Annotated in this window: 171 protein-coding genes, 6 tRNA genes, 3 pseudogenes and 1 riboswitch (1 of these 181 cut by a window edge); of the genes and pseudogenes, 96 read left to right on the forward strand and 84 right to left on the reverse strand. The window is 71.8% G+C overall.

The window, feature by feature from the left end; genetic code table 11:
- The 7 genes from B100_RS0115500 to B100_RS0115530 all read left to right on the forward strand — a co-directional run.
- On the forward strand, nucleotides 1-806 hold the 3' portion of the coding sequence (locus tag B100_RS0115500) for a carbohydrate ABC transporter permease (protein ID WP_051490001.1). 157 nt of this gene lie to the left of the window's left edge; 806 of the gene's 963 nt are visible here — the last part of the coding sequence; the start codon falls outside the window, past its left edge; the stop codon is at nucleotides 804-806.
- Between the two features lie 29 nt (nucleotides 807-835).
- Nucleotides 836-1681, forward strand: a complete 846-nt coding sequence (locus B100_RS0115505) for a carbohydrate ABC transporter permease (protein ID WP_024885355.1) — start codon at nucleotides 836-838, stop codon at nucleotides 1679-1681.
- Nucleotides 1682-1685: 4 nt separating this feature from the next.
- Nucleotides 1686-3329, forward strand: coding sequence for a beta-N-acetylhexosaminidase (locus B100_RS0115510; protein ID WP_024885356.1), 1644 nt, complete (start codon nucleotides 1686-1688; stop codon nucleotides 3327-3329).
- A 326-nt stretch (nucleotides 3330-3655) separates the two neighbouring features.
- On the forward strand, nucleotides 3656-4549 hold the full coding sequence (locus B100_RS0115515; protein ID WP_024885357.1) for an FAD binding domain-containing protein: 894 nt from the start codon (nucleotides 3656-3658) through the stop codon (nucleotides 4547-4549).
- Nucleotides 4546-6441, forward strand: a complete 1896-nt coding sequence (locus B100_RS0115520; RefSeq protein ID WP_024885358.1) for a 2Fe-2S iron-sulfur cluster-binding protein — start codon at nucleotides 4546-4548, stop codon at nucleotides 6439-6441. The genes B100_RS0115515 and B100_RS0115520 overlap by 4 nt, the downstream gene beginning before the upstream one ends.
- Nucleotides 6438-8747: a molybdopterin cofactor-binding domain-containing protein gene (locus B100_RS0115525; RefSeq protein WP_024885359.1), complete on the forward strand. Its 2310-nt coding sequence runs from the start codon at nucleotides 6438-6440 to the stop codon at nucleotides 8745-8747. Before B100_RS0115520 ends, B100_RS0115525 begins: the two co-directional genes overlap by 4 nt.
- A 228-nt stretch (nucleotides 8748-8975) precedes the next feature.
- Complete coding sequence (locus tag B100_RS0115530) at nucleotides 8976-10154, forward strand: SUKH-4 family immunity protein (protein ID WP_024885360.1); 1179 nt, start codon at nucleotides 8976-8978, stop codon at nucleotides 10152-10154.
- A 195-nt stretch (nucleotides 10155-10349) separates the two neighbouring features.
- Here the strand turns inward: B100_RS0115530 and B100_RS34840 are convergent, their stop codons facing one another.
- Nucleotides 10350-10841 carry a hypothetical protein gene (locus tag B100_RS34840; protein ID WP_024885361.1) on the reverse strand — a complete coding sequence of 164 codons (492 nt, stop codon included), beginning with the start codon at nucleotides 10839-10841 and terminating at the stop codon, nucleotides 10350-10352.
- Between the two features lie 240 nt (nucleotides 10842-11081).
- On the opposite strand from B100_RS34840, the gene B100_RS0115540 reads away from it, so the two are divergent.
- Nucleotides 11082-14636, forward strand: coding sequence for an AAA family ATPase (locus B100_RS0115540; protein WP_024885362.1), 3555 nt, complete (start codon nucleotides 11082-11084; stop codon nucleotides 14634-14636).
- 125 nt (nucleotides 14637-14761) lie between these two features.
- Here the strand turns inward: B100_RS0115540 and B100_RS0115545 are convergent.
- Nucleotides 14762-14833: transfer RNA gene (locus B100_RS0115545), tRNA-Cys, on the reverse strand.
- A gap of 221 nt (nucleotides 14834-15054) precedes the next feature.
- On the opposite strand from B100_RS0115545, the gene B100_RS0115550 reads away from it, so the two are divergent.
- The 6 genes from B100_RS0115550 (at nucleotide 15055) to B100_RS0115575 (ending at nucleotide 20907) form a co-directional block, all read left to right on the forward strand.
- The gene (locus B100_RS0115550) at nucleotides 15055-16521 is read left to right on the forward strand and encodes an MFS transporter (protein WP_024885363.1); all 1467 of its coding nucleotides are present in this window, start codon (nucleotides 15055-15057) and stop codon (nucleotides 16519-16521) included.
- Nucleotides 16522-16553: 32 nt separating this feature from the next.
- Nucleotides 16554-16751 carry a hypothetical protein gene (locus tag B100_RS0115555; protein ID WP_024885364.1) on the forward strand — a complete coding sequence of 66 codons (198 nt, stop codon included), beginning with the start codon at nucleotides 16554-16556 and terminating at the stop codon, nucleotides 16749-16751.
- Nucleotides 16751-17119, forward strand: coding sequence for a Fic family protein (locus tag B100_RS0115560; RefSeq protein ID WP_024885365.1), 369 nt, complete (start codon nucleotides 16751-16753; stop codon nucleotides 17117-17119). Before B100_RS0115555 ends, B100_RS0115560 begins: the two co-directional genes overlap by 1 nt.
- Nucleotides 17120-17242: 123 nt before the next feature.
- A complete protein-coding gene (locus B100_RS0115565; RefSeq protein WP_024885366.1) occupies nucleotides 17243-19036 on the forward strand; it encodes a DEAD/DEAH box helicase in 1794 nt (597 codons plus the stop codon).
- A gap of 345 nt (nucleotides 19037-19381) precedes the next feature.
- The gene (locus tag B100_RS0115570) at nucleotides 19382-20023 is read left to right on the forward strand and encodes a helix-turn-helix domain-containing protein (RefSeq protein WP_024885367.1); all 642 of its coding nucleotides are present in this window, start codon (nucleotides 19382-19384) and stop codon (nucleotides 20021-20023) included.
- Between the two features lie 92 nt (nucleotides 20024-20115).
- Nucleotides 20116-20907: a S16 family serine protease gene (locus tag B100_RS0115575; RefSeq protein WP_024885368.1), complete on the forward strand. Its 792-nt coding sequence runs from the start codon at nucleotides 20116-20118 to the stop codon at nucleotides 20905-20907.
- A gap of 12 nt (nucleotides 20908-20919) precedes the next feature.
- On the opposite strand, the gene B100_RS0115580 is transcribed toward B100_RS0115575, so the two are convergent.
- The 5 genes from B100_RS0115580 to B100_RS0115600 form a co-directional block, all read right to left on the reverse strand.
- On the reverse strand, nucleotides 20920-21888 hold the full coding sequence (locus tag B100_RS0115580) for a glycine betaine ABC transporter substrate-binding protein (protein WP_024885369.1): 969 nt from the start codon (nucleotides 21886-21888) through the stop codon (nucleotides 20920-20922).
- A 146-nt stretch (nucleotides 21889-22034) separates the two neighbouring features.
- Nucleotides 22035-22880, reverse strand: coding sequence for an ABC transporter permease (locus tag B100_RS0115585; protein WP_024885370.1), 846 nt, complete (start codon nucleotides 22878-22880; stop codon nucleotides 22035-22037).
- Nucleotides 22877-24145, reverse strand: coding sequence for an ABC transporter ATP-binding protein (locus B100_RS0115590; RefSeq protein WP_024885371.1), 1269 nt, complete (start codon nucleotides 24143-24145; stop codon nucleotides 22877-22879). The genes B100_RS0115585 and B100_RS0115590 overlap by 4 nt, the downstream gene beginning before the upstream one ends.
- The gene (locus B100_RS0115595) at nucleotides 24132-24785 is read right to left on the reverse strand and encodes an ABC transporter permease (RefSeq protein ID WP_024885372.1); all 654 of its coding nucleotides are present in this window, start codon (nucleotides 24783-24785) and stop codon (nucleotides 24132-24134) included. Before B100_RS0115595 ends, B100_RS0115590 begins: the two co-directional genes overlap by 14 nt.
- A 31-nt stretch (nucleotides 24786-24816) precedes the next feature.
- Entirely contained in the window at nucleotides 24817-25287 is a 471-nt protein-coding gene (locus B100_RS0115600; RefSeq protein WP_024885373.1) for an Lrp/AsnC family transcriptional regulator, read from the reverse strand.
- A gap of 122 nt (nucleotides 25288-25409) precedes the next feature.
- Between B100_RS0115600 and hppD the strand changes: the two genes are divergently transcribed.
- Nucleotides 25410-26555, forward strand: a complete 1146-nt coding sequence (gene hppD / locus B100_RS0115605; protein ID WP_024885374.1) for a 4-hydroxyphenylpyruvate dioxygenase — start codon at nucleotides 25410-25412, stop codon at nucleotides 26553-26555.
- Nucleotides 26556-26582: 27 nt separating this feature from the next.
- Here hppD and B100_RS0115610 read toward each other — a convergent pair whose 3' ends face one another.
- Nucleotides 26583-27977: a tetratricopeptide repeat protein gene (locus tag B100_RS0115610; protein ID WP_024885375.1), complete on the reverse strand. Its 1395-nt coding sequence runs from the start codon at nucleotides 27975-27977 to the stop codon at nucleotides 26583-26585.
- Between the two features lie 103 nt (nucleotides 27978-28080).
- Between B100_RS0115610 and B100_RS0115615 the strand changes: the two genes are divergently transcribed.
- The 3 genes from B100_RS0115615 (at nucleotide 28081) to B100_RS0115625 (ending at nucleotide 31957) form a co-directional block, all read left to right on the forward strand.
- A complete protein-coding gene (locus B100_RS0115615; protein ID WP_024885376.1) occupies nucleotides 28081-29496 on the forward strand; it encodes an FAD-linked oxidase C-terminal domain-containing protein in 1416 nt (471 codons plus the stop codon).
- Nucleotides 29497-29611: 115 nt separating this feature from the next.
- Nucleotides 29612-31078, forward strand: a complete 1467-nt coding sequence (locus tag B100_RS0115620) for an RDD family protein (protein ID WP_024885377.1) — start codon at nucleotides 29612-29614, stop codon at nucleotides 31076-31078.
- Nucleotides 31079-31162: 84 nt separating this feature from the next.
- Nucleotides 31163-31957: an RDD family protein gene (locus B100_RS0115625; RefSeq protein ID WP_024885378.1), complete on the forward strand. Its 795-nt coding sequence runs from the start codon at nucleotides 31163-31165 to the stop codon at nucleotides 31955-31957.
- A 62-nt stretch (nucleotides 31958-32019) separates the two neighbouring features.
- On the opposite strand, the gene B100_RS0115630 is transcribed toward B100_RS0115625, so the two are convergent.
- Entirely contained in the window at nucleotides 32020-32313 is a 294-nt protein-coding gene (locus B100_RS0115630) for a hypothetical protein (protein WP_024885379.1), read from the reverse strand.
- A 390-nt stretch (nucleotides 32314-32703) separates the two neighbouring features.
- Between B100_RS0115630 and B100_RS0115635 the strand changes: the two genes are divergently transcribed.
- Both B100_RS0115635 and B100_RS0115640 read left to right on the forward strand, forming a co-directional pair.
- Nucleotides 32704-35061: an immune inhibitor A domain-containing protein gene (locus tag B100_RS0115635; RefSeq protein ID WP_024885380.1), complete on the forward strand. Its 2358-nt coding sequence runs from the start codon at nucleotides 32704-32706 to the stop codon at nucleotides 35059-35061.
- Nucleotides 35062-35183: 122 nt separating this feature from the next.
- Nucleotides 35184-35513, forward strand: a complete 330-nt coding sequence (locus tag B100_RS0115640; protein WP_024885381.1) for a hypothetical protein — start codon at nucleotides 35184-35186, stop codon at nucleotides 35511-35513.
- 68 nt (nucleotides 35514-35581) lie between these two features.
- Here the strand turns inward: B100_RS0115640 and B100_RS0115645 are convergent, their stop codons facing one another.
- Entirely contained in the window at nucleotides 35582-36172 is a 591-nt protein-coding gene (locus tag B100_RS0115645) for a nicotinamidase (protein WP_024885382.1), read from the reverse strand.
- A gap of 111 nt (nucleotides 36173-36283) precedes the next feature.
- The gene (locus B100_RS0115650) at nucleotides 36284-37630 is read right to left on the reverse strand and encodes a nicotinate phosphoribosyltransferase (protein WP_024885383.1); all 1347 of its coding nucleotides are present in this window, start codon (nucleotides 37628-37630) and stop codon (nucleotides 36284-36286) included.
- A 143-nt stretch (nucleotides 37631-37773) separates the two neighbouring features.
- Between B100_RS0115650 and clpS the strand changes: the two genes are divergently transcribed.
- The 8 genes from clpS (at nucleotide 37774) to B100_RS0115690 (ending at nucleotide 44560) form a co-directional block, all read left to right on the forward strand.
- Nucleotides 37774-38091: an ATP-dependent Clp protease adapter ClpS gene (gene clpS, locus B100_RS0115655; RefSeq protein ID WP_024885384.1), complete on the forward strand. Its 318-nt coding sequence runs from the start codon at nucleotides 37774-37776 to the stop codon at nucleotides 38089-38091.
- Between the two features lie 68 nt (nucleotides 38092-38159).
- Nucleotides 38160-38762, forward strand: coding sequence for a DUF2017 domain-containing protein (locus B100_RS0115660; RefSeq protein ID WP_024885385.1), 603 nt, complete (start codon nucleotides 38160-38162; stop codon nucleotides 38760-38762).
- Nucleotides 38763-39123: 361 nt separating this feature from the next.
- Nucleotides 39124-40647 (forward strand): alanine/glycine:cation symporter family protein, encoded by a 1524-nt coding sequence (locus B100_RS0115665; RefSeq protein WP_024885386.1) that lies wholly within the window; start codon nucleotides 39124-39126, stop codon nucleotides 40645-40647.
- A gap of 439 nt (nucleotides 40648-41086) precedes the next feature.
- Complete coding sequence (locus B100_RS0115670; protein WP_024885387.1) at nucleotides 41087-42505, forward strand: amino acid permease; 1419 nt, start codon at nucleotides 41087-41089, stop codon at nucleotides 42503-42505.
- A gap of 133 nt (nucleotides 42506-42638) precedes the next feature.
- The gene (locus tag B100_RS0115675) at nucleotides 42639-43061 is read left to right on the forward strand and encodes a M67 family metallopeptidase (RefSeq protein ID WP_024885388.1); all 423 of its coding nucleotides are present in this window, start codon (nucleotides 42639-42641) and stop codon (nucleotides 43059-43061) included.
- 79 nt (nucleotides 43062-43140) lie between these two features.
- Nucleotides 43141-43236 carry a putative leader peptide gene (locus B100_RS37595; protein WP_315898746.1) on the forward strand — a complete coding sequence of 32 codons (96 nt, stop codon included), beginning with the start codon at nucleotides 43141-43143 and terminating at the stop codon, nucleotides 43234-43236.
- A gap of 89 nt (nucleotides 43237-43325) precedes the next feature.
- Nucleotides 43326-43604: a MoaD/ThiS family protein gene (locus tag B100_RS0115685; RefSeq protein ID WP_024885389.1), complete on the forward strand. Its 279-nt coding sequence runs from the start codon at nucleotides 43326-43328 to the stop codon at nucleotides 43602-43604.
- A 5-nt stretch (nucleotides 43605-43609) separates the two neighbouring features.
- On the forward strand, nucleotides 43610-44560 hold the full coding sequence (locus tag B100_RS0115690; RefSeq protein WP_024885390.1) for a cysteine synthase: 951 nt from the start codon (nucleotides 43610-43612) through the stop codon (nucleotides 44558-44560).
- A gap of 71 nt (nucleotides 44561-44631) precedes the next feature.
- On the opposite strand, the gene B100_RS37600 is transcribed toward B100_RS0115690, so the two are convergent.
- Nucleotides 44632-44766: a hypothetical protein gene (locus B100_RS37600; protein WP_261383921.1), complete on the reverse strand. Its 135-nt coding sequence runs from the start codon at nucleotides 44764-44766 to the stop codon at nucleotides 44632-44634.
- Between the two features lie 202 nt (nucleotides 44767-44968).
- Between B100_RS37600 and B100_RS0115700 the strand changes: the two genes are divergently transcribed.
- The gene (locus B100_RS0115700; RefSeq protein ID WP_024885391.1) at nucleotides 44969-45721 is read left to right on the forward strand and encodes an MBL fold metallo-hydrolase; all 753 of its coding nucleotides are present in this window, start codon (nucleotides 44969-44971) and stop codon (nucleotides 45719-45721) included.
- A gap of 87 nt (nucleotides 45722-45808) precedes the next feature.
- On the opposite strand, the gene B100_RS0115705 is transcribed toward B100_RS0115700, so the two are convergent.
- Complete coding sequence (locus B100_RS0115705; RefSeq protein ID WP_024885392.1) at nucleotides 45809-47059, reverse strand: PTS transporter subunit EIIC; 1251 nt, start codon at nucleotides 47057-47059, stop codon at nucleotides 45809-45811.
- A gap of 210 nt (nucleotides 47060-47269) precedes the next feature.
- A complete protein-coding gene (locus B100_RS0115710) occupies nucleotides 47270-48577 on the reverse strand; it encodes a PTS transporter subunit EIIC (RefSeq protein WP_024885393.1) in 1308 nt (435 codons plus the stop codon).
- Between the two features lie 185 nt (nucleotides 48578-48762).
- Here B100_RS0115710 and B100_RS0115715 point away from each other — a divergent pair, with 185 nt between their 5' ends.
- From B100_RS0115715 to rdgB, 4 genes are all read left to right on the forward strand, one after another.
- Nucleotides 48763-48996 carry a PTS glucose/sucrose transporter subunit IIB gene (locus B100_RS0115715; protein ID WP_024885394.1) on the forward strand — a complete coding sequence of 78 codons (234 nt, stop codon included), beginning with the start codon at nucleotides 48763-48765 and terminating at the stop codon, nucleotides 48994-48996.
- 111 nt (nucleotides 48997-49107) lie between these two features.
- On the forward strand, nucleotides 49108-49845 hold the full coding sequence (gene rph / locus B100_RS0115720) for a ribonuclease PH (RefSeq protein ID WP_024885395.1): 738 nt from the start codon (nucleotides 49108-49110) through the stop codon (nucleotides 49843-49845).
- Nucleotides 49846-49986: 141 nt separating this feature from the next.
- Nucleotides 49987-50385 carry a hypothetical protein gene (locus tag B100_RS0115725; protein ID WP_024885396.1) on the forward strand — a complete coding sequence of 133 codons (399 nt, stop codon included), beginning with the start codon at nucleotides 49987-49989 and terminating at the stop codon, nucleotides 50383-50385.
- 37 nt (nucleotides 50386-50422) lie between these two features.
- Nucleotides 50423-51025: an RdgB/HAM1 family non-canonical purine NTP pyrophosphatase gene (rdgB, locus tag B100_RS0115730; RefSeq protein ID WP_024885397.1), complete on the forward strand. Its 603-nt coding sequence runs from the start codon at nucleotides 50423-50425 to the stop codon at nucleotides 51023-51025.
- Between the two features lie 40 nt (nucleotides 51026-51065).
- On the opposite strand, the gene B100_RS0115735 is transcribed toward rdgB, so the two are convergent.
- The 3 genes and pseudogenes from B100_RS0115735 to bcp all read right to left on the reverse strand — a co-directional run bounded on the left by B100_RS0115735 (nucleotide 51066) and on the right by bcp (nucleotide 51974).
- Nucleotides 51066-51148: transfer RNA gene (locus tag B100_RS0115735), tRNA-Leu, on the reverse strand.
- 13 nt (nucleotides 51149-51161) lie between these two features.
- Nucleotides 51162-51500: pseudogene (locus tag B100_RS36475) on the reverse strand (HNH endonuclease); the annotation flags it as partial.
- Nucleotides 51501-51506: 6 nt separating this feature from the next.
- A complete protein-coding gene (gene bcp / locus B100_RS0115740; protein ID WP_024885398.1) occupies nucleotides 51507-51974 on the reverse strand; it encodes a thioredoxin-dependent thiol peroxidase in 468 nt (155 codons plus the stop codon).
- A 138-nt stretch (nucleotides 51975-52112) separates the two neighbouring features.
- On the opposite strand from bcp, the gene B100_RS0115745 reads away from it, so the two are divergent.
- The 3 genes from B100_RS0115745 to B100_RS0115755 all read left to right on the forward strand — a co-directional run bounded on the left by B100_RS0115745 (nucleotide 52113) and on the right by B100_RS0115755 (nucleotide 53374).
- Entirely contained in the window at nucleotides 52113-52442 is a 330-nt protein-coding gene (locus B100_RS0115745) for a DUF3618 domain-containing protein (protein WP_024885399.1), read from the forward strand.
- A 114-nt stretch (nucleotides 52443-52556) separates the two neighbouring features.
- Nucleotides 52557-52859, forward strand: a complete 303-nt coding sequence (locus B100_RS0115750; protein ID WP_156698885.1) for a GroES family chaperonin — start codon at nucleotides 52557-52559, stop codon at nucleotides 52857-52859.
- Nucleotides 52860-52958: 99 nt separating this feature from the next.
- Nucleotides 52959-53019: riboswitch (guanidine-III (ykkC-III) riboswitch) on the forward strand.
- Between the two features lie 34 nt (nucleotides 53020-53053).
- Nucleotides 53054-53374, forward strand: a complete 321-nt coding sequence (locus B100_RS0115755) for a DMT family transporter (protein WP_024885401.1) — start codon at nucleotides 53054-53056, stop codon at nucleotides 53372-53374.
- 6 nt (nucleotides 53375-53380) lie between these two features.
- Here the strand turns inward: B100_RS0115755 and B100_RS0115760 are convergent, their stop codons facing one another.
- Nucleotides 53381-55918 (reverse strand): transglycosylase domain-containing protein, encoded by a 2538-nt coding sequence (locus B100_RS0115760; protein WP_024885402.1) that lies wholly within the window; start codon nucleotides 55916-55918, stop codon nucleotides 53381-53383.
- Between the two features lie 285 nt (nucleotides 55919-56203).
- Between B100_RS0115760 and B100_RS0115765 the strand changes: the two genes are divergently transcribed.
- Genes B100_RS0115765 through B100_RS0115780 form a run of 4 tightly spaced genes read left to right on the forward strand, consistent with a single transcriptional unit; the run spans nucleotide 56204 to nucleotide 59707 of the window.
- The gene (locus tag B100_RS0115765; RefSeq protein ID WP_024885403.1) at nucleotides 56204-56989 is read left to right on the forward strand and encodes an ABC-2 family transporter protein; all 786 of its coding nucleotides are present in this window, start codon (nucleotides 56204-56206) and stop codon (nucleotides 56987-56989) included.
- Nucleotides 56982-57803: an ABC transporter permease gene (locus B100_RS0115770; protein ID WP_024885404.1), complete on the forward strand. Its 822-nt coding sequence runs from the start codon at nucleotides 56982-56984 to the stop codon at nucleotides 57801-57803. Before B100_RS0115765 ends, B100_RS0115770 begins: the two co-directional genes overlap by 8 nt.
- 8 nt (nucleotides 57804-57811) lie before the next feature.
- Entirely contained in the window at nucleotides 57812-58825 is a 1014-nt protein-coding gene (locus B100_RS0115775; RefSeq protein WP_024885405.1) for an ATP-binding cassette domain-containing protein, read from the forward strand.
- 33 nt (nucleotides 58826-58858) lie between these two features.
- The gene (locus tag B100_RS0115780; protein WP_024885406.1) at nucleotides 58859-59707 is read left to right on the forward strand and encodes a DUF1707 and DUF2154 domain-containing protein; all 849 of its coding nucleotides are present in this window, start codon (nucleotides 58859-58861) and stop codon (nucleotides 59705-59707) included.
- Between the two features lie 55 nt (nucleotides 59708-59762).
- Here B100_RS0115780 and B100_RS0115785 read toward each other — a convergent pair whose 3' ends face one another.
- Nucleotides 59763-61208 (reverse strand): GDSL-type esterase/lipase family protein, encoded by a 1446-nt coding sequence (locus tag B100_RS0115785; RefSeq protein ID WP_024885407.1) that lies wholly within the window; start codon nucleotides 61206-61208, stop codon nucleotides 59763-59765.
- A gap of 369 nt (nucleotides 61209-61577) precedes the next feature.
- On the opposite strand from B100_RS0115785, the gene B100_RS0115790 reads away from it, so the two are divergent.
- Both B100_RS0115790 and B100_RS0115795 read left to right on the forward strand, forming a co-directional pair.
- The gene (locus B100_RS0115790) at nucleotides 61578-62924 is read left to right on the forward strand and encodes a DUF445 domain-containing protein (protein ID WP_037722902.1); all 1347 of its coding nucleotides are present in this window, start codon (nucleotides 61578-61580) and stop codon (nucleotides 62922-62924) included.
- A gap of 137 nt (nucleotides 62925-63061) precedes the next feature.
- On the forward strand, nucleotides 63062-64540 hold the full coding sequence (locus B100_RS0115795; protein ID WP_024885409.1) for an MFS transporter: 1479 nt from the start codon (nucleotides 63062-63064) through the stop codon (nucleotides 64538-64540).
- Between the two features lie 133 nt (nucleotides 64541-64673).
- Here the strand turns inward: B100_RS0115795 and B100_RS0115800 are convergent, their stop codons facing one another.
- Nucleotides 64674-64976, reverse strand: coding sequence for a hypothetical protein (locus B100_RS0115800; protein WP_024885410.1), 303 nt, complete (start codon nucleotides 64974-64976; stop codon nucleotides 64674-64676).
- Nucleotides 64977-65199: 223 nt separating this feature from the next.
- Here B100_RS0115800 and B100_RS0115805 point away from each other — a divergent pair, with 223 nt between their 5' ends.
- The 5 genes from B100_RS0115805 to B100_RS0115825 all read left to right on the forward strand — a co-directional run bounded on the left by B100_RS0115805 (nucleotide 65200) and on the right by B100_RS0115825 (nucleotide 69694).
- Nucleotides 65200-65619 carry an Hsp20/alpha crystallin family protein gene (locus B100_RS0115805; protein ID WP_024885411.1) on the forward strand — a complete coding sequence of 140 codons (420 nt, stop codon included), beginning with the start codon at nucleotides 65200-65202 and terminating at the stop codon, nucleotides 65617-65619.
- Nucleotides 65620-65753: 134 nt separating this feature from the next.
- Nucleotides 65754-66230, forward strand: coding sequence for a DUF2267 domain-containing protein (locus B100_RS0115810; protein ID WP_024885412.1), 477 nt, complete (start codon nucleotides 65754-65756; stop codon nucleotides 66228-66230).
- A 109-nt stretch (nucleotides 66231-66339) separates the two neighbouring features.
- Nucleotides 66340-66921, forward strand: a complete 582-nt coding sequence (locus B100_RS0115815) for a sugar O-acetyltransferase (RefSeq protein ID WP_024885413.1) — start codon at nucleotides 66340-66342, stop codon at nucleotides 66919-66921.
- A 215-nt stretch (nucleotides 66922-67136) separates the two neighbouring features.
- Nucleotides 67137-68756: a leucine-rich repeat domain-containing protein gene (locus B100_RS0115820; RefSeq protein ID WP_486585649.1), complete on the forward strand. Its 1620-nt coding sequence runs from the start codon at nucleotides 67137-67139 to the stop codon at nucleotides 68754-68756.
- A gap of 74 nt (nucleotides 68757-68830) precedes the next feature.
- Nucleotides 68831-69694: a DUF1963 domain-containing protein gene (locus B100_RS0115825; protein WP_024885415.1), complete on the forward strand. Its 864-nt coding sequence runs from the start codon at nucleotides 68831-68833 to the stop codon at nucleotides 69692-69694.
- A 142-nt stretch (nucleotides 69695-69836) separates the two neighbouring features.
- Here the strand turns inward: B100_RS0115825 and B100_RS0115830 are convergent, their stop codons facing one another.
- On the reverse strand, nucleotides 69837-70319 hold the full coding sequence (locus B100_RS0115830) for a GNAT family N-acetyltransferase (RefSeq protein WP_024885416.1): 483 nt from the start codon (nucleotides 70317-70319) through the stop codon (nucleotides 69837-69839).
- A 251-nt stretch (nucleotides 70320-70570) separates the two neighbouring features.
- Between B100_RS0115830 and B100_RS0115835 the strand changes: the two genes are divergently transcribed.
- Nucleotides 70571-71011 (forward strand): DUF6086 family protein, encoded by a 441-nt coding sequence (locus B100_RS0115835; RefSeq protein ID WP_024885417.1) that lies wholly within the window; start codon nucleotides 70571-70573, stop codon nucleotides 71009-71011.
- 100 nt (nucleotides 71012-71111) lie between these two features.
- Entirely contained in the window at nucleotides 71112-71648 is a 537-nt protein-coding gene (locus tag B100_RS0115840) for a GNAT family N-acetyltransferase (RefSeq protein WP_024885418.1), read from the forward strand.
- Between the two features lie 80 nt (nucleotides 71649-71728).
- On the opposite strand, the gene B100_RS35520 is transcribed toward B100_RS0115840, so the two are convergent.
- Nucleotides 71729-71929, reverse strand: coding sequence for a DUF397 domain-containing protein (locus B100_RS35520; RefSeq protein WP_078540939.1), 201 nt, complete (start codon nucleotides 71927-71929; stop codon nucleotides 71729-71731).
- Nucleotides 71930-72775, reverse strand: coding sequence for a Scr1 family TA system antitoxin-like transcriptional regulator (locus B100_RS0115850; protein WP_024885419.1), 846 nt, complete (start codon nucleotides 72773-72775; stop codon nucleotides 71930-71932).
- Nucleotides 72776-72987: 212 nt separating this feature from the next.
- Here B100_RS0115850 and B100_RS0115855 point away from each other — a divergent pair, with 212 nt between their 5' ends.
- Nucleotides 72988-73614, forward strand: coding sequence for an ATP-binding protein (locus tag B100_RS0115855; RefSeq protein ID WP_024885420.1), 627 nt, complete (start codon nucleotides 72988-72990; stop codon nucleotides 73612-73614).
- On the opposite strand, the gene B100_RS0115860 is transcribed toward B100_RS0115855, so the two are convergent.
- The gene (locus B100_RS0115860; RefSeq protein WP_024885421.1) at nucleotides 73611-74360 is read right to left on the reverse strand and encodes an HNH endonuclease; all 750 of its coding nucleotides are present in this window, start codon (nucleotides 74358-74360) and stop codon (nucleotides 73611-73613) included. The genes B100_RS0115855 and B100_RS0115860 overlap by 4 nt on opposite strands.
- Before the next feature lie 161 nt (nucleotides 74361-74521).
- Here B100_RS0115860 and B100_RS0115865 point away from each other — a divergent pair, with 161 nt between their 5' ends.
- Nucleotides 74522-75751, forward strand: coding sequence for a DNA (cytosine-5-)-methyltransferase (locus B100_RS0115865; RefSeq protein WP_024885422.1), 1230 nt, complete (start codon nucleotides 74522-74524; stop codon nucleotides 75749-75751).
- Here B100_RS0115865 and B100_RS0115870 read toward each other — a convergent pair.
- From B100_RS0115870 to B100_RS0115885, 4 genes are read right to left on the reverse strand one after another with little or no spacing between them, the layout of a single operon-like run.
- Nucleotides 75738-76193 carry a very short patch repair endonuclease gene (locus B100_RS0115870; protein WP_486585651.1) on the reverse strand — a complete coding sequence of 152 codons (456 nt, stop codon included), beginning with the start codon at nucleotides 76191-76193 and terminating at the stop codon, nucleotides 75738-75740. The two genes, B100_RS0115865 and B100_RS0115870, sit on opposite strands and share 14 nt — an antisense overlap.
- A 58-nt stretch (nucleotides 76194-76251) precedes the next feature.
- Complete coding sequence (locus tag B100_RS0115875) at nucleotides 76252-77271, reverse strand: NaeI family type II restriction endonuclease (protein ID WP_024885424.1); 1020 nt, start codon at nucleotides 77269-77271, stop codon at nucleotides 76252-76254.
- Nucleotides 77272-77325: 54 nt separating this feature from the next.
- A complete protein-coding gene (locus tag B100_RS0115880; protein ID WP_024885425.1) occupies nucleotides 77326-80301 on the reverse strand; it encodes a Z1 domain-containing protein in 2976 nt (991 codons plus the stop codon).
- 40 nt (nucleotides 80302-80341) lie between these two features.
- Nucleotides 80342-81895, reverse strand: coding sequence for an ATP-binding protein (locus B100_RS0115885; RefSeq protein WP_024885426.1), 1554 nt, complete (start codon nucleotides 81893-81895; stop codon nucleotides 80342-80344).
- A 259-nt stretch (nucleotides 81896-82154) separates the two neighbouring features.
- On the opposite strand from B100_RS0115885, the gene B100_RS0115890 reads away from it, so the two are divergent.
- Complete coding sequence (locus B100_RS0115890; RefSeq protein ID WP_024885427.1) at nucleotides 82155-82517, forward strand: DUF1801 domain-containing protein; 363 nt, start codon at nucleotides 82155-82157, stop codon at nucleotides 82515-82517.
- A gap of 360 nt (nucleotides 82518-82877) precedes the next feature.
- On the forward strand, nucleotides 82878-83711 hold the full coding sequence (locus B100_RS0115895; protein WP_024885428.1) for an alpha/beta hydrolase: 834 nt from the start codon (nucleotides 82878-82880) through the stop codon (nucleotides 83709-83711).
- Nucleotides 83712-83852: 141 nt separating this feature from the next.
- Here B100_RS0115895 and B100_RS0115900 read toward each other — a convergent pair whose 3' ends face one another.
- Nucleotides 83853-84869 (reverse strand): SEC-C domain-containing protein, encoded by a 1017-nt coding sequence (locus B100_RS0115900; protein WP_024885429.1) that lies wholly within the window; start codon nucleotides 84867-84869, stop codon nucleotides 83853-83855.
- Nucleotides 84870-84931: 62 nt separating this feature from the next.
- Nucleotides 84932-86347 (reverse strand): MFS transporter, encoded by a 1416-nt coding sequence (locus tag B100_RS0115905; RefSeq protein WP_024885430.1) that lies wholly within the window; start codon nucleotides 86345-86347, stop codon nucleotides 84932-84934.
- A gap of 149 nt (nucleotides 86348-86496) precedes the next feature.
- On the opposite strand from B100_RS0115905, the gene B100_RS0115910 reads away from it, so the two are divergent.
- The 4 genes from B100_RS0115910 (at nucleotide 86497) to B100_RS0115925 (ending at nucleotide 89342) form a co-directional block, all read left to right on the forward strand.
- Nucleotides 86497-87024 carry a winged helix-turn-helix transcriptional regulator gene (locus B100_RS0115910; protein ID WP_037722880.1) on the forward strand — a complete coding sequence of 176 codons (528 nt, stop codon included), beginning with the start codon at nucleotides 86497-86499 and terminating at the stop codon, nucleotides 87022-87024.
- 73 nt (nucleotides 87025-87097) lie between these two features.
- On the forward strand, nucleotides 87098-87433 hold the full coding sequence (locus B100_RS0115915) for a DUF6412 domain-containing protein (protein WP_024885432.1): 336 nt from the start codon (nucleotides 87098-87100) through the stop codon (nucleotides 87431-87433).
- Between the two features lie 156 nt (nucleotides 87434-87589).
- The gene (locus tag B100_RS0115920) at nucleotides 87590-88324 is read left to right on the forward strand and encodes a membrane protein insertase YidC (protein WP_024885433.1); all 735 of its coding nucleotides are present in this window, start codon (nucleotides 87590-87592) and stop codon (nucleotides 88322-88324) included.
- A gap of 160 nt (nucleotides 88325-88484) precedes the next feature.
- On the forward strand, nucleotides 88485-89342 hold the full coding sequence (locus B100_RS0115925; protein ID WP_024885434.1) for a fumarylacetoacetate hydrolase family protein: 858 nt from the start codon (nucleotides 88485-88487) through the stop codon (nucleotides 89340-89342).
- 102 nt (nucleotides 89343-89444) lie between these two features.
- Here B100_RS0115925 and B100_RS0115930 read toward each other — a convergent pair whose 3' ends face one another.
- Together B100_RS0115930 and B100_RS0115935 are read right to left on the reverse strand one after the other, a co-directional pair.
- Nucleotides 89445-89936: a heme-degrading domain-containing protein gene (locus B100_RS0115930; RefSeq protein ID WP_024885435.1), complete on the reverse strand. Its 492-nt coding sequence runs from the start codon at nucleotides 89934-89936 to the stop codon at nucleotides 89445-89447.
- Nucleotides 89933-91009, reverse strand: coding sequence for a Gfo/Idh/MocA family protein (locus tag B100_RS0115935; RefSeq protein ID WP_024885436.1), 1077 nt, complete (start codon nucleotides 91007-91009; stop codon nucleotides 89933-89935). Before B100_RS0115935 ends, B100_RS0115930 begins: the two co-directional genes overlap by 4 nt.
- A 103-nt stretch (nucleotides 91010-91112) precedes the next feature.
- On the opposite strand from B100_RS0115935, the gene B100_RS0115940 reads away from it, so the two are divergent.
- The 6 genes from B100_RS0115940 (at nucleotide 91113) to B100_RS0115965 (ending at nucleotide 96258) form a co-directional block, all read left to right on the forward strand.
- Nucleotides 91113-92225 (forward strand): ROK family transcriptional regulator, encoded by a 1113-nt coding sequence (locus B100_RS0115940; RefSeq protein WP_024885437.1) that lies wholly within the window; start codon nucleotides 91113-91115, stop codon nucleotides 92223-92225.
- Entirely contained in the window at nucleotides 92226-92450 is a 225-nt protein-coding gene (locus B100_RS0115945) for a hypothetical protein (RefSeq protein WP_024885438.1), read from the forward strand.
- Nucleotides 92451-92542: 92 nt separating this feature from the next.
- Complete coding sequence (locus B100_RS0115950) at nucleotides 92543-93322, forward strand: HAD-IIA family hydrolase (RefSeq protein ID WP_024885439.1); 780 nt, start codon at nucleotides 92543-92545, stop codon at nucleotides 93320-93322.
- A gap of 147 nt (nucleotides 93323-93469) precedes the next feature.
- Nucleotides 93470-94075, forward strand: a complete 606-nt coding sequence (locus tag B100_RS0115955) for a hypothetical protein (RefSeq protein WP_024885440.1) — start codon at nucleotides 93470-93472, stop codon at nucleotides 94073-94075.
- A 17-nt stretch (nucleotides 94076-94092) separates the two neighbouring features.
- Nucleotides 94093-94776 (forward strand): class F sortase, encoded by a 684-nt coding sequence (locus B100_RS0115960; protein WP_024885441.1) that lies wholly within the window; start codon nucleotides 94093-94095, stop codon nucleotides 94774-94776.
- Nucleotides 94777-95229: 453 nt separating this feature from the next.
- Nucleotides 95230-96258, forward strand: a complete 1029-nt coding sequence (locus B100_RS0115965) for a glycoside hydrolase family 6 protein (RefSeq protein ID WP_024885442.1) — start codon at nucleotides 95230-95232, stop codon at nucleotides 96256-96258.
- A gap of 84 nt (nucleotides 96259-96342) precedes the next feature.
- On the opposite strand, the gene glxA is transcribed toward B100_RS0115965, so the two are convergent.
- The 3 genes from glxA to B100_RS0115980 all read right to left on the reverse strand — a co-directional run bounded on the left by glxA (nucleotide 96343) and on the right by B100_RS0115980 (nucleotide 100852).
- Complete coding sequence (gene glxA / locus B100_RS0115970) at nucleotides 96343-98283, reverse strand: radical copper oxidase GlxA (RefSeq protein ID WP_024885443.1); 1941 nt, start codon at nucleotides 98281-98283, stop codon at nucleotides 96343-96345.
- Entirely contained in the window at nucleotides 98280-100313 is a 2034-nt protein-coding gene (locus tag B100_RS0115975) for a glycosyltransferase family 2 protein (RefSeq protein WP_024885444.1), read from the reverse strand. The genes glxA and B100_RS0115975 overlap by 4 nt, the downstream gene beginning before the upstream one ends.
- A 465-nt stretch (nucleotides 100314-100778) precedes the next feature.
- Nucleotides 100779-100852 (reverse strand) — tRNA-Lys (locus tag B100_RS0115980).
- Between the two features lie 195 nt (nucleotides 100853-101047).
- On the opposite strand from B100_RS0115980, the gene B100_RS0115985 reads away from it, so the two are divergent.
- The 3 genes from B100_RS0115985 to B100_RS0115995 all read left to right on the forward strand — a co-directional run bounded on the left by B100_RS0115985 (nucleotide 101048) and on the right by B100_RS0115995 (nucleotide 104334).
- The gene (locus B100_RS0115985) at nucleotides 101048-102388 is read left to right on the forward strand and encodes a peptidoglycan-binding protein (protein WP_024885445.1); all 1341 of its coding nucleotides are present in this window, start codon (nucleotides 101048-101050) and stop codon (nucleotides 102386-102388) included.
- A gap of 77 nt (nucleotides 102389-102465) precedes the next feature.
- A complete protein-coding gene (locus tag B100_RS0115990; RefSeq protein ID WP_024885446.1) occupies nucleotides 102466-103605 on the forward strand; it encodes an SPFH domain-containing protein in 1140 nt (379 codons plus the stop codon).
- A gap of 123 nt (nucleotides 103606-103728) precedes the next feature.
- Nucleotides 103729-104334: a lytic polysaccharide monooxygenase gene (locus B100_RS0115995; RefSeq protein ID WP_024885447.1), complete on the forward strand. Its 606-nt coding sequence runs from the start codon at nucleotides 103729-103731 to the stop codon at nucleotides 104332-104334.
- 74 nt (nucleotides 104335-104408) lie between these two features.
- On the opposite strand, the gene B100_RS0116000 is transcribed toward B100_RS0115995, so the two are convergent.
- From B100_RS0116000 to ehuB, 6 genes are all read right to left on the reverse strand, one after another.
- Nucleotides 104409-104482, reverse strand: a tRNA-Lys gene (locus B100_RS0116000).
- Between the two features lie 111 nt (nucleotides 104483-104593).
- A complete protein-coding gene (locus tag B100_RS0116005) occupies nucleotides 104594-105352 on the reverse strand; it encodes an IclR family transcriptional regulator domain-containing protein (protein WP_024885448.1) in 759 nt (252 codons plus the stop codon).
- Between the two features lie 252 nt (nucleotides 105353-105604).
- Complete coding sequence (gene ehuA / locus B100_RS0116010; protein WP_024885449.1) at nucleotides 105605-106396, reverse strand: ectoine/hydroxyectoine ABC transporter ATP-binding protein EhuA; 792 nt, start codon at nucleotides 106394-106396, stop codon at nucleotides 105605-105607.
- Entirely contained in the window at nucleotides 106386-107036 is a 651-nt protein-coding gene (gene ehuD, locus B100_RS0116015; RefSeq protein WP_024885450.1) for an ectoine/hydroxyectoine ABC transporter permease subunit EhuD, read from the reverse strand. Before ehuD ends, ehuA begins: the two co-directional genes overlap by 11 nt.
- Nucleotides 107033-107734, reverse strand: a complete 702-nt coding sequence (gene ehuC, locus B100_RS0116020; RefSeq protein ID WP_024885451.1) for an ectoine/hydroxyectoine ABC transporter permease subunit EhuC — start codon at nucleotides 107732-107734, stop codon at nucleotides 107033-107035. Before ehuC ends, ehuD begins: the two co-directional genes overlap by 4 nt.
- Entirely contained in the window at nucleotides 107731-108645 is a 915-nt protein-coding gene (gene ehuB / locus B100_RS0116025; protein ID WP_078540943.1) for an ectoine/hydroxyectoine ABC transporter substrate-binding protein EhuB, read from the reverse strand. Before ehuB ends, ehuC begins: the two co-directional genes overlap by 4 nt.
- A 97-nt stretch (nucleotides 108646-108742) precedes the next feature.
- On the opposite strand from ehuB, the gene B100_RS0116030 reads away from it, so the two are divergent.
- The gene (locus tag B100_RS0116030; RefSeq protein WP_024885453.1) at nucleotides 108743-109237 is read left to right on the forward strand and encodes a DUF3830 family protein; all 495 of its coding nucleotides are present in this window, start codon (nucleotides 108743-108745) and stop codon (nucleotides 109235-109237) included.
- Here B100_RS0116030 and B100_RS0116035 read toward each other — a convergent pair.
- Complete coding sequence (locus B100_RS0116035) at nucleotides 109218-110606, reverse strand: amidase (RefSeq protein ID WP_024885454.1); 1389 nt, start codon at nucleotides 110604-110606, stop codon at nucleotides 109218-109220. The genes B100_RS0116030 and B100_RS0116035 overlap by 20 nt on opposite strands.
- 18 nt (nucleotides 110607-110624) lie before the next feature.
- Entirely contained in the window at nucleotides 110625-111572 is a 948-nt protein-coding gene (locus B100_RS0116040; protein WP_024885455.1) for a D-2-hydroxyacid dehydrogenase, read from the reverse strand.
- Nucleotides 111573-111765: 193 nt separating this feature from the next.
- Here B100_RS0116040 and B100_RS0116045 point away from each other — a divergent pair, with 193 nt between their 5' ends.
- The 5 genes from B100_RS0116045 to B100_RS0116065 all read left to right on the forward strand — a co-directional run bounded on the left by B100_RS0116045 (nucleotide 111766) and on the right by B100_RS0116065 (nucleotide 114813).
- Complete coding sequence (locus B100_RS0116045) at nucleotides 111766-112620, forward strand: aspartate racemase/maleate isomerase family protein (protein ID WP_024885456.1); 855 nt, start codon at nucleotides 111766-111768, stop codon at nucleotides 112618-112620.
- Entirely contained in the window at nucleotides 112617-113348 is a 732-nt protein-coding gene (locus tag B100_RS0116050) for an aspartate racemase/maleate isomerase family protein (protein WP_024885457.1), read from the forward strand. Before B100_RS0116045 ends, B100_RS0116050 begins: the two co-directional genes overlap by 4 nt.
- A 297-nt stretch (nucleotides 113349-113645) precedes the next feature.
- Nucleotides 113646-114011 carry a hypothetical protein gene (locus B100_RS0116055; protein WP_024885458.1) on the forward strand — a complete coding sequence of 122 codons (366 nt, stop codon included), beginning with the start codon at nucleotides 113646-113648 and terminating at the stop codon, nucleotides 114009-114011.
- 144 nt (nucleotides 114012-114155) lie between these two features.
- Nucleotides 114156-114749: a hypothetical protein gene (locus tag B100_RS35050; protein WP_024885459.1), complete on the forward strand. Its 594-nt coding sequence runs from the start codon at nucleotides 114156-114158 to the stop codon at nucleotides 114747-114749.
- Nucleotides 114740-114813: transfer RNA gene (locus B100_RS0116065), tRNA-Lys, on the forward strand. Before B100_RS35050 ends, B100_RS0116065 begins: the two co-directional genes overlap by 10 nt.
- 50 nt (nucleotides 114814-114863) lie before the next feature.
- On the opposite strand, the gene B100_RS0116070 is transcribed toward B100_RS0116065, so the two are convergent.
- Nucleotides 114864-116198 carry a M6 family metalloprotease domain-containing protein gene (locus B100_RS0116070; protein ID WP_078540949.1) on the reverse strand — a complete coding sequence of 445 codons (1335 nt, stop codon included), beginning with the start codon at nucleotides 116196-116198 and terminating at the stop codon, nucleotides 114864-114866.
- Nucleotides 116199-116542: 344 nt separating this feature from the next.
- On the opposite strand from B100_RS0116070, the gene B100_RS0116075 reads away from it, so the two are divergent.
- Entirely contained in the window at nucleotides 116543-118486 is a 1944-nt protein-coding gene (locus B100_RS0116075) for an EAL domain-containing protein (protein ID WP_024885461.1), read from the forward strand.
- Here the strand turns inward: B100_RS0116075 and B100_RS0116080 are convergent.
- Nucleotides 118462-119556 (reverse strand): LLM class flavin-dependent oxidoreductase, encoded by a 1095-nt coding sequence (locus B100_RS0116080; RefSeq protein WP_024885462.1) that lies wholly within the window; start codon nucleotides 119554-119556, stop codon nucleotides 118462-118464. The two genes, B100_RS0116075 and B100_RS0116080, sit on opposite strands and share 25 nt — an antisense overlap.
- A 204-nt stretch (nucleotides 119557-119760) precedes the next feature.
- Between B100_RS0116080 and B100_RS37605 the strand changes: the two genes are divergently transcribed.
- Nucleotides 119761-120165 (forward strand): SMI1/KNR4 family protein, encoded by a 405-nt coding sequence (locus tag B100_RS37605; RefSeq protein WP_078540945.1) that lies wholly within the window; start codon nucleotides 119761-119763, stop codon nucleotides 120163-120165.
- Nucleotides 120166-120221: 56 nt separating this feature from the next.
- Here B100_RS37605 and B100_RS35530 read toward each other — a convergent pair whose 3' ends face one another.
- The 6 genes and pseudogenes from B100_RS35530 to B100_RS0116110 all read right to left on the reverse strand — a co-directional run bounded on the left by B100_RS35530 (nucleotide 120222) and on the right by B100_RS0116110 (nucleotide 126720).
- Nucleotides 120222-120602 carry a tyrosine-type recombinase/integrase gene (locus B100_RS35530; protein ID WP_106967017.1) on the reverse strand — a complete coding sequence of 127 codons (381 nt, stop codon included), beginning with the start codon at nucleotides 120600-120602 and terminating at the stop codon, nucleotides 120222-120224.
- 480 nt (nucleotides 120603-121082) lie between these two features.
- Nucleotides 121083-121642 (reverse strand): annotated as a pseudogene (locus B100_RS37610) (YqeB family protein).
- A gap of 60 nt (nucleotides 121643-121702) precedes the next feature.
- Nucleotides 121703-123052, reverse strand: coding sequence for an AAA domain-containing protein (locus tag B100_RS0116095; RefSeq protein WP_024885465.1), 1350 nt, complete (start codon nucleotides 123050-123052; stop codon nucleotides 121703-121705).
- Nucleotides 123049-124650 carry a hypothetical protein gene (locus tag B100_RS0116100; RefSeq protein ID WP_024885466.1) on the reverse strand — a complete coding sequence of 534 codons (1602 nt, stop codon included), beginning with the start codon at nucleotides 124648-124650 and terminating at the stop codon, nucleotides 123049-123051. Before B100_RS0116100 ends, B100_RS0116095 begins: the two co-directional genes overlap by 4 nt.
- Complete coding sequence (locus tag B100_RS0116105) at nucleotides 124641-125810, reverse strand: hypothetical protein (RefSeq protein WP_024885467.1); 1170 nt, start codon at nucleotides 125808-125810, stop codon at nucleotides 124641-124643. The genes B100_RS0116100 and B100_RS0116105 overlap by 10 nt, the downstream gene beginning before the upstream one ends.
- The gene (locus B100_RS0116110; RefSeq protein WP_024885468.1) at nucleotides 125761-126720 is read right to left on the reverse strand and encodes a phosphatase PAP2 family protein; all 960 of its coding nucleotides are present in this window, start codon (nucleotides 126718-126720) and stop codon (nucleotides 125761-125763) included. The genes B100_RS0116105 and B100_RS0116110 overlap by 50 nt, the downstream gene beginning before the upstream one ends.
- A 183-nt stretch (nucleotides 126721-126903) precedes the next feature.
- Between B100_RS0116110 and B100_RS0116115 the strand changes: the two genes are divergently transcribed.
- Complete coding sequence (locus B100_RS0116115) at nucleotides 126904-127500, forward strand: histidine phosphatase family protein (RefSeq protein WP_024885469.1); 597 nt, start codon at nucleotides 126904-126906, stop codon at nucleotides 127498-127500.
- A gap of 121 nt (nucleotides 127501-127621) precedes the next feature.
- Here B100_RS0116115 and B100_RS0116120 read toward each other — a convergent pair whose 3' ends face one another.
- Nucleotides 127622-128218: a TetR/AcrR family transcriptional regulator gene (locus B100_RS0116120; RefSeq protein ID WP_024885470.1), complete on the reverse strand. Its 597-nt coding sequence runs from the start codon at nucleotides 128216-128218 to the stop codon at nucleotides 127622-127624.
- A 133-nt stretch (nucleotides 128219-128351) separates the two neighbouring features.
- Here B100_RS0116120 and B100_RS0116125 point away from each other — a divergent pair, with 133 nt between their 5' ends.
- Complete coding sequence (locus B100_RS0116125; protein ID WP_024885471.1) at nucleotides 128352-128921, forward strand: hypothetical protein; 570 nt, start codon at nucleotides 128352-128354, stop codon at nucleotides 128919-128921.
- Between the two features lie 136 nt (nucleotides 128922-129057).
- Here the strand turns inward: B100_RS0116125 and B100_RS0116130 are convergent, their stop codons facing one another.
- Nucleotides 129058-130515, reverse strand: coding sequence for an NsdA family TPR-like regulatory protein (locus B100_RS0116130; protein ID WP_024885472.1), 1458 nt, complete (start codon nucleotides 130513-130515; stop codon nucleotides 129058-129060).
- Between the two features lie 285 nt (nucleotides 130516-130800).
- Between B100_RS0116130 and B100_RS0116135 the strand changes: the two genes are divergently transcribed.
- Entirely contained in the window at nucleotides 130801-131187 is a 387-nt protein-coding gene (locus B100_RS0116135; RefSeq protein ID WP_024885473.1) for a hypothetical protein, read from the forward strand.
- Nucleotides 131188-131378: 191 nt separating this feature from the next.
- Complete coding sequence (locus B100_RS0116140) at nucleotides 131379-132248, forward strand: fused MFS/spermidine synthase (protein WP_024885474.1); 870 nt, start codon at nucleotides 131379-131381, stop codon at nucleotides 132246-132248.
- 90 nt (nucleotides 132249-132338) lie between these two features.
- Here B100_RS0116140 and B100_RS0116145 read toward each other — a convergent pair whose 3' ends face one another.
- The gene (locus B100_RS0116145) at nucleotides 132339-132884 is read right to left on the reverse strand and encodes a hypothetical protein (RefSeq protein ID WP_024885475.1); all 546 of its coding nucleotides are present in this window, start codon (nucleotides 132882-132884) and stop codon (nucleotides 132339-132341) included.
- 146 nt (nucleotides 132885-133030) lie between these two features.
- Between B100_RS0116145 and B100_RS0116150 the strand changes: the two genes are divergently transcribed.
- From B100_RS0116150 to B100_RS0116160, 3 genes are all read left to right on the forward strand, one after another.
- Nucleotides 133031-133765, forward strand: coding sequence for a response regulator transcription factor (locus B100_RS0116150; RefSeq protein ID WP_199785255.1), 735 nt, complete (start codon nucleotides 133031-133033; stop codon nucleotides 133763-133765).
- Nucleotides 133762-135171, forward strand: a complete 1410-nt coding sequence (locus B100_RS0116155) for a sensor histidine kinase (RefSeq protein WP_024885477.1) — start codon at nucleotides 133762-133764, stop codon at nucleotides 135169-135171. The genes B100_RS0116150 and B100_RS0116155 overlap by 4 nt, the downstream gene beginning before the upstream one ends.
- A 110-nt stretch (nucleotides 135172-135281) precedes the next feature.
- Nucleotides 135282-136736, forward strand: coding sequence for a cellulose binding domain-containing protein (locus tag B100_RS0116160; RefSeq protein WP_024885478.1), 1455 nt, complete (start codon nucleotides 135282-135284; stop codon nucleotides 136734-136736).
- A gap of 210 nt (nucleotides 136737-136946) precedes the next feature.
- On the opposite strand, the gene B100_RS0116165 is transcribed toward B100_RS0116160, so the two are convergent.
- The 4 genes from B100_RS0116165 to B100_RS0116180 form a co-directional block, all read right to left on the reverse strand.
- Nucleotides 136947-138386, reverse strand: a complete 1440-nt coding sequence (locus tag B100_RS0116165; protein ID WP_024885479.1) for a GH1 family beta-glucosidase — start codon at nucleotides 138384-138386, stop codon at nucleotides 136947-136949.
- 115 nt (nucleotides 138387-138501) lie between these two features.
- On the reverse strand, nucleotides 138502-139407 hold the full coding sequence (locus B100_RS0116170) for a carbohydrate ABC transporter permease (protein ID WP_024885480.1): 906 nt from the start codon (nucleotides 139405-139407) through the stop codon (nucleotides 138502-138504).
- 11 nt (nucleotides 139408-139418) lie between these two features.
- Nucleotides 139419-140429: a carbohydrate ABC transporter permease gene (locus B100_RS0116175; RefSeq protein ID WP_024885481.1), complete on the reverse strand. Its 1011-nt coding sequence runs from the start codon at nucleotides 140427-140429 to the stop codon at nucleotides 139419-139421.
- Nucleotides 140430-140434: 5 nt separating this feature from the next.
- Nucleotides 140435-141793, reverse strand: coding sequence for an extracellular solute-binding protein (locus B100_RS0116180; RefSeq protein ID WP_024885482.1), 1359 nt, complete (start codon nucleotides 141791-141793; stop codon nucleotides 140435-140437).
- Nucleotides 141794-142135: 342 nt separating this feature from the next.
- On the opposite strand from B100_RS0116180, the gene B100_RS0116185 reads away from it, so the two are divergent.
- Nucleotides 142136-143191: a LacI family DNA-binding transcriptional regulator gene (locus B100_RS0116185; RefSeq protein ID WP_024885483.1), complete on the forward strand. Its 1056-nt coding sequence runs from the start codon at nucleotides 142136-142138 to the stop codon at nucleotides 143189-143191.
- A gap of 146 nt (nucleotides 143192-143337) precedes the next feature.
- Here B100_RS0116185 and B100_RS0116190 read toward each other — a convergent pair.
- From B100_RS0116190 to B100_RS37615, 4 genes are all read right to left on the reverse strand, one after another.
- Nucleotides 143338-143410, reverse strand: a tRNA-His gene (locus tag B100_RS0116190).
- Between the two features lie 120 nt (nucleotides 143411-143530).
- Nucleotides 143531-144133 (reverse strand): oligoribonuclease, encoded by a 603-nt coding sequence (gene orn / locus B100_RS0116195; RefSeq protein ID WP_024885484.1) that lies wholly within the window; start codon nucleotides 144131-144133, stop codon nucleotides 143531-143533.
- Nucleotides 144134-144256: 123 nt separating this feature from the next.
- Entirely contained in the window at nucleotides 144257-145489 is a 1233-nt protein-coding gene (locus tag B100_RS0116200) for a helix-turn-helix domain-containing protein (protein WP_024885485.1), read from the reverse strand.
- A 387-nt stretch (nucleotides 145490-145876) separates the two neighbouring features.
- Complete coding sequence (locus B100_RS37615; protein WP_024885486.1) at nucleotides 145877-146290, reverse strand: hypothetical protein; 414 nt, start codon at nucleotides 146288-146290, stop codon at nucleotides 145877-145879.
- A 334-nt stretch (nucleotides 146291-146624) separates the two neighbouring features.
- Between B100_RS37615 and B100_RS0116210 the strand changes: the two genes are divergently transcribed.
- Nucleotides 146625-147152, forward strand: coding sequence for a universal stress protein (locus B100_RS0116210; protein WP_024885487.1), 528 nt, complete (start codon nucleotides 146625-146627; stop codon nucleotides 147150-147152).
- 142 nt (nucleotides 147153-147294) lie between these two features.
- Here the strand turns inward: B100_RS0116210 and glmS are convergent, their stop codons facing one another.
- The 13 genes from glmS to B100_RS0116275 all read right to left on the reverse strand — a co-directional run bounded on the left by glmS (nucleotide 147295) and on the right by B100_RS0116275 (nucleotide 163600).
- Nucleotides 147295-149112 (reverse strand): glutamine--fructose-6-phosphate transaminase (isomerizing), encoded by a 1818-nt coding sequence (glmS, locus tag B100_RS0116215; protein WP_024885488.1) that lies wholly within the window; start codon nucleotides 149110-149112, stop codon nucleotides 147295-147297.
- 12 nt (nucleotides 149113-149124) lie between these two features.
- Nucleotides 149125-149382, reverse strand: a complete 258-nt coding sequence (locus tag B100_RS0116220) for a hypothetical protein (RefSeq protein ID WP_006131553.1) — start codon at nucleotides 149380-149382, stop codon at nucleotides 149125-149127.
- 75 nt (nucleotides 149383-149457) lie between these two features.
- Nucleotides 149458-150357 carry a DUF4429 domain-containing protein gene (locus B100_RS0116225; protein ID WP_024885489.1) on the reverse strand — a complete coding sequence of 300 codons (900 nt, stop codon included), beginning with the start codon at nucleotides 150355-150357 and terminating at the stop codon, nucleotides 149458-149460.
- A 120-nt stretch (nucleotides 150358-150477) separates the two neighbouring features.
- On the reverse strand, nucleotides 150478-152250 hold the full coding sequence (locus B100_RS0116230) for an IucA/IucC family protein (protein ID WP_024885490.1): 1773 nt from the start codon (nucleotides 152248-152250) through the stop codon (nucleotides 150478-150480).
- A complete protein-coding gene (locus B100_RS0116235; protein ID WP_024885491.1) occupies nucleotides 152247-152789 on the reverse strand; it encodes a GNAT family N-acetyltransferase in 543 nt (180 codons plus the stop codon). Before B100_RS0116235 ends, B100_RS0116230 begins: the two co-directional genes overlap by 4 nt.
- Entirely contained in the window at nucleotides 152786-154078 is a 1293-nt protein-coding gene (locus tag B100_RS0116240; RefSeq protein ID WP_024885492.1) for a lysine N(6)-hydroxylase/L-ornithine N(5)-oxygenase family protein, read from the reverse strand. The genes B100_RS0116235 and B100_RS0116240 overlap by 4 nt, the downstream gene beginning before the upstream one ends.
- A complete protein-coding gene (desA, locus tag B100_RS0116245; RefSeq protein ID WP_024885493.1) occupies nucleotides 154062-155504 on the reverse strand; it encodes a lysine decarboxylase DesA in 1443 nt (480 codons plus the stop codon). Before desA ends, B100_RS0116240 begins: the two co-directional genes overlap by 17 nt.
- 158 nt (nucleotides 155505-155662) lie before the next feature.
- Nucleotides 155663-156535, reverse strand: coding sequence for a siderophore-interacting protein (locus tag B100_RS0116250; protein ID WP_024885494.1), 873 nt, complete (start codon nucleotides 156533-156535; stop codon nucleotides 155663-155665).
- 47 nt (nucleotides 156536-156582) lie between these two features.
- Nucleotides 156583-157629 (reverse strand): ABC transporter substrate-binding protein, encoded by a 1047-nt coding sequence (locus B100_RS0116255; protein WP_024885495.1) that lies wholly within the window; start codon nucleotides 157627-157629, stop codon nucleotides 156583-156585.
- A 194-nt stretch (nucleotides 157630-157823) separates the two neighbouring features.
- Entirely contained in the window at nucleotides 157824-158984 is a 1161-nt protein-coding gene (locus B100_RS0116260) for an acyl-CoA dehydrogenase family protein (protein WP_024885496.1), read from the reverse strand.
- 4 nt (nucleotides 158985-158988) lie between these two features.
- Nucleotides 158989-159936 (reverse strand): hydroxymethylglutaryl-CoA lyase, encoded by a 948-nt coding sequence (locus B100_RS0116265; RefSeq protein WP_024885497.1) that lies wholly within the window; start codon nucleotides 159934-159936, stop codon nucleotides 158989-158991.
- Nucleotides 159933-161957, reverse strand: a complete 2025-nt coding sequence (locus tag B100_RS0116270; protein WP_024885498.1) for an acetyl-CoA carboxylase biotin carboxylase subunit — start codon at nucleotides 161955-161957, stop codon at nucleotides 159933-159935. The genes B100_RS0116265 and B100_RS0116270 overlap by 4 nt, the downstream gene beginning before the upstream one ends.
- A 26-nt stretch (nucleotides 161958-161983) precedes the next feature.
- Complete coding sequence (locus B100_RS0116275) at nucleotides 161984-163600, reverse strand: carboxyl transferase domain-containing protein (protein ID WP_024885499.1); 1617 nt, start codon at nucleotides 163598-163600, stop codon at nucleotides 161984-161986.
- An 87-nt stretch (nucleotides 163601-163687) separates the two neighbouring features.
- On the opposite strand from B100_RS0116275, the gene B100_RS0116280 reads away from it, so the two are divergent.
- From B100_RS0116280 to B100_RS0116295, 4 genes are all read left to right on the forward strand, one after another.
- Complete coding sequence (locus tag B100_RS0116280) at nucleotides 163688-164290, forward strand: SACE_7040 family transcriptional regulator (RefSeq protein WP_024885500.1); 603 nt, start codon at nucleotides 163688-163690, stop codon at nucleotides 164288-164290.
- Between the two features lie 206 nt (nucleotides 164291-164496).
- On the forward strand, nucleotides 164497-165654 hold the full coding sequence (locus B100_RS0116285; RefSeq protein ID WP_024885501.1) for an acyl-CoA dehydrogenase family protein: 1158 nt from the start codon (nucleotides 164497-164499) through the stop codon (nucleotides 165652-165654).
- 35 nt (nucleotides 165655-165689) lie between these two features.
- Nucleotides 165690-166565, forward strand: a complete 876-nt coding sequence (gene tesB / locus B100_RS0116290) for an acyl-CoA thioesterase II (protein ID WP_024885502.1) — start codon at nucleotides 165690-165692, stop codon at nucleotides 166563-166565.
- A 59-nt stretch (nucleotides 166566-166624) separates the two neighbouring features.
- Nucleotides 166625-167053 carry a hypothetical protein gene (locus B100_RS0116295; protein ID WP_037722891.1) on the forward strand — a complete coding sequence of 143 codons (429 nt, stop codon included), beginning with the start codon at nucleotides 166625-166627 and terminating at the stop codon, nucleotides 167051-167053.
- Here the strand turns inward: B100_RS0116295 and B100_RS0116300 are convergent.
- From B100_RS0116300 to B100_RS0116310, 3 genes are all read right to left on the reverse strand, one after another.
- Nucleotides 167023-167811 (reverse strand): phosphatase, encoded by a 789-nt coding sequence (locus B100_RS0116300; protein ID WP_024885504.1) that lies wholly within the window; start codon nucleotides 167809-167811, stop codon nucleotides 167023-167025. The two genes, B100_RS0116295 and B100_RS0116300, sit on opposite strands and share 31 nt — an antisense overlap.
- A gap of 200 nt (nucleotides 167812-168011) precedes the next feature.
- Nucleotides 168012-172961: a S1 family peptidase gene (locus B100_RS0116305; protein ID WP_158686720.1), complete on the reverse strand. Its 4950-nt coding sequence runs from the start codon at nucleotides 172959-172961 to the stop codon at nucleotides 168012-168014.
- Nucleotides 172962-173032: 71 nt separating this feature from the next.
- Nucleotides 173033-173359, reverse strand: a complete 327-nt coding sequence (locus B100_RS0116310) for a trypco2 family protein (protein ID WP_486585650.1) — start codon at nucleotides 173357-173359, stop codon at nucleotides 173033-173035.
- A 56-nt stretch (nucleotides 173360-173415) separates the two neighbouring features.
- Here B100_RS0116310 and B100_RS0116315 point away from each other — a divergent pair, with 56 nt between their 5' ends.
- Nucleotides 173416-175137, forward strand: a complete 1722-nt coding sequence (locus B100_RS0116315; protein WP_158686722.1) for a hypothetical protein — start codon at nucleotides 173416-173418, stop codon at nucleotides 175135-175137.
- A 377-nt stretch (nucleotides 175138-175514) separates the two neighbouring features.
- Here B100_RS0116315 and B100_RS0116320 read toward each other — a convergent pair whose 3' ends face one another.
- The gene (locus tag B100_RS0116320; RefSeq protein ID WP_024885508.1) at nucleotides 175515-177095 is read right to left on the reverse strand and encodes a PucR family transcriptional regulator; all 1581 of its coding nucleotides are present in this window, start codon (nucleotides 177093-177095) and stop codon (nucleotides 175515-175517) included.
- Between the two features lie 187 nt (nucleotides 177096-177282).
- On the opposite strand from B100_RS0116320, the gene B100_RS0116325 reads away from it, so the two are divergent.
- From B100_RS0116325 to B100_RS0116340, 4 genes are read left to right on the forward strand one after another with little or no spacing between them, the layout of a single operon-like run.
- Nucleotides 177283-178761, forward strand: a complete 1479-nt coding sequence (locus B100_RS0116325; RefSeq protein WP_024885509.1) for a sodium:solute symporter family protein — start codon at nucleotides 177283-177285, stop codon at nucleotides 178759-178761.
- A 55-nt stretch (nucleotides 178762-178816) separates the two neighbouring features.
- Entirely contained in the window at nucleotides 178817-179785 is a 969-nt protein-coding gene (speB, locus tag B100_RS0116330) for an agmatinase (protein WP_024885510.1), read from the forward strand.
- Nucleotides 179782-181467 (forward strand): thiamine pyrophosphate-binding protein, encoded by a 1686-nt coding sequence (locus tag B100_RS0116335; protein ID WP_024885511.1) that lies wholly within the window; start codon nucleotides 179782-179784, stop codon nucleotides 181465-181467. The genes speB and B100_RS0116335 overlap by 4 nt, the downstream gene beginning before the upstream one ends.
- Nucleotides 181468-181521: 54 nt before the next feature.
- The gene (locus B100_RS0116340; RefSeq protein ID WP_024885512.1) at nucleotides 181522-181920 is read left to right on the forward strand and encodes a VOC family protein; all 399 of its coding nucleotides are present in this window, start codon (nucleotides 181522-181524) and stop codon (nucleotides 181918-181920) included.
- 42 nt (nucleotides 181921-181962) lie between these two features.
- Here the strand turns inward: B100_RS0116340 and B100_RS0116345 are convergent, their stop codons facing one another.
- Complete coding sequence (locus B100_RS0116345; RefSeq protein ID WP_024885513.1) at nucleotides 181963-182802, reverse strand: MmyB family transcriptional regulator; 840 nt, start codon at nucleotides 182800-182802, stop codon at nucleotides 181963-181965.
- Nucleotides 182803-182916: 114 nt separating this feature from the next.
- Between B100_RS0116345 and B100_RS0116350 the strand changes: the two genes are divergently transcribed.
- Nucleotides 182917-183513 (forward strand): NAD(P)H-dependent oxidoreductase, encoded by a 597-nt coding sequence (locus tag B100_RS0116350; protein ID WP_024885514.1) that lies wholly within the window; start codon nucleotides 182917-182919, stop codon nucleotides 183511-183513.
- 18 nt (nucleotides 183514-183531) lie between these two features.
- Here the strand turns inward: B100_RS0116350 and B100_RS0116355 are convergent, their stop codons facing one another.
- Entirely contained in the window at nucleotides 183532-183900 is a 369-nt protein-coding gene (locus B100_RS0116355; protein WP_024885515.1) for a hypothetical protein, read from the reverse strand.
- A 67-nt stretch (nucleotides 183901-183967) separates the two neighbouring features.
- Nucleotides 183968-184804: an endonuclease gene (locus tag B100_RS0116360; protein WP_024885516.1), complete on the reverse strand. Its 837-nt coding sequence runs from the start codon at nucleotides 184802-184804 to the stop codon at nucleotides 183968-183970.
- Nucleotides 184805-185019: 215 nt separating this feature from the next.
- On the opposite strand from B100_RS0116360, the gene B100_RS0116365 reads away from it, so the two are divergent.
- The 3 genes from B100_RS0116365 to B100_RS0116375 all read left to right on the forward strand — a co-directional run bounded on the left by B100_RS0116365 (nucleotide 185020) and on the right by B100_RS0116375 (nucleotide 190764).
- The gene (locus B100_RS0116365) at nucleotides 185020-188727 is read left to right on the forward strand and encodes an ABC transporter ATP-binding protein (protein ID WP_024885517.1); all 3708 of its coding nucleotides are present in this window, start codon (nucleotides 185020-185022) and stop codon (nucleotides 188725-188727) included.
- A 112-nt stretch (nucleotides 188728-188839) separates the two neighbouring features.
- Nucleotides 188840-189226 (forward strand): hypothetical protein, encoded by a 387-nt coding sequence (locus B100_RS0116370; protein WP_024885518.1) that lies wholly within the window; start codon nucleotides 188840-188842, stop codon nucleotides 189224-189226.
- 107 nt (nucleotides 189227-189333) lie between these two features.
- Entirely contained in the window at nucleotides 189334-190764 is a 1431-nt protein-coding gene (locus B100_RS0116375; RefSeq protein WP_024885519.1) for a S28 family serine protease, read from the forward strand.
- 13 nt (nucleotides 190765-190777) lie between these two features.
- Here B100_RS0116375 and B100_RS0116380 read toward each other — a convergent pair whose 3' ends face one another.
- Together B100_RS0116380 and B100_RS0116385 are read right to left on the reverse strand one after the other, a co-directional pair.
- Entirely contained in the window at nucleotides 190778-191404 is a 627-nt protein-coding gene (locus tag B100_RS0116380; RefSeq protein ID WP_024885520.1) for a hypothetical protein, read from the reverse strand.
- A gap of 158 nt (nucleotides 191405-191562) precedes the next feature.
- Nucleotides 191563-191817, reverse strand: a pseudogene (locus tag B100_RS0116385) (IS110 family transposase); the annotation flags it as partial.

The following is a 191817-nucleotide window of genomic DNA, read 5'->3' on the forward strand; positions in this document are numbered from 1 at the left end:
ATCCGATCTACCAGCTCGGGCTGATCTCCGTCTTTCACTACACCCAGGCGCAGGTCAGTGGCGGGGAGCCGACCACCTTCGAGGGGTTCGGGAACTACACCGAGCTGTTCGGGGACGGGCAGTTCTGGGAGGTGCTGCTGGCCACCGTGCTGTTCGCGGCGGCCTGTGTCGTCTCCACGCTGGCCGTGGGCTGCGCGCTCGCCGTACTGCTCACCCGGGTGCGGGCGGTGCCGCGGCTCGCGCTGATGCTGGCCGCGCTCGGCGCCTGGGCCACCCCGGCGATCACCGGGTCCACGGTGTGGCTGTTCCTCTTCGACGCCGACTTCGGCCCGGTCAACCGGGTGCTCGGCCTCGGCGACCACTCCTGGACGTACGGGCGGTTCAGCGCCTTCTTCCTGGTGCTGCTCGAAGTGGTGTGGTGTTCCTTCCCGTTCGTGATGGTCACGGTCTACGCCGGCATCCGCGCCGTACCGTCGGAGGTGCTGGAGGCCGCGGCGCTCGACGGGGCCTCGCAGTGGCGGATCTGGCGCTCCGTGCTCGCGCCGATGCTCCGGCCGATCCTGGTGGTCGTCACCATCCAGTCGGTCATCTGGGACTTCAAGGTCTTCACACAGATCTACGTCATGACGGGCGGCGGCGGCATCGCGGGCCAGAACCTGGTCCTCAACGTCTACGCGTACCAGAAGGCGTTCGCGTCCTCGCAGTACAGCCTGGGCGCCGCGATCGGCGTGGTGACGCTGGTGATCCTGCTCGCCGTGACGCTGGTGTACCTGCGGCTGCTGCGCCGCCAGGGGGAGGAACTGTGAGCCTGGTGGGCCGAGGCCGGGAGCCCGGAGTGAATCTTGTGCGCGGGTTCACCCGCCGCCCGGGGCGTACGGCGGCCGAGGTGACCGCCCTGGTGGTCGCCGCCGTGGTGGCGTTCCCGCTGTACTGGATGGTGCTGAGCGCCTTCAAACCGGCCGGCGAGATCCGGTCGAGCGAGCCGCGTCCCTGGACGCTCGCGCCCACGCTCGACTCGTTCCGGCGGGTGTTCGGGCAGCAGGATTTCGGCCGTTACTTCCTCAACAGCGTCGTCGTCGCGGTCGCCGTGGTGATCGCCTCCGCGCTGATCGCGTTTCTCGCCGCGACCGCCGTGACGCGATTCCGGTTCCGTTTGCGGACCACCCTGCTGATCATGTTTCTGGTGGCCCAGATGGTGCCCGTGGAGGCGCTGACGATCCCGCTGTTCTTCGTGATGCGGGATCTCGGTCAGCTGAACACGCTGTGGTCGTTGATCCTGCCGCACATCGCCTTCTCGCTGCCGTTCGCGATCTGGATGCTCAGGGGGTTCGTGAAGGGCGTTCCGGAGGCATTGGAGGAGGCCGCGTACATCGACGGCGCGAGCCGCGCGCGCTTCCTCTGGCAGATCCTTTTCCCGCTCGTTCTGCCGGGCCTCGTGGCCACCAGCGTGTTCTCCTTCATCTCCGCCTGGAACGACTTCCTGTTCGCCAAGTCGTTCATCATCAGCGACATCTCGCAGTCGACCCTGCCGATGGCACTGCTGGTGTTCTACAAACCCGACGACCCGGACTGGGGCGGCGTCATGGCGGCGTCCACGGTGATGACGATTCCGGTGCTGGTCTTCTTCGTACTCGTACAGCGGCGTCTGGTCTCCGGACTGGGCGGCGCGGTAAAGGACTGACGTGATGCCGACTTCACTGATTCCGGCGCCCCGCGGCGTCGTCACCGGCACCGGCGAGGTGCGCCTGACGGAACACTCCCGGCTCGACGCCGGCGCCGGCACGGAGGGTGTCGGGCGCTGGCTGGGCGGTGTGCTGCGGGCGGCCACCGGACTGCCCTGGCACGAGGGGACGGCGGCCTCCGGTGCCGGGGACGGCATCCGTCTCGCGCTCGCCCCGGGGCTGGGCGCGGAGGAGTACCGCCTCGTCAGCGACGGTGCGGGCGTCCTCGTCGAGGGCGGTGACGCGGCGGGCGTCTTCCGGGGCGTCCAGACGCTGCGGCAGCTCCTCGGGCCCGACGCGTACCGCAGGGCGCCCGTGCGCCGCGACCGGGCGTGGACGGTGCCGTACGTGACGATCGAGGACGCGCCCCGTTTCCGGTGGCGCGGGCTGATGCTGGATGTCGCCCGGCACTTCATGCCGAAGGAAGGCGTGCTGCGCTATCTCGATCTGATGGCCGCGCACAAACTCAACGTCCTGCATCTGCATCTGACGGACGACCAGGGCTGGCGCATCGAGATCCGCCGCCACCCGAAGCTCACCGAGGTCGGCTCCTGGCGCGCCCGTACCAAAATCGGCCACCGCGCCTCACCGCTGTGGGACGACCGGCCGCACGGCGGTCACTACACCCAGGACGACATCCGCGAGATCGTCGCCCACGCCGCGGAACGGCATATCAGCGTGGTCCCGGAAATCGACGTGCCCGGCCACTCGCAGGCCGCGATCGCCGCGTATCCGGAACTCGGCAACTCAGACGTCGTCGACACCACCGCCCTGAGCGTCTGGGACACCTGGGGCATCAATCCGAACGTCCTCGCCCCCACCGAGGACACCCTGCGCTTCTACGAGGGGGTGCTGGAGGAAGTCCTGGAACTGTTCCCCGCCGACGCCGGGCCGTTCTCGCCGTTCGTGCACATCGGCGGCGACGAATGCGTCAAGGACCAGTGGCGCGCCTCGGCCACCGCGCGCGAGCGGATCGAGTCCCTCGGGCTCGCGGACGAGGACGCCCTGCAGTCCTGGTTCATCGGGCACTTCGACGGCTGGCTCGCCGAGCGCGGGCGCCGGCTGATCGGCTGGGACGAGATCCTGGAGGGCGGACTGGCACCGGGCGCGGCCGTGTCGTCCTGGCGCGGCTACGCGGGCGGGGTCGCCGCCGCCCGCGCCGGGCACGACGTGGTCATGTGCCCCGAGCAGCAGGTCTACCTGGACCACCGTCAGGACGCGGGCCCCGACGAGCCGGTGCCGATCGGCTACGTGCGCACCCTGGAGGACGTCTACCGCTTCGAACCCGTCCCGGCGGAGCTGACGCCGGGGGAGCGGGCGCGGGTGCTGGGTACCCAGGCCAACGTGTGGACCGAGGTGATGGAGGACCAGGGGCGCGTCGACTACCAGGTGTTCCCGCGGCTCGCCGCGCTGTGCGAGGTCGCGTGGAGCGAGCTGCCGGCGCCGGCCGAGCGGGACTTCGCCGGCTTCGAGCGGCGGATGACCGCGCACTACCGGCGTTTGGACGCCCTGGGCGTCGCCTACCGCCCGCCCACCGGACCTCACCCGTGGCAACGCCGCCCGGGCGTGCTGGGCCGCCCGATCGAGGGGGCGCCCCCGGTCGTGTGAGGGGCGCTGCCGCTACGCGTCTTCGCGGGTCGTCCCCCGGGGCTCTCCTGCCCCGGGGGACGACCCGCGCCCCGTGCGTTCGCTGCGGGCCGAACAGGTCGGCCGATAACGGAACAAGGGCTTCCGAAGGTTGTGATTCCACGGCGCAGCGGTGATCTCGGGACGGAATCGGTCAGGTCCGGTTCCAGCCGGGCGAATGCCTCCTAGCGGACCCCCGTCTTCGGCACCTGCCAAGATGTGCCAGAGTTGCCACGTCCGCCCTGTCAGCACGTACCGTACGGCGCACGGGCGGGACCAGGTGGGGCAGCGGGAAGGGGCAGCCGGTTTTGAGCACGCACGCACCGCAGGCGGCGCAGGCCGTGACGCTGCCCACGACGCTGGACGAAGCCGTGGCGGCGCTCACCGCCATGCCCGCCGCCGTGCCCGTCGCGGGCGGCACCGACCTGATGGCCGCCGTCAACTCCGGGCAGCTCAGGCCCGCCGCGCTGGTCGGCCTCGGCAAGATCAGCGAGATCCGCGGCTGGCAGTACCTCGACGGACACGCGCTGCTCGGCGCCGGCCTCACCCACGCGCGCATGGGCCGCCCCGACTTCGCCGCCCTCATCCCGGCGCTCGCCGCCGCCGCGCGGGCCGCCGGACCCCCGCACATCCGCAACGCCGGCACCCTCGGCGGCAACATCGCCTCCGCCGCCCCCACCGGCGACGCGCTGCCCGTGCTGGCCGCCCTGGAGGCGACGCTGGTCGTCGCGGGTTCGGCCGGCGCCCGGCGCGAGGTCCCGGTGTCGCATCTGCTGGCCGGCATGGACCTGCTGCGCCCCGGCGAACTCATCGGCTACGTGCGCGTCCCCCTGCTGCACGCCCCCCAGGTCTTCCTGAAGGCGACCGGACGCACCGGCCCCGGCCGCGCGGTCGCCTCCGTCGCCCTCGTGCTCGACCCCGCCCGGCGCGGGGTGCGCTGCGCGGTGGGCGCCATCGCGCCGATGCCGCTGCGGCCCCTGGAGGCCGAGCAGTGGGTCGCGCAGCTCATCGACTGGGACAACAACCGCGCGATCGTGCCCGAGGCACTGACCGCGTTCGGGGAGTATGTCGCCGCGGCCTGCATCCCCGACGCCGCCCCCGGCGAGGACGGCGCCGTCCCACCGCTGCCGCCCGCGGTACTGCACCTGCGGCGCACCGTCGCCGCGCTGGCCCGACGAGCACTGGGGAGGGCGTTGTCGTGACCGACGACCAGCACGGACAGGGCACGCCTCCGGGCGGCAGCCGCTGGGACCCGTTGCCGCAGGGCGACTACGACGACGGTGCCACGGCCTTCGTGAACCTCCCGGAGGGCGGCATCGACGCCCTGCTGGACGCCATGGAGAGCCCCCTCGCCGCGCCCGGACACGGTTACGTGCCGCCGCAGATAACGGTCACGCCCGCGACCACCGCGGGCACCGACCCGGCGGCGACCGGCTCCTGGGCGGTACCCGGCGCGCCCGTCGACGGGGCCCAGTGGCACGACCCGCAGTCCGGACAGCCGGAGCATGCGGCGGACCGCTTCGAGTACGACCCCGGCGCCACCGGGCAGTGGACCTACGACGAGACCGCCGCCGCGCCGCAGCACGCGCCGGGACAGCACCCGGGGCAGGACCCGGCACCGGGGCAGAACGCCACCGGGCAGTGGTCGATCCCGGTGGCGGGCGGCGACCTGCCGGACGAGTCCGGCGAGTTCACCGCGTCGTCCCTGGTCGAGCAGTGGGGCAGCACCCCGCCGGCGACCCTCCCGGGCGGCGCCCCGGCCCCCTGGGCCGACACCCAGTCCATCGGCAGGCCGTGGGGCCCCGGCGTACCGGGCGTCCCCCAGGACCACGACCGGCACGACGCCGGCCACCAGCCGCAGGGCGGCGAGCACGGACCGGCCCACGAGCCCCGGGACCCGGCCGCACGGCAGCACGGCCGCCCCGACGGCGGCGCCGCCCCCGACCAGCAGGCGCACACCGGCGGCCACCGCGGCGGTCCCGCATTCGAGGAGGGCCCCGAGGAGGGGCAGCCGCGCGCCGCCGACCCGTCCCCGTACGACCCCGCCGCCACGGACGTGTCCGCGCACGCCGGCCCGCGTCCGGACGAGGTGTCCCGGCCGCTGCCCGCCGAGGAGCACCCGGACCACCGCGAGCAGCCCTGGCAGCCCGGCGACGCGTCCGCCGACGGCCACCCGGCCGAGCACCCGGACTCCGCCCCCCGGGGCGGCACGGAGCCCGCCTCCGGGCCGCACGAGACCCGGACCGACACCGAGGACGCCCAGGCGGCTCCCGAGCCCGCGGAGCGGCCCTCGGCGGCCTCCGCCGACGAAGGCCCGCGGCCGGGTTCCGGCGACGGCGCCTCCGCCGCCCCGGACACCGCCCCCGCCGACGACCGTTCCGGCGAGTCGGGCGCCCCCGCGGAGGAGCAGGGCCCCGACGGCACGGACGGCCCCGGCATCCTCGTGGCACCCCACGAGGACCACCCCCTCGCCTCCTACGTACTCCGCGTCAACGGCACCGACCGGCCCGTCACCGACGCCTGGATCGGTGAGTCGCTGCTCTACGTGCTGCGCGAGCGGCTCGGCCTGGCCGGCGCCAAGGACGGCTGCTCGCAGGGCGAGTGCGGCGCCTGCAACGTGCAGGTCGACGGCCGGCTCGTCGCGTCCTGCCTGGTCCCCGCCGTCACCGCGGCGGGCAGCGAGGTCCGCACCGTCGAGGGACTGGCCCAGGACGGCCGCCCCTCGGACGTGCAGCGCGCCCTCGCCCGGTGCGGCGCCGTGCAGTGCGGCTTCTGCGTCCCCGGCATCGCGATGACCGTGCACGACCTGCTGGAAGGCAACCCCGCCCCGACCGAGCTGGAGACCCGGCAGGCCCTGTGCGGCAACCTGTGCCGCTGCTCCGGCTACCGGGGCGTGGTCGACGCCGTCAAAGAGGTCGTCGCCGGACGCGAGGCGCAGGCGGAGGCCCAGGCCGAGCTCGCCGCGGACGACGGCGACGGCACCCCGCGCATCCCGCACCAGGCGGGCCCCGGCGCCGGCGGGGTGAACCCCTCGGCGTTCGGCGTCACCGGACCGCACGACCAGTCCTACGGCCAGGACGGAGGCCAGGCGTGAGCAACGAGACCGCCACCGCGCAGGCCGCCGGGACGGCGGCCCCCGAGCAGGAGGCCGTCCCGCGCGGACTCGGCGCCTCCCTTCCGGCCGCCGACGCGCGCGCCAAAACCGAGGGCACCTTCCCCTACGCCGCCGACCTGTGGGCCGAAGGGCTGCTGTGGGCCGCCGTGCTGCGCTCGCCGCACCCGCACGCGCGCATCAAGTCGATCGACACCACGCACGCGCGCGAGATGCCCGGCGTCCGCGCGGTCGTCACCCATGAGGACGTCCCCGGCACCCCGGTGCTCGGCCGTGGCACCGCCGACCGCCCGGTCTTCGCCTCCGAGGTCGTACGCCACCACGGCGAACCGCTGGCCGCCGTCGCCGCCGACCACCCCGACACCGCGCGGATGGCCGCCGCCGCCGTCATCGTCGAGTACGAGGTGCTCGACCCGGTGACCGACCCCGAGCAGGCCTTCGAGGCCGAGCCGCTGCACCCCGACGGCAACCTGATCCGGCACATCCCGCTGCGCCACGGCGACCCCGAGGCGGCCGGCGAGGTCGTCGTCGAGGGCCTGTACCGCATCGGCCGCCAGGACCCCGCCCCCATAGGGGCCGAGGCCGGACTCGCCGTGCCCCGCCCGGACGGCGGGGTCGAGCTGTACCTGGCGTCCACCGACCCGCACGGCGACCGGGACACCGCGGCCGCCGCCTTCGGCCTCCAGCAGGACCAGGTCAAGATCGTCGTCACCGGGGTGCCCGGCGCCACCGCCGACCGCGAGGACCAGAGCTTCCAGCTCCCCCTCGGCCTGCTCGCGCTGAAGACCGGCTGCCCGGTGAAGCTCGCCGCCACGCGCGAGGAGTCGTTCCTCGGCCACACCCACCGCCACCCCACGCTGCTGCGCTACCGCCACCACGCCGACGCCGAGGGCAAGCTGGTCAAGGTCGAGGCACAGATCCTGCTCGACGCGGGCGCCTACGCCGGCACCTCCTCCGACGCCCTGGCCGCCGCCGTCGCCTTCGCGTGCGGCCCGTACGTCGTCCCGCACGCCTTCATCGAGGGCTGGGCGGTGCGCACCAACAACCCGCCCTCCGGCCATGTGCGCGGCGAGGGCGCGATGCAGGTGTGCGCCGCGTACGAGGCGCAGATGGACAAGCTGGCGAAGAAGCTGGGTCTGGACCCGGCCGAGGTACGGCTGCGCAACGTGATGGCCACCGGTGACCTGCTGCCCACCGGCCAGACCGTGACCTGCCCCGCACCGGTCGCCGAACTGCTGGAGGCGGTGCGGGAGTTCCCGCTGCCGCCGCTGCCCAAGGACACCCCCGAGGACGAGTGGCTGCTGCCCGGCGGCCCCGAGGGCGCGGGCGAACCGGGCGCGGTCCGCCGGGGCGTCGGCTACGGCCTGGGCATGGTGCACATGCTGGGCGCGGAGGGCGCCGACGAGGTGTCCACGGCCACCGTGCGCGTCCAGGGCGGCGTGGCGACCGTGCTGTGCGCCGCCGTGGAGACGGGGCAGGGCTTCTCCACCCTGGCCCGGCAGATCGTCCAGGAGACCCTCGGCATCGACGAGGTGCACGTGGTGCCCGTGGACACCGACCAGCCCCCGGCCGGGGCGGGCTGCCGGGGCCGGCACACCTGGGTGTCCGGCGGGGCGGTGGAGCGTGCGGCCAAGATGGTCCGCACCCAGCTCCTCCAGCCCCTGGCGCACCAGTTCGGCATGTCCACCGAGCTGCTCCAGATCACCGACGGCAAGATCACCTCGTACGACGGCGTGCTGTCCACGACCGTCACCGAGGCGCTGGACGGCAAGGAGCTGTGGGCCACCGCGCAGTGCCGCCCGCACCCCACCGAGCCGCTGGACGAGGCCGGGCAGGGCGACGCCTTCGTCGGCATCTCCTTCTGCGCGATCCGCGCGGTCGTCGACGTCGACATCGAGCTCGGCTCGGTACGGGTCGTGGAACTGGCGGTCGCCCAGGACGTGGGCCGGGTGCTCAACCCGGCGCAGCTCGCCGCGCGGATCGAGGCGGGCGTGACCCAGGGCCTGGGCGCCGCGCTCACCGAGAACCTGCGCACGCCGCGCGGCCTGATCCGCCACCCCGACCTCACCGGGTACGCCCTGCCGACGGCGCTGGACGCGCCCGACATCCGGATCGTGAAGCTGGTCGAGGAGCGGGACGTGGTCGCGCCGTTCGGCGCGAAGTCGGTCAGCGCGGTGCCGGTGGTGACCTCGCCGGCCGCCATCGCCTCGGCGGTGCGCGCCGCCACCGGCCGGCCGGTCAACCGGCTGCCGATCCGCCCGCAGGCCGCCGTGGTCACCGCGAACTGAGCGGTTCCCGCGAGGCGATCGCCCCGTCAGGGCAACGCGAGGGGCCTCCCGCGCGTCTTGAGAGACAGGGCGCCGGCCGCGCCCCGCGGTTCTGAGGCGTTGTCAGTGGCGCCGCGTAGTCTTCGGAAGCAGTGGGGGACGGCCGTGGGTCCGGCGGGGCGCGGGCCGTCCTGCCCGGGGCGGGACGTTCGCGGGCCCGGGACCGAGCACACGTATCGCGGGGGAATCATGGGCACGACCGACACCGTTGTCGCGAGGGCGATCACACTCACCGAGGACGACCTCGGTCCCCAGGTCACGCACGCCTCCACGCGGAGCTGGCTGACCGGCCCCGGACTGCCCTGCGACAGCGGCCTGTTCCGCTTCGCCGAGCTGGGCCGGCACGGCGGGCCGCACACGGTCGCCGCGGCGACGGGCGGCGCCGCCGACGGGCTGCCGCCCGCGCTGCGGGACCAGCTCGTGATCGGCGAACTGCTCGCCCCGGCGGGCCTGGAGGCGGAGTCGGTGCTGCTCGACGGCGCGACCGGGGAGGTCTCCACGACGTATGTGCACGACCGGCCCGACCTCATGGACTGCCGTCCGCTCGCTCCGTCCCTGCCGACCCTGGTCCGCTTCGCCGCGGCCACGGACGAACTGGCCGGACTGCGCGGCCAGTTCGCCGCCTACGCCGGCCGCTACGGCACCAAGGCGGTCGCGGAGGCCTCGCGGCAGCTGCTCGCGGTGTTCGAGGAGGGCGCGGACGGCGAGCCGGCGCCGTTCTGGCGGATGGCGGCGCTGATCCGCCCGCTCGCCCTCGTCGCGGGCCCCGGCACGTCGTCGGGCCTCGCCCTGGACCTGCCCCTGCGCCTGCTGGACGAGGAGTTCGGCCGGAGCGGTGTGGTCCGCTTCGAGGAGGTCGACTTCCCCTCGACGCTCACGCACGAGCCGACCCGCCGCTTCCTGCGCGAGACGGGCCTGCCCGAGGACGGCTTCCTGTTCTCCCTGGACACCGACCAGCCGCTGCGCACCCTCGCGGAGTACGACGCCGACGACTGCGGCGGCGGCATCCCGCCGGGCCTCCTCCCGGCGCACGCCGACCGGCTGATCCGCGTCGGTCACCTGGTCGACGACCACAGCCTGATCGTCGACGGGGCGACGGGCGCGGTGCTCAGCTGGAGCGAGGGCGAGGCGGTGCTGCGCCCGCTGAACACGGACATCTCCACGCTCGCCTTCACGCTGTGGCTGCTGCACCGGGAGCGCTCCCTCGACGAGGACTCGGGCCACGCCCTCACCAGCGACGCGTACGACCAGCTGGCGCTGACGATGATCCAGGTCCTCGCCTCCGTCGACCCGACGGGCACGACCCCCGACACGGACTGGCACTACTGGACCCGCCTCTTCCAGGACGAGGCGGGCGGGGTGCTGTAACTCCGGTCCCGTCTGTCCTTCTCCGTGAGTGCGATCGTGGCCGCGTCGCCGGATGCGCACGAGTCCGCTCCACCGCAAGTGGACCGAAGGGGCAGCAGGAAGGTCGGCGCGTGTACCGGAAGTGTCCCCTCGATGGAGGCGCCGGCGTGCGGCGATGCCGTGCGGAGTCGCGTTCCGCGGGCCGTCTCCGCTACGTCACACGCAGGTGTCCGTCCGCCACGTCTTGGTCTTGTCGCCCGGGAGTGCCTGCCAATGGATGACGGCACACTGGAAGTTCTGCCGCGTCTCGTCGCCGACGACGTATTCGTAGGAGGTCGGGTAGCCCATGTACCCCGCCTCGCACCCCGCGTTGCACCAGTAGTCGCCGATGGCGCCCCAGACCGGCCATGCGCCGCTTCGGGGGGACCAGTACACGGTTCCGTTCTCGAACTGCGTGCGGCGGCCGATTCCGTCGGGGTTGACCAACTCCTCCGTGACCGGACAGCCGAGAGACCCCTCGGGGCCACCCATCGCGAGGTAGCGCTTCTCGATGTCCCCGAGCACCCGGTGACCGCAGTAGTCGCCGTCGGCCTGGGCAGCCGGCGAGGCCGATACGACGAGCGTGCCGGCCAGCAGCGCGAGCAGGCTGACCGTCGAGGCTGTCTTCCTCGGCTTCCGCGTCTGGCCGGTCCCGTGGATATGCGTCACGCATCCCCCTTGGTGTGGATCAAACGGGGCCGCCTCTGCAAGGGCGGCATTCGATCAACCAACGACGAGCACGGAGCAGGGACACGACCACACCAGGAGCTGGGACTCGGCCACGGCGTTGCCGACTTCACGGAAGTGAGGTCCGGACTGCTGTCACCGGTCGGTCTCTGATAGTCATGTCGTCGGGGACGGGCGTATGCCCGTAGCGGCGTCCCCGGGCGCCGCCAGGGAGGGGAGCACATGACCACCACCACACGGAATGACGTCATCGCCCTCGAGCAGAAGGCGGTGGACCATGCGTACGCCTGCTACGAGGCCCGGCTGGCCGAGATGAGTGGGACGGGGGCAGCCACGGCCTCGGCCACCGGCAAGGACGGCATCGCCAACAAGAAGGACACGGAACAAAGGGCAGTGGCCTACGGCAATCTCGGGGGCGAGTCGCTGGTCTTCGCCCGCGTCGACGCTCCGGAGGAGCCCGGTGGTAAGCCCCGGCCCTGGTACATCGGCAGGCGTCCGGTCTCCGACGTCCAGACCCGCGACACCGTAGTCGTCCTCTGGACCAGCGGGATGGCCGCCAAGTGGCTCGAGGCGCAGCCGGAGGCACCGGGCGACATCGTGCTGCGGCGTCGGCTGCGCTGCGCGGAGCGCCTCGTCGAGGATTACTTCGACGAGATCGCCGCGCCCGGGGCGCTCGCCGGCACTGCTTCCGAGGCGCTTCCCGAAACCGCCTCCGAGACCGGCCTCGTTCCCGCACCGAGGCCTGCCGCGGATGACGCTCCCACGGACGTGCGACCGGGCACCGCGAAGCGCGGGAAGCGTACGCCGGCGCACACTCCTGGCGACGTCGCCCGCATCCACCGCCGCAGACCCTTGCAGCCGGACGATTTCCTCCTTCGCGAGTTGCAGCGCTCACGCAGCGGCCGGATGCGGGACATCGTGGAGACGATCCGCCGTGACCAGATGACCCTGGTCACGGGGTCGCCGACCGACATCCTCGTCGTGCAAGGTGGTCCGGGCACCGGCAAGTCCGCGATCGGCCTGCACCGCGTGACCTGGCTGGTCAACAACGAGCACTTCACTGCCTCGGACATTCTCGTCATCGGCCCCCACCAGCGGTTCCTCGACTATGTCGGCCAGGTGCTGCCCACCCTCGGCACCCGCGACGTCAACGCCGTTCAGCTGTCCCGTTTGTGGGAGGGCGAGGCATCGGGCACCGACGCACCGCGGGCGCGGCTGGTGAAGTCCGACGAGCGCATGGCGACCGTTCTGCGCAGGCGGGTCGAGCGCGAGTGCCGGCCCGAAGCCCTGGACGCCCTCCTCACCGCCCCCTCCTTCGAGGGTGACGAGCCGGCGTTCACGGTCACCGTCGGCAGCACCACCCTGCGCGTGCCGCGCTCCGGGGTTCTCGCCCTGCTCGATGAGGCACGCGGCGGTGAGGGTGCCCACCGCGAACGCCGTGACCGCTTCCGCAACCTGCTCGTCGACCGCCTCCTGGCCGAACTCGTCGCCCTCGCCCCGCGCCGTGGCGCGGACGGCACGATCCGCCGCAGCCTGGAACGCAACCGCAAGGTCGAACGCCTCCTCGACCGTGTCTGGCCCTCGCCCGGTGCCCTGGAAGCTCTGCGCAGTCTCTACGACTCGCCCGACCTCCTGCGCGTGTGCGGCGCCGGCGTACTCGACGACGAGGAGCAGACCGCCCTGCACCGTCCCCGCGCCGCCAGCGCCGACGGTGACCCGTGGACCCCGGAAGACCTCGTCCTGCTCGAGGAACTCCGCTTCCTCATCACCGGTGAAACTCCGCGCCGTTACGGTCACATCGTCGTCGACGAGGCCCAAGACCTGACCCCCATGCAGGCCCGCACCCTGCGCCGACGCGTCGCGCGGGGCGGTTCCATGACCGTCCTCGGTGACCTCGCCCAGGCCACCGGCCCGCGGGCGCACACCGACTGGGAGGAACTGGGCACCCTGTTGTCCGACCACGGCGACTGGCGGGTGGCCGAACTGACCACCAGCTACCGTGTGCCCGCCGAGATCATGGAGTTCGTCGCACCGCTGGCCCGTACGATCGCCCCCTCGCTGCCGTACCCGCGGGCGGTGCGCGAAGCCGGTGACGGCGCGGTACGCACCATCGCGACCGAGCCGTGGCGACTCCTGGACGACACCGTCGCCCAAGCCGTCCGCCTTCTCGGCAGCAGCGACGGGCAGACCCTGCGCTCGGTGGCCGTCATCGTTCCCGACGACTCAGGGTGGCTCGACGAGATCGCCCGCCACCTCGACGAAGCGGACGGCCTTTCACGGCAGGAGCGCGAGGCGGTGTCGGTACTGGCCGCCGCTCAGGCCAAGGGTATGGAGTACGACCACGTCCTCGTCGTGGAACCCGCGACCATCGCCGCCCGTGGCCCGGCCGGTCTGCGCCAGCTCTACATCGCGCTGACCCGCAGCACCCAGAGCCTGACCGTCCTGCACACCGCACCGCTCCCGGAGGCCCTCTCGAGCACCGGCACGGCGGACCCCGCGGAACAACCGCCCAGCGACACGTCCCCCGATGTCGACACGGACGCCGGAGGCACCGCCGCAACGACGGCCCCGTCGGTGGGGAACGCCCCCGAGATCGGTACCGACATCAAGATCCGCGTCGTGGGCCATACCAGCGGCGGCAACTACAAGGTCGAGGCGATCTCACCCGCCACCGACCGCCCGCTGCTCCTGGCCGTGCGTCACGGCTCCACCCCACCCGCGACCGGGACGGAGCTGAACGCCTGGGTCCTGCGCCACACTTCCAACGTCACCTTCGTCACCGTCGACGAACGCGGACGCAGGCCCATCTCGGCCACCATGGCCGAGCGGTACGTGGACGCGCTCACCGTCGTCCAGGAACTTGCCGACGACCACGTTCCGGACGACGCCCGGGTCCGGCTGTCCGAGCTCAAGGGCATGGCCAACCGCTGCCTGCGCCTGGACCAGCACGACTGGCTGGACGTATGGCGCGTCCTCGGTTCCCCGGACCGGGACCGCCTTGCCTTGTTGCGGGACCTCGCCGCGAACACCAACCGGGCGCTCGCCTCCGACACCCCGGACCTGAACCGGTTCCGGACGGAGCTGCAACGCTGCGGCTGGGCCGACGCCCTGGCCGAGGCACGCGGGACGCTGGAACAACGCCTCGCGTCCACCACAGCCGGCCGTGCGCCGGAAACCGGGGACACCGAGCCAGCCGCCGTGCAGGCACCCGACTTCACCCTGTCCGGCCGGATCCAGCCGTCCACACCGTCACAGCAGCTCGAGCAGCCCGAGCCGGAGGAGATCCGCCCCATGCCCAGCACCACCATCGGCACCACCGCACCGACGTCCGAGCTGCTGGCCGGACCCGCTACGGACCTGCTCCGATTCCTCGAGACGTCGGCCGTGGCCGACCGTGTCTGCAAGACCCATGAGGCGGTGCGTTTCGAGCTGCTGGCCGCCCTGCTACGCGCCGACCGGCAGCCGAAGGCCGACTCGCCGGTCCTTGACTGCAGCTGCACCACCGAGCACGGTCACCTGCTCTACGAGGTGCTGGGCGCCGGTCTGTCCTCGTACGCCGACCTCCGCTCGGGGGCTGCCCGCCTCCAGGAGATCAACCACACCCTGCCGACGGCCGCCGACCGTCTTTACCTGGTCCTGTCCCAGCCGCCCGCCGAGGACTGGTCGGCCGCCGCCGTCCACGACGTCTTCGGCGTCCACGTCCTGTGGCGTACCCCTCAGGGCTGGGACGGACAGGACACCGGCACCGCTCTCGGGCTCGATCCGGAGCAGGCCTGACAGCATCGAGCGGCGCGCCCCGGCCCACAAGGCGCCCGTGCCGCCCAGCCCCGCGCCGGGGCAACCGGGCGCTCCGGCGCGCATGTCGAAGGGCGGGTGCTCCGCGGAGCACCCGCCCTCGGGGGAGGCCGTGGCGGGAATCGAACCCGCGTACCTCGCTTTGCAGACGAGTCCCTGAGCCACTCGGGCACACGGCCGTGTCGGTGGGGGAGAGGTGCCGTGCGGCGCCTCGCCGTCCCGAACCGGTACAAGGACCGTACGGCGGGCCGCGGACGGTGCTCAAGGGAACAGCGGGGTGTGCAACGCGACTGCCATGTGCCGTTCACACTCGGCGGCGAGGTCCTACGACCAAGGTCCCGGTCCGGTTACCGACCCCCGACAGGGGTCAAAGCGGGGCGTGGACCTTACTCTGGCGGGCATGACCACCCCGAACCCCCGCGACACCGGTGTCGCCGAGCCCGCAGGTGCCGCCCCGGCCCTCGCCCCCGACGACACCGTCCTCAGCCGCACCTACCGCGCGCTGAGCATCGGGGTCGTCTCCGTGGTGCTGCTGATCGCCTTCGAGGCGACAGCCGTGGGCACCGCCATGCCGGTCGCCGCGCGCGAGCTGGACGGGGTCTCGCTCTACGCGTTCGCGTTCTCGGGGTACTTCACCACCAGCCTCTTCGGCATGGTGCTGTCCGGCCAGTGGTCCGACCGGCGGGGCCCGCTCGCGCCGCTGACCTGGGGCATCGCCTCGTTCGCGGCCGGGCTGCTGCTCGCCGGGACCGCGGGCGCGATGTGGATGTTCATCCTCGGGCGGGCCGTGCAGGGCCTCGGCGGCGGCCTGGTGATCGTCGCGCTGTACGTCGTCGTGGGGCGCGCCTACCCGGAGCGGCTGCGGCCGGCGATCATGGCGGCGTTCGCGGCCAGCTGGGTCGTCCCCTCCATCGTCGGCCCGCTCGCGTCCGGCGCGGTGACCGAGCACCTCGGCTGGCGCTGGGTCTTCCTCGGCATACCGGTGCTCGTCACGCTTCCGCTGGCCCTCGCGCTGCCCCAGATACGGCGCCTCGCGACCGGCCCGGTCGGGGAGGGCAAGGAGGCGCCTGCCTCCTTCGACGGCCGCCGCATCCGGCTGGCCCTCGCCATCTCCTTCGGCGCCGGCCTGCTCCAGTACGCCGCCCAGGACCTGCGATGGCTGTCCCTGCTGCCGGGCGCGCTGGGCGTGGTCCTGCTGGTCCCGGCCGTCCTCGGCCTGCTCCCGCACGGCACCTGGCGGGCGGCGCGCGGCCTGCCCTCGGTGGTGCTGCTGCGCGGTGTCGCCGCCGGGTCGTTCATCGCGGCGGAGTCCTTCGTCCCGCTGATGCTGGTCACCCAGCGCGGACTCAGCCCCACGATGGCCGGCTTCTCCCTCGCGGCGGGCGGCGGCACCTGGGCGCTGGGCTCCTGGGTGCAGTCCCGGCCCCGCCTGGAGCAGCACCGGGAACGGCTGATGACCCTCGGGATGCTGCTGGTCGCCTTCGCCGTCGCGGCGGCGCCGAGCGTGCTGATCCACGCCGTGCCCGCCTGGACGCTGGCGGTCGCCTGGGCCTTCGGCTGCTTCGGCATGGGCCTGGTGATCTCCTCCACCAGCGTCCTGCTGCTCCAGCTCTCCGCGCCCGAGGAGGCCGGTACCAACTCCGCCGCCCTGCAGATCTCCGACGGCCTGTCCAACGTCCTCCTGCTGGCCATCGGCGGCGCCGCCTTCGCCGCCCTCGGCGGAGGCACCGTCAGCCACGCGGCGACCCAGGCCACCGGCTCCCACCCGGCCGCCTTCGCCGCGGTCTTCCTCCCGATGGCGGTAGTGGCCCTGGTGGGTGTCTGGGTGGCGACCCGGGTACGGCCCACTCCTGACGGCAAGGTGTGACACCGGGCGGTACCACGTAGTACCGTCGGGTCATGGCTGGACTGAACCTGCGGTTCACGGATGACGAGCTCGACGCCCTGCGTGAGCGCGCCGCTGCGGAAGGACGCAGCATGCAGGCTTTCGCGCACGATGCTGTGATGGCGGCCATAAACGAGCATTCGCGGCTGTTCAACGAGGCGGCCGACCATGTGCTGAAGGCGAGCGCGGAGCTGAACCGGAGGCTCGCCTGATGCACTACCTCACCTTGTCCGAGCTGCTGAACCTCGCGAAGCGGCTCGGGGAGGAGGCGGTGCGCGACTACGGACTGCTGGACTCGGCGCTGGCGCGCCCGCAGTCGAGCGTGTTCGGCCAGGACGCGTATCCGGACGTGTGGCAGAAAGCCGCAGCCCTGATGGAGTCCCTTGCCCGCAACCACGCGCTCGTCGACGGCAACAAGCGTCTCGCCTGGTATGCGACGTGGGTCTTCCTGCACATGAACGGACACCGGCTCGATCCGGGATTCGACGTGGACGAGGCCGAGCGGTTCGTGCTGGACGTCTGCCAGGGAGCATTGGACGTGCCCAAGATCGCGTCCGAGTTGCCGCGCTTCGCGCGATGACTGTGACGTGGGTCCCACCTCCGGGCGACGCAGGCCTCAAGCGGCGGGTGCACCACCGGGCCGTCGGTAGGGTGGCCCGGTCGTCCCACGCACCAGAGCCGCCCGACCCCCCTCCCGGAGATCGTGACTACCACCGCCGGCACCGCCTCGCACCACCTGTCCCCGGCCTTCCCCGGACGTGCCCCCTGGGGCACCGCCGGCAAGCTGCGCGCCTGGCAGCAGGGGGCGATGGACAAGTACATCCAGGCTCAGCCCCGTGACTTCCTCGCGGTCGCCACCCCCGGCGCCGGCAAGACCACGTTCGCGCTGACGCTGGCGTCCTGGCTGCTGCACCACCACGTCGTGCAGCAGGTGACCGTCGTCGCGCCCACCGAGCACCTGAAGAAGCAGTGGGCCGAGGCCGCCGCGCGGATAGGCATCAAGCTCGACCCGGAGTACAGCGCGGGCCCGCTCGGCCGGGAGTACGACGGCGTCGCCGTCACGTACGCCGGTGTCGGCGTGCGCCCCATGCTGCACCGCAACCGCGTCGAGCAGCGCAAGACGCTCGTCATCCTCGACGAGATCCACCACGCCGGTGACTCCAAGTCGTGGGGCGAGGCGTGCCTGGAGGCGTTCGAGCCGGCCACCCGCCGGCTCGCGCTGACCGGTACGCCGTTCCGCTCGGACACCAACCCCATCCCGTTCGTGACGTACGAGGAGGGCGACGACGGGATCCGCCGGTCGTCCGCCGACTACACCTACGGGTACGGCTCCGCGCTCGCCGACAACGTCGTGCGGCCCGTGATCTTCATGTCGTACAGCGGCAACATGCGCTGGCGCACCAAGGCCGGCGACGAGATCGCCGCCCGGCTCGGCGAGCCCATGACCAAGGACGCGATCAGCCAGGCCTGGCGCACCGCCCTCGACCCGCGCGGCGAGTGGATGCCGTCCGTGCTACGCGCGGCGGACCAGCGGCTCACCGAGGTGCGCAAGGCGATTCCCGACGCCGGCGCCCTTGTCATCGCCTCCGACCAGGAGTCCGCCCGCGCCTACGCCAAGCTGATCCGGGACATCACCGGCCACAAGGCCACGCTCGTCCTCTCCGACGACAGCGGCGCGTCCCAGCGGATCGACGACTTCAGCCAGAGCGACGACCGCTGGATGGTCGCCGTCCGTATGGTGTCCGAGGGCGTCGACGTGCCCCGCCTCGCGGTCGGCGTGTACGCCACGACCATCTCCACCCCGCTGTTCTTCGCCCAGGCCGTCGGCCGTTTCGTGCGGTCCAGGCGGCGCGGCGAGACCGCGTCGGTGTTCCTGCCGACCGTGCCGGACCTCCTCTCCTTCGCCAACGAGATGGAGCGCGAGCGCGACCACGTCCTCGACAAGCCGAAGAAAGAGGGCGAGGAGGACCCCTACGCCGAGTCCGAGAAGGAGATGGAGGAGGCGAACCGCGAGCAGGACGAGGACACCGGCGAGCAGGACATGCTTCCCTTCGAGGCGCTGGAGTCCGACGCCGTCTTCGACCGGGTCATGTACAACGGCGCCGAGTTCGGCATGCAGGCCCACCCCGGCAGCGAGGAGGAGCAGGACTACCTCGGCATCCCGGGCCTGCTGGAGCCCGACCAGGTGCAGTTGCTGCTGCAGAAGCGGCAGGCCCGGCAGATCGCGCACAGCAGGAAGAAGCCGGCCGAGGAGGCCGACCTGCTCGAACTGCCCGCCGAGCGACGGCCCGTGGTCTCCCACAAGGAGATGATGGAGCTGCGCAAGAAGCTCAACTCCCTGGTCGGCGCGTACGTCCACCAGAGCGGCAAGCCGCACGGCGTCGTCCACACCGAACTGCGCCGGGTGTGCGGCGGCCCGCCGTCCGCCGAGGCGACCGCGGGGCAGCTGCGCCAGCGGATCGCCAAGGTGCAGGAGTGGGCCACCCGCATGCGCTGAGGCGCCCGCCCGCACCCCGTAAGGGCCGTCAACTGGCGCACACCGCCGGTCGGTCCGCGTGGGGTACCGGTCACCCGGCGTGCGTTCCGGGACAAAAGTGACCACTTTGTTGACGTGGTGACCGGATTCTGGACGGAGACTTCCGCTCAGCGAACCGGCTCGCTACTGTCCGGCTACGCACACGCCCCGTGGCAGCGCCGCCGCGGAGCGCAGCCGTGAAGCGACAGTGCCCGGGAGCCGACCGGGCCGCCGGCCGATCGGCGGCCTCTGACGCGCGTGACCGACGGGACTCGGTGACGCATCCGCGCGAGGGCCGTCGACCTCACCACTGAAGGAGTGGGCGTCGTGACCGCGGAGACCTCTCAGACGCTCGACAGGGGCCTACGGGTTCTGAAGCTGCTCGCCGACACCGATCACGGGCTGACCGTCACCGAGCTGTCCCACAAACTGGGCGTCAACCGGACCGTGGTGTACCGGTTGCTCGCCACGCTGGAACAGCACGCACTGGTCCGCCGCGACCTCGGCGGACGGGCCCGCGTCGGGCTGGGCGTGCTGCGGCTGGGACGGCAGGTGCACCCGCTGGTGCGGGAGGCGGCGATGCCGGCGCTGCGGTCGTTGGCGGACGACATCGGCGCGACCGCCCACCTGACCCTGGTCGACGGCGCCGAGGCCCTGGCGGTCGCGGTGGTGGAGCCGTCGTGGACGGACTACCACGTGGCGTACCGGGCGGGCTTCCGGCACCCCCTGGACCGCGGGGCCGCGGGCAAGGCGATACTCGCCGCCCGGCGGAAGACACCCGGCGACCCCGGCTACACGCTGACGCAGGGCGAGCTGGAGGCAGGCGCGTGCGGGGCCGCCGCGCCGCTGGTGGGTGTGACGGGCGTCGAGGGCAGCGTGGGCGTGGTCATGCTGGCGGACGTCGTGCCGGAGCGGGTCGGTGCCCGCGTGATGGAGGCCGCCCGGGAGGTCGCGGAAGCCCTGAGCTGATCCGCGGGCGCGGACCCGGCCGGGCCGGCTTCCGTGAGCGGCCCCGCGGGCACCCCGGCGGGGCTCGTCCCCCGTCGCGTTAGATTGGCTCCGTGCTCTCTCGCCTCACACGTCCCCAAGCCCTGGCCGTCTGCGCCGCCCCGGCCGTAGCGCTGCTGGCCACCGCCGTGCTCGCGCCGCTGCCCTTCTCCGTGGCGCAGCCCGGGCTGACGGCCGACGTGCTCGGCGACAACAAGGGCCGGCAGGTCATCACGATCTCCGGCGCACCCGCGCGGAAGACCACCGGGCAGCTGCGGATGACGACGATCGAGGCGACCTCGCCCGACACCCGGGTGAACCTCCCCCAGGTGATCGACAGCTGGTTCAGCGGCGACGAGGCGGTCATGCCCCGCGACGCCGTCTACCCCAGCGGGGACGACGTCAAGGAGATCGAGGAGTTCAACCAGAAGCAGATGAAGGAGTCCCAGGACGAGGCCACCCAAGCCGCGCTGACGTTCCTGGGCCGGCAGAACGAGGGCATCGACGTCACCCTGAAGCTCGCCGACGTCGGCGGCCCCAGCGCCGGGCTGCTGTTCTCCCTCGGCATCGTCGACAAGCTGGACGGCGACGGCAGCGGCGGCGACCTCACCGGCGGCCGGGTGATCGCGGGCACCGGCACCATCGACGCGGCGGGCAAGGTCGGCGCGGTCGGCGGTGTGCCGCTGAAGACGCAGGCCGCCCGGCGGGACGGCGCCACCGTCTTCCTGGTCCCGAAGGACGAGTGCTCCGAGGCACGGTCGGAGCTGCCCGAGGGCCTGCGGCTGGTCCCCGTCACCACCCTCAAGGGCGCGGTCGACGCACTGGTCGCGCTGGAGAAGGGCACCGGCGAGGTCCCGAGCTGCTGACCCGGCCGCCCGCTACTTCTCCTTGACGAAGCCCTCCGCCACCATCCAGTCCAGCGCCACCTGGTGGGGGTCCTCCCCGTCGACGTCGACGCGGGCGTTGAGGGTCTGCGCCACGGTGTTGTCCAGCTTCTCGGTGACCGGGGCCAGCACCCCGGCGATCGCCGGCCACTTCTTCAGCGTCTCGCTGTTGACCGTCGGGGCCGCGTTGTAGTTGGGGAAGAACTTCTCGTCGTCCTCCATCACCACCAGGTTCATGGACTTGATCCGCCCGTCGGTGGTGAAGACCTCGCCGTAGGTGCAGGCGCCCTTGGCCGCCTGGGTGTAGATGATGCCGGTGTCCATCTGCGTGACGTTCCCCGCCGGAATGCTCATCCCGTACGCCTTCTCCAGGCCCGGCAGTCCGTCGGCGCGGTTGGCGAACTCGCCCTCCACGCACAGCGTCACCGCGCCCGGGTCGGACTCGGCGAGCTCCGCCACCTCCGAGAGGGTGCGGGTGCCGTACCGCTCGTAGTTGGCCTGGTTCATGGCCAGGGCGTAGGTGTTGTTCAGCTCCGACGGCTCCAGCCAGGTCACCCCGTTCTTCGCGTCCGCCTCCCGCACCGCCAGCCACTGCTCGCGCGGGTCGGGGATCGGCCTGGTGTTGCCCAGGTACGTGATCCACCCCGTGCCCGTGTACTCGAAGCCGGCGTCCGCCTCGCCCTTGACGACCGCCTCCCGCGAGCCGACCGAGCCCTGGATGCCGGTGCGGTCGATCACCTCCGCGCCGGCCGCCTGGAAGGCGATGCCCATGATCGCGCCGAGGATCAGCTGCTCGGTGAACTCCTTGGAGGTGACGGTGAGTTTCGCGCCCTCCAGCGGCTCACCCCGGCCGACCGTGCCCGGCTCCACGTCGTCGACCATGGGCGACCCGCTGGTCAGACCGCAGCCCGCGACCACCGCGAGCAGCACCCCGGCCACCAGCGGACGCACCCGCGACGACATCCGTGAGGTCACCCGCGACGACATCTGCGGCGACGTCCGCGAGGGCACCCCCGACGACAGCCGCCAGGACACCTGTGGGCGCCGCCCCGGGACGCCCCCCGACCGCATCCTCAGCCGCATGCCCGACCGCATCCCTGCCCGCCCCCTCACGGTCCCGCCTCCAGCCCGCGCGGCCGCAGCAGCAGCTCCGCCAGCGAGGCCAGCCAGTCCACCAGCAGCGCGAGCGCGACGGTGAGGACCGACCCGATCACCAGCACCGGCATGCGCTGACTGGTGATTCCGGTGGTGATGAGCACGCCCAGCCCGCCGCCCCCGCCGAAGGTCGCGAGCGTCGCGGTGCCGACGTTGAGCACCAGGGCGGTGCGCACCCCGGCGAGGATCAGTGGCACGGCCAGCGGCAGCTCGACCCGGGTGAGCACCCCGAACGGGGACATGCCGATGCCGCGCGCCGCCTCCAGCAGCGTCGGGTCGTTGGCCCGCAGGCCGGCGATGGTGTTGGACAGCACCGGCAGCACGGCGTAGGCGATGATGCCGATCAAGGCGGCCCGGCGGCCGATGCCCAGCCAGATCACCAGCAGCGCCAGCAGGCCGATCGCCGGGGTGGCCTGCCCCGTGTTGGCGAACGTCATCGCGACCGGCGTGGCCCTGCTGAAGCCGCGCCGGGTCAGCAGGATGCCCAGCGGGATGGCGATGATCAGGACGAAGAACGTCGAGATCACGGTCAGCTCGATGTGCTGCCACAGCGCCTGGGACACCCGCCCGTCCGACAGCGCGTTCCGGGTGAGGGCGTCCAGATCGGCCTGCTCGAACCACAGCCAGGTCGCCAGCAGCACCGCGATCAGCGCCACCGGCAGGAACGTCAGCTTCTGCCAGGTCACCCGGGAGGGCGCCACGGCCGGCCGGGGCGGGGGAGCGGCCTCCTCGCCGGACGGCCCGCCGCCCTCCCCCGGGAGGGTGTCGCCGTCGCTCGTCCGCCCCTCGGAGGTCCTCACGCCTGCGGCTCCCCTCCGGGGCCCGCGGCGCCCTCCTGCTCGGCGTGCGTCTGCGCGGCCCGCTGCTCCTCCAGGCCGGCCTGCGCCTCCCGCGCCTCCAACCGGTCGGCCTCCAGCAGTTCGTGCACCGAGTTCATCAGCGTCTCCACGTCCACGACGCCCTCGTACGCGCCGCGCCGTCCGGTCACCGCGACCCGGCCCGTGTTGTCGGTGAGCACCGCCTCCAGCGCGTCCCGCAGGGTCGCGTCCCGGGTCACCGTGTCCTGCACCAGCACGCCCGCGCGGGCCAGCGAGCCCTTGGCGCGCATGATGTCTCCGCGCCGCAGCCACTTGTAGGGGCGGCCCCGCTGGTCGAGCACCAGCACCTCGTCGGTGCCGCCGGACCGCAGCCGGACGAGGATCTCCTCGAGCGGGTCGTCGACGCCGGCCGTCGGGTAGTCGGTGATCGCCACGTCGCCGACCCGGGTGAGGTTGAGCCGCTTCAGGGCCGCCCCCGCGCCGACGAACCCGGAGACGAAGTCGTCGGCCGGGGTGGTGAGGATCGCCTCCGGGGTGTCGAACTGCGCGATGTGGGAGCGTTCGCGCAGCACCGCGATCCGGTCGCCGATCTTGATCGCCTCGTCGAAGTCGTGGGTGACGAAGACGATCGTCTTGTGCAGGTCCCGCTGGAGCCGGATCAGCTCGTCCTGGAGGTGGTCCCGGGTGATCGGGTCGACCGCGCCGAACGGCTCGTCCATCAGCAGCACCGGCGGGTCCGCCGCCAGCGCCCGCGCCACGCCCACGCGCTGCTGCTGGCCGCCGGAGAGCTGGCGCGGATAGCGGTCGTGGAACTCGCCGGGGTCCAGCCCGACCAGGTCCAGCATCTCCTCGATCCGGTCCCGCACCCGCGCGCCCGGCCAGCGCAGCATCTTCGGCACCAGGGCGATGTTCTGCGCCACGGTCATGTGCGGGAACAGCCCGCTCGCCTGGATCGCGTAGCCGATGGTGCGGCGCAGCTTCACCGGGTCCATGTCGGTGACGTCCTCGCCGCCGATGCGGATGCGGCCGCCCGTGGGCTCGATCAGCCGGTTGATCATCTTCAGCGTGGTGGACTTCCCGCACCCCGAGGGGCCGACGAACACCACCGTCTCGCCCGCCTTGATGTCCATGGTGACGTTGTCGACGGCGGGCTGCCGGCTGCCCGGGTAGCGCTTGGTGAGGCCCTCCAGCTCGATGGGCGCCCCCACCGACCGGGGCCCGGCCTCGGACGTCTCAGGCTCCGGCACGGATCCCCCTGGAGATGGTCAGCCGTCCGATCAGGACGTAGGCGGCGTCGAACAGCAGGGCCAGGACGACGATCCCGAGGGTGCCGGCGAGCACCTGGTTCAGCGCGTTCTTGCTGCCGAGGGAGGCGATCCCGCGGAAGATCAGGTTGCCGAGGCCGGGCCCGGAGGCGAAGGCGGCGATGGCCGCGATGCCCATCAGCATCTGTGTGGAGACCCGGATGCCGGTCAGGATCGGCGGCCAGGCCAGCGGCAGCTCCACCCGCACCAGCCGGGACAGCCGCGACATGCCGATGCCCGTGGCCGCGTCCACCAGCGCCGGATCGACCCCGCGCAGACCCACGATCGCGTTCCGCACGATGGGCAGCAGCCCGTACAGGGTCAGCGCGATCACGGTCGGCGCCACGCCCAGTCCCACGATCGGGATGAGCAGGCCGATCATGGCCAGCGCCGGGACGGTCAGCAGCGTCGCCGTGACGGTCGTGGCGAGGTTTCCCGCCCACTCGCTGCGATAGGTGACGATGCCGATCAGCACGCCGAGGGCGGTCGCCACCACCATGCACTGGAAGACCACGCTGGCGTGCTGGTAGGCGTCGGTGAGCAGTTGCTGGTGCCGGCTCTCCAGGTACTCCCAGAAGTTCACATCCGCTCACCCCCAGCTCGGCCAGGTCCGGTCACTCGCCGAGCGCGGCCTGCTCCACCAGCGGGATGATCCGCAGCGGAACGGGGTTCTCCATGACGATCGCCGTGGACGCCCGGACGATGCCATCAAAACCGACGACGCGGTCGATCACCCGCTGGAGATCGGCGTTGGAGCGGGCCACCAGCCGGCACTGCATGTCCCCCGTGCCGGTGGTGGTGTGCAGCTCCAGGACCTCCGGCACGGTCGCCAAGTGGGCCCGTACGTCGGCACCTTGACCCTGTCTGATCTGCAGCGTCGCGAACGCGGTGACCGGGTAGCCGAGGGCCGCGGGGTCCACCTGCGGACCGAATCCGCGGATGACTCCGTTCGACTGAAGCCGGTCCAGACGGGCCTGCACCGTCCCGCGCGCCACCCCCAGCCGGCGGGACATCTCCAGCACCCCGATGCGCGGCTCACGCGCCAGCAGCACGATGATCCGCCCGTCCAGATGATCGATCGCCATACCGCTCTCCCCAGTGGTCATCCTGTACAGAAAGCCCGCCGATACGGGCGTACGGCTGAACGTATTGCCCAGTGAATGGACGAACTATTGCGCACCTTGCAGGGCTGTTCCACTCTGCCCCTATGACGCAGACCACACACACCGCTCCCGACACCGCACGGCAGGCAGACCCCTTCCCGGTCAAGGGAATGGACGCGGTCGTCTTCGCCGTGGGCAACGCCAAGCAGGCGGCGCACTACTACTCCACCGCCTTCGGTATGCAGCTCGTCGCCTACTCCGGACCGGAGAACGGCAGCCGCGAGACCGCCTCCTACGTGCTGGAGAGCGGCTCGGCCCGCTTCGTCTTCACCTCGGTGATCAAGCGCTCCACCGAGTGGGGCTCCTTCCTCGAGGACCACGTGGCCGCACACGGCGACGGTGTGGTCGACCTCGCCATCGAGGTCCCGGACGCCCGCGCCGCGTACGCCTACGCGATCGAGCACGGCGCCACCTCCGTCGCCGAGCCGTACGAGCTGAAGGACGAGCACGGCACCGTCGTGCTGGCCGCGATCGCCACCTACGGCAAGACCCGGCACACCCTGGTCGAGCGCACCGGCTACGACGGCCCCTACCTGCCCGGCTACGTCACCGCCGACCCGATCGTCGAGCCGCCGGCCAAGCGCTCCTTCCAGGCCGTCGACCACTGCGTCGGCAACGTCGAGCTCGGCCGGATGAACGAGTGGGTCGAGTTCTACAACAAGGTCATGGGCTTCACGAACATGAAGGAGTTCGTGGGCGACGACATCGCGACCGAGTACAGCGCGCTGATGTCGAAGGTCGTGGCCGATGGCACGCTCAAGGTCAAGTTCCCGATCAACGAGCCCGCCGTCGCCAAGAAGAAGTCCCAGATCGACGAGTACCTGGAGTTCTACGGCGGCGCCGGCGTCCAGCACATCGCGCTGAACACCAACGACATCGTGCATACCGTCCGCCAGATGCGCGCCGCCGGTGTGCAGTTCCTGGACACCCCCGACTCGTACTACGACACCCTCGGCGAGTGGGCGGGCGAGACCCGGGTGCCGGTGGAGACGCTGCGCGAGCTGAAGATCCTCGTCGACCGCGACGAGGACGGCTACCTGCTGCAGATCTTCACCAAGCCGGTCCAGGACCGCCCGACGGTCTTCTTCGAGATGATCGAGCGCCACGGCTCCATGGGCTTCGGCAAGGGCAACTTCAAGGCGCTGTTCGAGGCCATCGAGCGCGAGCAGGCCAAGCGCGGCAACCTGTAGCACCGCGCCGCGCACCGCGCCCTCAGGTCAGGAGGACTCGGGGCCCGCCTGGACGGACGGCTCACCCAGGCGGGCCAGCGCCTCCTTCGCCCGCGGCGCGTGCAGCGGCGAGAACCAGGGGTTGATCCGCAGCGCCTCCGTCAGGTGGCGGCGCGCGGCCCCGTACCGCTCCAGCGCCCGCTCGACGGCCCCGCGGTGGTAGGCGAACAGCGCGCTGCGCACGCCCCCGCCCTTCGTCCCCTCCGTGGCCCGCACCGCGAACGGCAGCGCCTCCTCGTGCTCCCCGGCCCGGTGCAGCGCCCAGCCCAGCGCGTCCGCCACCTCCGTGGACGGCTGCCGCTCCCACTCCGCCCGCAGCCGCCGCACCGCCGCCCCGGGGTCGCCGTGGTCGGCCTCGAACCGGCCCAGCACCAGCTCCTCGTCCCCGCCGTGCGCGGACGCCAGCCGGACCCGTTCCCGCAGCAATGTGTACTGCACCTCGGCGGCCGGCTTCAGCCCCAGCGACTCGTAGAGCTCGCCCAGCTCCAGCGCGTACTCGGGCCGCGGGTGCTTCGCCAGTGCCGTCCGGTACGCGCTCAGCGCCTCCGTGGTCCGGCCCAGCGCCGCCAGCACCCTGCCCTGCCCGGCCTGCGCCGCCCGCTGGTCGGGATCGATGCGCACCGCCTCCTGGAAGTGGCGCAGCGCGTCCTCCCGGTCGCCGCGCTCCCAGGCGAGCTGCCCGGCCCGCTCCAGGTAGGCCGCGCGTTCGGCGGGCTCCCCGGCGGCCGACGCGGCGTCCACGAGCTTCGCCGCCGCGTCCTCCCGCCAGCCCCGGTCCCGGTAGACGGCGGCCGCCCGGGCCATCACGGCCGGTCCCGAGCGCAGCGCGGTGAGCTTCTCGAGCAGCCGGCCGGTCTCCTCGTCGTCCCCGAGTCCGGCGGACGCCTCGATCAGCGGCGGGTACGTCGTCCACCGCTCCGGCTCCAGCTTCCGCGCGGCCTCGCCCCACGTGCGGGCGCCCGCGTGGTCGCGGCGGGCGTTGGCCAGCGCGGCCATGGCCCGCAGCGCCGGCGCGTTGTCCTTCCGTACGTCGAGCGAGGTGCGCAGGGCCTTCTCGGCCCGCGGCCAGTACCGCGGGTCGGCCAGTCGCAGCCCCTGTTCCACGCGTGCCGCGCCGAGTTCGGCCCAGGCGCGGGCGTCCCGGGGCCGTTCGCGCACCCGCCGCTCACGGTCCCGGACCAGCGCCTCCAGGTCGGGCAGCGCGGCCGGCACCCCGCTGGTCACCGCGGCCAGCGCCCGTTCCTGCGGGGTGGGCCCGGGAGGCGCCTGTCCACCCCACGGCAACGTCACCAGCACCCCGGCCAGGGCGGTGCCCCCGGCGGCCGAGGCGAGCAGCACCCGGCGGCGGATCCGCCGGCGGTGCGCACGTGCCTTGTCGTCCATGGCGCACACTCTGCGTCACAGGTCACTTACGTATGATCATCACACTCCGAGAGGGCGCGACCGGTTCCGCGGGGTTCACACCGATGGCCCCGGGTGCGACGCTGTGATCATGAGCCGTATCGAAGCGCGACGCGATGAAGACACGGTGGCGGCCGGACCTCTCGTCGACCGGCTGCTCGGCGGGCTCCCCCCGGAGGCCGTCCTCACCGACCCGGACGTCACGGCCTCGTACGCCCACGACATGGCGAGCTTCTGCCCGGCCGGCAGCCCCGCGGTGGTGGTGCTGCCCCGCACGGTCGAGCAGGTCCAGCACGTCATGCGCACCGCCACCGAGCTCCGGGTTCCGGTCGTCCCGCAGGGCGCCCGCACCGGCCTGTCCGGCGCCGCCAACGCCACCGACGGCTGCGTGGTGCTCTCCCTGACCAGGATGGACCGCATCCTGGAGATCGACCCGGTCGACCGGATCGCCGTCGTGGAGCCGGGCGTCGTCAACGCCACGCTGTCCCGCGCGGTCGGCGAGCACGGCCTCGCCTACCCGCCGGACCCCTCCAGCTGGGAGATGTGCACCATCGGCGGCAACATCGGCACCGCCTCGGGCGGCCTGTGCTGCGTGAAGTACGGCGTGACCGCCGAGTACGTCCTGGGCCTGGACGTCGTCCTCGCCGACGGCCGGCTGCTGTCCACCGGCCGCCGCACCGTCAAGGGCGTCGCCGGCTACGACCTGACCCGGCTGTTCGTCGGCTCCGAGGGGTCCCTCGGCGTCGTCGTCCGCGCGGTGCTCGCCCTGCGGCCCAGGCCGCCCGAGCAGCTGGTGCTGGCCGCGGAGTTCTCCTCCGGGGCCGCGGCCAGTGACGCGGTGTGCCGCGTCATGGCCGCCGGACACGTCCCGTCCCTGCTCGAACTCATGGACCGCACCACGGTCAGGGCCGTCAACGACATGGCCCGCATGGGTCTGCCGGAGTCCACCGAGGCGCTGCTGCTGGCCGCCTTCGACACCACCGACCCGGCCGCCGACCTCGCCGCCCTCGGCGCGCTGTGCGAGGAGGCCGGGGCCACCCAGGTCGTCCCCGCCGAGGACGCCGCCGAGTCCGAGATGCTGCTCCAGGCCCGCCGGATGTCCCTGGTCGCGCTCGAGGCGGTCAAGGGCACCACGATGATCGACGACGTGTGCGTGCCCCGGTCCCGGCTCGGCGAGCTGATCGAGGGCGTCGAGCGGATCTCCGAGAAGTACCGGCTGACCATCGGTGTCGTGGCCCACGCCGGCGACGGCAACACCCACCCGACGGTCTGCTTCGACGCCTCCGACCCGGAGGAGTCGCGGCGGGCCCGGGAGTCCTTCGACGAGATCATGGCGCTCGGCCTCGAACTCGGCGGCACCATCACCGGCGAGCACGGCGTCGGCGTGCTGAAGAAGGAGTGGCTGGCGCGGGAGGTGGGCCCGGTGAGCATGGAGATGCAGCGGGCGGTCAAACACGCCTTCGATCCGCTGAACATTCTGAACCCGGGCAAGCTCTTCTGAACGAGAAGGTGCCCGAAAGGGGTGGGGTCCAGTCGGTCGGGCCGTTCGGCCCCCGCCCGTCTGATAGATGTGGTTCCCCCCGACCCATCCCTCGAGCAGATACGGGACGACGGACATGAGCGCCCCAACCCCGGCCCCCGGCGACGACAGGCCCCGCGAAGGGTACTACCCGGACCCGTCCATTCCTGGATATGTCCGGTACTGGAACGGTGCCTCATGGGTACCGGGCACGAGCCGTCCGGCGCCCGGTGACGGCGAGTCGCTCGCCCCGCCGCCCGGCGCCGCCCCGGCCGCGCCGTCCGTGGAGGAGACCGGCCCGCACTTCTTCGACGAGGACCCGGACGACGGCCCCGCCCTCGCGGGACCGTCCCCGGCCGACGCGCAGCACGGCAGCCGGCCCGAACCCGCCACGGCCTGGGGCGCCGACCCCGCGCGCCAGACCGGCTTCGGGGGCGACCCGGACCGCAAGGTCTCCTGGGGCGCCGACCCCCGGGTCCCGCACACCCCGGCCACCGGGGCCGCGGGCGGGACGGCCGCCGCGGCCGCCGGCCGGAGCGGCCCCGCCGCCGCACAGGGCGGCCCGGCCGACGCCGAGCCCGCCTCGGACGGTCCGCAGGCCGGCGGCGGGACCTTCGTGTTCCGCAGACCGACGGGCCCGGCACAGCCGCCGATCACCTCCGGCGGCGCGGCGCCGTCCGCCGACGAGGGCACCATGACCTTCCGCGCGGTCACACCCCGCGCCGGGGAGCAGGGCGCGGGTGCGGCCCCCGGGCGGCCCGGCTTCGCCGCCGGCAAGGCGGCTGCCGCGCGTGCCGCCGCGTCCCCGCCCGCCGCCCCGGCACCGTCCGGACCGCGGCAGGCCACCGCCCCGCCCGTCCCCCCGCAGGCCACCGCGCCCGCCGCCCCGGCCGCGCCCGCCCCCGCTTCCCCTGCCGCCCCGGCCGCCGCCGCGCCGCTCACGGCCGGTCAGGGGGGTGGCCAGTCCTCCTGGCCGCAGCAGGTGCACCGCCTCGCGGGCACCCAGGAGCCGGAGCCGGTCGCGCCGTGGAAGCCGCCGGTCGACGACGTCTTCCAGGCCGCCGCCCGCCGGCAGGCCGCGGCCCGCCCCGCCTCGCTGGGCCGGCGGCTGGCCGCCCGGCTGCTGGACACCGTCGTCCTCGGCGCCGTCACCGCCGTGGCCGCCGTGCCGCTCGGCCTGAAGGCCATGGACCACATCGACGCCAAGATCGAGGCGGCCAAGCTCTCCGGCGAGACCGTCACCGTCTGGCTGATCGACGGCACCACCTCGGTGCACCTCGGCATCGTCCTCGCCGTCCTGCTGCTCGCCGGGGTGCTGCTCGAGGTGCTGCCCACCGTCAAGTGGGGCCGCACGCTGGGCAAACGGCTGACGGGCCTGGAGGTGCGGGACATCGAGGGGCACGACGCGCCGGAGTTCGGCGCGGCCCTGCGGCGCTGGCTCGTCTACAGCGTGCCCGGGCTGCTCGTGGTCGGGGTCGTCGGTGTGCTGTGGGGCCTGTTCGACAAGCCGTGGCGCCAGTGCTGGCACGACAAGGCCGCGCACACGTTCGTCGCCGCCGCCTGACGGGCCGTCGGGCCCCCGGCCCCCGGTACTCCGGACGGCGGCTCGCCGGATGCGGGGCCGCGGGGTTCGGGGTCGACTCGGGGCATGACCACCGAACCGCCCCACGGCTCCGGTCAGCAGCCGCCGGACGAGGACCCGTTCAGGAAACAGCCCCCGCCGGACGAGGACCCGTTCAGGAAACAGCCCCCGCCGGGCGCCCCCGGCCCGGGCTCCGGCTCCCTGTACGACACCCCCGGCGGCGCGCCCCCGCCGGGGCAGGGCGGCAGCGGCCCGTACGAGGGCGCGGGCGGCCCCCAGGGTGGCGACCCCTACGGCGGCGGCGGTTCCTACGGCGGGGGAGGCGGAGGCCCCTACGGGGGAGGCCCTCCCGGGGGCGGCCCCTACGGCAGCGGCCCCTACGGCGGCGCGCCGGGCGGCGACCCGCTGGCCGGCATGCCCCCGCTCGCCGACAGCGCCCGCCGCACGCTCGCCCGCATCATCGACCTGATCCTCGTCGGCATCGTGGTCTGGCTGCTCACCTGGCCCGTCGGGGTCAGCGAGTACAACTTCGACGGTGAGCGGGTCAACGTCGGCAACGGCTTCGCCCAGTCGGTGATCGCCGCCGTCCTCTACATCGCCTACGACACCTTCATGGCCGTCCGCTTCGGCCGCACCCTCGGCAAGAAGTGGCTCGGCATGCGGGTCGCCAACCTCTCCGACGGCAACAACCCCTCCGTGCAGACCGCTCTGATCCGCGCCGCCGTGCTGTGGCTGCCGTTCGCCTTCTGCTGCGCCTGTGTGTGGACCGCGATCGCGGGCGGCTGGAGCTTCTTCGACCGGCCCTACAAGCAGGGGCTGCACGACAAGGCGGCCAGGACCGTGGTGGTCTCGACCCGGTGACGCGTGAGAGGGCGACCTGGCACGGGACCGGGGTCACCGCCCGGTCCCGCGCGGACGGGACGTCAGGACGCGGCGCGCTCGTGGACCGGCTCACGCACCTGCTCGCGGGCCGGCGAGGGCACCGTGGCCCGTACCGGCGCAGGCGTCGCGGGCGGGACCACGGCGACGGGCCGCCGGGCGGCGGGGACCGGGACTCTGGTGGCCACCACCAGTCCCAGGGCGAGCGCCGCGACGGCGATCACCGCGACGGCCGCGGCGGAAGTCGTCCCGGACAGCAGCAGCAGGGCGAAGGTCGACAGGATCACGGCGCACGTGCCGTAAGCGAACTGAGCGACAGTCGGACGGGGCATGGCCATCGTGTCCTCGGAAGTCGGGGGCTGTCGGCCTGGCTTTCCACCGGCTTGAACGGCGTGCCGCCAAGCGACTCTAACCGCGAGCGTGCCCGAGGGGAACGGACAGTAAGCGTGACCTGACCTACAGGGCCGGTGCACAGGGGGCGCACGGATTCATGCCGCCCCGCACACGGCCGGCCGGACGCGCCCGCCGGGGTTTCGCACGGAAGTGTCCGGAAAACGGACCCCGGCTCCGCATAACGCGTTTGATCTGTTCAAGTCAAGGTCTGTTTTTTCTGGCGAACCTCTAGTCAAATGACGTCACTTGACTACACGCGTTGATCACGTGCGCGCGGGACCTTCCCTGACGGAACCTCCTTCATCCGCGCGTACGAACGCGGGAGGGGATCTCAAGTGACCAGTAGACCCTGGACGTTCAGAGCGGCCGCGATAGGCGTGGCCCTCGCGGCGGCCACCGCCACCTGCTCTGCGTTCACCACGGCCCAGGCCGACACGGCCGACGCGGCCGACCGGCCGAGCGCCGTGGACCGCCAGGACCCGGCGTCGCACAACCACGTCGAGCACGACCTCGAGGGACCGCTCTCCAAGACGCAGGCGGCCCAGCGCGAGGAGGCCCTCAACCAGGTCCTGTCCGGCAAGACGTCGGTCAAGAACCGCGCGGGCTCGAAGGTCGTCGGCCTCAAGAGCAAGAAGGGCGACACCAAGTACGTCGAGCTGGGCCGGGAGAAGACCGACAAGATCTTCACCATCCTGGTCGAGTTCGGCGACCAGATAGACAGCCGCTACGGCGGCACCCCCGGCCCGCTGCACAACCAGATCGCCAAGCCGGACCGCAAGGTGGACAACTCCACCGCATGGCAGGCGGACTACAACCAGCAGCACTTCGAGGACATCTACTTCGGGTCCGGCAAGGGCGTCGACTCGGTCAAGACCTACTACGAGAAGCAGTCCTCGGGCCGCTACTCGGTCGACGGTGAGGTCTCCGACTGGGTCAAGGTCCCCTACAACGAGGCCCGTTACGGCTCCAACTACTGCGGCGACAGCACCTGCCCGAGCGTGTGGAACGTCGTCAGCGACGGTCTGAACGCCTGGGTCGCCCAGCAGAAGGCGGCCGGCCGCACCGACGCCCAGATCAAGGCCGACGCGGCCCGCTTCGACGAGTGGGACCGCTACGACTTCGACGGCGACGGCGACTTCAACGAGCCGGACGGCTACATCGACCACTTCCAGATCGTGCACGCCGGTGAGGACGAGTCCGCCGGCGGCGGCGTCCAGGGCGAGGACGCGATCTGGGCCCACCGCTGGTACGCCTTCGGCACCGACGCCGGCGCCACCGGCCCCGAGGAGAACAAGCTCGGCGGCACGCAGATCGGCTCCACCGGCATCTGGGTCGGCGACTACACCATCCAGCCGGAGAACGGCGGACTCGGCGTCTTCGCCCACGAGTACGGCCACGACCTCGGTCTGCCGGACCTCTACGACACCGCGGGCGGCGAGAACTCCACCGGTTTCTGGACCCTGATGTCCTCCGGTTCCTGGCTCGGCACCGGGAAGAAGGAGATCGGCGACCTGCCCGGCGACATGACCGCCTGGGACAAGCTGCAGCTCGGCTGGCTGAACTACGACGTGGCCAAGGCCGGGGTCAGCTCCTGGCACAAGCTCGGCCTCGCGGAGTACAACACCAAGCACAAGCAGGCCCTGGTCGTGACGCTGCCGAAGAAGGCCGTCACCACCGAGGTCGTCACGCCGTCCGAGGGCCAGACCCAGTGGTGGAGCGGCAGCGGTGACGACCTCAAGAACACCCTGAGCCGCACGGTCGACCTGACCGGCAAGTCCTCCGCCGAGCTGACCTTCGACGGCTGGTACGACATCGAGGCCAACTACGACTACCTCTACACCGAGGTGTCGACCGACGGCGGCGCCAACTGGACCGCCGTCGACGGCACGGTGGACGGCCAGCAGATCCCGCGCGACGGCAGCGACAAGCCCGCCCTGCACGGCACGATCGACGGCTACAAGAAGTTCGCGTACTCCCTGGACGCGTACGCCGGCCAGAAGATCGACCTGCGCTTCCGCTACCAGACCGACGGCGGCGTGGCCCAGAAGGGCTTCACGGCCGACGTGATCACGGTGACGGCGGACGGCGCCGCGGTGTTCTCGGACAACGCCGAGACCGCCGACGCCGCCTGGAAGGCCACCGGCTTCTCCCGCATCGGCGCGTCGTTCACCAACGACTACGAGCAGTACTACATCGCCGAGAACCGGCAGTACGAGTCGTACGACAAGACCCTCGAGGTCGGCCCGTACAACTTCGGCTACACGGCCCGTCCGGACTGGGTGGAGCACTACGCGTACCAGAACGGTCTGCTGATCTGGAAGTGGGACACCTCCCAGCTGGACAACAACACCAGCCAGCACCCGGGCAAGGGTCTGATCCTCCCGATCGACTCCCACCCGACCGCGCTGAAGTGGGCGGACGGCACCCTGATGCGCAACCGCATCCAGGCCTACGACTCCCCGTTCAGCACGTTCCGCACGGACGCGATCACGCTGCACAAGGCGGACGTCGCCAAGTACGTCCCGGGCTCGAAGGGTGTGTCGGTCTTCAACGACCGCAAGAACACCTACTGGGACCCGGCGAACCCGACCGGCAGTGTCCAGGTCACTGACACCAACACCAAGATCAAGATCACCAAGGAGCCCAAGGACGGCTCCACGATCGAGCTCGAGGTGGGCCCTGCGGGCCGGTAAGTAGCGTTCTCGCAGGTCAGCACATGATCGGCGGTGACCCCCTGGCGGGTCACCGCCGATCCGTGTTTAGGTGCCTCCTGTGGCTCTCTTATTGACACCTGGTGACACGGGGGTATGACCGCATGGCCGCAGGAGGTTTCTGCAAGCTGCCCAACGGCACGGTGGTGGTGGCGCTGAACCTGCCCAGCCCCGCCGCCGACGCACCGTCCGGGGTGCGGGTGCTGGTCCACGCCCACAACCGGGCGCGCGCCCTGACCAGGCTGCGTAACCTGGGCCTGCGGGCGGTCTACCTGCGCGGCAACACCGCGCCGCCCACCCCCGACGAGATCACCGCGGTCCTGCACCATCCCGACGGCCTGATATGGCGCACGGCGCCGGCCGGGGGAGTGCTCCCGCTGGAGCTCTGGCACCCGATCCGGGCCCTGCTCAGACCCCCGGCCGCCCGCGCCTGACCGGCCCCGGCGGGCCCGGGAGGCCGGCGGACGTCAGCGGCGGGCCGGCGGAACCGCACCGCCCGAGGTCACTGCACCACCGGCTTGCCCGACAGCTCCACACCCGCCTGCCGCAGCTCCTCCAGCGCACGCTCCGTCGTCCCGCGGGCGACACCCGCGGTGAGGTCGAGCAGCACCTGGGTGCGGAAGCCCTCGCGCACCGCGTCCAGGGCGGTGGCCCGCACACAGTGGTCCGTGGCGATGCCCACGACGTCCACCTCGTCGATCTCCCGCTCCCGCAGCCACCGGGCGAGCGGGGTGCCGTTCTCGTCGGTGCCCTCGAAGCCGCTGTAGGCCGCCGCGTACGCCCCCTTGTCGAAGACGGCGTCGACCGCCCCGGAGGTGACGGCGGGCGCGAAGTTCGGGTGGAACCCGACGCCCTCCGTGCCGGCCACGCAGTGGGCGGGCCAGGAGTGCACGAAGTCGGGGTGGTCGGCGAAGTGCCCGCCGGGGTCGACGTGGTGGTCGCGGGTGGCGACCACGTGCCGGTACCCGGCCGGGGCGGCCTGGCCGATCAGCTCGGTGACGGCGGCGGCCACGTCGGCGCCGCCGGTGACGGCGAGGCTGCCCCCCTCGCAGAAGTCGTTCTGCACGTCTACGACGATCAGTGCGCGGCGCATGGTCGGTGTCCTTCGGCTCTGGGGTGGACGGGCGGATTCGGGTGGGGGCCCGGGCGGGCGGACACCGGGCCCCGGGGACGGCGGGCGGCGACTCGCGCGGTCGGCTTGCCTTTAGCTACCCGACGGCCCGTGTGCGTACTCCGTCGGAAGGACGGGTTCCCCGCGCGAGAGCTGCGTCGCGGACAGCGGGAGTCCGGCGCGGGCGGCGGCGTGCCGGTCGCGGACCACGTCCAGCGGCTCGCGGGCGACCACCTCGCCGCCGCGCACCAGCGGCACCAGCAGCTGCCGGCCCGCCAGCTCGGGCGGCACCTCGCCGGTGCCGACCACCTCGGCCTCGGCGACGCCGTACGCGTCCAGGCGCCGGGCGGCCCACTTGCGGCCGCCGACGGAGGTCTTGCCGCCGGTGGACTTCTTCGCCACCGACATCAGCGGGGCCCCCGGTTCGGCGGTCTCGGCGCGGGCCACCAGCTTGTAGACCATGGAGGCGGTCGGGTGCCCGGAGCCGGTCACCAGCTGGGTACCCACCCCGTAGGCGTCCACCGGCGCCGCGGCCAGCGAGGCGATGGCGTACTCGTCCAGGTCCGAGGTCACGACGATCCTGGTGTCGCGGGCGCCCAGCTCGTCGAGCTGCTGCCGCACCCGGTGCGCCACCAGCAGCAGGTCACCGGAGTCGATGCGCACCGCGCCCAGCTCCGGTCCCGCGACCTCGACGGCCGCGCGGACCGCCTCGGTCACGTCGTACGTGTCCACCAGCAGCGTCGTGCCCGCGCCGAGGGAGTCCACCTGGGCGCGGAAGGCGTCCCGCTCGGTGTCGTGCAGCAGGGTGAAGGCGTGCGCGGAGGTGCCGACGGTGGGGATGTTGTAGCGGAAGCCGGCCGCCAGGTCGGAGGTGGAGGAGAAGCCGCCGATGTAGGCGGCGCGGGAGGCGGCGACGGCGGCCAGCTCGTGGGTGCGCCGGGCGCCCATCTCGATCAGCGGCCGGCCGGCGGCGGCCGACGACATCCGGGAGGCCGCGGCGGCGATGGCCGAGTCGTGGTTGAGGATCGACAGGATCACCGTCTCCAGCAGCACGCACTCCGCGAAGCTGCCCTCGACCCGCATGATCGGCGAGCCGGGGAAGTAGACCTCGCCCTCCGGGTAGCCCCAGATGTCGCCGGTGAAGCGGTAGCCGGCCAGCCAGTCCAGGGTCTCCTCGTCGACGACGGCCTTCTCGCGCAGGAAGCCCAGCATGGCCGCGTCGAAGCGGAAGTTCTCCACCGCGTCGAGCACCCGTCCGGTGCCGGCTACGACGCCGTAGCGGCGGCCGTGCGGCAGCCGCCGGGTGAAGACCTCGAACACGCTGTGCCGCGCGGCCGTCCCGGCCTTCAGCGCGGCCTGCAGCATCGTCAGTTCGTACTGGTCGGTGAAGAGCGCCGTCGACGGAACGGTCACCGGCAACGCAAGGTCCGCTGTGTCCATGGCGAGGATGGTACCCCCATTTCGTCACTCTGACGATTTAAGGTTCCGGGAGGGACGGCGGTCGCCGTCCGGACGGGGCGCGGACCACCCGGACGGCCTTGTGGGCGGGCCGGTTTGTGCGACCACCCCCCACCGGTGGCAGCATGGGCAGTGTGACGTCACCCGCACCCCTGGAGATCGAACGCACCGAGTCGGCGGAGGAGGTCTTCGCCGTACCCGAGCCCGACGTCCCGTGGGTCACGATCGTCCACAACGACCCGGTCAACCTCATGAGCTACGTGACGTACGTCTTCCAGTCGTACTTCGGCTACTCCAAGGACAAGGCCACCAAGCTCATGCTCGACGTCCACCACAAGGGCCGGGCGGTGGTCTCCAGCGGTACCCGTGAGGAGATGGAGCGCGACGTCCAGGCCATGCACGGCTACGGCCTGTGGGCCACCCTCCAGCACGACCGGAAGTGACACCGGACATGACCGCACCGGACGTGACCCGACCCCGCCCGCAGGACCGGAAGTAGCGAATCGCCTCCATGCCAGGACACTTCGAACCGCTCCCCGGCGGCGGCGCGGCCGTCGCCCTCGACAACGTCGAGATCTCCATCATCCGCTCGCTGGCCGTGCAGCTCATGGAGATCATCGGCCCCGGCCCTGCCGAGGAGGCCGGCGGCGACCCGCTCGCGGAACTCTTCGCCGAGGGGCCGAGCGAGCCCCCCTCCGACCCCGTGCTGCGCCGCCTCTTCCCGGACGCCTACGTCGACCCGGAGGGCGCTCCGCAGGCCCAGGAGGCCGAGGAGCAGCGGGAGCACTCCGCCGAGTTCCGCCGGTACACGGAGAACGACCTGCGGGCCGGGAAGCGGGACAACGCCCTCGCGGTGATCCGCTCCCTGGACGGGCTCGGTCCGGCCGGCGAGGGCGGCGCGGTGCTCAAGCTGTCCCCGCAGGAGTCCCGGCGCTGGCTCGGCGCGCTGAACGACCTGCGCCTGGCGATCGGGGCCCGGCTGGAGATCACCGACGAGGACGACAGTGACCTGCTGTTCCACCTCCCGGACGAGGATCCGCGCAAGCCGATGGTGATGGCGTACCTCTGGCTGGGCGGTCTGCAGGAGACGCTGGTCTCGACGTTGCTGCCGTGACAACGTCCCGGTCTGTCCGGTACATCCCGTGACGCGTTCGCTCAGATGAACCTCAAGTCCGAATAACGATCCCGTCACCGCCCCTGCGGCTTTCCGCCGCGGGGGCGATTTTGTGTGACCTGGGCCACTCGGGGGTCGGTAAAGGCGTGGTAAGAATTCGCAACCCGCTTGCGCCGCCGACGCGGTTGTGAGCAACGAAGCCGGTTCCCGCCGGTGTGCTGCCCTGCCCGAAACGGACGCCGGCCCCACGCAGGGGCCGTCCCCACCAGACCTCCGTCGCCGAACGGGACACGGACCACGCCCCACGTCGTCCCCCGCTCCGCAGCTGCCAGAACGTCCCCGCCCTCACCGAGGAAGTTCGATGTCACTCGACTCCATCACCACGACCATCGACGACTCCGTCAGCGATTTCTTCGACCCGGTCGCCACCACGGTCGGCGACATCGTGTTCTACACGGTCCCCGTCGGAGGAACCGACCTCCCCCTGATCGTCGCCTGGCTGGTCGTCGCCGGCCTGGTGTTCACCAGCTGGTTCGGCCTGATCCAGGCCCGCAAGCTCAAGCTCGCCTTCGACGTCGTCCGCGGCCGCTTCGACGAGAAGGGCTCACCCGGCGAGGTCAACCACTTCCAGGCGCTGACCGCCGCCGTCTCCGGCACCGTCGGCCTCGGCAACATCGCCGGTGTGGCCGTCGCCGTGTCGATCGGCGGCCCCGGCGCCACCTTCTGGATGATCCTCTGCGGCCTGCTCGGCATGGCCACCAAGTTCGTCGAGGTCACCCTCGGTGTGAAGTACCGCGAGGAGCACCCCGACGGCACCGTCTCCGGCGGTCCCATGCACTACCTGCCGAAGGGCCTCGCCGAGCGGTTCGGCCGCGGCGGCGCCCGGCTCGGCAAGGTGCTCGCGGTCCTGGCCTCCGTGATGATCCTGTTCTTCGGTCTGTTCGGCGGCAACCTCTTCCAGACCAACCAGTCCTACGCGCAGATCTCCTCGACCTTCGGCGGCGAGGACGGCTTCCTGGCCTCCTCCGCCGGCGCCGTGCTCTTCGGCCTGGTGGTCGCCGCGCTCGTGGGCCTGGTGCTGCTCGGCGGCATCCGCTCCATCGCCTCGGTCACCAGCCGCCTGGTCCCGGCCATGGCCATCATGTACGTCGTGGCGTGTCTGATCGTCATCCTGACCAACGTCACCGCCGTGCCGAGCGCGATCGGTGACATCTTCCAGGGCGCCTTCGAGGCGGAGGGTGTCGCGGGCGGTGTCATCGGCGCCCTGATCGTCGGTTTCCAGCGCGCCGCCTTCTCCAACGAGGCCGGTCTGGGCTCGGCCCCGATCGCCCACTCCGCGGTGAAGACCAAGCACCCCGCGAGCGAGGGCCTGGTCGCCCTGCTGGAGCCGTTCATCGACACGGTCGTGATCTGCACCATGACCGCGCTGACCATCGTCATCGCGGCCCCCGCCAGCTGGGACGCCGCCCGCGAGGGCAACGACATCGGCGGTGTCACCATCACCTCCGACGCGTTCGAGACCGTGCTGCCCTGGTTCCCGAACCTGCTGACCGTCGCGGTGCTGCTGTTCGCCTTCTCCACGATCCTCACCTGGGGCTACTACGGCCTGAAGGCTTGGGCCTACCTCTTCGGCCGCAGCAGGACCAGTGAGATCGTCTTCAAGGTGGTGTGGAGCGTCTTCGTGATCGCGGGTTCGCTGCTCTCCCTCGACTCGCTGATCAGCCTGGCCGACTCGGCGCTGTTCCTGCTGTCGGTGTTCAACATCATCGGCCTCTACCTGCTGGCCCCGGTGGTCAAGCGGGAGCTCGACTCCTTCCTCACGTACGTCCGCAACCGCCGGTCGGGCGCGCGGACGGCGGAGCCGGAGCCGGCCGACGCGCCCTGACCCCTCCCGGGCCCCCAGGGGCCGACTGAACCGGAAGGGTCCCGTCCATATCGCCACTCGGCGTGGACGGGACCTTTCCGTTTTCCGTTCCACCTGCACCTTGTGCACAGCTGTTCGCTCAACGGGCTCTCAAATCCGGATAACGATCCCGTCAAACGGCCGACCGCCTTTCCGTTTCCGGGTCGCGTTTGTCCCCTTTTCTTTGTGGTCCGCGTCACAACGCGACCGAACGACCACAGCGGTGACCGTGATAGACCTTCACGACCGCCCGGCGAACGCCACCCGAACGTTCGGCCGGGTGCGCCACCGAGCCGGTCACCGCCGGCCAGGCACGAGCGGGCTCGCACGCCCGCTCAGCTCCATCAGTCCGGGGGGATCGAGACCCGATCCGCGGCCGACGTACCGGCCCGGGTCGGCATGGAGAAAGGCGCACGACACCATGACCTCTGCGAAGGTCACCGAGGCCCCCGAAGAGGGGTACGAGCGCGGACTCGGCAGCCGCCAGGTCCAGATGATCGCCATCGGCGGCGCCATCGGCGTCGGCCTCTTCATGGGCGCCGGGGCGAACATCGCCAAGGCCGGGCCCAGCATCATCCTCATGTACGCCCTCGCGGGCGTGGTCATCTTCTTCATCATGCGGGCGCTGGGTGAACTGCTCCTCTACCGGCCCGTCTCCGGCTCCTTCGCCGAGTACGCCCGGGAGTTCCTCGGCCCGTTCTTCGGCTTCGTCACCGGCTGGACGTACTGGCTGATGTGGGTGGTCACCGGCATGGCCGAGCTGACGGCCGCCGCCATCTACATCCACTTCTGGTTCCCCGAGATCCCCCAGTGGGTCAGCGCCCTGGTGTTCCTCGTGGTGCTCTTCGGCGTGAACCTGATCTCCGTGAAGATCTTCGGCGAGGTCGAGTTCTGGTTCTCGATGGTGAAGGTCACGGCCATCATCGGCATGATCGTCATCGGACTCGGCGTGCTCACCCTCGGCTTCTCCGACGCCGGTGACACCGCCGCCGTCTCCAACCTCTGGTCGCACGACGGGTTCTTCCCCAACGGCATCGGCTCCAGCCTGATGACCCTCCAGGGCGTCATGTTCGCCTACCTCGCCGTCGAGCTGGTCGGCGTCACCGCCGGCGAGTCCGAGAACCCCGAGAAGACCCTGCCCAAGGCCATCAACACGCTGCCCTGGCGCATCATCGTCTTCTACGTCGGCGCCCTGCTGGTGATCCTCTCCGTCGTCAAGTGGACCGAGTTCTCCGCCGGCGAGAGCCCCTTCGTGCACGCCTTCGGCAAGATCGGCATCCCGCTCGCCGCCGGCATCGTCAACTTCGTGGTGCTCACCGCGGCCCTGTCGTCCTGCAACTCCGGCATGTACTCCACCGGCCGGATGCTGCGCGGGCTGGCCGCCAACAACGAGGCGCCCAAGGCCTTCGCCCGGCTCAACGCCCGCAAGACGCCCGCCGTCGGCATCACCGTCTCCGTGGCGCTCATGGGTATCGGCGTGATCCTCAACTACGTCGTCCCCGAGAAGGCGTTCACCTACGTCACCTCCGTCGCCACCGCGGCCGGCATCTGGACCTGGATGATGATCCTCGTCAGCCACATCCGCTACCGCCGCGCGGTCGACGCCGGACGGCTGCGCGCCTCGTCCTTCCCCGCCCCCGGCGGAGCGAAGTTCAGCTGGGTCGCCCTGGCCTTCCTGATCGGCGTGACCGTCATGATCGCGGCGGACCAGGACGCCCGGGTCTGCCTGTACGTCGCGGCCGGCTGGGCCGTCGCCCTCGGCATCGGCTGGACCGTGCTCAAGAAGGGCAACCCGGCGATCGCGGACCGCGACGAGGACCGGTTCGAAAAGGTCGGCTGACCACCCCGAAGGACGCCGGCGCCGGGGAGCACTCGTGGCGTTCCCCGCCGCCGTCCGCTCAAGGCGTCCGGCATCCGGGCCGTTCCGTACCACCCCTCGGTACGGAACGGCCCGTCTGCTTATCCTGAGCCTCATGCTGACCATCACCCAGGCCCTGTACGACCAGATCGTCGCCCACTCCCGTGAGGACCACCCCGACGAGGCGTGCGGCGTGGTGGCGGGCCCGGTGGGCTCCGGCCGCCCCGAGCGTTTCATCCCCATGCTGAACGCGGCCCGCTCACCCACGTTCTACGAGTTCGACTCCCAGGACCTGCTGAAGCTGTACCGGGAGATGGACGACCGCGACGAGGAGCCGGTGGTCATCTACCACTCGCACACCGCGACCGAGGCCTACCCCTCCCGCACCGACATCTCCTACGCCAACGAGCCCGGCGCCCACTACGTGCTGGTCTCCACCGCCGACACCGACGGCGCCGGCGAGTTCCAGTTCCGCTCCTTCCGCATCCTGGACGGTGAGGTCACCGAGGAGGAGGTACGGGTCGTCGACGCGTACTGATCCCGCATCGCGGATGGCCGACGTCCGGGATGTGGGATCACACTCCGGATCCCGGACAGGGAATCGATACGATGAGTGCATGGTTCTCTTCGACGTGGGCGACAAGGCGCCGGGCGCACTGCTCGTGGCGCGGCTCCACGTCGACCTGTGCAGGCTGAACAGCGCCATCTGTTGACGTTCCGCCGCCGCCGTACGGCCGTGAGCCGCGGCGCCGCCGTGCGCCCTTGAAGAACCCACGACACCTTCCGACAGGAGCCCTCAGCCATGGCCATCGAGGTCCGCATCCCCACCATCCTCCGCCAGTACACCGACGGTCAGAAGGCCGTGGAGGGCAACGGGGACACCCTCGCCGAGCTCTTCGCCGACCTCGAGACCCGGCACACGGGCATCCAGGCCCGCATCGTGGACGACGGCCAGCTGCGCCGCTTCGTCAACGTCTACCTCAACGACGAGGACGTCCGTTTCCTCGACGGCATCACCACCAAGCTGAGCGACGGCGACAACGTGACGATCCTGCCGGCCGTCGCCGGCGGTATGGCCTGATCGGTATGCGTTACGACTCCCCGCTGGCCGCGGTGGGCAACACCCCTCTGGTGCGCCTGCCGCGGCTGTCGCCGTCCGCCGACGTCCGCATCTGGGCCAAGCTCGAGGACCGCAACCCCACCGGCTCGATCAAGGACCGCCCCGCCCTGCACATGATCGAGCAGGCGGAGAAGGACGGCCGTCTCACCCCGGGCTGCACCATCCTGGAGCCCACCTCCGGCAACACCGGCATCTCGCTCGCCATGGCCGCCAAGCTCAAGGGCTACCGCATGGTCTGCGTGATGCCTGAGAACACCTCGCAGGAGCGGCGCGACCTGCTCGGCATGTGGGGCGCCGAGATCATCCCCTCCCCGGCCGCGGGCGGTTCCAACACCGCCGTGCGCGTCGCCAAGGAGCTCTCCGCCGAGCACCCGGACTGGGTGATGCTCTACCAGTACGGCAACCCGGACAACGCGGGCGCCCACTACGCGACCACCGGCCCCGAGATCCTCGCCGACCTGCCCTCCGTCACCCACTTCGTGGCGGGCCTCGGCACCACCGGCACGCTCATGGGCGTCGGCCGCTACCTGCGCGAGCACAAGCCCGACGTGAAGATCGTCGCCGCCGAGCCGCGCTACGACGACCTGGTGTACGGCCTGCGCAACCTCGACGAGGGCTTCGTGCCCGAGCTGTACGACGCGTCCGTGCTGACCACCCGCTTCTCCGTCGGCTCCGCCGACGCGGTCACCCGCACCCGCGAACTCCTGCAGCAGGAAGGCATCTTCGCCGGCGTCTCCACCGGCGCCGCCCTGCACGCCGCGATCGGCGTCGCGAAGAAGGCCCAGAAGGCCGGCGAGTCCGCCGACGTGGTCTTCGTCGTCGCCGACGGCGGCTGGAAGTACCTGTCGACGGGCGTCTACACGGCCACGACGACGGAAGAAGCCATCGAAACCCTCCAGGGCCAGCTCTGGGCGTAGCCCGCCGCGGATGACGCGGGGGCCGGGGGGCCGGGGGAACACCCCGGCCCCTCAAGCGTTTCCGGGGGCCTTCACTCCGGTTCACCGTCGCGTTTCGGGCGGCGGTTCCTGCGCGGCCGGTGGCCTCTGCCCCAGCCGTCGACCAGGGCGGTGACCAGGGCGAGCAGGACCACCGCGGCGAGCGCGAGCCACCAGGCCGTGTTCATGTCCAGACCGTACCGGCGCGAGCGGGTGCCGCGCGCCCCATCCCGCCCCCACACGCGCCCCTTCCAGCCGAACCGGTGACAGCGCAGGTGAGTTCGCCCACAACGGCGCCTGGTGGAGGAGCGACCGCAGGTTTTGCGCCTTACGCTCGACGAACCGCACGACCCCCGTCTCTCCATACCCGCCAGCGGAGGTTTCTGCTTCATGAAGCTCACCGTCGTCGGCTGCTCGGGGTCGTTCCCGTCCGCGGAATCGGCCTGCTCGAGCTACCTCGTCGAGGCCGACGGCTTCCGGCTGCTCCTCGACATGGGCAACGGCGCCCTGGGCGAGCTGCAGCGCCACTGCGGTCTCTACGACCTCGACGCGATCTTCCTCAGCCACCTGCACGCCGACCACTGCATCGACATGTGCGCCTACTTCGTGGCGCGCTACTACCGGCACGACGGCGGCCGCTGCGCCCCGCTGCCGGTCTACGGTCCCGAGGGCACCGAGCACCGGCTGACGACCGCCTACGCCGACACCCCCTCGGCCTCCTCCATGAGCGAGGTCTTCGACTTCCACACGGTCAAGCCGTCCACCTTCGAGATCGGACCGTTCCTCGTGCACACCGAGCGCGTCGCGCACCCGGTCGAGGCGTACGGCATCCGCATCGAGCACGGCGGAAGGACCCTGACCTACTCCGGCGACACGGGCGTCAGCCCCGCGCTCGACGACCTCGCCCGCGACGCCGACCTCTTCCTGTGCGAGGCCGCCTTCACGCACGGCAAGGAGAACATCCCCGACCTGCACCTCAACGGCCGCGAGGCGGGCGAGACGGCGGCCCGGGCGCGCGCCCGCCGGCTGATCCTCACCCACATCGCCCCGTGGACCGACCCGCAGGTCAACCTCACCGACGCCCGCACGGTGTACGACGGGCCGGTCGGCCTGGCGGCGCCGGGGGCGACGTACGAGATCTGAGGCCGCGGCAGGCGAAGGCCCTCTCGCGGCACGGCGAAGGCCCGGAACCGAGACGGTTCCGGGCCTTCGCGTCGAGCGTGTGAGGGCCTACGCCTTGGTGAGGTCCTCGACCTCCTCCTCGGGCTCACGGCCCGGGGTGGTGAGGTTGAACTTGACGATGGCGAAGCGGAAGACCACGTAGTAGATCACCGCGAACACCAGGCCGATCGGGATGATCAGCCATGGCTTGGTCGCCAGGTTCCAGTTCAGCACGTAGTCGATGAAGCCCGCCGAGAAGGTGAAGCCGGCGTGCACACCGAGCGCCCAGGTGATCGCCATCGACAGGGCGGTGAGCACCGCGTGGATCACGTACAGCAGCGGCGCGATGAACATGAACGCGAACTCGATCGGCTCGGTCACACCGGTCACGAACGAGGTCAGCGCGAGCGAGACCATCATGCCCATCACGGCCTTGCGGCGCTCGGGACGGGCGGCGTGCGCGATCGCGATCGCGGCGGCCGGCAGACCGAACATCATGATGGGGAAGAAGCCCGACATGAACAGACCGGCGTCCGGGTCACCGGCGAAGAACCGGTTCAGGTCACCGTGGACGACCTCGCCGGCGGCGTTGGTGAAGTCACCGATCTGGAACCAGGAGACGGTGTTCACGAACTGGTGCATGCCGATGGGGATCAGCGCGCGGTTGATCAGACCGAACAGACCCGCGCCCGCGGCACCGAGACCGGTGATCCACTCACCCGCGTCGGAGATGACGTCGCCGATCGGCTCCCAGACCAGGCCGAAGAAGACACCCATGAGGGTGCCGACGAACGCCATGATGATCGGGACGAGCCGGCGGCCGTTGAAGAAGCCGAGCCAGTCCACCAACTGCTTGCGGTGGTAGCGCTGCCACAGCACCGCGGCCAGCAGACCCATGAGGATGCCGCCGAGGACACCGGGGTTGTTGTAGGTCGCGGCTATGTCCGCGCCGTCCTGCACCTTGGCCTCGGTGACCGGGAAGGCCTTCAGGACGTTGCTGTAGACCAGGAAGCCGACGAGCGCGGCGAGAGCGGTCGAGCCGTCGGCCTTCTTGGCGAAGCCGATGGCCACACCGATGCAGAACAGCATCGGCAGGTTGTCGAAGATCGCGCCACCAGCGGTGGCGAAGACGGCCGCGACCTTGTCCCAGCCCAGACCGTCCGCGCCGAACACGTCCGGCTGGCCGAGACGGAGCAGGATGCCCGCCGCCGGGAGCACGGCGATCGGGAGCTGCAGGCTGCGGCCGATCTTCTGCAGGCCCTGGAACAGGCCGGATCCCCGCTTCTTTGCGGGGGCCGCCGAGTCGGTGGCGGTGCTCATACTTCCTCCATCGGTGGTGGTCTACACCACTACTGGTGTAGACCTTTTGTAGCACGATGAAGGCCACGTAAGGAACCCGCGAAATCGCGACCGCGGCACTACGCACGGTGCCTGCCCGAGACGGTCGGACGACACCCCCCGCGGGCACACCGAAAAGCCCCCGGAACTCAAGGTTCCGAGGGCTTCGACAGCCACCTCCAGCCTAGGAGATCAACGCCTCGCCGCGTCCTCCACCTCCTCCTCCGGCTCCCGCCCCGGAGTCTTCAGATCGAACCGCGTGATCGCGAAGCGGAACACCACGTAATACACGGCCGCGAACACCAGACCGATCGGAATGATCAGCCACGGCTTCGTCGCCAGATTCCAGTTGATGACGTAGTCGATCAGCCCCGCCGAGAAACTGAACCCGTCGTGCACCCCCAGCCCCCACGTCACCGCCATCGACACACCCGTCAGCACCGCGTGCACCGCGTACAACGCCGGCGCGATGAACAGGAACGAGTACTCGATCGGCTCCGTGATGCCCGTCACGAACGACGTCAGCGCCACCGACAGCATCAGACCGCCGATCTCCTTGCGCCGGCTCGGCCTCGCACAGTGCGTGATCGCCAACGCCGCCGCCGGCAACGCGAACATCATGATCGGGAAGAACCCCGACAGGAACTGACCCGCGTCCGGATCACCCGCCAGGAACATGTTGATGTCACCGTGCACCACCGTGCCGTCCGGCTTCGTGAACGACCCGAACTGGAACCAGATGGGCACATTCAGGAACTGGTGCAGCCCGATCACCAGCAACGCCCGGTTCGCCACACCGAACACCCCCGCACCCCACGCGCCCAGCCCCGTCATCCAGTCACTGAAACTCTCCAGCGCGTCACCGATCGGCGGCCACACCCACAGACACAGCGCCGCGAACACGATCGCCGCGAACGCCGTGATGATCGGCACCAGCCGACGCCCGTTGAAGAAGCCCAGCCAGTCCACCAGCTTCGTCCGGTGGAACCGCTGCCACAGATACGCCGCCGTCAACCCGATGACGATGCCGCCGAACACCCCCGGATTCTGGAAGTCGAACGCCGTCACCGTCCCGTCCGCCAGCTGACAGCCGATGCTCGGAACCGCCTCCGACCCCTCCGGACAGTCCTTCGGGAACTGCCGCAGCACATTGAAGTAGACGAGGAACCCCACCACCGCCGCCAACGCCGTCGACCCGTCCGCCTTCTTCGCCATCCCGATGGCCACACCCACACAGAACAACAGCGGCAGCCCCAGCGAACCGTCCAGCAGCGCCCCACCCGCACCCGCCATCACCTTCGAGACGTTCGTCCAGCCCAGACCCTCGTCCCCGAACACGTCCGGCTGCCCCAGCCGGTTGAGGATCCCCGCCGCCGGCAGCACCGCGATCGGCAGCTGCAGACTCCGCCCCATCTTCTGCAGCCCCTGGAACAACCGGTTCCAGCGCTCCCGCACGGGGCTCACCCCGGTGTCCGGACCGGCGGGGGTCTCGGCACTCATCAAGTCCCCTTCACCGGACGGCCATGACGGGTTTGGCGGCAGTCCTCCCGGTGGTGTAGACCAGTGAGGCAGGACGGTTCCGCTGTCGTGACGCCCATCATCGAGCGCCCACGACATGACCGCTCGCAAAGATGGGCCAACTGTGGGTTACTGCGACAAAGCGGTTCGGATCAGGGAGAACGAACATGGCCACCAAGGCTGAGAAGATCGTTGCCGGGCTCGGCGGCATCGACAACATCGAAGAGGTCGAGGGCTGCATCACCCGCCTCCGCACCGAGGTCCTCGACCCCTCCAAGGTCGACGACACCGCCCTCAAGGCCGCCGGCGCCCACGGCGTCGTCAAGATGGGCAGCGCCATCCAGGTCGTCATCGGCACCGACGCCGACCCCATCGCCGCCGAGATCGAAGACATGATGTGAGCCACCCCGCCACATGACGCGACCGCGGCCACCCACCGGCCGCCACCGCACCCCGGGCCCCTTCCCACCACACGGAAGGGGCCCACCCCGTCTGCGGCTAGGCTCGACGCCATGTCTCGCATCGACGGCCGCACCCCCGAACAGCTCCGCCCCGTCACCATCGCACGCGGCTGGAGCAAACACGCCGAAGGCTCCGTCCTCGTCTCCTTCGGCGACACCAAAGTCCTCTGCAACGCCTCCTTCACCGAAGGCGTCCCCCGCTGGCGCAAGGGCAGCGGCGAGGGCTGGGTCACCGCCGAATACTCCATGCTCCCCCGCGCCACCAACACCCGCGGCGACCGCGAGTCCGTCCGCGGCCGCATCGGCGGCCGCACCCACGAGATCAGCCGCCTCATCGGCCGCTCCCTGCGCGCCGTCATCGACTACAAGGCCCTCGGCGAGAACACGATCGTCCTCGACTGCGACGTCCTCCAGGCCGACGGCGGCACCCGCACCGCCGCCATCACCGGCGCCTACGTCGCCCTCGCCGACGCCATCACCTGGGCCCAGGGCAAGAAACTCGTCAAGCCCGGCCGCAAGCCCCTCACCGGCACCGTCGCCGCCGTCTCCGTCGGCATCGTCGCCGGCGTCCCCCTCCTCGACCTCTGCTACGAGGAAGACGTACGCGCCGACACCGACATGAACGTCGTCTGCACCGGCGACGGCCGCTTCGTCGAAGTCCAGGGCACCGCCGAGGCCGAACCCTTCGCCCGCGACGAGCTGAACGCCCTCCTCGACCTCGCCGTCACCGGATGCACCGAACTCGCCGCCGCCCAGCGCATCGCACTCGATACCCTCCTCGAAAAGTAAAAGGCACCCCAAGGACCGGGGCCGGCGTGAGCAACCGCGCCGGCCACCGCCGCGTCTGAAGGGATACGGGCGCACGGCTCAACCCCGCGCGCCCGGCCGACAAACCGGGCCCCACCGGCCCGACGAGGGAGGGAACCTTCCATGGCCTCGAGCCGCCGACGCCGCACCGCAGCCGTCGCCGCCACCCTGGCGGCCGTCGCGCTCACCGCCGGACTCACCACCGGCTGCGACGCCGTCGACAAGGCACTGGACTGCGTCCGCACCGCCGACGCCGTCGCCGAGAGCGTCACCGACATGCAGCAGGCCGTCGAGAACGCCTCCAACGACGTCACCCAGCTCGAGGAAGCACTCGACTCCGTCGAGAGCAACCTCGGCAAACTCCGCGACGAAACCGACAACGCCGACGTCGGCAAGGCCGTCGACGGCCTCGACAAGGCCGTCGCCAACGTCCGCACCTCCATCGACAACGGCGACACCACCCCCGACCTCAGCCCCGTCACCGACGCGGCAGGCGAACTCACCAAGGTCTGCACCCCGTAACGACGGCCCCCGCCATGGGCCCAGGGATACTGGGCCCATGACCCGCCTGATCCTCGCCACCCGCAACGCCGGAAAGATCACCGAGCTCCGCTCGATCCTCGCCGACGCGGGCCTGCCCCACGAACTCGTCGGCGCCGACGCCTACCCCGACGTCCCCGACGTCAGGGAAACCGGCATCACCTTCGCCGAGAACGCCCTCCTCAAGGCCCACGCCCTCGCCCGGGCCACCGGCCTGCCCGCCGTCGCCGACGACTCCGGCCTCTGCGTCGACGTCCTCGGCGGCGCCCCCGGCATCTTCTCCGCCCGCTGGTCCGGCACCCACGGCGACGACAAGGCCAACCTCGACCTGCTCCTCGCCCAGCTCGCCGACATCGCCGAGGAGCACCGCGGCGCGTCCTTCGCCTGCGCCGCCGCCCTCGCCCTCCCCGACGGCACCGAGCGGGTCGTCGAGGGCCGCCTCCACGGCACCCTCCGCCACGCCCCCGCCGGCACGAACGGCTTCGGCTACGACCCGATCCTCCAGCCGGAGGGCGAGACCCGCACGTGCGCGGAGCTGACCCCGCAGGAGAAGAACGCGATCAGCCACCGGGGGAAGGCGTTCCGGGCGCTGGTGCCGGTGGTCAAAGAACTGCTGGGCTGAGACGCGGCTGGGGGCCGCCCAGGCGGGCGGCCCCCAGAGGTGCGGCCGGTGGGATTCGAACCCACACGGGCTTTCGCCCACGGCGTTCTAAGCGCCGACTGTCTACCATTCCAGCACGGCCGCATGCCAGGCCATGCTAGCGGTCAACGGGCGTTTGCCTACCCCGGCCTCCTCGGCACCACGTGGTTGTAGTGGCGTGACAGTTGGGGCACAGCAACCGCAGGTTTTCCTGCCGGTCGTCGCTCCAGTCCCCGTTGACGTGATCGACCTCCAGGGTCATGGGCCTGCCGAGCCACTCGGGCCCCGTACCGCACTCTGCGCACTCGTTCAGCACGCCGACTTCGAGCAGCGCCCGGCGCAGCAGCACGGTGCGGGTGCGGCGGCCGTCGTCGTGCTTGACCAGGATTTCGTCGGACGGTCTGACGGGAGTCACGCCGGGCTTGCCCCGCTGATGGGCCTGGCCCAGGAAATGGCTCCGGCGTCAGATGCCCAGGTCCTTGATGATCTTGGCCACGTGGCCCGTCGCGCGGACGTTGTACAGGGCGTGTTCGACCTTGCCCTGCTCGTCGACGACGATCGTGGAGCGGATGACGCCCAGGTAGGTCCTGCCGTAGTTCTTCTTCTCGCCGAAGGCGCCGTAGGCGTCGAGGACCTTCTTGTCCGGGTCGGCGAGGAGGGTGACCTTCAGTGACTCCTTCTCGCGGAACGTGGCGAGCTTCTCGGGCGCGTCGGGCGAGATGCCGATGACGTCGTAGCCCGCGCCGGCCAGCAGCTCGAGGTTGTCGGTGAAGTCGCAGGCCTGCTTGGTGCAGCCGGGGGTCAGCGCCGCCGGGTAGAAGTAGACGATGACCTTGCGGCCCTTGTGGTCGGCCAGCGACACCTCGTTGCCGTCGGCGTCGGGCAGGGTGAAGGCGGGGGCCTCGTCCCCGGGCTGGAGGCGTTCGCTCATCGGTCTGGTCTCCTCGTACGTGCACTGCGTGGATCGGGTGCCGGGATCGAGGGTAACCGGGGGTCCTGACAGTGCGGCGCGGCCTGGAGCTGACAGACTGTCCGGCACAGGCAACATGTGGATTGCGGAGGCGACACGGTGGCGGACACGGCGGACACCAGGACCCCGGCGCAGATCGAGGCGGACATCGAGCGTCGCCGTTCGGCGTTGGCGGAGACGCTGGACGAGATCGGGGTGCGGGTGCACCCGAAGACGATCGTGGGGGACGCGAAGGCCAGGGTCGTGTCGAACGTCGACCACACGCTGGGCCGCGCCTATGTGGGCGTGAACCGTGTGGTGAGCGACGTCAAGGCGCAGTTCGTGGACGAGGCGGGCGCGCCGCGGCTGGAGCGGGTGGTTCCGGTGGCGGTGCTGGTGGTGGGGGTCGTGGGGCTGCTGGCCCTGGGGTCCCGCAGGCGGCGGCGCTGACGTGCCGCTGGACGGTCACCCCTCCCGCGTGCGTCCGTCGTCGAGGCAGGTAGGTTTCAGGCTGTGAGCGCCAAGAGAAACGACAGTTCCCCGCACGACAAGCTGCCGATCCGGATGCTGCACGACCGTGTGCTCGTGCGGCAGGAGACCGGTGAGGGTGAGCGGCGGTCGGGTGGCGGCATTCTCATTCCCGCGACGGCGGCGGTGGGCCGTCGGCTGGCCTGGGCCGAGGTGGTCGCGGTGGGGCAGAACGTGCGGACGGTGGAGCCGGGTGACCGGGTGCTGTTCGACCCGGAGGACCGGGCGGAGGTCGAGGTGCGCGGTACGGCGTACGTGCTGATGCGGGAGCGTGATCTGCACGCGGTGGCCGCGGACCGTTTCGAGGGGTCGGAGGACTCGACCGGGCTGTACCTGTAGGTCCGGGGTTCCAGCTGTCCGGAGGGCCGGTGACGGGTGTCACCGGCCCTTTTCGTGTGGTCGGTTACCGTGGAGGGTCCTGTACGGCGTCCTGTGTGGCGTGACCGTGCGGGCCCCGACGAGACGCGCCGTACCGGGGTGAAGGCAAAGACGACGCACCCCCGTTTCGCTGTCGTGTCCCGGAGGTGCCTGTCATGGCCTGGGTTCTGTTGGTGGTCGCCGGTCTGCTGGAGGTCGGCTGGTCGATCGGTATGAAGTACACGGAGGGCTTCACCCGTCTGGTGCCGAGTGTGCTGACGGGCGCGGGCATCGTGACGAGCATGCTGCTGTTGTCGTACGCGGCGCGGACGCTGCCGATCGGTACGGCGTACGGCGTGTGGGTGGGGATCGGCGCGGCCGGGGCGGCGGTGCTGGGCATGGTGGTGCTGGGGGAGCCGGTGACGGCGGCCCGGATCTTCTTCATCTGTCTGCTGCTGGTCGCCGTGGTGGGGCTGAAGGCGACGTCGGGCCACTAGCGGCCGCTAGTTCCAGCGGCGTCCGTCGAGGGCGCCGCTGAGTCCGCCGGGTCCGGGGAGTTCGTCGCGGTTGCCGCCGTCGTCGGTGTCGCCTGCGGTGTCGCCGCCTCCGGTGCCGGTGCCGCCGTCGGTGGAGTCGCCGCTCTCGCCTCCGGTGGGGGAGCCGGTGGTGGTGCCGCCGGTGCTGTCCTGTTCCCCGGTGTCGCCGCTCCCGCCGCCGGTGCGGCTGCCGCTGTCGTCGGGGGTGGGGCTGTCGGTGTCCTCGTCGTCGGGCGCGTCGCTCGTGGTGGCGGACGGGTCGTCGGAGGAGGACGCGCCGGTGCTGGAGTCGGGGGCGGGCGGCTGGCTCTCGTTGGCGCCGGGCTGGAGGCGCAGGTCGAAGGAGCGTACGGCGGCGCCCTTGAGGGCGTCGCGGGTGTACTGGCCCCAGATCTCGGCGGGGGCGCCCCCGCCGTTGACGCGGGGCAGGCCCATGGCGCCGTAGAGGGACTTGTGGCCGGCGGTGACGGGGTCCTGGCCCATGACGGCGACGACGGTGGCGAGGTCGGGGGTGTAGCCGGCGAACCAGGCGGCGGTGTCCTCCTCGGCGGTGCCGGTCTTGCCGGCGGCGGGGTGTCCTGAGGTCTGGGCGGCGGTGGCGGTGCCGTTCTCGACGACGCCCTTGAGGACGGCGGTGGTGGTGTCGGCGGCCTCGCGGCTGACGGCCTGGCGGGTGCGCCGGTCGGGCAGGGTGACGTCCTGGCCGTTCTGGGTGACCTTCTCGACGAGGGTGTACGGGGTGTGCTTGCCGTGGTTGGCGAGGGTGGCGTACGCCTGGGCCATGTCGAGGACGCTGGCGGTGGCGACGCCGAGGGCGATGGAGGGGCCGGCGTCGTCGAGGCTGGGGGTGTCCTTGGACAGGCCGAGGTCGATGGCGGTGCGGCGGACCTTGTCGGGGCCGACGTCGACGGCCATCTGCGCGTAGACGGCGTTGACGGACTTGTCGGTGGCCTCGCGGACGGTGATGTCGCCGTAGTCCTCGTGGTCCTCGTTCTCGGGTGCGTAGCGTTCGCCGGGCCAGCCCTGGACGGGGCGTTCGCTGGTGCCGTCGTAGCGGGTGGTGGGGGTGATGCGGCGGCCGTCCTGGGTGCGGGAGCCGTTCTCGACGGCGGCGGTGAAGACGAACGGCTTGAAGGAGGAGCCGACCTGGAAGTCCCGGCGGGTGGCGTTGGGGGTGTACTGCTTGACGTAGTCGATGCCGTTGTACATGGCGACGACCTTGCCGGTCCGGGGGTCGACGGAGGCGCCTCCGGCGCGTACGTAGGTGTCGACCTTGCGGTCGTCCTGGTCGAGGCGGTCCATGAGGTTGTCGTTGACGGCGTCGACGAAGGCGTCCTGCTTGTTCTTCTGCAGGGTGGTGGTGATGCGGTAGCCGCCGGTGTCGAGGGAGGTCTCGTCGACGATGTTCTGGTCGACGAGGTGTTTCTTGACGATGTTGACGATGTAGCCGCGCTGGCCGGACATGCCGGTGGAGTGGGTGGCCCGCTTGGGGGCGGGGAAGGTGAGGCGGGCGCGTTCGGCGGGGTCGAGCCAGCCTTCGTCGACCATGCCGTCGAGGACGTAGTTCCAGCGGTCCTCGACGAGGGCGCGGTTCTCGGGGTGGGCGACGACGTCGTACTGGCTGGGGGCGTTGACGAGGGCGGCGAGGTAGGCGGCGCGGCCGGCGTCGAGTTCGGCGGCGTCCATGTCGTAGTAGGCGTGGGCGGCGGCCTGGATGCCGTAGGCGCCGCGGCCGAAGAAGCTGGTGTTGAGGTAGCCCTCGAGGATCTCGTCCTTGGTCTGGTTCCGGTCCAGCTTGATGGCGATGAAGAACTCCTTCACCTTGCGGGTGACGGTCTGCTCCTGGCGCAGGTAGTAGTTCTTCACGTACTGCTGGGTGATGGTGGAGCCGGACTGTTTGCCCTTGCCGGTGACGGTGTTCCAGGCGCCGCGGACCATGGCCTGGGGGTCGACGGCGGACTCGGTGTAGAAGTCGCGGTCCTCGGCGGCGAGGACGGCGTGCTGGGCGTCCTCGGAGATCTGGGCGAGTGTGACGTTCTCGCGGTTGACCTCGCCGTCGCGGGCGATGACGGAGCCGTCGGCGTAGAGGTAGACGTTGGCCTGCTGGGTGGCGGCGGCGTTGGCGGCGGGGATCTGGACGAGGGCGTAGCCGAGGAGGAAGCCGCCGACGAGGAGCAGGGCGGTGACGAGGAACGCGCCGAGGACCATGCGCCAGGTGGGGACGGCGCGGCGCCAGCCGGTGCGGCGGGCCTTGCGGGCGGCGCGCCGTTCCTGACGGGCGGCTTTGCGCGCGGCGCGGGGGTCGTCGGGACGGGTACGACCGGGTTCATCCGTTCGTGTGACGCCGGGTGCGTCGGGTCCTTCGGCCGCGGTGGGTTCGCCGGGGCCGGAGGGTGCCGTGCCGTCGTCCTCGCCGCCGGTGCCGGGGCGGGGGGTGCCGGGCGTCCGGGGTTCGTGCGATGCCCAGCCCGGCCGGGGCTTCTTCGGCTGCGGCTCGTCGCTCATGTCGTGCACGGACTCCTGTTTCGCCTTGTTCGTTCCCGTACGCCTCTTGTGTACGCGTACGCCTCATGCGTGCCTCTTATTGAAGACTGTCGCATCCGGCGCCGCGTTCGCAGACGGCGACGCGCGTCACGCACCCGTGCGGCTTCCCGGGTTCGGCCGCGCCGAACGTTCCCCCGACCGGCGGACGGGACGGGAAACCCGTGGCGGCGGATCCGGCGCGCGCACTAGGCTCCTGCGCTTCGGTGGCGACAGCGGGAGGGGGACGAGGGCGTGGGCTCGGCGCGGTTGTACCTGGCCGTGGCGGTCCGGGGTTTCCGGCGGTACGCGTCGTACCGGGCGGCCACCGTGGCCGGGGTGTTCACCAACACGGTGTTCGGGCTGATCCTCGTGTACACGTATCTGGCGCTGTGGGACGAGCGTCCGGATCTCGGGGGGTACGACCAGGCGCAGGCGGTGACGTACGTGTGGCTGGGGCAGTGCCTGTTCGCGGCGCTGGCGCTGCAGGGCGGGGGCGTGGAGCAGGAGCTGATGGAGCGGATCCGCACCGGTGACATCGCGGTGGACCTGTACCGGCCGGCTGATCTGCAGCTGTGGTGGCTGGCGAGCGATCTGGGCCGGGGGATGTTCCAGCTGCTGGGGCGGGGTGTGGTGCCGTTCCTGGTGGGCGGGCTGCTGTTCCCGACGGCGCTGCCCACGCGGTTCGACGCGTGGGCGTCCTTCGCGGTGGCGCTGGCGCTGGCGGCGGTGGTGAGCTTCGCGATCCGCTACCTGGTCGCGCTGAGCGTGTTCTGGCTGCTGGACGGTACGGGCGTCAACCAGGCGATGATGATTCTCGGGGTGTTCTTCTCGGGCATGGTGCTGCCGCTGAACGTCTTTCCCGGAGGGTTCGGCGAGGTCGCGCGGGCGTTGCCGTGGGCGGCGCAGCTGCAGGTGCCGGCGGACGTGCTGATGGGGGAGACGGGCGCGGCGGGGGCGTTCGCGTTCCAGGCGGTGTGGGCGGTGGTGCTGCTGGCGGCGGGCCGGCTGGTGCAGTCGGTGGCCACGCGCCGGGTGGTGGTGCAGGGTGGCTGAGCGCGGCGCGGTGCTGGAGGGCCTGCGGGCGTACCGGATGATCGCCGGGATGTGGGTGCGGTCCGGGATGACCTACCGGGCGTCGTTCGTGTTCACGCTGTTCGGGAACCTGGTGATGACGGGCCTGGACTTCGTGGGGATCCTGCTGATGTTCTCGCACGTCGACTCGCTGGCCGGCTGGTCGCTGCCCGAGGTGGCGTTCCTGTACGGGGCGTCGGTGACGTCGTTCGGGATCGCGCATCTGGCGGCCGGTTCGATGGCGCAGCTGGGCTCCCGGATCCGGGACGGTTCCTTCGACGTGCTGCTGGTGCGGCCCGTTCCGGTACTGGCGCAGGTCGGCGGGGACCGTTTCTCGCCGCGCCGGCTGGGCCGGCTCGTGCAGGGCGGGGCGGTGCTGGGCTGGGCGCTGGCGGCGGCGGACATCGACTGGACGGTGGCGCGGGTGCTGCTGGTGCCGCTGATGGTGCTCTCCGGTGCGGCGATCTTCGTCGCGGTGTTCGTGGCGGGCGCGGTCTTCCAGATCTACGCGCAGGACGCCGCCGAGGTGCAGAACGCGTTCACGTACGGCGGGACGACGATGCTGCAGTACCCGCCGAGCGTGTTCGGGAAGGACCTGGTGCGGGGGGTGACGTTCGTGCTGCCGCTGGCCTTCGTCAACTGGGTGCCGGCTGCCCAGGTGCTGGGGCGTCCGTACCCGGTGGCGCTGCCGGACTGGGCGGCGTTCGCGTCGCCGCTGGTGGCGGCGGGGTGCTGTGCGCTGGCCGGGCTGGCGTGGCGGACGGGTCTCAGGTCGTACATGAGCGTGGGGAGTTGAGCGGGCGGATGCACACGACAGCCGGACCGGACACCGGTGCCGAGGGGTTCATCGCGCTGGAGGGGGTCGAGAAGGTCTTCGACGTGCGCAGGCGCAAGGGGCTGCTGCGGCGGGAGCGGCACCAGGTGCGGGCCGTGGACTCGATCTCGTTCACCGTGGCGCGTGGGGAGATGGTCGGCTACATCGGCCCGAACGGTGCGGGGAAGTCCACGACGATCAAGATGCTGACGGGCATCCTCACGCCGAGCGCGGGCCGGCTGCGGGTCGCGGGGATCGACCCGTCCCGGGAGCGGACCCGGCTGGCCCACCGCATAGGGGTGGTGTTCGGGCAGCGCACCACGCTGTGGTGGGACCTCCCCTTGATCGATTCGTACAAGCTGATGCACCGCATGTACCGGATTCCCGGCGTCCGGTACCGGGAGAACCTCGCCCGGCTGGTCGAACTGCTCGACCTGGGCGATCTGTTGGAGGTGCCGGTGCGGCAGTTGTCGCTGGGGCAGCGGATGCGCGGGGACATCGCGGCGGCGCTGCTGCACGACCCGGAGGTGCTGTACCTGGACGAGCCGACGATCGGCCTGGACGTCGTCTCCAAGACCCGGGTGCGGGACTTCCTGCGGCAGGTGAACGCGGAGCGCGCCACGACGGTGCTGCTGACGACGCACGACCTGCAGGACATCGAGCAGGTGTGTTCCCGGGTGATGGTCATCGACCACGGCCGGCTGGTGTACGACGGGGCGCTCGCCGGGCTGCACGAGGTGGGGGAGAGCGAGCGGACGCTGGTGGTGGATCTGGAGCGGGAGTGCCCGCCGGTCGAGGTGCCCGCGCCCGCGCGTGTGGTGCGGGTGGAGGGGCCGCGGCAGTGGGTGGCGTTCCCGGCGTCGGAGTCGGCGGCCGGGCTGGTGGCGCGGATCGCCGACCGTTACCCGCTGGTCGACCTGTCGGTGCGGGAGCCGGACATCGAGGCCGTGATCGCGAAGATGTACGCGGAGCGGGCCGGGCGTACCCCGACGCAGTCGTCGTAGCCGTGTGACGGGGACAACTCGTAGGCTGCTGTCATGACCGACGACGTACCCGCCCCGGACCTCCGTGCCGCCGACGCCGACCGCGAACGGGTCGCCGAGATCCTCCGGGACGCCCTCGCCGAGGGCCGCCTGGACATGGAGGAGTTCGAGGAGCGGCTCGACGCGACGTACAGGGCGCGCACCTACGGGGAACTGGCACCGATCACCCGTGACCTGCCCGGTGCGGGCACGGCCCCGGTGCCTGCCGTCTCCCTGACGAAGGACCCTGCGGGCGGAGGCGGTTGGGCGGACCGCATCGTCGGCGGGGACGAGTCGGGGACGTCGAGCTGGGCGGTGGCCGTGATGAGCGGCTTCCAGCGCAAGGGGCGGTGGACGGCGCCGCGGCGCTTCAACTGTTTCGCCTTCTGGGGCGGCGGCGAGATCGACCTGCGCGAGGCGAACTTCGCGGACCGGGAGATCGTCATCAACGCCGTCGCGATCATGGGCGGGGTGGAGGTGATCGTGCCGCCCGGCGTGGAGGTCGTGGTGCGCGGCGTCGGCATCATGGGCGGCTTCGACCACCGCGAGGAGGGTATGCCGGCCGAGCCGGGCGCCCCGCGCGTGGTCGTCACGGGCCTGGCCTTCTGGGGCGGCGTCGGCGTCGAGCGCAAGCTGCCCCGCGCGGAGCGGCAGCGGCTGCGCGAGGAGCGCCGCCAGGAGAAGCTCGAACGCAAGGAGGAGCGGCGCCGGCAGCACCTGGAGCGCACGGAGCGGCAGCGTCAGGAGCACCTGGAGCGCTCGGACCGGCACCGCCGTGAGGTGGAGGCGCCCCGCCCGCTGCACGACCCGCTGAACCTGCACTCCCCGCACCGCCGGCCCGAACCCCGCCCGGAGGACGACTGACGGCCGCCACGGCAGCGGCGGCCGGGTGACGCGTCAGAGGCGGCCGGGTGAAGCGTCAGAGGCGGGCCGGGGCGCCGCCCTTCAGCGTGTCCAGGTCGAACGCCTCCGCCATGCGCGCGTACCCCTCGTCGCTGGGGTGCAGGCCGTCGCCGGAGTCGTGGCCCGCGCGGAACCGCCGCGGGTCGTACCCGTCCCGCAGCGCCTCGTCGAAGTCCACGGCCGCGTCGAACACGCCCCCGTCGCGGATCGCCGCGTTGACCCGCTGCCGTACGTCCTCGCGCGCGTCGGTGTACTCGCGGTGGCCGCCGAACGGCATCAGCGTCGCCCCGACGGCCTTGATCCCCTGGGCGTGCGCCCGCTCCACCAGGGCCGTCAGACCGCTCACGATCCGCTCGGGGTCGGCGGTGCCGGGCGCGCGCAGGATGTCGTTGACGCCCAGCACGACGACCACCACCTCGACGTTCGCGCGTCCCAGTACGTCCCGGCCGAAGCGGCGCAGCGCGCTGGGGTTCTCGGGTGGCGTCCCGGACCGGTCGGCGAGGATCTCGTTCCCGCTGAGCCCGGCGTTGACGACGCTGTACCGGGGGAGGTCCCGGCCGTCGGCGAGGGCCGCGCGCAGCCTGCCGGACAGCACGTCGGGCCAGCGGGCGTCCGCGCCGGTCGTGGACGAGATGCCGTCGGTGAGGGAGTCGCCGAGGACGACGACCGTGCCCTCGGAGTCGTCGCTGAGGACGTCCAGCGCGGTGACGTACCGCCAGACCGTGCTCCGCCCCGAGTAGGCGGCCCCGGTGGTGTCGTGGGTGTGCTCGCCCTCGGCGACATAGGAGATCTGCCGGGCGTGCTTGTGGTAGGTCACCGGACCCGAGGGGACGGGGGAGTACGTGCTGATCAGCACGTGCGCGTCGCGCGGGACCGGCACGCGTACGACGTCGCTGACCACCTGTCCGCCCGCCGGGACGACGACCGACGGGTTCCCGGCGAAGGTGAGAGGGCGCATGGTGTCGGCGAGCGCGGCGGCGGTGTCCGGGCCGGCGGAGACGGCGATCGACGCGTGCGTGAGGGTCAGCGGGGAGCGGCCGTAGAGGTTGGACAGGGTGACCCGGGCGCGGGTGCCGCTGGCGGCGGTGTGCACGACGTTGCGCACGGACCGGCCGGCGAGCCCGGTGGTCTCCGTGCCGGGTTCGGCGCCGCCGGGGGAGGTCGTCCAGGCGGTGACCCAGGTGCCGGCGGAGGCAGGGGCGACGGGCAGGTCGAGGGCGCCGGTGCCGGCGAGGGTGTCGCGTCCGCCGGAGCGGTCGGCCGAGACGCCGACGAAGATGACGGACGACACGGCGAGGACGGCCACGAGCATCGCGGCGAGCAGGGCCCCGTGCCGGGCGGGACGCTCCCGCTTCGGGGGGCGGTCCTGGCCGGCAGGGGGCTGCTGCGCGGGAGGGCGGTCCCGGCCCGCGGGGCGGGCCTGCTCGGGGTGCGGCGCGCCCCCGTCACGACGCCGGGTCATGCTGTTCTGTTCTCCTCGGGAGGCGGGAGCGCGAGGCTCCGGTCCGACGCACCATGGTGGGCCACGGCGGGGGAGATCACGCGCGGGACGCCCCCGGAGATCATCCGGGCGGCCCCCGGGACGGCCCCGGGCGGCCGCACGGGCGAGCCGGAGCCGCCCGCGACGCCTGGCGGGCCGGCCCCGGCAGACCCGGGCGGGCCTGTCGGGTGGTCGTGCCGAGCGGCCCGGGGTTTCCGGACGGACCCGGGGTACCCCTAGGTGATGTCCCTGGACAATCCCCCTCAGGACAGACGCCGGGAACTCCTGTTCCGTTCCAGGAGTCGGTCAGGAAGGGACAATGCGTGAGGGATCACCGAGCGGGTGGAGCGGATGGAACGGACTGAGACGGCAGACACCGAGGAGCGGGACGCCGCCGGGCGGCAGGCCGGCGCCGGCGCCGCGACCAACCGCGCGATGACGACGTTCAGCCCCGCGGACGAGGAGAAGCAGCGCGGCGTGCGCCGCATGAAGCTCACCGCCACCGGACTGCTGCTGTTCGTCGCCGTCGTGTACGTCCTCGCCAAGTGGGCCTCCCACCAGGGCGCCGGCACCTGGGCGGGGTACGTGGCCGCGGCGGCCGAGGCCGGCATGGTCGGCGCGCTCGCCGACTGGTTCGCCGTCACCGCCCTCTTCCGGCACCCCCTGGGCCTGCCCATCCCGCACACCGCGATCATCCCCACCAAGAAGGACCAGCTCGGCACCGCCCTCGGCGACTTCGTCGGGGAGAACTTCCTCTCCGAGGACGTCGTCCGCAGACGGCTGCGCGCCGTCGGCATCGGCAGCAGACTCGGCGCCTGGCTCGCCGTCCCCGAGCACGCCGACCGGGTCACCGCCGAGGTGTCGGCGGCGCTGCGCGGCGCGCTGACCGTGCTGCGCGACTCCGACGTCCAGGCGGTCGTCGGGGAGGCCGTCACCCGCCGCGCCGACGCCCAGGAGATCGCGCCCGGCATGGGCAAGATGCTGGAGCGGATCGTCGCCGACGGCGGCCACGAACGCGCCGTCGACGTCGTCGTCAGCCGCGCCCACGACTGGCTGGTCCTGCACGGCGACACCGTGATGGACGCCGTCCACGGCGGCGCCCCCGGCTGGACGCCGAAGTTCGTGGACCGCAAGGTCGGCGAGCGCGTCTACAAGGAGCTGCTGCGCTTCGTCACCGAGATGCGTGACATGCCCGGCCACCCCGCGCGCGGGGCGCTGGACCGCTTCCTCACGGACTTCGCCACCGACCTGCAGTCCGACACCGACACCCGGGCCCGCGTGGAGCGCCTCAAGGGCGACATCCTGGCCCGCAGCGAGGTGCAGGACCTGATCGCGTCCGCGTGGACGGCCGTACGGGGCATGATCGTGTCGGCGGCGGAGGACGAGCGCAGCGAACTGCGGCTGAGGCTGCGGGCGTCGCTGCTGTCGCTGGGCGCCCGGATGTCCCTCGACGCCAAGCTCCAGGGCAAGGTCGACGGCTGGCTGGAGAGCGCCGCGGTGTACGTGGTGACGACCTACCGCAAGGAGATCACCTCCCTGATCACGGACACCGTGGCGAGCTGGGACGCCGAGCACACCACGAAGAAGATCGAGGCCAACATCGGCCGCGACCTGCAGTTCATCCGGATCAACGGCACGGTGGTCGGCTCCCTGGCCGGCCTGCTGATCTACACGATCTCGCGGGCGGTGGGCGCGTAGACGAGGGGCCGCCGCGGGCCGTGCCCGGCCGTGCGTCCCGCCCGGTGCGGGCCCCGCCGCACCCGCCCCGGACCGCGCCGGGCGTGAAACCGGCGGGCACGGGGCAGACGGGACTCACTTCGCCGAGGAGGGAGCCCATGGCCACCGCGCAGTCCGGGTCCGGACGCACCATCACCACCAGAATCCCCGCCCGTCTGGACCGCCTGCCGTGGTCCCGCTGGCACTGGTCCATCGTCATCGGTCTGGGCACCGTGTGGATCCTCGACGGGATGGAAGTCACCATCGTCGGGAACATCGCGGCCCGGCTGTCGGAGCCCGGCAGCGGACTGCCCATCACCTCAGGGGAGGTCACCGGCATCTCGGCCGCCCTCTACGTGACGGGTGCCTGTGTGGGCGCCCTCTTCTGGGGGCGGCTCACCGACATCTACGGCCGCAAGAAGCTCTTCCTGATCACTCTCGCCGTGTACCTCGCGGCGACCGCCCTGACCGCCCTGTCCTTCGACACCTGGTGGTTCTTCCTCTTCCGCTTCCTCACCGGTTTCGGCATCGGCGGCGAGTACGCGGCCATCAACTCCGCGATCGACGAGCTGATCCCGGCCCAGTACCGGGGGCGGGTGGACCTGCTGATCAACGGCAGCTACTGGCTGGGCGCGGTCGGCGGCGCGCTGCTGTCCATCGTCGCGCTGGACACCTCGATCTTCCCGGCGAACGTCGGCTGGCGGCTCACCTTCGCGCTGGGCGCCGTCCTCGCGCTGGTGATCCTCCTCGTACGGCGTCACGTCCCCGAGAGTCCACGCTGGCTGCTCATCCACGGCCGGGACGACGAGGCGGAGCGGATCGTCGGCGGCATCGAGGAACGGGTCACGGCCGAGGCGGGCAAGGAGCTGCCGCCCGCCGAGGACGAGATGACGATCCACCAGCGCACCCGCACCACGTTCACGGAGATCGCCCGCACCGTCTTCGGCCGCTACCGCAGGCGCTCCACCCTCGGCTTCGCCCTCTTCATCGGCCAGGCGTTCCTCTACAACGCGATCACCTTCGGTTTCGGCGCGATCCTCACCCAGTTCTTCGACGTGCCGTCCGGGAACACCGGCTACTACTTCGCGGTCATCGCGGCCGGCAACTTCCTCGGCCCGCTGCTGCTGGGCAAGCTGTTCGACACGGTCGGCCGGCGCGTGATGATCTCCGGCACGTACGTGCTGTCCGGTGCGCTGCTGTTCGGCACGGCGTGGCTGTTCGACCGGGGCTCGCTCACGGCGGCGACGATGACGGCCTGCTGGTGCGTGGTGCTGTTCTTCGCCTCGGCCGGCGCCTCCAGCGCCTACCTCACGGTCTCCGAGATCTTCCCGATGGAGACCAGGGCCATGTCCATCGCCTTCTTCTACGCCCTCGGCACGGCCGCAGGCGGTATCAGCGGCCCGCTGCTGTTCGCCGAGCTGACCAACACCGGCAAGGTCGGCGACACGGTGCTCGCGTTCCAGATCGGGGCGGGCCTGATGGTCGCGGCGGGCATCGTGGCGGCGCTCCTCGCGGTGAACGCGGAACGGCGTTCCCTGGAGGACATCGCCACCCCCCTGTCGGCGGCCGAACCGCAGCAGGCCCCGGCCCGGACCTGACGGGACCAGCCAGGTCGGGCCTTGGCGGGACGAGCCAGGTCGGGCCTTGGCGGGACGAGCCACGTCGGGCCTTGACGGGACGAGCCGGGCGCGGACGGGACACCCCCCCCCGCCCGCGACGGTCGGCGGGGTCTCAGCCCCGTCGGTCGGCGACCGCCCACGACGCGAGGGCCACGGCGCCGGCCACGCCGAACACGGCGGGCCAGGCGCCGACCTTCTTCGCCAGCGGGTGCGACCCGGCGAAGGCGGCGACGTAGGCCACCGACAGGGCACCGGCCGCCGCGCCGCCCGCGCGCTGCCGCCACTGCTGGGCGGCGGCGACCCCGGCGGCGGCGAGGACGACCCCGCCGAGCTGCCGCTTACGCGTCCAGCGGGCCACGCCGTACCCGCCGACGAGCCCGCTCGCGGCCACGACCGAACTGGGAACCTTCGCCATGCCTGCTGCCTCCTGCCACTGCGCCCCGCACGGGGCGCGGGTCCACGGACTCCGAGGCTAACTCTCCCGGCGACGCGCCCCGCCACCAGCCCCGCACCAGGACCCCCGGACCGACCGACCCGAAACTGAGTCCCCTCTTGTCAACTTTCCTCCCCATCGGCTATATAAGGAATTGACCCGTAGGGCATCGCACCGATGACGCCACAGAAAGGAGTGGACTGTGATGCTCATGCGTACCGACCCCTTCCGTGAGATCGACCGCCTCACGCAGCAGGTGTTCGGCCCGATGACCCGCACCTCGGCGATGCCGATGGACGCCTACCGGGCGGGGGACGACTTCATCGTCCACTTCGACATCCCCGGCATCGACCCGGAGACCATCGAGCTCGACGTCGAACGCAACGTCCTCGACGTGCGCGCCGAGCGCCGCTCGCCGGCCCCCGAGGACGCGGAGACGGTGGTCGCCGAACGGCCCACCGGCATCTTCACCCGCCAGCTGTTCCTCGGCGACACCCTGGACACCGAGCGCATCGACGCCTCGTACGACGCCGGCGTCCTGACGCTGCGCATCCCGGTGGCCGAGGCGGCCAAGCCGCGCCGCATCCAGATCACGGGCGGCGACCGCAAGCAGCTCACCGGCTGACCGCCGCCCACCCCTTCCACGCGTCCCGCGGACCCCCCTCCCGCGGGACGCGCCCACGCGCCGTACGCCCCCGCCGGGCGACGGACCACAGGACCCCCTCGGAACCGAACACCGCAGAAGGAGAGGAGCTTCGGATGACCACGCTGACGCCGCGGAAGCCCGCGGTCCCGCAGCCGGGAGGGAACATCCCGGCCGAGGCGCGCCCGGCCCAGGACCCCGCCTGGCGTGAACTCGTCGACGCCGTACGGGAGGCCGGGCAGTACCCGACGCGGTCGGAGGCGGAGAGCGTCACCCGCGTCGTCCTGTCCGCCCTCGGCGGTCACGCCGTCGGTGACGAACGCGTCGACCTGGCCCGCGCCCTGCCCGAGGAGGCCGCGCGGGTGGTCGCCTCGCAGATCCCGGCGACCCGCCCGCTGACGGCGTCCGAGTTCGTCGACTCGGTGGCGGCCCGCATCGAGGGCGCGACCCCGGCCACGGCCCGCTGGGACGTCAGCTCCGTGCTCAGCGTCCTGCCCCCGCTGGTCGGCGACGAGCTGGTGACCCGCGTCCTCGCGCAGCTGCCCCCCGGCTACGCCCTGCTGTTCGGCCGGGCGGAGCTGGCACCGGCGTGACGACCACGCCGTAGCTCCCTTCCTCACGGGCGCCCCGTGCCGCACCGGCGGGGGCGCCCGCCGTGTGCGCCCGTACCCGTCGGCGGGCGAGGAGCGTACGGTCGTACGCGTGACGGCCGACCACTTCGCGGGGGACCCGCGCACCAACCTGGAGCGCATGCTCGCGGGCGACCTGTACATCGCGGACGACCCGGAGATCGCACGCCGGCAGCGGCACGCCATGCGGCTCGCGTCCCGCTACCAGGACGCCTACGTGGACGACCCCGCCGCGGCCCGGACGCTCCTCACCGAGCTGCTGGGCTCCGCGGGCGAGGACATCGACGTACGGCCGCCCCTGTACGTCGACTACGGCAGCAACATCAGCATCGGCGCGCGGACCTTCGTGAACTACCACCTCACCGCGCTGGACGTCGCCCGCATCACCATCGGCGAGGACTGCCAGATCGGCCCCCACGTCCAACTCCTCACGCCCACCCACCCGATGGAGCCGCAGCCCCGGCGGGACAAGCTCGAGGCGGCGCTGCCCATCACCATCGGCGACAACGTCTGGCTGGGCGGCGGCGCGATCGTCTGCCCCGGGGTGACCGTCGGCGACAACTCCGTCGTCGGCGCCGGCGCGGTGGTCACGAAGGACATCCCCGCGAACGTCGTGGCGGTGGGCAACCCGGCCCGCCCCGTCCGCACGCTCTGAGCCGCGCACGCGAGCCGACCCCATGGCCACCGGGCGAACCAGCTCTCGGACGCCGTGGCCGCGGCCTTCGACTGATCCGGCCCGCGGACCGTCGTCTGCTCGCGCTCGCCCCGTCACACCGCCGCCGCCTCGCCCCTCGGAACCAACTGACCGACCGTCCACGGAACGCAAGGCTCGACAAGTCCCCTGTCACACCCGGCCCCTACAGTCCTCCCATGACACGACCGACTCCCCCCGGTGCGCCCACCGACGACATACCGGGCGACAACACAGCAGTACGGACACGGCAGTTACGGGCGCTTCTGGAAACCGCGAGTCCCGCCGAGGCGGGTGACGCGGTCAGAGAACTCATGCGGCTGGCGGCGTCCGGCGGCGGCGACGCGGCGCTGGATCTGGCCGTGCGGTACAGCGAAGCGTCCGACCGCTCCACCGAGGAACTGTGCCGGTTGTGGGCGATCGCCGACGGAGACCCGTTCGGTTTCTGCGAGAACCTGGAGGCCCCCGCGTACCGCGCGCGCAAGGCCGTCCGGAGACTCGTCGCCCTGTCCGCGCCGGGTGACGGCGGACATGCCCTGAGACTGGCCGCGCGGTTCACCCCTGCGGACCCGTACGCGTCCAAGTTCCTCGTCCGTCTGTGGAGGACGGACCGTGACCCGGACGGTTTCGCCCAGCACCTGCTCGCCCCGGCGTTCCGTCAGGAGGGCAGGACGGAACTGAGGCTGCCGTACGCCTCGTCCCTGCACGGTCTGCGGCATCTCACGATGCTCCAGAAGCTCGACCTCCACCAGTGTGACGAGCTCACCGACCTCACCGAGGTCGGTGAACTCACCGGTCTCACGGACCTCGATCTGAGCGGCTGCACGAGCGTGCGGGACCTCACCCCGGTCGGCCGTCTCACCCGGCTCACCCGCCTCGACCTGAGTGGGTGCGGCGCCGTCGAGGACTTCGAGCCCTTGCTCAGCCTCGGCGGTCTGCGTCAACTGGGGCTGAGCCGGACCAAGGTGCGTTCCCTCCGTCGGTTCGGCGGGGCACTCGCCGCTCTGGAATCACTGAATCTCCGCTCGTGCGGCTCTCTCACCGACCTGGACGGACTCGACGAGCTGCCGCGTCTCGCGCACCTCCGACTGAGCGGCGACCGGCTGGGCGACCTCTCGCCGTTCGCGGCTCTCCCCCGACTTCAGTCCCTCGACCTCGACAGCTGCGGCGAGCTGACGACGCTCGAAGGGCTGGGCGGCCACCCGACGCTGGTGAAGCTCGGCATCCACGGCGGTCCGCTCCTGCGCACCACGGAGGGCCTGGGCGAGCTGCCGGCGTTGCGGGAGCTGACTTTGACCGGATGCACCACGCTGGCCGACCTCAGGGGCCTCGGCCGCCTGCCCGCACTGCGCACGTTGATGATCAACGGTTCCGCCGTCCGCGGCCTCGGTGATCTGTCCGGATCTCCCGTGTCCACACTGACCCTGCTGTACATGGAGGACCTGGAATCGCTCAGTGCCCTTCAGGAGTGCTCCCAACTCCATGAACTGCGCCTCCATTTCATGAAGGACGGCCCCCCGGCCGAGGGCATACCGGTGGAACGGCTCAGCTCACTCACCGTGGCAGGCCCGCGCTGGGCCGCGTTGAAGGACATCACCCTGTTCACCGCCTCGCCCCGCCTCGCGGAACTCGACCTGCGCCACTGCCGGTCCCTGACGGACCTCCGGCCGCTGCTCGACATGCCCGCGCTGTCACACGTCCACCTGGCGGAGCGGAACGCGACCTCGCCCTCGGGGATCCCCGAACCGGTGGTGACCGGACTCAGGGCGCGCGGCGTGACCGTCACGCTGCACCCCTGACCGTCCACGAACCGCCGCCCACCCGACGCGATGTCCCGCTTCCAGTCCCCCCGACCGACCGCAAGGAGACCCCCGTGCCCCCCGAAACGCCGGACATACAGCCGGACATACTGGACGAGTTCCGTGAGAGCGCCCTGGCAGAGGGCATCCCCCCGGACGACATCGCACGGTGGACGGCCCTCGTCCGGCCCTGCGCCATGCTGGGCACGCGGGGGGATGGGCCGGTGGTGGGCCGGCTCGGCGGGCCCCTCATGCTTCCCGCCGACGCCCCCGACCCGTGGTGCAAGCTCGCCGCCACCGTCGACCTCGCCGCACTGCCCGCCGGAGTGACCGACCTCGATCTGCCCGCCGACGGCCACCTCCTGCTGTTCGCCGACCCCGACCCCGACCGGATCGGGCAAGGAAACCTGGGCACCGCACTCCACATCCCCGCCGGCACACCCGTCGAGGAACGCCCCGCGGACCTCGACCCGGAATGGAAGAGCTACCCGTACGAAAAGGACTTCCCGGAAGGTCTGCTCCGTCTGAGGAACGACGTCTCCCTGCCGTACTACACCTCGGTCCATGCCCCCGGGCAGCCGCTGGGCTGCGTGGATCACCCGGACCACCCCCGTGCGGACGAACTGATCGAGGTCTGGAGCGACATGCCGGGTGAGAGCACCGGCCGCGGGCTTCAGCTGGGCGGATACGCCGAGGACGAGTACTGGGCGGAGGACCCCAGTGTGTCGGCCGGGCGGGAAGCCGCACGAGCGGTGGCCCGAGGCGATCTGCCCGCGCCCGACACGGACGTACGTCCCGAGGACTGGGTGTGCCTCGCCCAGTGGGTGCACGGGATCGACGGTTTGGAGATGGCCCTCTACTCCTGGTCGATCTCCCGGCAGGACCTGGCCGCGGGACGCTTCGACCGGGTCTACGCCACCATGACCTGGAACCCGTGACACCCGTGGGACGCCGACCCGCGAGCCGACGTCGGCCACGGCGTCCACTCCCGTGTGGACGGCAGCGGGGATGGGTTCCCACGTGCCGTCGACGGCCAGCCTGAGGGACGGGCGCGCGAAGGCGTCCGTCCCGGGACCCGGCTCAGAGCTCCCGGTAGTAGACCGCGACCGGGAGCGCGGTGCACCCGAGGCGCTCGTAGAGGGCGCGGGCGGGTGCGTGGAAGGGGTCCCCGCCGGTGCCGATCTCGACCACCTCGGCCCCGAGGCTCCGCATCCGCGCGAAGGCGTGCTCGCACAGGGCGGTGCCGACGTGGTTGCGGCGGTGCTCGGCGGAGACGGCGAGGTGGCTGACGGTGCCGTTCCGGCGGGCGGGGTCGACGCTCCACGCCACGTAGCCGGCGATGCCGTCGTCGGCCTCGGCGACGTCGACGTACATGTGCCGCTCGGGGGCGTGGAGTTCGGGGACCTGCCTGCGGTAGTCGTCGCGCCAGTCGCCGTGCTGGTTGGCGAAGACGGCCTCACCGACCAGGGGGCGGAAGGAGTCCTCGTAGAACGGCCGGAACGTCTGGATGGTGAGTTCGGTCAGACGCGCCAGGTCGTGCGGGGTGAACGCGCGAATGAGCATGGGAGTGCGCCTTTCGGGCTGAGGGCTGGACACCCAGGGGGAGAAGGGCTGGGTCGGCCCGCTCCCGGCCGACGGGGTCGGCGGCGAGCGGGGCCCTCAGTGACGCGTACGCAAGGCGGCAAAGCACTCCATGCGTCCCAGCGTAACGCCGGTGGACGGCACGGCCGCCGGCCGGCCGCCGCCGTAATACGGACGACGGGCTGTGACCCGGCCGGTTACGGTGTTCTGCCAGAACGAGGGGGAGGCGTGCGGTGAGCCAGTACTACGACGTGGGTGACGAGACGCTGTGGAACCCGTCCAACGGGGTCTCCCGCATGTTCCAGAGCCAGGTGGCGGTGTTCGAGGCGGAGCTGGGACAGCCGTCGGGTATCGGACCGATGGCGAACGACGAGTGCCAGATCGACCCGGACACCTTCGAGACCTTCGTCAACGCCCTCCTGGCACGGCACCGAAGGACGACGCACGGCGTCTGGCTGGCGCTCACCGAAGGCTTCGTCGCCACGGTGCTCGTCCTGGCCGAACGCGCCGCGATTACGGTCGACTGGGCAGGACTCGGGGGCGCACCGCAGGGCCCGTTCGAAGACGTACAGATCTCCACGCTCACCGGGATGTCCACCCCCGGGGACGGCGCCGCATGGGCCGCCGGCCTTCGTGCGAGGACCCGGGAGCTGGGCCGGCACATGGCGCGCTGACCGACCGCGGTCCGGTCGTCCTGTCGTACAGCTGCCTCCCGCCGCGGACGGTCCCCTTAATCGATTGCCGCCGCTCGCTCCGGTCCGATAGGAAGACCGCATGTTGAAGGGAACCAGGGTCGGGCTCAGGGACCGGCACGAGGACGACATCCCGATCCTGCGGGCCGAGCTCTACAACGACGTGGTCAACGCCGCGCGGGCCGAGGGCGCGCCATGGCAGCCGGTCACGTCGAAGGACCCCCGCCTCGCCGTCGACTACGCGGCCGAGGGGGTCGTCCCCTTCTCCGTGGTGGAGCTCGAAAGTGGCACGCTGGTCGGCACCGCGAACCTGTGGGGCATCGACAGCCACAACCGCAACGCCCACATCGGCCTCGGCCTGCTCCCCGCCGCCCGCGGCAAGGGCTACGGCACGGATGTCGTGGCGACCCTGTGCTACTACGGCTTCGTCGTGCGCGGCCTGCACCGCCTCCAGATCGAGACGCTGTCGGACAACGAGGCGATGATCCGCTCCGCCGAGCGCAACGGCTTCACCCGCGAGGGGGTGCTGCGCGACTCGGCGTGGGTGCTGGGGGAGTTCATGGACGAGGTGGTGCTCGGGTTGCTGGCGGGGGAGTGGAAGGCGGGTGGGGTGGCGTGACCTCATGACGAGGCTGCAGCGCCGTCAGCCCTGGTGCCTACGGGGGCCATGCGCACCCCAGTTGGGTAGCCGCGACGAGGTCACCGGGCGGGCACGTCCGCTATGAAGTGCACCCAGGCCTTCTTTGACACCGTGAGTCGCGGGCCCGGCGACCGCTTCGAGTCTCTTATGAGCACGACGTCCGGTGTGAAAGCCGCCTCCAGGCACTCAGTCGCGTTGCCGCCGCTGTACGACGACTTGAACCACTGGGGCCTCTGAGCGGGCGGCTGACCGACTGTCATTTACAGCTCCTCGCGTACACGCTGGATCAGGGAAGAGGACGCTTCCATGTCCAACGCTTGTGCGCGGAGGTACTCGAACGCAAGACGATAACGCTCAAGTTCCTCCTCCTTCTCAAGGAAGAGCGAGCCGGTGTGGAAGTCGACGTAGACCACGTCGAGAGCGGATTCGGTGCCGCCGAGGATGACGAAACTGCCAAGCGCTGCCGAGTGCGCGCCCTTGGAGAACGGCAGCACCTGAAGCGTGACGTGAGGCGACTCGTTCGCTTCCAGCAGCCGGCTGAGCTGTTCCTTCATGGTGTCCGGTGAGCCGACGACCCGGCGGATGACGGATTCGTCGAGGATCGCCCACAGCCGCGGCGGGTCGGGGCGGGTGAGGATCTCCTGCCGCTTCATGCGGATGTCGACGAGCCGCTCGATCTCAGCCGGCGCCAGCGGGATCTCGTTCGCCTTCTGCAGAGCGGTGCTGTAGGCGCGGGTCTGCAGCAGACCGGGAACGTACACGCAGGAGAAGTGGTCTTCCCGTACGGCCTCGTCCTCCAGTGTGAGCAGCAGATTCATGCTCTCCGGGATGGAGTCGGCGAAGGAGCTCCACCAGCCCTGCTGCTTGGCGTCCTTGGCCAGTCTGACGACGGCTTCTCGCTCGGCGTCGGTTGCTCCGTACTCGCGGCACAGCGCGTCGACGACGATCCACTTCACCGGGCCCGCCTGCGTCTCGTAGCGGCTGACCGTGGCCTTGGATACGCCGACCAGCCGCCCGGCTTCCTCCAGCGTCATGCCACTGCGGGCGCGCAACTTGCGCAGAGTGGAGCCCAGTTGGCGGCGGCGCGTTGTGGTCCTTACGGACATGGGACTCCTCTGAGGCGTAGGCCTGGCGGCCGTTCGGGCGAGAACAGGCTAGGCAGGGCGGGGCTGCGCCACGTGTTGATTCACCCGATCGAGGTTCGTGAGAAGTTACATGGTGAGAGTTCTCTGTGCCATCCTCGGTAGCGCACCGCCACGCAGCGCATTCGGTTCGACACGAGGCGCATCTAGGAAGTGGCGCGGGAGGGAGAACTGCTGTGCCGGGGATCTACATGGAGGCCGTGCAGCACCGCTGTGTGCTGCCTTTTGAAGCGCTGCCCAGCGAAGTGCGTCTGCTGCGGCGTGCGGCGGCAGCCCAGCTGAGCCAGTGGGGCGTGCCGGCCGTCGAAGACACGGCGCAGCTTGTCGTGACGGAGCTGGCGACGAACGTCATCAAGCACGTCGGTGAGGGCTCCGCGGCGACACTGATTCTCGAGAGGAAGCGTGAGCGGCTGCGCGTCGAGATGCATGACAAGGCCAGCGCGCTGCCTTCGCTGCGTGCTGCTGGCTGTGACTCTGAATGCGGCCGGGGCCTGCACATGCTGGCTGCGATGGCCGTGGACTGGGGAACGGTGGCCACGGCCATCGGCAAGGCCGTGTGGTGCGAGATCGAGCTCGGCCAGGACGCCGGCTGCCTCCGCATGGAGCGGGCTGCTGACGCGTTGGAGAGCTATCGGTTGCGCGGTGGGACGCTCCAGCAGAGCCAGTGCGACGCCGTCCTGGCAGAGTCAGCCGTCGAGCTGATCGCAGACCTGCTGCACTGGACCAGTGCGCGGGGACTGGACCCGGATGACGTGCTGGACCGGGCGCAGATGCATTATGAGGCTGAGGCGGACGCTGCCTAGTGGACGGCTTTCTCAGCGGGCTTCCGCATCAGCTCACGGAGCGCGTCCGGCGTACGCCAGGATTCTCCTGGACGAATCCTGTGACACATGCGATGGCAGTTGGCGCACAGGCATGCGAGGTCGTCCAGCTTCGTCTCCCTGACTCCGGAGACATGAAGAGGAGTGATGTGATGCACCTCGATGTAACCGTCACCGAGGTCTCCGTACGCTCGGGCGAAGTCGAAGGCGCAGACCTCACATCGCAAGGGCTGTCCTTGTCCTCGCACATGTCCGATCTTGCGGGCGCGCAGCTTGGGGTCACGCTCACGCGCGAGTGCTCGCCGGACCAGAAGGCGGCCTTCGATCGCCGACGTGCCCGTGTCGTCCACTTCGTCGTCCTGTGGCCGAATGCGGTACAGCTCGCCAGAGCCAATGGCATCCCTGAGGGCTTCTGCAGCGAGACACATGTCCGGCCCCCGCTCGATGAAGGCGTGGACCATCAGCAGGGTGGGCTTCCCGCAGCGCGTGGCCTTGCCGGCGTAGGACGGGTGGTTGGTCATGAAGTCCGTCGTCTTGCGGCTCACGCTGTCCGGCGACCGGAAGCTGGGAAGGCTGCGGGCTTCCGGGGTGTGGAGTGGCAGCGAGCGGAGCAAATCAGACAGCTCCCGGACCTCGGGGTCCCCGGTCCGCAGCTCACGCCAGCCGTTCTTCACGACCAGGGCCCCGGCGAGCACAAGTTCATCCTCGGTCCAAGGAGGTATCCGCATGGGCCATATCGTATGAGTGTTCGGCATGGCGGAGGGTGCGTTCCGGGAACTGCGAGGCGTGCTGCACACTTGGTCAGGTCTCGTTGTCAGTGGGGTCTGTCACCCTCAGTGATGGTAGATCGCAAGATGTGTCTGCCGCTGCACGGCTGTAAGGAGGGGGCATGACCCACACGAAGGAAGCTCACGTCGTCCAGGCGACGCCGATGGAGCCTCAGCTCACTTCGATCGAGATCTGCGCTGGGGCTGGAGGTCAGGCCATCGGTCTCCATCAGGCGGGCTTCGGGCACCTGGCTTTGGTTGAGATCGACGCGTATGCGGTCGAGACGCTCAAGCTGAACATTGAAGATCATGAGGTATGGGCCTGGGAGCGGGAGCACTGCGACGTTCTGGCCGGTGACGTCAAAGAATTCGACCCTTACCGGGACGTCAAGAAGAGTGCCGAGCTGCTGCGTATGCGAGGCCTCGATTTGCTTGCTGGTGGCGTGCCCTGCCCACCCTTCTCTCACGCCGGCAAGCAGCTCGGCAAGGATGACGAGCGGGATCTCTTTCCACGCATGCTCGAATTGGTCGAAATCCTCAACCCACGCGCCGTCATGATTGAAAACGTGCGCGGGATCATGGACCCCAAGTTCTCGGACTACCGGGACTGGATCACGGCCCGACTGCAGGGCGGCGAGTACCGAGGTGACGACGGTCAGATGACCAAGGACGCCGGCCTTGGCTACACGGTCGCGAAGTGGGGGGTCCTCGAGGCGAGTGACTTCGGTGTGCCACAGCTCAGACCGCGCGCCATCCTCGTGGCCTTCCGCGACGACGTCATCAAGGACCTGAAGTACGAGTGGCCGACACCTGCGCTTGAGGAGCCGGTGAGTGTGGCTGCAGCGCTTCAGCGTTCGATGCTGGAGCGGTACTCGCGGTATTTCGAAGGAGTCCATGCACAGCGGGCCCGCGATGCTTACGAGAAGTGGCTTCACAAGGCGCAGGAACGAGACGCCGAGCTGGAGGGCAAGGGCGGCGGAATCGCCCCGACTCTCGTAGGCGGCTCCAAGAAGCATGGCGGCGCAGACTTGGGGCCGAGCCGCGCGAAGGCGGCCTGGCGTCAGCTCGGTATCTCCGGCATGGGTGTCGCGAACGATATCGAGACCTGCGAGAAGAAGCACACCGAAGACCGTGATCTCTTCCGCCCGGACGGGCCGATGCTTACGGTGCGGCAGGCAGCCATCGTCCAGGGCTTCCCAGTGGAGTGGGACTTCTTTGGCGGGAAGACGGCGCAGTACCGGCAGGTCGGCAACGCGTTCCCGCCGCCCGTGGCCAAGGCCGTGGGGCAGTCGATCGCCGATGTGCTCAGGGCAGCTCAGGAGCGCGACCGCTCCGAGGCTAAGTCTGGTTAGGCTTCGCCTGCTTGCCTTGAGTGCGACGCTTCTCCACCTCTGTAGCGATGCGAGCGGCGCACTGCTCTGATGGTTCGTGCTCCCAGAATCGAAGCACCGTCCAGCCCGCCTCTGCCAGGCGCTGGTCGGTGTCCCGGTCACGGGCTATGTTGCGGGCGACCTTGTCTGACCAGTAACCCTCGTTGGTCTTTGGGGGAACGTAGTGCTCAGGGCATCCATGCCAGTAACAGCCGTCGATGAAGACGGCTACCTTCGCCGGACGGAAGACCATGTCAGCCGTCCGGCGAAGGTCGGGCAGCGGCCTCGCTGCCACGCGGTAGCGAAGGCCCTGGGCGTGGACCAGCCGCCTGATCAGCTTCTCGGGCGTGGTGTCGCGGCTGCGGATGGCCTGCATGTTGCGTCGGCGGGCCGCCGAGGAGGCCCAAGAGCCGACGGGCGGCACCCAGACTTCTTTGCCGACCGTCAAGGCAGCAGCGGTGTCCCGGTCAGTGTCCTTTTGCTCAGGCTTCTTCTTCACCGACGACCCTGGGTAGACGAGGTGCTGTGATCACGGGGTCGTCTGGACTCGCGCGGACCCATTCGCGTCCCTCCAGCTCAACACGTGGACGGTCGCCATGATGCGGCATGGCCTCGGCCACCCGGAAGCTGACGAACTCACCTCGCTGTGGAACCACGGCTCCGATCTTCCTGGCGATCTCGCGGTGCTTGCTGTACGGGCCGGCTATAACGATGCCATCCCCGCGGAGAACTGTTCGCGCTCGGCCCTCACCCTCACGCAGCCGGGCCATGTAGTCGAGCTGCTGTGCAGCCGTCCGGACTGTCCCTCGTCCGATGCGGCGGTTCTGAACTCTGCGGAACAGCTCGATGACACGTTTCTGGCCGGACTTCTCACTGAGAATGGCGGAGCGTGTGGATTCTGGCAGATGCAGCAGAACGTTCTCAGGAAGCTCCGCGTCCCGCCAGATCCAGTGCACAGCATCGTCCCGGTGCTCCGCCTTCAGCGTCAGCTTTTTGTCTCGGTTGCTGCCGCTGTTGAGCCATTCTCTTCGCACCCGGAGTATGCCCGCGCTCCACTTGCTCTTGCTGTCATCCGCCCACACTAAGAGGCAGAGGTAACCCATGGCTTCCGGAGGGATCATCCACCCGCCGAAGGTCTGAGAAAACTTGCAGTCCACGTCGATGCCGAGGATGCGATAGTCCATGGGATGTTTGTCATCAGCGCCGCCCACATCACCACCGTCGTCGAACTTGAACTCGCGCTGCAAGTTGATTTCGACGAGCGTGCCTGCGTGAGTCTTCTCCGTTTTGAATAGCTGATTCCAGGCGTATCTTCCGGTCACCTCACCGTTCAGCAACTGGTCGATGGTGTCGCGGAGAATTGCGCCGAACCTCTTCCCGTCTGGATCGAGAGAGAAGATGTGATCGGCCACCTTGTGTACGTCGAGGTCCTGCTCCAGCGCATCCTGTATCGCGATACTGGAGGCTGCCTTAACAGTGGCGTCTTCGTCGAAGGGCAGCAATGTCCGTCCTATTCGTGTTAGTCAGTACGTCCGGGTGTTACGTGAGGGCGCTGCCTATGAGGAGGACTCTGAGGGAACCGTTGCCTCACCCTCATGGCGCGAGTTCTTGGCTCGGAAGCGGACCAGGCGCCGGTCTCCGCTGGTGGCGGACTTCGGCGGGATGAGGGTGAAAGCCATCACAATCCTCGACGGATCGGCGACGCCGTTGTGGACTGCGCCCTGGACGCTGTCCTGACTGCTGCCCTCCACGACCGGGTAGAGCAGGGCCACCCCCGTCCTGGGACCGATGAGGGTGTTTGCCCCAGCAGCGGCGTCATCGATGAGCCGCTGCGCTGCCGTGCGGTGTTCCACGCTGGCGATACGGCCGAAGCTGTTCTTGCCGGCCTGGATGCTCCGCCGGACGAGAGACAGCGGGGCCGAGCCGAGAACGCTCGCATCGACGCGGTTGCCCGAGGCCAGCCGAGGCGAGATGAGCAGCCAGTCATCCACCCGGGCGAGGGTGCCGTCGAGCTGCTGCAGGTAGCTCAAGTGCGGGTCGAAGTACCGGGGCCGTTCCCACTCGAGCTTGAGCAGCACACTCAGCAGGTCGCCATGAGTAACGGTGCCGGTGAGCGCCGTGAACGTCCGCGAGAGAGGGCTTGAGTTGTCCGGGGGATTGTTGAACGGCACAGGGTTCGGAGCCAGTGCGTGAAGCAGCGGCCGCCAGTGTCCGGTGTTGCGCTTTGTCACTGAGCCGGTCAGTGGGTACGAAGCAGGCTCGATGGGACGACCAGGCGAGCGGATTTCCACCAGCTCGGCGTTGAACATCTTGTTGCGAGCCGAGGGCTTGAGCCACGGCAGGTGCTGCGCCACGAGCGGTGGGATCTGGACAGGAGTCACCTGCGGTTTGCCGTCGACCAGCTCTGCGTACTGGGCCAGTTGCTCGCGGAACGTCTCCTCGTCACGGCAGACGGCCTCATATGCCTCATAGAGGTCGACATGCTTGTCGCGGCCGAACGGCTCCTCGCGCCCGATGTAGAGCCGGACGAGGTCCCGGTACCCGTCGCGGAAGCCAAACCAGCGGCCCATCTGCATCAGCGTGTCGGCCTGCTGGGTCGTGCGGCGGTAGTAGGTGACGGTCAGGCCCTCGACCGTGAAGCCACGGGAAAGCTTCGTGCCGCCCACGAGAATCTTCCAGACGTTTGGTGTCCGGTCGAAATCCAGATCGAGCTGGGCGAAGTACCGGTCGGTATCGCCATTGACGACGATGACCGGCTGGCCTCCGCTGCCGATGCGCTGCCGTGCAGCATGCACATAGGGTCGCAGTTCCTGATAAGAGGACGGTGACGGCAGCTCGCCCGCCTGCGCTGAACTGACGGGCGCAAAGTCGGTTTCCCAGAGTGCCGCCAGACGCTCGTGTCCCGCAGTGGAGCTGTAACCCGCCTGGTGCCACATGGTGTTGATGCGCAGCGCCAGGTCAGCGTGGTCGTCCTGCCGCACTGACTGGTGGGCAAGCATGGTGTGGTGCCGGAAGGCGGCGTCAGGCACACCGTGATCCGCGCGGTAGAGCTTGAGGGCGCCGGACAGCACGAAGGCGTCCATCGCCTCCTGAAGTCTGTCTCCCGTGGAGTCGTAGATCCCGCGCACGTGTGCCTCCTCCTGCGAGTTGGCGTAAGTGCGCTGGTCGGCGGGCACAGGGGAGTTCAGGTCGTGGAAGTCCTGGACGCCCATGTACCCGGCCGGCCGGGGCAGCGAAATCAGGAAGTCGCTGGGGAAGATGTCCATGTCGTCACCGGGATCGATGAAGACGTTGGCGAACGGTGTCGCGGTGTAACCGACGTACTGGGCCCGCGGGAGCAGCCCGAGCAGCTTGGAGATCAAGCCGTTGATTGCGGTGCGCTCGGTGCTCCCGCGTTCCCACTTCTTGGGATCGGAAGTGTTGACGGAGGCCTGGTCAGACTCGTCGTCGATGATGAGAGCGGGCAGTTCCCCCAGGATGCCGTGGATCTGCTTGAGGTCCTTGACCAGCTTGGTGAGGACGCTCTTGTTCTTCTTCACCACGAGGATCCGTGCGGCGGCGTGGTGCAGGTTCGCTGGATCATGCAGCGGCTGGGTCGGGACGCGCTTCTCGAACTCAAGCGCACGGATGCCTTGAGCCAGGCTCTTGTAGTCGTTGTCACGAGTTGTCAGGCGCTCGATGTCGAAGGCGCCGAGCGTGGAGGGGCGAGCACCGTGGTGGACGAAGTCTGGCCACCCCTCGTCATCGCCTACGTAGTCCACACCCACAAGGGAGTCGACGTCCGTGACGTCGGCGCCGCGCAGGATGTTCTCCTGGCCGATCAACTCCATGTCCAGGCGCCGCTGCGTCTGGGCGCGGAGCAGGTTGAGAGTGCCGCCCAGCACGATGACAAGCCGGTACCCGGCGTCGATCGCCTTGGCGGCCACCCCGGTGAAGTTAGCCGTCTTGCCGGACTGGACGTAGCCGACAACCAGGCCCTTCGCCTGGCGGGCCGTCGGCTGCTCCGGGTCGGTGAGCCGCTCCACTACCGCCTTGCTCGCCTGGTCCAGGCTCGCGATGGCAGCTTCGGACCAGCCCTTGTCACGGAGCTTCCGCTCGTATGCCGTCCAGTAGAAGTTCCTGGCAGCCGCACGTTCAGCGGTGTACCAGGGAGTGAACTCCCGGGTGATCACCGTTGCTCCGGGCACTTTGGCCACCGGCATGGCCTGATCTAGGGCCTTGCAGACATCGCTGCCGAACCCCAGGTGCTCGTAGATCACGGCACGCCGCTCGTCCGTCCGGGCGGGAGTACTGCCTCCCCAGGGCGGATTCTCGGCAAAGTCCCAGGCCGTCAGGTGCCGGTTCCACAGAGCTATCAGGGCCTCGTCCCCGGTGAGGAGGGATGAGCGGAACAGTTCCTCGCTCAGATCGGCGTCCGGATACACCTCAGCGGCGAGCCTGGCCCAGGAGGCGAAGGTGCGCGGCAGGCTGCCCATTCCCGCCAGAGCGGAGGTGTGAATGTCGAGCAGCACAGCAGATGAAGTGGTGGTCATGGTTTCCCCCCAGTCAGGACTGATGTGAGAGCGGTACTGGTTAGTCAACTGCCTGCGCGCGGCGCTCCCGGTGGGCGCCTGCCGCGGCCAGCAGAATCGTGTTCCAGTAGTCCACCCGGTCCTGTCGGCCCCGTTCCCAGCGGCCGAGGCCGAAGCAGTCCTCAAGCAGCAAGTACAGAAAAGTTTTCGTCACCGGCGCGTCGTTGCTCCCGCCGCGCCGTCCGTCGTTGAAGTCGCTGCGGAAGGCCTTGTTGAGCACGACGACGTTGTTCTCACGGTCCAAGGCGAAGAACTTGTCCGCGGGCAGCGTGGACCAGGTGAAGGCGATCGGCTCCTCGCCCGGCTTCTCGGGCAGCTCTTCTTTGATGACCCGTTTGATGGCCGGGTCCATTCCCTTGCCCGGAGGAGTCACTGCCTTGCGCACGATCTCGTTGCGCTTGGCCCCCTCCCGGTAGGTGGCCTCAGCGTCACTCAGGTACTGGTGGAAGGTGTGTCCGGCTGTGTCCGCGGCCTTCTCCACACCGAGTGTGAAGGCAGGCGTGACGGTGACGCTTTCCTTCTTGACGTCCAGGCTCAGGACGCTGTTGTCTTGGGCCGGCAGGTCGACCTCAACGCGGGCGAGCGCAAGGTGCCCCTCCGGGTTGCGCAGGCCGTTCCAGCCACCGGCCTGCACCAGACGGTTGTTGCGGTAGAAGTAGAAACCCTGCCGGTCCGTGAGGGAGCCGATCTGCCGGAACCCGGCCTGCTTCGACTTCGCGGGCCAGATGTGCGCGGTCAGCTGGACATCGCCGAGCCCCTCGACGGGGGCAGTGAATGTCCGCGGGTACCGTGCCTTTCCAGGCACCTTGTAGCCGAACGGATCCAGTGCCTGCACGGCGATGTGGTCGACTTCCTCACCGAGCTCTCCCTCGGCGCTGCTCACGTCCCACACCGCGATGTCGAGCTTGAGACCGTCCTGCAGGAACCGGTGCAAGTAGAGACCCAGGTGAGTTTCCAGACGAGCGATGGCTTTGGACAGGAAATGGTCACTCTGGCCGGTCGTCACGGTCTCGAAAACCCGCACTTGGTCCCAGCGCACGATCGTGCCCTGCCACTCGATGATGCCGTCATACCGGTCCACGAGTTCCTGTGCGTACCGCGGATCGACCGTGTCACAACGGAAGCTGTCCTCGATGCCCTCTGCCGTGAGCCGCCGTCCGGCAGCGCGGCTGCGCTTGGTGCGGCTCACGACGGTCAGAGAAGCCGCGTGGGATAGCGAGGCGGCTTTCAGGCCCGTTCCGTACATGCCGAGGGCGTTGTCCCCGTACTCGCGGCGCCGTCCCACCGTCATGGCCCCGTCTAGGCCGGCGTCGTCCATGCCTCTGCCGTTGTCGATGACCAGCAGCGTGAGGATGCGCTTGGCGTCACGCAGGAAGTGCACGACGATTTTGTCGGCTCCCGCATCGATCGAGTTGTCGACCAGGTCGGCGATGGCGACCTCGAAGCCGTAGCCCTGATTGGTCAGGGCCTTGCCGTAGCCGGCGTCTGGCGGCAGATGTGTGCTGCCGGTAGTGGGGACCTCGTACTGCCAGACGGTGCCGGGCTCGTAGGGCATGTGCTTCCTCGCGTACACAGGTCTGGGCGTCGTCAGCGCATGACGGCCCTCCGCTTCAATTGGCTCGTGTGACGGTACTGCAAAGGTCGGACATTGAAACTGTTGAGCCTTGAAGTGGGGGGATTGGTCCCGAATTTGTCGCCATGAGGTGCTTCGTCCTGCGTTTTCCTTGCAGTTAGCGGTCGTCGTGGAACGGTAGCGAGACCTGACGGCCGCCTTCTGGGGGCACGGAGTCGGACCCGGCATAAGCTCCCCCACGGTGCAAAGCAGCGCGCCCGACGTCGACACCTACCTCGCCGAGGTGCCCGACGAGCGCACGGCCGTCCTGACGCGGCTGCGTGACCTGTGCCGGGCCGAGCTCCATGGCTTCACGGAGGTCATGGCCTACGGCATGCCCGCGTATGAGCGCGACGGAGTCGCGGAGATCGCCTTCGCCAGTCAGAAGCAGTACATCTCCGTCTACCTCATGCGCCCCGACGTCCGGGAAGCCTTCGCCGAGCGGCTGGCCGGCCAGGACATGGGCAAGGGCTGCCTGCGCTTCCGTAAGCCGGGGGACGTCGACTTCGGCCTCGTGCGGGACCTGTTGCGGGCCACGGCGGCCGTGCCCGGCGCCGTGTGCTGACCGGCGGCAGGCCCCGCCGCGCCCCTTCCCTCGGCCCCGCGGACCGCAGGTCCCCCGAGCTACGTCGGGTGCGCCGGCTGCAGCCCCCGGCATAGGGGGATCTCGGTCCGGTGGTGGACGTCGGGGCCGGGAGCGGCGGGTGGAATGAGACGCGTCCGCCGGGGCTGTCGCTGCGGACGCGTGCAGTGGGGGCCGGAGGCGCCGCCCGTGTGACCGCACGGGGGATCCGAACCGCGGCCCGGCGGCGGGATGGCCCCGCCCACATAAGTTGCACGCAATCTAGTTGTGCGCAACTTAACGGCGCACTATCTTCTTCATCAGTGCTCACCGCACACCGGACCTCAACGGAAGGGCAGCGCCATGCCGTTCATCACCGTCGGCCAGGAGAACTCCGCCTCCATCGACCTTTACTACGAGGACCACGGCACCGGGCAGCCGGTCGTGCTGATCCACGGGTATCCGCTCGACGGTCACTCCTGGGAGAAGCAGTCCGCCGCCCTGCTCGCCGCCGGCTACCGGGTCATCACCTACGACCGCCGCGGGTTCGGCCGGTCCAGCCAGCCCACCACCGGTTACGACTACGACACCTTCGCCGCCGACCTGAACACCGTCCTGGAGACCCTGGACCTGCGTGACGCGGTCCTCGTCGGGTTCTCCATGGGCACCGGTGAGGTCGGCCGCTACCTCGGCACCTACGGCTCGGAGCGGGTCGCCAAGGCCGCGTTCCTCGCCTCCCTGGAGCCGTACCTGCTCAAGACCGACGACAACCCCACGGGTGTCGACGGCGCCGTCTTCGAAGGCATCAAGCAGGCCGTCACCGACGACCGGTACGCCTACTTCACCGCCTTCTACCAGGACTTCTACAACCTGGACGAGAACCTCGGCAGCCGCATCAGCGAGGAGGCCCTGCGCAACAGCTGGAACGTCGCCGCCGGCGCCTCCTGGTACGCCTCGCTCGCCAGCGTCTCGACCTGGACGACCGACTTCCGCACCGACATCGAGAAGGTCGACGTCCCCGCGCTGATCCTGCACGGCACCGCCGACCGCATCCTCCCCATCGAGTCCACCGGTGAGCCCTTCCACCGGGCCCTGCCCGACGCCGAGTACGTCGTCATCGAGGGCGCCCCGCACGGCCTGCTGTGGACCCACGCCCAGGAGGTCACCGACGCCCTCCTCGGCTTCCTCGCCAAGTAGGACCGGCCGGTCCGGCACACACGGCACACGCGGCACACACAGCGGTGCGCCCGCCCGCCGGACGAACCGGCGGGCGGGCGCACCGTCACGCGTGTGTCAGAGCGACGTGTGTCAGAGCGACGTGTGTCAGAGCGACGTGTGTCAGAGCGCCGGCCCGTGGCACTCCCCGTACGTCCGCCCCGACCCGCACCAGCACGCCTCCGCGCGCTCCGGCGGCCAGGCCACCGCGCGGCCCCGCGCCGCCAGCGTGGTCGCGTACTGGGGGAGGAGCGCCGGGTCGGCGGGGGAGGCCAGCTCCGAGGCGGCGAACGCCTCGTACGACGGGACCGTGCCCCTGACGATGCCCAGGTTCGGCGTGCCGGAGGCGGCCAGTTCACGCAGGGCCGCCTCTATCGCCGCCAGATGCGCCTCGTAGGACGGGTACTCCTCCGCGAGGTCCGGGTACGCCTCCGTCAGCTCGGTCAGTTCACCGGCCGGCCAGTGCAGCACCGCCACCGGGAACGGGCGGGACAACGCCTCCCGGTACGCGCCCAGTTCGGCGCGCAGCCGCTGGATCTCCGCCTCCAGCTCCGCCGGGTTGTCCGAGCCCAGGGACCACACGCGCTTGGGGTCGTGCAGCTCGTCCAGACCGATGGAGTGGGTGTGCACGGAGTCCGCGACCGCGTCCCACTCGTCATGCGGGGCGCCGAGCATCCTGCGCACCCGGTGCCGTCCGAGGAGCAGCGGGTGCGTGGCGCGCGGGGGCTCCGGCACGTCGGTCAGCAGCAGCCGGACCGCCTCGGTGAACGTCTCGTGCGCCTGCTGCAGTTCGTCGTGGGCCTCCAGCGCCTCCGCGACGATCACCCAGGGGGCGGCGACGCGCGGGGCGGCGGTGCGGATGCCGTCGATGATCGCGCGGGCCTCCGCCTCGTGGCCGTACTCCCACAGGTTGGAGGCCTTCAGGGCGCGGACCAGGTACGGGTTGTCCAGGTCGGCGCCCGAGGCCAGCAGGTGGTCGTAGAGGGCGGTCGCGGCGGGGCGGTCGCCGGACAGCTCCCGGTGGGCGGCGGCCCGCAGGAGCAGGGCCTCCGCGTCCTCGGGGTAGCGGTCGGCGAACCGCTCCAGGCGGGCGGCCTCGGTGGTGTGGTCGACGTTTTCGGCAGGCGAGTCGGGGCGCATGGTGGACACGGTACTGCCGACCGGTGACAGAAGTGAGGGCCCGACGGTCCTCGGGGACCGCCCTACGACCGTTCCCGCAGGGCCAGCACGCCCACCGCCGCGACCAGCGCCAGCACCGCGGAGACCACCAGCGCGATGTCCGTGCCCCGGGCGAGACCGCCGCCCGACGACGTCGCGATCGCGATGACGAGGGAGACGCCGGCGCACGAGCCGATGTAGCGGAGGGTCTGCTGGGCGCCGGAGCCCATCGCGGCCCGGGCGGCCGGGACCGACTCGACGGCGAGCAGCGGCAGCGCGGCGTTCAGCAGGCCGCTGCCGACGCCGGCGATGAGCATGCCGGGGACGAAACGGGCCGTGGAGCCCGCGTCGATCGCGCCGAGCATGGTGATCACGCCGACGGCGTGCAGGGCGAAGGCGATGGCCAGCTGGACGCGGGTCGGGATGCGTCCGGCCAGGCGTCGGGCCTGGAGCGCGACGAGGAAGGCGAGGCCCGCCCACAACAGGGACAGCAGGGCCGTCTGCATCGCGGACATGCCGAGCTGCCGCTGGAGCACCGCCGGCAGGAAGCTGAACAGGCCGATCACCGACAGTCCCGTGAACAGACCACCGACCGAGGAGGCGAGGAAGCCGCGGTGACGCAGCAGCGACAGGTCGATCATCGGGGTCGCCGTACGGCGCTCCACCAGGGCGAACGCGGCGAGCAGCACGACCGTCGCCCCGAACAGCAGCATCACCGGCGCCCGCAGCCAGCCGTCCCGGCCCAGGGTGAGGGCCGCGACCAGGGCGACCAGCGCCGGACCGAAGGTCGCGGCTCCGGCGAAGTCGGGCCGGCCGCCGCGCGCGGAGCGTGACTCGGTGAGCGCACGGCTGCCGAGGAGGGCGATCACCACCGCGGCGGCGCCGAGGACGCCGTAGACCGCGCGCCAGTCGGGTATCCCCGCGGCGAGCAGCGGCCCGACGGCGATGCCGCCGGTGACGAACGCCCCCCACACGCCCGTCGCCCGCAGCCGGCCGGCGGCCGTCGGGAAGGCGTGCACGATCAGGCCGAGGCTGCTTGCCAGCAGGGCCGCGCTGGCCCCGCCCTGGGCGATCCGGGCCAGGGTGAAGAGCCAGGTGGAGCCGGCCAGGGCGCCGAGGGCGGTGGTGACGCCGAGCGCCAGGGTGCCCCAGACGAAGATCCGGCGGCGGCCGTAGTCGTCGGCGAGGCTGCCGGCCACCAGCAGCAGGGCGGCGAGGCCCAGGGGGGTGCCGTTGAGCAGCCAGGCCTGCGCGGACAGCGGGGTGTGCAGGGCGGCGGCGGTGGCGGGGAGCGTCACGATCGGCGCGGTGTACGTCATCAGCGCCACGGCGGTGGCGGCGCTGGTGAGGGCCAGGGTGGCGCCCGGGCGGGGCGACCCGGCGGCGGGCGCGGACCCGGGGGCGGCGGTGCGCGGGGTGGTGTCCTGCGCCCGCGCTGCGGAGGCGGGGGTGGCGGTCATGTCGTCGGGGTCCTCTGCGGGATCGGGGACGGTTGGCGGGTGGCGGCGCGGGTAGGTTCGCTCATTGAACCTACTGGAGTACGCCTACGGTAGCACTGGTAGGTTCAGTCAATGAACCAACAAACGTAAAAGTGGTTACAGTGGACGGCATGGCACTGGGCAAGGACTACGCGACGCAGGAGTGCTCCATCGCGAGCGCCCTGGAAGTCATCGGCGAACGCTGGACGCTGCTCGTCATCCGCGACGCCTTCTACGGCGTGCGGCGCTACAACGACTTCCTCGTCCACCTCGGCATCCCGCGCGCGGTCCTCGCCTCCCGCCTCCAGTCGCTCACCGCGCAGGGCGTCCTCGAGAAGCGCCGCTACCAGGAGTCCCCGCCCCGCGACGAGTACGTCCTCACCGACCGCGGCATCGCGCTGTGGCCCACCCTGCGCGCCCTCGGGCTCTGGGGGCGCGAGCAGCTCACCAAGCAGCAGCTGCGGATCTTCCGGCACGCCGCGTGCGGCACCGAACTCGGCCCGTACAGCGACTGCCCCGCCTGCGGAACCGTCGTGGCCGTGCCGGACGTCGAAGTGGTACCGGGGCCGGATCTCAGCCGGGACCCCGCGGACCCGGTCAGCCGGGCACTGCTCAAGCCCAAGCGGCTGCTGCAGCCCGTGGAGACCGACCCGGCCTGACACCCGCCCTACGGCGGGAACTGGCACAATGCGGTGCACCATGCACCACGAGGCGGAGAGGGGGGCACGGCACATGACCGCCCGACGGCCCGCCACGCGCTCCGCGCGCACCCTCCTCGCCCTGCTCTTCCCGCTGCTCCAGGTCGCCCTGCTGCTGACCCCGGCCCCCGACGGCGGACTCTCCCTGGTCCACGTCACCCTCGCCGCGACCGCCGCGGCCGGCGCCGCCCTCACCGTGTGCGCCGTGATCGCCGCCCGCTCCGCGCCCGCCGTGCCGCCCACCCGGGTACGCACGGCCCTGCGCGACCGCGACCGGCGTACCGCCTTCCTCCCCCAGCGAGATCCCGACGCCAAGGGGCGCACCCGCCCCCGAGCGCCCGGACACGCCCTCCCGGCGACCGCCGCGTAGGGCATCCCCGTAGGGGACCTCGCAGGGCATCTCTCACAACGATCCCTCCGTTCCGCACGCCTGCGCGCGGGTCGTCATGCCGACCTTCCCGATCCCGTCCCGGCCGCCCGTCGCGCCGGGACCCCCGGCACGACGAGACCCCCGGAGGGCTCACCCATGTCCGTCTTCGCCAGCCTGGTCGCGCACATCGCCGACCTGCTCCAGCCGCTGTTCGGCCCGTCCGCAGCGGCCGCCGCGATCATCGCCTTCACCGCCCTGGTACGGCTCCTCGTCCACCCCCTGTCCCGGGCCGCCGCACGCGGCCAGAAGGCGCGGACCGCGCTCCAGCCGCGCCTGGCCGAACTGCGCCGCAAGCACGGCAAGAACCCCGAGAAGCTGCAGAAGGCCGTGATGGAACTGCACGCCGAGGAGAAGGTGTCCCCGCTGTCCGGCTGCCTGCCCAGCCTGCTCCAGCTCCCCGCGTTCTTCCTGCTCTACCACCTCTTCTCCAGCGGCACGATCGGCGGCGAGCCCAACGAACTCCTCGGCCACCGGCTGCTCGACGCCCCCCTCGGCCACCGGTGGGCGGACGCGCTCGGCGACGGCGGGATGCTCGGCGGGGCCGGGCTCGTGTACCTCGGCCTCTTCGCGGTCGTCGCGGTCGTCGCGTACTTCAGCTACCGGCTCTCCCGCCGGATGACGGAGGCCTCGGCGGCGATGGCGGGCACGGGGACGGGCGGCGCGGACCCGCAGGTACCGGGCGCCGCCGCCATGGGCGGGGTGATGAAGGTGATGCCGTTCATGTCCTTCTTCACCCTGGTCACCGTCGCCGTCGTCCCGCTGGCCGCCGCCCTGTACGTGGTCACCTCCACCACGTGGAGCGTGGTCGAGCGGTCCGTGCTGTACCGGTGAGCCACGCGGCGGCGACGGCACGGGCGCGGTCCAGTACGTGAACCGGGTCTTGCGCGGTGGAGCGCCCGGCCTGGAGGATCGGCCGGTCCTCCGACGGCCGCGCCCGCCGCACCGGTCGTTCCTCGTCGGGCGGGCGCCCGCGAGTGAGGGAGACGTGACCATGAAGCTGCTGCGAGTCGGCACGCCGGGACAGGAGCGGCCCGCGCTGCTCGACGCCGACGGCACCCTGCGGGACCTGACGGGACTCGTCGCCGACATCGACGGGACGCTGCTGGCCGACGCGGAGGCCCTCGGCCGGATCAGGGCCGCCGCCGACGCCGGCGCACTGCCCGTGCCGGCCGGGGCGGCACCGCGGATCGGGCCGCCGCTCGCGCGGATCGGCAAGATCGTGTGCATCGGGCTGAACTACCACGACCACGCCCGCGAGACCGGCGCCGAGCCGCCCGCCGAGCCGGTGATCTTCTTCAAGGCACCGGACACCGTCGTCGGCCCGGACGACACGGTGCTCATCCCGCGCGGGTCCGCCAAGACCGACTGGGAGGTCGAGCTGGCGGTCGTGATCGGACGCACCGCGCGGTACCTGGAGTCGGCCGAGGCCGGACTCGCGCACGTCGCCGGGTACGCCGTCGCCCACGACGTCTCCGAGCGGGAGTTCCAGATCGAGCGGGGCGGCACCTGGGACAAGGGCAAGAACTGCGAGACGTTCAACCCGCTCGGGCCGTGGCTGGTCACCGCCGACGAGGTGCCTGACCCGCAGGCCCTCTCCCTGCGGCTGTGGGTCAACGGCGAGCTGAAGCAGGACGGTACGACGGCGGAGCAGATCTTCCCCGTCGGCGAGGTCGTGCGGTACGTCAGCCAGTTCATGACCCTGTACCCGGGCGACGTCATCAACACCGGCACCCCGGCCGGGGTGGCGATGGGCCGGCCCGAGCCGAAGCCGTACCTGAGGCCGGGCGACGTGGTCGAACTGGAGGTCACGGGGCTGGGCCGGCAACGGCAGGTGCTGGCGCGGGCGTGAGGCGGCGGTGACGGACGAGGGCCGCGTCCCGCCGCCGCCGAGCGCCGGCGGCGGGACGCGACCCTCGTCGTCCTCCTGCTCCTCCTGGTCGTGTGACCCGGGCTACGCCCGTGACAGGAAGTGCTCGAGCGCCTCCACGACCAGGCGGTGGTCCTGGAGTTGGGGCAGGCCCGAGACCGTCACCGCGCCGATGACGCCGACGCCCTCGACGGTGACCGGGAAGGAGCCGCCGTGGGCCGCGTAGGTGTCCGGGTCGAGGCGCGACGACTCCTCGAACGTCGTGCCCTTCGCCCGGAACCGCGCCCCCACCAGGTACGAAGCGGAGCCGTAACGCTCCACCACCCGGCGCTTGCGGGCGATCCACGCGTCGTTGTCGGGCGTGGAACCCGGCAGCGCGGCGTGGAAGAGCTGCTGCCCCCCGCGGTGGATGTCGACCGCGACCGGCGCCTGCCGCTCGCGCGCCAGCTCCACCAGCAGAGAGCCGAGCGCCCAGGCGTCCTCATGGGTGAACTGCCGGAACACCAGGCGGCGTTCCTGCGCCTCCAGCTCCTCCACCGTCGGCGTGAGCTCGGGGGACTGCTTCGGGGTGGTCACAGGGTCACCGTCACCTTCTCGGCCGCCGAACGGCGCGCCGCCTCAAGGACGTCGAGGGCCGCAGCCGCCTCCAGCGCGGTCACCGGGTTGGGGCCGTCGGCCAGCAACGCCCGCGCCACGGACGCGTAGTAGGCGGGGTAGTCGCCCGGCAGCGTCCGTACCGGGCTGCCGCCGCCGGTCACCGGGGACTCGCCGGAGCCGACACGGCCCCACAGCTCCTCCGGCTCCGTGCCCCACTCGGTGGCGTCTGCGCCCGGGCGCAGGCCGTCGCGCAGGGCCGCCTCCTGCGGGTCGAGGCCGTGCTTGACGTAGCCGGCCTTCGAGCCGAGCACGCGGAAGCGCGGGCCGAGCTGGGCGGTGGTCGCGGAGACGTACAGGTGCGAGCGGACCCCGCTCTCGTGGGTCAGCGCCAGGAACGTGTCGTCGTCGGTCCGCGCGCCCTCACGGCGGACGTCGGTCTCGGCGTACACGGAGGTCACCGGGCCGAAGAGGACCAAGGCCTGGTCGACGACATGGCTGCCGAGGTCGTACAGCAGACCGCCCACCTCCGCCGGGTCGCCGGACTCCCGCCAGCCGCCCTTGAGCTGCGGGCGCCAGCGCTCGAAACGCGACTCGAAGCGGTACACCTCGCCGAGCTCGCCGTCCGCGACCAGCCGGCGCAGGGTGAGGAAGTCGTTGTCCCAGCGGCGGTTCTGGAACACGGACAGGAGCAGGCCGCGCTTCTCGGCGAGGGCGGCGAGTGTGCGGGCCTCCGCCGCCGTGCCCGCGACGGGCTTGTCCACGACGACCGGCAGACCGGCCTCGAGGGCGGCGGTGGCGATCGGGACGTGCGTCCGGTTCGGGGACGCGACGACGATCAGGTCCAGCTCACCGGCGCGGGCCCACAGCTCGTTTGCCGAGGCGGCGACCGTCACGTCCGGGAACGCGGCGCGGGCCTGCGCCTGACGCTCCGGGTTCGAGGTGACGACCGTGTCGAGCGCGAGGCCCTGGGTCGCGGTGATCAGCGGGGCGTGGAACACGGAGCCCGCGAGGCCGTAGCCCACGAGGCCGACGCGGAGGGGAGTGCCAGTCATGGTCCTACTTTCGCAACGCTGTTGCCAAAGTGCAAGGGCGAGCCACAATGGGCGGGTGAACAGGACGTACGGCGCCGGCCTGCGGGGCGCGAACGGCTCAGGGATGCGCGGGGCGAACGGCGGGGCCAACCTGCTCGCCCTGCGCAGCCACAACACCGCGCTCGTGCTCGACCTGCTGCGCACGGCGGGCGCGGAGGGCATCAGCCGGCTGGAGCTCGCCGAGCGCACCGGGCTCACCCCGCAGGCGGTCAGCAAGATAACCGCCCGGCTGCGGGAGGAGGGCCTCGCCGTGGAGGCCGGGCGTCGCGCGTCCACGGGCGGCAAGCCGCGCACGGTGCTGCGGCTGGTCCCGGAGGCCGGGCACGCGGTGGGCGTGCACCTGGACCGCGACGAACTGCGGGCCGTACTGGCCGACCTCGACGGGACGGTGGTGGCGCGGCGGCGCGTGCCGCTGGATCTGGGGGCCGGGGCGGAGGCCGTGCTGGGGCGGGTCGCGTCGGTGGTGGAGGAACTGGCGGCGGTGGTTCCGGGGCGCGGCTCCGGGGGGTCCCTGCTGGGCGTGGGGGTCGCGCTGCCCGGGCCGCTCGACCACCGGCGGGGGGTGCTGCACCGGGTGACGGGGTTCCCCGAGTGGGACGGTTTTCCGCTGCGTGACGCCCTGTCCGAGCGGCTGTCCCAGCGGCTGGGGGCGGTGCCCGTGGTCGTCGACAAGGACACCAACGCGGTGGCGCTCGGGCTGGCGGTCGGGGGCGAGGGCGGCTCGTTCGCCTATCTGCACCTCGGTACGGGGCTGGGGGCCGGGCTGGTGATCGGCGGGAGCGTGCACCGGGGGCCGCGGACCGGGGCGGGGGAGTTCGGGCACCAGGTGGTGCAGCTGGACGGGCCGCCGTGCGGGTGCGGGGACCGGGGGTGCGTGGAGGCGTTGTGCCTGGCGGCCGTGGCGCGGGGGGAGACGGCGGAGGCGGCGCGGGTGCTGGGGACCGGGGCGGCGAATCTGGTGGGGCTGCTGGACATCGACCGGGTGCTGTTGGGCGGGCGGACGGTGGAGGGGGATCCGGAGCCGTTCGTACGGGGGGTGCGGGCGGTGCTGGAGGCGCGGGCGCGGCGGACCGGGGAGGGGGGTGTGCCGGTGCGGGTGGTCTCGGGGGAGAGGAGGGGGGTCGCGGAGGGGGCGGCGGAGTTGGTGTTGGCGCCGGTGTTCGGACAGGACGGGTAGGTGCCGCGCGGGCTTGGCCTGGGGGCGTCCATCGGCGACGGCGACTGGGTCGGGCAGTCCGACGACTACCGCTTCCGCGTCGACGGCGCCCCCGGACGCGACGGCTTCTCCCTCGCCGAGGAACTCGCCGGGACCGGCACCGGCCCCCAGGTCCTCGCCCTCGCCACCGGGGCCGTCCGCACCGGCGCCCTGGCCGTGCTGTTCGCCCGCCGGCGTCGCGGCTGAGCACCCCGCCCCCGGGCGGCCGTTCCCTCATGATCCGGGTCTGTTTAGGCTGGGGCGCACGGCAGGACCGCGTACGGCAGGAGATCCCGCACATGGCAGACCGCAAGCCCATCGAGTCCTGGCTCACCGACATGGACGGGGTACTGATCCACGAGGGTGTGCCGATCCCCGGCGCCGACTCCTTCATCAAGAAGCTGCGCGAGTCCGGGCGGCCCTTCCTGGTGCTCACCAACAACTCGATCTACACCCCGCGCGACCTGCACGCCCGGCTGCGCCGGCTGGGCCTGGAGGTGCCGATCGAGAACATCTGGACGTCCGCCCTGGCCACCGCCAAGTTCCTCGACGACCAGCGGCCCGGCGGGTCGGCGTACGTCATCGGCGAGGCCGGGCTGACCACCGCGCTGCACGACATCGGCTACATCCTCACCGACCACGACCCCGACTACGTGGTCCTCGGCGAGACCCGGACGTACTCGTTCGAGGCGATGACCAAGGCGGTGCGGCTGATCAACGCCGGCGCCCGCTTCATCTGCACCAACCCCGACGAGACCGGCCCCTCCACCGAGGGACCGCTCCCGGCGACCGGCGCGGTGGCCGCGCTCATCACCAAGGCGACCGGCAGGCAGCCGTACTTCGCGGGCAAGCCCAACCCGCTGATGATGCGCACCGGGCTCAACACCATCGGGGCGCACTCGGAGAGCAGCGCGATGATCGGTGACCGCATGGACACCGACGTGCTCGCGGGCATCGAGGCCGGCATGAAGACATTCCTCGTGCTCACCGGGCTGACCCGGCCGGAGCAGGTGGAGAACTTCCCGTACCGGCCGTCGAAGGTCGTCGACTCCATCGCGGACATCGTCGACCTCGTCTGACCCCGGGCCTCCGCCGGGCGTCCCCGCGCGACCCCCGTACGCCGCCCCCGCACGTCCCCCACTTCACCCGCACGGCGCAGTGCGGGGCGTGCGGGGGTGCGGGGCCGGACGGCGCGGGGGAACCTCCGAAGTGTCTGGAGGTTCACGATGGGTAAGCGGCGACTCGCTCTCTGCGCGGGTGTCCTGGCCGTCACCGCGCTCGGTCCGATGGCCTGGGCGGCGGACGGCGGGGGTCTCTCGGTGGCCCCCGCGGCCCCCGCCCCCGGCAGTGACATCGCCCTGAGGGTGACCGGGTGCGACGCACGCGAGGCGGTCGCGCAGTCCCCGGCGCTGGTGTCCGAGGCCCGCCTCACCCGCACCGGCGACGGACTCGCCGGCGACGGCCGCGTACGGTCCACCCTCACCGCCGGGACGTACGCGGTGACGTACGCCTGCGACGGCACCGAACGCAAGGCGGCCCTCCAGATCAACCCGCACCCGGCCCCCGCCGGCGAACCGGCACCCCCGGCCGCCCAAGCCCCGCCGACCCCGCAAACCCCGCAAACCCCGCAGACCCCGCAGACCCACCCCTCGCCCGTGGCCCCCGTGAACGCCGGAGGCGGCGGCACCGCGCGCGCCGTCGCCGCCGACCGCGAGCGGCACGGGCCCGGCACCGCGCAGACGGTGGTCGCGCTGGCGCTGGCCGGGACCGCCGCCCTCACCGTCCACCGCCGGGCCCGCCGTCAGGCCCGGCGCGGCAGGGGGACGGGTTGACCGGGACCATGCGCGGCGTGACGGACGGGGACGACGTGGAGACGACCGGAACGGGCCTGCGGTCCGTACGGCGGCGGCTGCCCGCCGGCGTGGTCTGGGTGGTGCTGCTGCTCGGGCTGTGGCTGTGGGGCCGCGGACTGACCGAGGTGCCCGCCGGGACGGCCGGGCCGGCCACCGGCGACATGGCGGCGGCCGGACGCCCGCCGCTGTTCGACCTGCCCACCGTGCACCGGCCGTTGAAGGCCGCCGAGCCCCTCACCCTCTTCATCCCCGGCCTGGAGCTGCGCGCCCCGGTCGTCGCCCGGGGCCTGGACGAGCGCGGCGCCCCGGAGCCGCCCCCGCCGGAGCGGGCGGGCGAGGTCGGCTGGTACGCGGACGGGGTGGCCCCGGGCGCGGTGGGCACCGCGCTGCTGGTGGGGCACGTCGACACCGACACCCGGCCCGCCGTCTTCCACCGGCTGGACACACTGGAGCCCGGGCAGGAGATCCGGGTGGCCCGCGCGGACGGCACGGTCGCCGAGTTCACCGTCGAGGACGTCCGCGTGCTCGACCGGGACGGCTTCGACGCGAGCCAGGCGTACGGCCCGCGCCACGAGGGGCGCGCCGAGCTCCGGCTGATCACCTGCGGCGGCACCTACGACCGCACGACCGGCGCCTACTCGGCGAACGTGGTCGTCTCGGCGTACCTCACCGACGCGTGAACGCCCGCGGGGACGCGCCCCACGCCTGAGCGCCCGTGGCGGCGCGGTCGCCCGGCCCGGCCGACGACCCGCTCCCCGGGGGCCGCCGACCGGGCCGGTCCTCCACCGCGCGGAGCCCGGGCCGCGGGAGTGACCCGGTGGGACGCGCGGGAGGCCGGAGAAGGCGCACGGAAGCACCGGCCGGGGGCACCGGCCGGCCGGTGCTCCCGACTCTAGAGGGAAAGCCCGGCCCGGCCCAGGGGTCGGTCCACGTCAAGTCCCGGACCGGTCGCTTTCCGTGATCGGCGCAGGTGGCCGAGGATCCGCACGCACCCGGCACCGCGGCGGTCCGCCCGGCCGGGGCCCGCTGTAACAGGCCGTGGACAAGGCGGACTCGGCCGTCCTGACGCCTCGGGACGTATGCCAGGATTGGGGCTCGGAAGACGTGGAACGAGTGCACCCAAGGGGGGTTGGATGTACGGCAGCAGGGGGGTCGGGGCGTTCGCCGGAGGGCGGGCGTCCGCAGCGGTGCTGGGGGCGGCACTGCTGCTCGCGGGATGTTCCTCCGGGGGTGACGACAAGGAGGGCGAGGCCCCGCGGGCTGTCACGCAGCAGCCCAAGGAGGCGGCTCCCTTCTGGGTCAACCCGGACGGTCTCGCGGCGCGCAAGGTGGCCGAGCTGCGGCACGACGGCAGGAAGGCGGAGGCCGAGCAGCTCCGCAAGATAGCCGAGCAGCCGGTGGCGGAGTGGATCAGCCCGGAGAAGCCGGAGGAGCAGACCCGCGAGCTCACCGAGAACGCCGACAAGGTCGGCCGGCGGGCGGTCCTGGTCCTCTACAACATCCCGCACCGCGACTGCGGCCAGTACTCGCAGGGCGGCGCCGAGGACGGCGACGCCTACCGGGAGTTCGTCGGCGCGGTGGCCAAGGGCATCGGGGACCGGCCGGCGACGGTGGTGCTCGAACCGGACGCGGTGCTGCACCTGGTGGACGGCTGCACCCCGGAGGAGTTCCACGAGGAGCGGTACGACCTCCTCAAGGGGGCCGTCGCCCAGCTCAAGGGCCTGAAGAACACCTCGGTGTACCTGGACGCCGGCAACGCCGGCTGGGGCAACCCCGACCAGATCTTCGAGCCGCTGAAGCAGGCGGGCATCGAGCAGGCCGACGGCTTCGCGGTGAACGTGTCGAACTTCTACACCACCGAGGACTCCATCGCCTACGGCAAGGAGCTGTCCGCCAAGGTCGGCGGCAAGCCCTTCGTCATCGACACCAGCCGCAACGGCAACGGCCCCTACACCGGGGGCGACGCGGACGAACGCTGGTGCAACCCGCCCGGCCGGGCGCTCGGCGAGACCCCGACGACCCGGACGGCCGACCCGCTCGTCGACGCCTACCTGTGGATCAAGCGCCCGGGGGAGTCGGACGGCGAGTGCAAGGGCGGGCCGAAGGCCGGGCAGTGGTGGGCCGACTACGCGCTGGCCCTGGCCCGCGGATCGGCCGGCTGACCGGCCGCCCGCGGGGAAGAACGGGACGCGAAAGGGGCGCCGTGCGACGAGCACGGCGCCCCTCGGCGTGTCTCCACCGGCGCGCTACGGCACCTGCACCCACTGGGCCTTGCTGGGCGTGCCGTCGCCGTCGGTGACGAAGAGCATGTACCAGCCGGACTGGACCAGGTTCTTGTTCTTCGGCACCGTCACCGTGACCTTGTCGCCGTCGGTGGTGAAGTCCAGGGCGATCGAACGCTGGTCCACGTCGGTGACGTGGGTGGTGGCGCTCGGCCGGATCAGCCGGACCTTCTTGACCGACGCCGCGTCCCGCGAGGTGAACGTGCCGGACGTGCCGCGCTCGATCGTCTGCGGCCCGCCGGACAGGTCGGGCCGCTCCTGGTCGCCGTACAGGTACGGCGGGGTGTAGATCTCGATGCGCTGCTCGAACTCGCCCGGCTTGGTGTTGGCCTTGTCGGCGTACAGCGAGTCCGAGCCGAAGAACATCACCCGGCCGTCGGGCAGCAGGATCGACCCCGAGTGGTAGTTGCGGCCCGCCAGCGGGTCGGCGACCCGCCTCAGCTCGTTGCGCCCGGTGTCGTAGATGCGCGCCTCGAGGACGTTGGAGTCACCGCGGCCGCGGTAGTCCTGCGAGCCGCCGGAGATCAGCACCTCGTCGTTCGGCAGGATCGACGCCTGCGGGTAGCGCGTGCCCTTGTCCAGCGACGGCCCGTCGACGAACTTCGGGTCGTCGGCCTTCAGATCGACGATCCGGGTCTTCTCACTGGACCGCGGGGACTCGCCGACCCCGCCGCCGCCGATCACCATGTACTTCTCGTCCTGGGCGGGCGGCAGCAGCACCGTGTTGGACGTCTCCATCAGCTTCGGGTCGCTGAGCCCCGGGACCTTCTTGAACTTGTTGGTCTCCACGTCCCAGACGCCCGGGTCACGGCCCACGTCGTCCGGTCCGTAGCCCGCGTTCGAGCCCGAGTAGAAGACCTTGCCGTTCTGCATCAGGAACAGCGCCGGGTACGTCGGGAACTGGCGTTCCTCGTCGGTGTAGGTCCACTCCTTGGTCTTCGGGTCGTACACCTCGTTCTTGCCCGGGACCAGCTGGCCGATGTCGTCGAGGCCGGAGACGCTGAGGATCCTGCCGTCGCTCAGGGTGGTGAGCGTCGGGTACCAGCGGGCCTCCTTCATCGGGTCGACCTTGATGTACTTCTCGGCGACCGGGTCGAACTCGAAGGCGTCCCGGATGCCCTGGAAGTCCTTCTTGTCCATCGCGAGCTTCTCGGCGATGCCGTAGGTGTTGCGGGCGTCGGCGCCGGTGAGCCCGTGCACGCGGTAGTTGTCCTGCGTGCCGGTCTCGTACTTGGCGCCCTCCTTCTGCGCCTCGACGTAGATGCGGCCCACGCCCGGGGTGTTGCCCAGGAACTCGCCGGTCTGCGGGTCGAACTTCTTCTCGGCGCGCGGCACCAGCACCGGGTCCTTCGAGACGAAGGTCTTGCCGTTCTCCTTGCCGGTGAACCTGGTGCCCGCCGGGAGGGTGATCGGCTTGTCCGGGTTCTCGTTCTGGACGAGCATCAGGCCGCCGGCCTTCTTCACGTCACCCTTGAGCTTCTCGTACCGCTTGGTGCCGCCCGCGATCAGCAGGTTGCCGTTGGCGAGCTGGGTGTGCCCGGTGCAGAACAGGTCCGACGGCGTGGGGACCTTCTTGACGGTCCCCTTGACCGGGTCCCAGATCCGGGTGTCGTACCGCTTCGCGTCGAAGTTGTCCTGGTCGTTGCCCGACCCCGCGACGAGCAGCACCTTGCCGGTGCGCAGCAGCGCCGCGTGGATGGTGTTCTGCCGGTACTCCTCGGGAAACTCGACGATCTCCCACTTGCCGTTCGCGGCCTTGTACTCCGGCTGATCGATCTTGTACTGGTGGTATTTCTCGGTCCCGAAGCGGTACAGCCACGGCCCGTTCATTCCGGCCAGCGCGAGTACCACCGCCGTGCCTATCGCGATCCGACGGGCGCGACGGCGGCCTGCACGGTCAGTCATTCCTTACGTCCCCCAAGTCCACCAAGGGCGATCTGCATGGTCTGGTCGTCGCCGGGGTTGTGGCCCCCGGGCCCTCCCGGCCCTTCGGGGCCCCCGGATCCGCCCGGAGCACCGTGCGAGCCGGCCCAGTGGGGCCGGGACTGCGGCTGGTGCGGGGCGTGCTGCTGCGGCAGCCGCACGCCGTCGGCCGGGGTCGCGTCCTCGCGGTGCTGACCCGCCGCGTGGGCGCCGGGCTTCTTGCGGTCCTGCCGCATGCCGTGGCGCCAGGCGAACATCGGCGCCGCGGTGATGAGCAGGGCGAAGGTGGCCCAGATGACCATCGCCGGGTGGGAGTGCCCGAAGACGAAGCCCGCGGCGATGGAGCCACCGAAGATCAGGATGAAGTACCAGTGGTAGCGGAAGGTGCCGAACCAGGTGTCCGGGCTGGCCGAGTCGCCCTTCGGGGTGACCACGAACTTGCTCTTGCGGCGCAGCACCGAGTCGATCAGCGCCTTCGCGTACAGCGGCGCCGACAGCGCGGACATCACCATGCCGGCCACACCGCCGGAGCCCTCCGGCTCGTGCGGGGAGACGTTGTGACGGCGGTTCCAGACGTACAGGCCGATCTGCAGCGCGGAGGCGTTGCCGTAGAGCATCAGCCAGACGGCGGGGTCGATGTTCACACCCGAGGCGCCCAGGCCCAGGAACAACGCGCAGCTCAGCGCCGCGAGGATCCAGTTCAGGGCGGACATCGGATAGAAGATGATCATCATGGTGTAGTTGAAGAGCTTGCTCGGCGGGAGCGAGTACCAGCCCTTCCAGTACTGCTTGAGGATCGTCTCGTACGTACCGCGCGACCAGCGCATCTGCTGGGTGAAGAAGTCCGTCCAGGCGTTGGGGCCCTCTCCGACGGCCAGCACGTCCGGGGTGTAGACCGAGCGCCACTTGCGGCCGGTGTCCGGGTTCTTGGCGCGGTGCATCTCGAAGCCGGTCGCCATGTCCTCGGTGATCGAGTCGTACAGGCCGCCGATCTGCTTCAGCGCCTTGATGCGCACGGCGTTGGAGGTGCCCACGAACATCGGCGAGCCGTAGCGGTTGCCGGCCCGCTGGATGAGCGCGTGGAAGAGGAACTGCTGGGACTCGGCGGCCTTGGTGACGAAGTTGTCGTAGTTGCCGTAGACCTGCGGGCCGATGACGAAGCCGACGTCCGGGTCGCGGAAGAAGCCGAGCATCCGCTCCAGGTAGTTCGGCAGCGGCACGTGGTCGGTGTCGACCGAGGCGAAGAAGTCGTAGTGGTCGCCGTGCGCGTCGAGCCAGGCGTTGTAGTTGCCGTGCTTGGTCTTGGCCCGGTGCGGGCCCTTCGCCTGGTTCCACTTCGCGACGCCCTTGCGGGAGAAGTGGTGCACGCCGAGGCGCTCGCAGACCGCCTTCACCTCGGGGTCGTCGCCCTCGTCGAGCAGCCAGACGTGCATCAGACCTCGGTGGCGGATCCTCACGGCCGCCTCCAGGGTCTTCGTCACCATCTCCAGCGGCTCCTTGCCGGGCACGAAGGAGGTGAGGAAGGCCACCCGGGTGCCGGTCTCGGGCACCACCGGGACCGGGTCGCGGGCGACCAGGGTCGCGTGCGCGTTCGACACCACGTTCAGGCAGCGGAAGAGCTCGATCAGACCGATCGAGACGAGCATGACGACGTCGAGGGCGGGCAGCCACTCGAACGCCGGGTAATCGCGCTCCGTCCAGTGCGAGGGCTGGAGCAGCCACACCAGCAGCACCAGGGACAGCACGGGAGCCGCCAGCAGCATCAGCGCGATGCGGATGCGGTGCGGCTCCTGCGAGATCAGCGAGCGGTACTGGACCCGGTACGGCCTGCTCGGATCGGGCTGGGTGAGGGGACCCGCGAGCCGGCTGTAGTGCTCGTAGTCGTATCTCGGCAGCGCCTTCTTGATCCTGCGGAACGTGCCCGTGTTCCAGTTCCGATGGCCGGGCACCCTGAGCTGGGTGGTCTGGGACGGGTCGTCGTCCCGGTGGGCGCCCGTCGGCGTCGACGTCATGATCATCCCCCCACACGCGTCACGAGCGCGTGTTTCGTCGCTTTCCTGCGTCCGTCGTCGGTCCCCCTCGACCTCCGGACGTGTCAGTGGCGGACCGCTGTCACCACGTCACGCACACCCTATAGACACGTCCCCGTGTCCTTCCGGTTGCATGATCCCCCTCGGTCACCGGGACCGGTGACGGGGTCCCTCGCCCCGTCCGGACCGGCAGCCGGTTTTCGCCGTCCCCCAACGGCCGCGGTGCGGCGGTCTTTTGAAGGGTCCAGGTTCCCGGTTCGTTCATCATGATCGCAAGATGCGAAACACGGTGCACACCGGTCATAAGGGACCATTGTGACGGCTGAGCGCGCCTCGTGATGTCACAGTTCCCTACGGGGAACGAGAGCGTCACGCTCAACGGGGGCGAGAGAGTTTCCGGCCAAAAAACGACGGGCCCCTCGTGGAACGAGGAGCCCGTCGTGTCGGTGCGCCGCCAGGGACTCGAACCCCGGACCCGCTGATTAAGAGTCAGCTGCTCTAACCAACTGAGCTAGCGGCGCCTGCTGACGGCAGAACTCTACAGGACTCCGGAGGGTGCTCGTGGCCGCGCCGGCCCGGCCGCCCGGTCCGGACGGTCCGGGCGAGGGGGGCTTTACATCATTCGGACCGTCAAAGTGCGCGCCGGGGCGACCGTTGCGACACTGACCGTCGTGCACAGTTGCGGAGAAACGTTCCGGGAATGTGAGGGGAATCGCATGGAGTCTCCGGTGTTCGAGGAATTCGATCCGGCCGGAGACTGCGCGTGCCCCGGCTGCGCGCAGGAGCGGCGGGCGCGGCCGCTTCCCCTCGCCGGGCGGTGGTTGCGGCGTTCCGCGGCGCGCCGCACCGCGCTGGTCGTGGCCGCCGTGACGTCCGCCGCCCTGGGCGCGCACCCGGTCCCCGCGGTCGCCGTCCAGGACACCCGGCTCTCCGCCGGGCAGGGCGTCCCCGCAGATGAGGGGCCCGGTGGCGGGCAGGGCGCGCCCGCCCCGCTGTACGGGCCGGAGGGACGCACGGGTACGGCGGTGCCGCCGGCGGGTCCCGTGACGGTCCCCGCGATCAGCCGTACGGACATCATCAAGCGGGCCGCCTCCTGGGTCAGCCAGAAGGTGCCGTACAGCGTGTCCGCGTTCTGGTCCGACGGCTACCGGCAGGACTGCTCGGGATACGTGTCGATGGCGTGGAAACTGCCCGGCAACGAATGGACGGGCAGCCTCGCCCAATACGGCGACAAAATCACCAAGGCGGAACTCCAGCCGGGTGACATCCTGCTCTTCCACAATGCGGCCGACCCGTACAACGGTTCGCACGTCGTCCTTTTCGGCGGCTGGACGGACTCCACCCGCACCCAATACGTGGCCTATGAACAGACCCCGCCGCACACCCGCCGGATGACCACTCCGTACGCCTACTGGAGCAACTCCGCGCGCTATGTGCCGTACCGCTACAAAGGCGTGACCGACGGGGCGGCGGGGGCGGTTCCGGAGAGCGCCGCCCCCGCCCAGCCGCCGCCTACTCCCGAGTCCGGTGTGGCGGATTCCGGTCCCGCCGCCGACGGCGCGGACACCACCGGCAGCGGTGTCCCGGCCGCCCCCGGAAGCACCGGGGCGGTCACCGCCGTGCCGGACGCTCCGGCGGGGGCGGACGCCGGGGCCGGGGCGGACGGTGGGACGCCGGGACGGCGGGGCGCCGCCGCGGACCCGCGCCCGGGATCGCCGGCCTCTCGGGCGGCGACGGCCGACGGGGACCCGACGGCGCTAAGTGGAGGTTCCGCTTCTGCCTCGGCGGGCTCGGTCCGGGCACCTTCCTCGCACGGGGTGCCGGGCTATCCGGGCCGGGCGTCGTTCCGCCCGGGAGCGGAGAACGCCCACGTCACCCTGCTGGGCCGGCAGTTGGTGAAGAGGGGGTTCGGCCGGCACTACACCACGGGGCCCGGCCCGCGCTGGGGCGAGGAGGACCGCCGCAACGTGGCGGACTTCCAGCGGGCGCAGGGCTGGCGCGGCAAGGCCGCGAACGGCGTCCCGGGCCCGGAGACCTGGCGGCGGCTCTTCGCCTGACCCACCCCGGGCGCCGGGCAGCCGCCCCGCCCGTGACCCCCGATGTGACGCATCTGGCGCGGAGGCTGGAGGCACGCATGACCACCACGACATCCCCCGTCCCCCCCGAGCACGTCCCCGAGTCCGAGAGGCCCGCGGACAGTGCCGCGGCCGTCCGCCCGGCCCGGCTGATCCACACCGAGTCCACCACCGAGATCCCCGTCCACCTGCTGTTCCGTGACGATCCCGGACCGGCCCCCGCGGCGGTGCGGCTGCGCCCCGCGGTCGTCGCCCGCCGCCCCGACGGCGGCACGGACGGCCGGCCCGCCGGGGCGCGGGGCCGCCCGGCCGGCCCCGGCGTCGACCCCGCGCTGGTGGAGCGGCCCGCCCGGGTGCTGCCGGGGATCGCGGGCGTGCTCGCGGGGGTGTGCGGGGCGGCGGGCTGCGCGGCCACGGCCTGGTGGGCGGGGGTGCTGCCGCCGCTCGCGGTGGAGGCGCTCGGTCCGCCCGCCCGGGCCGGGGCGCTCGGGCCCGCCCAGTGGGCGGCGTTCGCCGGGGCCGGGGCGCTCGGGCTGTTCGGCTTCGGCGGGCTGGCCCGCGGGCGGACCGGACGGGCCTGGGTGCTGGGGCTGTTCGGCCGTTACCGGGGGACCGTGCGGCGCACCGGACTGCTGTGGGTGAACCCGCTGCTGCTGCGCCGCCGGGTCGACGTACGGCTGCGCCACTGGCGCGGGGAGCCGATGCCGGCGGCCGACCACAGCGGGGTGGCGCTGCGGGTGGCGATGCTGGTGGTGTGGCGGGTGCGCGACACCGCGCGGGCGACCCTGGGCCTGGAGGACCACGAGGGATACCTGCGGGCGTGCGTGGAGGCGGCGCTGCTGCGGGTGCCGGTGGCCGCGCCGGGCGCCGGGCGGGGCGCGACGCAGGCGGCCCAGGACGCGCTGACCCGGCTGGTGGCGGCGGACGCCGGGCCGGTGGGGGTGGAGGTGTTCGCCGTGCGGCCGCTGCGGGTGGAGTACGCGCCCGAGGTGGCCGCCGCGATGCACCGGCGCCGGATCGCCGCGCTGGACGCCCAGCACCGGGCGAGCGTGCTGAGTTCCGTCGTGGACTCGGTGGAGGACACCGTGACCCGGCTGACCATGCGCGGCCTGGTGCACCTGGACGACTACGAACGCAAGGTGCTGGTGAAGGACCTGACGGTGGCGTTCTGCGCGGGGCGGGGCGAGAAGGGGGCGTGAACGGCCGGGGGACAGGCCCTGCGATTGGTATGGACATGTTCAAGGCTCGTCCCTACCCTGAGACTTGGTCTAGACCTACCTGCACGGCTCACTGAAACTCCCCCACACCCCAGGAGCGGCAGCATGCGCAGACGGACCAAGATGTACGCAGCCGCCGTGGGACTGGCCACGACCGGAGCGCTCGTGCTCTCCTCCGGCGGGGCCAGCGGCCACGGCTACACCGACCTGCCGGTCAGCCGGCAGAAGCTCTGCCAGAACGGCTCGGTCTCCAACTGCGGCGCCATCCAGTGGGAGCCGCAGAGCGTCGAGGGCCCGAAGGGCTTCCCGGCGGCGGGCCCCGCCGACGGCAGGCTCTGTTCGGCGGGCAACACGTCCTTCGCCCCGCTCGACAGCCCGCGCACCCCGTCGGGCGGCGCCTGGCCCACCACCCGGGTCACCGGCGGCCAGAACTACACCTTCCGGTGGCAGTTCACGGCCATGCACGCCACGACCGACTTCAAGTACTACGTCACCAGGCCGGGCTGGAACGAGAACCACAACCTGACCCGGTCCGACCTCAACCTCACGCCGTTCCTGACCGTGCCCTACAACGGTCAGCGCCCGCCGCAGACGCTCTCGCACAGCGGCCGGCTGCCCTCCGGGCTGAGCGGCCACCACGTGATCCTCGCGGTGTGGACGGTCCACGACACGGGCAACGCCTTCTACGCCTGCTCGGACGTCACCTTCTAGACCGGGACAGGTGACCGGGGCGCGGTCCCGGGCACGTCAAAGGGCCTCTCGCTCCCACGAGAGGCCCTTCTCGGTGCGCCGCCAGGGACTCGAACCCCGGACCCGCTGATTAAGAGTCAGCTGCTCTAACCAACTGAGCTAGCGGCGCATGACTCCCGCCGTCCGCTTCCGCGGTCGGCGACGGAGAAAATCATACCCGGTCCGCAGAGGTGCTCCCGACCACCTCGGCCGACGGCCGGGACGGTCCGAACGAAGGACCCTAGATCGCCAGTGACAGCAGGACGGGGGCGGCGTTGCGGTTGAGGGTGTCGGCGGCCCGGCGCAGCCGGTGGGCGTGCTCCAGCGGCAGGGACAGCGCCAGGCAGCCCACCGAGGAACCGGCGGTGATCGGGACGGCGGCGCAGACCGTGCCGACCGCGTACTCCTGGAGGTCGAGCACCGGGACCGTCGGCGGCTGCGAGGCCAGCCGGGTCAGCAGCAGGCGGTCGCTGGTGATGGTGCGCGAGGTGAGCCGGGCCGGCCGGTGCCGGGCCAGGTGGTCGCGCCGGCCCTCGTGGTCGAGCTGGGTGAGCAGGCTCTTGCCGACCGCCGTCGCGTGCGCCGAGTAGCGGAAGTCCACCCACTCGTTCACCTTCGGGGTGTCCGGGCTGTCGGCGTACTGGGTGACCTTGACCTCGCCGTCGACGTACCGGCTGAGGTAGACGGCGGCGCCCACGGAGTCGCGGAGCCGGTCCAGGGTGTGCTGGAGGGTCTCGCGCAACGCCTCCTGGTGCCCGTCGGCGGAGCCGAGGCGGGCGAAGGCCGCTCCGGTGACGTACGCGCCGTCGGTGATCTGCTCGACGTAGGCCTCGCGGCGCAGCATCCGCAGGAGGGTGGTCAGCCGCTCCGTGCCGATGCCGGTCTCGCGGGCGAGTTCGCTGTCGTTGATTCCTGTGCCGCGCCGCGCCACCGTCTCCAGGACGCGCAGCGCGTCCTGGACCGAGTGGTACGACGCGGTCGGCTCGTGCCTCAGCGCCACGGTTTCCCCCTGCGCTCGCTCGTCGGCCCGACGGAACCGTCCCGTCCGCCGGGCGGACGGGGGGCGGTGTCCAGGGGCCTGGGGCCGCAATCCGGTCAACGAATCCCCTTCACGATAGCCGTCAAAGGGCCTGAACAGAGCGGGGGTTGACAAGATTGCGGCCCTCTCAACTGCGGCGCCGACCCTCTGGCATATGCCAGGGGGATGACCCACGTCGTGGACCTCGGGTGATGTGGCGGGCACGCCCCGTGACTACAGGACCGCGCTCAGGAATTGCCGCGTCCGGTCGTGCTCCGGCTCGTTGAAGATCTTCTCCGGCGAGCCCGCCTCGATGACCCGGCCCGAGTCGAACATCAGCACCTGGTCCGAGATGTCCCGCGCGAAGTTCATCTCGTGGGTCACGCAGAGCATCGTGATGTCCGTGGAGCGGGCGATGTCCCGCAGCACGTCCAGCACGCCGGCCACCAGCTCCGGGTCGAGCGCCGAGGTGACCTCGTCCAGCAGCAGCACCTGCGGACGCATCGCCAGCGCCCGGGCGATCGCCACCCGCTGCTGCTGGCCGCCGGACAGCTGGGCCGGGCGCTTGTCGAGGTGGTCGGTCAGTCCGACCATCTCCAGCAGCTCCCGCGCCCGCTCCTCGGCCGCTTCCTTGGACATGCCGAGCACCGTGACCGGGGCCTCGGTGATGTTCCGCAGCACGGACATGTTCGGGAACAGGTTGAACTGCTGGAAGACCATGCCGATCTTCTTGCGGACCTCGCGGACCTGCTTCTCCGGCGCCGGGAACAACTGCTGCCCGTCGATGGTGATGACACCCTCGTCGGGCTTCAGCAGGGTCATCAGCAGCCGCAGGATCGTGGTCTTGCCGGACCCCGACGGGCCGATCAGCGTCACGTGCTTGCCGGCGTCGACCGAGAAGTCCAGGTTGTCCAGGACCGTGTGGTCCCCGAAGCGCTTGGTGACCCGCTCCAGCCGGATCAGCTCACCGGTCGCGCGCGGGGTCTCGGGCTTCTCTTCGAACGGGGCGTGGGTGTCAGTGGACAAGGCGTCGCTCCAGGGCTCGCAGGGCAAGGGAGGCCAGGTAGGAGATGACGATGAAGGCCACGCCGATCACCGTCAGGGGCTCGGTGAACTGGAAGTTCTGCTGGGCGAACAGCCGCGCCTGGCCGAGCATCTCCAGGACGGTGATGGCCATCAGCAGGGGGGTGTCCTTCAGCATCGAGATGACGTAGTTGCCGAGCGCGGGCACCACCCGGCGCACGGCCTGCGGCAGGATCACCACGGTCCACGTCCGGCGCAACGGCAGGTTCAGCGCCGTCGCCGCCTCCCACTGGCCCACCGGCACGGCCTCGATACCGGCGCGGTAGACCTGCATCGTGTACGTCGAGTAGTGCAGCCCGATGGCGAAGACGCCGGTGGTCATCGCCGAGAAGGTGATCCCCCACTCGGGCAGCACGTAGAAGAGGAAGAACAGCTGCACCAGCAGCGGGGTGTTGCGGACGAACTCCGTGACGGCGCCGACCGGCCAGGTCACCCAGCGCGTCGGCGTCCGCATCAGCAGCGCCCACACCAGGCCCAGCACGAAGGAGATCAGCGAGCCGAACACCAGGATCTGCAGGGTGACCCACAGACCGTCCCAGAAGTACGGCATGAAGTCGGCGACCGCGCCCCAGTCCCACGTCACGAGACACCACTTCCCTCGGGCACGCGCACGGCGGCGGCCTTCTTCTTCGGCGCCTTGCCGACGCCCGCCTTCAGCTTCTTCTCCAGCCCGCGCATCGACCGGGTGAGCAGGAAGGCGATGACGAAGTAGATGAGCAGGATGTACGTGTAGATCTCCGCGCTCTCCTGCAGCGCCAGGCGGACCAGGTTGGCGCTGAACGCCAGGTCGCCCATGCCCATGACCGACACCAGGGCGGTGCCCTTGAGCAGCTCGATCAGCAGGTTGGAGAACGGCGGGATCATCTCCGGCACCGCCTGCGGCAGCAGGATGAGCTTCATCCGCTGCCAGGGCGTGAAGCTGAGGGCGATGCCGCCCTCACGCTGGGCCGGGTCGACCGCGGCCAGCGCGCCGCGCACGATCTCCGAGCCGTACGCCCCGTAGGTCAGGCCGAGTGCCAGGGTGCCCGCCCACAGCGGCACGAGCTGCCAGCCGAAGGCCGGGGGCAGCACGAAGAACACCCAGAAGATCATCACCAGCGCCGAGGTGCCGCGGAACACCTCGGTGTAGAAGCCCGCGAGGAAGCGGACGATCCACAGCCGGTGGGTGCGCGCGATGCCGACCACGAACGACACGGCGGTGGCGAGCAGCGCGCTGAACACGAGCAGCTGGATCGTGACCCAGACGCCGTCGAGTACGCGTTCCCAGAGTCCTGAGGTCATCCGCCGCACAGCTCCTTCGCGGTCAGATCGGTCATCTCGTCCTCGGTGAACCCGAACGGCCGGAGGATGCGCAGCAGTTCGCCGCTCTCCTTGAGCTTCGCCAGCTCGGCGTTGAACGCGTCGCGCAGCTTGGTCTCGGTGGGCCGGAAGGCGAACGCGCCGCCGTCGACGTGCGGTTCGCCGTCGACGATCGGCTGGAAGGCCTCGGTGACCTCCGCCTTGCTGGACTTCTTGACCACCTCGCGGGTGGTGAGGGCGGTTCCGGCGAAGACGTCGACACGTCCGGCCTCGACGGCGTTCAGGCCGGCGACCTGATCGGGGACGATCAGGATGTCGCTCTCCTTGTAGCCGGCCTCCACGGCGTACGCGATCTCCGCGTAGCCGGTGCCGGTGGCGAACTTCGCCTTCTTCTCGACCACGTCCTGGTAGTTGCGCAGCCCCAGCGGGTTGCCCTTGCGGACGATGAACGAGTCGAGCATCTGGTAGTCGGGGTCGGAGAAGATGACCTGCTCACAGCGCTCGGGGTTGACGTACATCCCCGCGGCCACGACGTCGAACTGCTGCGAGTTCAGCCCGGGTATGAGGGAACCGAACTCGGTGGGCACGGGCTGCACCCGCTCCACCCCCAGCCGTTTGAAGATGACCTTGGCCAGCTCCGGTGCCTCGCCGGTCAGTTCACCGTCCGTGTCGATGTACCCGAAGGGGATCTCACCCGCGATACCCAGCCGGACCACGCCCGCCGCCTTGAGCCGGTCGAGCAGGTCGCCGCCGTCGGTCGTCGAGGCGGTCGGCACCCGTGAGCAGCCCGCGGCACCCAGTGCGCCGAGCGCCGCGACCCCCGCGAGCAGCGACCGACGCGAGGGTCCGGAGGTCCCTTGTATTCGTCTCAGTGGTTGAAGTGGTGGAGCCATGGCGGCGCGGCTACCCGAAGCGATGCGAGTTATTCCGGCCAGTTTCGGCCCCGTTCGGCGGTCGGGCGGTCTTGACCGGCGCGGGACCATGGGGTGCATGGCCGACCGATTTCTTGAGATCTCCCTGGTCAGGCGCGAGGTGACCGGTGTCGCGCGGTTGCTCGACGACCGTGCGCCGATCACCTGCGAAGCCGTCTGGAAATCTCTCCCTCTGTCCGGCGACGTCTACCACGCCAAGTACGCGCGCAACGAGGTCTACGCCCTCTTCCCGCCCTTCGCGGACCGGGAGCCACCCCTGGAAAACCCCACAGTCACCCCCATTCCGGGCGACCTGTGCTATTTCACCTTCTCCGGCGCCGAGTTGGGCAGCACCTCCTACGGCTACGACCGCGAGGTCCGCCCCGGCAGCACCGTGGTGGACCTCGCCCTGTTCTACGAACGGAACAACCTGCTGCTCAACGGCGACGTCGGCTGGGTGCCCGGCATCGTCTGGGGGCAGGTGGTGGAGGGACTGGACGCCCTCGCCGACGCCTGCAACGACCTGTGGCGCACCGGCGCCGCAGGGGAGACGCTCAGTTTCCGGCGGCTGTGACGCCCGCCTCGTACAGCGTGTGCGCGGCCCGCAGCACCAGCGCGTCCCGGTGCCGGGCGGCCACCAGCTGAAGCCCCACGGGCAGCCCGCCCACCAGACCGACCGGCACCGTGGCGGCGGGCTGCTGCGTCATGTTGAAGGGGTAGGTGAACGGCGTCCACCCGGTCCAGCGCCGGTGCCCCGACCCCCGCGGCACCTCCGCGCCCGCCTCGAACGCGGTGATCGGCAGCGTCGGGGTGACCAGCAGGTCGTAGGTGTCGTGGAAGCGGCCCATCCGCCGGCCCAGGTCCATGCGCACGTCCACCGCGGCCAGGTAGTCCAGCGCCGACAGCCGGGCGCCGGCCCGGCAGATCTCGCGCAGCCCCGGATCGAGCCGCTCCCGCTGTTCCCGGCCCAGGTGCTGGATGACCCGGGCCGCGCCGGCGAACCACAGGGTGTGGAAGGCCTCCACCGGGTCGGCCAGGTCGGGGTCGGTCTCCTCGACGTACGCGCCGAGCTCCGCCAGCCGCTCCACCGCCCGCCGCACCACCGCCGCGACCTCGCGGTCCACCCGCACCTGCCCGCCCAGCGACGGCGAGTACGCCACCCGCAGCCCCCGCACCCCGCCGGCCAGCCCCTCCGTGAAGGATCCGGGCGCCGGGGCGAGACCGGACCAGTCGCGGGAGTCCGGCGCGGCGATCGCGTCCATCAGCAGCGCCGCGTCCGCCGCGTCCCGGGTCATCGGACCCACGTGCGCCAGCGTGCCGAAGGCGCTCGCCGGATACAGCGGCACCCTCCCGTACGTCGGCTTCAGCGCGAAGATCCCGCAGAACGCGGCCGGGATGCGGACGCTGCCCCCGCCGTCCGTGCCCAGCGCCAGCGGGCCCGCGCCGAGGGCCACGGCCGCCGCCGCGCCCCCGCTCGACCCGCCCGCCGTACGGGCCGGGTCGTGGGGGTTGCGGGTGACCCCGCCGAGCGGGGAGTCCGTCACGCCCTTCCAGCCGAACTCGGGCGTCGTGGTCTTCCCCAGGAACACCGCGCCCCGCTCCCGCAGCCGCGCCACCGACGGCGCGTCCTCGTCCCAGCGCCCGGCCGGGTCGATCGTCCGCGAGCCCTTCAGGGTCGGGGCGCCGCGCAGCAGCAGGATGTCCTTCACCGTGACCGGCACCCCGTCCAGCGGCCCTCGCTGCTCGCCCCGCCGCCACCGCTCCTCGGAGGCGGCGGCCCGTTCCAGGGCGTCGTCGGTGAGCAGCCGCACGAACGCGTTCACCTCGGGCTGGATCTCCTCGGCCCGGCGCAGCGCGGCGCGGGTCACCTCCACGGGCCCGAACTCGCCCTTGCGGTAGCCGTCGAGGAGCTGGGTGGCGGTCAGATCGGTGAGCTCGGACATCCGGCCTCCTTGGAGACGTCAGTGACCCGGTACATACCCGCGCCGCTTGTCGACCACGTTCACCAGTGGCCTCCCCGACGCCCACAGCTCGAACAACTCCACGAACTGCGCCCCGAGTTCGTCCCGCCAGCCGACGGTGTCCCCGCTCATGTGCGGGGAGACGACCACCCCCGGCAGCTCCCACAGCGGGTTGTCCGGCGCGAGCGGCTCGGCCGCGAACACGTCCAGCGCCGCGCCCGCGATCCACCGCTCGCGCACCGCCCTGACCAGCGCCTCCTCCACCACCAGTTCGCCCCGGCCCACGTTGACGAAGTACGCGGACGGCTGCATCACGCCGAACCGGCGGGCGTCGAACATGCCCCGCGTCCCCTCGGTCAGCGGAGCCGCGGCGACCACCCAGTCCGCGCGCGTCAGCAGCCGGTCCAGGTCCTCGGGGCCGTGCGTCCCGGGCCGCGCCGTACGTCCCACCAGTGCCGTGGTGATCCCGAGCGCCCGCAGCGTGCCCGCCACCGCCCGGCCGATCGGCCCCGACCCCACCACGCACGCCCGCGTCCCCGCCACCCGGCGCGTCTCCCGGTGCAGCCAGGTCCGCTCCCGTTGCAGCGCCAGCGTCCTGGGCAGGTCCTTGGCGAAGGCGAGGACGAGACCGGCGACGTACTCGGCGATCGGCCCGTCGAAGACCCCGCGCGCGTTGGTGACCACGGTGTCGGACGCGGCGAGTTCGGGGCAGAGCAGGTGGTCCACCCCGGCGCTCGCGGTGTGCACCCAGCGGGGCCGGGGACCCTCGCCCGGCCAGGCCCGGCGCACCGCGTGCGAGGTGAAGTCCCACACCAGCAGCACGTCCGCGTGCGGCAGCCGCTCGGCGAGCGTCGACCCGTCGGCGTGCTCGATCCTTGCCCGGCCGGTGAGCCTGCCGAGCCGGGGGAGCGGTTCGGCGTCCAGCACGAGCAGCGTGGGGGTCGTCATGGGCCTCGTCTCCAGGTTCCTCGGGTCCCTCCCGGCGGCCGTCCGGCGGGCGGTGACGACGAGTCAACAGGGTGTTGACCGGAGGGTGACCCGGGCGGATTGACCGCACCGGTACCCGAACCTACCGTCGTCGGCACGGGTTCTTCCGCGTTCCTTCGTGTGCTCGTCTCCCAGTGTGAGGCCGGTGCCTGTCATGGACGTCTCCCTTCTCGGCGGCCCGAGCCCGCAGCGCGGGGTCGGGGTGGTGGCACCCTTCGACTTCGCGCTGGACCGGGAGCTGTGGCGCTGGGTCCCGGACGGCGTCTCCCTTCACCTGACCCGTACCCCGTACGTGCCGGTCGAGGTGAGCCTCGACCTCGCCCGGCTGGTCAGCGAGCACGAGACGCTGGGCGAGGCGGTGCGCACCCTCACCGCCGTCGGCCCCGAGGTCGTCGCCTACGCCTGCACCTCGGGCAGCTTCGTCGGCGGGATCGCCGGCGAGCGGGCCATGTGCGAGGCGATGAGCCGGGCCGGCGCGGTCCCCGCGATCACCACCTCCGGCGCGCTGCTCGAAGCGCTGGTGGAGCTGGACGTGCGCCGGGTCGGCCTGGTCACCCCGTACACCGTGTCGGTCACCCGGGCGCTGGAGCACTACGTGGCGCGGGCGGGCGTCACCGTCACCGGCTGCGCCTACATGGGGCTGACCCGGCACATCTGGAAGGTCACCTACCGCGAGGTGGTGGACATGGCACGGCAGGCGGTCCACGGCCGGACCGGCGCCTGTCACGCGCTGTTCCTCTCCTGCACCAACCTGCCGACCTACGACGTGATCCCGCAGCTGGAGGCGGAACTGCGCATACCGGTCATCTCGGCCAACCAGGTGACCATGTGGGCGGCGCTGCGCCGATTGGGTACCCGAGCGGTGGGACCGTATCAGGCGCTGATCGACGCGTCGGCGCGCTCCGGGACCGTGTCACCGAGCCAGGCACCGACCGTGCTGCCCGGACAGACACCGGGTCCGGTGCTGCCGGACGCACCCGGAGAGAAGCAGCAGGAAGGCTGGACATGACCGCACTGGGATTCCTCTACCCCGGCCACTCCGCGGAGGACGACTATCCGCGCGTCGAGCAGTTGCTGGGCAGCGACGTCCGTCTGGACCTGGTGCACACCGACATCGGCGAGGACGCGCACCGGGTGGACGCGCTGCGTGAGATGGGCTCGCCCGAACGGCTGGCCGCCGGACTCCAGGAGCTGCGGCTCTCCGGCGCCGAGGCCGTGGTGTGGGCCTGCACCAGCGGCAGCTTCGTACACGGCTGGCAGGGCGCCCACGAGCAGGTGCGCGACCTGGCCCGGGCCGCCGGCATGCCCGCCTCCTCCACCTCCTTCGGCTTCGTGCACGCGCTGCGGGAGATCGAGGCGCGGCGGGTCGCCGTCGGCGCGACCTATCCGGACGACGTCGCCCAGCTCTTCGCCGCTTTCCTGCGGGACGGGGGAGCGGAGGTGACCGGGGTGAGCAGCTCCGGGATCGTCACGGCGGCCGAGGTCGGCACCTGGGGCGAGCCGGAGCTGTTCGCGCTGGCCCGCGCGGCCGACGCGCCGGACGCGGACGCGGTGCTGCTGCCGGACACCGCGCTGCACACCGTCGCCCACATCCCGGCCCTGGAGAAGGAGCTGGGCAAGCCCGTCCTCACCGCCAACCAGGTCACCGTCTGGGAGGGCCTGCGCCTGGCCGACCGCCGGGTGAACGCCCCGGAACTGGGCGCCCTCTTCACCCGCGAACCGGTCGTCCAGGTGTGAGTCCGGGTGTGACCGGTTGCGTACGGACGCCGGGAGTCGTCCGTACGGGTGTCCGCGGCCGTTCCGCACGGACGTGAGGAACGCCACCTTCACGGCGTACGTCGTCCCGCGCGCCCGCGGCGCGTTCCCGCCGCCGTCTTTGTGCGCCCCGCGAGCTGGGTAGTCACCGGTCGGCGCGCCCGCGGACGCGGGGGCGGCCGGCCGCCCCGGGCCGGACGCCCTCTTGCGGGGGCGCGGGACAATGGACGGTGGCCCTCCGGCACCCCGGAGGCCACCGAGACGTACGAAGGAGAAGTCATGGCGGAGCACGCGCCGCGCCCGGACCAGCCGCGGCTGCGCCCCGCGCCCCTGCTGTTCGAGCCCGCGCAGGCGGCCTCGGACCCCGAGCACTTCTTCGACCTGGAGTCGATCGAGGATCCGCGCGCCCTGCTGGAGCGGGCCACGGAGCTGACGCTCGCGTTCCGTGCCGCCGCGGACCGGGCGACGGAGTTCCAGGCGATGGCGGCGGCCCAGCTCGCCGACCCCCGGCGCTTCGACCGGCTGACGACGGCGGACATCGCCGAGCGCGCCGAGTGGACCGAGGACTACGCGAAGAAGATGGTCGAGTTCGGCCGCGACCTGATGCGCGGCGGAGAGGGCCCGGGGCACGTCGACCCCGTGTGAGCCCGCCGCCCGCGGTCCGTCCCCTGCCTGGGCCGAACGGGCGGGGCATATGCCGGGTGGCAGGGTACGCGCTCGGCCTTCCTCCCGTCAGGAGTTCCGGCAACTCTGCGGAACCGCGTCCTCACGGCGCGTAGAAATATCTGTATGAGCAGCACACCGAATGTCTTCGACGTCAGCGGTGTCACCCCGGACGGCGCCGCCTGGCTCGCCTCGGCGGGCACCGCCCGGTGCGGCACGCGGACGCTCTGGGGGGAGCGGCAGGACGCCCCGGTGGTCCTGCCCTGCGGCGTGGTCTTCGACGTGGTGAGCGTGCCCGGGATCTTCGGGCGACGGATGCTGGACCGCCTGTGGGAGGAGGGGCCGGGCTCGGGTCCCGTGGCGGAGTACCGGGGACGGATGCTGCTGTTCGCCGCGGTCGGCACCGCCCAGCGGCTGCCCGCCTTGCTGACCTGGGAGGAATGGGGCGCGCACGGCTCCCGTACGGACGGTGTCCCGCCCCTGCTCTGCCACGGCGCCGGCGACGAGGTGACGGTCCCCGCCCCGGCTGCACCCGCCCGCGCCGACGCGGCGCCCCTCGCCCGCTGGCTGGTCGCCCCCGACACCCGTCGCCCCTGGCTGCCGGGCCCGGAGGTGCTGCTCTGGGCGGCGGTGCGGGCGGCCCGGGCGGCCGTGCGGATATCGATTTTTCCTCCCGCCGATCGTGGTGCTAATGTCTACGACGTCAGCAGGCGCCGCTAGCTCAGTTGGTTAGAGCAGCTGACTCTTAATCAGCGGGTCCGGGGTTCGAGTCCCTGGCGGCGCACGACACGAAGAAGGCCCCTCGCGCAAGCGGGGGGCCTTCTTCGTCGCGGTTCAGGACGCCTGGGCCGTCCGGTCGCCGGTGGTGATCTTCACCGTCCAGGCGCCCGAGGCGGTGCGGCCCTCGACCTCCACCCGGACGGACTCACCGGGGACCGTGAAGCTCTCGCCGAGGGCGACCGGGGCGTCCGCCAGCGGGGGATAGACGGAGTCCTCCCAGCAGGCCTCGGTGTGCGGGTGGGCGTCGATCACCTCGATGGGTCCGCGCCCCGAGCGGGTGCCGGCGCTCACCCGGTAGACCAGCACCCCCGGCCGGCAGGCCGCCCGGTCGTTGCCGACCGGTCCGCGCACCTCGAACGCCAGCGCCGTGTCCGTCCCCGTACGCACCACCGCCAGCTTGGTGCCGCGTCCCAGTCCGAACGACGGCGCCCCCGCCGCCCCCGTCACCGGTGTCGTCGGGCCCGCCCCCAGCGGCTCCAGCGTGAGCCGCACCGGACCGCCCTCCTGCACGCACCGCACCTGCCGGGGCTCCAGCCAGCCCAGCTTCCACTTGTGCCAGCCGAAGAGATCCGGCGCCAGCGCGAACTGGCTGCCCATCAGGTCCCAGTCCCCGACATGGGTGTCCCAGTCGCCCTTGCCGTCCACCGGCCGGTGGTACAGGTCGGGCAGGTCGAAGACGTGCCCGGTCTCGTGCGCCAGCACCAGCCGGTCCGGCGGACTGTTCTCGAACACGGTGACGACCCGCCGGATGTCCGTGCCGTCGGCCCGCATCGGCCGGTCCAGGTTGACCACCTTCGTGGCGTCGGAGTCCACGCCCGGCGCGTCCGGATCGGCGACGAGGTAGACGATGTCGTAGCGCGAGAAGTCGACGTGCGGATCGGACGCGGCGAGCGCGTCCCGCAGGTAGGCCGCCCGGTGCGCCACGGTCCAGTCGCGCTGTATGGCGTACGCCGTCGACGGGCGCGGCATGCGGATCCACCGGTTCACCGGGTGCGACCGCAGGCTGAACTTGCCGTAGGAGGCCTGCTCGAAGAAGCGGCCGGTGGCCGGGAAGTGGTCGGCGGCCAGGTCCCGCGGCGTGGTCAGCGGATGCGAGTCGGGGAACGACAGGAACACCATCACCGCGTCGAGCTGCCGCGTCGGACGCGGGTAGGCGGCGTTCCAGGTGTCCAGGCCCTCCGAGTGGTGGGCGTCGGTCCGGGTCAGCACGCAGGGCTCCGCCGAGAAGGGCTCGGGGCCGGACACCACCGTCACCAGGGATGTCGCCGCGAGCGCCGACATGGTGGTGCACATCGCCGCCGTGGTGCGCAGCCGGGGCCGTACACCCGAACGGCCGATCCGCCGCAGTGCCTCACGTCCGAGTCCTCTCGGGGTGAGCTGACGCGGCACGGGGACCTCCGGGAGACGGTTCACGGGACACCGCACCCAGACTGGGATGATTTGTCGTACTACGCCCTGTTCAACTGCACCGGTCGGGTGAGAACGGAGGCGATCCGGGCGGTACCGCACGCGGTCCGCTCCGTAAGCACTCACGGAACGTCACAACTGGTCGGAGCCCCGCCTGGAGCCGTCTGACCGCGCGCAGAAACGATCGGGCAGAGATGCGGAACCGGCTCCGAGGCCGGACAGTGGCTGGAGCGGCCCCACCCGGGCCTCTATGATCGGCACACTTTCCGGGTACGGAGAGACCTTTCCCAGCACGACAGCGAGCGAGTGCACTGCGGGAGCGAGTGGTGAGCGGAACGTCCGAAGGGCCGACGCCCGCGACTGAGCTCAACCGGCCGGTCGTCACAGAGAGTGAGATCCTCACGTCCCCCGGTGCAGAGGCGCTCGGTGCAGAGACCCTCGGTGCGGAGGCCGTAGCCGCAGAGGTCCTCGGTGCGCAGGCACCCGGTGCGGAGGCCCCCGGCGCCGAGGACTCCGACCCGCGCACACCCCCGCCGCCGTCCTACCGCTCCGTCTTCACCGCCGCCCCGCTCGCCATGGCCGTCGTCGACCGCGAGGGCACCGTCACCGGCGCCAACGCCGCCCTCGCCGAACTGCTGGGCCGCGACCAGGCCACCCTCACCGGCGCCGTCGCCGCCGACCTGGTGGACCTCGGCTCCGACGCCCGCACCTGGCACGCCTACCGCGAACTGCTGCGCGGCCGCCGCGGCCGCCTGCGCTGCACCCGCCGGCTCAAACACCCCGAGGGGCACGCGCTGTGGGTGCGGGTCACCGTCGCCCCGCTGCCCCCCGACGACGGGGGCGTGCTGCTGTCCGTCGCCGACATCAGCGACCACCGCGCGCTCCAGTCCCGGCTGCGGCACCTGCGCGAGCACGACCCGGTGACCCGGCTACCCAACCGCACCCTGTTCTTCGAACGCCTCACCACCGCCCTGGAGGCGGAGTCGTATGCGGAGAGCGGCACCGGCCGGATCGGGCTGTGCTACCTCGACCTGGACGGCTTCAAGGCCGTCAACGACACCCTCGGCCACCGCGTGGGCGACCAGTTGCTGGCCGCCGTCGCCGAACGGCTCACCCGGTGCGCGCAGGAGACGGGCCGCACCCGGGCCGGCATCCCGCTGGTCGCCCGGCTCGGCGGCGACGAGTTCGCCCTGCTCGTCGAGGACTCCACCGGCACCGAACAGCTCGCCGACCTCGCCGAGTCGCTGCTCGACGCCATCCAGGCCCCGTTCGACCTGGCCGGCCGGCGCCTGTCGGTCTCCGCCTCGATCGGCGTCGTCGAACGGCACGCCGCCGGCACCACCCCGACCGCGCTGATGCAGGCCGCGGACACCACGCTGTACTGGGCGAAGGCCGACGGCAAGAGCCGCTGGACGCTGTTCGACCCGGAGCGCAACGCCACCCGGGTGACCCGCCAGGCCCTCGCATCCACCCTCCGGCCGGCCATCGACCGGGGCGAGTTCGCGCTGGAGTACCAGCCGCTGGTGGGCATGGAGGACGACCGGGTGCACGGCGTCGAGGCCCTGATCCGCTGGAACCACCCCCGCTTCGGCACGCTGACGCCGAATCGGTTCATCTCCCTGGCGGAGGAGGACGGTTCGATCGTGCCGCTCGGCCGCTGGGTGCTGCGCACCGCCTGCCGGCAGGCGCGCGCGTGGCAGACGGAGCACCCCGACGGGCCGCCGATCTTCGTCAGCGTGAACGTGGCGGTCCGTCAGGTGTGGGACTCCGACCTGGTCGCGGACGTCGCCGACACCCTGGAGGAGACGGGACTGCCCCCGCACCTGCTCCAGCTGGAGCTGACCGAGTCGGCGGTGATGGGCTCCTCCGGCCGGCCCCTGCAGACCCTGAAGGCGCTCAGCGACATGGGCGTCCGCATCGCCATCGACGACTTCGGCACCGGCTACTCCAACCTCGCCTACCTCAGCAGGCTGCCGGTGTCGGTGCTCAAGCTCGACGGCTCGTTCGTGCGGGGCTTCCAGATCGAGGACCGCGCGGCGAAGGCCAGCCCCGCCGACGAGGTGATCGTCGAGGCGATGGTGCAACTCGCCCACCGCCTGGGGCTGACCGTCACCGCGGAGTGCGTGGAGACCTCCGCGCAGGCCACCCGGCTGCGCCGGATCGGCTGCGACACCGGTCAGGGCTGGCTGTACTCACGCCCGGTCCCGCCCGACCGCATCTCCGAACTGCTCGGCACACCGGACGTTCAGGCGGGCGTCGGCAACCCGTAGGCGTCGGCGATCAGTTCGTAGGAACGCACCCGGACGTCACCGCCGTGCGCGTTCGCGGTGAGCATCAACTCGTCGGCGCCGGTGCGCTTCTGCAGGTCGTCCAGGCCGGCCCGCACCTCGTCCGCGGTGCCGTGGATGACGTTGGCGTTCCAGGACTCCACGAACTCCCGCTCCATCGGGCTGAAGTCGTACGCCTCCGCCTCGTCCGGCGTGGGCACCAGTCCCGGGCGGCCGGTGCGCAGCCGCACCATGTTCAGCGCGGCGGCCAGCACCTGGCGGCGCGCCTCCTTCTCGTCGTCCGTGGCGAGCGCCGCGACGCCGATCAGCGCGTACGGCGCGTCCAGCACCGCGCTCGGCCGGAAGCTCTCCCGGTACAGGTCCAGCGCGGGAACCGTGTTCTGCGCGGAGAAGTGGTGGGCGAAGGCGAACGGCAGCCCGAGCATGCCGGCCAGCTGGGCGCTGAAACCGGAGGAGCCGAGCAGCCAGAGGGGCGGCCGGTGCGGGGACTGCACCCCGCCGGGCGAGGTGGCCTGCACCGGGCCGGGCACGGCGTGGATCCGCCGGTAGGGGTGCCCGTCGGGGAAGTCGTCGTCCAGGAAGCGGGTCAGCTCGGCGAGCTGCTGCGGGAAGTCGTCGGCGCCCTCGTTCATCCGGTCGGTGCGGCGCAGGGCGGCGGCGGTCGCCCCGTCGGTGCCGGGCGCCCGCCCGAGACCCAGGTCGACCCGTCCCGGCGCCATGGCCTCCAGCGTGCCGAACTGCTCGGCGATGACGAGGGGGGCGTGGTTGGGAAGCATCACGCCGCCCGAACCGAGCCGGATCCGCTCCGTGTGCGCGGCCAGGTGCGCGAGGATCACGGCGGGCGAGGAGGAGGCCACACCCGGCATGGAGTGGTGCTCGGCCACCCAGTACCGGTGGTACCCGCGCGCCTCGCCGAGCTTCGCCAGCTCCACGCTGGTCCGCAGCGCGTCGGACGCGGTCCTCCCGGCCCCGACCGTGACCAGGTCGAGGACGGAAAGGGGAACGGGGGCGGAGCCGAGGGCGGTACCCCTGATCTCGTCGTCTGCGGTCACGTGGGGGTGCCTCCTGTCGTACGTCCACTCACACAGTGCTGTGCGGTGGAAGAACAGGGGGTGCTCCCCGCTTATTCCCCCGGCCGGGGGTGCGTGTCGTATGCGTGCTCGCCCTCTCACCCGCTGCGGTGAGACCCGAGGTCGGCCGACGAGGGCGCCCGTACGCCGGCCGGGACGGAGATTTCCCTACTGGCGGAGGGCTTGATGAGCAGCCCTACCCTTGCGGACCTCAGCCACCCGCGACCGACACCGCGCCTCCCGGTCGAGGAGCACCCGGCGGCTTGCATCCGGCCAGTCCGCTCCCCGGACGGTCTCGCGGCCGACACGTCCAAGTCGGATCAGGAACCGGGTGGATCCTGGGGGATCGACTCGTCGTCCGGCCATGGAAACTCATGTCTGATCGCCGAGTGGGGGTATCCGGAAATCGGTGTAGTGATTTGCGATACGCCTTCCGCTGGCCATGACACGGTAATGCTCGACTATTCTGAGTGTGGCCCGAAAGGTGAACCCGCCATCGCGTACATCGATGAAGATCGCGTCCCTCGACGGGTAGCGAAGTCGTTTGGTGAGTTCCTAGTGCAACTAGTGCCTTGCGACTCGGCTGATTAGGGTCGACGTAATGCATTTGAAAGGGAATGACAGGTAGGCCCTTTCAAGGTTGAACATCAAAGCCCCCCTCGGTGCAGTTGCGGAGGGGGCTTTGGCGTTTTAACGGCAACGTCAGCGGACAACGACTGTGGCACATGGGTTGTCGGGGTCGTTGCCGTGGGACTCAATACGTTGGCGAGGGTTTCGATGACCTGGCGCTGGAGGCGGAGTCGGCAGTGACGCCGGGCGTGGCCGAGGAGGTCCTTGATCACGACGAGGTCGTCCCCCTGTTTCAGGAGCAGGGTGGCGGTCATATGTCGGAGGTCGTGAAACCGGATGCGGTGAAGTTCTGCGCGGTGGAGACTTCGACTGAAACTGCGGGTGAGGTTGGAGGGTTCGAGAAGGCCGCTGGTGGGAGTGGTGACCGCGAGGCCGTTGTCCGACCAGTATGTGCCCACGGCCTGGCATGCTTCCTCCTCTGTTCCCGTGAGTCTTCAGCGAATTGCGCATTCGGCGGGGAGAACGAGAGACGTGCCGCCGGTGCGGGGGACTGGAGGGAATGGTGGATGGCGGCGGTCTCGGTGTTGAGGTCGGGTCGTCCCAGTGCAGCCCGAGGAGTTCGTCCTTGCGGAGCCTGGTGCGCAGAGCGAGTGGTAGCTAGAGCTGAGAACAACTGTCGCTCCGTCCATTTCGGACGGCATGAGCACGAGGCTGTTGCTAAAGGGTGTTGCACAAGACTGTGTTTGGGCAGGCCAGGGCGGGTGGAGACGGTCCTCTGGTCATGATGCGGGGGCGAGGTTGTGCATGTGGGCAACGGCCTCGACGGCGTGGTGGAGGCCGTCGCCGTATCGGCGTCGTCTCGCTTGAACGCGCGCGCGGGCCTTCAGCACGGCGTCCGCGCACTCCGGCAGGCCGGGCGTGTCGGGAATTCAGCGGCGTCACGCCTCGCGGTGTGGGTCCTCCGACTCCCAGCGGTGGCCGTGGGCGGTGAGCACCTCATCGAGGCGGGACCAGGACAGGTCGCTGGTCTCGCGGGCGAGTTCGGCGCCGTCCGGCGCGAGCAGCACGAGTTGCTTGCCGTCACGGTGCGCCGAGGCCACGTCCTCGCGCCGGAACTGCCGTGAGGCGTCCCGGATCGTCAGGACGATCCGGGCGCCGCCGATCCGCACCGCTAGCGACTCGTGCCGACGACCAGCCCCAGCAGCGCGCCCGCCCCGGTCGCCCTCAGCGTGAGCCAGGGCTCCGGGACCGACGTCAGCAGTTCCGTGGGGCTCTTGAACGGCGCCCACCGCAGCGTCACCATCCACTTCGCGAGCAGCGGGAGCGGGACCAGCGCGCCCAGCCCCGCGCCGAACCCCAGGCAGACGAGCGTGAGGAGCAGAGGCGACTGCGCGAGCACCGTCTCGCCCCGCACCGGAGTATCCGGCTTCCCGTCCAGACCCACTGCGTCTCCCGGCTTCGTGTGCTTCCGCCCGACGAGTGTGCTGCGGAACGCCACGCCCCGTCATCGGCGCGACGGTCTACGGGGACTACGACTGCGGTCGCCGTCAGCCGCTCCCTACGGCCGCCACCGCACCCTGTGCTCCGCCAGATGCGACAGCACCGCGTGGTTCGCCTCCCAGCCGTCCGGGAACTTCACCAGCGTCCCGAGCTGGACCGGTTCCGTGGACGGGTAGTCGTCCAGGAGGTCCGTCACGCCCTCGCGGCAGACGACGATGCACGCGTGGCGGTGGCGGGAGGCGAGGACGCAGAGGCGGCCCGTCTCCAGGTGGAACGCCGTCGCGTCGGGGCGGCCGGAGAGGGGGTGGAGGACGACCGTCACGTCGTACTCCCGGCCCTGGAGCCGGTTCGCCGTGTCGACGGTCACGTCGCTCACACCCAGGTCAGCCAGCGCCGCCCGCACCGCCGCCGCCTGATCGCGGTGGGCCGTGCCGACCGCGACGCGGTCCGCGGTGAGCGGGGTCGGGTCGGGGGAGCGCTCGGAGACCGCCGCGCCGCCCCGGTCCAGCAGCCGGCGCACCACCTGGGCGACCGCCCCCACCGCCTCCGGGTCGGTGCGCGGGGTGTGGCGGGCGGGCAGCTCCAGCAGGCCCCAGCCGGTCTCCGCCGCCTCGTCGATCACCCGGTCCGGGCCCGAGCCGTCCGACGGGACGGCCAGGGTCAGGGCGCGGTCGCCGTGGTCCGTGCCGCTGCGGAACGGCGTGAACGGGTAGAACGCGTCCGACACCAGCGGCGCCGCCGAGGCGGGCAGCCGCCAGGACACCGGCAGGCGGTGCTGCGGCAGGTCCGGGTTGTGCGCGAGCAGCGTGGTGACGGCCGAGCCCGACGGGTCGTACGACAGCCCCGCCCACTGCTCGGCACCCACGATCGAGAACGGGTCCAGCTGGCCCGGATCGCCCACGAACAGCGCCCGCTCGAACAGCCCGGCCACCGCGAGCAGCGCGTCCGAGCGCATCTGGTACGCCTCGTCGACGATCGCGTGCCGCCACGGCTCCACGTTCTTCACGTGCGCCCACTTCGCCGCCGTCGACAGCACCACCGGCAGCCCGGCGAGGTCCGCCGCCTTCGCCGACGTGCGCACCTGGTCCAGGGCGTCCAGCGCCTTGTCGTACGGATCGGTGTCGCTGCTGTGGAGCCGGCCCACCGGCAGGTCGGGGTTCTTCTCGGCGAGGCGGAGCACCAGGTCGTCGACCTGGGCGTTGGTCTGCGCGACCACCATCAGCGGGCGGCCCGCCTCGGCCAGCTCCAGCGCCGCGCGCACCACCAGCGTGGACTTGCCGGCGCCGGGCGGGGAGTCGACGACGACACCGCGCGCGGAGCCGTGGAGCGTGTCGTGGAGGATCGCGTCCGTGGCGCGGGCGGCCGCGGAGCCGGGGTCGAACGCCGTCTCCTCGACAGGGGCGGTCACAGCAAGTCCTCCTCGGTCACCGGGTCGGCGGGCTCGGGGGCGGCCTCCTCACCGGGCGGGCCGCCGTGGGTCCACGGCGTCTCCTCCGGATCGGGCAGCTTCGCGCCACCGCGCGGTTCGTGCTCGAAGAGCGTGAAGCACAGCCGGTCGCCTTTCTCCGGCACCGAACCGGGCTCCGGCTCCTTGCCCCGCCCCATCTTGTCCATGATCCGCAGCACCAGCAGGCCGTCCTCGGGGCCCGCCTCGTACCCGACGAACTCGGCCGTCTGCGGCTTCCCGCCCAGCGAGCGGTACGCCTTCACCCGCTCGCCCAGGTGCGGCCGGTCGTCGGTGCGGACCGTGACCAGCGGGCGGGGGCTCGGCCGCTTGCTCTCGCTGTAGGCCATCACCACGTCGACGACCTCGCCGGCGAACGCCTCCCCGGACAGCCGCCGCGCCGCCATCACCAGCGGGTCGTCGAGCGCCTCTTGCGCCTCCAGCCGGGCCTGCTCCCGCTCGCGGGCCGCCAGCTTGTTCGCCGCCGTCACCGCGTCGTCCCGGCGGGGCTGCGGCGGCTCGCCGGACGCCACCCGGTCCCGGTGGCCGGTGTACGACCAGCGGTCGCGCGTCCAGCGCTCCTCGACCCGGGCGCCCTCCGGCAGCTCCCGCAGCAGGTCCAGGCCCCGCCACACCGCGTCCCAGGTGGGCCGGGTGCGGCTTTCCACCAGCGCGCGGATCTCCCGCTCGGCGGCCGTCAGCGCGCCCAGCCGGTCGTCGGCCTCCAGGCCGTCCTCGGCGGCTGCCAGGGCCGTCCGCGCGCGGTCGTAGCGCTCGATGGCCGGGGCGAGCAGCTTGTTGTCGAACGCCGGGTCGGTCGCCGGGCCCGCGGGCGGGCACACCAGCTGACCGTCGTCGTCCCGCTTCAGCTCCGCCTCCTCGGCGGCCTCCGCCCCGGAGCGGCCCTCGGGCGGGTCGATCCAGGCGAGCAGCGCCCCCAGATGCTGGTCCTCCAGCGTGGACTGCCCGGTCGCCCAGTGCCGGCCCAGCACGTCGGTCATGGCCAGCAGCAGGCAGGAGCCGGGCACCCGGGCCCGCTCCCCGAAGTGCGTCAGCCAGCGCCCGAGCAGCGGCACCCGCGGCGGCGCCGGGAACGGGGTCTTCGGGTCCTGCTCCGCCGTGCGCCGGAACCGCATCGACCGCCCGAGCAGCCGCACCAGGTCGATGCCCGCGCGGCTCGGCACGACCAGCTGGGGGGCGTCCGCGCACAGCTCCACCTCGACCTTGACCCGCTTGCCGGTCTCCGGGTCGGTCTCCGCGCGCTCGGCGGCTTCCACGGCGTCCGCGAACGAGTCGACGTACGGCAGGACCACGTCGGCCAGCTCGGCCAGGAACGCGAACCGCAGATCGCGGTCGCGGGGCTGCGGCACCACCAGCAGGCGTGGGGCGTCCCGGTCGGTGCCCACCAGCGCGCCCAGCGGGGCGCCGGCCTCACCGGCGGTGACCAGCGGCACGAACACCAGGGGCCGCTCGGCCAGGTGCCGGTGCCGGACGGTCGCGGCGGTCTGGGCGCGGCCGGTGTCGACGGCCTCGAGCCGGGCCAGGGTGGCGATCAGCGACACGGGGCCACCTCCCGCGCGCCCTCGGCGGCCTCCCGGGCCTGCGCGGCGGCGGACGCAAGCGCCTCCGCGCGCAGGGCGGCGGCCCGGCGCAGCGCGGCCACCGCCGGGTCGTCGGGGTCACCGGCCTCGCCGCGGGCCGCCGCCAGCACGTCCCCGACGGTCGTCAGACCGCCCAGCTCGGCCCGCACCGGGCGGCCCAGGGAGGTCACCGCGCCGGACGCGCGGGAGCGGTCGCGGCAGTGGAAGGCCAGTTCGCAGGCGGACAGGCACTCGGGCGCGTAGGTCGCGGGGACGGACTCCACGGCCTGCTCCAGCTGCTCGGCGGGCAGCTCGGGGGAGAAGCAGGTGCCCTCCGGGAGCGTGTCGGCGATCTCCTCGACGCGGGTGAGACGGGCCAGCTGGCGGGCGGTCACCGCGCGCTGCTTGCGCACGTCCACGGCGGAGGCGGCCGGCAGGTTGGAGAAGTCCTTGGGGCACACCAGCAGGATCCGGTGACGCACCCGCGGGGGTGTCCCGAAGCGGGCGGCGACCCGCTCCAGGGCCAGCACGTACACCGCGGCCTGGCGGGCGGCCGCGCCGACCTTCGCCGGGTCCGCCGCCCCGTCCAGCATCGGGAACGACTTGATCTCGACGACCGTCCAGCTGCCGTCCGGGTGCACCACCACCGCGTCCGGCTCCAGGAAGGCCAGGGAGCCCGCCACGTCCAGGGCGAGCATCGGGTGGTCCAGCAGCGTCCACGCGCCGGGCGCCTCGGCGGCCTCGCGCAGCGCGAGCTCCGTACGCGCGGTGCGGCCCTCGGGGCCCTGCGCGGTCAGGTCCGGCACACGCGCCCCGGCGGGCGGTTCGGCGGAGCGGTCCAGCTTCTCGTGGGCAAGGCGCAGCAGCTCCGTACCGCCGTCGGCCTTGACCTTCGCCTCGAAGGCGTTGCCCCGGACGAACGCGAACTGCGACTGGCCGAAGACCGAGGGGGAGCCCAGGGCGCTCGCCAGCTCCGCCTTGTTCACCCCGGCGCCGTCGAGGATGGCGCGCCGTCTGCAGCCCGGGTTGGCGGCGAGGGCCGCCAGGGCGCGCGCGTCCAGCGCCTTGGCCGGTACCTCAGGACCCCGCAGCTCAGCGAGCCGCTGCCGGAGCCCCGTCCCCCGCGTCCGTGGGGGAGGCACCCGGTTCGGCTCCTGCTCCGTACCGCGACTCGGGATGCCGCTGCCGTGGAATTCGCTCACCCGCGGAAGTCTGGCATCCGGCACTGACAATCGTGGCATCCGTGTCGGAGGAGGCCACCGGGACGGACACGGAGGCGGGCAGGTAGCGCGCCTTCGCCAGGTCGGCGACCCGGCTCACGTGCGGGGCGAGCAGCAGGCCGGCGCCCATCACGGCGGCGCCCGCCAGCGCGTCGAGGAAGTAGTGGTTGGCGGTGCCCATCACCACGATCGTGGTCACCAGCGGGTAGACCACCGCGGCCGTCCTCGTCCAGCGTCCCCGCCCGTACTTCCAGAGGATCACTCCGCACCAGATCGCCCAGCCCACGTGCAGGCTGGGCATCGCCGCGTACTGGTTGGTCATGCCGCCCAGGCCGCGCGGCGCGCTCGCCTCGCCGCCCCACCAGCCCCAGGAGCTGTAGTACGCCATCGTGTCCACGAAGCCGTGGCTCGCGTCGAGCAGCCGGGGCGGGCAGGTGGGCAGCAGGGTGAAGCCGATCAGACCGATGAACGTCGACGTCATCAGCCAGGTCCGGGCCGCGCGGTAACGCACCGCGTGGGAGCGGAACAGCCAGATGAGCACCGCCGGGGTCACCAGGTAGTGCAGGGAGGCGTACCAGAAGTCGGCGGGTATGCCGATCCACGGTTCGCGGGTGAACAGGCGGTTCAGCGGGTGCTCGGCGTTCAGGTACAGCGCCTTCTCGATGCGCAGCAGCGCCAGACCGTGGTCCACGGCGTCGGCGACGTCACCCCGGACGACCAGCCGTCCCGCGGAGTAGCAGGCGTACACGAGGAGGATGAGCGGCAGCTCGGTCCACCAGCGCAGCCGGGTCGCCGGGACCGCCTCGGTGCCCGGTGTCTCGGTGTGCGGCATCCGATCGCTCCCCCTTCGTCCTCGCGCTGTCCTGGTCGGCGGCGAGCCACTCTACGTTGTGCGCGCGTCTTCCCGCGTACACGCCCTCGGAACCGGATAGACGCGGAGATCGCCCCCCGGGTTGCCCGCGTCCAGGGTGCGCGATGATGGACGGGTCCCGCCTGCGATTTTCGGAAGGTTCTCATGGCACCGCGCATCCTGCTGGCCCGGCACGGACAGACCGCGTGGTCGCTGTCCGGCAAGCACACCGGCCGGACGGACGTGCCGCTGCTGGAGGAGGGCCGGCAGGGGGCCAAGCTGCTCGGCGAGCGCCTGCACCGGGCGCCGTACGACGGACTGCCGGACGTCGAGGTGCGCACCAGTCCGCTGTCCCGCGCGCGGGAGACCTGTGAGCTGGCCGGCTTCGGCGACCGCGCCCGGCACTGGGACGCGCTCCTGGAGTGGGACTACGGGGCGTACGAGGGCATGACGCCCGCGGAGATACAAGCGGTGCGTCCGGGCTGGCTGATCTGGCGCGACGGCGTCCCCCAGGGCGAGACGCTCGCCGAGGTCACGGCCCGCGCGGACGAGGTGGTCGCGTGGGCGCGCTCCGCCGACCGGGACGTGCTGGTCTTCGCCCACGGCCACATCCTGCGGTCCATCGGCGCCCGCTGGCTGGGCCTGCCGCTCGACTTCGCGGCCCGCATCCGCCTCAACCCGACGTCCCTGTCGGTCCTCGGCTGGGCCTACGGCGAGCCGGCCCTGGAGAGCTGGAACGACGTGGGGCACCTCGTCCCCTGACGCACGCGTCGCTTCACGCACGTGTCGCTTCACGCACGCGTCGCTTCACGCACGCGTCGCTTCACGCACGCGTCGCTTCACGCGCGCGTCACTCCACGCGTGGGTCACGTCACGCGCGCGTTCAGGCGCGTGACGCGGCGGTGCCCGCCGTGAGGATGCCCTCGACGCCGTGCAGGAGGGTCTCGCAGACCAGCTCCGGGTCGAACAGGCAGCCGGCCGCCATGGCGCCGTCCCTCAGCATCACGAAGTGCCGTCCCGCCGCGTCGGCGGGCTCGATGCCCGCCCGCCCGAGCAGCTCGGTGACGGTCTCCAGGAACCACTGCCGGTGGTCCAGCACGGCCCGGTGCACCGGGTGGTCCGGGTCGGGGAACTCCGCCACCGCGTTGAGGAACGCGCAGCCGCGGAAGCCGGGGGAGCGGATGCCGTCGGCGATGGCGCCCGCGACCGCCCGCACGTCGTCCGCCGGAGTGGCGTCCGGCTCCCGCGCGCCGGCGACCTGCGCCCGTATGCCCTGGTCCGCCAGGTCGAGGTAGGCGAGGACCAGCTCTTCCTTTCCACTGAAGTGCCGGTACAGCGTGGCCCGGGTGACCTGGGCCTCCTCGATGATCCGGTCGACGCCCACGGAGTGGATCCCCTCGGCGTAGAAGATCCGCGTCGCCGTGCCGAGCAGCCTGGTCCGCGCCTCGGACGGCTTGGCGTTTCGTGTGCCCCGACTCATGGGGCCGAGCGTACCAAAACCGAGAGGGAGAACGTTCGGTCTTGACGAGTGTGGGGCGGGCCACTTCAATAGAGGGAGACCGAACGTTCTCCCTCCTGCTCCGCAGGTCCGCCCGCCATCGAAAGGCACCCTCGTGGACACCCTCGTCACCGCCCCGGCTCCCGCGCCCGCCTCCGCACCCGCGGCCCTGCGCAGGCTGTACTTCGTGCGCTTCGCCTTCGCCGCGGTCTGGGCCGCGCTGCTGTTCGCCACGGCCGACACGCTGGGCCCGCTCAGTGCGACGCTCCTCGTGCTCTATCCGCTGTTCGACGTCGCCTGCGCGGTCGTCGACGTGCGGTCCGCGGCGGCGGACGGCGGTCCGGTGCGCCACCTGTACCTGAACATCGTGCTCAGCACCCTCACGGCCGTCGGCCTGGCCGTCGCCGCCACCTCCGGCATCCCGGCGGTGCTGCGGGTCTGGGGCGCCTGGGCCGTCACCGCGGGTCTGGTCCAGCTCGTCATCGGCGTCGCCCGGCGCCGTATGGGCGGACAGTGGGCGATGATCGCCAGCGGCGGCATCTCGACGCTCGCCGGTGTGTCGTTCGCCGCCCAGGCCGGCGGCGCCGACGCCTCCCTCAGGACGCTCGCCGGTTACGCCTTCCTCGGGGGTGTGTTCTTCCTCGTCTCCGCCCTCCGTCTGGGTCGCGCCGCCCGGCGCGCGTGACCCGGCCCGAGCCCCGCGGGCCCCATCGGCGTCCCCCGGCGCCGGCGGGGCCCGCGGCTTCCCGTCGGCGCGGGGCCCGGCGGGCCCGTCGTGACCCCGGCCGGGGCGATTCCGTGCCGGTCCGTCCGCCGCGGGGTCAGATCACGCGCGGCAGCGAGGCGTGGCGGTCCAGGAACTCCGAGACGCCGGACGCGCGGCGGTGCGGCAGCAGCACGCGGGAGGTGCCGGACAGCATCGTGCGGACGCGGGACGACTGGACCTCGGTCAGCAGGTCCAGGGCGCGCATGCCCGCCTGCGCCGCCTCGTCGGGCAGGCCGCCGCGCGCCAGGTCGTCGGCCAGCTCCGCCGTGTACAGAGCGATGTTGCGGGTGAAGTGCGGGTCCTGGAACTCCGCCGCCCGGCGCGCGTGGCGTGCCGCGCGCGGCCAGTCGCCCAGCGTGGACCAGCACTGGGCCTCCAGGCCCTCCAGCTCGGCCTCCCCGTAGAAACTCATCCACTCGGGATCCGCCTCCGTGGTGCCCCGCTGGAAGTAGGCGTGCGCCCGCGCCAGCGCCTGCTCGCACCCCGCGCGGTCGGTGAGCCCCGCCCAGCCGCCCGCCTCGCGCAGCGCCAGCAGCGACATCAGCCGGGGCGAACCGAGCGGCCGGGCCGCCCGCTGGGCCGCCTGCGCCGCCCGTACCGCCTCCCGGGGCCGGCCCGCGTCACGGGCCAGGAACGCCGTGTTGCAGAAGGCGTGCGCCTCCAGCCCGGCGTCGCCCGTCACGCGCGCGGTGGCGAGCGCCTCCGCGTAGTGGGAGCGCGCGTCGTCGAAGCGGCCCGAGTCGTGCGCCAGCCAGCCCACCGAGATGGCCAGCTCCCCGGCGCCCGAGTACAGCCGGTCCGCCGTGCGCTGCCGGGTCGCCCCGGCGTCGAGCAACGCGTACGCGGCTCGCAGCGGGGCCGCCGCGCGGCGGTAGAGCCCGTCCGCGCCGTGCCGGTCGTCGAGCAGCCGGATCCGGCGCACGGCCTCTTCCAGGGCGCACGCCTCGCCGGTCCCCACGCGGCGCACGGGGCGCTGCGCCGCCGAGGCGTCGGGGGCGAGCCCGTAGGGGCTCAGCGTGGCGGCGGCCACCGTGGCGCCCCCGCCGGTCATGAATGCGCGACGCAGCACGTCGCTCTCCTCGTAGTCGTGCGGGTCGTACTCGTCGTACGTGTCGTACCGGTTGTGCGTCTCATACGGTTCGCACGTCCCGCTGTTCTCACTCGTGGCGTTCGGCGGATCCTCCGTGCGGGCCGCGGGGACGTCCCCGGCGGCCCGGTTCCGGCGCCCGCGGACCGACGAGCGGGGCGCGAAGCCCAGGTCGGTCAGTGTGCGGCCGGGGAACATGTGCAGGAACACCCGCTCGTAGGCGTAGTTGGGGCAGCGGATCTCGCCCGCCTCGACCCGGTGCACGTACCGCGCGTCACAGCTGACCCGCTCGCCGATCTCACGGGCGGCCCGCCGTACCGCCGCGGCGAACTCGGCCGGCGAGCGCGATCCGCGCAGGTGCCGGAAGACGAGGTTCGGCCGCGGCGGCCGGGCTGGCTGGGACGAGGGCACCGATGACGACGCCATGGCCGGGTCCTCTCTGCGAACCGTCGAACCATGCCGGGATCGGGGTGGCTTGTCCGAGTGCCACCCTGTTTCCGGCGGGCATGAACGTACCTGCTGTGACGGGCTGGGTACGCTGAGTTTGGCCACATGCCGGATATGTCGTCCGCGTTCTGCCATGAAGTGCCATCCTTTGCGGCGGACTTCTGCCGTAGCCCTTGACGACGCGGCTCGTTGGGTTCAGTGGACCGGGAGCCCCCCGACTCCCGACCCCTAGTCCGAGCGGGATGTGTGGTGGAGGCCGGGATGATGACGACCAGTCGGAAGAACGACCCTTTGGAACCCGCCGGTCCGGACTGCGACGTGGTCACGGTCCCGGCCCGGCAGGGCCTGGAGGCGGTGGACATCCTGCGGCGCGGAGCCGGTGACGCGGTGGGCCCCGTCCTGCACGACGGCGGCGGCGACACCCTCGCCTTCCTGGTGCCGCCGGGGACCGCGGCCGCCTGGGACGTCCCCGGCAGCGTCTGTACGGAGACCGACGGCCGTGGACTGCGGCTGGCCCCGGACGCGCCCGAGGAGGGCTCGGACTGGCTGGTGCCGCCCGGCGAGGCGGACCTGGCGACGGACCCGGCGGTGCTGCGTGAGGCACTGGGCGAGGCCCAGCGGATGATCGAGGCGGCGGACAGCTGCAGCTGAGGGACGGCCACGCCTGGACCGGCCGCGGTGCCTGTGCGGAGGGCCGCACCTGAGTGGGCAGGCGCGCCTGGGTGGGCAGGGACGCCTGACCGGTCGTCGCGCCTGAGCGGAGAAGCGTCCCTGAGCGAGCGGGCGGCCGCACCTCTGCTACCGGTCGCAGGGCCGCGCCTCCCGCCTGGGACAATGGCCGCATGGGTAGGGCCAGGAGCAGTGGACGTGGGCAGCCGGCCGCCGAGGCCGTCGCCGAACAGGTCGACGGAGGGCTCGCCCAGCTCGTCCCGGACCGCGACCGGCCGCGCGCCTGGACGCTGCTGATCGACGGGGCGCCGCAGTCGCACGTCGACCTGGACGACCCCGCGTACCTCTCCTTCGAGTACCAGCGCCGCTTCGGGCACGTCGTCGACCTCGTCGCTCCGGCCGGCAAGCCGCTCCAAGCCGTGCACCTCGGCGGCGGCGCCTTCACCCTCGCCCGGTACGTCGCGGCCACCCGGCCCCGCTCCACCCAGCAGGTCGTCGAGCGCGACGCGGCGCTGGTGCGCCTGGTGCGGCGCGAACTGCCGCTGGACACCCGGGCGCGGATCCGGGTGCGGGCGACGGACGCCCGCGAAGGGCTCGCCAAGGTGCCCGACGGCTGGGCCGGCCTCGTCGTCGCCGACGTCTTCGGCGGGGCCCGCACCCCGGCCCACCTCACCTCGACCGAGTTCCTCGACGCCGTCCGCCGGGCCCTCGCCCCGGGCGGCGTCTACACCGCCAACCTCGCCGACGGGCCCCCGCTCACGCATCTGCGCGGCCAGATCGCCACCGCCGCCGCCCGGTTCACCGGACTCGCGCTCATCGCCGACCCGGCCGTACTGCGCGGCAAACGGTTCGGCAACGCGGTCCTGGTCGCCTCCGACGCTCCGCTGCCGCTCGCCGAGCTGACCCGCCGGGCCGCCTCCGACGCGCACTCCGGCCGGGTCCTGCACGGCCGTGAGCTGCTCGACTTCACCGGCGGCGCGGCCCCGGTGACCGACGCGGCGGCGGTCGCGTCACCGGCCCCGCCGGCGTCCGTCTTCCGCTGAGCGTCGCGAACCGCCCGACGCCCGGCCGACGTTCACCGGGCCGGCCTCCGACCCGCGCCGCACTCCTGCCGAACTCCCGCAGCCCCGGCCTCAGTACGTGTTGATCTCCACCCGTGGCGGGCCGTCGTGCCAGGTGCAGAACACCGAGACCCGGTCCGCGCCGGAGGCGAACTCCACCCGGATCCACGTCTCCGTCTTCCACACCTGCATCGACCAGCCGGCGCCCGGAGTCGCCGACACCAGTGACGCGGAGGCCTCGCCGATGTCGAACACCGCCCGGCCGCCCCGGGTGTCGTAGCTCTTGACCTCGCCGGCCGCGGTCGTCGGCGGCGCCGCGGGCGGGCCGGCGGGGGGAGGGGTGCGCGAGGGCGTCGGGTCCGGCGTACGGGAGGGTGTGGCGGGCCTGTCCGACGGGGAGGGGGACTTCGCCGTCTCCTTCTCCTCCTTCGACGGCTCGACGGACGGGCGCCGGGTGGACGAGGACACCGCCTGCTCCTCGCCCGCCGGGATCGGCAGGGCGCGCGGCGGGTCGTATGCCGTGCCCTCCATCACCGTGCTGACACCCCACCACGACAGCGTGACCGCCGCGCCCGTGGCGAGCAGCCAGGCCAGTACGTGAAGGAGTCCTCTGTGCATCGTCGGGCCATACTGCCCCACCCGCCCCACCCGTGTCGCGCCCCGGGGAAGGCGTGGAAGGCCCGTCCACAGGCCTTCGGGCAGCTCGTCCGGAGTTGTCCACAGGCCCGGGCCGACCCCGCCCGGCATGGCGTACGGTGCCGCCCATGGCAAGTGTTCTCGTGGTCGAGGACGACCAGTTCGTACGTTCGGCGCTCATACGGCAGCTGACCGACGCCTCGCACACCGTGCGCAGCGTCGGCACCGCGCTCGAGGCGCTGCGCGAGGTCGCCCATTTCCGCTTCGACGTGGTCGTCCTGGACCTCGGACTGCCGGATCTCGACGGCTCCGAGGCCCTGAAGATGCTCCGCGGCATCACCGACGTACCGGTCATCGTCGCCACCGCACGGGACGACGAGACGGAGATCGTGCGGCTGCTCAACGCCGGTGCGGACGACTACCTGACCAAACCCTTCTCGGTGGAGCACCTCTCCGCCCGGATGGCGGCCGTGCTGCGCCGTGCCCGCTCCGGCGGCGGCGAGGCGGCGCCCTCGCCGGTGATCCGGGTGGGCGGGCTCACCGTCGACCCGCTGCGCCGCCAGGCCGAACTGGACGGCGTACGACTCGACCTGACCCGGCGCGAGTTCGACCTGCTCGCCTTCCTGGCCGGGCGGCCCGGCGTGGTCGTGCCCCGCCGGGAGCTGCTCGCCGAGGTGTGGCAGCAGTCCTACGGCGACGACCAGACCATCGACGTCCATCTGTCCTGGCTGCGCCGGAAACTGGGGGAGACCGCCGCGCGGCCCCGCTACCTGCACACCCTGCGGGGCGTCGGCGTGAAGCTGGAGCCGCCGGCGACCGCCGCCGGGGGCGCGCACATGCCCGGAGCGGAGCCACCCCGATGAGATGGGCCCTGGTGAAGGTGTCGCTGGCGGTGACCGCGATGGTCGTGGTGGCCTTCGCGGTCCCGCTCGGTCTGGTCATCCGCGAGATGGCCCGCGACCGTGCCTTCGCCGGCGCCGAGCGGGAGGCGGCGGCCGTCGCGCCCGCGCTGTCCATCACCACCGACCGCGCCCAGCTGGAAAGGGTCGTCGCCTCGGCCGGCTCAGACGCCGCCATGGCCGTGCACATCCCGGCGAGCGGCGGCGGACAGGCCCTCGACATAGGGGAGCGGCGCGCCTCCGACGAGGACATCGCCGCCGTGCGGGAGCTGGGCCGTGCCTCCACCTCCTCCGTACCCGGCGGTTCGGCGCTGCTCCAGCCGGTCGCGCTCAGCTCCGGCGAGATCGCCGTCGTCGAGGTGTTCGTGCCGGAGGCCGAGGTCACCAACGGCGTCGGCACGGCGTGGGCGGTCCTCGCCGCCGTCGGCGTCGCCCTGATCGTCGGCTCGGTCGCGGTGGCCGACCGGCTGGGCGTGCGGATGGTGCGCCCCGCGCAGCGGCTCGTCGAAGGGGCACACGAACTGGGTGAGGGCAAGCTGGGCGCCCGGGTGCCCGAGGAGGGGCCGACCGAACTGCGCCTCGCGGCCGTGGCGTTCAACTCCATGGCCGACCAGGTCGTCCAGCTCCTCGCCAACGAGCGGGAGCTGGCCGCCGACCTGTCGCACCGGCTGCGTACCCCGCTGACCGTGCTGCGGCTCAACGCCGCCTCGCTGGGCGACGGCCCGGCCGCCGAGCAGACCCGGTCGGCGGTCGAGCAGCTGGAGCGGGAGGTGGACACCATCATCCGCACCGCCCGGGACGCCAAGCCCCAGACGGCCGCCGCCGGGCCGGGCGCGGGCTGCGACGCGGCCGAGGTGGTGCGTGAGCGGATGGCGTTCTGGTCGGCGCTCGCCGAGGACGAGGGCCGCAAGTGGCGTGTGGCGGGGGCGGACCGGCCGGTGCGCATCCCCGTGGCCCGCACCGACCTGGCCGCGGCCCTCGACGCCCTCCTCGGCAACGTCTTCCGGCACACCGCCGAGGGCACCGCCTTCGCCGTCGACGTGCACAACGGCGAGGACGCGGTGATCGTCCTCGTGTCCGACGCGGGCCCCGGGATAGCCGACCCCCAGGCGGCGATGGCCCGCGGCCGGGGCTCCGGCAGCGACGGCTCCACCGGGCTCGGCCTGGACATCGTGCGCCGCCTCGCCGAGTCGACCGGCGGCGACGTGCGGATCGGTTCGTCGGTGCTCGGCGGGACCGAGGTGCGCCTGTGGATCCAGCTCGACGGCCGCGAAAGGTCCCCGCGCCGGCGCGGACACCGGGGCGGTGTCCGGCGGCGCGGACCGGGCCGCGCGGCCCGGTCCTTTAACCGCTCCCGATCCCTTCCTTAAGCGGACCCTAAGATCCCCGACCGCTCCCCGGAACAGGCGAGTTGTCCGATTCCGGATCGCTAGCGTGCTGCCGCACACCCCCCACGAACGGCGACGAAGGCAGGCACGCGATGAGTACGCACCGGCGCAGGATCAGCGGCAGGAACAAGGCGATCGGCGCGGTGGCCGCCGCGGCCGTGGCCGGCGGCGGGGCGTTCCTGTTCACCAGCACCGCGCAGGCCGCGGGCGTGGCAGCCGCGTACACCCGGACCAGCGAGTGGCCGACCGGCTACACCGCCCAGTACGTGGTGACCAACAACAGCGGCGGGAGCGGCGACTGGACGCTGGAGTTCGAACTGCCGGCCGGCACCGAACTCGGCTCGCTGTGGAACGCCGAGTCGCGGGTGAGCGGCCGGCACGTCACCGTGACGCCCCCGAAGTGGGACACCGACGGCCTGGCCCCCGGCGAGTCCGTCACCGTCGGCTTCGTCGTCAAGGGCACAGCCGACCCCACCGGCTGCCTCGTAGACGGCGCCACCTGCGGCGAGGGCGGGCCCGCGCCGGAGCCCAGCGGCCGGCCCACCGACACCCCCACCCAGCAGCCCACCCCCACCGAGGAACCCACCCGCCCCGGCGACCCCGCCACCGAGCCGGCCCCCGAGCCCACGCGGACCACCGGCGGCGGCTCCGCGGACGGCGCCGGCTTCGCGCCGTACGTCGACACCTCCCTCTTCCCCGCGTACGACCTGCTCGCGAGCGCCGAGGCGACCGGCGTGAAGGAGTACACCCTGGCGTTCGTCACCGACGGCGGCGGCTGCACCCCCAGGTGGGGCGGTACCGGAGGCCTCCGCGACAACGCTGTCGCCGGGCAGATCGACGCGCTGCGCGCCGCGGGCGGCGACGTCCGTGTCTCCTTCGGCGGCGCGGCCGGCTCCGAACTCGGCACCACCTGCACCTCGGTGGACGCGCTCACCGCCGCCTACACCGAGGTCGTCGACACCTACGGACTGACCAAGGTCGACTTCGACGTCGAGGGCGGCGCCCTGCCGAACGCGGCCGCCAACACCCGCCGCGCCCAGGCGATCGCCGCGCTGCAGAAGTCCCACCCGGACCTCGACGTCTCCTACACCCTGCCGGTCATGCCGGAGGGGCTCACCCAGGACGGGGTGGACCTGCTCGCCGACGCCGAGCGGAACGGCGTGCGGATCGACGCCGTCAACATCATGGCGATGGACTACGGGCCCGCCTACAGCGACGACATGGGCACCTACGCCGAGCAGGCCGCCACCGCCACCCAGGCCCAGATCAAGGGAATCCTCGGGCTCGGCGAGGCCGAGGCGTGGAAGACGGTCGCGGTCACCCCGATGATCGGTGTCAACGACGTCGTCACCGAGATCTTCACGGTGGAGGACGCCACCCAGCTGGTGAACTTCGCCAAGGCCAAGGGCCTGGGCCGGCTGTCGATGTGGTCCGGCACCCGCGACCAGCAGTGCCCCGGCGGTCAGAAGCCGTCCGCCGACGCCACGTGCAGCTCGGTCCTCCAGGAGAAGTTCGCCTTCTCGAAGGCGTTCGCGGCCTACAACTGATCCTCCGGCGCCCCCACGAAGGGCGTCCACCAGCCACCGCGAACAACGGGGACGCGCGTGCCCCGGCCGGACCTCCCCCCACCCGGCCGGGGCACCCGTGCGTCCGGTGGCAGGCCCTGACGCACGCGAGCGGGACGCGGCACTCCCCAGGGACACCGCGCCCCGCCCCCCGAACCCGCGCCCCGTTCCTCCCGGAACCCCGAGGGCCGGTCAGATGCCCTCGGGCTCCGGAAGCTCACCCGACTTGGCCGCCCGCGCGTACCACAGGGCGCTGGACTTCGGCGTCCGCTTCTGGCTGACGTAGTCGACGTAGACCGCGCCGAAGCGCTTCTCGTAGCCGTAGGCCCACTCGAAGTTGTCCAGCAGCGACCACAGGAAGTAGCCGCGCACGTCCGCGCCGTCGGCGATGGCCCGGCGCACAGCGGAGAGGTGGCCGTGCAGGTAGGCGACGCGCTCGGGGTCGTGGACCCTGCCGTCGGCGTCCGGCTTGTCGTCGTAGGCGGCGCCGTTCTCGGTGATGTAGAGCGGCAGGCCGGGAGCCTCGCGGTGGTAGCGCATGATCAGCTCGTGCAGACCGGTCGGGTCGACCGACCAGCCCATCTCGGTCTGCTCGCCCGGCGACTGGTGGAAGGCCACGTCGTCCGAGGCGGGCCACGGCGAGTGCTCGCTGGCCCCGTGGCCGTCGGCGCGCGGGCCCTTGTCGTCCGGGTCGGCGGCCGACACCAGGGTCGGCGTGTAGTAGTTGAGACCCAGCGCGTCGATCGGCTGGTGGATCGTGTCCAGGTCGCCGTCCTGGATGCACGACCAGTCGGTCACCGACGACGTCGCCTCCAGCAGCGTCTCGGGGTAGGCGCCGTGCAGGATCGGGCCGTGGAAGATGCCGCCCGACAGGTCGTCGATCTTGCGGGCCGCCACCACGTCCGCCGGGGACTGCGGGTTCAGCGGGCGCACCACGGAGGTGTTCAGGCTGAGGGAGATCTGGCTGCGGGCCGGCAGCACCGTGCGCAGCGCCTTGGTGCCCAGGCCGTGGGCCAGGTTCAGGTGGTGGGCGGCCTTCAGCGCGGCGGCCGGGTCGGTGCGGCCGGGCGCGTGCACACCGGAGGCGTACCCGAGGAAGGCGCTGCACCACGGCTCGTTGAGGGTCATCCAGGTGTCCACGCGGTCGCCGAGCGCCTCGCCCATGATCTGCGCGTACTCGGCGAAGCGGTAGGCGGTGTCGCGCTCCGGCCAGCCGCCGGCGTCCTCCAGCTCCTGCGGGAGGTCCCAGTGGTAGAGCGTGACGGCCGGCTTGATGCCCTTCGCGAGCAGCTCGTCGACCAGCCGCCGGTAGAAGTCCAGACCGCGCTGTACGGCCGGGCCCCGGCCGGTGGGCTGCACCCGCGACCAGGACACGGAGAAGCGGTAGGCCTGCAGGTTGAGGTCCGCCATCAGCGCCACGTCGTCGCGGTAGCGGTGGTAGTGGTCGACAGCGACGTCACCGGTCTCGCCGCCGGCGGTCTTGCCGGGCGTGTGACTGAAGGTGTCCCAGATGGAAGGGGTACGTCCGTCCTCCCGCACCGCCCCCTCGATCTGGTACGCGGAGGTCGCGGCGCCCCAGAGGAAGGCCGGAGGAAAGGTCACCGGGGTCGCCGGCGTGGCGGAGTCAGACATGGAAGCGCTCCCATAGAGGTCGCATAGAGGTCGTTGAAGACCGACGAGTACGTAAGGAGAAGGAAGGGGGCCGGGACGGCGGCGACCCGGCCCCACGGGTGTCGGGGTGCGGGCGTCAGCCCTTCACGGCGCCCTGCATGATGCCGCCCACGATCTGCTTGCCGAAGATCGCGAAGACCAGCAGCAGGGGCAGCGTGCCCAGCAGCGCGCCCGCCATGATCAGGGACTGGTCGGGGGTGTAGCCGCGGCCGAGGCCCGCGACGGCGACCTGCACCGTCGGGTTGCCGGTCTGCGTCAGCACCAGGAACGGCCACAGGAAGTCGTTCCACGCCTGCACGAACATCAGCATGCCGAGCACGGCCATGGCCGGCCGCGCGGCCGGGAAGACCACGTGCCACACCACGCGCCAACTGCTCGCGCCGTCCACCCGGGCGGCCTCGATGACCTCGTCGGGCAGCGCCTGCAGAAGGTACTGCCGCATGAAGAACACACCGAACGCGCTGACCAGCGACGGGAAGATGACCGCCTGGAGCTGGTCGGTCCAGTCGAGCTTGGCCACCATCATGTACAGCGGGATGATGCTGAGCTGCGGCGGAACCATCATCGTGCCGATGACCAGCAGCATGAGGGCGTTGCGGCCCTTGAACCGCAGCTTGGCGAAGGCGAACCCGGCGACCGTCGACAGCACCACGATGGTCACCGCGGAGATGCCCGCCACGATGGTGGTGTTGAGGAAGGCCTCGCCGAGGTTGGCGTCCTTCCAGGCGATCTCCAGGTTCTTGAACAGGTTCGAGCCGAACCAGAGCGGCGGGGGGTTCTCCGCCAGGCGCTGGTTGTCACGGGACGCGGCGATCGCGGTCCACACCAGGGGGAACAGCGACACGAGCGTGAACACGATCAGGACCGCGTAGGCGATCGGACCGCCGTGCAGGGTGCCGCCCGCACGCGCCGACTTCGGCAGGCGCGAGCGCTTCTCTTCCTTGACGATCGGTGTCTCGGGGGGCGTCACAGTCGTCGTCACGGCCACACTCCTTAACTGCTGGCGCGCAGCCGGCGCGAGATGAGCTGGTTGATGATGGCGATGACGATCAGGATCGCGAACATGGTCCAGGCGATCGCCGAGGCACGGCCCAGGTGCTGGTTGACCCAGCCCTGTTCGTACAGGTACAGGCCGAGCGTCTGGAACTGGTGCTCCGCGCCGCCCGACGCGCCCTTGTTGGGGTCGAACAGCAGCGGCTCGCCGAAGACCTGGCTGGCGCCGATCGTCGAGACCACCACGGTGAACAGGATCGTCGGGCGCAGCGAGGGCAGTGTCACGTGCAGGAACTGCCGCCAGCGGCTGGCGCCGTCCAGCGCCGCCGACTCGTACAGGTCCTGCGGGATGGCCTGCATCGCGGCGAGGTAGATCAGCGCGTTGTAGCCGGTCCAGCGCCAGATGATGATCGTGGACACGGCTATCTGGCCGGGCCACTTGTCGTCCTGCCAGCCGATCGGATCGATCCCGACGGCGTCGAGCACCCAGTTGATCATGCCGTAGTCACGGCCGAAGAGCAGCACGAACACCAGGGTCGCGGCGGCGATCGAGGTGGCGTACGGCGCGAGCATCGCGACCCGCCAGAAGGTCGAGGCGCGCAGCTTGTAGTTCAGGATGTGGGCGATGCCCATGGCGATCATCAGCTGCGGAACGGTGGAGATGATGCCGATGGTCAGGGTGTTCTGCGCCGCGTTCCAGAAGAAGTCGTCGTCGAAGATCCGGGTGTAGTTCCTCAGCCCGACCCAGTCCATGTCGGTCGGCGCGGTCAGCTCGACCTGGTGCAGCGAGGCCCAGCCGGTGTAGATCAGCGGGAACAGCCCGAAGGCCGCGAACAGCAGGAAGAACGGGGCGACGAACGCGTAGGGGCTGAAGCGGGCGTCGCGCTGCCAGCGGCGGGACAGTTTGGCCCGGCGCCTGCCTTCCTTGTCCACGGAGGGGCTGCCGGGCGCACGGCCCGGGGCCGCGCCCCCCTTGACGGGGGACGCGGCGGTGTCGGAACGGGTGGCCATGCGGGTCACTTGTCCAGGTTGTTGTCGATGGTCTTGGTGGCCGTCTCCCAGGCCTCCTCGGCCGACTTGCCCTTCGTCACGAGGATGACGCCGTTGTCGGTCAGACCCTGCTGGATGATCTGGTCCTTCGGGCCGATCACCTGGACGGGGATCTGCTTGGCGGCCTCGGAGAAGATCGTGCCGATCGGGGCGTCACCGGTCATCTCGTTCTTCGCGCCGGTCACCTCCGGGCTGTCGAACGCGGCCGTGGCGCTCGGGAAGGAGCCCTGCACCTTGAACAGCTTCGCCTGCTGCTCGGGCGCGGTCAGCCAGGCCACCAGCTTCTGCGCCTCCTCGACGTTCTTGCCGCTCTTCGGCACGCCGAGGAAGGAGCCGCCCCAGTTGCCGGACTTCGGGGCCACGGCGACGTCCCACTTGCCGGCCGCGTCCGGCTTCGACTTGCCCTTGATGTAGCCGAGCATCCACGGCGGGCAGGCGACGGTGGCGAACTTGCTGTTGGCGATGGTGGTGTCCCAGGCCGGCTGGAACTGCGTCTGCGACTGGACGAGGCCCTTCTCGGCCGCGTCCGCGGTCAGGTCGAAGGCGGACTTCACGGCCGGGTTGGTCTTGTAGATGACCTCGCCGGACGCGTCGTAGAACTTCTCCTTCTCACTGCTGAGGACGGCGTTCAGCAGACCGCCGGGGGAGTCCATGAAGAAGGTGTCCTTGCCGGCCGCCTTCTTGTACTTCTCACCGGTCGCCAGGAACTTGTTCCAGTCGCCCGCCCACAGCTTGCCGACCTCCTCGCGGTCGCTCGGCAGGCCGGCCTTCTCGAAGAGGTCCTTGCGGTAACAGATGGCCATCGGGCCGACGTCGGTGCCGAGGGCGATGGTCTCGCCGCCCTTGGCGGTGGCCTGCTCCCACTTCCAGGGCAGCCAGCCGTCCTTCTTCACACCCTCGACCTTGGACATGTCCGTGAACTTGTCCGCCTGGGTGCCGACGACCTCGGCGATGTTGGCGACCTCGATCGCCTGCACGTCCATCAGCCCACTGTTGGTGGTCAGGTGGTTGACGAGAGCGGGGTAGTAGTTCTCGTTCCGCTCGACGACGTTTTCCTCGATCTTGATGTCCGGGTTGAGCTTCTCGTACTCGGCGTAGAGACCCGCCTCCTTGAAGCCCATGGTGCCGAACAGACCCAGGGTGATCTTGGTCTTGCCCTCGCCGGACGAGGAACCACCAGAGCTGTCGTCGCCGCCGTCGTCGGCGCAGCCGGCCAGCAGCCCGGTGCCCAGCGACACCACGGCCGCTACGGCCAGCGCCCGGCGGGCGAAGGGCTTCCCCCCGCCCGACCGCTGCCTGGTGAGGGGCAGGGTACGTGCTCGCATTGCGTCCTCCTGTTGCCCTGACGTGCCGACCCCCCGGCCAACGGCGTTGTTGACCCGTATTCTGCGCGTTGCGGCTCGGGCGGGGAACGTGCGGGTTGTGTATGTGTCAGGTACCGTGGGAGCGCTCCCACAAGTGATGTGTTGAAGAGTCGCGGGTCCGGGCGGGGGTGTCAAGGGAACAGACACCGCAAAGTGCGTTCAGTTATCTGCCCGTTAACTTGGCCGGGGGGACCGTCCTTCGGAACGCCGGAGTCCGCACGGACGCCCTCGCGGGGTGGTCACCGTCACTGCCGGGGCTGTTACATTCCAGGCCAGCGTGACACACAAAGGAAGGCGGGGCGGATGGCAAGCCACGGAGTGCGGGGCCGAAGTGGTGGCCGCCCCACCCTCGAAGAGGTGGCAGCACGCGCCGGAGTGGGCCGTGGCACGGTTTCACGGGTGATCAACGGCTCGCCCCGGGTGAGCGACGCCACACGCGCCGCCGTGGAGGCGGCCGTCGCCGAACTCGGTTATGTCCCCAACACCGCGGCCCGCGCCCTGGCGGCCAACCGCACCGACGCCATAGCCCTCGTGGTGCCCGAGCCCGAGACCCGCTTCTTCACCGAGCCCTACTTCTCCGACATGCTCCGCGGGGTCGGCGCCGCCCTGTCCGACACCGAGATGCAGCTGCTGCTGATCTTCGCGGGCAGCGACCGGGAGCGGCAGCGGCTCGCCCAGTACCTGGCCGCGCACCGGGTGGACGGGGTGCTGCTGGTCTCGGTGCACGCCGACGACCCGCTGCCCGACATGCTGTCCCAGCTGGAGATCCCGGCGGTGATCAGCGGCCCCCGCTCGGCGGAGGAAACGCTCACCTCGGTGGACTCCGACAACTACGGCGGCGCCCGGCAGGCCGTCGAGCACCTCATCGGCCGGGGGCGGCGGACCGTCGCCCACATCACCGGCCGCCTGGACGTCTACGGCGCCCAGCGCCGCGTCGGCGGCTACCGGGACGCGCTGCGCGACGCCGGCCACCCGGTGGACGAGCTGCTGATCGAGCCGGGCGACTTCTCCGAGGGCGGCGGCCGGCGCGCGATGACGGCCCTGCTGGAGCGCCGCCCCGACCTGGACGCCGTCTTCGCCGCCTCGGACGTCACGGCGGCCGGTGCCCGGCAGGCGCTGCGCGAGGCGGGCCGCCGCATCCCGGACGACGTGGCGCTGGTCGGGTACGACGACTCCGCGATCGCCCGCCACATGGACCCGCCGCTGACCAGCGTGCGCCAGCCGATCGAGGAGATGGGCCGGGCGATGACCGACCTGCTGCTCGCCGAGGTCGCCGACCGCCGCCCGACCGCCACGCGGGAGTTGGAGCGCCGTCAGATGGTACTGGCGACGGAACTGGTGGAGCGCGCGTCGTCCTGAGCGGCGAGAGAGGGGGCGGGACGGCTGCCCGCCGTCCGCCCCTCTTCCATCCGGAGCGTACGGGGATGCCCCGGGAGACGTCCGTAGGCGCCCGGAAACGTCAGCAGCCGGTGACCCCTTGCGAGGTCACCGGCTGCTGCGGTGAGGGTGAGTGACGGGACTTGAACCCGCGACATCCTGGACCACAACCAGGTGCTCTACCATCTGAGCTACACCCACCATGGACCGGTTCCGAGGAGGTCAGTGACTTCCCTGACCGGCCGAGAAAAAGTGTACAGGGTCCGAAGGGGTGCTCGCGCCCACCTTTCCGCGCGGCCCCCCTGAACCCCCTCCGTACACCTACTGAGCAGGCAGGACGTGCTTCGCGGCGATCTTCTTCGCGGTGTCGGAGTCGGGTCCCGGCTGGGGCACGAAGACGGCCTCGCGGTAGTACCGCAGCTCCGCGATGGACTCGCGGATGTCGGCGAGCGCGCGGTGGTTGCCGTTCTTCTCGGGGCTGTTGAAGTACGCCCTCGGGTACCAGCGGCGGGCCAGCTCCTTGATGCTGGACACGTCGACGATCCGGTAGTGGAGGTAGTCCTCCAGGGTCGGCATGTCGCGCAGCAGGAAGCCGCGGTCGGTGCCGACGGAGTTCCCGCACAGGGGCGCCTTGCCGGGCTCCTTGACATGCTCCTTGATGAACGCGAGGACGCGCTGCTCGGCGTCCTCCAGCGTCGTGCCGTCCGGCAGCTCCTCGAGCAGCCCCGACGCGGTGTGCATCGCGCGCACCACCTCCGGCATCGTCTCCAGGGCCCGCTCCGGCGGGCGGATGACGATGTCGACGCCCTCGCCGAGCACGTTCAGCTCGGAGTCGGTCACGAGGGCGGCCACCTCGATGAGCGCGTCGTCCGACAGCGAGAGGCCGGTCATCTCGCAGTCGATCCACACCATGCGATCGTTCATGTGTCTAACCATACGGGGCGCGGCGCCGTGCCGGACCGGGTGGTGAGGTGGGGATTCCCCGGATGTCTCCGCACAGCCGTGAGGGCCGCAGGCACACGGCCTCCGGCCCTCACGGCGGTCACCTCACGGCGCGCTGCGCTGCCCCGGTACGCCCGGGGCCGAGGCGGTCAGGGACGGGCCCAGGGCGCCGGCCGTCGCCGTACGGCGGGACTGGTGCGGGACCGGGCTGTCCGGGTACGACGACGGCGGCACCGGGTGTCCCGTGTGGGCCGGCTGGCCGGACGGGACGGGCCCCGGGGAGCCGGGCGTGTTGTCGGGGTCCTGGCCGCGGTCCGCCTGCGGGCGCCGTGCGCGGTACGCGGCCCGGTAGGCGGCCGGGGACGAACCGAGCTGGCGCCGGAAGTGTCCGCGCAGCGCGACCGGCGAGCGGAAGCCGCAGCGGCCGGCCACCTCGTCCACCGAGTAGTCCGACGTCTCCAGCAGGCGCTGCGCCTGGAGCACCCGCTGCGTGATCAGCCACTGCAGCGGCGCGCTGCCGGTCAGCGAGCGGAACCGGCGGTCGAAGGTGCGGCGGCTCATGTACGCACGGGCGGCGAGCGTCTCCACGTCGAACTGCTCGTGGAGGTGCTCCAGCGCCCAGGCGACGACCTCGGCGAGCGGGTCGGCGCCGATCTCCTCCGGTAAAGACCTGTCGAGGTAGCGCTCCTGGCCGCCGCTGCGGCGCGGCGGGACCACCAGGCGCCGGGCGAGCGCGCCGGCCGCCTCGTTGCCGTGGTCCGTGCGCACGATGTGCAGACACAGGTCGATGCCGGCCGCCGTGCCCGCCGACGTCAGCACGTCCCCGTCGTCCACGAACAGTTCGCGTGGATCGACGTGCACCGACGGATAGCGCTTGGCCAGCGTCGGCGCGTACATCCAGTGGGTGGTCGCGGGACGGCCGTCCAGCAGGCCAGCCGCCGCGAGGACGAAGGCGCCGGTGCACAGCCCGACGATGCGGGCGCCCTCCTCGTGGGCACGGCGCAGTGCGTCCAGTGCCTCCTCCGGTGGCGGGGAGGTGATCGATCGCCAGGCCGGCACCACGACGGTGCCCGCCCGGGATATCGCCTCCAGGCCGTGTGGCGCGGTGAGTTCCAGGCCCCCTGTGGTCCGCAGCGGGCCGTCCTCGCCGCCGCACACCAGCAGGCGGTAGCGCGGCACGCCGGCGTCCTGGCGGTCAACCCCGAACACCGACAGCGGTATGGAACTCTCGAAAATGGGGCCGCCGCTGAACAGCAGCACCGCGACGATCTCCTTGCGGCGGCGCCCGGAGAGTTTCCTGGCAGCGGTTTCCGGCGCGGCAGTGGAGTCGTGGCTCATCCTGCTAAGCCCCCCTCGGTGGTCGCGGCGCCCTGTTCCCTTCGGGTCTGTCGCTCCAACACGTTTCCCCTCGGTCCTGCACGAGTCCCCCGCCGTAAGACAGTCAAGATCGAATCTACTGTGTCCCGTCGTGCACCGCTGGCCAGTTCGGCACTCGGTGCATTGTCGACTTGGCAACTTGGCGTGAAGCATTCGATCACGAAGCGTTGCACTCGCGCGCCGTGCAGGGAAGTGCGCCTTGTCGCGGTGGCCAAACCGCATAGGGTGCGCGGGGCTCCCGACTCCCTCTTCGTGCAGGTGGAACGGGGGTTGGGGGGTGGTCACGGCAGGGGACGCGCCAGGACCGGAAGTTGGCTGAAAAGAGACGGGCGTGGGTGCGGAAACCGGTCAACCGGCCGGTGTGTGTCCTCCGTCGCGCGGGGCGTACGCCCGCGCCCTCGCGCCCGCTGCTCGACGCCGTCCGTGCCGCGTGCGTGACGGGGCCGACGGCGTTCGCACGGCCGCCCGTTGGGAGCGGCGCAGCAGCAGCCGGCAGACGGCCGCGACGGCCGCCAGGCCGCACGCCACGCCGGCCGCCCCGGCGAGCGAGGAGCCGCACCACAGCAGCACCACGGGAACCAGCAGACAGCTGAAGACCGCCCAGCGGAGCAGGTCGTCCGCGGGGGCCCGCTGGGGCGTCGCGGGGTGCGGTCGGGGCGGGGAGCCGGCGGTGCGGTCGGGGTTCTGGCCGGGGGCGGGGTTCGGGCTCCGGCCGGGGGCGAGGCTCGGGCTCCGGTCGGTGGTGGGGGCGGGGCCGGGCATGGGGTGCTCCCCTGGGGCGTGGTTCACGGGAGTCCAACGGCGGGGCGGGCCGCCGGTCACCGGTTCCGGGGCCGGACGGCTCTTGCGTTCTGCGGGGGCCCACTCTGGCCGTCAAGCGAATACCGCGCAAACCGCCTGTACAGGCCAGCAACCGTTGCGTCGCGGGCGGACCCTCGTGCATGCTCCGGGGAACCCGCCTTCCGGCTCGCGCGGGATCTGGGCCCGGGAGGCGTGCCGCCGTACCCTTGGGGGTATGGGGTTGGGAAGATACTTCCCGGACACAGCTCCGCCGCCCACTGTCGTCCCCACAAAGGATCACAACCCCGAGACAGCCATGGCCGGTCACGAATTCTTCGAACCCGCGGACCGCAAGCGGCCGGTCGCCGATCCGACGGCGGCCGAACCCCTGGCGGCGGAGGAATCACGCCATGCGTGCGATCCCGCCTTCCGGCACGGGGTGGTGGTCGGCTTCGACGGGTCCACGTCCAGTGAACGGGCCCTCGCGTACGCCATCGGCATGGCGCGCCGCTCCGGGTCCGGACTGATCATCGTCCATGTGGCGAACCGGCTGCCCACCACGGTGTGGGCGGGGTGCGAGCCGCCGGTCTTCGTGGACGTCCCGGACCACCGTACGGAGGTGCTGGGGCTCGAGCTCGCCTGTGCGGACTATCTGGCCGAGGTGCCGTGGATCCTCGTCGAGCGGGGTGGGGACATCTGCCACGAACTCGAAGAGGTGGGGCGGGAGTACGAGGCCGATGCGATCGTCGTGGGTTCCACCCACGGGCTCGTGGGGCGGCTTTTCGGGTCGGTTGCGGGGAGGTTGGCGAAGCGGGCGCAGCGGCCTGTCGTCGTCATTCCATGACGTGAGCTTGCAGAAGCGGGCCCCCACGTGTTGATCGGCAACACGTGGGGGCCCGTTCTGTTTGCACGGCCTGTGCGGGTGGGTGGGGGCTTGTCGCGCAGTTCCCCGCGCCCCTTACGGGGCGCTGTCCCTCAGGGGGTGATTATTCGACCGTGACCGACTTGGCGAGGTTGCGGGGCTTGTCGATGTCGCGGCCGAGGGCCAGGGCCGTGTGGTAGGCGAGGAGCTGGAGCGGGATGCCCATGAGGATCGGGTCCAGCTCGTCCTCGTTCTTGGGGACCAGGATCGTGTGGTCCGCCTTCTCCTGCTCCTGGTGCGCGACGGCGACGATCCGGCCGCTGCGGGCCTTGATCTCCTCCATCGCCGCGCGGTTCTTCTCCAGCAGGTCGTCGTCCGGGACGATCGCCACGGTGGGCAGGGCCGGCTCGATCAGGGCCAGCGGGCCGTGCTTCAGCTCGGAGGCCGGGTAGGCCTCGGCGTGGATGTACGAGACCTCCTTGAGCTTCAGGGAGGCCTCACGGGCCACCGGGTAGCCCCGGACGCGGCCGATGAAGAGCATCGAGCGGGCCTCGGCGTACTCCAGGGCCAGCTTCTTGATCTGCTCCTCCTGCTCCAGGATCTCGGCGATCTGGGCGGGGAGGCGGCGCAGTCCCTCGATGATCCGCTTGCCGTCGCGCACGGAGAGGTCGCGGGTGCGGCCCAGGTGCAGGGCGAGCAGCGCGAAGGCGACCGTGGTGTTGGTGAAGCACTTGGTGGAGACGACGCAGACCTCCGGGCCGGCGTGCACGTAGACGCCGCCGTCGGCCTCGCGGGCGATCGCGGAGCCGACCACGTTGACCACGCCGAGGACGCGGGCGCCCTTGCGCTTCAGCTCCTGGACGGCGGCCAGCACGTCGTACGTCTCACCGGACTGGGAGACGGCGACGTACAGCGTGTCGGGGTCGACGACCGCGTTGCGGTAGCGGAACTCGGAGGCCGGCTCGGCGTCGGCGGGGATGCGGGCGAGCTCCTCGATCATCTGCGCGCCGATCATGCCGGCGTGGTACGAGGTGCCGCAGCCGAGGATCTTCACGCGGCGGATGCGCCGGGCCTCCCGGGCGTCCAGGTTGAGGCCGCCCAGGTGCACGGTGGAGAAGCGGTCGTCGATCCGGCCGCGCAGCACGCGGTCCACGGCCTCGGCCTGCTCGTGGATCTCCTTGTGCATGTAGGTGTCGTGGCCGCCCATGTCGTAGGAGGCGGCCTCCCACTCCACGGTGGTGGGCTCGGCGGTGGTGCGCGTGCCCTCCGTGGTGTAGGTGCGGAAGTCGTCGGCCGTGAGGGTGGCCATCTCGCCGTCGTCGAGGGTGACTATCTGGCGGGTGTGGGCGACCAGCGCGGCGATGTCCGAGGCGACGAACATCTCCTTCTCGCCGATGCCGAGGACGACCGGGGAGCCGTTGCGGGCGACGACGATGCGGTCGGGGAAGTCGGCGTGCAGCACGGCGATGCCGTAGGTGCCCTCGATGAGGCGGACGGTCTCGCGGACCTTGTCCTCGAGCGTCTCCGCCGTCGAGCGGGCGATGAGGTGGACGAGGACCTCGGTGTCGGTCTCGGAGAGGAACTCGACGCCGTCCGCCTCCAGCTTGCGGCGCAGGTCGGCGGCGTTGTCGATGATGCCGTTGTGGACGACGGCGACCTTGCCCTCGGCGTCCAGGTGGGGGTGGGCGTTCACGTCGGACGGCGCGCCGTGGGTGGCCCAGCGGGTGTGGGCGATACCGGTGGTGCCCTTGAAGCGCGCCGGGACCTTGGCCTCCAGGTCGCGCACCCGGCCCTTGGCCTTGACCGTCTTCAGGGTCCCGGTCTTCGGGGCGGTGACGGCGATGCCCGCCGAGTCGTAGCCGCGGTACTCCAGACGCTGCAGCCCCTCGAGCAGCAGGGGGGCGACCTCACGCCTGCCGATGTAACCGACGATTCCGCACATACAGGTATGTTCCTAGCCGTAGACGATGCGGCGCAGCTGCCGGAGCGAGAGCTCGGGCGGCGCCACCGCGCGGTATCTCAGGTCCGCCTCGATCCGTTGGAAGATCGTCGCGTTCACCAGGCCCTGGGCCTGGAGCTCGCGGTGGCGGCGACGGACGTACTCCTCGGTCGTCTCGTCGAAGTAGGCGAGCACGTCCTGGATCACCCGCAGCGCCTCGCCCCGGCTGAGGGGCGTGGACCGCGTCAGATGATCGACAAGTTCGTCGTGCACTCGATGATCCTGGGGTACCGCCGACGGTTTCGCAAGAAACGTGCCCGATTTCGGGCAGGCTCAGGCGGATGGCCGCTACATGCGCTTCAGGACGGCCTGCTTGGCAAGGGCGAACTCGTCGTCCGTGAGCACGCCGGAGCGGTGCAGCTCGCCCAGCTCCCGCAGCCGGCGCAGGAGCGCGTCGTGGCCGTCCTCGGCGCGGTCGGCCGGCGCGGGCCGGTCGCCCTCGGGGGCGCGCGGGCCGTCCAGGGCGGGGGCGGCGGGGGTGGACCGGGCGGAAGGGTGTGGCAGTCGGGCCTGCACGGCGGAGGCCACCAGCGCCATCAGGGGGTCCTTCTTGAAGCCCCACAACTCCACGGCGTTCGGGTCGTACTTGGCCGGGACCTTGGCGGGGGCGTGGCGCACGAGGAAGCGGAGGTGGCCGTTCTCCAGGCCGGCCGCCGGCTGCCACTCCACGCCCTCCAGGTCCGGCACCGCGAGGGTGCGGGGGCCCGCGGCGGACTTGGCGTCCTCGGTCTTCCAGTTCCACTCCAGCCGTACGCGCTCCCCGTCGAAGCTGACGGTGCCGTCCCCGGCGGAGACGGACAGGGGCAGGGGCGGGCCGGGCAGCAGGTAGCCGGTCACCGGGCCGGACGGTATCTGCTCCAGCAGCAGGGCGGTGCGGACCTCCTCCGTGAAGTACTCGGCGACGCCGTAGCGGTCGGACTCGACGACCAGCTGGTAGGGGTCCTGGGGCTCGGTGAGGCGCCCGCCGGTCGCGTGCAGGAGCGGGTCGGCGCCGTCGCGCAACCGCAGCCTGAGCCGGCCCGACTTCTTGCCCTGCTCCAGGGAGATGCCCGCCAACGCCTCCAGCGGTACCGCCAGTTCACCCAGCGTGCGGCGCAGCAGGCCGATGTTCTTGTCGCGCCCGGGGGTCAGGCGCAGGGTCTCGCCGTCGAACGTCCACGTGCCGTCCTTCTGGATGATTTCCGCCATGGGGGGATTGTTCCATCGGAACGTTCCCTGGCAGGGGCGGGAGGTGAAGGAGGGGTGGCCGGGGGAGGGCGGGAGCCCCCCGGAGGACCGTACTCCGGGGGGCTCGTCCGTGCGGTGGGGTCAGAAGGCTGCCAGGGGGTTCTTCAGGGTGCCGACGAGCTGGAGGGCGCCCGAGGGGTCCGCCAGGTCCACCATCTGCTTGTTGTTGCGCAGCTGGAGGCGGTTCAGGCAGGACAGGGCGAACTCCGGGGCGAACATGTCGTACCGCTCGAAGCGGTCGGCGAGGGCCGGCACCGACGCCTGGTACTCCCGGGTGACCTCCGCGACCGTCCGCCAGAAGCCGTCCTCGTCCAGGACGCCCTCCTCGGCGAGGTTCGCCGCGAGGAAGCGGAAGAAGCAGTCGAAGACGTCCGTGAAGATCGACAGCAGCTTGGTGTCGTCCGGGACCTCGACGCGGATCCGGGCGACCTCGGGCGGCAGCACCGCGTCCGGGTCCATCACCGCGATCTCCTCGGCGATGTCCTTGTAGATCGCGCGCTTCACGGCGCCGTCCTCCAGCACCAGGATGACGTTCTCGCCGTGCGGCATGTACACCAGGTCGTAGGCGTAGAAGCTGTGCAGCAGCGGGACGTAGTAGGCCCGCAGATAGCGCCGCAGCCACTCCGCCGGGGCGAGTCCGGAGCGCTCGATCAGGGCGGCGGCGAAGGACCGGCCCTCGTGGTCGACGTGGACCAGGGACGCCATGGTGGCGAGCGACTCGCCGTCCTGGAGGGACGGCACCGGGCTCTCCCGCCACAGCGCCGCCAGCATCTTGCGGTACGGCGAGTAGCGGTCGGTGGCCTGCTCGTACTCCAGGTGCCGGTAGCCCACGGCGGCGCGCTCCCGGATGATCGACAGTCCCGTGGACCGCAGCACCGGGTCGTTGTCGATCAGGCGGGCCAGCCAGTCGTTGATGGCCGGGGTGGCCTCCATGTAGGCGGCGGACAGGCCCCGCATGAAGCCCATGTTGAGGACGGACAGGGCCGTCTTCACGTAGTGCTTCTCCGGCTGCGACCGGTTGAAGAAGGTACGGATGGACTGCTGCGCCAGGTACTCGTCGTCGCCCTCGCCCAGCAGGACCAGGTGCCGGCGGGCGACCTCGGCGGCGAAGGTGACGGACAGCTTGTTCCACCACTGCCAGGGGTGGCAGGGGATCAGCAGGTAGTCGGCGGGGTCCAGGCCCTGTGCGCGCAGGACGTCGTGGAAGCCCTCGACGGTCTCCTCGCCCAGCTCCTGGCGGACGAACGACTCGTACTCGATGCCCACACCCGCCGTGAACGCGGCCCGCGAGCGGTGGGCGGCCAGCCACACCAGCCGCACCGGGTTCCCGGTCTCGGGGGCGTACTGCCGGTACTCGTGGACGCCGAAGCCGAGCCGCCCGTTGTTGGCGACGAAGCAGGGGTGGCCCTCGGTCATGCCGGTCTCGATCGCCTGGAAACCGGCGTCGGCCAGCTCGGCCGAGGTGACCTCCGGCTTGGTCAGCTTGTAGCAGGTGCCGGAGAGGGTGGAGGAGATCTCCTCCAGGTACACCGGCAGGATCTCGTCGCTCAGCCCCAGGGACTTCTGCAGCTCGATGAAGAAGTCCAGCGCCGCGAGCTCCAGCTCGGTGCCGTCGCGATGCCGGGTGATCGAGTCGGCGTCGACCTGCCAGTGGTCCAGGCCGCGCAGCTTCGCGGCGAACGTGTAGCGGGTCTCGCCGTCGTCGCTGCGGACGACGTACCGGCCGTCACCGGCCGGCTCCGGCGTGACGAGCCGCTCGTGCGCGAACTCGGCGAGCGCCTTGCGGATCAGCAGGCGGTTGGCCCGCGCCCAGCGGTGGGGGGACAGGTGCGCCACGGCGTCGGACAGGGTCATACGGACACTCCTCGGGCGGCCTCGAACTGCTCGCGCGTGCAGAAGCTCAGCAGCGCGCGCTTCTCCGGCTTGTCGATCTCACGCTCGGGCACGAAGCCCACGGCCTCGTTCAGGGCGTGCACGGCCTTGTTGCCGACGTCGGGCTCCACCACGACCCGGCGGGTGGCCGGGTCGGCGAACAGCTCCGCCATCACGGCGGTGATCACGGCGCGGGTGAAGCCGTGGACGGGGCGGTCGGTGGGGGCGACCAGGAAGTGCATGCCGACGTCGCCGGGCTCCGGTTCGTAGAGCCCGACCAGTTCGACGTACCGGGGGTCGTACTTCTCCATCAGGAAGGCCGGCTCGCCGTCGTGCAGGCCCAGGTAGGCGTGGTGGTGTTCGTGGGCGGCGATCCGCATGTACTCGCGCTCGACGTCCTGGAGATGCGCGTCCTGCATCATCCAGAACGCCGCCTTGGGGTGGGTCACCCAGCGGTGCAGCAGCTCCGCGTCCTTCAGCGGGTCGAGCGGGCGGATCGTGAACGTACCGATGGTGCTCATACGGCGAACTCCTGGAAGGCGATGGTCTTCTCGACCGGGTAGTACTCGGTGCCCAGCAGCTCGCGGATGATGGACGCGTTGCGGTAGGCGCCCATCCCCAGGTCGGGGCTGGTGATGCTGTGCGTGTGCACGCCCGCGTTCTGCAGGAACACACCGCGGCCGGTGACGTCGATCGCGTAGTTGCGGGCGACGTCGAAGCGGCCGTGGCCGTCGAGGCGCAGCCGGTCGCGGACCGGCTCCAGGAAGGCGGGCCGCTCGTAGTGGTAGCCGGTGGCCAGTACCAGGCCCTCGGTGGTGATCTCGAAGTCCTTGCCCTGCTCGTCCTGGCGGAAGCCCAGCGTGTACGTGCCGTCCTGGTACCGGGCGGAGGTGAGCGAGGAGTTGGTGAGCAGCCGGGTGGGCACGCCGCGCCCGCCGCTCTCCACGTTCTTCTGGTAGAGCAGGTCGAAGATCGCGTCGATCAGCTCCGAGTTGATGCCCTTGAACAGACCCTTCTGCTGCCTCTCCAGCCGGTAGCGGGTCTCCTCGGGCAGCGCGCGGAAGTAGTCGATGTAGTCCGGGGACGTCATCTCCAGGGTCAGCTTGGTGTACTCCAGCGGGAAGAACCGCGGGGAGCGGGTGACCCAGTTGAGCTGGTAGCCGTGGGCGTCGATCTCGGACAGCAGCTCGTAGTAGATCTCGGCGGCGGACTGCCCGCTGCCCACGATGGTGACCGACTTCTTCTCCCGCAGCTCTGCCTTGCGGTGCATGTACCGCGCGTTGTGGAAGAGGCCGCCCTCCAGGCCGCGGCACGGCTCGGGCACGAACGGCACGGTGCCGGTGCCGAGCACCAGGTGCCGGCCCCGGTACGTGGTGCCGGTGGACGTCGCCACGACGTACACCTCGGCGGACTCGTCCCACGTCACCTCGGTGACCGTGGTGCCGAAGCGGATGGAGCTGAGCTGCCCGGCGGCCCAGCGGCAGTAGTCGTCGTACTCGACGCGCAGCGGGTAGAAGTTCTCCCGGATGTAGAACGAGTACAGCCGGCCCTTCTCCTTCAGGTAGTTGAGGAAGGAGTAGGGGGACGTCGGGTCGGCGAGGGTGACCAGGTCCGACATGAACGGCGTCTGCAGATGGGCGCCGTCGAGGAACATCCCGGCGTGCCACTCGAAGTCGGGCTTGGACTCCAGGAAGACACCGTCGAGTTCGGCGATGGGCTCGGTCAGACAGGCCAGCCCCAGGTTGAACGGGCCCAGCCCGATGCCCACGAAGTCGTAGGCCGGTTCCGTGGTGTCAGCAAGCGCGGTCAAGGGACTCTCCCAGGTACTGCTCGGCGTGGCCGGCGATCAGGTCGAGGACGGCCGCGATGTCGGCCGTCGTGGTCTCGGGGTTGAGCAGGGTGAACTTCAGGTAGTGGCGCCCGGCCACCTTGGTGCCCGCGACCACCGCGTCACCGGACGCGAACAGCGCTTTGCGGGCGTGGAGGTTGGCCCGGTCGATCTCGGCGGGGTCGGTGACGGAGGCCGGGACGTAGCGGAAGACCAGGGTGGACAGGCTGGGCTCGACGACCACGTCGAAGCGGGGGTCGGCGGCCAGCAGCTTCCAGCCCTCGGCGGCGAGGTCGCACACCTCGTCGAAGAGCTCGCCGATGCCGTCGGCGCCCATCACGCGCAGCGTCATCCACAGCTTGAGCGCGTCGAAGCGGCGGGTGGTCTGGAGGGACTTGTCGACCTGGTTGGGGATGCGCTCGGTCACCATGCGGCGCGGGTTGAGGTACTCCGCGTGGTAGGTGGCGTGCCGCAGCGTGGCCGCGTCGCGCACCAGCACGGCCGAGGAACTGACCGGCTGGAAGAAGGACTTGTGGTAGTCGACGGTGACGGAGTCGGCGCGCTCGATGCCGTCGATGCGGTGCCGGTATTTCAGCGAGGCCAGCAGTCCGCAGCCGTAGGCGGCGTCCACGTGCATCCAGGCGCCGTACTGCTCGCACAGTCCGGCGATCTCCGGCAGCGGGTCGATGGAGCCGAAGTCGGTGGTGCCGGCGGTGGCGACGACCGCCATCGGGGTCAGCCCGGCCTCCGCGCAGTGCTCCAGCTCGCGGGCGAGGGCGACGGTCTGCATCCGCTTGTCGTGGTCCACGGGGACCACCACCACGGCGTCGGGGCCGAGGCCCAGCAGCTTCGCGGACTTCTGCACGCTGAAGTGGCTGACCTCCGAGGCGAAGACGCGCAGCTTCGCCAGGTCTCGGGACTTGGCCTCCTCCCGGGCCAGCAGCAGCGCCTGGAGGTTGGACTGGGTGCCGCCGGAGGTGAACACGCCGTCGGCGGCGGGGCCGAGACCGATGCGCGCGGTCGTCCAGTCGATGAGTTTCCGCTCGATCAGGGTGCCGCCGGCCGACTGGTCCCACGTGTCCAGGGAGGAGTTGACGGCGGAGAGCACGGCCTCACCGAGCACGGCCGGGATGACGACCGGGCAGTTGAGGTGGGCGAGGTAGCGGGGGTGGTGGAAGTAGACCGCGTCCCGGAGGTAGACGTCCTCCAGTTCGTCCAGCACCGCGGTGGTGTCGCCGAGTGGCCGGTCGAGGTCGATCGCGACGATGCGCGGGGCGAGGTCGTCGACCGTGACGCCGGTGAACGGCCGGTCGGTGGTGGCGAGTTTGGCGGCCACCCGCTCGACTCCTTCGGTCACGGAGCGTCGGTAGTGCTCCGTGGTGGTGTCGTTGAGCAGGTGCGAGCGCATGTGGGGGTCCTCCGGTGGGGACGGTCCGGTGCGGGGAGAGGTCCGGTGCGGTTCAACTTAGGTTAGCCTAACCAAACTTCTCCGGGGGTAATCCCGCTTCCGTCGTGACCGTCGTCACGTCACGGCGGGACGCGACGGGGTGTCAACTCCCATACGCCTCACGCCTGTTCGCGAAGCTGCTCCTCCGTCAGGCCACGCCGCCAGTAGCCCACGAACGTCACCCGCCGGCGGTCGATGCCACGCTCGCCGACGAAGTGCCGCCGCAGCCGCTTCACATGGCCGGCCTCCCCGGCGAGCCACACGTAGGCGCGCTCGGGGGAGCGGAGGGCGGCCTGCCGGACGGCGTCCAGGGCCAGCGGGGCCTCCGCGGCGGTCGCGCCCTCCCGCACGAACCAGGTGATCTCGGCGTCCGCCGCGGTCGGCAGCTCCTGGACGTCCCCGGCGTGCGGCACCTCCAGCCAGACCCGGGCGGGGGTGCCTGCGGGGAGGGCGTCCAGGATCGCGGCGGCCGCGGGCAGGGCGGTCTCGTCCGCCCACAGCAGCACCGTTGAGGCGTCCTCGGGCGGACGGAAGCGGATCGCCCGGTTGTCGGCGAGCGCGGGGCCGAGCAGCAGCACCCGGTCACCGGCGGCGGCGCGGGCGGCCCAGCGGGAGGCCGGGCCGGCCGCCGCTGACGCGCCCGCCTCCGCGGTGACGCCGTGCAGCACGAAGTCGACGTCGATCTCGACGGTGTGCCCCAGGGCGTCCGCACGCCGCGCCCGCAGCGTGTACGAGCGCATCACCGCCCGTACGTCGTCCGGCAGTTCGCGCCAGCCCTGCCACCAGCCGTCACCCAGCTCCAGCGGCACGACCGGCTCGTCCTGTCCCGGGTGGGGCAGGAACAGCGACAGGGACTGGTCACGTCCGTCGGAGCGGAAGTCGCGCAGCTCCGGCCCGGTGAAGGTGACCCGGACCAGGGACGGGCCGAGCCGCCGCGTCCCGGCGACCTGGAGGGCGAAGAAGCGGAACGGGGCGGCCACGGCAGTCGTCACGAGGAGCTCCTGCGAGTCGGGGGCGGCTGGACCTTACGGTGCGGGCGTCAGCTGACCTTCTTGGCCTTCTCGATGGCCTCGGCGAGCGCCTCCACCGGCGCCACGCACTTGTCGTAGGACAGGATCGGCTCGGTGGACCGGGCGATGACCTGGCCGGCCTTGACGGCGGGCAGCTGCTTCCAGGTCGCCTCGGTGATGTCGGCGGGCTGGATGGCCGAGCTGCGGTCGTCCATCAGGATCACGTCGGCCTTGTGCTTGTCGACGTTCTCCCAGCTGAGGCTCTCGAACCAGCCGCCGGTGGGCTTCTTGGCCTCCTCGGTGGGCTCCACGAAGTTCACGCCGAGGGCCTTGAAGTACTCCAGGTCGATGGAGAGGTTGGTGCCCGAGACGTAGAACAGCTCCGGGCTCGCCGAGCCGACCAGCACCTTGATCTCGGGCTTGGCCTTGGCGGCCTTGCGCAGCCGCTCCGAGGCGGCCTCGAAGCGCTTCTTGGCCTCGGTGACCTTCGCGGCCGTCATGTCGGCGCCGAGCGACTCGGCCAGCTCCCACATCCGCTGCAGCGGGCCGGTCAGCTGACGGTCGAAGACGGAGATGCCGACGCTGGGCGCGAGCTTGGCGATCTTGTCCTTGGACGCCTCGGGGACGTACCAGAGGGTGCCGGCGTCGTCGAACATCGTGGAGATGAGCACGTCGGGCGCGAGGGCCGCGTACTTCTCGACGTTGAACTGGTCCCAGACGTTGCCCAGGACCGTCACCTTGCTGACGTCCATGTCGCCGGCCTGGACGTCGGCCTTGCCGTCCTTGGTCGTGGTCGGGCCGAAGACGCCCTTGACCTCGACGCCGTAGTCGTACAGCGCGGCGGCGACACCGGTGAACGCGACGATGTTCGCCGGCGCCTTGTCGAGCTTCACGGTGGTGCCGCGGTCGTCCTTGAAGGACCACGGGCCGGACTTGGTGTCGCCGGACCCCTTCGTGTCCGCGCCGCCGTCCTTCTTGTCGTCCCCGCAGGCGGTGAGGACGGCGCCGAGCCCGAGGGCACCACCGGCGGCGAGCAGTCCGCGACGGGAGAAGCGGGCGGTTGTGGCGTTCGACATGGAAGGGTCTGCTTTCGTGCGTACGGGACCGGTGTACAAACAGCGTTAGGTTAGCCTAACCAAACGATCTGTCCAGAGGGCGTCCGGTGTTCTTCCTGGGGAAACGCCGGTCGAGCACCGTGATTCAGGTCACCCGGTAGCACGGCGACGGCCCGCGTCGTTGTCGACGCGGGCCCTCTCTGCCGGTCCTGAGGTCAGCCCGTCAGGCCCAACTCCCGTGCGATGAGCATCCGCTGGACCTCGCTGGTGCCCTCGCCGATCTCCAGGATCTTCGAGTCGCGCCACATGCGGGCCACCGGGTACTCGTTCATGAAGCCGTAGCCGCCGTGGATCTGCGTGGCGTCACGGGCGTTGTCCACGGCCACCGTGGAGGAGTACAGCTTCGCCAGCGCCGCCTCCTTCTTGAAGGGCTCGCCCGCGACCAGCCGGCTCGCCGCGTCCCGCCACGCCAGGCGCGCCGTGTGCGCCTTCATCTCCATGTCCGCGATCTTGAACTGGATCGCCTGGTTGGAGCCGATCGGACGCCCGAACGCGTGCCGTTCCCTGGCGTACTTCACCGACTCGTCCACACAGCCCTGTGCGAGCCCCGTGCCGAGCGCGGCGATGGCGATGCGGCCCTCGTCGAGAATGCGCAGGAACTGCGCGTAGCCGCGGCCCTCTTCGCCCAGCAGGTTCGCCGCCGGGACCCGGACGTCCTGGAACGACAGCTCGCGGGTGTCCGAGGCGTTCCAGCCGACCTTCGAGTACGGGGCGGCCACCGTGAAGCCGGGAGTGCCGGACGGGACGATGATCGCCGAGATCAGGGGCTTGCCGTCGGGCTTGCGGCCGGTGACCGCGGTGACCGTGACCAGGCCGGTGATGTCCGTGCCGGAGTTGGTGATGAAGCACTTGGAGCCGTTGATGACCCACTCGTTCGTCGACTCGTCCAGCCGGGCCGTCGTCCGGGTCGCGCCCGCGTCGCTGCCGCCGTCCGGCTCGGTCAGACCGAACGCGCCGAGGATCTCGCCCGAGCACAGCCGGGGCAGCCACTCACGCTTCTGCTCCTCGGTGCCGAACAGGTGCAGCGGCATGGCGCCCAGCGAGACACCCGCCTCCAGGGTGATGGCCACCGAGGAGTCCACCCGGGCGAGTTCCTCCAGGGCCACGCCGAGCGCGAAGTAGTCGCCGCCCATGCCGCCGTACTCCTCCGGGAACGGCAGGCCGAACAGGCCCATGCGGCCCATCTCCCGCACGATCTCGTACGGGAACTCGTGCCGCTCGTAGAAGTCGCCGATCTTCGGCGCCACCACGTCGTGCGCGAACTCCTCGACCGTGCGGCGGAGTTCTTCGAGCTCGGGGGAGAGCTTGTGGTCCATGTCGTCACTGCTCCTGGTGGGAGAGGGCTCGTACGGTGCGGGACGGGCTGGGTCGGCCCAGGTGGGCGGCCATCCAGACGCTTGTGGCGACCAGGCGGCCGAGATCGACGCCGGTGTCGATGCCGAGGCCCCGCAGCATCCACACCAGGTCCTCGGTGGCGAGATTGCCGGTGGCGGACTTCGCGTAGGGGCAGCCGCCCAGTCCGCCGGCGGAGGCGTCCACCGTGGTGACGCCCTGCTGGAGGGCGGCCAGCGTGTTGGACAGGGCCTGCCCGTAGGTGTCGTGGAAGTGCACGCCCAGCGCGGGGACGGGCACGCCCGCCTCCCTGAGCGCGCCGATCAGGGCGGTCACATGACCCGGGGTCGCCACCCCGATCGTGTCGCCGAGGCTCAGCTCGTCGCAGCCCATGTCGAGCAGCGCCCGGCACACCCGCACCACCTGGGGGACCGGGACCGCGCCCTCCCAGGGGTCGCCGAAGCACATGGAGAGGTAGCCGCGTACGTGGACGCCCTGCTCCTTGGCGCGGGTCACCACCGGCTCGAACAGGGCCAGCGACTCGTCCACCGTGCGGTTGAGGTTGGCCTTGGCGAAGGACTCCGTGGCGCTGGCGAACACCGCCACCCGGCGGGCGCCCAGCGCCAGCGCGCGGTCCAGGCCGCGCTCGTTGGGCACCAGCACCGGCAGCTCCACCGGCAGGCCGGACACCGCCGGGTACAGCTCCTCGGCGTCCGCGAGCTGCGGCACCCACTTGGGGTGCACGAAGCTCGTCGCCTCGATCGTGGTCAGACCGGTGCCCGCCAGTCGGCGGACGAACTCCGCCTTCACGGCCGTCGGGACGGTCGCCTTCTCGTTCTGCAGGCCGTCACGGGCGCCCACCTCGTGGATCCGCACCCGCGCGGGCAGTCCCTCGGCCGGCACGGCCATGGGCAGGGCCGGCTCGCTCGCGTTCACGCCGTCTCCCCTTCCGCCGGTTCCGCGGTCTCCACGGGCGCGATGACCGCGAGGACCTGATCCATGGCGACCGCCGTGCCCGGGGACACGTCCAGTTCGGTGACCGTGCCGGCGTGCGGGGCGGAGATGACGTGCTCCATCTTCATCGCCTCCACCACCAGCAGGCTCTGGCCCGCGTCCACCTCGTCGCCGACGGCGACCTTCACCACCGTCACCGTGCCCGGCATCGGCGCGGTCAGCGAGTCGGCGCCCGCCTGGCCCGCCCGGGTGAGGGACGCGGCCACCGGGTCGTGGTCGCGGACCTGCCAGGCGTCGCCGTCCCGGCCCAGCCAGGTGCCGTCCGGCAGGGCGGCGAAGGTGTGCGCGACACCGTCCAGGGCGCAGGTGAACCGGTGCCCGTCGAGCGGCCCGGCGGACGCCCGCAGCGGGGTGTCCGCGCCGGGCAGCAGCAACTCCGTGCCGCCGTCGGCGGTGGGGCGCACCCGCACGGTCACCGGGTCGTGGCCCGCAACCCGCAGGTGGTGCGCGGTCCACACCCGGCCACCGCCCATCCGCCAGCCGTCGGCGGCGTCGAACGGGTCACGCCAGCCGGGGCCCGCGGCGGGCGCCAGGGCGGCCTGGCGGAGCAGCGCCGCCGTCGCGTACACCTCGGCCGGCACCTCGTCCGTGACCAGCGTGTCCACCTCGCGCTCGACCAGCCCGGTGTCCAGCTCGCCGGACACCACCGCAGGATGCGCCAGCAGCCGCCGCAGGAAGCCCGCGTTGGTCTGCACGCCCAGCGTCACCGTCCCCGCGAGCGCGGCCCGCAGCTTGCGCAGCGCGGTCGCCCGGTCGGGGCCGTAGGCGATGACCTTGGAGAGCATCGGGTCGTAGAGGCTGCCGACCTCCGTGCCCTCGGTGAGGCCGGAGTCGGTGCGCACGCCGTCGCCCTGCGGCTCACGCAGCCGCAGCACCGTGCCGCCGGAGGGCAGGAAGCCCCGCGCGGGGTCCTCGGCGCACAGGCGCGCCTCGACCGCGTGCCCGGTGAGGCGGACGTCGTCCTGCCCGAACGCCAGCGGTTCGCCCGCCGCCGCCCGCAGCTGCCACTCCACCAGGTCGAGCCCGGTGATCAGCTCGGTGACCGGGTGCTCCACCTGGAGCCGGGTGTTCATCTCCATGAAGTAGTACGACGACGGGTCGTTGCCCGGGACGATGAACTCGACCGTGCCCGCGCCCCGGTAGCCGCAGGAGCGGGCCGCCTGCACGGCCGCCTCGCCCATCGCGGCCCGCGTCCTCTCGTCGAGGAGCACACTGGGCGCCTCCTCGATGATCTTCTGGTGGCGCCGCTGGAGGGAGCACTCGCGCTCGCCCAGGTGCACCACGTTCCCGTGGCCGTCGGCCAGCACCTGGATCTCGATGTGCCGCGGCCGGTCGATCCACCGCTCCACCAGCAGCGTGTCGTCGCCGAAGGAGGCGCGGGCCTCACGCCGGGCGGCGGCGATCTCGTCCGCCAGCCCCGCCTCGTCCCGCACCAGGCGCATGCCCTTGCCGCCGCCGCCCGCCGACGGCTTCAGCAGCACCGGCATGCCGATCTCCCGCGCCGCGTCGACGAGCTGCGCGTCCGTCAGCCCGCTGCCGCTGGAGCCGGGCACCACCGGCACCCCGGCCGCCTTCACCGTCTCCTTCGCGCGGATCTTGTCGCCCATCAGCGCGATCGCGTCCGCCGGGGGGCCGATGAACGCGAGCCCCGCCGCCTCGCAGGCCCGCGCGAACTCCGCGTTCTCCGCGAGGAAGCCGTACCCCGGGTGCACCGCGCGCGCGCCGGTGAGGGCGGCCGCCTCCAGCAGCCGCTCCACCGACAGGTAGCTCTCCGCGGCCGGCGCCGGCCCGATCCGCACCGCCGTGTCGGCCTCCCGGACGTGCCGGGCGCCGGCGTCCGCGTCGGAGTACACCGCCACCGAGCGCACGCCCATCGACCGCAGTGTGCGCACGACACGGACGGCGATCTCACCCCGGTTGGCCACCAGTACCGTGTCGAACATCTGATCAGTCATCGTCAGGGGTCCCCTCACATCCGGAAGACGCCGAACTGGGGGTCACCCAGGGGCGCGTTGGCGCACGCGGTCAGGGCCAGTCCCAGCACCTGCCGGGTCTCCATCGGGTCGATCACGCCGTCGTCCCACAGCCGGGCCGTCGCGTAGTAGGCGTTCCCCTGCTGCTCGTACTGGGCGCGGATCGGGGCCTTGAAGGCGTCCTCGTCCGCCGCGGGCCACTCCTCGCCGCGCGCCTCCAACTGGTCCCGCTTGACCGTGGCGAGGACCGAGGCGGCCTGCTCGCCGCCCATCACCGAGATCTTGGCGTTCGGCCACATCCACAGGAAGCGGGGCGAGTACGCCCGCCCGCACATCGAGTAGTTGCCCGCGCCGTAGGAGCCGCCGACCACGACGGTCAGCTTCGGCACGCGGGTGCAGGCGACGGCCGTGACCATCTTGGCGCCGTGCTTGGCGATGCCGCCCGCCTCGTAGTCCTTGCCGACCATGAAGCCCGAGATGTTCTGCAGGAACAGCAGCGGGATGCCGCGCTGGTCGCACAGCTCGATGAAGTGGGCGCCCTTCTGGGCGGACTCGGAGAACAGGATGCCGTTGTTGGCGACGATCCCCACCGGGTGGCCGTGGATGTGCGCGAAGCCGGTGACCAGGGTCTGCCCGAACTCCGCCTTGAACTCGGCGAACCGGGAGCCGTCGGTGATCCGGGCGATGACCTCGCGGACGTCGTAGGGGGTGCGGGAGTCCACCGGCACCGCGCCGTACAGCCCGGCCGGGTCCACCTTGGGCTCGACGACCGGCCGCACCTGCCAGGGCAGCTCCCCGCGCGCGGGGAGCGTGGAGACGATCTGGCGCACGATCCTCAGCGCGTGCGCGTCGTCCTCGGCGAGGTGGTCGGTCACCCCGGACACCCGCGAGTGGACCTCGCCGCCGCCCAGCTCCTCCGCCGTGACCACCTCTCCGGTGGCCGCCTTCACCAGGGGCGGGCCGCCGAGGAAGATCGTGCCCTGGCCGCGCACGATCACCGCCTCGTCGCTCATCGCCGGCACATACGCGCCGCCCGCCGTGCAGGAGCCGAGCACCGCCGCGATCTGCGGGATGCCGGCGCCGGACATCCGGGCCTGGTTGTAGAAGATGCGGCCGAAGTGGTCCCGGTCCGGGAAGACCTCGTCCTGCATCGGCAGGAAGGCGCCGCCCGAGTCCACCAGGTAGACGCAGGGCAGCCGGTTGTCCAGGGCCACCTCCTGCGCGCGCAGGTGCTTCTTCACGGTCATCGGGTAGTACGTGCCGCCCTTGACGGTGGCGTCGTTGGCGACGACCACGCACTCGCGGCCCGCGACCCGGCCGATCCCGGCGATCACCCCGGCCGCCGGCGCCTGCCCGTCGTACAGCCCGTCCGCCGCCAGCGGGGCCAGCTCCAGGAAGGGCGAGCCGGGGTCGAGAAGGGTGTCCACCCGGTCGCGCGGGAGCAGCTTCCCGCGCGCGGTGTGACGGGCGCGCGCCCGCTCGCCGCCGCCGAGCGCCGCCGCGGCCAGCTTGCCGCGCAGCTCCCCGACGAGGGCGCGGTGCGCCTCCTCGTTGGCCCGAAAGGCCTCCGACGCGGGGTCGGCCGCGCTGTGAAGCTCCGGTGCCTCGTGCATCCTGCGGGTCCCCTCACCTTGTTAATGAGCGTTAACGCATTTCCTTCAGGTTAACGACCGCTAACCTCCCTGTCTAGAATCGTCTTCATGGCCACCAGAACCGACGCCCCCACCCGCCGCGAGCAGATCCTCAAGGAGGCCGCCCGGCTCTTCGCCGAGCGCGGCTTCCACGGGGTCGGCGTCGACGAGATAGGCGCCGCCGTCGGGATCAGCGGTCCCGGGCTCTACCGGCACTTCGCGGGCAAGGACGCCATGCTCGCGGAGCTGCTGGTGGGGATCAGCGACTCGCTGCTGACCGGCGCGAAGCGGCGACTCGACGAGGCGGACGGGGCGGGCGGGGTGGCTCCCGAGGCGGTCCTCGACTCGCTGATCGAGGGGCACATCGACTTCGCGCTCGACGACCGCCCGCTCATCACCCTGCACGACCGTGAGCTGGACCGCCTCCGGGACGCCGACCGCAAGCTGGTGCGCCAGCTCCAGCGGCAGTACGTCGAGCTGTGGGTGGGCGTGGTGCGCCGCCTCTACCCGGACCTCGCCGAGCCCACCGCCCGCTCGGCGGTCCACTCGGTCTTCGGCCTCCTCAACTCCACCCCGCACCTGACCCGCCCGGGCTCCCTGCCGGACCGCGCCGGCACGGCGGAGCTGCTGCACCGCATGGCCCGGGGGGCGTTCGCGGCGGCGGCCGCCTGAGCCGCGACGGGGTCGCCTTCAAGGCCCCGGAGTGACGAGCGTTACGGGGGCCCCGCTCTGGACGCCTGTGGATACTCGCCGGTACCTTGTTCTGAGCAAGCGCTTAGCCAGGCGGGTCGCAGTCACCCATTGAGGTACCCCGACGGCGAGCAACCAGGTACGCGAGAGCGGCGCCGGTTCAGGCGCAGGGATTGGGGTGGCGGACAGTGCGCCGTACGGTTTTCAACGAGGATCACGAGGCGTTCCGGGAGACCATCCGCGCCTTCATCGAGGCCGAGGTCGTCCCCGTCTACGACGAGTGGTTCGCGGCGGGCCAGGCGCCCCGCGACTTCTACTACAAGCTCGGTGAGCTGGGGATCTTCGGCATCAGCGTGCCGGAGGAGTTCGGCGGCGCGGGCATGGACACCCACAAGTTCGAGGCCGTCCTCTACGAGGAGACCGCCCGCGCGGGCGTCCAGTTCGGCGGCTCCGGCGTGCACGTGCTGCTCGCCCTGCCCTACCTCAAGATGCTGGCCACGGACGAGCAGAAGAAGCGCTTCCTGCCGAAGTTCGTCACCGGCGAGGAGATGTGGGCCATCGCGATGACCGAGCCGGGCACCGGCTCCGACCTCGCGGGCATGAAGACCACCGCCAAGCTGAGCGAGGACGGCACCCACTACGTCCTCAACGGCGCCAAGACCTTCATCACCGGCGGTGTGCACGCCGACAAGGTGATCGTCTGCGCCCGCACCGCGGCCCCCACCGCCGAGGACCGCCGGCACGGCATCTCCCTGTTCGCCGTCGACACCAAGTCCGAGGGCTACTCGGTCGGCCGCAAGCTCGACAAGCTCGGCCTGAAGACCTCCGACACCGCCGAGCTGGCGTTCGTCGACGTCAAGGTCCCCGTCGAGGACCTCCTCGGTGAGGAGAACAAGGGGTTCTCCTACCTCGGCCACAACCTGGCCTCCGAGCGCTGGGGCATCGCCTTCGGCGCCTACGCCCAGGCCAAGGCAGCCGTCCGGTTCGCCAAGCAGTACGTGCAGGAGCGCACCGTCTTCGGCAAGCCGGTCGCCCACTTCCAGAACACCAAGTTCGAGCTGGCCGCCTGCCAGGCCGAGGTGGACGCCGCCGAGGCCGTCGCCGACCGCGCCACCGAGGCCCTGGACGCCGGCGAACTCACCCCCGCCGAGGCCGCCAGCGCCAAGCTGTTCTGCACCGAGGTCGCGCACCGCGTCATCGACCGCTGCCTCCAGCTGCACGGCGGCTACGGCTACATGAACGAGTACCCGATCGCCCGCCTGTACGCGGACAACCGGGTCAACCGCATCTACGGCGGCACCAGCGAGATCATGAAGTCGATCATCGCCAAGGACATGGGCCTGTAAGGTCCCGGAAATCCCTGCCGTATACAACTGATTCCATGAGTCAGGCACTTCAGGAGCTCCTCGATCTGCTCGACCTCGAGCAGATCGAGGAGAACATCTTCCGCGGCCGGTCCCGTGCCTCCGCCGTCCCCCGCGTCTTCGGCGGCCAGGTGGCGGCGCAGGCGCTGGTCGCCGCGGGGCGCACGGTGGCGGCCGACCGGCCCCCGCACTCGCTGCACGCGTACTTCCTGCGCATCGGCGACCCGGGCGCGCCGATCGTCTACACCGTCGACCGGATCCGCGACGGCCGCTCCTTCACCACCCGGCGGGTCGTGGCGGTCCAGCACGGCAAGCCGATCTTCCACCTCTCCGCGTCCTTCCAGACGCACGAGGAGGGGCTGGACCACCAGGAGCCGATGCCGCCGTCCCCGGACCCGGAGACGCTGCCCACCTCCGAGGAGCGGCTGCGGAGCTACCCGCACCTGTCGTCGGAGGTCGTGCACCGCTACCTCGGCGCCCGCGCGGCCGTCGACATGCGCTACGTCGACGACCCGCCCTACGGCCGCTTCGGCGCACCGCGCGACCCGCACTCGCAGGTGTGGTTCCGCACCAACGGCAAGGTCGAGGGCGACGACCCCCTGCTGCACGTCGTCCTGGCCACGTACGTCTCCGACATGACGCTGCTGGACTCGATCCTGCTCGCCCACGGGCGCGGCGGCTGGGCCGTCGGCGACGTGGTCGGCGCGTCCCTGGACCACGCGATGTGGTTCCACCGCCCGTTCCGCGCGGACGAGTGGCTGCTGTACGACCAGCAGTCCCCGTCGGCCCACGGCGGCCGGGGGCTCGGCCAGGGCCGCATCTACACCCAGGACGGCAGGCTGGCGGTCTCGGTCATCCAGGAGGGCGTGGTCCGCGTCCCGCGCGAGGACTGACCGGCCCCGGCGGCGGAAATCCCGGTGACCCCACCGGAGCGGCGGCCTACGCTGCCCCGGTGGGAAAGCAACAGCACCGCAGACTGCGCACTCTCGTCGTGGACGGCACGGCCTGGCACTGGACCGTCCGTCAGCGGGTGCTGCCCGCCTACGAGGACTGCCGGCTGTCGCTGTCCTTCTTCACCGAGGGATACCGCGCCGGGACCGGACGCAGGCTGACCCTGGAGTTCGCGCCCGGACCACTGCGGATCGTGTCCAACACGACGTACTTCGAGGCCGGGACGGTGGTACGGCTCCCCGACCGCGACTGGCTCAACCTGCACGAGCCCGGGACGGCCCGGCGGCTGCTGGACGAGGCGGCGCCCGCCCTGGACCGGCGGCCGGCCGTCCGGGATGTCGAGGTGGACGGCTGGCCGTACTTCGACCGGGTGGTGGACGGCCGCCCGGCGGCCGGGGCTCAGGCCAGCCCCGCCTCCGCCAGCAGGTAGGCCGTCATCGGGTCGTAGTGGCGGGGGCTGGTCACGTGGTCGTCGAGCGGGACCGTCACCTGCACGGTGCCCTCGGCCTCGGCGAGGAACAGCGCCGGGTCGTTGCAGTCGGCGTACCCGACGGAGTCCACGCCGTACTGGCCGGCGGCGCCCGCCCAGCCGTGGTCGGCGACGACGAGGTCCGGGAGCGGGCGGCCCTCCCGCTCCAGCGCGGTCAGGATCGTCTTCATGGGTGAGCCCGAGTGGGTGTGCCACAGCGTCGCGCCGTGCTCCAGCACCGCGATGTCCGCGAACTGCATCACGTAGCCCTCTTCGGTGGTCAGCCCGTCCGGGATCACCACGATCTCGCAGCCCGCCGCCCGCAGCGCGGCGGCCGTCGCCCGGTGCACGTCCAGCAGACCGCCCGGGTGACCGGTGGCCAGCAGCACCCGCTGCCGGCCCTCCGCCGCCTTGCGCAGCCGCCCGGCCAGCCGCTCCAGCCCGTCGACGGTCAGCTCCGGATCGATGGTGTCCTGCCCGTACCGGTACTCCGGGTCGTCGTTGACGCCGACCCGCTCGGCCATCACCGCGAGCACGTCCTGCTCGTCGGTCCAGCGCTCGCCGAGCTCCAGTCCGAGCCAGTAGTGACGGTCGCCGTTCGCCAGCTTCCGGTAGTGGGAGAGGTTGTTCTCGCGCGGGGTGGCGACCTCGCCCGCGATGCGGGTGGCGACCAGGTGTTCGACGAGTTCGGCGCGGCTGGGGGTCCCGGATATCGGCATGCCCCCATTGTGAGGCAGCCGCCCGCAGCGGTCCCCGGAATCCCGCACGCTGGGACGCGGCTCACCTGCTCGACCAGACGAGTACGCCACCACGGGCCCGTGCCGTGTCGGGCTTCCTGGCGGTCCCTGGGCGATGTCCTGCTCATGGCCAGGTACGGCCACGACCCCATGTTCCTCCCGGCCGCCGTGCTGCTGACCGTTCATGCCGTACGACGCGCCTGCGCCCCACCCATCTCCTCGACGACAAGGCCGAACGCATGAGGATCGGTCTCACGCAACATCCTTAGCCCAGTCGCCCAGGCAGGACCAGCCAGGACCCTGGCCATCAGCCCACGGGCACGCTCCTGATCCACCGCCCCGGCCAGAGTGACCAGGATCTGCGCCGTACGATCCGGCTGCTCGACCGCCTCGACCCGGCAGGCGATCCGGTCCGCCAACGCCGCCGCGGCTTCCCGGCCGCGACTGCCGGCGATGGCCACCGCCAGCTCGGCGAAGGCGGGAAGCTGCTCGTCCGGGTTCGTCACGCGACCAAGCCGCTGCTCGGCCAGCGCGACGGCATCCGTCGCAACTCGGTGACGACCGCGCCCGGACTTGGCCCGGGCGGTGGAGGCAGCGCGACCGCGGGGAGCGGACTTCGCCGTGGCACCGGGACCCCCACGGTCGCCAGGGCCGGGCTTCGCCGGGGCGGCCGTGACCCCACGGCTGCCGGGGCCGGAGGCGGCCGGAACGGAAGCGCACCCGGCCGAAGCGGTGAGGGACCCGCGGCTGCCGGAAGCAAGCTTCGCCGGTGAGGCGGACGGCATTCGGTCACCGTCGGCGGGAGCCTCACCCCGGACAGCGGAGGACCCACGACTGCCAGGGGCAGGCTCGGCCGGAGCGGCGGGCTTCTCCTGATCACCTTCGGAGGCTGCCTTGACCAGGATGGCGAGGGCGCGGGCCAGGTGGTCGGCCGTCGGGATGTGCCGGCGGGCGACCGACAACGCCTCGTCCAGTTCGCCGCTCTCCGCCAACGCCCGCACCAGCGTCACGTACGCCCGCGCCTTCTGGTCCGTCGCCTCGATGCCGGCGACCAGGCGCAAGGCCCACGACGTCTCGCCGCGCCGCGCGTTCGCCACGGCGAGGTCGGCCAGTGCCGCTGCCCGGTCCTGCCCGGGCGGTATGCGATCGATCAGCCGCCTGGCCCGGCCCGGTCGATCGAGCTGAAGGTACACCCGTGCCAAGGACATGAGCAGCCGGGTCTGCCGGGCACCCGCCGGTACGCGGATGGTCAACTCTCCCGCGTCGTGGGCCAGTTGACCCGCGAGGTCGAATCTGCCCTGGTCGGCGGCCGCCCTGGCCACGGCGAGCAACGCCTGCGCCTGCTGGTCCTTGGACTTGACGTTGCGCAGCAGCCCCCTGGCCCGCTTCAACGACTCGTGAGCAGCAACGGCCTCGATCAGCCTCACCCAGACCTGGGCGCGTCTGTCGGCATGCGGAATCCTGTCCGCCACGGCCATCGCCCGCTTCAATGCACGAGCACGGTCCACACGTGTGGACGAGCGCTGGATCAGAGGCGTGTCCGTGCCCTCAGGTGCGCCCGCACCGGCAGACGTGTCCAAACCCGAGGGGAACGCGTTCGCACCGGCGCTTGTGGGCGCACGCGTACGTGACCACTGCTTCCTGGCGGGGGACGGGGACGGGACCGTCGGACCCGCGGATCGATCCTTCGGGGACAGGGATGTGGCCCGGTCCTTCAGTTGGGTGGCGACGGCGGTGAGGGCCTGGAGCCGGGTGGTCTCGCTCAGCGAGAGGGCCAGGTGCTCGGCACGGTCGGCGTCGCCCTGGGCGGCGAGGGCTTCGGCGACGGCCGTCAGCGCTCGTTCCCTCGCCTCGCCGGAGAGAGCGGAGCGGGCCAGGGACATGGCCTTGTCCGGGTCCTGCGCGGCGATCCGCCGGACCAGGTCGGTCAGCACCCTGGACCGGACGTCCGCCTGGGGGATCGCGCGGGCCAGCGTCTCGGCGTGCGCCGGGTCCTCGACTGCCTCGGCGAGTGCCACCAGGGTTCGGGTCGTTGCTGCCGGCTCGGCGGTACGGGCCCGTGCCTCCGCCTCCTCGGCCAGCGCGCGGGCCCGCGCGGTGTCGCCTCGGTCCAGCGCTGCCCCTGCGATCGTGACCAGGGCCTGTACGTGCCGCAACCGGCCATCGATCGCGCGTGCGGCATCCTCCGCCCGCGGATCGCCGCACACCGCGTACGCTCGCGCCACGGCGACCATGGCTCGTTCCGCCTGGCCCCGACGGCCCCCGCTTCGGGTGGCTTTGCCCTCCGCCGCCTCGGGCTGCCGCGCCGTGCCTGCCGTGACCTTCGCCCGCGCCGCCTCATCGCGCCACGCCGTGTCCTGAGCAGCCCGGCCGGAGGGGCTGTCCACCGAGTCTCCTCGAGTGCCGGGCGCCGGGCGGATCGGTGCGCAGAGGTCGGCCAGGAGGGCCTCGGCCTCTTCGGTGAGCTCGACCGCCCAGGGCACGTCACTGGTGGCGGCGATGGTTTCCGCGATGATCGACAGGGCGCGGGCGCGGAAGGCCAGGAGGGGTGCGGACGAGACGAGGTCAATGGCGGTCACCGGGTCGCCGCCGCGGGCGAGGGCGGCGGCCAGGGCGGTGAGCGCCTGGCTTCGCTCGTACGGGCTGGGCAGGTTCGTGGCCAGGGCGCGGGCGCGTGGGAGGTCGCCGGCGCGGGCGATGGCCTCGGCCAGCACGGTGAGCGCCGGGATCCGGTCGCCCGTGATCAGCTCGGCCATCGCCTCCGCCTTGGCCAGGAGGGCGCGTGCCAGGGCCGGGTCGCCGGTGGTTCCGGCGATGGTGCTCAGCGCTCGTACGCGACAGTCGGCGAGCGGGATCCGGTCGGCCAGGCGCTCCGCCCGTGCCGAATCGCCGCACAGAACCGCGGCCTGGACCAGGGCCGCCAGGGTCCACGCCTGTCGACGCGGGTCGGTCACCGCCCGAACGAGTTCCTCGGCCCGGTTCAGCAACCGCGCAGCACGAGCGGGGTCAGCGCCGTCCACTCCTCCGGAACGGTCGGCAGAGCTGATCGGATCCCCTTGGGTGAGGTCCGCGTCGGGCTGTCGTGTCGCGCCGACCACTCTGGCGATGGCCGCCAAGGCCCACGCCTGCCGCTCAGGCTGTTCGACGGTCCCGGCAAGCCCCTCCGCCGCACCGATCAACCCACGGGTGGCCATGGCGTGCACCACACCGGCCAGCGCCCAGGATCGCCGGTCGGCCCGCGCGATGGTACGAGCGAGTGTCTCCCCCCGGTCCAGCTCTCCCGCGTCCGCCAGTGCCTTGGCCACGGCCGCCAGGGCGGCGGCGCGGGCGTCCGGATCGGGGTGGGAGCGGGCCAGGGACTCGGCGCGGGTCGCATGGCCGAGCCGAACCCACAGGGTGAGCAAGTCGTCGGGCACAGTCGGGGCGGTGTTGCCGACCAGGTCGCGGGCGACGGCCAGCCGGGCGAGGGCGGGCAGGTCGGCACGGTCGCGGGCGACCTGCTGGGCGGCGGCGATCTCGCGGAGCACGGCCGCGTGCCCGCCGGGGAGGCGGGTCATCCGCTCACGGCGGGCCGGGTCGAGGGCATGCTCCACCAGCAGGTCGCCGGTCAGCAGCGCCCCGTACGAGGTGAGCAGGTAGCGGGGCGTGTCCTCCGGCCATCCCCGCGAACGGTACGACGAGGCCCAGGCGTGGATGCGGTCGCGGTAAAGATCGAGGGGGGCGAGTTCGGCCTCGGCCGTCCTGAGCAGGGTCTCGTGCGCGTACCCGTAACTGTCGAAGGTGCTGTTGCCGCCGATACCCCCGCCACCGCCGACAACCCCGGCACCGCCGGACGCCTCGCCGTTGATTCGCGTGAAGAGGCGGCTGTCGAGCAACGACGCCACCTCGAACGCCGGCAGGCCCGTCAGCTCCGCGAGGTCGCGGGCGGTGAGGTCGCCGTCGGCCGCGGCGAGGAGGCCGAGCAGCTCGGCGTTGTGGTGGTCGCGCAGCCACAGGTTCAGCTCGTTCCTGGCCTGGATCTCCAGGCGGGCGGCGTACGGGGTGCGGGTGAGTGTCCTGACGCGGCAGCGGCCCAGCGGGTGGTCGGCGTGGAGGTACGGGTGCGGGCCGGGACGTGGGCGGCTGGAGACGAGCACGCCGACGTCGGCGGGCGGGTTGAGGGGCAGCGAGCGGGCGACGCCGGGGTCCTCGTCGAGCCCGTCCACGACGAGGACGAGGCGTTCCCCGTCGTTGCGGCAGCGCTCGGCGGCGTTCTCCAGGTGGCGGTAGAGCCCGCCCGGGGTGAAGGGCTCGTCGGCGAGGGCGGCGAGTTGCTCGCCCACTACCTGGTCGAAGGGGTCCTGGCGGCCCAGGTGATGTGCGGCGAAGTACGCGGCGACCCGGACGCCGGGCGGCGGGTCGAGCACGAAGGCGGACATCAGCGCGGTCTTGCCCGACCACGGGTCGCCGTGCCACAGCAGGTACGGTTCGTCGCTCTCGCAGAAGGCGCGCAGTTCGGCGAGTTCGCGGTCGCGCTCACGGAGCCCGCCGGCCGGGGCCATGCTGCGGACCCGGGCCGCGTAGCCGCCGAGGTCGCGGCTGGGGGGCGGGTTGACCGTCACAGGCCGGCCGTAGCCGATCTGCCTGCGCTGCTCGGGGGACAGGTCCCAGTCGGCGGGCACTGCGGTGAGGTGGCGTGGTCCTTCGAGCGGGTAGGACAGGTCGACGATGCCGACGAGCCGGTCGCGCACGAACACGGCGGCGCCCGACATGCCCTCCCAGGGAGTGGGCTCCGGTTCCTGCCACAGCTCGGGCGGCGGGTCGTCGACGGTGACGTCCAGGGTCCCGGTGTAGAGGTTCGACAGGGGACTGATGCCGCCGATCAGGTGGAAGCTGTCCCGCCGGGAGTTCCTGAGCTTGAACAGCGGGAACCCGACCGCCTCGCAGGGCGTTCGGCCGCTGCGCCGCTCCACCAGCCCGTACGGGGCCGGCTCGACCTCGTCGTCCACGTCGACGCGGAGGGCCGCGATCCGGCCGGTCTCCCAGAGCAGCCGGGCGGGCACCTTGCGCTCCGGGTCCTGGGGGAAGCGCACGTGGATGGTGCGGTGCCCGTCGACAACGTGCCCGGCCGTGAGCACGACGTCCGTGGTCACCCGGTATCCGGCCCCGCGCATCCGCTTGCCGTCGGTCCGGTCGACGAGGACCTGCCCGGCTCGCTCGGGTCTCAGTCTTCGTCCTCCCGTGCCATGCCGCCGATCTCGACGGGGCTGCCACCGCGCGTGGGTTGCAGGGTGAGCGTGACCCGGTGGGTCCTGGCCTCGATGGCCTTGCCGTCGGCGCCGGCCTCCACCACCCAGAACTTGACCCTGCCAGTGACCGATGCCTCCTCGGTGACCATGACGGTGACCTCCAGTTCGATGGGGCCCAGGCCGAACTGGATCTGCTCGCCCTCGGCCGCGCGGCTCGCGCGGTCGAGCTCGCGGCGTAATTCCCTCACGACGGACGACAGTTCGAGCACCGTTCCTCCAAAGATTCCCGAGGTCCGTGGCATTATGCCGATAGTCCGTGGATTTGATAACCGGCACGGAGGACGCCCTGAGCGCGCGAATGAGCCGAGTGGTCATCACCGAACCGGTCGCGTCCGCCGCACCCGTCACGATCGAGCTGCCGGATGGTCCCGCCGATCACATCGCCGCGTTCCTGGAGGCGTGGGGTGCCCAGGGGCTGTCGGTGGGGGACAGGCGTTCCTCCATGCGGTTCGAGGCGGGGCCCCTGCCGGACGCGCTCATCTACTACGTCGTGCTGTCGGAGTTCGTGAACCGGTGGGTGGACGTCACGGTCAACCGGGTGCCGGTGGACTTCGAGCGCGTGTACGAGGGGAGCCGGAAGCTGTCCGACGCGGGGAAACCAGCCGAAGTGCCGCAGTGGGCGCAGGTGGGCGGCGACGACCCGGGGCACATGCCGCACGGGGTGGTGGAGACGGCCGAGGATCTCGTCCCGGAGACGGTGTCGATGATCCGGTATGCGTACCGGCTGCGGATGGTGCCGCCGCCCGCCCGTACGAAGGCGGCGTTCGTCACGTTCGCCCGGGTGGCGGGGATCCGGCGCGGACGGCAGCGGCGGCTCCCCTTCCTCTCGACCGGACGGGAGCCGGAGCCGCTCAGCAAGAAGGGCGACGACCAGGGAGTCGATCTGGAGCGTCTCCGGCTGCAGGTGATCCCGCACCGCAAGGACGGCCCGCCCCAGACCTACGACGTCGTGCCGCCGCGCCGGGATCGGCGGCAGTACCGGAAGCTGTCCGAGGCGGACGCCGAGCCGGTCACGTCGGTGCTGAAGCGGCTGGGTGGCTCGCAGGACGAGGAGTCGGGCGAGTGGACGTGTCCCCGTGCCGCCCGTCGGCCCGGCCATCCGCAGAAGCCGTCCGTCCGGGTGGAGAAGAACCAGGCTCGCTGCCGTACGTGCGACGCCGCCCCGGTGACCTCCGCCGGGCTGGTCGCGGCCACTCTGGACGTGACGCCGGACGAGGCCGCGTCCCTGATCCTCGAACCCGGCCGCGCGGCCATCCGCCCGGATCCCGCGCATCGGCGGCCGGAGCTGGTCGCACCGCCCCATCCGGGCACGCTGGCCACCGCGTACGTGTCGGCGGGCAGGCCCGACCGGTTCGACTGCGTGATCTACGACGCGGGCGTCGGCCATCCGCGGGACGCGATCATCTGGCGGCCCGACACCGCGAACCTGCCGGCGGACGTCGCGCCGCTGGAGTTGCAGCCGGGCGACGTCGTGACCGCCCTGGTCATGGCGGCCAAGGGCGGGACGTACGAGCTGTCGATCGACGCTCCCGAACTGGCGGCACGCGCGATCGCCTCACAAGTGCCGGAGATCGTCGAGGGCACGGTGGAGGTGGTGGCGGTCGCACGCAAGCCGGGCAGCCGCGCCAAAGTGGTGGTGGCGCCGACGGTGCCGAACCTCAACACGGTCGGCGTGTGTCTCGGCAAGCGCGACAACCACTACCACCTGCAGGCCGCGCACCGCGTGCTGAACCGGCACCGGTGGGGCCGGTCCGACCGGACCTGGGAGAGGCTGGAGATCATCGCCTTCGCGGCGGACCGGCGCGCCTATCTGACGAACGCGATGCGCCCGGTCGTCGTGTCCGACGTGCGGATCCGCGGCAGGCAGGCGGTCGTGGCCGTGTCGGGGTTGCAGTACCGCGGTGGCGTCGGCCGGGGCGGGCTCAACGCGGAGCTGGCCGGGCACCTGACCGACCTCATGGTGCACGTGGTCGCGGAGGGGGCGGACATGGACGCGGAGATACAGCGACGACGGCCGTAGGGCTGTGCCGCGCCTCGCGGCGACGGGATCAGCGAGGAGCGTCCCGTCGCCGTCTCGGGGTGGGAGTAGCCGCGTACAGTCATGGGGTGCGCTCCTTCATCCGGTGAGTGCGGGCTGCTCGAGCAGCCCGGCGCGACAGCCGGCGGCCCGGCGACGACCGCGCGGCCGCCGAGCGAGATGACGGCCACCAGCAGCCCCGCGCGCGGTGGCAGTCGGCGACGAGGTCTCTCCCCCCTCCCGGTCTCGCGGTCCAGAAGACGCACGTCGTCCGGGCCGAGCGCGGGCACGCCGAGCGACAGCGGGCGGAAGCAGTGCTGGTCGCAGGGCCAGGCCCGGACAGCGGAACGCACGGCTCCGAGCCGGGCCCGGCGCCGGTGCTACGGCGTCCGCAGCGCGAACCACAGCTCCATCCGGACGTCCGGGTCGTCCAGGTCCGCCTCCAGCAGGGCCGCGCAGCGGGCGATCCGCTGGCGGACCGTGTTGCGGTGGACGTCGAGGGCGACCGCCGTGCGGTCCCAGCTCCCGTGCAGGGAGAGCCAGGTGCGGAGCGTGTCGACCAGGGCCGGGGACTGCGCTATCGGCGCGAGCAGCGCGCGGGCGTGGGCGTCCGCTTCGGACTCCGGGACCAGGTCGGTCAGGGCCGGACGGTCGCCGTGCCGCAGCAGCGGGGCGCGGGTGGCGCGGGCCCGGGCCAGGGCGCGGGCGGCCTGGGTGTCGGCGGCCGGCCAGTCGGGCGGGGCCGCCGCCGCGCTGACGCCGAGGGTCCAGCCCAGCAGCGGCTCCACCGCCCGTCCGACGGGCACCAGCACCCGGACGACCTCGCCCGCCACGTCCACCAGCGCCGACCCCAGGGCGGCGCCCAGCGCGGAGGCGGCCACCGGGTCGGGTGCGGCCCGCCCGTCCGGTCTGCCGTGCACCACCCGCCACCGGTCCCCGCCGAGCAGCGGCGCCACCTCCCCGGGCGCCGCCCCCAGCAGCAGCCGCACCAGCGCGGAGGACCGGCCGGCGCCGGTGCCGCTGTGCCGTTCCCCGGTGAGCAGGGAGAGCAGCACCGCGGCCACCGACGCGATGGTGTGGTCGCCCCCGTCCCGCTGCGGGGCGGCGACCCCCAGCACGAACCCCTCGCCGTTGCCCAGCGCGTGGGCGACCAGCCGCACCCCGGCGACCGTGTCGCTGGCGGAGGAGGGCCGGGCCGCGGGGTCGGCGTGGAGGTCGCCCGAGCCGCCGGCCGGGGCGTCCGGGCCGGATCCGAGCCGGTGTCCGGGCGACGGCGCGCGCGGGTGTCCGGGCGAGGACGGGCGAGGGTGTCCGGGCGACGGCGGGCGCACCACCTCGGCGAGCTTCGCCAGCGCCGTCCGCGCCTCCTCGCCCTGATCCGCCCCCGCGCCCGCGATCTCCGTGCCCTCGGGGCCGTACAGCACCGCGCGGCCGGCCAGGCGGCGGGCGAGCTGGTGCAGGACGGAGGGCACGGGGTCCGGGCGGGCGGCGGCGGTGGCCAGGCTCTGCTGCGCCTCGGTGACCCGCCGCAGCTCGGCGGTGCGGGCCTGCGCCATCAGCTGCCACACCGCCCGCGCCACCGCCGAGAACGTGGTCCTGGGCGGCACCTCGACGAGCGGCAGCCCGTGCATCTCGCACGCCTCCACCAGCGCCCCGGGCACCGTGTCGTGCACGGGCGCCACCCCGAAGCCGAGCGCCGTCCCGCCCGCCGCGACGATCCGCGAGACGTACGCGTCGAAGTACCCCGGGCCCGCTCCCTCCGGGATGTGCACCCCGGCCGACAGCAGCAGCTCGCCGCCCAGCAGGTACGGGTACGGGTCCGCCATCTCGGAGGTGTGCGCCCAGTGCACGGCGATGTCCGGCCCCTCGGGCCCCGCGATCCGGCGCAGGCCCAGATCCGCGCGGGCCAGCAGCGCGTCCAGGGGGACGGGTGGGGTGGGCGGAACAGTGGGGTCCGGCATGGTGGACGTTTCCTCCATCCCAGGCTGTCGATCTGGATGAAACGTACACTTCGCAGCCGCTTTTCGGCCACCTAAGGTCGGGTCACCGGCACACCCGCGGGTACGGGCGGATGTCCCCGCGTGGCCGCCGGTGAGCGCGATCCGTCTGCACGACACGCCACCGACAGTGCGCGAAGGAGGCCCCCGCATGGCCGTGGACTACCTGGTCATCGTCGTCTATCTGGCCGGCATGCTGGCCATGGGCTGGTGGGGCATGCGCCGCGCCAAGTCCAAGAGCGAGTTCCTGGTGGCCGGCCGGCGGCTGGGCCCCGCGATGTACTCGGGCACCATGGCCGCCATCGTCCTCGGCGGCGCCTCCACCATCGGCGGCGTGGGCCTCGGCTACCAGTACGGCCTGTCCGGCGCCTGGATGGTGTTCACCATCGGCCTCGGCCTGCTCGCGCTGAGCGTCTTCTTCTCCGCCCGCATCGCCCGGCTGAAGGTCTACACCGTCTCCGAGATGCTCGACCTGCGCTACGGCGGCCGGGCGGGCGTCATCTCCGGCGTCGTGATGTGGGCGTACACCCTGATGCTCGCGGTGACCTCGACCATCGCCTACGCCACGATCTTCGACGTCCTCTTCGACATGAACCGCACCCTCGCCATCGTCCTCGGCGGCTCGATCGTCGTCGCGTACTCGACGCTCGGCGGCATGTGGTCGATCACGCTCACCGACATGGTGCAGTTCGTCGTGAAGACGATCGGCGTGCTGCTCCTGCTGCTGCCCATCGCCGTGGTCAAGGCGGGCGGGTTCGCCGAGATGAAGGCGCGGCTGCCCACCGAGTACTTCGACCCGCTGGGCATCGGCGGCGAGACGATCTTCACCTACGTGCTGATCTACACCTTCGGCATGCTCATCGGGCAGGACATCTGGCAGCGGGTGTTCACCGCCCGCGGCGACCGCACCGCCCGCTGGGGCGGCACCGTCGCCGGCACCTACTGCCTCGCCTACGCCGTCGCCGGCGCCGTGATCGGCACGGCCGCCAAGGTGCTCTACCCGAAGCTCGCGAGCCCCGACGACGCCTTCGCCACCATCGTCAAGGACGAGCTGCCGGTCGGCGTGCGCGGCCTCGTCCTGGCCGCCGCGCTCGCCGCCGTGATGTCGACGTCCTCCGGCGCGCTGATCGCCTGCGCCACCGTCGCCAACAACGACATCTGGGCGCGGCTGCGCGGCATCGTGCGCCCGGCGGGCGAGGAACACGACGAGGTCCGGGGCAACCGCGCCTTCATCCTGCTGATGGGCCTCGCCGTGATCGCCACCGCCATCGCCCTCAACGACGTCGTCCAGGCGCTGACCGTCGCGTACAACCTGCTGGTCGGCGGGCTGCTCGTGCCCATCCTCGGCGGACTGCTGTGGAAGCGCGGCACCGCGCAGGGCGCCCTCGCCTCCGTCGCGGTCGGCGGCCTCGCCGTCATCGGCCTGATGGCCACGTACGGCATCCTCGCCAACGAGCCCGTCTACTACGGCCTGCTCGCCTCCCTCGCGGCGTACGTCGTCGTCTCCCTCGCCACCCGGCCCACCGACGCGGCCGTGCTCGCCGCCTGGCGCGAACGCCTCGCCGGACGCGCCCCCGCGCCGGACAGCACGTCCGAATCCGTGTCCGAACAGGTCCCGGCCGCCCAGTAGCATCGTGGGCAGTCAGCACATACGCGACGAAGCGTAGGAAAGAGAGCAGTCCTCCATGAGCAGCAACGGAACGCCCCGCGGTCCCGTCGACTCCTCCCGGGTGCCGCGCTACGCGGGCCCGGCGACCTTCGCCCGGCTGCCCCGCCTCGACGAGGTCGGCCGCGCCGACGTCGCCGTCGTGGGCGTGCCGTTCGACTCCGGCGTCTCCTACCGGCCGGGCGCCCGCTTCGGCGGCAACGCCATCCGGGAGGCGTCCCGGCTGCTGCGCCCCTACAACCCCGCGCAGGACGCCTCGCCCTTCGCCCTCGCCCAGGTCGCCGACGGCGGCGACATCGCGGTGAACCCGTTCAACATCAACGAGGCCGTCGAGACGGTGGAGGCCGCCGCCGACGACCTCCTCGGCACCGGCGCCCGCCTGATGACCCTCGGCGGCGACCACACCATCGCGCTGCCGCTGCTGCGGAGCGTCGCCAAGAAGCACGGCCCGGTCGCGCTGCTCCACTTCGACGCGCATCTCGACACCTGGGACACCTACTTCGGCGCCGAGTACACGCACGGCACGCCGTTCCGCCGGGCCGTCGAGGAGGGCATCCTCGACACCTCCGCCCTCTCCCACGTCGGCACCCGCGGCCCGCTCTACGGCAAGCAGGACCTCACCGACGACGAGAAGATGGGCTTCGGCATCGTCACCTCCGCGGACGTCTACCGCCGCGGCGCCGACGAGGTCGCCGACCAGCTCCGGCAGCGCATCGGCGACCGCCCGCTGTACATCTCCATCGACATCGACTGCCTCGACCCCGCCCACGCGCCCGGCACCGGCACGCCCGAGGCGGGCGGCATGACCTCCCGCGAGCTGCTGGAGATCCTGCGCGGCCTCGCCTCCTGCAACCTGGTCTCCGCCGACGTCGTCGAGGTGGCGCCCGCCTACGACCACGCCGAGATCACCTCGGTCGCCGCGTCCCACACGGCGTACGAACTGACCACGATCATGTCCCGCCAGATCGCGGAGGCCCGCGCCAAGTGACACACGACCACGACCTGGAGCTCCGCCCCACCCCGGCCCAGACGGAGGCCGCGCTCGACCCGCCCCCGGGCCGCAGGGGCGGGGACCTGGTCGTGGAGACCCTGGCCGGGCTCGGCGCGACCACCGTCTTCGGCCTGCCCGGCCAGCACGCGCTCGGCATGTTCGACGCCCTGCGCCGCTCCGACCTGCGCTACATCGGTCTGCGCGTGGAGAACAACGCCGGCTTCGCGGCGGACGCGTACGGGCGGATCACCGGCGAGGCGGCCCCGCTGCTGCTGTCCACAGGACCCGGCGCGCTGACCTCGCTGGCCGCGCTCCAGGAGGCGGCGGCCGCGTCCGCCCCGGTGCTGGCGATCAGCAGCCAGGTGCCGACCGCCGGGCTCGGCGGCGGACGCCACGGCTACCTGCACGAACTCCCGGACCAGTCCGCCTCGTTCCGGGGCGTGGTGAAGTCCGTGCACACGGTCCGTGCGGCCTCCCAGATCCCCTCCGCGATCGCGGCGGCCTGGAAGTCGGCGCTCACCGTCCCGCACGGGCCGGTGTGGGTGGAGATCCCGCAGGACGTGCTGCTCGCCGAGACGATGCTGCCGGTGGTGACAGCGATGGACGCCACCCCGGACGAGCTGCCCCCGCGTCCCGAACTCACCGCGCTCGCCGCGCACCTGCTGTCCCGCGCCGAACGCCCCACGATCGTCGCGGGCGGCGGAGTGATCCGCTCCGACGCCTCCAAGAAGCTGCGGCAGCTCGCCGAGCGGATCCAGGCGCCGGTGGTGACCACCCCGGGCGGCAAGGGCGCCTTCCCATGGACCCACCCGCTGTCGCTCCAGTCGTGGCTGGAGGACCGCCACACCACCGACTTCCTGGAGGACGCGGACGTCCTGCTCGTCGTCGGCTCCGGACTGGGTGAACTCTCCTCGAACTACCACACGTTCGAGCCGCGCGGCCGGGTGATCCAGGTCGAGGCCGACCTCGGCAAGCTGGAGTCCAACCACCCCGGCATCGGCATCCACGCGGACGCCCGCCTCGCCCTCCAGGCGCTCCTGGAGACGGTGGAGCCCCGTGAGGACGAGACCGCCCCGGCGCGGGTGCGCGAGCTGCTGGACCGGGTGCGGGAGCGCATCGACGCCCAGGACCTCGCGCTGGAGCAGCAGGTGCTGACGGCCGTGCGGCGCGCCCTGCCCACCGGCTCGCCGTCCTTCTGGGACATGACGATCCTCGCCTACTGGGCGTGGTCCGCGTTCGACGCCATGGGCCCCAACCATCTGCACTCCGCCCAGGGCGCCGGTGGTCTCGGCTACGGCTTCCCGGCGGCCCTCGGCGCGGCGGCCGCCGACCCCACGCGCCCGGTGCTGGCCGTCTCCGGCGACGGCGGCGCGCTGTACTCGATCGCCGAGCTGGCCACGGCCCGCCAGTACGACCTCGACGTCACCTGGCTGATCGTCGACGACGGCGGCTACGGCATCCTGCGCGAGTACATGACGGACGCCTTCGGCGAGCCCACGGCGACCGAGCTGACCCGCCCGGACTACGTGGCCCTCGCCGAGTCCTTCGGCGTCCCGGGCGTACGGACCACCCCCGAGACCCTGGAACAGGACCTCGCGAAGTCCCTGTCCACCCCGGGCCCCTCGGTGGTCGTCCTCCCGGCGGTCCTGCGCATGTTCGCCCCCACCCACCTGGACTGAGGCGCGGGCCCCGCGGCCAGGGGGTGGGCGGCGGGTGGGCCGTAGGCTGCCCGGATGCTGAGGATCGGAATCCCTGTCGTCGGTGTCACGGACATCCCCCGCGCGGTGGCGTTCTGGACGCGTGCCCTGAACCTGGTGGTCGCCGAGGAGTGGTCGAGCGAGACGTGGCGGACGCTCGAGCACGCCGACGGCTCCGGCCAGGCTCTCGGCCTGCTGCGCAGCGCGTCGCCCGCCGAGCCGTACCCGCGTCTCCACCTGGACCTCTTCACCGACTCGGCCGAGGAACAGCGGGCCGAGGTCCGACGGCTGGTCGGTCTCGGCGCGCGGTCCGTCGACTGGGACCGCTATCCGCCCGACCCCGACTTCGTCGTGCTCGCCGACCCGGACGACAACGTCTTCTGCGTCGTCGACCTGAGCCGCGGACCCGGCGGCGGCGACCGGCCGGCCGCCTGAGGCGGTTGCCCCCGGCTCCCCGTCGCGCCGAGGCGCGGGCGCTTACGAGATCGCGCGCAGGTGGCCGTGGTCCGTGCGGGCGCGGAGGCGGGTGATCGCCTGGGACGTCGTCCCGTCGTCGGGGAGGAGGACCAGCAACAGCTGGGCGTCGGCCGGGAGTTCGAGGAACTCGCGGCGCAGGCGCAGCTCGCCCGCGGCGGGGTGGCGCAGGCGCAGGACGCCACGCTCCGGGACCCTGTGGCGGTTCATCCTCCGGGTGAACTCCGGCCCGGCGGCGGGCGCCAGCTCGGCGGCCAGCCAGTCCGCGTTCTCCGCCTTCGGACCGAGCCACAGGTCGAAGACCTGCTCGTCGGCGACGTCGTCCCAGTCGGCGAAGAGCGACCGGGCGCGCGGGTCGGTGAAGACGTACCGCGTGAGGTTGGGCTCGTCCTCGTCCAGCAGCCCGGTGCCGGACGCGACCGCCTCGTAGGCCGTGGTCCAGGCGAGGAGGTCGCCCAGCCGGTTGGTGACCACCGCGATGCCCGGTTCGAGCAGCCGCAGGGTCTCCCGCACGGACGGGCGGACCTCGCGGCGCACCGGCTCGGGGCCGAGGCGGCCGGTGCACTCGTCACCGGTGATCTTCGCGAGGTAGCGCACGTGCTCCCGCTCCGCCGTGCTCAGCGCGAGCGCGTCACCCAGGGCATGCAGCACGGCGACGGAAGGATTGCGGTCGCGGCCCTGCTCGATCCGGGTCAGGTACTCGACGCTCACCCCGGCCCGCACGGCGACGTCCGAGCGGCGCAGCCCGGGGGAGCGGCGGCGGCCGTGCTCCGGAAGCCCCAGCTGCTCCGGCTGGATGCTGTCACGCTTGAGCCGCAGGAAGTCGCCCAGTGGTGTCCCCATGTCCGCGAGGATAGGACGGCCGGCGCGCCCGTGCGCAGGGCTCAGTATGGCCCTGCGGGGGCCAGCCTGAGCGCGGTCTGGCTGCCGCCCCGGGCCGGTTCCAGGGTGGACGGCATGAACACCAACACGCACAAGCTCGTGGTCCTCGTCGGCAGCGTCCGTGAGGGACGGTTCGGTCCCGTGGTCGGCTCCTGGGTCGCCGAGCAGGCCCGCGAGCACGGCGGATTCGACGTCGACGTCGTCGACCTGGCCGATTTCGACATCCCCCTGTCCCTGCCGGACGCCTACCCGTCGGTGGCCGGCGCCTCCTACCCGCGCCCCGCCGCGATGGCCCCGCTCACGGCGGCGCTGGAGGGCGCGGACGCCTTCATCATGGTCACGCCCGAGTACAACCACAGCTACCCGGCCTCGCTGAAGGCCGCGATCGACTGGCACTACACCCAGTGGGCGGCCAAGCCCGTGGCGTTCGTCAGCTACGGCGGCGGGGCGGGCGGCCGGCACGCCGTCCTGCACCTGGAGAACGTGATGGGCGAACTGCACGCGGTGACCATCCGCGACGGTCTCGCCTTCCCGCTGAACCGGGTGGCCTGGGAGGACGGCCGCCCCCTCGACGCGGAGTCCGCCGGCTACGCGAAGAAGCTCCTGGACCGGCTGTCCTGGTGGGCGGACGCCCTCCACACGGCGCGGGAGACGGTGCCGTACCCGGCGTGACGGGAGGCGGGGGCCGTCTCAGGGAAGCAGCTTGCCGAACTCCTTCCGGTAATGGGCGAGACGCTCGGCGTACCCCGCCGAGAAGGCCTTCTGCTCTCCACGCGACATGGTGCCGCCGGGCACGCCGCCCGTCGGCAGGAGGTCCGGCAGTTCGCGGTGGACGGTCACCACGGCCTTCCATCGCTCGCCTCCCCGGCGCCTCGCCCGCAGGAGGTGGGAGCCCAGTGCGGACAGTTCCCTCTCCACCAGGGTCTCCGGGACCTTCTTCGCGAGGAACTCCTCGCGCTTGGGCGGAGATCCCTCCGCCGTGGCGAGGAGCCGCAGCGTCCAGAGGGCGGCGAGCAGGCGTCCGGACAGGGTGTGGGGACTCGGTGTCGCGTCGGTCATGAGGCAGTCTGCCCCGTTTCCGGCACCGGTCACCCCGCAGGCGCGGTGACCGGTGCCGGTCCCGCCGTCACCAGATCGACTCGGCCCACTCCGGGTGGTCGATGAACGGGTTGCGGTTGTGCTGGTACGACTCGTGGATGACGTCGTTGCGGCGCTGCTCGAAGGCGTCCGGCGGGTCCTGCTCGTTCCAGGCCTTCAGCACGTCGAGCTTGCCGATGTACGGCGCGCTGCCGTTGTTCACGCTGCCGTTGGGCTCCAGGTCGGGCCAGCCGTCGGTGCCCTCGTAGCGGACCGCCATGTAGAAGATCATGCGGGCCACGTCGCCCTTGACCGCGTCGCGCGGCTCGAAGGAGTCGGAGTCGGTGAGGCTGCCGCCGCCGTTCGCGACGGCGCTGCCGCCGTTGTCGAAGTCCTTGTTGCCGCGGACGCCGTTGACCTGGACGTCGGACGGGCGCAGGTGGTGGATGTCGGTGCCGGGGCCGGTGGAGGTGCCGAAGTCGCCGTGGGACTTGGCCCAGACGTGCTCGCGGTTCCAGTCGCCGGTGTTCCCGCCGTTCGCGCTCTTGCTGCGGGAGACGCCCGAGTACAGCAGGATCACGTTCCCGCTGTTCGCCGGGTCCTCGTCGGTGTCCTTGAGGGCGTCCCAGACGGCCGAGTACGACAGCTTCGTCTGGTCGCTGATGATCGTGTTGAGGGCGGCCCTGAGGTCGTCGCCGGTCTTGCCCTCGGCGTCCTCGTAGTAGTCGGCCACCACGGCGGCGCGGGACTGGGCGGCGGGGGCCTCCGGGGCGGAGACCGAGGCGCCGGCCGTGGCGGGGGTGAGGGCGGGGACGGCGAGTCCGGCGAGGACGGCGGCGCTCGCCAGCGCCACCGCCTTCCGGCGGCGTATGCGTACAGCAGGCATGTGGGGTGTCCGATCTACGCGGGTTGCACAAGGGAGATACCCGAGAGACTGGCATGCACATGCAGTCAAGCGCGTGGAGGGAGCGTGCCGATTGCGTGACGAGAGTCCGACCTTGTGGGGCCGCGGTGCGTCGCCGGATTTGTTGCGGAGGGATGAAATCCGCTTCGGTCGGCGTTGGAGCCTTGCGGAAGATCAGGACGATCGAAGGGCACCGCGTGACAGCGCAACGGGGATGGGCACGACGACTGGCCGCCTACGCGTGGCGGCACCCCAGGAACGTCGTCCTGGCCCTCGGCTCCTCCCTCGCCGGCATGGCCGTCATGGCCCTGGTCCCGCTGGTCACCAAGGTGATCATCGACGACGTCATCGGCGACAAGACCCGGGACATGGGCACCTGGGCCGGCCTGCTGGTCGGCGCCGCCCTCGCCGTCTACGTCATGACGTACATCCGCCGCTACTACGGCGGACGGCTCGCCCTCGACGTCCAGCACGACCTACGCACCGAGATGTACGGCTCGATCGCCCGGCTCGACGGCAGACGCCAGGACGAGCTGTCCACCGGGCAGGTCGTCGGCCGCGCCACCAGCGACCTCCAGCTCATCCAGGGCCTGCTCTTCATGCTGCCGATGACCATCGGCAACCTGCTGCTGTTCGTGATCTCCCTGGTGATCATGGCGTCGCTGTCCCTGCCGCTCACCGCGATCGCGCTCGCCGTCGCCCCCGCCCTGTGGTGGATCGCCAAGCGCAGCCGCACCCGGCTGCACCCCTCCACCTGGTACGCCCAGGCGCAGGCGGGCGCCGTCGCCGGGGTGGTCGACGGCGCGGTCAGCGGCGTCCGCGTGGTCAAGGGCTTCGGGCAGGAGGAGCAGGAGACCGGCAAGCTGCGCGAGGTCGGCCGCCGCCTGTACGCGGGACGCCTGCGCACCATCAAGCTGAACTCCCGCTTCACCCCCGCCCTCCAGTCCGTGCCCGCTCTGGGCCAGGTGGCGATGCTCGCCCTCGGCGGCTGGCTCGCGGTGCACGGGCACATCACGCTGGGCACCTTCGTCGCCTTCTCCACCTACCTCGCCCAGCTCGTCGGCCCGGTGCGGATGCTCGCCGTCGTCCTCACCGTCGCCCAGCAGGCCCGCGCCGGCACCGAGCGCGTCCTCGAACTGATCGACACCGAGCCGTCACTGACCGACGGCACCAAGGAACTGCCCGCCGACGCCCCCGCGACCGTCGAGTTCGACGACGTCGCCTTCGGCTACGACCCCGAGCGGCCGGTCCTGGACGGCCTGTCCTTCGAGATCCGCCCCGGCGAGACCCTCGCCGTGGTCGGCTCCTCCGGCTCCGGCAAGTCCACCGTCTCCCTGCTGCTGCCGCGCTTCTACGACGTCACCCGCGGCGCCGTCCTGGTCGGCGGGCACGACGTGCGCGAGCTGACCGCCGAGTCGCTGCGCGCCGCCATCGGCCTGGTCCCGGAGGACTCCTTCCTGTTCTCCGACACCGTGCGCGCCAACATCGCCTACGGCCGCCCCGACGCCACCGACGAGCAGATCGCCGCCGCCGCCCGCGCCGCCCAGGCCGACCGGTTCATCGACGAGCTGCCCGACGGCTACGACACCACCGTGGGCGAGCACGGCCTGACCCTCTCCGGCGGCCAGCGCCAGCGCGTCGCCCTGGCCCGCGCCATCCTCACCGACCCGCGCCTGCTGGTCCTGGACGACGCCACGTCCGCCGTGGACGCCCGCGTCGAGCACGAGATCCACGAGGTGCTCAAGAGCGTCATGCGGGGCCGTACGACGCTGCTGATCGCCCACCGCCGCTCCACCTTGAACCTCGCCCACCGCATCGCCGTCCTGGACGGCGGCCGGCTCGCCGACATCGGCACCCACGACGAGCTCCAGCGCCGCTCCCCGCTGTACCGCCGGCTGCTCACCGACCCCGACGAGCTGGGCGCCGTCTCCCCGGGCCACACCCCGCCCGCCGGGCCGGTCGAGCAGGACACCTCCGTCCGCGAGGAGCTGGACGCCGAGTTCGACGCCGAGCGGGGCGTCACCCCGCGGCTGTGGACCGGCGACCGCGAGCCGGAGGACGCCGCCCTGGCCGGCGCCCCGGCCACCGAGGAACTCCTCGCCCAGGTCGCGGCCCTGCCCCCGGCCGACGACGTCCCCGACGTCGACGAGGCCCGCGCCGTCCGCGCCGAGGACTCCTACGGCCTGCGCCGCCTGCTGCGGGGCTTCCGCACCCCCCTGCTGATCAGCCTCGGCCTGGTCGCCGTCGACGCCGGCATGGGCCTGCTGCTGCCGATCCTCATCCGGCACGGCATCGACGAGGGCGTCACCCGCGCCGCCCAGACCGCGGTGTGGGCGGCCGCCCTGCTGGGACTGCTCGCCGTGCTCGCCCAGTGGGCCGCGCAGACCGGCGAGATCCGCATGACCGGCCGCACCGGCGAGCGCGTGCTGTACTCGCTGCGGCTGAAGATCTTCGCCCAGCTCCAGCGGCTCGGCCTCGACTACTACGAGCGCGAGCTGACCGGCCGGATCATGACCCGGATGACCACGGACATCGACGCGCTGTCCACGTTCCTGCAGACCGGCCTGGTCACCGCGTTCGTCTCGGTGGTCACCTTCTTCGGCATCATGGTCGCCCTGCTGGTGCTGGACGTCGGCCTGGCCCTGGTCGTCTTCGCCACCCTGCCCCCGCTGATCCTCGGCACGTACTTCTTCCGGCGGGCCAGCGTGAAGGCGTACGAGCTGGCGCGGGAGAGGGTGTCGGTGGTCAACGCCGACCTCCAGGAGTCGGTGGCCGGGCTGCGGATCGTGCAGGCCTTCCGCCGCGAGCGGGACGGCGCGCGGCGGTTCGCCGAGCGCAGCGCCGACTACCGCAGCGCCCGCATCCGCGGCCAGTGGCTGATCTCGGTGTACTTCCCCTTCGTGCAGCTGCTGTCCTCGGTCGCCGCGGCGGCGGTGCTGGTGGTGGGCGGCGGCAGGGTCGACGACGGCACACTGGCCATCGGCTCGCTGGTGGCGTACCTGCTCTACATCGACCTGTTCTTCGCGCCCGTGCAGCAGCTCTCCCAGGTCTTCGACGGCTACCAGCAGGCGTCCGTCTCCCTCGGCCGGATCCAGGAGCTGCTGCGCGAGCCGACCTCCACCAAGGCCCCGGCGAAGCCGCTCCCGGTGACGTCCCTGCGCGGCGAGATCGCCTTCGAGGACGTGCACTTCGCGTACGGCGACGGCGAGGACGCGCTCACCGGCATCGACCTCACCGTCCCCGCCGGACAGACCGTCGCGTTCGTCGGGGAGACCGGCGCCGGGAAGTCCACCCTGGTGAAGCTGGTGGCCCGGTTCTACGACCCCACCGGCGGCCGGGTCACCGTCGACGGCACGGACCTGCGCGACCTGGACCTGACCGCGTACCGGCACCGGCTCGGCGTCGTCCCGCAGGAGGCGTACCTCTTCCCCGGCACCGTCCGCGACGCCATCGCCTACGGCCGCCCGGACGCCACCGACGCCGAGGTGGAGGCCGCGGCCCGCGCGGTCGGCGCGCACGAGATGATCGCCACGCTGGACGGCGGCTACCTCCACCAGGTCGCCGAGCGCGGCCGCAACCTCTCGGCCGGCCAGCGCCAGCTGATCGCGCTCGCCCGCGCCGAACTCGTCGACCCGGACGTGCTGTTGCTCGACGAGGCCACCGCCGCCCTCGACCTCGCCACCGAGGCACAGGTCAACCTGGCCACCGACCGCCTGGCCGGCCGCCGCACCACGCTGGTCGTCGCCCACCGCCTCACCACCGCCGCCCGCGCCGACCGGGTGATCGTCATGGACCGCGGCCGGGTCGCCGAGGACGGCACCCACGAGGAGCTGCTGCGCAAGGGCGGCCGGTACGCCGCGCTGTGGCGGGCGTTCGTCGGCGAGGACGTACCGGCACCGGCCTGATCCGGCCGGTCACCACCCCCGCGCACCGGCTCGCGCAACCATGCGACGTACGCCCCGCGTCCGTACACGCGTACGCCGTCGGTCGCGGCGGGTGCGGTACGGGAGGACGACTGTGCGCAGTGGAGCGATACACCGGCGGCTCGCGCTGGTCCTTGCGGTGCTGACCACCTCGGGGCTGCTCGCCGTCACGCCGGCCCAGGCGGCGGAGGCGTCCGCGCTGTGCCCGGGGCGCAAGGCGCGGACCCTGCCGTTCTCCACCGGGTCGGTGCACGTCTACAAGCGCGGCGACCACGTCTGCGCCGTCACCGTCGCCAAGAAGGGCGGCGTGAAGCGGCAGATGTCGGTGAGCGTGCAGGCGCGCGGCGGACGCCCGGTGGTCGACGAGGGTCGTTTCGCCTATCACGCGGGGCCGGTGACCGTGCACGCCGGACGCCGCTGCGTCTGGGTCAAGGGCCGCGTCGGGGCGGACTCGGTCAGCTCCGGCTGGATCCTGTGCTGACCCCTCCCCGGAACGGGAGTTGTACAGGGTTTTCCCTCTGTCCCCTGGTGCGGTGAGCAGTTGGTCGAGTAGCTTCCGGCGCACATCTGTCTCACAGGGGAGTGCGCATGCGCAAGGCGCTCAGATGGCTGCTGGCGCTCACGGTGCTCATAGGCACACTGAGTACGGCCGGGGCGGCCACCGCCGCCGAGCCGAAGGCCACCGGCACCACTGACATCAAGGAAAGGCTGCTCTCGATCCCGGGCATGAGCCTGATCGAGGAGAAGCCCTACACCGGGTACCGCTTCTTCGTCCTCAACTACACCCAGCCGGTGGACCACCGCCGGCCGGCCAAGGGGACGTTCCAGCAGCGGATCACGGTGCTGCACAAGGACACCGCGCGGCCCACCGTCTTCTACACCGGCGGCTACAGCGTCTCCACGACGCCCCGCCGCGCCGAGCCGACCCAGATCGTGGACGGCAACCAGGTCTCCATGGAGTACCGCTTCTTCACCCCGTCCCGGCCCGAGCCGGCCGACTGGTCGAAGCTGGACATCTGGCAGGCCGCCAGCGACCAGCACCGCATCTTCACGGCCCTGAAGAAGGTCTACAGCAAGAACTGGCTCTCCACCGGCGGGTCCAAGGGCGGCATGACCGCCACCTACTACGAGCGCTTCTACCCCAAGGACATGGACGGCGTCGTCGCCTACGTCGCCCCCAACGACGTGGTGAACAAGGAGGACTCGGCCTACGACCGCTTCTTCCGCACCGTCGGCACCAAGGAGTGCCGCGACCGGCTGAACGGCGTGCAGCGCGAGGCACTGGTGCGCCGCGCCCCGCTGGAGAAGAAGTACGCGGCCTACGCCGCCGAGAACGGCTACACCTTCGACACCATCGGCAGCCTGGACCGCGCCTACGAGGCGGTCGTCCTGGACTACGTGTGGGGCTTCTGGCAGTACAGCACCGTCGCCGACTGCCAGGACATCCCGGCGGACGCCAAGAACGCCACCGACGAGGAGATCTGGACCTCCGTCGACACGATCTCCGGCTTCTCGTTCTACACGGACCAGGGCCTGGAGCCGTACACGCCGTACTACTACCAGGCCGGCACCCAGATGGGCGCGCCGACCATCCACTTCCCGCACATCGAGAAGAAGTACGTCCGCTACGGCTACCAGCCGCCGCGCAACTTCGTGCCCCGCTCCATCGGCATGAAGTTCCAGCCGCACGTCATGCGGGACGTCGACACCTGGGTCCGCCACCACGCCCGGCAGATGCTGTTCGTGTACGGCGAGAACGACCCGTGGGGCGCCGAGCCGTTCCGCCTCGGCAAGGGCGCGCGTGACTCGTACGTCTTCACCGCGCCCGGCATGAACCACGGGGCGAACGTGGCCGGTCTGGTCGACAAGCAGAAGGCGCTGGCCACGGCCCGCATCCTGGACTGGGCGGGCGTCGCCCCGAGCGCGGTCCAGGCGAACCCGACGGCGGCCAAGCCGCTGGCGAAGTTCGACGCGAAGCTCGACAAGCGGGACGTCGAGCGGCACGCGCTGCGTCCGTGACGCCCGCGCGGGATCACACCGGGACGGCGCAGCCGACCGGTGCGGTCCCGCGCAGCCGGACGTAGAGGGCCGTGGACGCCGGGCAGTCGGTCCGGGCGTCCACGGCCTTCGTCACCTTGAACTCCGGTTCGCGGGGGCCGCTTCCGTCGCAGGCGGTCTCACGGACCTTGGCGTCGGCGAGGGCGTACACGCAGTCGCCGACGACGGTGCGCGGCCCGCCCCCGCCGCCCGGGTCGCCCGGGTGCGGCGGCTGGAGGTTCCGCATGCAGGCGTGGCCGCGCGGCACCATCCCGTCGCCGTCCTCGTCGGCGGCCGGCCACTGCTCGCTGATGTGCAGCACGAAGTCGGTGGCCGGCGGGCAGAGCGGCCCGTCGCGCACGGCCCCGTCGTGCCGGGCGACCACCCGGGCCGCCGCGCGCTCGCCCGCGCAGGACACCTCGGTGAAGGTGGTGCGCCCGAAGGAGCTGCACTCGCCGACGTCGAGGAACACGGCCCCGTACCCGGTCGGCCGCACGGGCGACGCCACGGCCGCCGTGCGGTCCCCGTCCCCTTCGGGCGCCTCCCGGCACCCGGCGAGCAGCACCGCGCCCGCCACGGCGCACACGGCCCGCGTCCCCCACCCGCTCACACGCATCGCCATCCCCCTGGAAGACCCCCGGCCCAGTCTGACCGGCCGAACCCGGGACACGCCGGACATGTGGCGTGGTTCGCCCACATGGGGTGCTCCGTCCCGCGCGGCTGACGTACCGGGAACTACGCCCCGGTGAGGAGGCGGGGGGGGTGCCTCTATGTCTTTCGTCAAGCAGGTCGGGGGCTTCTCGGCTGGTAGAAGGTTCCGTCGCGGAGCATGGCGAACAGGACGCTGATGCGGTGGCGGGCGAGGCGGAGGAGTGCCTGGGTGTGGGTTTTGCCGCGGGCTCTGCAGCGGTCGTAGTAGGCACGAGAGGTGGGATCGTGGAGGGCCGCGAACGCGGAGAGGAACATCGCTCGTTTCAGCTGCCGGTTGCCGCCTCTGGGGGCGTGTTCGCCGTGGATCGACGTGCCGGACTGGCG

It is taken from the genome of Streptomyces sp. CNH189 (genome assembly GCF_000527195.1).

What these genes read in the sequence shown, in the direction of transcription:
- B100_RS0115650 (WP_024885383.1), bottom strand. Translation starts at nt 37,630, where the DNA reads ATGGACACAGCGGACCTTGCGTTGCCGGTGACCGTTCCGTCGACGGCG.
- B100_RS0115700 (WP_024885391.1), top strand. Translation starts at nt 44,969, where the DNA reads ATGAAGCTCACCGTCGTCGGCTGCTCGGGGTCGTTCCCGTCCGCGGAA.
- B100_RS0115950 (WP_024885439.1), top strand. Translation starts at nt 92,543, where the DNA reads ATGGCAGACCGCAAGCCCATCGAGTCCTGGCTCACCGACATGGACGGG.
- B100_RS0115940 (WP_024885437.1), top strand. Translation starts at nt 91,113, where the DNA reads ATGCGCGGGGCGAACGGCGGGGCCAACCTGCTCGCCCTGCGCAGCCAC.
- B100_RS0116050 (WP_024885457.1), top strand. Translation starts at nt 112,617, where the DNA reads ATGACCGCACTGGGATTCCTCTACCCCGGCCACTCCGCGGAGGACGAC.
- B100_RS0115975 (WP_024885444.1), bottom strand. Translation starts at nt 100,313, where the DNA reads ATGACGTCGACGCCGACGGGCGCCCACCGGGACGACGACCCGTCCCAG.
- B100_RS0115800 (WP_024885410.1), bottom strand. Translation starts at nt 64,976, where the DNA reads ATGGCGAAGGTTCCCAGTTCGGTCGTGGCCGCGAGCGGGCTCGTCGGC.
- B100_RS0116185 (WP_024885483.1), top strand. Translation starts at nt 142,136, where the DNA reads ATGGCAAGCCACGGAGTGCGGGGCCGAAGTGGTGGCCGCCCCACCCTC.
- hppD (WP_024885374.1), top strand. Translation starts at nt 25,410, where the DNA reads ATGACGCAGACCACACACACCGCTCCCGACACCGCACGGCAGGCAGAC.
- B100_RS0116275 (WP_024885499.1), bottom strand. Translation starts at nt 163,600, where the DNA reads ATGCACGAGGCACCGGAGCTTCACAGCGCGGCCGACCCCGCGTCGGAG.
- B100_RS0116375 (WP_024885519.1), top strand. Translation starts at nt 189,334, where the DNA reads ATGCGCAAGGCGCTCAGATGGCTGCTGGCGCTCACGGTGCTCATAGGC.
- B100_RS0116110 (WP_024885468.1), bottom strand. Translation starts at nt 126,720, where the DNA reads ATGCCGCACACCGAGACACCGGGCACCGAGGCGGTCCCGGCGACCCGG.
- B100_RS0116280 (WP_024885500.1), top strand. Translation starts at nt 163,688, where the DNA reads ATGGCCACCAGAACCGACGCCCCCACCCGCCGCGAGCAGATCCTCAAG.
- B100_RS0115710 (WP_024885393.1), bottom strand. Translation starts at nt 48,577, where the DNA reads ATGAGTGCCGAGACCCCCGCCGGTCCGGACACCGGGGTGAGCCCCGTG.
- B100_RS0116380 (WP_024885520.1), bottom strand. Translation starts at nt 191,404, where the DNA reads ATGGCGATGCGTGTGAGCGGGTGGGGGACGCGGGCCGTGTGCGCCGTG.
- B100_RS0115775 (WP_024885405.1), top strand. Translation starts at nt 57,812, where the DNA reads ATGCACACGACAGCCGGACCGGACACCGGTGCCGAGGGGTTCATCGCG.
- B100_RS0116360 (WP_024885516.1), bottom strand. Translation starts at nt 184,804, where the DNA reads ATGCCTGCTGTACGCATACGCCGCCGGAAGGCGGTGGCGCTGGCGAGC.
- B100_RS0115810 (WP_024885412.1), top strand. Translation starts at nt 65,754, where the DNA reads ATGACCACGCTGACGCCGCGGAAGCCCGCGGTCCCGCAGCCGGGAGGG.
- B100_RS0115645 (WP_024885382.1), bottom strand. Translation starts at nt 36,172, where the DNA reads ATGCGCCGCGCACTGATCGTCGTAGACGTGCAGAACGACTTCTGCGAG.
- B100_RS0116055 (WP_024885458.1), top strand. Translation starts at nt 113,646, where the DNA reads ATGGCGGAGCACGCGCCGCGCCCGGACCAGCCGCGGCTGCGCCCCGCG.
- B100_RS0116235 (WP_024885491.1), bottom strand. Translation starts at nt 152,789, where the DNA reads ATGAGCACCATCGGTACGTTCACGATCCGCCCGCTCGACCCGCTGAAG.
- B100_RS0115850 (WP_024885419.1), bottom strand. Translation starts at nt 72,775, where the DNA reads ATGTCCGTAAGGACCACAACGCGCCGCCGCCAACTGGGCTCCACTCTG.
- B100_RS0116355 (WP_024885515.1), bottom strand. Translation starts at nt 183,900, where the DNA reads ATGACCGACGCGACACCGAGTCCCCACACCCTGTCCGGACGCCTGCTC.
- B100_RS0115690 (WP_024885390.1), top strand. Translation starts at nt 43,610, where the DNA reads ATGCGTTACGACTCCCCGCTGGCCGCGGTGGGCAACACCCCTCTGGTG.
- B100_RS0116130 (WP_024885472.1), bottom strand. Translation starts at nt 130,515, where the DNA reads ATGGCGTCGTCATCGGTGCCCTCGTCCCAGCCAGCCCGGCCGCCGCGG.
- B100_RS0116255 (WP_024885495.1), bottom strand. Translation starts at nt 157,629, where the DNA reads ATGTCGAACGCCACAACCGCCCGCTTCTCCCGTCGCGGACTGCTCGCC.
- B100_RS37615 (WP_024885486.1), bottom strand. Translation starts at nt 146,290, where the DNA reads ATGCCCGGCCCCGCCCCCACCACCGACCGGAGCCCGAGCCTCGCCCCC.
- B100_RS0115860 (WP_024885421.1), bottom strand. Translation starts at nt 74,360, where the DNA reads ATGCGGATACCTCCTTGGACCGAGGATGAACTTGTGCTCGCCGGGGCC.
- B100_RS0116270 (WP_024885498.1), bottom strand. Translation starts at nt 161,957, where the DNA reads ATGTTCGACACGGTACTGGTGGCCAACCGGGGTGAGATCGCCGTCCGT.
- B100_RS0116135 (WP_024885473.1), top strand. Translation starts at nt 130,801, where the DNA reads ATGACGACCAGTCGGAAGAACGACCCTTTGGAACCCGCCGGTCCGGAC.
- B100_RS0116260 (WP_024885496.1), bottom strand. Translation starts at nt 158,984, where the DNA reads ATGGACCACAAGCTCTCCCCCGAGCTCGAAGAACTCCGCCGCACGGTC.
- rdgB (WP_024885397.1), top strand. Translation starts at nt 50,423, where the DNA reads ATGACCCGCCTGATCCTCGCCACCCGCAACGCCGGAAAGATCACCGAG.
- B100_RS0115920 (WP_024885433.1), top strand. Translation starts at nt 87,590, where the DNA reads ATGTCCGTCTTCGCCAGCCTGGTCGCGCACATCGCCGACCTGCTCCAG.
- B100_RS0116230 (WP_024885490.1), bottom strand. Translation starts at nt 152,250, where the DNA reads ATGACCCTGTCCGACGCCGTGGCGCACCTGTCCCCCCACCGCTGGGCG.
- B100_RS0116345 (WP_024885513.1), bottom strand. Translation starts at nt 182,802, where the DNA reads ATGGGGACACCACTGGGCGACTTCCTGCGGCTCAAGCGTGACAGCATC.
- B100_RS0116320 (WP_024885508.1), bottom strand. Translation starts at nt 177,095, where the DNA reads ATGCCGGACCCCACTGTTCCGCCCACCCCACCCGTCCCCCTGGACGCG.
- B100_RS0115925 (WP_024885434.1), top strand. Translation starts at nt 88,485, where the DNA reads ATGAAGCTGCTGCGAGTCGGCACGCCGGGACAGGAGCGGCCCGCGCTG.
- B100_RS0116165 (WP_024885479.1), bottom strand. Translation starts at nt 138,386, where the DNA reads ATGTCTGACTCCGCCACGCCGGCGACCCCGGTGACCTTTCCTCCGGCC.
- B100_RS0116145 (WP_024885475.1), bottom strand. Translation starts at nt 132,884, where the DNA reads ATGCACAGAGGACTCCTTCACGTACTGGCCTGGCTGCTCGCCACGGGC.
- tesB (WP_024885502.1), top strand. Translation starts at nt 165,690, where the DNA reads ATGAGTCAGGCACTTCAGGAGCTCCTCGATCTGCTCGACCTCGAGCAG.
- B100_RS0115990 (WP_024885446.1), top strand. Translation starts at nt 102,466, where the DNA reads ATGACCACCACGACATCCCCCGTCCCCCCCGAGCACGTCCCCGAGTCC.
- B100_RS37605 (WP_078540945.1), top strand. Translation starts at nt 119,761, where the DNA reads ATGAGCAGCCCTACCCTTGCGGACCTCAGCCACCCGCGACCGACACCG.
- B100_RS0115795 (WP_024885409.1), top strand. Translation starts at nt 63,062, where the DNA reads ATGGCCACCGCGCAGTCCGGGTCCGGACGCACCATCACCACCAGAATC.
- B100_RS0115880 (WP_024885425.1), bottom strand. Translation starts at nt 80,301, where the DNA reads ATGACCACCACTTCATCTGCTGTGCTGCTCGACATTCACACCTCCGCT.
- B100_RS0116150 (WP_199785255.1), top strand. Translation starts at nt 133,031, where the DNA reads ATGGCAAGTGTTCTCGTGGTCGAGGACGACCAGTTCGTACGTTCGGCG.
- B100_RS0115510 (WP_024885356.1), top strand. Translation starts at nt 1,686, where the DNA reads ATGCCGACTTCACTGATTCCGGCGCCCCGCGGCGTCGTCACCGGCACC.
- B100_RS0115760 (WP_024885402.1), bottom strand. Translation starts at nt 55,918, where the DNA reads ATGAGCGACGAGCCGCAGCCGAAGAAGCCCCGGCCGGGCTGGGCATCG.
- B100_RS0115865 (WP_024885422.1), top strand. Translation starts at nt 74,522, where the DNA reads ATGACCCACACGAAGGAAGCTCACGTCGTCCAGGCGACGCCGATGGAG.
- B100_RS0115915 (WP_024885432.1), top strand. Translation starts at nt 87,098, where the DNA reads ATGACCGCCCGACGGCCCGCCACGCGCTCCGCGCGCACCCTCCTCGCC.
- B100_RS0116120 (WP_024885470.1), bottom strand. Translation starts at nt 128,218, where the DNA reads ATGAGTCGGGGCACACGAAACGCCAAGCCGTCCGAGGCGCGGACCAGG.
- glmS (WP_024885488.1), bottom strand. Translation starts at nt 149,112, where the DNA reads ATGTGCGGAATCGTCGGTTACATCGGCAGGCGTGAGGTCGCCCCCCTG.
- rph (WP_024885395.1), top strand. Translation starts at nt 49,108, where the DNA reads ATGTCTCGCATCGACGGCCGCACCCCCGAACAGCTCCGCCCCGTCACC.
- B100_RS0115885 (WP_024885426.1), bottom strand. Translation starts at nt 81,895, where the DNA reads ATGCCCTACGAGCCCGGCACCGTCTGGCAGTACGAGGTCCCCACTACC.
- B100_RS0115530 (WP_024885360.1), top strand. Translation starts at nt 8,976, where the DNA reads ATGGGCACGACCGACACCGTTGTCGCGAGGGCGATCACACTCACCGAG.
- B100_RS0116030 (WP_024885453.1), top strand. Translation starts at nt 108,743, where the DNA reads ATGGCCGACCGATTTCTTGAGATCTCCCTGGTCAGGCGCGAGGTGACC.
- B100_RS0115560 (WP_024885365.1), top strand. Translation starts at nt 16,751, where the DNA reads ATGCACTACCTCACCTTGTCCGAGCTGCTGAACCTCGCGAAGCGGCTC.
- B100_RS0115685 (WP_024885389.1), top strand. Translation starts at nt 43,326, where the DNA reads ATGGCCATCGAGGTCCGCATCCCCACCATCCTCCGCCAGTACACCGAC.
- B100_RS0115640 (WP_024885381.1), top strand. Translation starts at nt 35,184, where the DNA reads ATGGCCGCAGGAGGTTTCTGCAAGCTGCCCAACGGCACGGTGGTGGTG.
- B100_RS0115830 (WP_024885416.1), bottom strand. Translation starts at nt 70,319, where the DNA reads ATGCTCATTCGCGCGTTCACCCCGCACGACCTGGCGCGTCTGACCGAA.
- B100_RS0115675 (WP_024885388.1), top strand. Translation starts at nt 42,639, where the DNA reads ATGCTGACCATCACCCAGGCCCTGTACGACCAGATCGTCGCCCACTCC.
- B100_RS0115805 (WP_024885411.1), top strand. Translation starts at nt 65,200, where the DNA reads ATGCTCATGCGTACCGACCCCTTCCGTGAGATCGACCGCCTCACGCAG.
- B100_RS0116180 (WP_024885482.1), bottom strand. Translation starts at nt 141,793, where the DNA reads ATGCGAGCACGTACCCTGCCCCTCACCAGGCAGCGGTCGGGCGGGGGG.
- bcp (WP_024885398.1), bottom strand. Translation starts at nt 51,974, where the DNA reads ATGAGCGAACGCCTCCAGCCCGGGGACGAGGCCCCCGCCTTCACCCTG.
- B100_RS0116300 (WP_024885504.1), bottom strand. Translation starts at nt 167,811, where the DNA reads ATGCCGATATCCGGGACCCCCAGCCGCGCCGAACTCGTCGAACACCTG.
- B100_RS0115755 (WP_024885401.1), top strand. Translation starts at nt 53,054, where the DNA reads ATGGCCTGGGTTCTGTTGGTGGTCGCCGGTCTGCTGGAGGTCGGCTGG.
- B100_RS0116140 (WP_024885474.1), top strand. Translation starts at nt 131,379, where the DNA reads ATGGGTAGGGCCAGGAGCAGTGGACGTGGGCAGCCGGCCGCCGAGGCC.
- B100_RS0115905 (WP_024885430.1), bottom strand. Translation starts at nt 86,347, where the DNA reads ATGACCGCCACCCCCGCCTCCGCAGCGCGGGCGCAGGACACCACCCCG.
- B100_RS0115550 (WP_024885363.1), top strand. Translation starts at nt 15,055, where the DNA reads ATGACCACCCCGAACCCCCGCGACACCGGTGTCGCCGAGCCCGCAGGT.
- glxA (WP_024885443.1), bottom strand. Translation starts at nt 98,283, where the DNA reads ATGACTGACCGTGCAGGCCGCCGTCGCGCCCGTCGGATCGCGATAGGC.
- B100_RS0116325 (WP_024885509.1), top strand. Translation starts at nt 177,283, where the DNA reads ATGGCCGTGGACTACCTGGTCATCGTCGTCTATCTGGCCGGCATGCTG.
- B100_RS37595 (WP_315898746.1), top strand. Translation starts at nt 43,141, where the DNA reads ATGGTTCTCTTCGACGTGGGCGACAAGGCGCCGGGCGCACTGCTCGTG.
- B100_RS0116155 (WP_024885477.1), top strand. Translation starts at nt 133,762, where the DNA reads ATGAGATGGGCCCTGGTGAAGGTGTCGCTGGCGGTGACCGCGATGGTC.
- B100_RS0115725 (WP_024885396.1), top strand. Translation starts at nt 49,987, where the DNA reads ATGGCCTCGAGCCGCCGACGCCGCACCGCAGCCGTCGCCGCCACCCTG.
- orn (WP_024885484.1), bottom strand. Translation starts at nt 144,133, where the DNA reads ATGAACGATCGCATGGTGTGGATCGACTGCGAGATGACCGGCCTCTCG.
- ehuC (WP_024885451.1), bottom strand. Translation starts at nt 107,734, where the DNA reads ATGACCTCAGGACTCTGGGAACGCGTACTCGACGGCGTCTGGGTCACG.
- B100_RS0115785 (WP_024885407.1), bottom strand. Translation starts at nt 61,208, where the DNA reads ATGACCCGGCGTCGTGACGGGGGCGCGCCGCACCCCGAGCAGGCCCGC.
- B100_RS0115580 (WP_024885369.1), bottom strand. Translation starts at nt 21,888, where the DNA reads ATGTCGTCGCGGGTGCGTCCGCTGGTGGCCGGGGTGCTGCTCGCGGTG.
- B100_RS0115670 (WP_024885387.1), top strand. Translation starts at nt 41,087, where the DNA reads ATGACCTCTGCGAAGGTCACCGAGGCCCCCGAAGAGGGGTACGAGCGC.
- B100_RS0116350 (WP_024885514.1), top strand. Translation starts at nt 182,917, where the DNA reads ATGAACACCAACACGCACAAGCTCGTGGTCCTCGTCGGCAGCGTCCGT.
- B100_RS0115965 (WP_024885442.1), top strand. Translation starts at nt 95,230, where the DNA reads ATGTACGGCAGCAGGGGGGTCGGGGCGTTCGCCGGAGGGCGGGCGTCC.
- ehuB (WP_078540943.1), bottom strand. Translation starts at nt 108,645, where the DNA reads ATGGCTCCACCACTTCAACCACTGAGACGAATACAAGGGACCTCCGGA.
- B100_RS0115910 (WP_037722880.1), top strand. Translation starts at nt 86,497, where the DNA reads ATGGCACTGGGCAAGGACTACGCGACGCAGGAGTGCTCCATCGCGAGC.
- B100_RS0115820 (WP_486585649.1), top strand. Translation starts at nt 67,137, where the DNA reads ATGACACGACCGACTCCCCCCGGTGCGCCCACCGACGACATACCGGGC.
- B100_RS0115995 (WP_024885447.1), top strand. Translation starts at nt 103,729, where the DNA reads ATGCGCAGACGGACCAAGATGTACGCAGCCGCCGTGGGACTGGCCACG.
- B100_RS0116115 (WP_024885469.1), top strand. Translation starts at nt 126,904, where the DNA reads ATGGCACCGCGCATCCTGCTGGCCCGGCACGGACAGACCGCGTGGTCG.
- B100_RS0115955 (WP_024885440.1), top strand. Translation starts at nt 93,470, where the DNA reads ATGGGTAAGCGGCGACTCGCTCTCTGCGCGGGTGTCCTGGCCGTCACC.
- B100_RS37600 (WP_261383921.1), bottom strand. Translation starts at nt 44,766, where the DNA reads ATGAACACGGCCTGGTGGCTCGCGCTCGCCGCGGTGGTCCTGCTCGCC.
- B100_RS0116175 (WP_024885481.1), bottom strand. Translation starts at nt 140,429, where the DNA reads ATGGCCACCCGTTCCGACACCGCCGCGTCCCCCGTCAAGGGGGGCGCG.
- B100_RS0116315 (WP_158686722.1), top strand. Translation starts at nt 173,416, where the DNA reads ATGAGCCGAGTGGTCATCACCGAACCGGTCGCGTCCGCCGCACCCGTC.
- B100_RS0115985 (WP_024885445.1), top strand. Translation starts at nt 101,048, where the DNA reads ATGGAGTCTCCGGTGTTCGAGGAATTCGATCCGGCCGGAGACTGCGCG.
- B100_RS0115610 (WP_024885375.1), bottom strand. Translation starts at nt 27,977, where the DNA reads ATGGACGACAAGGCACGTGCGCACCGCCGGCGGATCCGCCGCCGGGTG.
- B100_RS0115665 (WP_024885386.1), top strand. Translation starts at nt 39,124, where the DNA reads ATGTCACTCGACTCCATCACCACGACCATCGACGACTCCGTCAGCGAT.
- B100_RS0115555 (WP_024885364.1), top strand. Translation starts at nt 16,554, where the DNA reads ATGGCTGGACTGAACCTGCGGTTCACGGATGACGAGCTCGACGCCCTG.
- B100_RS0115715 (WP_024885394.1), top strand. Translation starts at nt 48,763, where the DNA reads ATGGCCACCAAGGCTGAGAAGATCGTTGCCGGGCTCGGCGGCATCGAC.
- B100_RS0116210 (WP_024885487.1), top strand. Translation starts at nt 146,625, where the DNA reads ATGGCCGGTCACGAATTCTTCGAACCCGCGGACCGCAAGCGGCCGGTC.
- speB (WP_024885510.1), top strand. Translation starts at nt 178,817, where the DNA reads ATGAGCAGCAACGGAACGCCCCGCGGTCCCGTCGACTCCTCCCGGGTG.
- B100_RS0115935 (WP_024885436.1), bottom strand. Translation starts at nt 91,009, where the DNA reads ATGACTGGCACTCCCCTCCGCGTCGGCCTCGTGGGCTACGGCCTCGCG.
- B100_RS0115540 (WP_024885362.1), top strand. Translation starts at nt 11,082, where the DNA reads ATGACCACCACCACACGGAATGACGTCATCGCCCTCGAGCAGAAGGCG.
- B100_RS35520 (WP_078540939.1), bottom strand. Translation starts at nt 71,929, where the DNA reads ATGACAGTCGGTCAGCCGCCCGCTCAGAGGCCCCAGTGGTTCAAGTCG.
- B100_RS0115750 (WP_156698885.1), top strand. Translation starts at nt 52,557, where the DNA reads ATGCTGCACGACCGTGTGCTCGTGCGGCAGGAGACCGGTGAGGGTGAG.
- B100_RS0115895 (WP_024885428.1), top strand. Translation starts at nt 82,878, where the DNA reads ATGCCGTTCATCACCGTCGGCCAGGAGAACTCCGCCTCCATCGACCTT.
- B100_RS0116200 (WP_024885485.1), bottom strand. Translation starts at nt 145,489, where the DNA reads ATGAGCCACGACTCCACTGCCGCGCCGGAAACCGCTGCCAGGAAACTC.
- B100_RS35050 (WP_024885459.1), top strand. Translation starts at nt 114,156, where the DNA reads ATGAGCAGCACACCGAATGTCTTCGACGTCAGCGGTGTCACCCCGGAC.
- B100_RS0115900 (WP_024885429.1), bottom strand. Translation starts at nt 84,869, where the DNA reads ATGCGCCCCGACTCGCCTGCCGAAAACGTCGACCACACCACCGAGGCC.
- B100_RS0116045 (WP_024885456.1), top strand. Translation starts at nt 111,766, where the DNA reads ATGGACGTCTCCCTTCTCGGCGGCCCGAGCCCGCAGCGCGGGGTCGGG.
- B100_RS0115625 (WP_024885378.1), top strand. Translation starts at nt 31,163, where the DNA reads ATGACCACCGAACCGCCCCACGGCTCCGGTCAGCAGCCGCCGGACGAG.
- B100_RS0115705 (WP_024885392.1), bottom strand. Translation starts at nt 47,059, where the DNA reads ATGAGCACCGCCACCGACTCGGCGGCCCCCGCAAAGAAGCGGGGATCC.
- B100_RS0115660 (WP_024885385.1), top strand. Translation starts at nt 38,160, where the DNA reads ATGCCAGGACACTTCGAACCGCTCCCCGGCGGCGGCGCGGCCGTCGCC.
- B100_RS0115790 (WP_037722902.1), top strand. Translation starts at nt 61,578, where the DNA reads ATGGAACGGACTGAGACGGCAGACACCGAGGAGCGGGACGCCGCCGGG.
- B100_RS0115840 (WP_024885418.1), top strand. Translation starts at nt 71,112, where the DNA reads ATGTTGAAGGGAACCAGGGTCGGGCTCAGGGACCGGCACGAGGACGAC.
- B100_RS0116040 (WP_024885455.1), bottom strand. Translation starts at nt 111,572, where the DNA reads ATGACGACCCCCACGCTGCTCGTGCTGGACGCCGAACCGCTCCCCCGG.
- clpS (WP_024885384.1), top strand. Translation starts at nt 37,774, where the DNA reads ATGGGCAGTGTGACGTCACCCGCACCCCTGGAGATCGAACGCACCGAG.
- B100_RS0115620 (WP_024885377.1), top strand. Translation starts at nt 29,612, where the DNA reads ATGAGCGCCCCAACCCCGGCCCCCGGCGACGACAGGCCCCGCGAAGGG.
- B100_RS0115780 (WP_024885406.1), top strand. Translation starts at nt 58,859, where the DNA reads ATGACCGACGACGTACCCGCCCCGGACCTCCGTGCCGCCGACGCCGAC.
- B100_RS0116340 (WP_024885512.1), top strand. Translation starts at nt 181,522, where the DNA reads ATGCTGAGGATCGGAATCCCTGTCGTCGGTGTCACGGACATCCCCCGC.
- B100_RS0116160 (WP_024885478.1), top strand. Translation starts at nt 135,282, where the DNA reads ATGAGTACGCACCGGCGCAGGATCAGCGGCAGGAACAAGGCGATCGGC.
- B100_RS0116225 (WP_024885489.1), bottom strand. Translation starts at nt 150,357, where the DNA reads ATGGCGGAAATCATCCAGAAGGACGGCACGTGGACGTTCGACGGCGAG.
- B100_RS0116310 (WP_486585650.1), bottom strand. Translation starts at nt 173,359, where the DNA reads ATGCCACGGACCTCGGGAATCTTTGGAGGAACGGTGCTCGAACTGTCG.
- B100_RS0115600 (WP_024885373.1), bottom strand. Translation starts at nt 25,287, where the DNA reads ATGGCGATCGATCATCTGGACGGGCGGATCATCGTGCTGCTGGCGCGT.
- desA (WP_024885493.1), bottom strand. Translation starts at nt 155,504, where the DNA reads ATGCGCTCGCACCTGCTCAACGACACCACCACGGAGCACTACCGACGC.
- B100_RS0116035 (WP_024885454.1), bottom strand. Translation starts at nt 110,606, where the DNA reads ATGTCCGAGCTCACCGATCTGACCGCCACCCAGCTCCTCGACGGCTAC.
- B100_RS0115630 (WP_024885379.1), bottom strand. Translation starts at nt 32,313, where the DNA reads ATGGCCATGCCCCGTCCGACTGTCGCTCAGTTCGCTTACGGCACGTGC.